The sequence below is a fragment of the Spiroplasma endosymbiont of Halictus nicosiae genome (assembly GCF_978018445.1).
The window spans coordinates 57,672-288,357 of sequence record NZ_OZ389573.1 but is presented as its reverse complement, the minus strand read 5'-3'; the positions used below and the strand labels follow the sequence as shown (position 1 = coordinate 288,357).

The window sequence follows — 230,686 nt, the reverse complement described above, 5'->3', positions numbered from 1 at the left end:
TTAAAATTCATCATACTAGTATTTAATTTATTTTTAAGAGTTTTTTCATGATAAGTTGCTTTTTTAACCAAAACACCTTTACAGTAATGTGATATATCACCCTCAATATGACAACCAATATTATTTCATAATGTTTGATTTCTGACACCTTCTTCATTATTTTTAATTAATTTAATTGTTTCTTTTAAGAATTTCATTTTTGATTCTTTTATAAAAGAAGCACTGTTTTCTAAACATTCTAATAATTCTTCATATTTAGCATTAAAAAAATAATCGACTGCTTTATGGTATGTTTCTCTGTTTTCTTTGTTTTTACTTTGATAAGGATATAATTTTTTAAATCTATTTGTAAGGTGGAATTTATCTATCGTGTAATGTACTTTATTTTTAGGAAAATATTCTTGAATAAATTTTACAATATTTTTAATTCAAAGTGCGCCATCTCCTAATACCATAAATTCAATATTGTCATTAACATCATAATAACTTGTAATTAATGTAAGTAATTTATTAACAAAATTAGTTAATTTACTATTTTTTTTAATATATTCTGGAATATTATCTAGCTCTATAACACCTAATTTATCTTGAATTACAGGTCTTTTTTTCGTTGATTTTACCTTATCAAAACCAGTATGAACAGTTGAAAATATACTATGTTTTTTTATTTTTTCTTTTCCTTTTTTCTTTTCATTTCACATTTTTAAATAAGTCCCATCAATTTGAATATATAAAGTATGAGGTATCTTTATTTTTTTATCAGTTTTATTAAGGTAATATTCTTTATCAGTTTTTGCATTTTTCATAATATTTGAAATTGTTTTTATACAAATTTTTACATGTTCCATAGTATCTAAAATATCTTGATATGTTTTTTTCTTGCCAATAAATGATAATATTTTTTCTTTAACAGAATTATCTGTTCTTTGTCATTTTTCAATTCCTAAAAGTTTATCCAAAGGAAAAATATATTCTTCTTTGCCTGTTTCTGGATTAATTTTATAATATTTTCTTCTTTTAAAAGTTATTTTACCATTTAAAATATTTAATGTTCTTGGTTTTATTTCTTTTACTTTATAATCTTTAAATTCTTTTAAAGTTTCATCAATATTTTTATTTTTAAAAATTCATTCATCAGAATTTTCTAAATTTTGTTGAATAATTTCAATACTTTGTATATATAACAAATTATTAAAATTATTAAAAAAGTTTTTATCAACATTTATCATTTTTTTACCCTCTTTACTATAGTTAAGGACTCTATCACAAAAATAATGAAAATGAAAAAATTCAAAAAAAAGATAATATTTTTTATTTATTGTGTTATAATTTATTTGTTAATTATTAGCAAATTAATTTAACTGAAAAAAGTAAATTACTTTACTTTTTTTTATTTTAATGTAAAATATAGATAATAAAAAAAGAACTTGTGAAAGTTCTTTTATACATTTTAATACAGTTTATTACTCTTTTATTTAATCATATTGTTTAAATAATAGCAATTTTAATATGCAAAAAGGAGTAAAAAATGAAAGAATTTAATCCAAAAACAGCAAGTTTGGCAACTTTTTATCGTAAAATAGAACAATTTTGAGAAAATAAATCACCTAATAAACCATATACTTTGAATGATTTAACCAATGAATTCAATCTTTCTCGCAAGTGAAGATATGATACTTATGCGAGCGAAAAGATAGTTCCTTTGCTTGAAAAACAAGTTGATAGAATTGAAAGTGAAATAATTAATTTTATGATGAAATCACCTGATGGTGCTAAATTATATTGACAACGAGCATTTAATTATAAATATTCACTGCAAGAAAAACAGTTGGAACAAGAATTAAACTTAAATAATCAAGAACCAATAATAGTTAATTTACAAACGGATATTAGAGATATTAAAAAAGAAAGTGATAATAATGCTTAATCATTTTACTTATTTGTTAGAAACGCCTTATTGGTTGTTACAAAATAGTAGTATTGGTAATAAATATCCATTTGCTAAGAAATATGAATTAGTTAATGAAATTAATCAAATTGGGACGCGATATAGTGGTAAAACTATATCAAATATTAAAATGTTTGGTGAATTATTAAAAATTAGTTTATTAATTAAAGAACCAATTTGTATCATTGCTAGTATGTATTGGAGTAAAGATTTAAAAGATAGTGTATTTCAAAATATCTGAAATATGTTAGATGAAAATAATATACCTTATACTATTAATTTATCAAATTTTACTTTTACTTTATCAAATGGGAGCAAAATATATTGTAAAGGATTGCATTCACCAAGTCGGAAAGAAAAATTAAAAGCCTTTGCTGATTTGAATAAATATAAATTAGTTATTGATTGACGAGAAGAATGTGACCAATTTCAACAAAAAGATTTAAGTGATTTAGAATTTGCTATTCGTGGTTATCAAAATAAAATAACAATTAATACATGTAATCCTGAAAGTTTAAAAAGATATATTGTTGGTTATTGTAATGAATTATTACCTTTTAATGAAGAAATAATGCGTAGTAAATATGAGCAAATTAAGTATATTGAAAAATGAAATATGAAAATTATTATTCATTATTCTAGTTGAAGATTAAATTATGAATTACCACAAGATAAAGTTAATGAACAATTAAGATTAGAACAATTAGATATTGAAAGAGCAAGAGTATGGAGTTGAGGACTTCCTGGCAATACTAGTGGATCAATCTTTGCAAGATATATTGATATTATGAAAGCAACAGATATTATTCAACCAACTAAATTATTAGGTGGTGTTGATATTGCTAATGCTACTAGTCCTAAAGGACATACAACAGCGGCTAGTTTTTGAATATATAACTCATTTGATAAAAAAGCCTATAAAGTTGCTGAATATACTCATTCAAATGCTACACAACAATTTAAAACTGAATTAGAACAAGTTAAAGATATTTTAGATTTTTATAACAATCAATTAAATCAATACTTTAATTTAATACAACAAGGAATATCAATTAATGTTGATGATAGTGCTTATTCAACATTGCAAAGTTTAAACCGAGAAAAATATAATTATTCTTTTGGTCAATATATGACATTTAAACCAGCACAAAAACAAAAATTTAAAGTAAGACATCGTGTAGAGGCATTCACAATGTTAATAAATACTAATCAATTAAAATGATTATGAGAAAAATGTCCTGTAAGTAAAACCCAATATGAATTAATACAATGAGAAGATAAGCCTGAAGCAAGAGAAGAAAAAGTATTAGACTTATATGATGATACATTTGATAGTGATTTTTATGCTTTACATTTTAAATTAATACCAATGGTTAAGCATAATAGTTCAGCAGATTATAAATTATGACAACAAAGGGAGTGAATAAATTAATGAAAAAAGATATTTATGTAATACATGATGAGCGTGTAATAAATGCAAAAAGACCTTATATGTCTGTTTGTGGACAAGTTAAAAAAAGACTTTGTCAAGAATTAAAAAAAGATAATATCGCAATATGTAAATTAAATTTATATAATGAATATATTAAAAAATATCGAAAAGTTAAAGTATGTGTTCAAGTTTTGGCAAATGAACCAAATTTATTAACAGTAAATATTATTAATTATGCACTTATCTTAAAATTAAAGGAGCAAAATAACAATGCATAATACTTTCCCTAGTTTACCAAACTTAAATGATATTAATAGTGTTTTAAAATTTTATAATTATGATTGAACAATTAATTTGGCCAATATTATTGCTCGCCATCAAATGCGATTAGTAAATGGTAAAGATATTTTATTTAAATCTCATCGTAAAGATATTTTAAAAAAATTAAATTGATGATATGAAACTTATAAAATAAAAGAAAAATTAGATAAAAATGAATTAACAGCAAGTTTAATGGGTAAAACTATCTTTGGTTTATTAGAAACTAGTGATAGCAATATTGATTTATGAATTAATCCTTTTAACTTTACATCACGCGTAAGTAAAATAAATGAATTAGAACAAGGTGCCGATATTTGATTAAATTATCATCAATCAGATAGTGGTTTTATTTTAAATTTAATTTGTACCAAAGATAAAATAGTTATTAAAGGTTGACCTAAAAATAATGAAGTAATTGTTGGGCAAAGTAAAACACAAATTAAAGATGATGTTAAACCTGTTTTAGTACAAGAATTTAAAAATAAATTAGGTATAGTACCTTTTTGAGAAATGATAAATGAACCTAATCCTTTATTTTTATCAACATCAACTACATTAAACCCATGACCTACAATGGCAAATTGTTATAAATTACAATTTGATTTAGAAGATAACTTTAATATTAAATCAAAAGAAAGATATGCAAATCGTACACATTGATATGGAATACTAAGTGATGATTTAATGACTGCTTATAACAAAGGTAATAAAAAAGTACTGCAAGATGTATTCGATGATATTTTTGTTCAATCAAGTTCATCAACAGTAGATGGTCAATTATCTCAATCTTTACAAGTAGTACAAGGGACACCAACCTTAGAAACATATACACAAGACCAAAAAGAAATTATTGAACAAGTATATATAGCATGTAATTTTTCTAGTCCTTTTGGTGATGCCTCAGATAGTGAAGAAAATAAAACCCAATCATTAATAAAAAAAACAAAAGACTTAGAAAAACAAGCATATTTACAAGTATATCGTAAACAATATTATACTAAGATGTTTGATGCTGTTTTAAAATATTATGGTTTATGAGATGGTGTTGGTGAACGCCCGTATGGTTTTGATTTTGTTAGTGCTAGTTTAGTAGACCAAATGCGACAAAATGAATTAATTACTACTAGATTAGATAATTGAACAATGGAGCCAATAAGAGCGATAACTGAATATGATAATGTTGATGAATTAGAAGCAATCAAATATTATGAAAAAATTGAAAAATACTGAGATAAAAGGCATACCAAAGAGATAAAACATAATAATAAATTAATGGAATATGATGAAACTGGTAATAATCAAAATGCCGTACAAGGTAAAACAGAAATAAAGGAGAATTAACAAATGCAAAAAATTAGTCCAGCAGCTATGCAATGATTAAGAACAGGAGCAGGTGATACTGCAATAGATATAAGAGAAAGTATAAAAGAACATAGACATTGAATGGTATTTCCTTTTAATGTTTATAGTTCATATATTCCTGATACTGAAACAGGTTGAAAACCTAATAATGCTAAACCAAGTGATTATGGTAGTTATTCACGAATATTTGATAATATGGAAAGTACGATTGCTCAATGACAAGGTAGTTTAAAAATAGTCCAAAAATATAAAGGTGAAGAAATTAATATTTTAACGATTGATGATTTTAAAAATCAACCAATTAACTCAACTATATGAGCCAATAATGAAACACCTTTTGCTATAAAATTAAAAGATGAAAATAATAATGTTTATTGAAAATTAATTGATGGTGAAAATATTTATGATATTAATAGAATGTTAGAATACTTAAATCAATATAAATTAAGTTATTTTATGAATAATGATAATAAAGCCGATAACTTTTATACAAAAGAGGTAAAAGTTGGTAAATATTGAGATGCTTATATGGTTGATGATGTAAGTTCTATTAAATTTGGTGATGCTAAATTTGAACAAGTATTTACTCAACAATCAACAGAACGACAATATACTTTATTAATTTTAGATGAAGATATTACTAAATTAAATATTAATGATTATTATAATTTTTATACTGTATTTAATGACCGTGGTTTAAATATTGGTGGTGGTGATATTAATTCTGCACCCCAAGATAGACAATGATTATATCCATCAAATGTTATTAATTATTATTCCGTAGAAGATGGTGATTTCTTATGACAAGAAATTACTTTTTCAAGTATTAATGACAAAATTAATAATAGTGGTTTATCAGTACGACAATTTATTCAAACAAGTGCCCCAGGTGAAGGTTATTGTTTTCCTAAAATAACTTATGATGAAAAACTAAATAAAGGTATTGTTGAATTAGATGAGATTTTATTAAAAGACCCAGGTGTTAGAGCAATGGCAGTTAAATTTTATGGTAATCCTATCTTTTTTGATATGCCTGTTATTGGGCGACCAATTATTAAAGGTGAATTTAATAAAAAAGTAATGAATTCTCGTGATTTATTAATGTATAACATGTTTCCTGCACCACCTGATAAAATAAATACTTATGCTTCACCCGAAGTAAGTTGATATAACATTCAAGGAATACAACCAACTATTATTACTGGATATAAAGATTGAAAAGAACATATTCAATCAATGTCTGATTTTTGAATTGAAAAAAATAATGAGGGTATGATAATAACAGATAAAGCAAGTTCAACAGCAACCAATCCGACTGTTGGAACAACTATTAAGGAAGAAGACAAAAATTCTAAGCCTTATTGGTCTAAAAATTGAATGATTACTCCACCAGATAAAGTAAAAGTAAATAGTGGAACTATTAATAATATTATTAGTACCCAAGCCTCATCATATTTTAGAAGAAAAGATGAATTCGGTAATACAGTTGGTAATGTTCAAATTGAATATAATAAAATGGGTAAATGTAATGTTTGAGATATTTTAAATATGAATAATTTTATTAATCGCCAAATTACAGTATTACCTTTAAACTATACGCAAAAATTAGTATTTAATCCTTTTACGATACCTGCTATTGGAAAGTTTTTAAACTTTGTTTCGTTTGGTATTCCTTGGGACTGAATTGGTAATTTAACAATTACCCAAGATGATAAATGACCTAATTTCCCATGACTTAATGGCTTTATGAGTGCTAATGTTTATAGTTTTTATAATGATGCCTTTTGAGGTGATAAGTCTGCTGGTAAAGGTTATTTACCATTTGAAATATTTAGAGAACAAGGAAATGATAAAATTGGTGCTATGATTGGTGCTAATGCTACTAGTTTTAGTTTTACTACTTTATTAACTGATAAAATACAAGGCAATGTTTTTGAAAAAGATGGTAAACCAACAGAACGAATAACTTATTCAACTTATAATTTAAAACAATTAAACCCTAAAACTAATCGTATTTATTTAATTAATGAATTAGTAAGAGCAGTAGATGCTCAAACATCAGTTAGTGATAGTGAAAAAGATAATGATTGCAAATTCTTACAAACACCTGATGGTACAAATTGTAGTTATATAATTGATATGTTTTCAATACAAGCATTATATAAAGGTAATTTTGAAATTATCTTTTATGCAGATAACCCATATACTAATAATGAAGAAGATTATTTACGCTTATCAGTGTGGAGTTTTAGAGGTAAAACAAAAAGTGTAATAAATAATTATTTAAGAGATATGACAACTAATTATAAAACTAGTTTTTTATTACCACATGACTATGAAATACCAACATTTAATTACCCGCAATATGTCTTACCACCAGTCCCATATAATTATCCAGAGTATACAAAAGATATTTGAGATGCTAATACAGTACAAGCATTAAAAACCAAAATTACAGCACCAGCACAATGTAGAAAAGTTAACACTACATTATACTCTGATGTTAATTTGTTCTATAATGAATTTAATTCTGCTTATTATGAAACTGAAATAGATTTAAAACAAATCGATCCAATAATTCAAAGTATCAGTAAATTCCAAGATTCTTATAAAACGATTGAAATAAGTAATCTAGATAATTTACAAGTTGAATGTGGGCCACCAAATATAGGAAATTTTATTCCTAATAGAAATATTAATATTACTTTTGGTGGAGTTTCTGGATGTACTAATAAAAATCCATTGTCTAGTATAAAATTACTAGAAAGTGGTCATTCACAAACCGATAAAGTTAATTTTGATAATACAATAACTTTATATACTGATAATATCAGAGTAAATAATATTCAAACATTTTCTACTGCATATACTAATGGATTACCAAGTTATGATGATTATTTTAACAAATATATATCAAAAAATGAATTAACTATTAGAATTTCTTTTACACTTAAATCAACAAAATTATTTAATAGTGATAAAGATGAAATTAAAAAAACAGAATTACAAGCATATTATACTAATGATATGAAATTAAAAATTAGATTTACAAAATTAATTTATGCAGAATTAATTTTAGGGGCAGATAGTTATTTAAGTTTTGGTAATGATAAAGATATTGTATTAGATGTTAATAATCCTAATGTTTTAGGTATTAGAAATAAAAGTGATAATCCAGTTAAAATTACAATAAAACCAATATAAAAATAAAAAGAGATGTAAAATCTCTTTTTCTATTCTCCATTAACTTTTACATTACCTTTATCATCAATAATTAAGGCAGGTACATTATCGGTTAAATTTCAACGATAAACTGATTTAAAATATGAACCATCATCAGCATATAAAGTATTATTTGTATTAATAATTCCGTATTTAATTAATAAAGTATAATAACGAAATCGTGACGGTTTAAAAATAAGACTATATTTAGCATAATTATCTATTTTTTTTTCATTATCTGAATAATTTAAAAATTTAATAATTCTTCAATTATTATTTTTATTACCACGCCACACTACATAATATCATTTATTATCAATATTATTAAATGGTTTTTCTTGTGATGCTATTCATTCTAAATTGTTTTTAATAGTTTCATTAGTTGTATTTATTTGGTTTTCTTTTTTTAATTTTGCTAATTCTTCGGGTGTATATTCTTGTGGTGTATTACAAGCAACTAAACTTGTTGTACTTGTTCCAATTAAAGTAATTGTTCCCAAAAGACTTAATATTTTTTTCATATTTTAATTATATTATACTATAGCCTATAGCTGCCATTAATTCTGGTTCTGTTATTTCTCAAATTGATGAAAAAATACTAATAGCTTTTTCACAAAATAATTGAAAAACATCTTCATGTATTAATACGCTACCATTTTCTATTTGATTAAATAAAATATTAAAAATTTGTTCCCCCGTCATTGAAATTTCTGTAGTTTGATCTAGAATAAATTCACCTTCACTGTCTCTTCATGGATCTCTAACATAATAAGTATCTTCAAGTATATTTTCTTTATTTGGCTTGATTCCAACAATTAATGCAGAATGAGAAGCGTTATTAAATATTTGGCCATAATATTCTAATTCAAAAAAACCACCAATAATAACAGGGACTTGTCTAGAAAGAGATTCCCATATTAAATGTCTTATCCACATTCTTTTTTCTATATCATTTAATCTATTTCAAAATAATCGAGTTAAATCAATTTCCTTTAAATTATATCCCAAACTTTCCTTAATTATCGGGTTTGTGTTAAATAATTCAATTACATTTGATAACGAAACACCATTATCATTTATGCTGTCTGAAAAAAAACTTGTAATTTCTTCTTGTTCCATTTCTTTAAGATCTTTATTATTAAGAATATTATTATCAAATATATTTTTTAAAATTGCAATAACACATCATGAATTAGCTATTTGAAATTGCATTGGTTTTTTCATGGTAGTTTTTCTTAAATCAATTAACACATCTTCTAATATTGGATATGTTATTTCATGTCTTTTAACTCTATTTAAATTTTTTAAATTATTTGTTTGTAAATAACTAATTTCATTATTTTCTAATTTAGTTTCTTCTTTTTGATAAGGACTAGCGGCAATTGTTATTGGTACAGTAGTTCCATTAATTGTTAATACGCTTAATAAACTAAGTAATTTTTTCATACTTGTTTTTCTCCTTTTTTAATCTTGAAACTTTTTATCAAGATTTAGTCTCATTATATATATATATATATATATATACAAGCAAAATTGGAAATTATTTTAATAATTTTATCTTGTTAAATACACATTATTACGCATTTTAAAGGCTAAATTAGCAATGAAATATATTAAGTTTAGTTTATTTATTTATATAATATATAAAAAGTATTGTATTAGTTTAATCGGACAAGAATAAAAAAAGAGAGGTTTATAAAATGGCACTTACAAAAGAACAATTAATAGAACAAGGTTTAAGTGAAGAGATTGCTGAAAATATCTTAAATCAGTTTAATAATGAAGCAAAGCAAATTAGAGAAAGTGTGCAAAAACGCGAAGATGTTATATCAAAAGAAGATTTTATTAAATTATCTAATGAATTAGATGAATTAAAAACATTTAAAGATGTTCCATCAACTAAAATTGAAGATATTAAAAGTAATTTAGATAAAGTTAGTGGTAATTCTTTAACTGAAAAAATGCAAACTTTAAAAGAATTAAAACCTGATTTATTTGTTGAAGATCAACCATCAGTTTCACCAACTAATTTTATTAAAGATATGATTGAAAAATCAGTTGAAAATAAAAATGATGAAATTGAAACTATTAAAGAAAAAGGAACATATACTCCTGATGAAATTAAAAAATTAACTAATTATACACTTAAAAACCTTAGATAATAAGGGAGTGAAATATTATGGCAACAATTAACTTGCCACAAGTACCTTTTACATTACAAGGTAATACAACAGATCAAAAAGCGTATGTTGATATGGTTAATGCTTTATTGCGTGGACCTTTATATAATGAATATGCAAGTATTATGCAGTATGCTACTGCAACCGCAGAACAAGTTGCTTGATTACCTAATGCTGGTCAAGCACTATATAATTTAACTCATCGTGTGGTATGACAAGATGATTATTCATTGCCAAATGGTGGGACAACTCAAACAATGGGATTAACAAAAATTCTAGTACCTATTGATAAAAGATTTAATTTAAAATTAATGAATGAAGCTTTTGACTTAGCATTAATAGAACAAAATATTAAAAATGGCGTTATTGCTGATTCTATTTCTAGTGTTGTGCAAAATAAATTTGTTAATTTAGAATGTGAATTAATTCAGGCTATTTATGATTATTGTTTAGCAGATGGTCAATATGAAGTAATTCCATTTCGTAGTTATACAGCCGAAAATGCAGATGATGCAAATAAAGCATTCTTTACATTAAATGAAACTTTGATTGAATTAACAAATCAAATTAGTAATTTATATTTTGGTTTACCAACAGATAAAATGTTTATGGTTTTTGGACGAAGAGCATATTTAGGATTAACACCTGCTTATTTAAAAGTAATTGGTTCACAAGCTCAATTAAAAGCAATGGTTAATGGTGAATTATATGAAAATACTGCAATGGGTATTCCTGTGTCTAAAAGTTTTCATTTAGAAAAAATATATACAAAAGGACAAGTTAATCGTGATAAAGGTTATAATTTTACTAATGTAAATGGTTTAATTATTAATAAACAAGTATGAGCATATTCAATTAATATGGATACTATTCAACAAGTTTTAGATAATGATACTGCTAATCCTAAATGAATTGGTAAAGTACAATATGCAACACCAACTATTTTATATCCAAAAACATGTAAAATCATTTTGGAAAAACAACCAAGCCAAGATGAAATTACTGCCGCTAAAAGTAATCTAAATAAAACTTTTAGAGTTCCAATTGATTATCTAATTTCAGCATCAAAACCAGAATCAAAACCAAATAATCAAGGTTAATATAAAATGAATTTACTAATATTACGCGTTTTAACTTTATTAGTATCTAATTTAGAAAATAAACCTTTAATAAGTAAATTTGTAAATTTAATTAATAGAGTTAATCAAGTTAAAAATAAAATATTAAAGCCAATTAATTATATTAGTGATAAATATAATAAAATTACAAATAAAGTTGAAGATATTTATCAGTGATTAAATCCATTTACTTATTTAGATTTAATTAAAAAAGGTCATAAAAAAGAAATACAACAAATATTAAGTCAATTAGAAAAAGATAATAATATTAAAAATAGAGAACAATTTAAAAATGAAAATTATTTAAATACTAATTGACAACCTTTAAATAGTAGTTGACTTGATAGTGGTATGTTTAATATTACAAATAAGTTAACTTTAACAGGTAATTTAACTATTTTAATATATACAAAAACAGCAAAACATCCGAAATTTTATGGTCCATATGTTTATCCTGGTGTTCCAGTTGAAATTTGAAAATTATTAAGTAATGCTGTATCTAATGCAGAATCTTTATTTTGGCGTTATTGATTAAGAAAATGATTACCTAGTAATTTAAGAGATTATATTAAAAAACGATTACCACAAGCATTAAAAGAAAAATATCCCAAAGGAACTACTAAATTAACATTACCAACAGTTCAAAAATTACAACAAATTAAAAAGTTTATTAATAATTTAAAAATTGGACATTTTAATTTTAATTTTGCTGGTGAAATTAATAATAAAAAATGGTATCGTGAACGCCGAAGTGATGTTAAAAATATTAAGAATTTATATAAAACACCAGTTAAAAATATGTTTTACAAAACTAATCAAACTATTCAAAAAATTAAAAAAGTACAAAGAAAAATCAATAGTTATAAGCCAAGTAATTTAAAAAATAAATATCGTAATCAATTAAGAGGTGTTTTATATGGAAAATAATTTAAATAATTTGTTATTTATAACAGTTGAAGATGTTAAAGAAAGTAAACTTTGACAACCTATTAATTATAGAAAACAATCTGCTTATAATGATAATTTAATTTATAATGCTATTTTAAAAACTAGTTTATGAATGGATAGATTATCAGGTGGGACAATTTCCGATAAAATTAATAAAAAAGATTTATTTCCATGAGTAAAAAAAGATAATACTGGTTTAATTGAATATGATAAATGATTAAGTTATATTCAATCTGCTTGTTTATTAGCAGTTATAAATTGATATTTACCCAAAGGAGTTAATGATTTAACTGGTAGTGCTTCATTTTTACAAGGTGGTGTTGCTTATTCACAAACTAATGACCCTGAAGCAAATGAAAATATTACTCGTGATGTTAAAAATGCTTTAAAATTAGCGGGTGAAATAATTGATATTATATCTAGTAAAACAGTATCTAGACCTTATAATTATAATTTAGATAATTATGCTCATTCATGAGAAGAAGAATATAAACATATTTAGTAAAAAAACTTTTTATCCAACATTATTATTTTGATTAAAAGAACGATTACAAACAGATAACTCTATAAATGTAAGTTATCCCACTATTAATGACTTTTCTAAAATTGATTATAACGAATATATTAAAATTATTGTTCCATTTGATAATGATACTATTTATGAAGAAAATGGTGTTTGAAAATCAAAACAAGGTGGTGAAATTCCATCAGATGTTATTAAAGATAGTGATTTAAATAAAGATTATATTGAAAAAGTTGATGGTAAATATATTGTAAAAACATCAAAAGATTTAAAAAATAATTATTATGATGCAAATTCCATTGTTAATTTTTTAACAAATAAACAAGATAAATTAATAAGTGGTACAAATATTAAAACTATTAATGGTAATTCATTAATGGTAATTCATTATTAGGTAGTGGTGATATACATATTAGTGGTGGCAATGATTGAGAAGTTGTTAATACTAGTGATTTTGTATCTTTTTCTGACAAAAAATATCAAATTAGAAATTATGATTCTACAAAATATATATATAAACTATGAATTGGTGTTAATCAAAATGACGGAGATATTATTAATATTATGTTTGAAACATATAAAAATCATTATGAATTTAATTTATTTGCTGCCTTTAATAGTATAAAACTTAAAAAAATGGCGAAATAAGTTCTGAAAATAAATTAATGGCATTACATGTTGAAAGAAAAAAAGTAAGTTAGAAAGGAGTTTAATTAATGAAACAAGATAAAACAACTTGATTAAAAGGTGCGTTGCCTTGAAATTGATTTAAAAAAGACCCTATTCCGACTTATAATTGAACTCATAAAGATATTAGAGAATGAGAAAGAAAATATAAAATTCGTAGTTGAATAGTTAGTTTTTATACAATATTATTTTTATTAATTAATGGTTGGTTAGAATATGGGATGATTAATGGCATTAAATATGAAATTAATTGATATAATTATGGTCAATATTGAGGTAATGGAATTGCTATTTTACTAACACCTTTATTTACACACGGAATTCAAGGTATATTTGTTGCTAGTAGTAAACCAAAAGTTGATATGGTAATGAATTAGTAATTGCTTTACTTGTTTTAGCGGGTGCTGGTGGAATGGGTAGTCTTGGTATTCTAGGATTATCTGCTAAAAAAATTAAAAAATATAAAGCAGAAATTAGAGAATTAAGAACTGCTGTTATTTCTCATGAAAAACATTTACGAGGACCTGAATATGCAACAGAATTAGCATTAAAAACAGGTCAAATTAAAAATGTTAAAAAACAAGTTAAAGTAAACAACAAAAAACAAGAACAAAAAGATGCTATTAGACAACTAACAAATAGTATTTAAAAAATAACCAATTAAGGTTATTTTTTAATATAATTAAATTCTTTTCACCATATTTATTAATTAAATATTCTCAGTCTCAGATTGAATTAATATTTACATCTTCAATATCTTTACCAGTTATATATTCACCAAGTAGAGTTTTACAAGGGCGATTACCTTGTTCTGAACGATAACATAAAATATACTTATTCATGTTTATCATCGCCTTTATTGTGTTTTATATAAAAATTAATCAGATATTCTATTCGTTGCAAATAAGTAAAGTCATTAAATTCATTTCAAATTTTTTCTTCATTTTTATTTAAGTAAATATTAACATTACGAATTAATTTAGAATAATATTTTCCTGTTTTTTGATTATATGAATGTTTCATAATATTAACCCTCATAATTAGCAATAATAATGGCATCTCGTAAATGATTACTTATTTTTTCATTATTATAAAACCAACCTTTACCATATTTATAAGTTAAATTAACATCTTTATCAAACGATCATAAACAATTATCATTATATTTACTTAAATTTTCTATATTTTTAACAATTGATTTAGTATATTTTGGCAATGTTCAATTAATATTACTTACTTTTTTTGTATTGTATTTAACTGCTCCAATTACTTTTAATAAATTATCTCTATCTTTACTCGCATTAGCAGATGTATATAAACAATCTTCAATATTAATAATTGCATCGGGTCTTAAAACATCTAAAATAATATTGGTTTGTGTAATTCAGTTATTATTTTTATATTCAGATTTATTAATTAATTTATTATCTTCAAAAATAGTAATAGCTGTAGTACCAGTTCCTGATGGGTCAATATCTATTTTTATCATTATCTTAAAAATCTTTCTTTAAATTGATAATAAAAATCTTCGCTTTGTTTTCTAATCAGAACTGGTGATAATTTTTCAACATTTAATTCTTCTTTTAATCAATTTTTACCTTTTGAAATAATATCTTGTTCTATTTTTGTATTTGTAATAAAATTTTTAATATTATTGAAATGCTGTTCACTCATTCAATTTGGATTTGAATTGTTAATAATTTCTGTTTGTTTTTTTCTTGTTTAGAATTAATTTTACTTACTTCACTATTATCGGGGTCTAATTCTTCGGTTGGTAAACCTAATAGTTTGCTTAAAACATATTTAACTCCATAAGTTAATGCTGACCCAATACTTTTAGCGGGGTCAGTATTTTTCCCTGTAAAAGGTCAATAAGTTTTAATTTCTTCTGTTTCTTTACATAAAGTTAATTCCATTTCAAAATATGGTATATCATTAATTATTTTTAAAGTATCTTTTACATAACTTCAAATATATGTAATATGATGCTTTTTAAATTCTTTTTTAACTAATTCTAATACTTGTGCTTCACCAAAATAGTTATAAATTGTTCTACCATTCATTTGCATTGTTTGGTTTTTTTCTAAATATAATGATAAATCGTGTTGTATTTCACCAATACTTGCTATTAATGTTTTTTTAGTTTTTTGTGGCATTTTCTCATTCCTCTCTTTCTTGTCATATTAAAATTGCTTCTTTAATTTGTTCTAAATTTTGTTTAGTAATATCAACTTTTTCTTTAATTACTATTTTTAATTTTGGATTTATAATTATCATTAATATTTTTTTATTATCTATACAAAAGTCTTTTTCTAATAAATAATAAAGTTTTAATTGTCAAATATAGCGTTCAATATCTGTTTTCTCATTAGAACTAGTAATTTTTCAATCACATATTATATATTCATTATCAGTTGTTATTCCAATAAAATCAGTTGTCCCACACATTAAAGGACTATAAAGTGTTTTTTCAGTTTCATAATATTTAAATTTAATATCTTTAAAAGTTTCTTGATATAGTTTTGTAAAATTTTTAAATAATTCACGATGTGATTTTATTTCACAATCAATAAATTCAATTAATTCATCATCAAAATTATTTTTTATTCAAACATCAATCATATTATGTAAACATATTCCACGATTTTGTGCTAATTTTAAAATATTCTCATCAATTTGTGAAAAATCTTTTGGCACTAAAATATTAACAATTTTACTTACACTAGGTATTAAAATACTATACTTATGTAATTCATCATTAAAAATATATAAAGGTTTTAAATCTAATCTCATAAAATTGTTTCATCATTACCAATATTTTTATTATCATTATTAAATAATTCTTTTGTCTCAGATGAATTAAATTCTATTTTTTCTTGTGGTTTATCAGATTTTTTTAAATCATTATTTGTATGTAAAAATTCATAATTAGATACTTGAACTATTCAATGTATTTTATTATCCTTATCTTTAAAAGATTGTAAAACACCAGTAATTGCTATTTGACTACCTTTTTGACAATATTTTTGTAAAGTAATTGCTTGTTTATTTCAAACTTGACAAGGTATAAAATCAGTTTCTTTTTGAGTAGAATATGGCCGAGTTATTGCTAATTGAAATATGACATATTCTTTTCCATTACTTGTTTTTTTAATTTCAATATCTTTTGTTATTCTACCAATTCCAATAAATTTATTCATTATTAAATTTCCTCCAATTCCATTTCATTAATTAAATTATCGATATAATCATAAGCACTTTCTTCTGAATGACATTCTTCTAATGCCATATTAAGTAAATCATCTTCGGTATAAACATTGTTATCTTCATCTTTTCACATATTATTCACATCCTTGTCATTTTTTTATCTTCTAAATCAATAATTGTTGTTAATCATCCTTTTTTATTGTCAATATTAGCAGTAATTTTTGCTTCTTCTAATGTATAAAATAACTGTGAAGTTACATTATTAAAATTACCTAATACAAATTCCATTTTTGATATTAATAAATATCTTTTATTCATAATTTATCACCTCATAATCTGCTTCTTCATCTGCTAAATAATCACTAATTAAACTTTTAACTTCATCAATTTCATATCATTTGCAATTTAAGTCAAAATTTGTTGGCAATGAAATATTACCCACATGTCGTTCCTCATCACCAAATTTAAGATATAAATTTAACTCTAAATTATCTGAATAATCACTATCAATTTGTGCATAAATAATATCTTTATTGGTAATTTTTAATGCTTTATTACATATCATTTTTTATTTCCTCCTAATTTTGTTTTCCTAATGCTCAATGTTCATCAGTCATATCTTCAAATGATACTGAATAACTTTTAAGCATTAATTCATTTAATTTATTTTCTTGATTACATTTAAAGCAATAACCTCAATATCTTTTTTTAAGACAAATTTTATTTAACTTTTTCATATAAACCTCCTAAATTATTCCTTTGATTTTTTGGTCAATTTGTAATATTTTTCAACCATCAGAAGCTAAATCTAAAATATCGTTAATTTTGTAATATTGCATATAAGAAGCAATAACATCTCATTTATCTTTAAATAAATTTAAGTACATTTTTGCTCATTATAAACATTGCAAATCATAATGCTTTTTATGATGTGAAATACGACAATTAATAGGTTGACAATTAACTCAATCAAAAGATGTTGTTATTTCATTTCAAGTTTTATTAATATACAAACTTTTATATTTTGTCATTTTATCTATACTCCTTAATTCTTTTTATTTGTTGCTCAAATTTCATCATTAATATCATTTATTGTTACCAGATAAGCTCTTATCATTAATTCTTGTAATTTATTTTTAATTTTTTTATTTCATTTTTTCATCAAATATTTTCCTTTCTGTAAAAAAACATAATATTCTTTTATTGGTTAATATTTTGATATTTAGTAAATAATTTATTTTAGTATTTAATTACTTCGCCGCCCGCTTCACTTTGAAGGTGAGCGGGGGCGGATAGGATATTTTGATAGAGTTTATCCCCCCATACGGAAATAAACAAAAAACAGTTTATCCAGTTGTTAATTACACTTCATCCATCCCTACACAACTTTATATAAAGAAAATAACCTTTTGGAGTTCCAACCCTCTTGTTTTTTTAGTGTTCGATATTGTTTTTTTCGGTTTAGCAACACTCTTTTTATGAAAACAAGCCAAAAAACACATGCTCTGACATTTCGCAAGTGATTAATCTTGCCGAGAATTAAAGAAATAAATAGGAGTAGTAAATCCAATCGCTTTCACACTTTCTTTAAGGCTTCGTGCCATAGATGAGTTATCCATCTTTAAGCATCAAAAAATATTAAGTTTTAAAGATTGAATTTTGGATTAATCGTTAGATAGTATCTTTATTTTTTTATCTCATTATCTTTTTTAATTTTTTGTTTATTAAATATATTTTTTAGTAATTATATTTAACAATTAATTAACAACTAAATAAAACAATTATTCAAAATTTTTTAAGAAAAGAAAGGATGGATTTTTCTGAAAAAACATATTTTATTAAGTGTAAAAGATACTATCTAACGATTAATCCAATAAATATAAGTATTTTTTACAAAATAAAAAGCACTTTATTCTTTTTCAATAAAGTGCTACATTTGCATTTACAATTTACATTTTTTAAATAATTTATAATAAATTTAGAATGTTTTTTTCAATTTTTATTTATAAACTCTTGTTTATCTAATAAGATATTATTTTCAAAAACAACAATAGCCGTAGTACCAGATCCAGAAGGGTCAATACCTATTTTTATCATGCGTATACATCCTCATCATTGTTAACTGCTGGTACTACATTAGAGATATCTTCTTCTTTAACTACATTATCGTTTGTGTACGCTATTTCATCATTACATGGGGTAAATATTTATATTATTTGATAATGGTTCATGGCTCATATCCCCCTGATTTTTAGCGATATTACTATCATTATCAATATAAATCTTTTCATCATTAGTTATAATAACTGCTTGATCTGATTTATATGCTTGTTGTAATTCAACTGACATAATACCTCATTTTCTTAATAATGATTTTAATACTGTTTTTAATGCCATTTCATCAAAAGTAGTAGCAATCATAAACTTTTTATTTTTAGCATAAGTTTTAGAATATTTTATAAAATGATTTTCGATAACAAGCAGTCATAATTGTTTTTGGATCTGCTTTTTGTAACAATTCATTACTATTTGTTATTGCTATCAAATTACTTTTAAATCTTACAATTTCATTTTCATTTGAAAATTTACTTTTAATTTAATCATTTGCTACATCTGTTATTAAAAATTCTACTATATTTGCCATTTTATTTCACTCCTTTAATTTGAATATTTATTCCTTTAATACCAATTACTTTATTTTCTGTATTTATATCTCATTGTGCTTTAATTATGTTTTTAACTAACTTTTCATCAACAATTAAATATTTAATTAGTTGTTTTAATTCATATTGATTAGCATTTTCTACAAAATCATCATCAATTCCAATTATTTCAATATCTTTAACTAATAATTTTTCTTTACGAAAATTACTAGTAATAATTTTTAATTCTTGCTCTTGTTTTGCTACACTTTTAATTTCTAAAAATTGTTCTTTTTTATGATTTTCAATAATTTCATTTTGTTTTTGAAATTGAATATTAATAACACTATTTTTAAAAGAATCATGATTACTTTTAATATTTTTTTTCTAAATTCAAAATATTTTTTCTAATAAAATTTAATTCATCTTTAAAATTTTTTATTAATTTTAATGGTTCTCTAAAAATATAATCAATTTTTGAAACTACTAATTTTAAATCTTTTAATGATTGTGATTTATATTCTCCATTTATTAATCAAGCTTGTTGTCGTTATATAAATTCTGCTAATTCTTGTCTATTTTCATCAATTCATTTTTTAATTGTTAATGCTTTTAAACTTAATTCTTTAAAATCAGAACCTTTTATATAAAACGGAAATGTAATATTATTTACTGTATTTTTTACAATATGACTCATTATTTATCCTCCTTACTAGGTAATTTGTCATATTTTGAACTGTCAACTAATATTCAATCGATAGAACCTGTTGAATATGGATTTTTGTAAAAATCTTCTTTATATAATTGTTGTTGATCAATTTTTTTATCTTTTTCAGCAAGTTCTTTTTTAAGAGTTTCATTTTCTTCTTTTAGTTTGTCAAATTTAATTGATTCTGTTATAGTCATTTTAAAGTTCCTCCAAATTCTTTTCTTCAATTAAAGTATAAATATATTCATAAGCACTTTCTTCTGAATGACATTCTTCTAATGCTTCATTAAATAAATCTTCTTCGGTATAAACCTTACCATCTTCATCTTTTTACATATTATTCACATCCTTTTCATTTAATATTTTCATTTTCTAAATCAATAATTACTGTTGGATAATACTTTTCATTTTTAGCAGTAATAAATATTTTTGCTTCTTCAAAAGAATAAAATGAATATGTAGTTAAATATTCATTTTTAATAATTAATAAGTATCTTTTAGTCATAATTTATTTCTCCGAATTCTTTTTATTTACAATTAAATTTTCTAATTGATAAATTTTTAATCAATGTTCTTCACATAATATAATTTCTTTTTTATAACCTAAATTTCACTCTAATTTATCACCAATTTTTTCAATATAATTATTTCCAAAATAAGCATTTTTATTATTACAATTAATTTTTTGACATTTCATAGGTTAGTTTCTCCTAATTTTGTTTTCCTAATGCTCAATGTTCATCAGTCATATCTTCAAATGATACTGAATAACTTTTAAGCATTAATTCATTTAATTTATTTTCTTGATTACATTTAAAGCAATAACCTCAATATCTTTTTTAAGACAAATTTTATTTAACTTTTTCATATAAACCTCCTAAATTATTCCTTTGATTTTTTGGTCAATTTGCAATATTTTTCAACCATCAGAAGCTAAATCTAAAATAACATTAATTTTGTAATATTGTATATAAGAAGCAATAACATCTCACTTATCTTTAAATAAATTTAAGTACATTTTGGCTCATTCTAAACATTGCAAATCATAATGTTTTTTATGATGTGAAATACGACAATTAATAGGTTGACAATTAACTCAATTAAATGATGTTGTTATTTCATTTCAAGTTTTATTAATATATTTACTTTTATATTCTGTCATTTATTTTTTCCTCCTAGTTTTAACTCGCTGGCACTCACTCCCAAGTGAAAGTGCCAAGCGAGAATTAGTTATATAAGTATTTATCTATTTACTTACTACGCCATCCGCCTCACTGGGGGGTGAGCGGTGGCGATATGTTAATTGTTTGAATGTTTAATAATCCACAGTTGTTTTTTTAATATTGACGCCAGACATATATATGTCTTCCTTTATCCGTGCCCATTTGTGCTTTTGCTCTGGGATTTGACGTTCAGTTTTTAAATTAAAAATTCACTCGCATTTTAAAGGACCAAATGCTATAAAACTCCAACCAACCACACTTTTCGCAAATTTAATTGTAAAGTTACTATCTCTATTTTTATTGTCGTTTGATATTAACCTTGGACTTATCACGACTATCGCTTAGTTCTAATAAACCAGCGCCGATTTATATTTTTCCTCATACACTATTTCAGTACTTGCCTCAGCCGGCTGTGAGAATGAGTATAAACTCATGTTCTTATGAAAGCACTTAGTTATTTAAAATAACCGTCCCACTCTGCATTAAGTTGTTTTGTAAAATTTAAGTTTCAAAAACCCAGTTTCTCAATCAAAGATAATTTTTGAATTTTTTAAACGTTTATAAAACTGCTTTTGTGTTTTATCTTTTACTTTATTCAATAAATCTTTATGTTTTTCACAAGTTCATAAAACTTTATTTGATAAAAATTCTTCGGTAATGAATGATATTGCTTTATAGCAATTATCAAGATCACATATTGTTTGTTGCTTATTAATTTTCATTACCTACTCCTTCCTTTATTAAGTTTTTTTATTAGCAAATTAATTAACTGAAACAGAGAAAGGACAACACCTTAAAATTGGAGAAAAAACACAGGTACACTTTATAAAGATTTCTAAGATATTTAATAAATGTGTAAACAACTTAAAGAGGGTATCAAAAAGTTGTAATAAAAAGTTTCTATTTTAAGAATTTAAGATGCTGTCCTTTCTCTGAATCAATTAATAATTTTGGTTTTACAAATAAAAAAACCATTTTAGTAAATGGTTTATTATTTTTATTCAATTTCTATGTATTTGTTAAAACCCTTCTTTTTTCCATGCGACCTTTTTATAAAGGTTTTAAAGTTTCTAATTTAGAAACAATTAATAATTTATTAAAAATTGAGAAAAATATTCAAAAAATAAGTCCTAAATTAATTCAAAAAATACCACGCGTAAATGAAAAAAATGCTAATAAATGATTGTCTGAATATGGATTAAATATTGATAAAATAAGTAAAATTAATACTAATGAGTGATATAATATTATGACTAATCTTCATAAAAAAGGTGTTGGTAAAAATCTACTATTAAATGCTAATTTAATGCGGGGCAGTAAAATATATAATAATAAATTATTAAATATTTTTTATCAAACACCAATTAAATTAAATAAAATTTTAAATCATTTAAACCCAAATTTTTATATTCAAAAAGTAACTAAAAAATTATTAGCCCCAATTGAAAAACAAATAATTACTATTAAACAAAAAGTAATTAGTAAAATTACTGATAAAACTAAAAAAATATTATGTAAATTTGAAACTAAGGCTATTAAAAAGGTCAATTATTACCTTTTGCTTATGGTTCTGATGTTTTTTTAGCAGTTAAAATTGTTCCTTTATCAGTTGCGGGTGAAGTTGCTTTAACAATATATTATAAAAATCCTAAATATGTCCCTATTGTCGTTATGACAACTTTAATCAAAGCAGAACAGTTTGTTTTGGCTCCTGAACCGTTTAAATTCTATATGAACAGTGAGTGATTTATTGGTTGGGGATTTAAAAAAACAAGTTTGTTTAATTTAGTTTCTATTGCCCCACTTGCTTATCAGCAAGTAGTAAAAGATAGTTTTAAAATATATAGGACAATTACTAAGATATTAAAAATGCAAGAACAATTTAAAAATAACTTTAATAAAGATAAATTGTTAAATACGCTAGAAGATAGTGCAATTACTAGTTTATTTGATAATGGACTAGTATTTCAAGCATATAAACAACTCAGAACAAAACAAGATTTAAACAAAAAAATTAAAACAAAAACACTATCAAGTAGTAAAAAGTTTATCTTAAATAAAATCAAATCAAAAAGAAATAAATGATAAGGAGATGATTAAATGTTAAATGAATTATGACAAAATGTTACTTTGGAAAATTATAATAATTTTATTCCAATGACAGGTAAAATTACACAAGTTCCAGTTCGTTATAATAAGTTCTTTAAAGGTGATGTAGAATTATGATTTAAAACATTTGCTTTAAGAGCCCAAAATATCATTAATTCTTACTTAAACTATCCATTTTCAAAACTAAAGTTTGAAACATTTAAAGACCCATTATTAAAGAAAATTTGTATTAATATGGTGTTTATTACGATTGAACATTGAACATTTAATCGCATTCCAATTGAATTTTTTACTTGGGCAAATATGAGTGTTGGTGATATTAATTATTCTTCACAAAATGACCCTATGGCAACATGACAAGGTCTATTGCCTAGCTATGCAAAATCATTGGCTAATCTAACAACTTTAAAAAAATGTTTCGTACTTTTCAAAAAGAAGGTATTGATTTAACAATGATAGATTTAGAAGCATATTATACCCAATTTGAAGTTGATGTTTTAATAGAAAAAGAAAAAACTAAGATTGATAATAAAAATATTATTAAAAATAATAATTGAGAAATTGCGGTTTCATATTTAAAACAAAATAAAATTACTTTAATGCCAAATGTTAGTAAGCGTAATGATGCTGATTTTAGTGCTGAAACTGGTGAATTAAGAATATGAGACCCAAGCTTCCAAAATAATGATCAAGTTGCAGATTTTAGTGTTGTTAAAACAAACAAAACGCCCGGACTAGAAGCAACAGATGACACATTACCAACTACTAAATACATTAATGAACATTATGCTTTAAAAAAAGTATTGAGCAGTGAAAAGAAGTTGGAGAAAGAGTAAACAAAAAAGTAATTAAATATAAATTTATTTTAGGGAAAAAATATAAAGTTCATTTTATTTGAGAACGACCAACCGCAGATTTTGTTATAACAACTTGTTTTGAATGTAAAAATAATGGTGGTGGTTTGCAAACTATTTCAACTAGTTTGGCCTTGTGAAAAGGCGGGGCAACAAGAATTGGTTTTTTAAATGTAGATAATTCTTCTAATAATCATAAAGTAGTAATTTCAATGACGGGTGATGAATATTCGCCAACAATTCTAAAATCAGAAGAGTTACAATAAATTAACGAAGATAATTATGTTTAATAAAAATATTACAATTAAAAATAATAATGAATTAATTACAAATTAATGCTAATTTATTAAAATAAAAAAATAATTTAGAAAGAAAGTAGAATGTTATAAATGAATTTAAAAGATTATAAATCAGAAATTTTATTATTAATTCGTAAAATATTTATTTGGGGATTAGGGGCAATTTTAATAATAAGTGCAATTGTGTTATTTTTTTGCAAAGCATTTAAAGTAATTGAAATTTCATGACCAGAATATTTTTATATTGGTTTATCATTACTTATTAGTGGTGTTTTAGTCTATTTAATTGATAAAATTTTTGAATTTTTTAAAAAAGATAAAAAACAAGATAGTATTGAAGATATTATTAAAAAAGAAGAAACAAAATAAAGAGGTGTTATAAATGGGATTGTTACCAGCCAAAAAGAAATTAAAAAAAGAATATAATATTGATAGTTATTATCTTAATTTAGCATCAACAATTACTAATCGTAAAAATGTTACTGTTCAAAAACATAATGAGATTTTAGAAAAAAGAATTTGTGAAGATAATGCTAATTTTTTAAATCCACGAGATTTAGAAAATAGCATTTATAATCCTATTACTAATCAACAAATAAACTCTAAATTAATTAATATCTTTTTAAAAATGCAAGACTTTACTAATAAGAATTGATATAACGAATATAAAATTAATAAAAATGGTAAGGGTGCATATTTTATTTTTGCTAATAATTCAAAACTTAATTTTATTACTATTGATTTTTACAATGACCAGTATGATGAATTAGGTAATTTAGTATCTTGCACTTTTGATTATGACCCTTATATTAAAAATGACCAGAGTATTTTTATTACTGAAAAATTAGAGATTGATTCTGTAACTAAACAAGTAAAAGTTATTAGAAAGTTAAAAACACGATTATATAGTACTATTACCGACTTATATATTGATGATGTTAAATGAAATAACTATACAACTTTACAAAGAGAAGAAATATTGCCACTTAATTTTATTCCAATTGAAATAATTCCTAATAACCCTAATTTTGAACCTTCTGCTCGCTATGGTAAGCAATTTGCTAGTATTTTAGATATTATTGCTGAAAAGATAATGTTAGACCGATTGTTAAATAGTGGTAAATTTACCATCAATACTAATGGAGTTACTGGTGTCGTTGACCAAGAAATTAGTAAAATGCTGGCATCATTTATTGAAAATGACTTGTTATTAGTTGAAGGAGACCCTGATAGTAATTTTCAACCAGTAGACTATATTGCTGGTAATTTTAAAGGTGAACAATTAACCAAAATATATGATTGATTATTAACTAATTACTATAAAATAAATGGCCATCATGTTCCCGCAATCGCCAAGGGAGCCCAACAAACGCAAGCAGAAGTTGCTGGTGTAAATATTCAAACAAATGCATCATACGAACAAATGATATACATTAGAGAGATTAAATTAACTGAATTTATTATTAAGTTAATTAAATATGATAATGCTGTTTTAAATAGTAGAACATTCAATATTAAAAATATTGATGAGTTAATTGTTGATGTTTGCTTACCAGTAAATGCTACTTTAAACAGACAATTAAAAAACAACGAAACTATTATCAATATTCCTAATGAAGAAGGAGAACAAGAATAATGTTAAAACCATCTGAAAAAATGTTAGCAAAATTAGCAGAAAATGATGAACCAATTGATTATTTAATTGATAGTATTCCGTTAGATTTTGCTATTCAATCACAGTATAGCAACCTCAATTTAGAACAATTATTTAGTGAAGGCCGTGCTAGAACCCTTTATATTTATAAAATTAATAAAATATCTTGTTAAGACAAAGCAAAAACCAATCTTAAACTACCCTCAAAATAGCGTTAAAATAGGTTTTATTGACAAAGATGAATATATTAAAATAACTGGTTATGAAATTAGTGATTTTAATTTTAAATTACAAATTCAACAAAATACAACAGTCCAAGATAATAGCACAAGTTATGTAATGATTGATGAAAAAGATATTTTAATTAATGATATTTCAAAAAAGACAAAAAATTTTTAGAATCCTATGACTTAAAAATAGTATCTATTAATGAACCAATTACCGAAGACAACAAAAATGAATGTTATATCATTGAAGAATACAAACGCCCTTATTCACCTGATGGTGTTGATATTATTAAATCTACTCATTTAGTTAAAATAACTGACTTTAAATGAAAAAATCAAAATAGTATTCATTTAGTATTACATAAATCATTAACCGAAGATACTGTCTTTACTGGAATTGAAATTAAATATCCTAAATCAATGTTATTTGAAAATATTAAATGCTGAGGCAATGTGAATGGTGTTTATTCTTATCCACAATCAATTATTCAAAATGCTAACTTAGTACCCTTACTATCAATGCCAATTGAAACAAAACCTAATGTACGAATATTTCAATATTGATTAGGATATAGTTTTTTATCATGAGTAATTACATTAAATTATATTGAGGAAAAGGATTTTTTAATTTTAACTAGTATAGATGATTTACCATCTAATAAACAAAAAAAGTATTTAATAATGTTAGAATTGCTAGTGGAAAAATAAATTTTGCTGAAACTAGTGCAACATTTCCTTCAGAAGCTCCAAAACCAAACTGACCAGAAGGTAATCAAATAACTATAAAAGATAATGATTATGTTCAAGTAGCAAATTATTCATTAGGTATTGGTATTGGTACTCGTGATGTTGCAAAATGAGTATCAACAATTGGAAATAATAATGATAATAATTATGGTAATGTTGTTTTAGAATTTAAACAAGAACCTGTAAAAGGTAATTTAGCAGATATATTAAAAAAATGCTAACTTATAGATATAATTATGATAGAAAATTTGAAGGTTCTAAATATGATGAAAAAGGAAATCCTATAAATAAAATTGCTGAATTACGCCAAAAATTTGAAGGACAAAAACCAGAAAATGCTATTGATGGTTTATTTGAAAAATGAAAATTTAGAAACCCATATTATCTTAATGATAGGGCAGTAAAAAGATTTAAACAAATTGTATACATGTTGTCAAATTATGTATATAGTAATATGGCAGTAAATAAAGGTTATAATGATGATATTAAATTAATTGCTCCGTATTATTTTGAACTAGTTTCAATACCAAATGAATCAGAAAAAGATTACTGAATATTTGAAGATTGCAGAGTTAAATTAAAATCATCATATTTTAATTTTTCTGATTTAAAAAATATTAATATAGAAAATATAAAATTAAATAATTTAAAAAATATAAATAATAATATTTCAGAAAATAAAGTTTATGAATTAGAAACAAATTTTTTTAATTGATTATCAATAACAAACGAATTAGAAACAAATAATATTCTTTCACTTATTCCGGCAGAAATTAAACTATCAGATGGAGAATATGGTAAATACTTAACTAATTTAATTATTTCTAATAATAAATTAGAAATATGTTTAGAAAAACTATTTGATTTTCATAAAGAAAGCATTATATATTCAAAATCAGAATGATTAAATTTAATTAATAATTTTGTTGAAAATAATATTAAAATACTTTTTTCACAAAATATTAATTTTTTAAGCAAAATTGAAATATCAGGAATATGAGGTTATGGAGATTATGATATTACAATTTTTACTGAAAAAGAACAAATTAATATTAATAATTTAGAATTATTTAATAAAAACAATGAAAAATTATCATTAGTTACAATAGAAATGTAAAAAAAGTCATTTTAATAAATGACTTTTTTAATTTATGAAATAATCATCAGGATATTTTCTATCTCATTCTTTTGAATAAACATCTGAATTTCATGTATCTATATTAAAACTATATAAATTCATTTTTTTCAAATTTATTGAAAAATCCTCCTAAGGCAATAGAATATAATTTATCAGGGTAACTTCCTTCAACAATTGGATTGTTTGTACAATAAAGTTTTATTGTATATTTTTGTAAATTTTTATTATCTTTTGTTTTGTATCTTATTTTCATTTTTCCAATTTTTTGACCTTTATTACAAACTATTGTAGTATTATCTCTTTCAAAAAAGTTCTATATTTTTTCTCTTTTTCATGAGTAATTGCAGTAAGTGTAACTAATACAATCATGCATAAAATGAAAATGGTAGATAATATTATATATATTAATATTATTTTATGTTTTTTAACTAATTTCAACAACTTCATAATAATTATCCTTTCAATATTATTTTAAGAAAATCAACCGCTCGCCCAATTCCTGCAAATGATTTTTATAGTCTTAATGATATAATTAAAGCATTTAAAGAAAGGAAGTATATTTAATTTTATGTATAAAAAAGGAAATAAAGTTAATGTTAAAATAACAAACATTACACCTTATGGTGCTTTTTGTAGAGCAGAAAAGGCTGATGGTTTAATTCATATTAGTGAGATTTCAGATTACTTTGTTAGAGATATTAGAGATTTTTTTGATGTTGGTGATGAAATTGAAGTTGAGATACTAGATTTTAATTCAGTTAGAAAACATCTTAAATTAAGTTATAAAAATTGTCATCCTGAACTATTGAAAAATGATGATGGTAATAAAATACAAGAAAAATCACCTAGTTTAGAAAAATCATTAAATGCTAATTATTTAATAAATAAAAAGTAAATAAAATTTATAAATTTTAGAAGGTTTTTAAAACCTTTTTTATATTCCCATTTTAAAACGATATGGATAAGAACCATAAAACAAAGCATCATATGGGTCATGGTACATTTTACTATCGGGTGTATTTGTTTTGGTATCACTAAATCTTAGTTCACTAATGCACTTATCTAAAAATGGAAAATTATTTAAAATGCCATATATTTTGCCTTGGACAAACATTTTTCTTATTCATGTTACACGATTGATTATACCCGCTTCTTTATTCAACGAAGTTTGATGTTTTTTAGCTTTAAACATTTTAATTTTATAACCCAAATAAGGGTAAATATCTTCTTGCAATTTTTGCATAAAATCGTGGGCATTAATATCATAATGAAATGTAGCATATTCAAAACCATAAAATTTATCAAAAGTATTGATTATTCATTGTCCGTAATGTTCAACTATTTCATTTAAATTCATTGTGTTTTTTGGGGTAACAACATTTTCTTCAATTAAATATTTATCATATTCATTATTTTCAATAATTTTATAACCACTAAATAAAAACACCGTGTGGTCTTCACTACCATTAGCATAATCCACACCAATTGAATAACTATCAAATTGATACTGTTTTGTATTGGAATTATAAAAATCTTGTAAATTATACTCTTTAATATATTTACGATAATTTCGTAAAACATAAATACTGGGTCATTATCGTTATATTCAAAACCGTAGTATTCAAGTTCAAATAAATCAGGTCGTTCTTGTTTGTTTGTTAAAACAAGTTTTTTAGTAATATTATGTATTTTATTTCAAACAGCACCCATTGTTAATCGTAAATTAAAAATACCCAAACCATTAAATGCTTTTTTGTTTTCTGAATATACTTGATTGTGTTCTTTTAAAATATTTTTAATTCTTTCATTTAAGGGTAAATATGGGGTTACAAATTTTTCATAAAAGACATGGTATTTATCAAAAGGATTAAAAGTAAATTGATTAGAATATGTTTTATGAAAATATGTTGTTACTGTTATGTATTGTTTTGCTATGTTGTCTCATTCTTGAAATGTCCAAGATAATTCTGTTACTGGAATAGGATTATCTAAATTATATTGTTCATTATCATTTTCGTCTATATATTTTTCATAAGATACTTTTAAACTTTTTGAACGAAACATTGAAACTCTTAAATTATTATATCTTTTATCTAGTTCTTTGTTCGTTAAAATTTCTTTTTCTTCAGCATGTATCATTTCATCTGTTCACGCCGATATAATACCACTACCTTTACCAACTTTTCCCATAATTTTATTACCATTAGCATAACCCGCAAAAGCAATGCGAGCACCACTAGGAAAAACAATTTCTCCACATTCTTTAACATTTTTAGGTCAAACAATGCCATTTTCATTGTCGGGTCCTATATCAATTCCATATTTATCATATAAATAGTTACAGACATTAATTGTATCGCCAAATGTAGTATCTTCGTGAGTGTTGGCATATCTTGGTAGAATATTAGATGAAGCATCGGTAAAATTACAAGCAAAAAATAATTTTTCTGCTAAATGATTTCATGTTTTATTAGTACCACGCCCCGCTGAAACAAACTTAAAAAAAGTTGGCGAAGTAAAATATCGGGCATAACTATCACCAACAAAATCTTTAAATACTTTTCAATCAAAGCCAAAATTATAGTCACTGAAATTTAAATCATATTTTTTATTTAAATGTTCATAACTAGTAATTCGTTTTTTGTTATTAATTTTAGTAAAATCTTGCATTTTTAATTAGCTTCCTTTTTTTGATAAAATTATTTGAAGTATTAAATATAATAATTTAAAAAATTGTTTAATTACGAAAGGAAATTATAAAATGGAATTAAAACAAAATTTATTAGGAAATTATAAAGAAAATAAAAGAATAGAAACAAAAAATGAAACTAAAAATTTCTTGATTGAAAGAGATAATGAGATATTTAAATTATTTCAACAAGGACAAATATTACAAGGATATAAGGCTGTATCAAAAATACCAAAAACAATTAGAACAGAAGATGGAGATATACCTTTAAAAAGAAGAAGATATGTTAAATATGATAAAGAAAAAAATGAATATATAAATCGCTATCCTTTGGATCAAGAATTAGGTTTAAAAAAATACCAAAGAAATGAACAAAATTTAATAAATAAAATTACTTCATTTATGGGTGATGGAAAAAGATATAAAGATATTTTAGATACTGTTGAAAACGCTAATCTTAGTGAAAGAACAATATCTAATATTTTTAAAAATGCAGATTTAGAAGAAACCGATTACATTAGTAATAAAAATAACAATAAAATTAAAATTCCAAATAATGTTTTATATATTCAAGTTGACGGGACTTTTGAACCTATGTTAGAAAATAAAAAAAGAGTTGAAAATAAAATATTTCTTTCAACTATGCATGTTGGTGTTGATGAAGAAAAGTCAACAAAAACCAGAAAAAAAATGAAAAAGAAAAAAGGCGTTTTTCAAATGATGAATAAAAATCATAAGAATAAAAATGATAAATCTAATATTGATAATTTTATTGATAAAATTTTTAAATCAATGGATACTTATGATATTAATGAAAATACTAAAATATTAATATTAAGTGATGGTGAAAAACAAATTAAAAAAATTTATAGAGCAGTAAAAGCAAAATATAAAAATAACACTGTATCATATAGTTTAGATAAATTTCATTTATCAAATAGATTTAAACAATTATTCCCAAATCGAAATAGAATCAAAATTCATAGAATAAAATATAAATTAGCAAAAATATATTTCTTTACTGGAAATTATAAATTATTATTAGATTTTTTAATATGTCATTTACCATATGTTATTGATAATAAAAAGAAATTTTTATTAGAGACTATTGAATTAATTAAAAATAATAAAGAAGGAATTGAAAATCAAGCGTTACAATATAATATTGGTTGTCATGTTGAAGGTGATGTATCACATTATATTAAGGCTGTTAAAGAGCGTGGCGCAAAAATATATTGTAAAGAAAACATTTATCAATATTTTAATTGCTTCTATGTTAAAACTTAATAATCAAATTAATGATGAGAAAGTTGATAAAACTAATAAAAATAATAAAGAAAAAATTGAATTTAATATATTTAATTTAAATCAATCTCAAAATCAATTTTTATCTTTATAAAAAATAAAAAACCTGTTAAAACTACAATTAAACCAAGATAAAAAAGAAAAAAGTGGAGTAGGCTGTAAACCACTGAGCCTATTACTTTTAAAATAGGTACCAACTCTACTTTGATTAATTATAATTATAACATTTTTATTTAATTGGTCAATAAATCATATTAATTGTTTTTTCTGTACTATTTTCAAAAGTATTTTTTAGTGTGTCAAAATTTATAATTTTATAAATTATTTCTTCAAATAAAAATTATGTTTTTAAAAAAAGTTGAATTTTTTATAAATTTTGTTATCATTTAGTCATAAGCGAAACTTAATTTGTTTCTACTTACTTAATTTTATTAAAAACCTCAAAATAATGTATACTACCATTTTGTCAGTTTCTGAACTAAAAAATGGATAAGGTCTAACATATTGTTGTGAAATATTGATATTATATACAACACCAAAATTAATAATCTTCTTGTCTTTTTTTACTTGTCCAAGAACTGATAAACGAATAAAATCAGTAATATATTTTTATTCAATTGTATCAATTATAAATTGACCATTTCGTTCTTGTAATTTAAAATCAGCAGTGTTAAAAGTAATATTTGACAAATCTCTTTTTTTGTTCTCCTTTTAAATTAGTTTTCATACTTAATGTAGTAAATTTAAATTTTGGATATTTTTAAACAAATTCTGCTCAAGTCTTAGCATAGTTTCCATATTCAAAAACTAAAGCTTTTTGTTTATTGACAAAACCAGAGGCAAGTTTTTGCGCAGGAAAAGTATCTGTTCCTGTCATACTTGCAATTCTATATTCTACTGCCTCTTGTGCAAATTTATGCGCTTGAACTGTTGAAGTTCCTTTATTAATATTTGGCATACCTGCAACTGAAGTCGTTCTCGCTGCAATCATTCCTAAAGTAAATCTTTTCATATTTAAAAACTCCTTTTTGTATATATTAAATTGATATTGTTGATAATTGATACATAGTTAATACATGGTTGATATAAAAATATGCAATCCTATGAGAAAATTATACCACATTTTTCTTTTAAAAAAGAAAAAAATATTATAAATTTAACATAAAAAAAGACTTAAAAAGTCCTCCTAAATATTACTTTAATGCTGCAAGAGCAACATTTAAAGCTTCATGTAATTGTGTCGCTGATTTTTCAAATTTAACTTGCTCTTCTTTTGTTAATTTTCACTCAATAATTTCTTCAATCCCATTAACACCAATAACTGCTGGTACACCAATGTAAGTTCCCGTAACATTATATTCACCTTCACATTTTGTACCAATTAAAAAGGTTGATCTTTCATCATTTAAAATTGCTTTTGCAATTGATGATAGAGATACACCAATTCCATAAAAAGTTGCTTTTTTCAAATCAATGATTGTATAAGCCATTTTCATCATTTGTTGGTGCATATCTTCTAAATCTTTTTCTGTTAATTTTCCTTCTGCCACAAAATCAGCAATTGATTTTTGCATAATTGAAGCTTTTGATCAAACAGAAACTGACGAATCACCATGTTCACCCAAAACATAAGCATTAACACTAGCTGGAGCAATGTTTAATTTATTACCAACTAATCTTCTTAAACGTGCTGAATCTAAAGTTGTTCCTGAAGAAATAACTTTATTTTTTGCATAACCAGTTACTTTTTGATAAACTGATGCCAGAACATCCACCGGATTTGAAGCAATTAGCGTAACACCCTTAAAACCTGAGGCTTTAATTTTTAAAGCAATATCTTGCATAATTCTTGCATTATCAGCAACCATATCTAATCGTGTTTCACCATCTCGTTGTGGTCTTCCTGCTGTAATAACAATTAAATCAGCATCTTTACAATCACTATAATCACCAGCTTTAATTGTACTAAAACGATTTTCTAAAACAGCAGTTGCATCTGATAAATCAATAGCATTCCCTTCTGCTGCTTGTCGAAACGCATCAATTAGTACATAATGTTGTGCAATCCCTCTGTTCATCGCTGAATATAAAAAGCTGTTTCCAACCATTCCACATCCAACTAAAACTACTTTTCTCGTTGAATTTTTCATATTTCTTCTCCTTTTAATAATCTCCTATTTTATTATAGCAAAAAAATAAAAAATTTTTTTAAAAAGACTCAAAATAGATGGGTTTTTATAATTAAAATTGTAGCAAGCGATAATTTTATATATTAAAACTATATTTTTCAATAAAAAGTAGCAAACTAGAAATTATTTACTACTACATAATTTTACAGGGTACCATAACTCAAATCAAGTATTTTCTTTATTTTTTCTTAATTTCTATTAAAAATAATTAGTCCGGCCAAAACATTTAATTCAGTTAAGCTTATATTACTTTGAATTTTATTTATTTTTTTGATATTTTTACTTATAGTTAAATCATTGAAATTAAATTTATGACAATTATTTTCAAAATAATATTTGTATAGTGTAAACCAATTAGAACAAAACAACTCTTATTAAAGGGTTGTTTTTTTATTTGAAATAAAACAACTCCTAAAAAGAGGTAATGATAATTAAGCAACAAAAAATATGTGATGTTAATGATTGTTATAAAGTAATATCATTCATTACCGAAGAATTTTTATCAAATAAAGTTTTATGAACTTGTGAAAAACATAAAGATTTATTGAATAAAGTAAAAGATAAAACACAAAAGCGGTTTTATAAACGTTTAGAAAATTCAAAAATTATCTTTGATAATGGGCACGGATAAAGGAAGATATATATGTCTGGCGTCAATATTAAAAAAACAACTGTGTAATTATTAAACATTCAAATAATTAACATACCGCCACCGCTCACCCCCCAGTGAAGCGGATGGCGTAGTAAATAAATAGATAAATACTTATATAACTAATTCTCGCTTGGCACTTTCACTTGGGAGTGAGTGCCAGCGAGTTAAAACTAGGAGGAATTATAATGACAGAATATAAAAGTAAATATATTAATAAAACTTGGAATGAAATAACAACATCATTTGATTGAGTTAATTGTCAGCCTATTAATTGGCGTATTTCACATCATAAAAATCATTATGATTTACAATGTTTAGAATGAGAAAAAATGTACTTAAATTTATTTAAAAATAGATGAGATGTTATTGTTTCTTATATGCAATATTACAAAATTAACGATATTTTAGATTTAGCATCAGATGGTTGAAGAATATTACAAATTGACCAAAAAATTAAAGGAGTAATTTAGGAGGTTTATATGAAAAAGTTAAATAAAAAACCTTGAAAGTTTTTAAGTAAAAAGCAATTACATAAGAAAAAAATGAGCGTGCTAATGAAAGAGCAAGAATAGAAAATAGTAAGGAATTAAATAAATATGAAAAAGTTAAATAAAACTTGTCTTAAACAAAGATATTGAGGTTATTTTTCAAAATGCGATAAAAAAATAAATTACAAGAATTAATGCTTAAAAGTTATCCAGTATCATTTGAAGATATGATTGATGAGCATTGAGCATTAGGAAAACAAAATTAGGAGAAACTAACCTATGAAATGTCAAAAAATTAATTGTAATAATAAAAATGCTTATTTTGGAAATAATTATATTGAAAAAATTGGTGATAAATTAGAGTGAAATTTAGGTTATAAAAAAGAAATTATATTATGTGAAGAACATTGATTAAAAATTTATCAATTAGAAAATTTAATTGTAAATAAAAAGAATTCGGAGAAATAAATTATGACTAAAAGATACTTATTAATTATTAAAAATGAATATTTAACTACATATTCATTTTATACTTTTGAAGAAGCAAAAATATTTATTACTGCTAAAAATGAAAAGTATTATCCAACAGTAATTATTGATTTAGAAAATGAAAATATTAAATGAAAAGGATGTGAATAATATGTAAAAAGATGAAGATGGTAAGGTTTATACCGAAGAAGATTTATTTAATGAAGCATTAGAAGAATGTCATTCAGAAGAAAGTGCTTATGAATATATTTATACTTTAATTGAAGAAAAGAATTTGGAGGAACTTTAAAATGACTATAACAGAATCAATTAAATTTGACAAACTAAAAGAAGAAAATGAAACACTTAAAAAAGAACTTGCTGAAAAAGATAAAAAAATTGATCAACAACAATTATATAAAGAAGATTTTTACAAAAATCCATATTCAACAGGTTCTATCGATTGAATATTAGTTGACAGTTCAAAATATGACAAATTACCTAGTAAGGAGGATAAATAATGAGTCATATTGTAAAAAATACAGTAAATAATATTACATTTCCGTTTTATATAAAAGGTTCTGATTTTAAAGAATTAAGTTTAAAAGCATTAACAATTAAAAAATGAATTGATGAAAATAGACAAGAATTAGCAGAATTTATATAACGACAACAAGCTTGATTAATAAATGGAGAATATAAATCACAATCATTAAAAGATTTAAAATTAGTAGTTTCAAAAATTGATTATATTTTTAGAGAACCATTAGAATTAATAAAAAATTTTAAAGATGAATTAAATTTTATTAGAAAAAATATTTTGAATTTAGAAAAAAAATATTAAAAGTAATCATGATTCTTTTAAAAATAGTGTTATTAATATTCAATTTCAAAAACAAAATGAAATTATTGAAAATCATAAAAAAGAACAATTTTTAGAAATTAAAAGTGTAGCAAAACAAGAGCAAGAATTAAAAATTATTACTAGTAATTTTCGTAAAGAAAAATTATTAGTTAAAGATATTGAAATAATTGGAATTGATGATGATTTTGTAGAAAATGCTAATCAATATGAATTAAAACAACTAATTAAATATTTAATTGTTGATGAAAAGTTAGTTAAAAACATAATTAAAGCACAATGAGATATAAATACAGAAAATAAAGTAATTGGTATTAAAGGAATAAATATTCAAATTAAAGGAGTGAAATAAAATGGCAAATATAGTAGAATTTTTAATAACAGATGTAGCAAATGATTAAATTAAAAGTAAATTTTCAAATGAAAATGAAATTGTAAGATTTAAAAGTAATTTGATAGCAATAACAAATAGTAATGAATTGTTACAAAAAGCAGATCCAAAAACAATTATGACTGCTTGTTATCGAAAATCATTTTATAAAATATTCTAAAACTTATGCTAAAAATAAAAAGTTTATGATTGCTACTACTTTTGATGAAATGGCATTAAAAACAGTATTAAAATCATTATTAAGAAAATGAGGTATTATGTCAGTTGAATTACAACAAGCATATAAATCAGATCAAGCAGTTATTATAACTAATGATGAAAAGATTTATATTGATAATGATAGTAATATCGCTAAAAATCAGGGGGATATGAGCCATGAACCATTATCAAATAATATAAATATTTACCCCATGTAATGATGAAATAGCGTACACAAACGATAATGTAGTTAAAGAAGAAGATATCTCTAATGTAGTACCAGCAGTTAACAATGATGAGGATGTATACGCATGATAAAAATAGGTATTGACCCTTCTGGATCTGGTACTACGGCTATTGTTGTTTTTGAAAATAATATCTTATTAGATAAACAAGAGTTTATAAATAAAAATTGAAAAAAACATTCTAAATTTATTATAAATTATTTAAAAAATGTAAATTGTAAATGCAAATGTAGCACTTTATTGAAAAAGAATAAAGTGCTTTTTATTTTGTAAAAAATACTTATATTTATTGGATTAATCGTTAGATAGTATCTTTTACACTTAATAAAATATGTTTTTTCAGAAAAATCCATCCTTTCTTTTCTTAAAAAATTTTGAATAATTGTTTTATTTAGTTGTTAATTAATTGTTAAATATAATTACTAAAAAATATATTTAATAAACAAAAAATTAAAAAAGATAATGAGATAAAAAAATAAAGATACTATCTAACGATTAATCCAAAATTCAATCTTTAAAACTTAATATTTTTTGATGCTTAAAGATGGATAACTCATCTATGGCACGAAGCCTTAAAGAAAGTGTGAAAGCGATTGGATTTACTACTCCTATTTATTTCTTTAATTCTCGGCAAGATTAATCACTTGCGAAATGTCAGAGCATGTGTTTTTTGGCTTGTTTTCATAAAAAGAGTGTTGCTAAACCGAAAAAAACAATATCGAACACTAAAAAAACAAGAGGGTTGGAACTCCAAAAGGTTATTTTCTTTATATAAAGTTGTGTAGGGATGGATGAAGTGTAATTAACAACTGGATAAACTGTTTTTTGTTTATTTCCGTATGGGGGGATAAACTCTATCAAAATATCCTATCCGCCCCCGCTCACCTTCAAAGTGAAGCGGGCGGCGAAGTAATTAAATACTAAAATAAATTATTTACTAAATATCAAAATATTAACCAATAAAAGAATATTATGTTTTTTTACAGAAAGGAAAATATTTGATGAAAAAATGAAATAAAAAAATTAAAAATAAATTACAAGAATTAATGATAAGAGCTTATCTGGTAACAATAAATGATATTAATGATGAAATTTGAGCAACAAATAAAAAGAATTAAGGAGTATAGATAAAATGACAAAATATAAAAGTTTGTATATTAATAAAACTTGAAATGAAATAACAACATCTTTTGATTGAGTTAATTGTCAACCTATTAATTGTCGTATTTCACATCATAAAAAGCATTATGATTTGCAATGTTTATAATGAGCAAAAATGTACTTAAATTTATTTAAAGATAAATGAGATGTTATTGCTTCTTATATGCAATATTACAAAATTAACGATATTTTAGATTTAGCTTCTGATGGTTGAAAAATATTACAAATTGACCAAAAAATCAAAGGAATAATTTAGGAGGTTTATATGAAAAAGTTAAATAAAATTTGTCTTAAAAAAAGATATTGAGGTTATTGCTTTAAATGTAATCAAGAAAATAAATTAAATGAATTAATGCTTAAAAGTTATTCAGTATCATTTGAAGATATGACTGATGAACATTGAGCATTAGGAAAACAAAATTAGGAGGAAATAAAAAATGATATGTAATAAAGCATTAAAAATTACCAATAAAGATATTATTTATGCACAAATTGATAGTGATTATTCAGATAATTTAGAGTTAAATTTATATCTTAAATTTGGTGATGAGGAACGACATGTGGGTAATATTTCATTGCCAACAAATTTTGACTTAAATTGCAAATGATATGAAATTGATGAAGTTAAAAGTTTAATTAGTGATTATTTAGCAGATGAAGAAGCAGATTATGAGGTGATAAATTATGAATAAAAGATATTTATTAATATCAAAAATGGAATTTGTATTAGGTAATTTTAATAATGTAACTTCACAGTTATTTTATACATTAGAAGAAGCAAAAATTACTGCTAATATTGACAATAAAAAAGGATGATTAACAACAATTATTGATTTAGAAGATAAAAAAATGACAAGGATGTGAATAATATGTGAAAAGATGAAGATAACAATGTTTATACCGAAGATGATTTATTTAATATGGCATTAGAAAAATGTCATTCAGAAGAAAGTGCTTATGACTATATCGATAATTTAATTAATGAAATGGAATTGGAGGAAATTTAATAATGAATAAATTTATTGGAATTGGTAGAATAACAAAAGATATTGAAATTAAAAAAACAAGTAATGGAAAAGAATATGTCATATTTCAATTAGCAATAACTCGGCCATATTCTACTCAAAAAGAAACTGATTTTATACCTTGTCAAGGTTGAAATAAACAAGCAATTACTTTACAAAAATATTGTCAAAAAGGTAGTCAAATAGCAATTACTGGTGTTTTACAATCTTTTAAAGATAAGGATAATAAAATACATTGAATAGTTCAAGTATCTAATTATGAATTTTTACATACAAATAATGATTTAAAAAAATCTGATAAACCACAAGAAAAAATAGAATTTAATTCATCTGAGACAAAAGAATTATTTAATAATGATAATCAAAATATTGGTAATGATGAAACAATTTTATGAGATTAGATTTAAAACCTTTATATATTTTTAATGATGAATTACATAAGTATAGTATTTTAATACCTAGTGTAAGTAAAATTGTTAATATTTTAGTGCCAAAAGATTTTTCACAAATTGATGAGAATATTTTAAAATTAGCACAAAATCGTGGAATATGTTTACATAATATGATTGATGTTTGAATAAAAAATAATTTTGATGATGAATTAATTGAATTTATTGATTGTGAAATAAAATCACATCGTGAATTATTAAAAAATTTTAGAAAACTATATCAAGAAACTTTTAAAGATATTAAATTTAAATATTATGAAACTGAAAAAACACTTTATAGTCCTTTAATGTGTGGGACAACTGATTTTATTGGAATAACAACTGATAATGAATATATAATATGTGATTGAAAAATTACTAGTTCTAATGAGAAAACAGATATTGAACGCTATATTTGGCAGTTAAAACTTTATTATTTATTAGAAAAAGACTTTTGTATAGATAATAAAAAAATATTAATGATAATTATAAATCCAAAATTAAAAATAGTAATTAAAGAAAAAGTTGATATTACTAAACAAAATTTAGAACAAATTAAAGAAGCAATTTTAATATGACAAGAAAGAGAGGAATGAGAAAATGCCACAAGAAACTAAAAAAACATTAATAGCAAGTATTGGTGAAATACAACACGATTTATCATTATATTTAGAAAAAAACCAAACAATGCAAATGAATGGTAGAGCAATTTATAACTATTTTGGTGAAGCACAAGTATTAGAATTAGTTAAAAAAGAATTTAAAAAGCATCATATTACATATATTTGGAGTTATGTGAAAGATACTTTAAAAGTAATTAATGATATACCATATTTTGAAATGGAATTAACTTTATGTAAAGAAACAGAAGAAATTAAAACTTATTGACCTTTTACAGGGAAAAATACTGACCCCGCTAAAAGTATTGGGTCAGCATTAACTTATGGAGTTAAATATGTTTTAAGTAAATTATTAGGTTTACCAACCGAAGAATTAGACCCAGATAATAGTGAAATAAGTAAAATTAATTCTAAGCAAGAAAAAGAACAAACAGAAATTATTAACAATTCAAATCCAAATTGAATGAGTGAACAGCATTTTAATAATATTAAAAATTTTATTACAAATACAAAAATAGAACAAGATATTATTTCAAAAGGTAAAAATTGATTAAAAGAAGAATTAAATGTTGAAAAATTATCACCAGTTCTGATTAGAAAACAAAGCGAAGATTTTTATAATCAATTTAAAGAAAGATTTTTAAGATAATGATAAAAATTGGTATTGACCCATCAGGAACTGGTACTACGGCTATTGCTTTTTTAAAAGATAATAAATTAATTGAAAAATTAGAATTTACAAATAAAGATTGAATTAATCATACAAATGAAATTCGGAGATATAAATTTATTAGTTTATTTAATCCAGACGAATATATGTTTAATATTGAAGATTGTTTATATACATCTGCTAATGCTAGTAAGGATAGAGATGATTTATTACGATTATTAGGTGCAATAGAAAATAAATTAAATGAATTACAAATTAAATTTAATTGAGTATCACCAAAACATACTAAATCAGTTGTTAAAAATATGGAAAATTTAAGTAAGTATAATGATAGTTGTATTCAAGAATTTAGTAAAGATCAAAATTTAACTTATGAATATGGCAAAGGTTGATTTTATAATAATGAAAAAATAAGTAATCATTTACGCGATGCAATTATTATTGCTCATTATTAAGGGTTAATATTATGAAACATTCATATAATCAAAAAACAGGAAAATATTATTCTTGCAAAATTCGGAATGTTAATATTTACTTAAATGAAAACCAAGAAAAAGTTTGAAATGAATTTAATGACTTTACTTATTCACAACGAATTGAACATCTTAATAGCATCTTTTTGCTCTTGTTTTTTGTTGTTTACTTTAACTTGCTTTTTAACATTTTTAATTTGACCTGTTTTTAATGCTAATTCTGTTGCATATTCAGATCCTCGTAAATGTTTTTCATAAGAAATAACAGCAGTTCTTAATTCTCTAATTTCTGCTTTATATTTTTTAATTTTTTTAGCAGATAATCCTAGAATACCAAGACTACCCATTCCGCCCGCACTCGCTAACACAAGTAAAGTAATCATTAATGTATCATTTAACATTTTTTAATTCCTTTCTTATCCCTACTCAAACAGTGGCCATCTATCCTTTCAGAACAAAATAATTTATAAATTAAACTATATAACCACCCAAAAATATCAACCACCCCTATATATAGTCTATTTTAAATTTAATTCTTTGTTATTTTCTTCTTGTTTTTGTTTTTTAATATTTTCATTTTGTATATTTTTTAATTTTTCTTCTGTTATGCCATCTAAATCATTTCATTGTTTTGCTATTCGCGGTTGAATGACACGCGGATTAATACGGCAGTTCAAACAATGTCGTAAATGGTCTTTTTTTCATTTTGATTTATCAATTCAAATTATAATTAAAGAAATTATTAAAGTAATTAAAGGTAATATTGTAAATACTAATCCTACTTTAGATATTTTTAATCGTGGGATATCAATTTTCATATCAACTTTTGGTTTACTACTAGCAACAAATATACCTTGAATTCCGTGTGTAAATAAAGGTGTTATCAAAATAGCAATTCCATTACCTCAATATTGTCCATAATTATATCAATTAATTTCATCTTTAATGCCATTAATCATCCCATATTCTAATCAACAATTAATTAATAAAAATAATATTGTATAAAAACCAACAACTCAACTACGAATTTTATATTTTCTTTCTCATTCTCTAATATCTTTATGAGTTCAATTATAAGTTGGAATAGGGTCTTTTTTAAATCAATTTCAAGGTAAGGCACCCTTTAATCAAGTCGTTTTATCTTGTTTCATTAATTAAACTCCTTTCTAACTTACTTTTTTTCTTTCAACATGTAATGCCATTAATTTATTTTCAGAACTTATTTCGCCATTTTTTTAAGTTTTATACTATTAAAGGCAGCAAATAAATTAAATTCATAATGATTTTTATATGTTTCAAACATAATATTAATAATATCTCCGTCATTTTGATTAACACCAATTCATAGTTTATATATATATTTTGTAGAATCATAATTTCTAATTTGATATTTTTTGTCAGAAAAAGATACAAAATCACTAGTATTAACAACTTCTCAATCATTGCCACCACTAATATGTATATCACCACTACCTAATAATGAATTACCATTAATGAATTACCATTAATAGTTTTAATATTTGTACCACTTATTAATTTATCTTGTTTATTTGTTAAAAAATTAACAATGGAATTTGCATCATAATAATTATTTTTTAAATCTTTTGATGTTTTTACAATATATTTACCATCAACTTTTTCAATATAATCTTTATTTAAATCACTATCTTTAATAACATCTGATGGAATTTCACCACCTTGTTTTGATTTTCAAACACCATTTTCTTCATAAATAGTATCATTATCAAATGGAACAATAATTTTAATATATTCGTTATAATCAATTTTAGAAAAGTCATTAATAGTGGGATAACTTACATTTATAGAGTTATCTGTTTGTAATCGTTCTTTTAATCAAAATAATAATGTTGGATAAAAAGTTTTTTTACTAATATGTTTATATTCTTCTTCTCATGAATGAGCATAATTATCTAAATTATAATTATAAGGTCTAGATACTGTTTTACTAGATATAATATCAATTATTTCACCCGCTAATTTTAAAGCATTTTTAACATCACGAGTAATATTTTCATTTGCTTCAGGGTCATTAGTTTGTGAATAAGCAACACCACCTTGTAAAAATGAAGCACTACCAGTTAAATCATTAACTCCTTTGGGTAAATATCAATTTATAACTGCTAATAAACAAGCAGATTGAATATAACTTAATCATTTATCATATTCAATTAAACCAGTATTATCTTTTTTTACTCATGGAAATAAATTGTTTTTATTGATTTTATCTGAAATTGTTCCACCTGATAATCTATCCATTCATAAACTAGTTTTTAAAATAGCATTATAAATTAAATTATCATTATAAGCAGATTGTTTTCTATCATTAATAGGTTGTCAAAGTTTACTTTCTTTAACATCTTCAACTGTTATAAATAACAAATTATTTAAATTATTTTTCATATAAAACACCTCTTAATTGATTACGATATTTATTTTTTAAATTACTTGGCTTATAACTATTAACTCTTGCTTTTGCTTTCTTAATTTTTTTAATAGTTTGATTAGTTTTGTAAAACATATTTTTAACTGGTGTTTTATATAAATTCTTAATATTTTTAACATAACTTCGGCGTTCACGATATCATTTTTTATTATTAATTTCACCAGCAAAATTAAAATTAAAATGTCCAATTTTTAAATTATTAATAAACTTTTTAATTTGTTGTAATTTTTGAACTGTTGGTAATGTTAATTTAGTAGTTCTTTTGGGATATTTTTCTTTTAATGCTTGTGGTAATCGTTTTTTAATATAATCTCTTAAATGACTAGGTAATCATTTTCTTAATCAATAACACCAAAATAAAGTACCTGCATTAGATACAGCATTACTTAATAATTTTCATATTTCAACTGGAACACTAGGATAAACATATGGACCATAAAATTTCGGATGTTTTGCTGTTTTTGTATATATTAAAATAGTTAAATTACCTGTTAAAGTTAATTTATTTGTAATATTAAACATACCACTATCAAGTCAACTACTATTTAAAGGTTGTCAATTAGTATTTAAATAATTTTCATTTTTAAATTGTTCTCTATTTTTAATATTATTATCTTTTTCTAATTGACTTAATATTTGTTGTATTTCCTTTTTATGACCTTTTTTAATTAAATCTACATAAGTAAATGGATTTAATCACCGATAAATATCTTCAACTTTATTTGTAATTTTATTATATTTATCAGTAATATAATTAATTGGCTTTAATACTTTATTTTGAATTTGATTAACTCTATTAATTAAATTTACAAATTTACTTATTAAAGGTTTATTTTCTAAATTAGATACTAATAAAGTTAAAACTCGTAATATTAGTAAATTCATTTTCTATTAACCTTGTGGGTTTGGTTTAGATTCTGATGATAATGGTTGTGGAATTTCATAATCAATTGGTCCTCTAAATGTTTTATTTAAGTTTTTATAAGATGCTATTCTTTCTTCAAGTGTTGGTTTTTTTTCTAAAATAATTTTACATGTTTTTGGATATAAAATTGTTGGTGTTGCATATTGCACTTTACCAATTCATTTAGGATTAGCAGTATCATTATCTAAAACTTGTTGAATAGTATCCATATTAATTGGATATGCTCATACTTGTTTATTTAATAATAAACCATTTACATTAGTAAAATTATAACCTTTATCACGGTTAACTTGTCCTTTTGTATATGTTTTTTCTAAATGAAAACTTTTAGATACTGGAATTCCCATTGCTGTATTTTCATATAATTCACCATTAACCATTGCTTTTAATTGGGCTTGTGAACCAATTACTTTTAAATAAGCAGGTGTTAATCCTAAATAGGCTCTACGACCTAAAACCATAAACATTTTATTTGTTGGTAAACCAAAATATAAATTACTAATTTGATTTGTTAATTCAATCAAAGTTTCATTTAATGTAAAGAATGCTCTATTTGCATCATCAGCATTATCTGCTGTATAACTACGAAATGGAATTACTTCATATTGACCATCTGCTAAACAATAATCATAAATGGCCTGAATTAATTCACATTCTAAATTAACAAATTTATTCTGTACAACACTAGAAATAGCATCAGCAATAACACCATTTTTAATATTTTGTTCTATTAATGCCAAATCAAATGCTTCATTCATTAATTTTAAATTAAATCTTTTATCAATAGGAACTGGAATTCTTGTTAATCCCATTGTTTGAGTTGTCCCACCATTTGGTAATGAATAATCATCTTGTCATACCACACGATGAGTTAAATTATATAGTGCTTGTCCTGCATTTGGTAATCAAGCAACTTGTTCTGCGGTTGCTGTTGCATACTGCATAATACTTGCATATTCATTATATAAAGGTCCACGCAATAAAGCATTAACCATATCAACATAGACTTTTTGTCCTGTTGTATTACCCTGTAATATAAAAGGTACTTGTGGCAAATTAATTGTTGCCATAATATTTCACTCCCTTATTATCTAAGGTTTTTAAGTGTATAATCAGTTATTTTTTTAATTTCATCAGGAGTATATGCTCCTTTTTCTTTAAAAGTTTCAATTTCATCATTCTTATTTTCAGTTGATTTTTCAATTATATCTTTAATAAAATTAGTTGGTGAAACTGCTGGTTGTTCTTGTACAAACAAATCAGGTTTTAATTCTTTTAAAGTTTGCATTTTTTCAGATAAAGAACTACCACTAACTTTTTCTAAATTAGTTTTAATATCTTCAATTTTAGTAGATGGAACATCTTTAAATGCTTTTAATTCATCTAATTCATTAGCAACTTTTAAATAATCTTCTTTTGAAATAGTATCTTTTCGTTTTTATATACCTTCAATAATTTGTTTTGTTTCATTATGAAATTCATTTAAAATATTATCTGCAATTTCTTCACTTAAACCTTGTTCAATTAATTGTTCTTTTGTAAGTGCCATTTTATAAACCTCTCTTTTTTTATTCTTGTTCGAATAACAAGTCAGCATAAGTCTTTTTAAGGCGGAAAGCATAAACCGTAAATTACTTTTTTGTTAAAAGGATAAACCATTAATATTATTTTACACTATTATTTTATTTATTAAAATAAGCGCTAATTTTGCTTGTATATATATATATATATATATATAATGCAGGTAGATCTTGAGTAATGTTTCAAGACTAAAAAAAGGAGAAAAACAAGTATGAAAAAATTACTTAGTTTATTAAGTGTATTAACAATTAGTGGAACTGCTGTACCAAGAACAATTGCCACTAGTCCTTATCAAAAAGAAGAAACTAAATTAGAAAATAATGAAATTAGTTATTTACAAACAAATAATTTAAAAAATTTAAATAGAGTTAAAAGACAAGAAATAACATATCCAATATTAGAAGATGTGTTAATTGATTTAAGAAAAACTAGCATGAAAAAACCAATGCAATTTCAAATAGCTAATTTATGATGTGTTATTGCAATTTTAAAAAATATATTTGATAATAATATTCTTAATAATAAAGATCTTAAAGAAATGGAACAAGAAGAAATTACAAGTTTTTTTTCAGAAATAAATGTAAATAATGGTGTTTCGTTTTCAAATGTAATTGAAATGTTAAAAATAAACCCGATAATTAAGGAAAGTTTGGGATATAATTTAAAGGAAATTGATTTAACTCGATTATTTTGAAATAGATTAAATGATATAGAAAAAAGAATGTGGATAAGACATTTAATATGGGAATCTCTTTCTAGACAAGTCCCTGTTATTTTTGGTGGTTTTTTTGATTTAGAATATTATGGCCAAATATTTAATAACGCTTCTCATGCTGCATTAATTGTTGGAATCAAACCAAATAAAGAAAATATACTTGAAGATACTTATTATGTTAGAGATCCATGAAGAGACAGTAAAGGTGAATTTATTCTAGATCAAACTACAGAAATTTCAATGACGGGGGAACAAATTTTTAATATTTTATTTAATCAAATAAAAAACGGTAGCGTATTAATACATGAAGATGTTTTTCAATTATTTTGTGAAAAAGCTATTAGTATTTTTTCATCAATTTGAGAAATAACAAAACCAGAATTAATGGCAGCTATAGGCTATAGTATAATATAATTAAAATATGAAAAAAATATTAAGTCTTTTGGGAACAATCACTTTAATTGGAACAAGTACAACAAGTTTAGTTGCTTGTAATAACATAGCAGAATACACACCAGAAGAATTAAAATATTTAAAAAAAGAAAACCAAATAAATACAACGAATAAAAATATTAAAAACAATTTAGAGTGAATAGCGCCACAAGAAAAATCATTTAATAATGTAGATAATAAATATTATTATGTAGTATGACACAGTAATTCAAGTGAAAATTGAAGAATTACAAAATTTAAAAATGATACAAAAACATCAAAAGAAAATGGAAAAAGAATAATTGTTAATGAAAATGGTGTAGAAAAATTATTTATATTGAAAGAAGAAAAAGGATTTATTGGAAATAAAGAAATAGAATTTCCAAAAGATATAACAGTTCAATGAAACTCATCATTTACTTGAAAATTTAGTCAACCTGCTAGTAAAAAAGTTTTTAAATCAGTTTATCGTTGAAATTTAGATACTAATGAACCTGATTTAATTTTAGACGAAAATGACAATGTAATAGTTAACGGTGAATAAAAAAGAGATTATTATAAATCTCTTTTATTTTTATCTTGGTTTTATTGTAATTTTAACTGGATTATCACTTTTATTTTTAATACCTAGTACATTGGGATTATTAACATTTATTGTAATATTTTGATTATTACCAAAATATTTATAAAAATTCATAGTACTATAATTAAGATAAAATGGCGATAATTCTAAATATAATACTTTTGAAAATCTAATTTTTAATTTCATATCATTTGTATAATATGCTTGTAAATAAGTTTCTTTGATTTTATCATTAACTTTATTAGACAGTGATGTTATTTGTAATAAAAATAATAAAGTTGCACCATAAAGTTCATAGGTACTTTCATACAAATTCTTTATTAAACCATTAGTATAACCGATAGCGAATGTTTGAATATCATTTACTTTTATATTATCAGTATATAAAGTTATTGTATTCTCAAAATTAACATTATCACTTTGTGAGAGACCTGTGGAACGTAAACTTACATCGGTTAATGTTTTAAAATTATTTTTACAACTATCAACACCACCTAAAATATTAACATTTCTATTAGGAATAAAATTTTCTATAGCAGATTGTCCACATTTAACTTGTAAATTAGTAAGATTATTTATTTCTATTATTTTATAAGAATTAATAAATTTATCAATACTTTCAATTGTTGGGTCAATTTGTTTTAAATCAATTTCTATTTCATAATATCCATTAAAATAATTATTATTAAATAAATTATAAAAATTATTTCCTCTAATTATTGAAAGAGTATTAGAACACTGTGTTGGTATAGTAAATTTAGTTAATAATGGTTTTGCTGTATTAGCATCTCATATATTTTTTGTATATTCTTTGTAATTATATAAAACTGGTGGTAATACATATTGTGGGTAATTAAATGTTGGTATTTCATAGTCATGTGGTAGTAAGAAACTAGTTTTATAGTTAGTTGTCATATCGCGTAAATAATTATTTAATACGCTTTTTGTTTTTCCACGAAAACTTCATACTGATAAGCGTAAATAATCTTCTTCATTATTTGTATATGGGTTATCTGCATAAAAGATAATTTCAAAATTACCTTTATATAATGCTTGAATAGAAAACATATCAATTATATAACTACAATTTGTCCCATCAGGTGTTTGTAAGAATTCGCAATCATTATCTTTTTCACTATCACTAACTGGTGTTTGAGCATCTACTGATCTTACTAATTCATTAATTAAATATATGCGATTAGTTTTAGGGTTTAATTGTTTTAAATTGTAAGTTGAATAAGTTATTCGTTCTGTTGGTTTACCATCTTTTTCAAAAACATTGCCTTGTATTTTATCAGTTAATAAAGTAGTAAAACTAAAACTAGTAGCATTAGCACCAATCATAGCACCAATTTTATCATTTCCTTGTTCTCTAAATATTTCAAATGGTAAATAACCTTTACCAGCAGCCTTATCACCTCAAAAGGCATCATTATAAAAACTATAAACATTAGCACTCATAAAACCATTAAGTCATGGGAAATTAGGTCATTTATCATCTTGGGTAATTGTTAAATTACCAATTCAGTCCCAAGGAATACCAAACGAAACAAAGTTTAAAAACTTTCCAATAGCAGGTATCGTAAAAGGATTAAATACTAATTTTTGAGTGTAGTTTAAAGGTAATACTGTAATTTGGCGATTAATAAAATTATTTATATTTAAAATATCTCAAACATTACATGCACCCATTTTATTATATTCAATTTGAACTTGACCAACAGTATTACCAAATTCATCTTTTCTTCTAAAATATGATGATGCTTGGGTACTAATAATGTTATTAATAGTTCCACTATTTACTTTTACTTTATCTGGTGGAGTAATCATTCAATTTTTAGACCAATAAGGCTTAGAATTTGAATTTTCTTCCTTAATAGTTGTTCCAACAGTTGGATTAGTTGCTGTTGAACTTGCTTTATCTGTTATTATCATACCCTCATTATTTTTTTCAATTCAAAAATCAGACATTGATTGAATATATTCTTTTCAATCTTTATATCCAGTAATAATAGTTGGTTGAATACCTTGAATGTTATATCAACTTACTTCGGGTGAAGCATAAGTATTTATTTTATCAGGTGGTGCAGGAAACATATTATACATTAATAAGTCTCTTGAATTCATTACTTTTTTATTAAATTCACCTTTAATAATTGGTCGGCCAATAACTGGCATATCAAAAAATATCGGATTACCATAAAATTTAACTGCCATTGCTATAACCCCTGGGTCTTTTAATAAAATCTCATCTAATTCAACAATACCTTTATTTAGTTTTTCATCATAAGTTATTTTAGGAAAACAATAACCTTCACCTGGGGCACTTGTTTGAATAAATTGTCGTACTGATAAACCACTATTACTAATTTTGTCATTAATACTTGAAAATGTAATTTCTTGTCATAAGAAATCACCATCTTCTACGGAATAATAATTAATAACATTTGATGGATATAATCATTGTCTATCTTGGGGTGCAGAATTAATATCACCACCACCAATATTTAAACCACGGTCATTAAATACAGTATAAAAATTATAATAATCATTAATATTTAATTTAGTAATATCTTCATCTAAAATTAATAAAGTATATTGTCGTTCTGTTGATTGTTGAGTAAATACTTGTTCAAATTTAGCATCACCAAATTTAATAGAACTTACATCATCAACCATATAAGCATCTCAATATTTACCAACTTTTACCTCTTTTGTATAAAAGTTATAGGCTTTATTATCATTATTCATAAAATAACTTAATTTATATTGATTTAAGTATTCTAACATTCTATTAATATCATAAATATTTTCACCATCAATTAATTTTCAATAAACATTATTATTTTCATCTTTTAATTTTATAGCAAAAGGTGTTTCATTATTGGCTCATATAGTTGAGTTAATTGGTTGATTTTTAAAATCATCAATTGTTAAAATATTAATTTCTTCACCTTTATATTTTGGGACTATTTTCAAACTACCTTGTCATTGAGCAATCGTACTTTCCATATTATCAAATATTCGTGAATAACTACCATAATCACTTGGTTTAGCATTATTAGGTTTTCAACCTGTTTCAGTATCAGGAATATATGAACTATAAACATTAAAAGGAAATACCATTCAATGTTTATGTTCTTTTATACTTTCTCTTATATCTATTGCAGTAGCACCTGCTCCTGTTCTTAATCATTGCATAGCTGCTGGACTAATTTTTTGCATTTGTTAATTCTCCTTAATTTCTGTTCTACCTTGTACGGCATTTTGATTATTACCAGTTTCATCATATTCTAGTAATTTATTATTATGTTCAATTTCTTTGGCTTGCATTTTATCTTGTCATTTTTCTACTTTTTCAAAATATTTGGTTGCTTCTAATTCATCAATATTATCATATTCAGTTATTGCTCTTATTGGCTCCATTGTGCCATTTTCTAATCTAGCAGTAATTAATTCATTTTGTCGCATTTGGTCTATTAAACTAGCACTAACAAAATCAAATCCATAAGGGCGTTCACCATTTCCATCTCATAAACCATAATATTTTAAAACAGTATCAAACATTTTAGTATAATATTGTTTACGATATGATTGTAAATATGCTTGTTTTTCTAAATCTTTGGTTTTAGTTAATAATGATTGTGTTTTATTTTGGTTATTATCTGATTTATCACCAAAAGGACTAGAAAAATGACATGCTAAGTATACTTGTTCAATAATAGATTTTTGGTCTTCGGTATATGTTTCTAAGGTTGGTGTACCTTGTACTACTTGTAAAGATTGGGATAATTGACCATCTACTGTTGATGAACTTGATTGAACAAAAATATCATCAAATACATCTTGTAGCACTTTTTTATTGCCTTTGTTATAAGCAGTCATTAAATCATCACTTAGTATCCCATATCAATGCGTACGATTTGCATATCTTTCTTTTGATTTAATATTAAAACTATCTTCTAAATCAAATTGTAATTTATAACAATTTGCCATAGTTGGTCATGGATTTAAAGTGGTTGATGTTGATAAAAATAAAGGATTAGGTTCATTTATCATTTCTCAAAAGGGGACTATACCTAATTTATTTTTAAATTCTTGTACTAAAACAGGTCTAACATCATCTTTAATTTGTGTTTTACTTTGACCAACAACTACTTCATTATTTTTGGGTCAACCCTTAATGACTATTTTATCTTTGGTACAAATTAAATTTAAAATAAAACCACTATCTGATTGATGATAATTTAATCAAATATCAGCACCCTGTTCAATTTCATTTATTTTACTTACACGAGATGTAAAGTTAAAAGGGTTAATTCATAAATCAATATTGCTATCACTAGTTTCTAATAAACCAAAGATAGTTTTACCCATTAAACTTGCTGTTAATTCATTTTTATCTAATTTTTCTTTTATTTTATAAGTTTCATATCATCAATTTAATTTTTCTAAAATGTCTTTACGATGAGACTTAAATAAAATATCTTTACCATTTACTAATCGCATTTGATGGCGAGCAATAATATTGGCTAAATTAATTGTTCAATCATAATTATAAAATTTTAAAACACTATTAATATCATTTAAGTTTGGTAAACTAGGGAAAGTATTATTCATTGTTATTTTGCTCCTTTAAATTTAAGATAAGTGCATAATTAATTATATTTACTGTTAATAAATTTGGTTCATTTGATAAAACTTGTACACATACTTTAACTTTTTGATATTTCTTAATATATTCGTTATATAAATTTAAATTACATATTGCGATATTATCTTTTTTTAATTCTTGACAAAGTCTTTTTTTAACTTGTTCACAAACAGACATATAAGGTCTTTTTGCATTTATTACACGCTCATCATATATTACATAAATATCTTTTTTCATTAAGTTAATCACTCCCTTTGTTGTCATAATTTATAATCTGCTGAACTATTATGTTTAACCATTGGTACTAATTCAAAGTGTAAAGCATAAAAATCACTATCAAATGTATCATCGTATAAGTCCAACATTCGTTCTTCTCTGGCATCTGATTTATCTTCTCATTGAATTAATTCATATTGAGTTTTACTTACAGGACATTTTTCTCATAATCATTTTAATTGATTAGTATTTATTAACATTGTGAATGCTTCAATACGATGCTTTATTTTAAATTTCTGCTTTTGTGCTGGTTTAAAATGCATATATTGACCAAAAGAATAATTATATTTTTCTCGGTTTAAACTTTCTAATGTTGCATAAGCACTATCATCAACATTGATTGATATACCTTGCTGTATTAAATTAAAATATTGATTTAATTGATTGTTGTAAAACTCTAAAATATCTTTTACTTGTTCTAATGGTCCTTTAAATTGTTGTGTAGCATTTGAGTGTGTATATTCTGCTACTTTATATGCTTTTTTATCAAATGAATTATATATTCAAAAGCTCGCCGCTGTTGTATGTCCTTTGGGACTAGTAGAGTTTGCTAAATCAACACCACCTAATAATTTAGTTGGTTGAATAATATCTGTTGCATGCATAATATCAATATATCGCGCAAAGATTGAACCACTAGTATTACCAGGCAAACCTCAACTCCATACTCTTGACCTTTCAACATCTAATTGCTCTAACCTTAATTGCTCATTAATTTTATCTTGTGGTAATTCATAATTAAGTCTTCAACTAGAATAATAAATAATAATCTTCATATTTCATTTTTCAATATATTTAATTTGTTCATATTTACTACGCATTATTTCTTCATTAAAAGGTAATAATTCATTACAATAACCAACAATATATCTTTTTAAGCTTTCAGGATTACAGGTATTAATTGTTATTTTATTTTGATAACCACGAATAGCAAATTCTAAATCACTTAAATCTTTTTGTTGAAATTGATCACATTCTTCTCTTCAATCAATAACTAATTTATATTTATTCAAATCAGCAAAAGCTTTTAATTTTTCTTTCCGACTTGGTGAATGTAAACCTTTACAATATATTTTGCTACCATTTGATAAAGTAAAAGTAAAATTTGATAAATTAATAGTATAAGGTATATTATTTTCATCTAACATATTTCATATATTTTGAAATACACTATCTTTTAAATCTTTACTCCAATACATACTATCAATAATACAAATAAGTAAAATGATTAAGAATTATTATCACTTTCTTTTTTAATATCTCTAATATCCGTTTGTAAATTAACAATTATTGGTTGTTGATTATTTAAGTTTAATTCTTGTTCAAGTTCTTTTTCTTGGATTGAATACTTATAATTAAACGCTCGTTGTCAATATAATTTAGCACCATCAGGTGATTTTATCATAAACTCTATTATTTCCATTTCTATTTTTTGAATATTTTTTTCAATTAATGGAATTATGTTTTCGCTCCGGTAATTTTCTTGTCTTCAATGCTTAGAAAGATTCAGTTTATTGGTTAAATGACTAACAGAATATAATTGATTGGGTTTCTTATCGGTTCAAATCATACTGGTTTTGACAAAACAAAATCAACTAAAAAAAGACCTGTAATTGCAAATAAATTAGGAGTTGTAGATTTAAAAAATTATATCCTTATCAAAGTAAAAACAAAGAAAACAGAGAAACATACCATAAAGCAGTCGATTATTTTTTTAATGGTAAATATGAAGAATTATTAGAACGCTTAGAAAACAGTGCTTCTTTTATAAAAGAATCAAAAATGAAATTCTTAAAAAAGACAATTAAATTAATTAAAAATAATGAAGAAGGTGTCAGAAATCAATCATTATGAAATAATATTGGTTGTCATATTGAGGGTGATATATCACATTACTGTAAAGGTGTTTTGGTTAAAAAAGCAACTTATCATGAAAAAACTCTTAAAAATAAATTAAATACTAGTATGATGAATTTTAAAAATAAAATTAATTTATTTAATACTAATAAACCATCAGAAGAAAATAGAATTAATTATTCAGTTAATAATTTTGTAAATAATAATTTACAACCAAACTTATATTTTTATTAATTTTATCTAATAAATTAAATAACTTTAATAAACATGTATTTTTGTCGTGGAAAAATTTAAAAAATGTTAAAATATTGTTGACAATAAAATTAAAAGTAATATAATTTAGAAAAGTAAGTGGTATTTTTATTCCACAATTTCTAAGATATTAATTAAAACCCTTAAATAATACATACAGCCAAAAATTATTAATTATTTTTTCAGATGATAAATCAACAGGAAAGTTCATATTTTTTATTTTTACCATTTCGTATTTTAAAAGATATTTACTGTTATTATTAAAATTAGGATTTAATCTATCATATTCTTCATAAATTTTTGGTAATAATGCTGTAATTAATTCTTCTTCTGTAACATTTTTAACATCTTTAGCAATTATTTTTTCTGGTGTATTAATTTTTTCTACTTTAAAATTTAATGAAACACCATCAGAACTAGCATTAGGACTAGGACTACTTACAAAAGGTTCATTATTGCTAGTATTTGTTTCAACTTTAAAATGAATTGTTTTTTGGCCACTAAAATTGGCTATAGTAATTACTGCACTATTTTCAGTAATATTTGTAACATTGATGTTTTTTGTATCTAACTGTGGATTTAACTCTATTATTGCTTCTTTAATTTGTTGTTCTGTTGACTTGTTTAATCCATTATTAGTTTTAAATATATGTTGAAATTTATTATTTATTGTATTTCTTTTTACTCTATTTATTTTTTCTATGCCTAAATTTCCTCAATTTAATTTATTAATATCATTTTCATAATTATTTTTTTTTTTTTTTATTAGAACAAGAACAAGAACTTTCAATCAATGGAGCAGTTCCATTAATTGTTAATGCACTTAATAAACTAAGTAATTTTTTCATACTTGTTTTTCTCCTTTTCTTTATCTTGAAACTTTATTGAAACATTTTATCAAGATCTATTGACATTATATATAAGGACTATTTAAGAGTTTGAAAGAAAATTATTTAATTTATTATATGCAAAGGGTCAATCTGGGCTCGCGGAATTTCCATAAGTTTGTGAAAAATTCTTTAAAGTTTAAAAAAACTTTTGCCGCGCTTTTCAAAATACTTGGGAAAAATTCTAAGCGTTAAGCGAAGAATTTTAAATTTAAGAAAATCAACCGCTCGCCCAAAACCTCAAAAAACTATATAATTAACTTTATATATAAAAGAAAGGATTTTTTAAAATGGATAAAACAAAGCATCATTTTACTTTTAAAGAAAGAGTAATGTTAAAAGATTTATTAGAACTTGATTCTTTAAAAAGAAAAAATGGTAAACCCAATATATCTAAAATAGTAAAAATATTGCATAAAAATCGCAATACAATTAGACGAGAAATAAAAAGGTTAAAAGATAATGAATATGACGCTAAATTAGCACACGAAGATTATTTACAAAAACGACAAAAATGTTTTAAAAAATCATCATTATTGCTAAATATTTTAGAATGACTAGATCAAAAATATAACAAATTTGATGATTCACCAGAACAAATCTGTAAAAAATATGAAAAAGAGTTTGGTATTAAATTTCCAGTATGTTTTAAAACTTTATATAAATATATTCATTTGGGATTTTTAAATTTTAAAAAATATAATTTGTATTTTCATGGTAGAAAATATAAAACAAAAAATAGGATTGATAATCGCGGTAAAATAAGAAATTTTAGAACTATTGAAGAAGCAAAACATGATAAATATGAATTTGGTTGATTTCAAATGAACACTATGGTTGGTAAAAATAATAGTATTTGTTTAGTTTTAATCGAAGAATTAACGCAATTTAAAATCATTGAACCATTAAAAGAAAAAACAACAAAAGAAGTTACAAACGCATTAAAACGAATTTTTTCTAACAGATTTTTTAAAGATAGATGCAAAGGAATAATAACAAATCAAGGCAAAGAATTTGCTGATTGAGAAAAAATTGAAAAAATAACAAATGCTAAAGTATATTTTTGTGATGCTGGAACTCCAACTCAAAAACCCAAAGTTGAAAGAGTAATTCCTGATTTTAGACATTGATTTTTCAAAGGAATTGATTTAAGTATTTATTGAAGAAATTTTAGATTGACTATCTTCAAAAGAATTTTTTATACAAATGTTTAATTTTTAATATGATTACCTATAAAAATTTTAATCATTTTATTTTTCAGTTTGCCAAAATTCATAAATTTAAAACAAAACTACTAAATTTTTTTAAAATAAATTATATTGAACATTTATTTTATTGGTGTTATAATAAAATTAAGTAGATTGCTACACTTCATAGTACAATTTACAAAATGAAAAACCATTTGGGAAAATATTATCAAATAATCATAAACTAGAATATTTAGTTTTTATAGAAAATTGTTTATATACAAATGCCAGTGGCTCAAAAGATAGAGATGATTTATTGAAATTATTAGGTTCGTTAGAAACACAAGGATATATTGCTAATGTTTCACCACGCCATACTAAATCAGTTGTTAAAAATATAGAAAATGAAAGTAAGTATTATGGAAATAAAATTTATTGGGGAATTGATAGTAATTTAACTTATCAATATGGTAAAGGTTGATTCTATAATAATGAGAAAATAAGTAATCATTTACGAGATGCCATTATTATTGCTAATTATAAGGGTTAATATTATGAAACATTCATTTAATCAAAAAACAGGAAAATATTATTCTAAATTAATTCGTAATGTTAATATTTACTTAAATGAAAACCAAGAAAAAGTTTGAAATGAATTTAATGACTTTACTTATTCACAACGAATCGAATATCTTATTAATTTTTATATAAGTCACAACAAAAGTGATAAAGATAATAATTCTAACTAACTTAACCTTCTATATATATAATGTAAGAAATTAATAGAAAGAGGGTTAATTGGAATGAAAAAATTATTAAGTATAATAGGAACAATTTCATTAGTAGCAACAAGTACAACAAGTTTAATTGCTTGCAATAATACATCACAATACACCGAAGAACAATTAAAAGAACTAAAAGAAAAAAATAATATAAAAACAAAAGATGATATTTTAGAATGAATAGCACCACAAGAAAAACCATTTAATCAAGTTGATAATAAATATTATTATGTAGTATGGCGTGGTAACATAAATGATAATTGAAAAAGTATTAATTTTAAAAACGATATAGATTTAAATTCTATATCATTAAAAAGAAAACTTGACCATTGAAAACAATATGATTTATTTGTTTCTCCAAAAAGTTTAGTTATACATAAATATGATATTAATTCAAATGGTAACTGATGAAAAATGAATAATGATTATTTTAAATCAGTTTATCGTTGAAATGGTGAAGAACAAAAATTACCTAATTTAGATATTGATAAAGATGGTAATGTAATTGTCAATAATTAATAAAAAAATAGGGTTTTAGCCCTTTTTTTAATTTAATTCCAGATACTTTATGTGCTTTATGAGTGATGTCTCGTTTTGCTGCTTTATGTTGCAAAGTTGCTTCAATTAATTCTTCATTATCGTATTTTTCTAAATCAGAAATTGCGATTTTTAAATCATTAATATCTGTTTCAACACGAGCAATATTTTGAGTACCAACACCACCAAAATGATTTTTAATATCATTCATAACTAATGCAATATCTTCAAAAGCATCTTTAATTTCTGTAAAGATTTTTTCTTCGGTTTTTTCTCTGAAATCGTCAGTAATATGCTCTGCTTTTAATGAGATTGTTTTATTTTTAATTAATTTACTAATATAACCAACTAGTAAACTAGCAACAACCCCACCTACAACAGAAGCAACAATTACAATAATTCCAATTGTTGATGTAAACATAAATTGCCACCTTTCTATTTTTAATCTATATATTTTGCCGTACGTACATAATAATTATAACAAATATTATTTACTATTTTCAGTGTTTTTTAATACAATATTGATTTCAACTTTCTACTTGTTCTATTGTTTTTTTACAATTATGACAAATATTAACATTATGTTTTTTAAGATAATTACGAAATATTAATCATCCAAATAATAATAAATATAATATATAACTTGGTATTTTATAAACTTGTTCTAAACATTTACCAATAGGTAATTTAATTGCTGGTATTTTAGGTATTTTTGTTGTTAATCAAGCAGTACCATGTAAAATTGGATAAGATATAATAATCCCAGCATATCCAAAAAAGCCACCATCAGTTATATTATGCTGTCCAAACATAAACTCTTTAACTGGTTCTAATGATGGAATTCAATTAAAATGTAAACTAGTAAAAAATAAATCATATAAACTTAAAAATGGAGTATGATATAAAATTGACATTGCATTGTATCGCATAATATATGCTTTCTTAATATGAAATGGATATTTATCATATTTTAAAAACTTACGATTCTTTCAAGCCTTAAAACTTTTGCTTGGATTTCTTTGTTCAAAACCCAAGCGTTGTCAATATGTCCCATTATCATTCTTAATTGTAATATTTTTATTATCAATCATAATTAAACTCCTTTCTAATATTCATTTTTATTTAATTTTAATCATTTTTTATTAAATAATTCTTTAATATCATTTCTATTATTTGAAATAATTCTTCATATTGCATGTTTTTCAAGTAAATTTAATTCATTAATAGTTATTGCACTATTTATTTTTCTTATCAATATATCATAAGAATCCGATGTTTCTTTTGGCAAATCAATATCCATATCACGATTATAAATAGAATGTGGTTCATCTGACATTAATTCGCTATTATTTATTAATTTTCTTTTAATTGTTAAATCTTTAATAAGAATATTATTTGTTTCATTTTTAATTGATCCATCTTGCTTAATTGTTATGCTTTCATAAGAATTAGCTGCTAAAAATGAAAAAATTGATTTTTGTGATATTGTTTCAAAAAATGTGTTACAAATTCATTAGCAGATGAATAATCTGTTATTGAAATTGATATTTTATAGTAATGTTTTGTTAAATCATAATCTGGAATTTTAAATGTTAATTTTTCGTTTGCTTCTGGATAATTAATTAATTCTCAATCATTGCCACTACTAATAGATATATCACCACTCCCTAATAATGAATTACCATTAATAGTTTTAATATTTTCCCCACTTACTAATTTATCTTGTTTTAAATCAGAAACTGCAATCTCATTATTATCATTTTTAATGATAGTTTTATTATCAATTCTATTAAATGGTATTTTATTAGAATTAATTTTTAAATCTAATTTTTGAGGCATAGTATCAATTCTATTAATAAAATTAATTAAAATAGAATTATCACTTAAAGTAATATTAAAGTTAGCAATATAATTATTTCTTACTCAATCATAACTAGCATAGCCACTACCTTCATCAAATTCATATCTTTATCCATTACTAAATCAAGATTTATCTTTTTCTTTTAAATTAGCAAAGCGAATATTTTCATATAAACCAGCATTAATTAATATTTTTTGCACTTCATCAGGGACAAATTGCATATCTTGGGGAACATCAATATTATAGATGGTATGTTTATATTTGATAGATTTCATGCAATAAGAGAATTAAAGAATAATATATATTGTGGTAATCGTAGTAAAGAATCCTTTAAAAATTATTTACACGCAAAGGAATTATTTTTACAAGGAAAATACGACGAATTTATAACTTTTTTAAAATCATTACAGAATGAAAGAATTAAATTAAGGTATTTTATTAATTTAAAAAATGGTATTTTAAATCAAAGTAAAGAGTGAAATATTGGCGTATCTGCTGAAAGTGATGTTTCAAGAGTTGAAAAATCTTGTTTGGGATATGGGAATAAAACATTTTTATTTTCAACATTTAAAAATATTTTGGATTTAAAAATTATGAGATTTAATTTTAGTTAATTTAAAATAATTTAATTTTATTTTTTAAACTATTTTTTAGTATTTTAAAATATGAAATTATTTTTTGTATTTTTATTTTTTTGTGTTATTATTTTTTTATAAAAAAAGTTTCTTGTTTTTAAATAAATTAAGTAATACCCGTTTATATGCAACACTCCCAAAAAGAATAATAATTAGAAATTCTTTCACCATAGCCTAAGTGTGCAAATTTTGGTTGTGGATAATAAATTGCCATGATTAAATCAAGCAATAAAAATAAACTTAAAATAATTAAAGCTCCCAAACGTAAATAAAAATGGACGCGAGGATTTCATTTAAACATTGTATAACTCCTTTAACATCAAATCATATAATATATATTTAAGTCATTTTTTAGGTAAAGTACAAGTAGGCATTATTATTTTATTTTTTATAATTTCCTTATTATTTTACTAAATTTAAATCTATTTTTTAAATTTTTTTTCTTCTAACACCAAAAAGTGATAAAATTATAACTAATAAAAGGAGGATTCAAAATGTTTAATTTTAATAGTGAAAAAATAAACCAGTTGGTTGTAAATTATATTAATTATACTGTTGATCCAAAGCATGATAATGAACAACAACAAAATAAACTTGATAGTAACAATTTCTTTTATCAAATTGATACTCGTCAATTAAAAAATAGTATTAATGGTGTTATTAGTTCGCATCTAGCAACATCAGAACAATTTGCAAAAGCTGGTGAAATTATTGATGAATATTATTCAGAAAAAACACCATTTATTTGGTGTACAATTACAGTTGATAATAACCAAGCAGAACGTTCATTTTTTGAAAAAAATGGTTTAACATATTTGCAAACTGGAATTGGAATGATGATTGATTTAAAAACTTTTACCACAAAAAGTGAATTATTGAAAAACGAAAAATTTAATCCGATAACTGATCTAACAATATTTTGCGAAGAAAAAAAACCCAAATTAATAACTACAACAAACCTTAAAATTATTAGTGACGCTGATTTACCATTAAAAGATTTACCAACTTCACAACCTAATCCTACATTAGATCAAGTTAACAATCTTTGCTATGCTGTAACCTTAACTAAAGATGAAACACCAATGACAACTGGGATTCTCTTTTTTGAAGCAACAATCGCTGTAATTAGAATTACTGACAATGATGATAATTCTGAAAATAAAAAGAAAATGTTAATGCATTTATTACACCAAGCAAAAAAAGCAAATTATCAAACTGTTGGTATTGTGGTACCAGATAACCAAGTTGCTTGGTATCAAAAACTGGGTTTTGAACCACAAGATTTATATTTTAACACTTATGTAATGCATTACTCACAACAATAATGTTTTCTTAAATAAAGGGAAAAAGAAAAAGAAGAATGATTCTACTTTTTCTTTTTCCCTTTAGAAATTTATTCATTTTCTTCTATTTTAATTACTTTTTCAGCAAGAGCATGGGCCCCATTCGAAATAGTTTATTATGCCCAGGTAACACATGTCATTTTGCATCTAAATTAGTAATGCGACGTAATTCAGTAATAAAGTAATTATCATTACACATAGCTCCGGTATAACCAGGACTTGTTTTATCAGGCATTAAACTAGCACCAGTTGTCACTAAATTTAGCGCTTTAATTCTTAATATTTGAGTTCCTGCGGTATGACCAGGAATATGAAAAACTTCAATGTGATAACCAATTTCTTCAACAACAGTATCACCACTTAAAGCAACAATGTTTGTTAATGGATAATTAATTCCTGGACCTAAAATTGCACCTGCCTCATCGTCAACCTTATGTTGCGACAATAATCGTAAATCAATTTTTTGAATATAAATTTTTAAATCTGGATATTCTTTTAAAACATTATTAAGGCCATCATAATGGTCAATATGCCCATGTGTAATAAATAATGCTTTTAAGGTTAATTTTTTTTGTTTAATATATTTAATTGCTCTTCTTGTTGCATTTGATGCATCAATCATAATTGCCTCATTTTGATTATTAATAATTAAATAAACATTTTGGTTATCATATGTTGCATCTACAAAGTTTTTTATTTTTGCCATAAGTTTTTCTCCTTTATGAAACAATTCTATTGATCTGCTGCGGTAAACTCTTCAATAAAATAAGAGTTTTTTTCAATATAATTTAATAAATCTTCAATTAAAAATAAAATGTCATTAATATTATCATGGTCAAATCCCTTAATTTTATTAATATTCATCATATATAATTTTTGAATTAATTTATGTCCGTCATCTTGATGAAGAATTCGATAACCAAACCAACGGGCAATTCCTAATGCTGCCCCCCTAAAATATGACTTAAAAAAGGATTAATATTAGGATTCTCAAGATGTTAATCATGAAAAGATGTTCAAATAAAATTGGTTTTAGTTATTTCCGAAATAATGGTTAATAATAAATTATCATAATCAGTAATAGCAATTATATTTTCCCCATAAGCTTGGATTTAATCATCAATTTTAACAAAAACATTCATAATTCCTTTATATAAAGCTTTGAAAGAAACAACATCTTTTAAAGCAATATTAGGAATTAAATCTTGATAACGTTCAAAAGCAATCTTTGTTCCTCATACAGCAGTTGAATAAATACTTTCAAAAACTTCTTGCGATGGGCGATATCATTTAAAACGTAAAATAATTTTAGGATCAACAGTCCCAGTTTCTTCTGCTAAAACCTTTTGGGTCAAAGCCATTGCTGTTTTATAATTTAAAGTTGCATCCTTTTGTGCTAATATTTTAATTAAATATTTTTTCTCCATAAATTTTATATCATCCTTTTGCTTTCAATTAATATTATTATAACATTTTTCCCTAAAAAAGTCTTATTAACAAAATAAAACACAATTTAAATTCCTTTAATACTAGACTTTTATTAATAACTCCAAAGAAAAAACCCTTTGAAAAGGGTTTTTATTGTTTTACTTTAAAATCAAAGAATGAATTAATTAGTAAAAGCAAAATCACGAACACTATAACGAGTTTTACCAGTAAAATCATTAAAATTCTTTTTATAAGTAATAGTAATTGCTGTAAAGCTTTCAAGATTAAATTCAGCATTTAATTTTTGTGCTAAATCATTTCATACTACACATTGCACTTCTTCACCATTATCTAAAACTCAAAATTCACATAAATCTCTTATTTGTCCATCTTTACTAGTAACTGTTTTTAATTGTGGTTGTTTTGATGCTAATAAAAACTTTTCATCGTTAATAAATTGTTCATTTTTTTTATTAAATCTGTGTTGTGGTTTATTATTATACATTCTTGCTGCCCTCCTTTCTTATTCAAATGAATATCTAAAATCATACTTTAAATTTTAAAAAGAAAAAAAAGGAAGATTTATTATATTGTCATATGAACAACAATATTATATCATTAATTTTTTTTTAAAGAGATTGTTTTGTAAAAGATTCTCCATTTTCTTTGCTATTAATATTGTCTTTTTGCTTTTTAGGCTTTAATTTCTGAGCACATCATTTTTTAACATAATAAAGTGGATAACCACTTAACATGCCACCTAATATAAGTAAACAATTTCATAACTCTCACATATTATGGGTATTTTGTGCATATATAATACATTGCTAAGATTGAACCAATAAAAGTAATCAAACAAGAACTTAATGCTAAAATAACTAAGATAATAAAAAGTGATTTTTGATATAATGGTTCATATTTTGAATCATTAATCCGTAAATAAATTAAACTAAGCATTGTAATAAATTTTAAAACACTAACTACTAAAATAAAATAATTTGTAACATTAAATAATGATGTTCATAAAATATAAATAACTGCTAATATAACTAAAAATAGCATTGCTAAGTATGGCATATTAGTTCGTTTTGTTGTTTTTTGAAAAAGCAAAAAAATATTTTTCTTCACTCATTTTAAAAATCAACCGCGAATGATAAACTAAAAATGAATTTAATGAACCAACAAAAAATAAAAATTGCTAAAATAGAAAATAAATAATTCAAAACTAATAGAATTGCTGGATTATTCATAATAGCATAATATCAAACATTTTTAAATCCATTCGGTACGATTCATGCCTGCGGTTTATTAATTGTTAGTAAACCAATTGCTAAAATCATATAAAGAATTACAATCATAATTGTCGCAATAATCATTGCCCGGAGAATATTTTTACGAGGATTAATAACTTCTCCACTAACATAGGTAATTGCTTTCATACCAGAATAAGCAAACATCGTCATAGCTGTTGCTGGTAGTAATAAAAAGAAAGATAAATAAATTTGACTTAAATTTTGGTTAATTGTATCATCCGTAAAATTACTTGTATTACCATATACCATTGCAATAATTAATACTAATACAATCGGTAAACCCTTTAGTAAAGCAAAAATAATTTGTGAATACCCACTACTCTTTTTAATCAATAGTTGCATTAAAACTAAACCAAATAAAATCAAAATCCCAAACATTTTACCATATCATTGATTTTCTAATTTTAATAATGTCACAACAATATTCCCAAAAGCTAAACAAGCAGTTGCTACTGCTGTCGCACTAACAAATAACACCATAATTCATCCAAATCAAAATGAACAAGCATTCCATTTTGCTCATTTAATTCAATAATAACTTGTCCCATTTTCAGGATACGATGTTGCACCCTCGGATAATAATAACATTTCTGGTAAAACTAATAAGCCCCTTAAAATTCATGCAATAATAATTAAAATTGGATTAAATTGTGCTTGAAAAGCAACTTGCCCAAACGAAACTAAAATTGAAGAACCCAATGTGGCTGAAATAGCTAAGGCTAAAATTTGTCAAAAGCCGTATTTTTTTGTAATTTCATTATTTTTTCCTTTCTTGTTGTATTAAAAATGTTTTAATTGCTGCTAAATAACTTTTATGACCTTTTGAAATTGCTTCAACATGTCCTAAATTTAATAATGATACCAACTGACTTTGTCCTAATGGTTCTGATTTAATTTTCTGAGTATAAAATTCTTTACTCATAAAATAAGGGACAAAATCATCATTAGTACCATGAAAAATTAACATTGGTAAATTTTTTAATCGTTCTGTATGCTTTAATAAATCATAATGGCAAAGATTAAAACCAAGTTCTTGTTTAAATTTCTTTCTTAAACCAAAATTAATTAATCATCAACAACGCTGATAACGATATTGCATCACATACCGAAATTGTACTAATAAGTTACTAAACCCACAATCACTAATTGCTCATTTAATTAAAGCATTTTGGTATCCATGATCTAGTAAATATTTTGTTAAACAAGCCGCTCCCATACTATTTCCAATTAAGCCAATTTCATTGACGGTAAAATTATTTGTTATCCATGCAATAACATCATTTAAGTTTTCTACATTTAAATAACCAATCCCACTATATTTTCCAGCGCTTAAACCGTGTGCTACACTATCAAATGTCAAAACATTATAACCTTGTTGATAAAAATAATAAACTTGTCGTAACGCTAAGTATTTGTTTTCTGTTCACCCATATAAACCAATTACTCACTTTTGAGAATGTGGATGTTGTAAATAAAGAGCACTAATGGATTCTTGTTGTTGGTTTAAAATTGTTACGGTTTTCATTTGTGTTTCTTCTATTGTGTTAAAACAAAAATTTAATTGCTTTAATTCTTTTGCAATAAGATCTTGATGATATGCTTCAAAACTGTTAAAATCAAAATTTTTTGAATTCATTGTTAACATCCCAGTTCGTTGATAATTTTGGGTAAAATTAAAAAAATCTCGCACATATTTTTTTGATCAAAAAATAATAATTGGAAATAAAAAAACAGTTAATAATATTCGTCATCAATTAAAACAAAATTGTCAATACCCATTAAGAATAATTTTTTTACTTGGTTTTTTTGTAACTACTTTCATTTTTTCCCTTTCATCAATACAACAAGAATAATTCATTTAAGATATTATTTTTTACAAAAAACTTAATTAAAGTTTATTGGTAATGGTATTAATAACCTTGATTCTAACCCACTACGATAAAAACATTTGTTCAATTACATTAGCAATACCGTCATGGTCATTATCATCAGTCACTAAATCAGCAATTGTTTTAACATCATCAGGAGCATTCCCCATTGCAACACCAATTCCAGCTCATTGCAACATTGCAACATCATTATGTTCATTCCCAAAAGCTAACACATTTTTTGGTGTTAATTGGTACTTCGCACAAATTTTAGCAATTCCAGTTGCTTTATTAACATTACAACTAGTAATTTCTAACGATGAACGATCTCCACGAATTTCTTGGGAAATTTCAATCTTTCCTTGTCATTTTGTGACAAACCGATTAATATCAGAGGTATAACTACTAATATAAATTTTATTAACATTAATATTAAAATCAACGGAATATAAACATGCTGTTACTTCATCTTTAACGGCAGCAAAACTTGCTAAATAACTTTTAGTTATTTTATCTTCAAATCCTTTACAATGTAAAAGCATTTTATTAAATGAAGACTGATCAGCATCAAACATAATTAATGTTTCTAAATCAAGTTTAATAACATCTAAATAAATATCTCGCAATAATTGCTGATTCAAAAAATCACAAAACAAAATTTCTTTTGTGGCATTATTTGTTACAACAGACCCATTTAAACTAACAGTAAAATCATTGCTATCAGTTAAACCTAACTTTGCGGCAGTATCCTTGCATTGATATAAAGGGCGACCTGTTGCAATGACTAATTTAATATCTTTGCTAACTAATCCTTTTAAAACTTGCAAAGTACGTGGGGACATTTCCCTGTTAGAATTTAAAGCTGTTCCATCTAAGTCAACAGCAATTAATTTAATATCTGGCATAATCATTTTTCTCCTATATAACATAATTCTAATATATTTTATAAAAGTTCAAACATTTATTTTTAAAATTGATAAAAACTAAAAAATAATTAAGCCAAAAAAACAAATTTTTATAATATTTTAGTTTATAATTAGTAAATAAAGCATTCTACTTTCATTTGAATTAACGGTAAACATTAAAAATGTTTTGAAAAGGGAATTGAGTTAATATTCTCAAGCTGTCCCAGCAACTGTAATGATGATGAACATTGTATTTATTTACTCACTGAAAAAAATATTTTTTTGGGAAGAGACAATTAGTAAAATGATTCTAAGCCAGTAGACCTGCCGTTAGCTCCTGACGAAATAAATATCCCTGGGATTGTGATATTTGTGAGTAAATAATTTATTATTCTTAAATAATAGTTTACCCTCATAAATAAAATAATTTTTCCGCTAGAATGGGTTTTTATTGCAGTTATTTTTGAAAGAAATTATCGCAATGAAAAATTTCTCATGAAAAAAATATTTATATTATCTTTTCCAGCTTTAATTTTATTAACAGCAATTGTTTTAAATATCTATTATATTCCTAAGTATTACGAGGCAAAACGCCAAAATCATTATGAAGGAATTCATAATGTAACAATTCTTGGTCAAAATGAAGACTATAGCATTTTTTTACTAAAGGATTAAATGTTAAACATGTAAATAACCTTGGTGATGTTTTAAGTAAATATCCTAATCATTTTGGTTTAATTAATACCACTTAAGGAAATTTCCTTACCCGTGTTGGAAACATTACCTTATCTAATTCAAAAGAAGCATATTTTAATATTCAAAGTGGGGACAATAATCAAAAAAAATTCTGCTCATATTCATCCTGAGTGTCGTGAATATGAAAATAATGCATGTTCACAAGGTGTTGATTATCTTAAATTAATGCCTAATGTTGATAATGTTTTTTGTTTTGTCATTACGAAGATTAATACATAAAAATTAATTAAAAATAAATTTTTCTAATGAAAAAAAAGCAAAAGAAGATATTTGACCCTCAACTTTAAAAATAACTCTAAAAATGACTGTTATTGCTCTTTTTAGTAGTTTAGCATTAGCCCTTAAAATTGCTTTTGCATTTTTACCAAACGTTGAATTTGTCACCTTTATTTTAATGTTTAGTATTGTTTTTTTACAATTACAATAGGTTTTGGCATTATTAATGTTTATTGTACTTTAAACATGGTGTACTTTGGTATTGCCGATTGAAGCATTATGTATTTTATTATTTTTAAATTATATGGAGTTATTATGTTACTTTGTAAACAAGTAATATACTGATGATGATGGATGATGATTATTATCTGTGTGCCCTAATGGGTTATATCTTTGGTTCCTTATATGCTATTCAAACTGCTGTGTTATATGGTCCTAATGTTGGTTTAACTTATTGAATTAAAGATTTAGTTTTTGATGCTATTCATGGCACAGGAAATGCTGTTATTTGTGCAATTTTATATCCAATTATTTATAAATTAATGCAAGTTTTATCTCCAAACTGACCATACTTATTCAATAATAAATTTGTTAAATATTTACAAAAAATTATTTCCAAGAAAATGAGTTACAAATATTAACGGATGAGAAAAATAAAAATGAAAAAATACCAGTTATTCAATTGGTATTTTTTCATATAAAGTATAATTTGATATGTAAAATTTATAATTTTCTTTGTTCTGCTATGCCACATAAAGATGCAACACTTCCATCAAGTCCTGCCCCAATTGCACTAATCGTTGCAATAATAGTAGTCAAAGGAGTAAAAACTAAACTAAAACCAGCAGCTATGCCAAACACACCTGCTGTTAAAAATCCAACATTATTACATGTTATAAACCCAGTATGTCTATCATAATTATTTAATGAATTTAATTTAGTTTGTAGGTTTTTTATTTTTGCTTTTAAATTTATAATATTATTTTCTAAATTTAAAACTCAATTATAAATTTTCTTTAGTTATAGTTGTACTTTAATTAAATGGCGTCCTGTACGATGAACCGGCAAAAAACAATTCTTGTGAGATTGTTTTTTTATTTTTATATTAAAAACATAAATTTATTTGCATTATTCATCGGATAGTATCTTTAAATTTAGAATTTTTATCATAAAAACAGATGTTATTCTGTTTTCCCTACACAAAATAAACGATATTTTTTTATAAATTTTCTTTCAAATAAAGGTATTATCCGATCAAAAATGCAGCTCCTAAAACTTAATATTTTTTGATACTTAAAGATGGATAACTCATCTATGGCACGAAGCCTTAAAGAAAGTGTGAAAGCGAATGGATTTATTCTCCTATTTATTTCTTTAATTCTCGGCAAGATTAATCACTTGCGAAATGTCAGAGCGCATGTTTTTTGCTTGTTTTCATAAAAAGAGTGATTTTAAACCGAAAAAAACAATATCGGACACTAAAAAAACAAGAGGGTTGGAACTCCAAAAGGTTATTTTCTTTATATAAAGTTGTCTAGGGATGGATGAAGCATAATTAATAACTGGGTAAATTTTGTTTTACTTCCGTTGGGGGATAAACTCTGTTTAAATATAGAATTTTAGTATCGCCACCACTCACCCCAAAGTGAGGTGGATGGCGAATTAAGCTAATTAAATCAAAATACAAATATTCTTACTAAATATCAAAATATTAACAAACAAAGGGATTTTCTGTTTATTTTAAAAAATAAAAAGAAATGAATAAAATATTATGCAAAAATATAAAAGTAAATATATCAATAAAACTTGAAATGAAATAACAACATCATTTGATTGAGTTAATTGTAAGCACGTTGATTGTCGTATTTCGCACCATAAAAATCATTATGATTTACAATGTTTAGAATGAGCAAAAATGTATTTAAATTTATTTGAAGATAAATGAGATGTTATTAATTCATATATGCAACATTACAAAATTAACGATATTTTAGATTTGGCTACAGATGGTTGAAAAATATTACAAATTGAGAAAAAAATAAAACAAATAAATTAAAATATATTATTGCAATTGACCCCGCCGGAAGTGGACAAATCGGTATTATTATTTATAATGTTTTACAAAAGAAAATAATTAATAATATTACCTTTCATTCTAAAAATGAAGATGAAGCAATAAATAATATCTATTTAATATTAAATGAATTTAAAAATAAAACTTGTTCTTATTTAAATAAAGTTATTGTAATAATTGAAGATTATCAACTTCATAAGGGATTAAAAATAACAAACCCACTATCTACTCCTAAATTTATTGGTGGTTTAAAGGTTTTATATAAATATCTATTTAATTTAAATTATGTTTTACAATCGCCAGTTGCTAAGAAAAATTATATTTATAAAGGAAATATTAAAATGACAGAGCACGAACACGATGCATCAAAACATTTACAATATTTTTTAACAAAAGGAGTTGATAAAAATGGCACAAACAAAAAGTAATTTACCTAAAAAATCAATAAATAATAAACCTAAAATAAAAAATAAAAGAGTTAACAAATTAGAACTAAATGTTAGATTACATGAAAATCCGATTAAAACTAAAATTAAGGCACTGGTTGCTGGTGGGGTTTAGGTTGATGCTTGTTCGTCTAAATGTCAATGAGACGGATTAAATTACTCAACATTATCAATATATAACCCATCTATTTTAACTGAGTTTTTGAAATTAAGAAAAGGTGATGAGATAAAAATTAAAGGCTTAGTATTTAATCAGTTAAATATAAAATCTAAACGCTATTTTTTATCTTTTCGAGTCGATAGTTTTGAAATTATACAAAAAGTGATTAGAAAAAGAACAAATACAAATATTAAAAAAAGGAGAAAAAACAATGGCATTAAAAAATGTAAAATATGTTCTTATTGATGAAAATAATGAGCCTATTAAAAATGAAGATCATAGTTTTGATATTAAAACTGCTGAAATTATTTTAGAAAATACTGCTGAAATTGAAGAATTTAATGCAAGTAATTTAGAAAATAGCAATCAACAAATCAACGAACTACAAACAAAAAATACTGAATTAACTTCACAAATTGAACAACAAATAATTCAATTAAAACAAATTGAAGTAATTGACTTTATTAATTCTTTAACTGATAATGAAGAATTTAAAAATGTTTTATTAAAATCTTATGATATTAGCGATGATATTGAAATCATTAAAACACAATTGCAAAGTGTTTATGATGAATTAATTAAGGTACAAACAGTTAATACTGGTGGCGTACCAAAAGTAGAAAACAAAGAAAATAATATTTTAGATACAGACAATGTATTTAATAAATAGAAAGAAGGAAGTAAATTATGGCACAAAACCCACAAAGAATTTTCGGAGATATTGCTAATCAAGCAACACAAAGAAACCGAGAAACATTTGAACAATGATATTTACAAACTTATCAACAAAAATTTAGCTGAGAGGCATTATTTGCGTAAAAAGAAGCAAATAAGTTTGGTTTGACATACAAAAGAAAGAAAAATATTAAATACAATGAAGGTTTAGGAACAAACGGACAAGTATTTAATACTGATGATAACCTACTAAAATATTCAACAGTGGAATTTGAAGATGGAATTGTTGAATTAGATACAATTTTAACTTTTGCTCGTAAATTAGACCCCGTAGAAAGTGATTTTAATCCTAATCTTTGGGCTGCCGATATTAATCAAGCAATGGATACTGAAGTTGCTTATAAACGTAATAAAATTTTAGAAATTATTAATAAAGGAATAGTTACAACTATTCAAAAACAAAAAGCAGATGACACAAATGTTGTACAAATCCATGATGAAATTATGGATAAAATATATGAAAACGGCTTTACTCCATCAGAAACAGTTGTTTTAGGTTCGGCTAATTTTATTCGTGGAATTCGTAATAAATTACAGTTACAACTTGGAGCAAACGACCAAATAAATAGCGTAATTGAAACAAGTGGAGCAATGAAAACTGTTGAAGGAACAACATACTATATGGTTCCTAAAAAATTACCAATTATCAATAAAGATGGTTAGGAAGGAACAATTAGTTTATTACCAGAAGGTGTTAATGCAATTGCATTTAAGTTTAGTAAAAAATATAACCCCCTTATTTTACGCAAAAAAGACCATACTCCGTTAAGAGTTAGTGCTGCTGCGTTAGGTACTGGTATGGGTAATACTTTGATTATAGAAAGAGTTTTATATTTAGGTGGGGCAGTAGTTGAACCTAAGGGAATTATTAAACATATTGTTACAAAAATTGATATTAGTAAAATTAATAAAATGGTCGCATGGAAAAAAGAAGGGTTTTAACAAATACATAGAAATTGAATAAAAATAATAAACCATTTACTAAAATGGTTTTTTTATTTGTAAAACCAAAATTATTAATTGTTTCAGAGAAAGGACAGCATCTTAAATTCTTAAAATAGAAACTTTTTATTACAACTTTTTGATACCCTCTTTAAGTTGTTTACACATTTATTAAATATCTTAGAAATCTTTATAAAGTGTACCTGTGTTTTTTCTCCAATTTTAAGGTGTTGTCCTTTCTCTGTTTCAGTTAATTAATTTGCTAATAAAAAAACTTAATAAAGGAAGGAGTAGGTAATGAAAATTAATAAGCAACAAACAATATGTGATGTTGATAATTGCTATAAAGCAATATCATTCATTACCGAAGAATTTTTATCAAATAAAGTTTTATGAACTTGTGAAAAACATAAAGATTTATTGAATAAAGTAAAAGATAAAACACAAAAGCGGTTTTATAAACGCTTAGAAAATTCAAAAATTATCTTTGATTATGAAACTGATTTATTAAAACTTAAATTTTATAAAACAACTTAATGCAGAGCGGAACGGTTATTTTAAATAACTAAGTGTTTTTATTCCACAGCCGGCCGAGGCAAGTACTGAAATAGTGTATGAGGAAAAATGTAAATCGGCGCTGGTTCATTAGAACTAAGCGATAGTCGTGATAAGTCCAAGGTTAATATCAAACGACAATAAAAATAAAGATAGTGACTTTACAATTAAATTTGCGAAAAGTGTGGTTGGTTGGAGTTTTATAGCATTTGGTCCTTTAAAATGCGAGTGAATTTTTAATTTAAAAACTGAACGTCAAATCCCAGAGCAAAAGCACAAATGGGCACGGATAAAGGAAGATATATATGTCTGGCGTCAATATTAAAAAAACAACTGTGGATTATTAAACATTCAAACAATTAACATATCGCCACCGCTTACCCCAGTGAGGCGGATGGCGTAGTAAGTAAATAGATAAATACTTATATAACTAATTCTCGCTTGGCACTTTCACTTGGGAGTGAGTGCCAGCGAGTTAAAACTAGGAGGAAAAAATAAATGACAGAATATAAAAGTAAATATATTAATAAAACTTGAAATGAAATAACAACATCATTTTATTGAGTTAATTGTCAACCTATTAATTGTCGTATTTCACATCATAAAAAACATTATGATTTGCAATGTTTAGAATGAGCCAAAATGTACTTAAATTTATTTAAAGATAAATGAAATGTTATTGCTTCTTATATGCAATATTACAAAATTAACGATATTTTAGATTTAGCTTCTGATGGTTGAAAAATATTGCAATTTGAGAAAAAAATAAAAGGAATAATTTAGGAGGTTTATATGAAAAAGTTAAATAAAATTTGTCTTAAAAAAAGATATTGAGGTTATTGCTTAAAATGTAATCAAGAAAATAAATTAAATGAATTAATGCTTAAAAGTTATTCAGTATCATTTGAAGATATGACTGATGAACATTGAGCATTAGGAAAACAAAATTAGGAGGAAATAAAAAATGATATGTAATAAAGCATTAAAAATTACCAATAAAGATATTATTTATGCACAAATTGATAGTGATTATTTAGATAATTTAGAGTTAAATTTATATCTTAAATTTGGTGATGAGGAACGACATGTGGGTAATATTTCATTGCCAACAAATTTTGACTTAAATTGCAAATGATATGAAATTGATGAAGTTAAAAGTTTAATTAGTGATTATTTAGCAGATGAAGAAGCAGATTATGAGGTGATAAATTATGAATAAAAGATACTTATTAGTAACAAAAGATAAATATATCTTAAATACTACATATTTTTATACATTTGATGAGGCAAGAATTTATTCTGAAAATTTAAATTATTGTAAAACTACAATTATTGATTTAGAAAACGAAAATATTAAATGACAAGGATGTGAGTAAATATGTGAAAAGATGAAGATGGTAAGGTTTATACCGAAGAAGACTTATTTAATATAGCATTAGAAGAATGTCACTCAGAAGACGGTGCTTATGAGTATATTGATAATTTAATTATGAATATGAATTTGGAGGAAATTTAATTATGGAAGACTTAAAATTAAATAATGAAGTTAAAAATATTACTTATCCATTTTATTTAAAAGGAAATGATTTTAAAGAATTAAGTTTAAAAGCATTAACAATTAAAAAATGAATTGATGAAAATGGGCAAGAATTAGCAGAATTTATATATCGACAACAAGCTTGATTAATAAATGGAGAATATAAATCACAATCACTAAAAGATTTAAAACTAGTAGTTTCAAAAATTGATTATATTTTTAGAGAACCATTAGAATTAATAAAAAATTTTAAAGATGAATTAAATTTTATTAGAAAAGATATTTTGAATTTAGAAAATAATATTAAAAGTAATCATGATTCTTTTAAAAATAGTGTTATTAATATTCAATTTCAAAAACAAAATGAAATTATTGAAAATCACAAAAAAGAACAATTTTTAGAAATTAAAAGTGTAGCAAAACAAGAGCAAGAATTAAAAATTATTACTAGTAATTTTCGTAAAGAAAAATTATTAGTTAAAGATATTGAAGTTATAGGTATTAATGATGATTTTTTACAAAAAGCTGATAAATTAGAACTTATTAATCTTATTAAAAACTATTTAATTGTTGATGAACAAATTGTTAAAAATGAAATTAAAGAACAATGAGATAGTAATAAAGATATTAATTTAATTGGTATTAAAGGTATTAATTTTAAAATAAATAAAGGAGAAAAATAATATGGCAAATATTGTTGAATTTTTAAGAACAGATAAAGCAACAGAATGAATAAAAAGTAAATTTTCAAATGAAAATGAAATTGCAAGATTTAAGAGTAATATAGTTTCAATATCAAACAGTAATGAATTATTACAAAAAGCAGACCCAAAAACAATTATGACCGCTTGTTATCAAGGTGTTTTATTAAATTTACCTATGGAAAAGCAATTCGGATATGCTTATGTCGTTCCATATAATACTAAAATAACAAGAATTATTAATGGTCGTGAAATCCAAGAATGAATTAATCAAGCACAATTTCAAATGGGTTATAAAGGTTATATTCAATTAGCTCAAAGAAGCGGTCAATATTTAGATATGTCAGTATCAGACGTCAGAGAAAATGAATTAGTAAATTATGATAGATTAAAAGGAACTAGTTTTAATTGAATACAAAATGAAGATGAAAGAGAAAAATTACCAATTATAGGTTATGTAGCATATTTTAAAATGGTTAATTGTTTTGAAAAAACATTATATATGACAAAAGAACAAATGGAAAATCATTTTATGAAATATTCTAAAACTTATGCTAAAAATAAATCATTTTATATTGCTAGTTTTGATGAAATGGCACTTAAAACAGTATTAACTAGTTTATTGCGAAAATGAGGTATTATGTCAGTCGAATTACAACAAGCTTATAAATCAGACCAAGCAGTTATTACAACTAATGATGAAAAGATTTATATTTATAATGATAATAATATAAACATAAATAAGAGTCAAATTAGCAACGAAAATATATCAAATAATAATTTATTACATGAATCAAATGAAAGATTGACAGATAATAATGTAGTAAAAGAAGAAGATATATCAAATGTATTACCAACAGTTAACAACGATGAGGAATGAGCGACTTGATAAAAATAGGTATTGACCCATCAGGAACTGGCACTACGGCCGTTGCTATTTTTGAAGATAATAAATTAATTGATAAATCTGAATATACAAATCATTATTGAATTACACAAACCGATATTATTTTAGATAAGTTAAAACAAGATGCAATTATTAATATTGAAGATTGTTTATATACAAATGCTAATGGTTCAAAAGACCGTGATGATTTATTAAAAATAATTGGAGTAATTAAATATGATACACACGAATTAAATAATGTTAATTGAGTATCACCAAAACATACTAAATCAGTTGTTAAAAATATGGAAAATTTAAGTAAATATAATGATAGTTGTATATGAAAATATGATAAAGATAATAATTTAACTTATCAATATGGTAAAGGTTGATTCTATAATAATGAGAAAATAAGTAATCATTTACGAGATGCCATTATTATTGCTAATTATGAAGGTTAATATTATGAAAAATTCATATAATCAAAAAACAGAAAAATATTATTCTAAATTAATTCGTAATGTTAATATTTACTTAAATGAAAATGAAGAAAAAGTTTGAAATGAATTTAATGGCCTTACTTATTCACAACGAATAGAACATCTTATTAATTTTTATATAAAACACAATAAAGAAAAATAAAAAATAACCTTAATTGGTTATTTTTTAAATGCTATTTGTTAGTTGTCTAATAGCATCTTTTTGTTGTTGTTTTTTGTCATTTACTTTAACTTGTTTTTTAACATTTTTAATTTGACCTGTTTTTAATGCTAATTCTGTTGCATAATCAGGCCCTCGTAAATGTTTTTCGTGGGCAATAACAGCAGTTCTTAATTCTCTAATTTCTGCTTTATATTTTTTAATTTTTTTAGCAGATAATCCAAGAATACCAAGACTACCCATTCCGCCTGCACCTGCTAATACAAGTAAAGCAATTACTATTTCATTACTAATTTCCATTTTAATATTTCCTTTCTTATCCTTACTCAAACAGTGGCCATCTATTTTTTCAAAACAAAATAATTTATAAATTAAACTATATAACCACCCAAAAATATCAACCACCCCTAATATATAGTCTATTTTAAATTTAATTCTTTGTTATTTTCTTATGTTATACCATCTAAATTATTTCATTGTTTTGCTATTCTTGGTTGAATAACACGCGGATTAATTCGACATTCTAAACAATGTCTTAAATGGTCTTTTTTTCATTTTGATTTATCAATTCAAATAATAATTAAAGAAATTATTAAAGTAATTAAAGGTAATATTGTAAATACTAATCCCATTTTAGATATTTTTAATCGTGGTATATCAATTTTCATATCTACTTTTGGTTTACTACTAGCAACAAATATACCCTGAATTCCGTGTGTAAATAAAGGGGTTAATAATATGGCAATTCCATTACCTCAATATTGACCATAATTATATCAATTAATATTATCTTTTATTGCATTAATCATGCCATATTCTAATCAACAATTTAATGCTAAAAATATCAATGTATAAAAACTAACTACTCAACTACGAATTTTATATTTCCTTTCTCATTCTCTAATATCTTTATGAGTTCAATTATAAGTCGGAATAGGGTCTTTTTTAAATCAATTTCAAGGTAAGACACCCTTTAATCAAGTCATTTTATCTTGTTTCATAATTATTTACCTCATTTAATTTTTTATTCATTTTTATTTAATTCTAATCATTTTTTGTTAAATAATTCTTTAATATCATTTCTATTATTTGAAATAATTCTTCATACTGGGTGTTTTTCAAGTAAGTTTAATTCATTAATAGTTGTTGCACTATTTATTTTTCTTATCAATATATCATAAGAATCCGATGTTTCTTTTGAAAAATCAGTATCCATATCACGCTTATAAATAAAATGCGGTTCATCTGCCCTTAATTCGCTATTATTTATTAATTTTCTTTTAATTGTTAAATCTTTAATAACAATATTATTTGTGTAATTTGAAATTGAGCCGTCTTGCTTAATTGTTATTCTTTCATATGAATTATCTGCTAAAAATGTAAAAATTGATTTTTGTGATATTGTTTCAAAATAATATGTTACAAATTTATTAGCAGATGCATAATCTGTTATTGAAATTGATATTTTATAGTAATATTTTGTTAAATCATAATTTGGAATTTTAAATGTTAATTTTTCGTTTGCTTCTGGATAATTAATTAATTCTCAATCATTGCCACCACTAATAGATATATCACCACTGCCTAATAATGAAGAACCATTAATAGTTTTAATATTTGTACCGCTTACTAATTTATCTTGTTTAGTATTAATATCTTGTGATGTTTTTACAATATATTTATCATCAACTTTTTCAATATAATTTTTATTTAAATCACTATCTTTAATAACATCCGATGGATTTTCACCACTTTGTTTTGCTTTTCAAACACCATTTTCTTCATAAATAGTATCATTATCAAACGGAACTACTAATTTAATATATTCATTATAATCAATTTTACTAAAATCATTTTTTGCAGGATAACTAATATTAATACTATTATCTTTAACAATTCTATCTTTTAATCAAAATAATAATGTTGGATAAAAAGTTTTTTTACTAATATGTTTATATTCTTCTTCTCATGAATGAGCATAATTATCTAAACTATAATTATATGGTCTAGATACTGTTTTACTAGATATAATATCAATTATTTCACCTGCTAATTTTAAAGCATTTTTAACATCTCTGGTAATATTTTCATTTGCTTCAGGGTCATTAGTTTGTGAATAAGCAACTCCACCTTGTGAAAATGATGCACTACCAGTTAAATCATTTACTCCTTTTGGTAAATATCAATTAATAACTGCTAATAAACAAGCAGATTGAATATAACTTAATCATTTATCATATTCAATTAAACCAGTATTATCTTTTTTTACTCATGGAAATAATTCTTTTTTATTAATCTTATCGGAAATTGTTCCACCTGATAATCTATCCATTCATAAACTAGTTTTTAAAATAGCATTATAAATTAAATTATCATTATAAGCAGATTGTTTTCTTTCATTAATAGGTTGTCAAAGTTTACTTTCTTTAACATCTTCAACTGTTATAAATAATAAATTATTTAAATTATTTTTCATATAATACACCTCTTAATTTATTACGATATTTATTTTTTAAATTACTTGGCTTATAACTATTAACTCTTGCTTTTGCTTTCTTAATTTTTTTAATAGTTTGATTAGTTTTGTAAAAAATATTTTTAACTGGTGTTTTATATAAATTCTTAATATTTTTAACATCACTTCGGCGTTCACGATATCATTTTTTATTATTAATTTCACCAGCAAAATTAAAATTAAAATGTCCAATTTTTAAATTATTAATAAACTTTTTAATTTGTTGTAATTTTTGAACTGTTGGTAATGTTAATTTAGTAGTTCCTTTGGGATATTTTTCTTTTAATGCTTGTGGTAATCGTTTTTTAATATAATATCTTAAATGATTAGGTAATCATTTTCTTAATCAATAACGCCAAAATAAAGTTCCTGCATTAGATACAGCATTACTTAATAATTTTCAAATTTCAACTGGAACACTAGGATAAACATATGGACCATAAAATTTCGGATGTTTTGCTGTTTTTGTATATATTAAAATAGTTAAATTACCTGTTAAAGTTAACTTATTTATAATATTAAATATACCACTATCAAGTCAACTACTATTTAAAGGTTGTCAATTAGTATTTAAATAATTTTCATTTTTAAATTGTTCTCTATTTTTAATATTATTATCTTTTTCTAATTGACTTAATATTTGTTGTATTTCTTTTTTATGACCTTTTTTAATTAAATCTAAATAAGTAAATAGATTTAATCACTGATAAATATCTTCAACTTTATTTGTAATTTTATTATATTTATCACTAATATAATTAATTGGCTTTAATATTTTATTTTTAACTTGATTAACTCTATTAATTAAATTTACAAATTTACTTATTAAAGGTTTATTTTCTAAATTAGATACTAATAAAGTTAAAACGCGTAATATTAGTAAATTCATTTTATATTAACCTTGATTATTTGGTTTTGATTCTGGTTTTGATGCTGAAATTAGATAATCAACTGGAACTCTAAAAGTTTTATTTAGATTACTTTTAGCGGCAGTAATTTCATCTTGGCTTGGTTGTTTTTCCAAAATAATTTTACATGTTTTAGGATATAAAATAGTTGGTGTTGCATATTGAACTTTACCAATTCATTTAGGATTAGCAGTATCATTATCTAAAACTTGTTGAATAGTATCCATATTAATTGGATAAGCTCATACTTGTTTATTTAATAATAAACCATTTACATTATTAAAATTATAACCTTTATCACGGTTAACTTGTCCTTTTGTATATGTTTTTTCTAAATGAAAACTTTTAGATACTGGAATACCCATTGCTGTATTTTCATATAATTCACCATTAACCATTGCTTTTAATTGAGCTTGTGAACCAATTACTTTTAAATAAGCAGGTGTTAATCCTAAATATGCTCTTCGTCCTAAAACCATAAACATTTTATCGGTTGGCAAACCAAAATATAAATTACTAATTTGATTTGTTAATTCAATCAAAGTTTCATTTAATGTAAAGAATGCTTTATTTGCATCATCAGCATTTTCAGCTGTATAACTACGAAATGGAATTACTTCATATTGACCATCTGCTAAACAATAATCATAAATAGCCTGAATTAATTCACATTCTAAATTAACAAATTTATTCTGTACAACACTAGAAATAGCATCAGCAATAACACCATTTTTAATATTTTGTTCTATTAATGCTAAATCAAAAGCTTCATTCATTAATTTTAAATTAAATCTTTTATCAATAGGAACTGGAATTCTTGTTAATCCCATTGTTTGAGTTGTCCCACCATTTGGTAATGAATAATCATTTTGTCATACCACACGATGAGTTAAATTATATAATGCTTGTCCAGCATTAGGTAATCAAGCAACTTGTTCTGCGGTTGCTGTTGCATACTGCATAATACTTGCATATTCATTATATAAAGGTCCACGCAATAATGCATTAACCATATCAACATAGGCTTTTGCCCTGTTGTATTACCTTGTAATGTAAAAGGTACTTGTGGCAAATTAATTGTTGCCATAATTTCACTCCCTTATTATCTAAGGTTTTTAAGTGTATAATCAGTTAATTTTTTAATTTCTTCCGGAGTATATGCTCCTTTTTCTTTAATAGCTTCAATTTCATCATTCTTATTTTCAGTAGACTTTTCAATCATTTCTTTAATAATATTAGTTGGTGAAACTGATAGTTGTTCTTCAACAAATAAATCAGGTTTTAATTCTTTTAAAGTTTGCATTTTTTCAGATAAAGAACTACCACTAACTTTATTTAAATTAGTTTTAATATCTTCAATTTTAGTAGATGGAACATCTTTAAATGCTTTTAATTCATCTAATTCATTAGATAATTTAATAAAGTCTTCTTTTGAGATAACATCTTCTCGTTTTTGCACACTTTCTCTAATTTGCTTTGCTTCATTATTAAACTGATTTAAGATATTTTCAGCAATCTCTTCACTTAAACCTTGTTCTATTAATTGTTCTTTTGTAAGTGCCATTTTATAAACCTCTCTTTTTTTATTCTTGTCCGATTAACAAGTCGGCATAACTCTTTTTGATACAAAAAGATTAAAATATAATTTAATTATATACTATTGTTTTACCAATATAATACTTTTTATATATAAATTTTTTTTATACTAAACTTAATATCTTTGATTGCTAATTTAGCCCTTAAAACGCGTAATAAAGGTATTTTAAAATAACTAATTCACCCTTGATTTTTTTTTTATATATATATATAATGCAGCTAAATCTTGGTAAAAAGTTTCAAGATAAAGAAAAGGAGAAAAACAAGTATGAAAAAATTACTTAATTTATTAAGTGTATTAATTGGCGGAACTACTGCACCAGCAGTAATTGCTAATAGTAACTTTCAAAAATATGAAGAAATTAAAACTAATGACTTTAAAACAAATAAATTAAACAGAATAAAAAGACAGACAAAATTTTTTAATGAAAATGGACAAATAACTTTTGATATAGGTAGTATTTATCCAAATAGAAATATTTTGGTTAATAAGCCCTCGAGTTGGGGAATTACAGGAAATAATCCACCAAGCAATTGAGAAATAATTAGTGGATTAAGGGTGGCAAATTCTTTTTCAAATTTAAGTTTAAATAATAACGATGTGGGATTTCATTCTATTAGAAATCAAAATATACTTTATACTGGTGATTTTTTAAATGTTAGTTATGCATCTAGAAACAGCGCTTATATTAGTGCAAAACAAAATACTCCATTTAGAGGTGGATTTTGAATATATTATTAAATAATTTTAAATAAGTAAAAAGGAGACATATACATATGAAAAAATTATTAATTATCATTAGTACAATATCATTAGTAGGAACAAGTGCAACAAGTTTAGTTGCTTGTAATACAACACAAGAATATACAAAAGAACAATTAGCAAAATTAAAAGAAGAAAATCAAATAAATACAAATAAGCAAGAAATAAAAGACAATTTAGAATGAATAACACCACAAGAAAAACCATTTAATAATATTGATAATAAATGATATTTTGTAGTATGAAAAGGAAATAATCAATGAAATATAAATAAATTTAAAAATGATGAATTTCCAAAACAAATAATACCTAATAATAATGGTAAAGATAAAATATTGATTAATTATGGTGATTCTATTGTCGGAAAACAAAGACAAAAAGAATTATATTTTGTTTATAGAGATTCACTTAAAATTAAATATTGGTCTGAAGACAACAGGAAATATTTTAAATTAGTTTATCGTTGAAATGGTGAAGAACAAAAATTACCCGACTTAATAATTGATAATGATGGTAATGTAAAAGTTAACGGAGAATAGAAAAAGAGATTTTACATCTCTTTTTATTTTTATCTTGGTTTAATTGTAATTTTAACTGGACTATCGCCTTTATTTCTAATTCCCAAAACATTTGGATTAGAAACATCTATTGTTATATCTTTATTATTACCAAAATATCCTATTTCAATAAATACTAATTTAGCAATTAATGCTTTTGTAAATCTAATTTTTAATTTCATATTATTTGTATAGTATGCTAGTAAATATGTTTCTTTAATTTTATCTTTGTCGTGATTAAATAATTTTGTTATTTGTAATAAAAATCTTAAATCATAGTTATAATTTGGTGTGTTATATATATTAAAATAATTCTTTTTTGGTAAACCATTAGTAAAAGCGGTAGCAAATGTTTTAATTTCATTATTTATATTATCTGTATATAAAGTTATTGTATTTTCAAAATTAACTTTATCAGTTTGTGAATAACCCGATTCATATAAAGTTATATTCTCTAATGAACCATAAGAATTATTGCAACTATTTAAACCACCTAAAATATCAACATTTCTATTAGGAATAAAATTCTCTATATTTGCTTGTGCACACTCAACTTGTAAATTACCTAAATTACTTATTTCAATAGTTTTATAAGCATCTTGGAATTTACTAATACTTTGAATTGTTGGGTCAATTTGTTTTAAATCAATTTCAGTTTCATAATAGCCTTCATTAAATTCATCAGAAAATAAATTATTAAATGAATCTTGCTTACATTGTGCTGGTGCTGTAATTCTAGTTAATAATGGTAATACTACATCAGAACGCATAATATTTATTGTATATGGTTTATAGTTATATGGTACTGGTGGTAATACATATTTTGGATAATTAAATGTTGGTATTTCATAGTCATGGGGTAATAAGAAACTAGTTTTATAATTAGTTGTCATATCTCGTAAATAGTTGTTTAATACACTTTTTGTTTTACCACGAAAACTTCATACTGATAATTTTAAATAATCTTCTTCATTGTTAGTATATGGGTTATCAGCATAAAAGATAATTTCAAAATTACCTTTATATAATGCTTGAATTGAAAACATATCAATTATATAACTACAATTTGTACCATCTGGTGTTTGTAAGAATTCACAATCATTATCTTTTTCACTATCACTAACTGGTGTTTGTGCATCAACTGCTCTTACTAATTCGTTAATTAAATAGATACGATTAGTTTTAGGATTTAATTGTTTTAAATTATAAGTTGAATAAGTTATTCGTTCTGTTGATTTACCATCCTTAGTTAAAACAGTACCTTTTAATTTGTCTGTTAATAAAGTAGTAAAACCCAAACTAGTAGCATTTGCTCCAAAAATAGCACCAACTTTATCATTCCCTTGTTCTCTAAATATTTCAAATGGTAAATAACCTTTACCTTTTGAGTTTTCAGATCAAAATGCATCATTATAAAAACTATAAATATTTGCACTCATAAAACCATTAAATCATTGGAAATTAGGTCATGATTTTTCATTTTGATTAATTACTCAACCTCAGGGAATACCAAATGAAATAAAGTTTAAGAATTTACCAACACCACCCGGTATAGTAAAAGGATTAAATACTAATTTTTGCGTATAGTTTAAAGGTAATACGGTAATTTGACGATTAATAAAATTATTCATATTTAAAATATCTCAAACATTACAAAAACCCATTTTATTATATTCAATTTGAACTTGACCAACAGTATTACCAAATTCATCTTTTCTTCTAAAATATGATGATGCTTGCGTACTAATGATATTATTAACTGTACCACTGTTTGTTTTTATTTTGCTTGGTGGTGTTATTTTTCAATCTTTAGATCAGTAAAATTTAGAATCTTTATCTTCTTTATGAATATTTCTACCAACAGTAGAATTGGTTGCTGATGTAGTAGCGGGGTCAGTTATAACAATACCCTCACTATTTTTCTGTTTTCAAAAGTCGTATCTGCTTTCCATATCTGTTTTTCAGTCTTTATAACCAGTTATTATTGTTGGTTGTATTCCTTGAATGTTATATCAACTTACTTCGGGTGATGCATAAGTATTTACTTTATCAGGTGGTGCAGGAAACATGTTATACATTAATAAATCTCTTGAATTCATTACTTTTTTATTAAATTGACCTTTAATAATTGGTCGGCCAATAACTGGCATATCAAAAAAGATAGGATTACCATAAAATTTAACTGCCACTGCTATAACCCCTGGGTCTTTTAATAAAATCTCATCTAATTCAACAATACCTTTATTTAGTTTTTCATCATAAGTTATTTTAGGAAAACAATAACCTTCACCTGGGGCACTTGTTTGTATAAATTGTCGTACTGATAAACCACTATTACTAATTTTGTCATTAATACTTGAAAAGGTAATTTCTTGTCATAAAAAACTACCATCATAAGGTGAATAATAATTAATAACATTTGATGGATATAATCATTGTCTATCTTGGGGTGCAGAATTAATATCACCACCACCAATATTTAAACCACGGTCATTAAATACAGTATAAAAATTATAATAATCATTAATATTTAATTTATCAGCATCTTCATCTAAAATTAATAAAGTATATTGTCTTTCAGTTGATTGTTGAGTAAATACTTGTTCAAATTTTGCTTCACCAAATTGAATTGAACTTCTATCATCAATCATATAAGCATCTCAATATTTACCAACTTTAACCTCTTTTGTATAAAAGTTATCTGCTTTATTATCATTATTAATAAAATAATTTAATTTATATTGGTTTAAGTATTCCAACATTCTATTAATATCATAAATATTTTCACCATCAATCAATTTTCAATAAACATTATTATTTTCATCTTTTAATTTAATAGCAAAAGGTGTTTCATTATTTGCTCATATTGTTGAATTAATAGGTTGTTTATTAAAATCATCAATCGTTAAGATAGTAATTTCTTCACCTTTATATTTTTGGACTATTTTTAAACTACCTTGTCATTGTGCAATAGTACTTTCCATATTATCAAATATTCGTGAATAACTACCATAGTCACTTGGTTTTGCATTATTAGGTTTTCAACCTGTTTCAGTATCAGGGATATATGAACTATAAACATTAAAAGGAAATACCATTCAATGTCTGTTATCTCTTATATTTTCTCTGATATCTATTAAAGTATCATGGGCTTGTCTTCTTAATTCTTCCATAACACCTGGGTTAATTCTACTCATTTATTAATTCTCCTTAATTTCTGTTCTACCTTGTAAGGCATTTTGATTATTACCAGTTTCATCATATTCTAGTAATTTATTATTATGTTCTATTTCTTTGGCTTGCATTTTATCTTGTCATGCTTCTACTTTTTCAAAATATTTGGTTGCTTCTAATTCATCAATATTATCATATTCAGTAATTGCTCTTATTGGTTCCATTGTACCATTATCTAATCTAGCAGTAATTAATTCATTTTGTCGCATTTGGTCAACTAAACTAGCACTAATAAAATCAAAACCATAAGGTCGTTCGCCAATACTATCTCATAAACCATAGTATTTTAAAACTGTATCAAACATTTTAGTATAATATTGAATCCGATATGCTTGTAAATAAGCTTGTTTTTCTAAATCTTTCGTTTTAGTTAATAATGATTGTGTTTTATTTTGGTCGTTATCTGATTTATCACCAAAAGGACTAGAAAAATGACATGCTAAGTATACTTGCTCAATAATTGCTTTTTGATCTTCAGTATATGTTTCTAAAGTTGGTGTTCCTTGTACTACTTGTAAAGATTGTGATAATTGACCATCAACTGCTGATTGACCTGATTGAATAAAAATATCATCAAAAGCATCTTGTAATACTTTTTTATTACCTTTGTTGTAAGCAGTCATTAAATCATCATCTAATATTCCATATCAATGAGTACGATTTGCTCATCTTTCTTTTGATTTAATATTAAAACTATCTTCTAAATCAAATTGTAATTTATAACAATTTGCCATTGTTGGTCAAGGATTTAAAGTAGTTGATGTTGATAAAAATAAAGGATTAGGTTCATTTATCATTTCTCAAAAAGGTACTATACCTAATTTATTTTTAAATTCTTGGACTAAAACAGGTTTAACATCATCTTTAATTTGTGTTTTACTTTGCCCAACAATTACTTCATTATTTTTAGGTCAACCTTTAATAACTATTTTATCTTTGGTACAAATTAAATTTAAAATAAAACCACTATCTGATTGATGATAATTTAATCAAATATCGGCACCTTGTTCTAATTCATTTATTTTACTTACGCGTGATGTAAAGTTAAAAGGATTAATTCATAAATCAATATTGCCATCACTAGTTTCTAATAAACCAAAGATAGTTTTACCCATTAAGCTTGCTGTTAATTCATTTTTATCTAATTTTTCTTTTATTTTATAAGTTTCATATCATCAATTTAATTTTTCTAAAATATCTTTACGATGAGACTTAAATAAAATATCTTTACCATTTACTAATCGCATTTGATGGCGAGCAATAATATTGGCTAAATTAATAGTTCAATCATAGTTATAATATTTTAAAACACTATTAATATCATTTAAGTTTGGTAAACTAGGGAAAGTGTTATTCATTGTTATTTTGCTCCTTTAATTTTAAAATAAGTGCATAATTAATTATATTTACTGTTAATAAATTTGGTTCATTTGCTAAAACTTGTACACATACTTTAACTTTTTGGTATTTCTTAATATATTCGTTATATAAATTTAAATTACATATTGCGATATTATCTTTTTTTAATTCTTGACAAAGTCTTTTTTTAACTTGTCCACAAACAGACATATAAGGTCTTTTTGCATTTATTACACGCTCATCATGTATTACATAAATATCTTTTTTCATTAAGTTAATCACTCCCTTTGTTGTCATAATTTATAATCTGCTGAACTATTATGCTAAACCATTGGTAATAATTCAAAGTGTAAAGCATAAAAATCACTATCAAATGTATCATCATATAAGTCTAACATTCGTTCTTCTCTTGCATCAGGCTTATCTTCTCATTGAATTAATTCATATTGGGTTTTACTTACAGGACATTTTTCTCATAATCATTTTAATTGATTAGTATTTATTAACATTGTAAATGCTTCTACACGATGTTTTATTTTAAACTTCTGCTTTTGTGCTGGTTTAAAATGCATGTATTGACCAAAAGTATAATTATATTTTTCTCTATTTAAACTTTCTAGTGTTGCATAAGCACTATCATCAACATTAAATGATATACCTTGTTGAATTAAATTAAAGTATTGGTTTAATTGATTGTTGTAAAACTCTAAAATATCTTTTACTTGTTCTAATGGTCCTTTAAATTGTTGAGTAGCATTTGAGTGTGTATATTCAGCAACTTTATATGCTTTTTTATCAAATGAATTATATATTCAAAAACTCGCTGCTGTTGTATGTCCTTTGGGGCTAGTGGAGTTTGCTAAGTCAACACCACCTAATAATTTCGTTGGTTGAATAATATCTGTTGCTTGCATAATATCAATATATCTTGCAAAGATTGAACCACTAGTATTACCTGGTAAACCTCAACTTCATACTCTTGCTCTTTCAATATCTAATTGTTCTAATCTTAATTGTTCATTAACTTTATCTTGTGGTAATTCATAATTTAATCTTCAACTAGAATAATGAATAATAATTTTCATATTTCATTTTTCAATATATTTTATTTGTTCATATTTACTACGCATTATTTCTTCATTAAAAGGTAATAATTCATTACAATAACCAACAATATATCTTTTAAAACTTTCAGGATTACATGTATTAATTGTTATTTTATTTTGATAACCACGAATAGCAAATTCTAAATCACTTAAATCTTTTTGTTGAAATTGGTCACATTCTTCTCGTCAATCAATAACTAATTTATATTTATTTAAATCAGCAAATGCTTTTAATTTTTCTTTCCGACTTGGTGAATGTAAACCTTTACAATATATTTTGCTACCATTTGATAAAGCAAAAGTAAAATTTGATAAATTAATAGTATAAGGAATATGATTTTCATCTAACATATTTCATATATTTTGAAATACACTATCTTTTAAATCTTTACTCCAATACATACTAGCAATGATACAAATTGGTTGTTTAATTAATAAACTAATTTTTAATAATTCACCAAACATTTTAATATTTGATATAGTCTTACCACTATATCGTGTTCCAATTTGATTAATTTCATTAACTAACTCATATTTTTTAGTAAAGGGGTATTTATTACCAATACTACTATTTTGTAATAACCAATAAGGAGTTTCTAACAAATAAGTAAAATGATTAAGCATTATTATCACTTTCTTTTTTAATATCTCTAATATCAGTTTGTAAATTAACTATTATTGGTTGCTGATTATTTAAGTTTAATTCTTGTTCTAATTGTTTTTCTTGCAGTGAATATTTATAATTAAATGCTCGTTGTCAATATAATTTAACACCATCAGGTGATTTCATCATAAAATTAATTATTTCACTTTCAATTCTATCAACTTGTCGTTGTATTAAAGGTATTATTTTTTCGCTCTTGTAAGTTTCATGTCTTCATCTGCTAGAAAGGTTGAGTTTATCGGTTAAATCGTTCAAAGTATATGGTTTATTAGGTGATTTATTTTCTCAAAATTGCTCTATTTTACGATAAAAAGTTGCCAAACTTGCTGTTTTTGGATTAAATTCTTTCATTTTTTACTCCTTTTTGCATATTAAAATTGCTATTATTTAAACAATATGATTAAATAAAAGAGTAATTAATCCTGAAAATATAACAAAAGAACCAACTTGGTTCTTTTTTTATTACCTATATTTTACATCAAAATAAAAAAAAGTAAAATAATTTACTTTTTTCAGTTAAATTAATTTGCTAATAATTAACAATTAAATTATAACACAATAAATAAAAAATAATATCTTTTTTTGCATTTTTATTATTTTTGTGTTAATGTGTAGAACTAAGGAAAGAGGGTAAAAAAATGATAAATATTGATAACAATTTTTTTAAGAATTTTAATAATTTGTTATATATACAAAGTATTGAAATTATTCAACAAAATTTAGAAGATTGTGATGAATGAATTTTTAAAAATTATAAAATTGATGAAACTTTAAAAAAATTTAAAGATTATAAAGTAAAAGAAATAAAACCAAGAACATTAACTATTTTAAATGGGAAAATAACTTTTAAAAGAAGAAAATATTATAAAATTAATCCAGAAACAGGTAAAGAAGAATATATTTTTCCTTTGGATAAACTTTTAGGAATTGAAAAATGACAAAGAATAAATAATTCTGTTAAAAAAAATATTATCATTTATTGGCAAGAAAAAAACATATCAAGATATTTTAGATACTATGGAACATGTAAAAATTTGTATAAAAACAATTTCAAATATTATGAAAAATGCAAAAACTGATAAAGAATATTACCTTAATAAAACTGATAAAAAAATAAAGATACCTCATACTTTATATATTCAAATTGATGGGACTTATTTAAAAATGTGAAATGAAAAGAAAAAAGGAAAAGAAAAAATAAAAAAACATAGTATATTTTCAACTGTTCATACTGGTTTTGATAAGGCAAAATCAACGAAAAAAAGACCTGTAATTCAAGATAAATTAGGTGTTATAGAGCTAGATAATATTCCAGAATATATTAAAAAAAATAGTAAATTAACTAATTTTGTTAATAAATTATTTACATTAATTACAAGTTATTATGATGTTAATGACAATATTGAATTTATGGTATTAGGAGATGGCGCACTTTGAATTAAAAATATTGTAAAATTTATTCAAGAATATTTTCCTAAAAATAAAGTACATTACACGATAGATAAATTCAACCTTACAAATAGATTTAAAAAATTAAATCCTTATCAAAGTAAAAACAAAGAAAACAGAGAAACATACCATAAAGCAGTCGATTATTTTTTTAATGCTAAATATGAAGAATTATTAGAATGTTTAGAAAACAGTGCTTCTTTTATAAAAGAATCAAAAATGAAATTCTTAAAAGAAACAATTAAATTAATTAAAAATAATGAAGAAGGTGTCAGAAATCAAACATTATGAAATAATATTGGTTGTCATATTGAGGGTGATATATCACATTACTGTAAAGGTGTTTTGGTTAAAAAAGCAACTTATCATGAAAAAACTCTTAAAAATAAATTAAATACTAGTATGATGAATTTTAAAAATAAAATTAATTTATTTAATACTAATGAACCATTAGAAGAAAATAGAATTAATTATTCAGTTAATAATTTTGTAAATAATAATTTACAACCAAACTTATATTTTTATTAATTTTATCTAATAAATTAAATAACTTTAATAAACATATATTTTTGTCATGGAAAAATTTAAAAAATGTTAAAATATTGTTGACAATAAAATTAAAAGTAATATAACTTAAATAAGTAAGTGGTATTTTTATTCCACAATTTCTAAGATATTAATTAAAATCCTTAAATAATACATACAACCAATAAAATAGATAAACCAACTATACATGTTACAGACCCAACAAAAGCAACACCAGAACAGTTAAAACCACAATTTAAAACTGTTGTTTTAAAAGCAGTAAAAGCAGTAAATAGTTCTTTAACTGAAAGTGATTTTGATTACTTTATTGAAAGTAAAGGTGAAGATTTACCAATTAATATTACAAATAATAAAACTGTTTCTGTTCAAATTCAAGGTAAAAACAACGCTACTGGTCAAACAAACCCTATTGATGTTAAAATTAAAAATTCTTAATAGTACTAAAAAATAGTACTTTTTCGTTTGAAAGATATGCCAATTGGAACATCTAAAACAGCCTTTATTTATGCTGTTAAAAAAATCCAACTAGATTGACAATCCAACAACAAGAAAAAAGTTTTGGTTTACAGTTATTAGAATTTTTAGGAATTTAAGTTTTAGCTGTTGGTTTATCAGTTTTAACTGGTGGTATTGCTTCGGCTGTTGGTCTTGGTGCGGGATTATCTAATTTTGCCGCAGCATTTATCTCATTTGGAGTAGAAACAGCAACCGATTTTGCCGTAAATCAAATATACGATAAATTAACAACAAAAGTGACAGTAAAAAGTACTGCCTTAAATTTGCTACCAGCAATTGGTGGTATTGAAAAATTAACGCGTGCTGCTCGAACAACTAAAATTTTAAAATTAGCGAAAGAAACTAAACTACTTGAAAAATTAGGTATAATAACTGCTAATAATTTAGAAGATATTGTAAGACAAGTTAGAGGTAAAAAGATTTTATCTGATAAATTAATATTTGATTTTACAAAACAAGCTAATAATGAAACTTTATTATATACAATTGGAAAATTAGCCCCAAATGATTTTTATAAGGGTTTTAAAGTTTCTAAATTAGAAACAATTAATAATTTATTAAAAATTGAAAAAAATATTGAAAAAATAAGTCCTACATTAGTTCAAAAAATACCACGCATAAATGAAATAAATGCTAAAAAATGATTGTCTGAATATGGATTAAATATTGATAAAATAAGCAAAATTAATACTAATGAGTGATATAACATAATGACTAATCTTCATAAAAAGGTGTTGGTAAAAACCTAATATTAAATGCTAATTTAATGCGGGGCAGTAAAATATATAATAATAAATTATTAAATATTTTGCATCAAACACGAATTAAATTAAATAAAATTTTAAATCATTTAAACCCAAATTTTTATATTCAAAAAGTAACTAAAAAATTATTAGCCCCAATACAAAAAGTAATTAATAAAATTACTGATAAAACTAAAAAAATATTGTCTAAATTTGAAACTAAGGCTATTAAAAAAGGCCAATTATTATCTTTTGCTTATGGTTCTGATGTTTTTTAGCAGTTAAAATTGTTCCATTATTAGTTGCGGGTGAAGTTGCTTTAACAATATATTATAAAAATCCTAAATATGTCCCTATTGTCGTTATGACAACTTTAATCAAAGCAGAACAGTTTGCTTTGGCTCCTGAACCGTTTAAATTCTATATGAACAGTGAGTGGTTTATTGGTTGGGGATTTAAAAAAACAAGTTTGTTTAATTTAGTTTCTTTTGCCCCACTTGCTTATCAGCAAGTAGTAAAAGATAGTTTTAAAATATATCGGACAATTGCTAAAATATTAAAAATGCAAGAACAATTTAAAAATAACTTTAATAAAGATAAATTGTTAAATACGCTAGAAGATAGTGCGGTTACTAGTTTGTTAGGTAATGGACTAGTATTTCAAGCATATAAACAACTCAGAACAAAACAAGATTTAAACAAAAAAATTAAAACAAAAACATTACTAAATAGTAAAAAATTTATATTAAAGAAAATATATTCTAAAAAAGTAAATGATAAGGAGATGATTAAATGTTAAATGAATTATGACAAAATGTTACTTTGGAAAATTATAATAATTTTATTCCAATGACAGGTAAAATTACAAAAGTTCCAGTTCGTTATAATAAGTTCTTTAAAGGTGATGTAGAATTATGATTTAAAACATTTGCTTTAAGAGCCCAAAATATGATTAATTCTTACTTAAACTATCCATTTTCAAAACTAAAGTTTGAAACATTTAAAGATCTGTTATTAAAGAAAATTTGTATTAATATAGTGTTTATTACGATTGAGCATTGAACATTTAATCGTATTCCAATTGAGTTTTTTACTTCGGCAAATATGAGTGTTGGTGATATTAATTATTCATTATTTACTGAAGACCGTGCTAGAACCTTATATATTTATAAAATTAATAATCTTGTTAAGACAAAACAAAAACCAACCTTAAACTATTCTCAAAATAGCGTTAAAATAGGTTTTATTGACAAAGATGAATATATTAAAATAACTAGTTATGAAATTAGTGATTTTAACTTTAAATTACAAATTCAACAAAATACCACAGTCCAAGATAATAGCACAAGTTACGTCATGATTGATGAAAAAGATATTTTAATTAATGATATTTCAAAACAAGACAAAGAATTTTTAGAAACATTAGACTTAAAAATAGTATCTATTAATGAACAAATTACAGAAGATAACAAAAATGAATGTTACATCATTGAAGAATACAAACGCCCTTATTCACCTGATGGTGTTGACATTATTAAATCTACGCATTTAGTTAAAATAACTGACTTTAAATGAAAAAACCAAAATAGTATTCATTTAGTATTACAAAAATCATTGCCAGAAGATACAGTATTTACTGGGATTGAGATTAAATACCCTAAATCTATGCTATTTGGTAATATTAAATGCTGAGGAAATGTTAATGGTGTTTATTCTTATCCATCATCAAATATTGAAAATGCTAGTTTAGTACCTTTGTTATCAATGCCAATTGAGACAGAACCTAATGTACGAATATTTCAGTATTGATTTACGGAAAGTTTTTTACCCTGATTTATTGCAAAAATATATGTTCAACCAAATAATATTTTAAGTTTAATAAAAAATAATGGTTTAGAAAAAGTTTTATTAAATTATTTAACTTATCGCTATAACTATGATAGAAAATTTCAAGGTGCAAAATATGATAAAAAAGGTAATCCTACTAATAAAGCAGCAGAATTACACAAAAAATTCGAAGGACAAAAACCAGAAGATGTAATTGATGGTTTATTTGAAAACTGAAAATTAGACAATCCAAGTGAATTACATAAAACATATGTAAAAAGAATTAAACAAGTTATCTATATGTTATCAAATTATACATATAGTAAATATGCCATTAATAAAGGATATAATGATGATGTTAAATTATTTTCCCCGTATTATTTTGAATTAATATCTAATCCAAGAGAGGCAGAAACTGGATATTGAGAATTTGAAAATTGCAAAGTTAAATTAAATTCATCATATTTTAATTTTAGTAGTGGCTCTACTCCACCAACATCAATAAATTATTGAAAAAAGGTCTATCCTGATGATCAACCATTTAATACAGTTGATAATAAATATTATTTTGTAGTGTGGCGTGGTGAAAAAACTGATGATTGAAGAATTATTAAATTTAAAAACTCTGATTTGCAAGAAAAGATTTTAGATAGTTATAATAGATTTAAACTTAAACTAAAAATAGGTCTACATCCTTACCCAGATTTAGTTATTGATGTAAATATTTTTAATCATGAGTGATGAGAATTTAATATCAATATTTATTTTAAATCTGTTTATCGATGAAATAATAATAGTGAACCAAACACACCATTTATTTCACCTAAAACTGGACAAATTACAGATTGAAATTTAAAGCAACAAGTTAATATTAATAACAACAAAAATAATGAAATTAAAGTAAATGTTAAAAATAATGATATTTCAGAAAACTTCATTTATCAATTAGAAGCAAATTATTTTAATTCACTATCAATAACAAATGAATTAGAAAAAAATAGCATTCCTTCTCTTATTCCTGCTGAAATTAAATTATCAGATAGAGAATATGGCAAATATTTAACTAATTTAATTGTTTCTAACTACAAAATAGAAGAATATTTAAACTATTTTTCACAACGATATAGATTAATTTATTCTAAGGCGGTTTGGACAAGTATGACTAAAAATTTAGTTGAAAATAGTATTAAAATAACTTATGATATTAAACTATTTATTTTAAATCAAATTGAAATATCTGGGATATGGGATTATGGAAATTATGATATTACAATTTTTACTGAAAAAGAACAAATTAATATTAATAAGTTAAAATTATTTAATAAGAACAATGAAAAATTATCATTTATTACATTAGAAATATAAAAAGTCATTTTAATAAATGACTTTTTAACTAACTTGGATTACACCGCCTTTATTAACTATTAAATTAGGTTCTTGTGAATATGAATTTCATCGATAAACAGATTTAAAATAAATATTGATATTAAATTCTCATCACTCATGATTAAAAATATTTACATCAATAACTAAATCTGGGTAAGGATGTAGACCTATTTTTAGTTTAAGTTTAAATCTATTATAACTATCTAAAATCTTTTCTTGCAAATCATAGTTTTTAAATTTAATAATTCTTCAATCATCAGTTTTTTCACCACGCCACACTACAAAATAATATTTATTATCAACTGTATTAAATGGTTGATCATCAGGATAGACCTTTTTTCAATAATTTATTGATGTTGGTGGAGTAGAGCCACTACTAAAATTAAAATATGATGAATTTAATTTAACTTTGCAATTTTCAAATTCTCAATATTCAGTTTCTGCCTCTCTTGGATTAGATATTAATTCAAAATAATACGGGGAAAATAATTTAACATCATCATTATATCCTTTATTAATGGCATATTTACTATATGTATAATTTGATAACATATAGATAACTTGTTTAATTCTTTTTACATATGTTTTATGTAATTCACTTGGATTGTCTAATTTTCAGTTTTCAAATAAACCATCAATTACATCTTCTGGTTTTTGTCCTTCGAATTTTTTGTGTAATTCTGCTGCTTTATTAGTAGGATTACCTTTTTTATCATATTTTGCACCTTGAAATTTTCTATCATAGTTATAGCGATAAGTTAAATAATTTAATAAAACTTTTTCTAAACCATTATTTTTTATTAAACTTAAAATATTATTTGGTTGAACATATATTTTTGCAATAAATCAGGGTAAAAAACTTTCCGTAAATCAATACTGAAATATTCGTACATTAGGTTCTGTCTCAATTGGCATTGATAACAAAGGTACTAAACTAGCATTTTCAATATTTGATGATGGATAAGAATAAACACCATTAACATTTCCTCAGCATTTAATATTACCAAATAGCATAGATTTAGGGTATTTAATCTCAATCCCAGTAAATACTGTATCTTCTGGCAATGATTTTTGTAATACTAAATGAATACTATTTTGGTTTTTTCATTTAAAGTCAGTTATTTTAACTAAATGCGTAGATTTAATAATGTCAACACCATCAGGTGAATAAGGGCGTTTGTATTCTTCAATGATGTAACATTCATTTTTGTTGTCTTCTGTAATTTATTCATTAATAGATACTATTTTTAAGTCTAATGTTTCTAAAAATTCTTTGTCTTGTTTTGAAATATCATTAATTAAAATATCTTTTTCATCAATCATGACGTAACTTGTGCTATTATCTTGGACTGTGGTATTTTGTTTAATTTGTAATTTAAAATTAAAATCACTAATTTCATAACCAGTTATTTTAATATATTCATCTTTGTCAATAAAACCTATTTTAACGCTATTTTGAGAATAGTTTAAGGTTGGTTTTTGTTTTGTCTTAACAAGATTATTAATTTTATAAATATATAAGGTTCTAGCACGGTCTTCAGTAAATAATGAATAATTAATATCACCAACACTCATATTTGCCGAAGTAAAAAACTCAATTGGAATACGATTAAATGTTCAATGCTCAATCGTAATAAACACTATATTAATACAAATTTTCTTTAATAACAGATCTTTAAATGTTTCAAACTTTAGTTTTGAAAATGGATAGTTTAAGTAAGAATTAATCATATTTTGGGCTCTTAAAGCAAATGTTTTAAATCATAATTCTACATCACCTTTAAAGAACTTATTATAACGAACTGGAACTTTTGTAATTTTACCTGTCATTGGAATAAAATTATTATAATTTTCCAAAGTAACATTTTGTCATAATTCATTTAACATTTAATCATCTCCTTATCATTTACTTTTTTAGAATATATTTTCTTTAATATAAATTTTTTACTATTTAGTAATGTTTTTGTTTTAATTTTTTTGTTTAAATCTTGTTTTGTTCTGAGTTGTTTATATGCTTGAAATACTAGTCCATTACCTAACAAACTAGTAACCGCACTATCTTCTAGCGTATTTAACAATTTATCTTTATTAAAGTTATTTTTAAATTGTTCTTGCATTTTTAATATTTTAGCAATTGTCCGATATATTTTAAAACTATCTTTTACTACTTGCTGATAAGCAAGTGGGGCAAAAGAAACTAAATTAAACAAACTTGTTTTTTTAAATCCCCAACCAATAAACCACTCACTGTTCATATAGAATTTAAACGGTTCAGGAGCCAAAGCAAACTGTTCTGCTTTGATTAAAGTTGTCATAACGACAATAGGGACATATTTAGGATTTTTATAATATATTGTTAAAGCAACTTCACCCGCAACTAATAATGGAACAATTTTAACTGCTAAAAAACATCAGAACCATAAGCAAAAGATAATAATTGGCCTTTTTTAATAGCCTTAGTTTCAAATTTAGACAATATTTTTTTAGTTTTATCAGTAATTTTATTAATTACTTTTTGTATTGGGGCTAATAATTTTTTAGTTACTTTTTGAATATAAAAATTTGGGTTTAAATGATTTAAAATTTTATTTAATTTAATTCGTGTTTGATGCAAAATATTTAATAATTTATTATTATATATTTTACTGCCCCGCATTAAATTAGCATTTAATATTAGGTTTTTACCAACACCTTTTTTATGAAGATTAGTCATTATGTTATATCACTCATTAGTATTAATTTTGCTTATTTTATCAATATTTAATCCATATTCAGACAATCATTTTTTAGCATTTATTTCATTTATGCGTGGTATTTTTTGAACTAATGTAGGACTTATTTTTTCAATATTTTTTTCAATTTTTAATAAATTATTAATTGTTTCTAATTTAGAAACTTTAAAACCCTTATAAAAATCATTTGGGGCTAATTTTCCAATTGTATATAATAAAGTTTCATTATTAGCTTGTTTTGTAAAATCAAATATTAATTTATCAGATAAAATCTTTTTACCTCTAACTTGTCTTACAATATCTTCTAAATTATTAGCAGTTATTACAACTAATGATGAAAAGATTTATATTGATAATCATAGTAATATCGTTAAAAATCAGGGGCATATGAGCCATGAACCATTATCAAATAATATAAATATTTACCCCATGTAATGATAAAATAGCGTACACAAACAATAATGTAGTTAAAGAAGAAGATATCTCTAATGTAGTACCAGCAATTAACAATGATGAGGATGTATACGCATGATAAAAATAGGTATTGTCCCTTCTGGATCTGGTACTACGGCTATTGTTGTTTTTGAAAATAATATCTTATTAGATAAACAAGAGTTTATAAATAAAGATTGAAAAAAACATTCTAAATTTATTATAAATTATTTAAAAAATGAAAAACCATTTGGGAAAATATTATCAAATAATAATAAACTAGAATATTTAGTTTTTATAGAAAATTGTTTATATACAAATGCCAATGGCTCAAAAGATAGAGATGATTTATTGAAATTATTAGGTTCGTTAGAAACACAAGGATATATTGCTAATGTTTCACCACGCCATACTAAATCAGTTGTTAAAAATATAGAAAATGAAAGTAAGTATTATGGAAATAAAATTTATTGGGGAATTGATAGTAATTTAACTTATCAATATAGTAAAGGTTGAAAATATAATAATGACAAAATTAGTAATCATTTACGAGATGCCATTATTATTGCTAATTATAAGGGTTAATATTATGAAACATTTATTTAATCAAAAAACAGGAAAATATTAGGGACCGTTGCAAAGATACGGGTTGTTAGTTAAAAACAAGATATAATCTTGTTTTTTCTTTTATGTATAGAAAATTTAATTTAAGGAGTTGAAATTATGCAAACAAAACATTATTTTATTTTGCGGTCGTTAGTGAAAAAGTATGGAAAAGATAATGTTATTAATACTGTCAATAAGATTGCAAATGATATTGAAATTAAAAAGTAAAAGAATAAATTATTTTGCGTAATTTATTAGCGGATAATTTATTCAATAATGTTTTTTAAGTGGAGCAAAGCGACAACGAGTGGAGCGAGTTTGCAAATTTCAATTTTTTAATTTATTGAAAGGAGTTATATCATGCCAGTATGATTAACATGAATATTTAGTATTTTGATTTTGTTAGGTATTTTTGCGTGAATTGGTTTATCAATTTATCAAAAAGTTAGACAAATTCAAGGTAAGAAAAAAGAAAAAAAGAACTTGAAAAAAAGGAGGATAGAAAATAATGAATTTTTTAGCAGATGCAGTTACTTTTGGGACTGGAATGAATTCTATTTTAACTGGGTTAGGTAATGCAATGGGTAAAGTAAAAGATGCTGTATATGGTATTTTACCGCAGTTAATGACCTTTTTAGGTGATGCGTGAATTATTTTAATTCCATTTGGATTATTTATTATTATTAAGATATTAAACTTTTTCCGTCATATGGTTAAAGGATTTTAATAGAATATAACACTATATTTTAAGTTATTTTAAACAAAATTAAGGCACACTAGTTTATTTATTTTTTATTAATTTATTTTATATAACTATTACTTTAAAACTTAATAGTATTTTTCAGTGTGCCATTTTTTACTATTTTATATATTTAACATTGTTAATAACATTGTTTATTAAACATTAAATAAGCAATATATTTGCATTATGTATAACATTGTTAATAATCAATGTTTTTATCAATAAATAAACAATATATAAACATTAAATATAACATTGTTTATTAAACAAACATTTAGTTAGGAGATGATAAGTAATGATTAATTATTTTGAATATAAATGTAAAACTTGTTTTAATGATATGAAAAGATTACGATTTGATGAATTTTATTGTTTAAATTGTTATAAAGGAGTTGAAAAAATTGAGTAGTTTTGTTAAGAAAAATCAAAATATAGAAAATTATTTTATTAGCAAGGAACTTATTCCTTTTGAAACAGATAAAGAAAGTTTTATAAATTTACCTAATCATAATCGCCATATTGGTTTTTGATTGAGTAATAAATTTATTTATTCGACTCAAAAACATTCTGAGCAAGTAGCAATCAGTTTAATTTATGATAATTCTTATCGTATTGTAAAATATGATGAAAATTTAAAACAACACGATTGAAAATTTTTAACTGGAACAGAAATAATTGATTTGTATAGTCAATATAAACATAACTATTTTACGCTTATGCATAAAGCATTATTTCAAAATGAACCTAAAAAAGTAAAAACAAATAACAGCAATAATTTAATAAATTGAAATGACTAAAAAGTAGAACAATTAATTCGCGATTTGGAAAAATTAGATAATGAGTTTATATAATTATTGAGTTCAATTTGTTAGTTATATAATTGGTTCAAATGCACCTGAGTTTTTATATGTTATATCGTTTGTGTTATTTATCATTTTATTTTTTGGAATGTTTTTTAAACTTATTCAGAAAATGTGGAGTTTTTAAAGATGCAAAATGATTGAGAAAAATTAAAAGAGTTTTTTATTCATGTCTTTTTATTTATAAATAAAACAAATGTTGAAAGTATTACAATGTGGAATTTAACACAAAATGAATATTTAACTTTGATGATTGGTGTTTGAATTGTAATTTTGTTTTTAACTTGGTTTTTATTCTGAATGATTTTTAAAATAGTTGGGTATTTTAAATAATGAAAAAGTTTGTATTTTTTTAAAAAAATTATTGTTATATTAGCGGTTCAATGATTTTGTTTAGTTTAATTGATTTATTACTTTGAATAATTTCTTTAAATTTTACTGGTTTAGTATTTTGATTATTATTTCTTTTACAATGTGTATATTTTATTTGGTGAGTTTGAAAAAATGTTTTTTATCAGTTAAATGTCTTTCGTTTAGTTTACTTTATTTGAGATAATCCATTATCCGTAATTATTGGAAAATTAGGAACTGGTAAAACATTGCTTTTAACTTTTCTATCACAAGTTATGAAACTTTTAACGAATAATATTATTCCTATTTTATTGAAAAAACCCGTTAAGTTAAAATTAGATAATATTTTTAATCGTAGTTTTGTTATGCGAATTGGTATTTTTCAAGATATTACAGATTATGAAATTTGAAAAACAAAATCAGTAGAACGAATAGCAGAAGGTAAAAAAGCAAAACATAAGTCGGATTTTGGATTAGGAATTCGGTTTTTTAAGATAATTATTTCGCTTGAATTTGCCAATAAATATGATAGTCATTGATTATCATTTGTCCGTTATTTAAAAAATGATGAAGTTATTAATAAAAAAGAATACTTTTGAAAAGATATATCAAAATTAAATAATAAACAACGCTTAGAATTGTTTGATATTGATATTTTGAAAGAAAATTTAAAAGCAAAAAAAGGAAAAGGAAAAATAAAAAATGAGTAATTTATTAAGTGAAAGCGTTAATAACGATAATTGAAATAAGATTTTTAGTTTTATTTTTGATACTTTTTTTTTGATGTGATTTGAAATACTAAATTACCAATGACAAATATAACAATTTCTTATTTTTTAATCTTTTTTATGGTTATTAAATTATCTATTTATGCAATTCACGGAACATCAACTAATTATAACAATTTAGGTTTAATGGTTAAAAGTGGTGTTATCAATAATTCTAAACTATACGGCGCTACTGTTCGGGGTGTTTCTAATACTAAACAAGGTTTACAAAAACATATTAAAGAACGAAAACAATTTAAAGTTAGTCGCAATAAACAACAATTATCAAGTTTAGCAAAACAAGCAAAAACAAGAGAACAAGGATTTAAAAGAATTCATAGCACTAAAAGAATAAAAAAATAAGTAAGGAGTTGATTTTATATGATTAAGTTAGTTTTATTAGTAGCGGCAATTACTATATTTGGTACTGGTTTTATTACAATTATTATTAATCAGTTGACATCAGCAAAAAATATTATTATGGATTTATATAATTCTGATACTTGGTTGTTATCTATTTTTGGTAAAATGGCGATTTTATTTAGTCATCCGTTAATGTTAACAATATCAAGTTTATATATTATTGGTTTTATTATTTCAAAAACATTGTATAGTTAGGAGTTGAATTTATGAAAAGTAATGTAGAAAATAAAAAAGAAAAGAAACAAAATGGTTTGTTTATTTCTTGGGTTGATTTAATTTTATATCTTATTATAAGTTTTTCGTTAACGCTTGTATGTATATTAGATACAGTTTCAACGATTGAAGAATTAAAAGAAAAATATAGTGGTATAAATGGTTATATATTTTATGGTTTATGATTTGATATATTGTGATATATCTTAATAATTCATTATTTTTATGGTTATTTATTTAATGAAATTATTAAATTAATAAAAGAAAATCGTAAAAATAAGTTGGTAGATAATAATGCGTAAGTTTTTAGTATTATTTTCTTTTGTACCAATTTTATTGATTTCTTTTTTCTCGTTAGGGGCAATGACATTACAACAAAACCATCAATCACAACAAACAGAAGAAAAAGCAAGAATAAAGCGGATTTTAGAAACGGGCATTAATGAAACTGATTTTATTAATACGATGTTTTTACGCAGTACTTTTTTGAAAATTGAAGTGATACCAATTATTTTATTAATCCTACTTTAAAAACATCAAAATCATTAACTTATAACCATAAATGATATTTAGATTTTTTAAAGGATAGTTATTCAACTGGTGTTTCTTACGATAAACCTAGTGATAAATTTATGGATTTATATAAAAATTGAAATACTTATTCTAAACAGTATAATATTGATAAGTTCTATGATGTTGATAAAAAACAATTTTTAAAAGAATTAACAAATTTTGTTTATTCTTTTACAATTAAATATAATTTAAGACAAATGTTAAATAAATTAAAAATAAATATCAATGATTTACAATCAGTTAATTTAATTGTAGATAATTGAAAATTAATTACTGATAAATATATTCCACGAGATACTGGATGATACATTATTTCTTATAAATGATTTGGAGAATTTAATATTATTAAAGTAAATAGTTTAGAAAAATACGGAAATAATATTAATAAGATTATAGGTAGTTCATTTAATAATTATGAAAATATTAATATTTATAAGTGAAATTTAGATAATGAACCTATGGGCTTTCAATTACCTAAAATTAACATAAACACTGGTGAAATTAAAGATTGAAGTGTTGAAAATCAGAATAAAGTTAAAGATTTTTTAAATAATTATTTAGATGTTATTATCCAAGAAAATATTAGGGTTCAGCAAGGGGGCAGTCCTAACTATGAAATTTCTAGTGTTGGAACACAACGAATAATTTTTGATTTTGAAATTGTTGATAATATGGAAAAATCTGTTAAAGGTAATATTTTAACTAAAAAATCAATTTATCGGATCATTTTAACAATTGATAAAGATAATATTATTGCTGGTAGTTTAGAATTAACCCATCAAAAGCAATATTGAAATGGTACTAATTATAATGATTATCGGTATACTGATGATTTAGGTTTTCTGTTTACATTTATGAAAGATAAAGAAAATATCTTTAATTTTAGTGCTGAAACATATAGTTATTATCAGGGTAATACTCCTAATACTGGTAAAGAGATTTTTGAACAGATGAAAGGTCAAATTGATATTAATAAATTTTTAAAAGAATTTTTTTCTCATGCTTTAGTTCCAGTATTTCAAAATCGTAGTAATTTTATTGAAAGTGGATATATTGATAATTTACAATATGATACGGTTTTAATTAATTTTTTTGGTTTAAAATTAGAAAATTTTAAAGATGTTATTTTAGATCAAAATGGAAAATCAATAAAATATTTTGATGACTACAATAACTATATTTATAAATTTGAAAATAATAAAAAAGTTTTAAAAACCGAAAAAGAGAAAAAAGAATTTGAAGAACAAAAGAAAAAGTTTTTAGTTTCTTATGATAAATTTAAAGAATTATTAAATAGTATGTTTGTTATATCTAAAAATTTTTATAAGGATTATTTACGAACAATTTTTGATTTAAATAATAATACTTATACACAAGGATATAACAAAAAATATGGTTTGTTAGCCAATAATGGTTTTAAAATTTATCCACGATATTTTTATTTTTCTGATAAATATAAATTATTAGATTTTAAGATGTATTCTGCTTATAAAAATCGGTTTTATAATACAAATTATGTAGATGTATTTAATTATGATTTTTCAGTCTCAAATGATTATAATATTAATCAAAATGAGGGTTATGTTTTTGAAAGCATTTTAAAAAACAAGTATGGTTTAAAATATAAGAAAATGGAAGAACAAAAAATCGGATATAATGTCTTTGAATTACAAGCACAAAAAGAAAATGATATTTATTGATATTATGACTTTAATTTTGGTATTTATAACTGACAAGAAATAAATAATGGTGGATTATTTCCCGATAGTCAATGATGACAAGCACAATATGAAAGTTGTAGTTGATATAATTTAGCATGTCATATCAGAAATGCGGCAATTTGAATTGTGAATAATATTCCTGGTATAAAACAAGTAAACGAACTAGCGAGTGGTGTTGGTAAAATTTTTCAAACAATATATAGTTTTTTCAGTCAAACATTCGAAGTATGAAAATTTAGTCCTGCATTATATAATACAATAACTAATTTATTCTTATTAATTATTTTTATTAAATTTGTGTGATTAATATAAAAAGGAACTATTTTTAAGTTCTTTTTTAATCTTTTCAATCAGTAATTTCACCAGTGTTTATGTTAATTTTAGGTAATTGAAAGCCCATAGGTTCATTATCTAAATTTCACTTATAAATATTAATATTTTCATAATTATTAAATGAACTACCTATAATCTTATTAATGTCATTTCCGTATTTTTCTAAACTATTTACTTTAATAATATTAAATTCTCCAAATCATTTATAAGAAATAATGTATCATCCAGTATCTCGTGGAATATATTTATCAGTAATTAATTTTCAATTACTTTTAACTGGCGGTTGTTGTGGTTCTGTTGTAGGTTCAGATTTATTATCCTCACCGTTTTCACTATTATTTGGTTTTTGACAACTAATTAATGATATTGTACTTGTTGCTGTTAATCCTATTGTTCCTAAAATGCTAAGTCATTTTTTCATTTTTTATTCCTCCTCAATTATAAAATAACTGCCAATTGTATTTGTAACAATTTTTCAACCATGGTTAGGATTAGATAAAAAATGATTATTTATTTCTTTAAAATGATTGTAAAGAATAAAGTGGAGTCATTTCCAGAGCTTCTCCTGTTCCGGTTGGAACAGAAACGCGAGTAGAAGATAAACTATTATTAATATAATTAGCAGTTGTTGATAAACTTTTCATTGGTGATATTCCGGTCATTTTTGAAATTCCTAAAATTCCCATACCAGAAATTCCGATAGAAGTAAGCCCCAAACCAACATCTCTTAATTTATCTTTAAATGCTTTTTGTTCATTTTTGGGTAATGATTGATAATTTTGATTGATTTCATTTAATTTTTGTTGTTTTTCTTCTTTTGAAAGAGCGTTATATTTATTTATTGCATTATATTAACTATAATTATTTTTATTTAATATAAAATTAATCATAACAGCACCTTCATATTTTGAATTTGAAGTTGGAATTATTGAAGCTCAATTATCAATAACAGTTCCTATTTCTATACTATTTTTTTCAACATTACTATTTAATTTTAATATTTTATTTAAAATAGTTTCTGTTTGATTATTCTGCAATTCTCCTAAATATGTATTTATTAAAACATTATATAAATTTGTTTTTTTATTTATTGATTCATAACCCCCTGAACTTGGTTTTTGTGGTTCTAATTTATTATCCTCACCGTTTTCACTATTATTTGGTTTTTGACAACTAATTAATGATATTGTACTTGTTGCTGTTAATTCAATTGCTCCTAAAATACTTAATAACTTTTTCATATATTTATTCCTTTCTGTAAAATGTTATAACCACTTTAATTATACATACATTAACGAAAGGAAATAATAAAATGTTTAATTTTAATAAATTTAGTGCAAATATTTATGAAAATGCTTTAAATCAGTTAAAAGAAAAGATAGAAAGAATTGATAATATAATTTTTAAAAAACGAGATAAAATAAAATATTTTGTAAAAGAAATAAAAACTAGAAAAATTAAAACAGAATTTGGAATATTAATTTATAAGAGAAGAATTTACAAATATCTTTATAAGGGTAAGTTAAAATATGTTCCTATTGTTGATAAACAATTTGGAGTTGAAAAATGACAAAGAATAATTAATGATTTAAAATTAAAAATAATTGCTGAAATAGTAAAAAATAAAAGATATAGTGATATATTAGATATCTTTAATTGTAAATTGCATTTTTCATCTGTTTCGCGTATTTTACGAAAAGCATTAATAAAAAGAAAAGATAAAAAAATAGATTTAAAAAATTGAAAAAATTTATATATCAATTTGGATGATGCACGTGTAATTTTAAAAAATAAAAATAATAAATCTTATTTGCAAACTGTTAGAATAATTTCATTTAATACTGGAAAAGAAAATAATAAATCTTTAAATAAAAAATATTGTTATTTTTTTCTTAATAAGAAAACTCGAGGAGCAGAATTTAATGCTTTATTTATTAAAAAACAAATTCAAAAATTTTTTAAAAATTATGAAAATAATAAATTAATTATTTGTGGGGATAATGCTAAATGAATTAAAAAAACTGCTAAAATTTTAGATGGTATGTTTATATTTGATAGATTTCATGCAATAAGAGAATTAAAGAATAATATATATTGTGGTAATCGTAGTAAAGAATCCTTTAAAAATTATTTACACGCAAAGGAATTATTTTTACAAGGAAAATACAACGAATTTATAACTTTTTTAAAATCATTACAGAATGAAAGAATTAAATTAAGATATTTTATTAATTTAAAAAATTGTATTTTAAATCAAAATAAAAAGTGAAATATTGGCGTATCTGCTGAAAGTGATGTTTCAAGAGTTGCAAAATCTTGTTTGGGATATGGGAATAAAACATTTTTATTTTCAACATTTAAAAATATTTTGGATTTAAAAATTATGAGATTTAATTTTAGTTAATTTAAAATAATTTAATTTTAGTTTTTAAACTATTTTTTAGTATTTTAAAATATGAAATTATTTTTTTGTATTTTTATTTTTTTATGTTATTATTTTTTTATAAAAGAAAAAAGTTTCTTGTTTTTAAATAAATTAAGTAATACTCGTTTATATGCAACACTCCCAAATATTATTCTAAATTAATTCGTAATGTTAATATTTACTTAAATGAAAACCAAGAAAAAGTTTGAAATGAATTTAATGACTTTACTTATTCACAACGAATCGAATATCTTATTAATTTTTATATAAGTCACAACAAAAGTGATAAAGATAATAATTCTAACTAACTTAACCTTGTATATATAATGTAAGAAATTAATAGAAAGAGGGTTAATTGGAATGAAAAAATTATTAAGTATAATAGGAACAATTTCATTAGTAGCAACAAGTACAACAAGTTTAATTGCTTACAATCATTTTTTTCCACAATTGACCAGTTGCTAATGTATCTGCTCCTATTTGGTCTAAAATTTTAGTATATGCTTTTGTAAATTGAGCAAATGCTGGCATTGCAACATGTACCATTAAATCGTCTTTTTTAGTACCAAACATTAAAGCATTTACTTTTTATACTAAATTAATTGAAATATCATTAATTTTATAAAATGCTTCTTGTGCTGTATCAGTATCTTTTGGAATAGGTAATTTAATAAATTAACCTGTTGCAATACATGAATCTACAACACCTTGTAAATAAATTGCATTTATATTTGAATATCAATTACGAGTAATTGTTCTCATTCACTCTCCAATTGTAGTAGTTCGTACTTTAACTAGTGATTCCATAAAACGAACAACATCAAATGTAGGAACATCATATTTAAATGATAACATTATTGTCATGTTAAACTTTTAGCATAATCAATAATATCTTGGTCAGTTTTAGCACCATTTTTCTTAATTTCTTCTAAACGATTAGATTTAATTTCTTCTGAATTAATATTATATTCTTCTGCTATTTTGTTTATTCTTTCTTGTTTAGATAAATCTTTATATTCATCATTATTAATTAACGAAGAAATAATTTTTTTATCTTTATCTGTAAAATTTTTTAAATATAATTCATTTTCTAATAAATCACTTTTATTTTTTAATTCTTGTAATTGAGTATTAACAATTTCAAAATCTGTTTTATTAACTACATCTTCACGATTTTTAATTGATTCACGAATTTGTTTAGCCTGAGCAGATAATAATTCATCAACTGCTTTCGCTTTTTCATCATCAATTTCTAAAATTTCTTTAATTTTTTCTAAATTTGCCATTATTTTTCGCTCCTTATTTGAGTGTAGGATTAACACTTTTAACAAATTATAGGTAAGACTCTTTTTTAAAAGGAAGATTAACCTTATAAAAATATCATACCATAATTTAATTCTTTTTTACAATCATTGTGTTAATCATATCTTTATACTCTTTTTTTGTTTCATATATAAAATAGTTTCATTTATTTTAATTTGAAACTCTTTAAAATGACTAATACATAATTGCACTGGTCAATTACCTTGCATTTTTCTTACTAAATCACCATTTTTATCTTTTTTAAATCTTGCTAATACCTTTTTACAATTTGGCATTTTTTGGCCATTTTTTACTCCTTTTTGCATATTAAAATTGCTATTATTTAAACAATATGATTAAATAAAAGAGTAAAAAACTGTATTAATGTATAAAAGAACTCTCATAAGTTCTTTTTTTATTATCTATATTTTACATAAAAAAGACTTTTGCAAGTCTATATTTTTGTAATTTTCTAAAACAGGTTAAGAGTAGGAAAATTCTGCCTTTTTAGATTTACAATATTATCTTATCATCAGTAAATTTAATGTCAATAATTTACTTTTATTTTTTTTATTGTATTATGTAAATATTTTAAAAAAGGATAGGAAAAAATGAGAAAGTTTAAACATTTAAGTTTTATTGAAAGATGTAATTTAAAAGAAGCGTTAGAATCTGATATTTTTAAGAAAAAAAAGGCACTCTTAATATATCAAAAATAGCAAGATATATGGGTCGTAGTAAAAGTACTATTAAATATCACTTAAAACATTATAAACATATTAAACGATATCATCCTATGCAAGAACATAAATGATATTTAGAAAATCGTAAAAATTGTAAAAAGAAAACTACTTTAACTTTTAAACAATTATTATTATTATTAGATAAAAAATTTAATAAATTTCATTATACACCTAAACAAATATGTAAATCATATGAAATTGAATTTAATGATAAATTCCCTATGTGTTTTAAAACACTTTATAAATATATTTATTTAGGTTTATTTGGTTTAAATAAACGTAATTTGTATTTTCATAGTAAAAAAAAGATACATAAAGGGAAAAAATATAAACGTGGTAATTTAAGCAATGATTTTAAAATTATTAAACAAGCAAAACATGAAAAAGGTACTTTTGGTTGATTTCAAATGGATACTATTGTTGGTAAAGAAAAGAAATCAGCATGTTTAACATTAACAGAAGAATTAACTAAATTTACCTTTTTAAAAAAATTAAAAGAAAAAAATTCAACAAAAGTATTAGAAACTTTAAAACAAATTTTTAAAAATAAACTTTTAAAAAAACATTTAAAGGGAATTATAACTGATCAAGGAAAAGAATTTTGAAATTGAAAAGATATTGAAAAACATCTTAAAACAAATGTATATTTTTGTGATAAAGGTAGTCCTACACAAAAACCAATTGTAGAAAGAATGAATAGAGATATAAGGCGAGAATTACCAAAAAAGTACTGATTTTAGAATTATTAAACAAGATAAAATAGATTGAATAATTAATACAATTAATGATAAGATAAGACCTTGTTTAAATTGAGAAACACCAACACAGTTATTTAATAAATATATTAAATAAATTTATTAAATAAAAAAACTTAATAAATTATTTTTTAGTGTGCCCAAATATACTAATTTTAAATAAATTAAAAAAATAATTTAAAAATACTTGCAAACTTATTTTTAAGTGCTATTATTTTAATTAATAAGAGTAGGAAATAACTAATTGCATTTACACTATACAAGTTTGATAATCTTTAATTATTATAATAACTTTATTTAAATAAGAACAAATTTTATTTTTAAACTCATTTAATATTAAATACATATTATTTATTGCTTCTTCTTCATTTTTGGAATTAAAAGTAATATTATTAATTATTTTCTTCTGCAAAACATTATAAATAATAATACCAGTTTTTCCAATTCCAGCAGGGTCAATTGCAATAATATATTTTAATTTATCTGGTTTATTTTTTTTGTCAATTTGTAATATTTTTCATCCATCTGATGCTAAATCTAAAATATCGTTAATTTTATAATATTGCATATATGAAACAATAACACCTCACTTGTCTTTAAATAAATTTAAGTACATTTTGGCTCATTCTAAACATTACAAATCATAATGCTTTTTATGATGTGAAATACGACAATTAATAGGTTGACAATTAACTCAATCAAATGATGTTGTTATTTCATTTCAAGTTTTATTAATATATTTACTTTTATATTCTGTCATTTATTTGGTAGTCGGAAAAAAGCTTAGTTTTTATAAAAATTATAAATAAAGTAATTAAATACAAATTAAAGTAATCGCTTATTAGAATGATTTTTTTATTTGCATTATTAATCAGATAGTATCTTTAAAATTAAAAATTAACCTATTTTGCCCTACAAACTAGTTAATTTTTATAATTTCCTTTCTGTGATTTATTATATTTTTTCGGTTTAACAACTAATAATATCATTTTTAATAAAGGTACTATCTGATGAATAATGCAATACTAAAACTTAATATTTTGATGCTTAAAGATGGATAACTCATCTATAGCACGAAGCATTAAAGAAAGTGTGAAAGCGATTGGATTTACTCTCCTATTTATTTCTTTAATTCTCGGCAAGATTAATCACTTTTGAAATGTCAGAGCATGTGTTTTTTGGCTTGTTTTCATAAAAAAAGTGCTGTTAAATCGAAAAAAAACAATATCGGACACTAAAAAAACAAGAGGGTTGGAACTCCAAAAGGTTATTTTCTTTATATAAAGTTGTGTAGGGATGGATGAAGCGTAATTAATAACTGGGTAAACTGTTTTTTTATTTCCGTATGGGGGTAAACTCTATCAAAATATCCTATCCGCCCCCGCTCACTCCCCAAAGTGAAGCAGGCGGCGAAGTAATTAAATACTAAAATAAATTACAAGAATTAATGATATGTGCTTATCCAGTAACTGCAAATAATATTAATGATAAAATTTGATCAACAAATAAAAAAATTAAGGAGTATATATAATGACAGAATATAAAAGTAAATATATTAATAAAACTTGAAATGAAATAACAACATCATTTGATTGAGTTAATTGTCAACCTATTAATTGTCGTATTTCATATCATAAAAAGCATTATGATTTGCAATGTTTAGAATGAGCCAAAATGTACTTAAATTTATTTAAAGACAAGTGAGATATTATTGCTTCTTATATGCAACATTACAAAATTAACGATATTTTAGATTTAGCATCAGATGGATGAAAAATATTACAAATTGACAAAAAAATAAACCAGATAAATTAAAATATATTATTGCAATTGACCCTGCTGAAATTGGAAAAACTGGTATTATTATTTATAATGTTTTGCAAAAGAAAATAATTAATAATATTACTTTTAATTCCAAAAATGAAGAAGAAGCAATAAATAATATGTATTTAATATTAAATGAGTTTAAAAATAAAATTTGTTCTTATTTAAAAAAAGTTATTGTAATAATTGAAGATTATCAACTTCATAAGGGTTTAAAAATAAAAAATCCATTATCTACTCCTAAATTTATTGGTGGTTTAAAAGTTTTATGCAAATATCTATTACCAGATGGTGTTAATGCAATTGCCTTTAAGTTTAGCAAAAAATATGACCCTCTTATTTTACACAAAAAAAGATCATACTCCGTTAAGAGTTGGTGCTGCTGCGTTAGGTACTGAAATGGATAATACTTTGATTATGGAAAGAGTTTTATATTTAGGTGGAGCAGTGGTTGAACCAAAAGGAATTATTAAACATATTGTTTCAAAAATTGATATTAGTAAAATTAATAAAATAGATAAACCAACTATTCATGTTGCAGACCTAACAAAAGCAACAGCAGAACAGTTAAAACCACAATTTAAAGATGTTGTTTTAAAAGCAATAAAAGCAGTAAATAGTTCTTTAACTGAAAGTGATTTTGATTACTTTATTGAAAGTGCTGGTGTTGATTGACCAATAAATATTACAAATGATACCAAGGTTTTTGTCCAAATTGAAGATAAAAACAACACTACTGGTCAAACAAATCCGATTGATGTTAAAATTAAAAATTCTTAATAGTACTAAAAAATAGTACTTTTTCGTTTGATAGATATGCCAATTGGAACATCTAAAACAGCCCTTATTTATGCTGTTAAAAAAATCCAACTAGATTGTCAATCCAACAACAAAAAAAATTTTGGTTTACAGTTATTAGAATTTTTAGGAATTCAAGTTTTAGCTCTTGGTTTATCAGTTTTAACTGGTGGTATTGCTTCGGCTGTTGGTCTTGGTGCGGGATTATCTAATTTTTCCGCAGCATTTATCTCGTTTGGAGTAGAAACAGCAACCGATTTTGCCGTAAATCAAATATATGATAAATTAACATCAGAAGTAACAGCAAAAAGTACCGCCTTAAATTTGTTACCAGCAATTGGTGGAATTGGTAAATTAACGCGTGCTGTTCGAACAACTAGAATTTTAAAATTAGCAAAAGAAACTAAACTACTTGAAAAATTAGGTGTAATAACTGCTAATAATTTAGAAGATGTTGCAAAACAAGTTACAGGTAAAAAGATTTTATCTTCTAAATTAATATTTGATTTTACAAAGCAGGCTAATAATGAAACTTTATTATATACAATTGGAAAATTAGTCCGAAATGATTTTTATAAAGGTTTTAAAGTTTCTAATTTAGAAACAATTAATAATTTATTAAAAATTGAGAAAAATATTCAAAAAATAAGTCCTAAATTAGTTCAAAAAATACCACGCGTGAATGAAAAAAATGCTAATAAATGATTGTCTGAATATGGATTAAATATTGATAAAATAAGTAAAATTAATACTAATGAATTATATAACATTATGACTAATCTTCATAAAAAAGGTGTTGGTAAAAATCTACTATTAAATGCTAATTTAATGAGGAACAGTAAAATATATAATAATAAATTATTAAATATTTTTCATCAAACACCAATTAAATTAAATAAAATTTTAAATCATTTAAACCCAAATTTTTATATTCAAAAAGTAACTAAAAAATTATTAGCCCCAATTGAAAAAAATAATTACTATTAAACAAAAAGTAATTAGTAAAATTACTGATAAAACTAAAAAAATATTATCTGAATTTGAAACTAAGGCTATTAAAAAAGGTCAATTATTACCTTTTGCTTATGGTTCTGATGTTTTTTTAGCAGTTAAAATTGTTCCTTTATCAATTGCGGGTGAAGTTGCTTTAACAATATATTATAAAAATCCTAAATATGTCCCTATTGTGATTATGACAACTTTAATCAAAGCAGAACAGTTTGTTTTGGCTCCTGAACCGTTTAAATTCTATATGAACAGTGAGTGGTTTATTGGTTGGGGATTTAAAAAAACAAGTTTGTTTAATTTAGTTTCTTTTGCCCCACTTGCTTATCAGCAAGTAGTAAAAGATAGTTTTAAAATATATCGGACAATTGCTAAGATATTAAAAATGCAAGAACAATTTAAAAATAACTTTAATAAAGATAAATTGTTAAATACGCTAGAAGATAGTGCAATTACTAGTTTATTGGGTAATGGACTAGTATTTCAAGCATATAAACAACTCAGAACAAAACAAGATTTAAACAAAAAAATTAAAACAAAAACATTACTAAATAGTAAAAAAATTATATTAAAGAAAATATATTCTAAAAAAAGTAAATGATAAGGAGATGATTAAATGTTAAATGAATTATGACAAAATGTTACTTTGGAAAATTATGTAGAAACCACATACATTTTGTATTTTTGTGGTATTTACATTTTTACAAAATAAATTTTATTAATATTTTAAATAAGGAGTTGAAATTATGCAAACAAAACATTATTTTATTTTGCGGTCGTTAGTGAAAAAGTATGGAAAAGATAATGTTATTAATACTGTCAATAAGATTGCAAATGATATTGAAATTAAAAAGTAAAAGAATAAATTATTTTGCGTAATTTATTAGCGGATAATTTATTCAATAATGTTTTTTAAGTGGAGCAAAGCGACAACGAGTGGAGCGAGTTTGCAAATTTCAATTTTTTAATTTATTGAAAGGAGTTATATCATGCCAGTATGATTAACATGAATATTTAGTATTTTGATTTTGTTAGGTATTTTTGCGTGAATTGGTTTATCAATTTATCAAAAAGTTAGACAAATTCAAGGTAAGAAAAAAGAAAAAAAGAACTTGAAAAAAAGGAGGATAGAAAATAATGAATTTTTTAGCAGATGCAGTTACTTTTGGGACTGGAATGAATTCTATTTTAACTGGGTTAGGTAATGCAATGGGTAAAGTAAAAGATGCTGTATATGGTATTTTACCGCAGTTAATGACCTTTTTAGGTGATGCGTGAATTATTTTAATTCCATTTGGATTATTTATTATTATTAAGATATTAAACTTTTTCCGTCATATGGTTAAAGGATTTTAATAGAATATAACACTATATTTTAAATTATTTTAAACAAAATTAAGGCACACTAGTTTATTTATTTTTTATTAATTTATTTTATATAACTATTACTTTAAAACTTAATAGTATTTTTCAGTGTGCCATTTTTTACTATTTTATATATTTAACATTGTTAATAACATTGTTTATTAAACATTAAATAAGCAATATATTTGCATTATGTATAACATTGTTAATAATCAATGTTTTTATCAATAAATAAACAATATATAAACATTAAATATAACATTGTTTATTAAACAAACATTTAGTTAGGAGATGATAAGTAATGATTAATTATTTTGAATATAAATGTAAAACTTGTTTTAATGATATGAAAAGATTACGATTTGATGAATTTTATTGTTTAAATTGTTATAAAGGAGTTGAAAAAATTGAGTAGTTTTGTTAAGAAAAATCAAAATATAGAAAATTATTTTATTAGCAAGGAACTTATTCCTTTTGAAACAGATAAAGAAAGTTTTATAAATTTACCTAATCATAATCGCCATATTGGTTTTTGATTGAGTAATAAATTTATTTATTCGACTCAAAAACATTCTGAGCAAGTAGCAATCAGTTTAATTTATGATAATTCTTATCGTATTGTAAAATATGATGAAAATTTAAAACAACACGATTGAAAATTTTTAACTGGAACAGAAATAATTGATTTGTATAGTCAATATAAACATAACTATTTTACGCTTATGCATAAAGCATTATTTCAAAATGAACCTAAAAAAGTAAAAACAAATAACAGCAATAATTTAATAAATTGAAATGACTAAAAAGTAGAACAATTAATTCGCGATTTGGAAAAATTAGATAATGAGTTTATATAATTATTGAGTTCAATTTGTTAGTTATATAATTGGTTCAAATGCACCTGAGTTTTTATATGTTATATCGTTTGTGTTATTTATCATTTTATTTTTTGGAATGTTTTTTAAACTTATTCAGAAAATGTGGAGTTTTTAAAGATGCAAAATGATTGAGAAAAATTAAAAGAGTTTTTTATTCATGTCTTTTTATTTATAAATAAAACAAATGTTGAAAGTATTACAATGTGGAATTTAACACAAAATGAATATTTAACTTTGATGATTGGTGTTTGAATTGTAATTTTGTTTTTAACTTGGTTTTTATTCTGAATGATTTTTAAAATAGTTGGGTATTTTAAATAATGAAAAAGTTTGTATTTTTTTAAAAAAATTATTGTTATATTAGCGGTTCAATGATTTTGTTTAGTTTAATTGATTTATTACTTTGAATAATTTCTTTAAATTTTACTGGTTTAGTATTTCGATTATTATTTCTTTTACAATGTGTATATTTTATTTGGTGAGTTTGAAAAAATGTTTTTTATCAGTTAAATGTCTTTCGTTTAGTTTACTTTATTTGAGATAATCCATTATCCGTAATTATTGGAAAATTAGGAACTGGTAAAACATTGCTTTTAACTTTTCTATCACAAGTTATGAAACTTTTAACGAATAATATTATTCCTATTTTATTGAAAAAACCCGTTAAGTTAAAATTAGATAATATTTTTAATCGTAGTTTTGTTATGCGAATTGGTATTTTTCAAGATATTACAGATTATGAAATTTGAAAAACAAAATCAGTAGAACGAATAGCAGAAGGTAAAAAAGCAAAACATAAGTCGGATTTTGGATTAGGAATTCGGTTTTTTAAGATAATTATTTCGCTTGAATTTGCCAATAAATATGATAGTCATTGATTATCATTTGTCCGTTATTTAAAAAATGATGAAGTTATTAATAAAAAAGAATACTTTTGAAAAGATATATCAAAATTAAATAATAAACAACGCTTAGAATTGTTTGATATTGATATTTTGAAAGAAAATTTAAAAGCAAAAAAAGGAAAAGGAAAAATAAAAAATGAGTAATTTATTAAGTGAAAGCGTTAATAACGATAATTGAAATAAGATTTTTAGTTTTATTTTTGATACTTTTTTTTTTTTTTTGATGTGATTTGAAATACTAAATTACCAATGACAAATATAACAATTTCTTATTTTTTAATCTTTTTTATGGTTATTAAATTATCTATTTATGCAATTCACGGAACATCAACTAATTATAACAATTTAGGTTTAATGGTTAAAAGTGGTGTTATCAATAATTCTAAACTATACGGCGCTACTGTTCGGGGTGTTTCTAATACTAAACAAGGTTTACAAAAACATATTAAAGAACGAAAACAATTTAAAGTTAGTCGCAATAAACAACAATTATCAAGTTTAGCAAAACAAGCAAAAACAAGAGAACAAGGATTTAAAAGAATTCATAGCACTAAAAGAATAAAAAAATAAGTAAGGAGTTGATTTTATATGATTAAGTTAGTTTTATTAGTAGCGGCAATTACTATATTTGGTACTGGTTTTATTACAATTATTATTAATCAGTTGACATCAGCAAAAAATATTATTATGGATTTATATAATTCTGATACTTGGTTGTTATCTATTTTTGGTAAAATGGCGATTTTATTTAGTCATCCGTTAATGTTAACAATATCAAGTTTATATATTATTGGTTTTATTATTTCAAAAACATTGTATAGTTAGGAGTTGAATTTATGAAAAGTAATGTAGAAAATAAAAAAGAAAAGAAACAAAATGGTTTGTTTATTTCTTGGGTTGATTTAATTTTATATCTTATTATAAGTTTTTCGTTAACGCTTGTATGTATATTAGATACAGTTTCAACGATTGAAGAATTAAAAGAAAAATATAGTGGTATAAATGGTTATATATTTTATGGTTTATGATTTGATATATTGTGATATATCTTAATAATTCATTATTTTTATGGTTATTTATTTAATGAAATTATTAAATTAATAAAAGAAAATCGTAAAAATAAGTTGGTAGATAATAATGCGTAAGTTTTTAGTATTATTTTCTTTTGTACCAATTTTATTGATTTCTTTTTTCTCGTTAGGGGCAATGACATTACAACAAAACCATCAATCACAACAAACAGAAGAAAAAGCAAGAATAAAGCGGATTTTAGAAACGGGCATTAATGAAACTGATTTTATTAATACGATGTTTTTACGCAGTACTTTTTTGAAAATTGAAGTGATACCAATTATTTTATTAATCCTACTTTAAAAACATCAAAATCATTAACTTATAACCATAAATGATATTTAGATTTTTTAAAGGATAGTTATTCAACTGGTGTTTCTTACGATAAACCTAGTGATAAATTTATGGATTTATATAAAAATTGAAATACTTATTCTAAACAGTATAATATTGATAAGTTCTATGATGTTGATAAAAAACAATTTTTAAAAGAATTAACAAATTTTGTTTATTCTTTTACAATTAAATATAATTTAAGACAAATGTTAAATAAATTAAAAATAAATATCAATGATTTACAATCAGTTAATTTAATTGTAGATAATTGAAAATTAATTACTGATAAATATATTCCACGAGATACTGGATGATACATTATTTCTTATAAATGATTTGGAGAATTTAATATTATTAAAGTAAATAGTTTAGAAAAATACGGAAATAATATTAATAAGATTATAGGTAGTTCATTTAATAATTATGAAAATATTAATATTTATAAGTGAAATTTAGATAATGAACCTATGGGCTTTCAATTACCTAAAATTAACATAAACACTGGTGAAATTAAAGATTGAAGTGTTGAAAATCAGAATAAAGTTAAAGATTTTTTAAATAATTATTTAGATGTTATTATCCAAGAAAATATTAGGGTTCAGCAAGGGGGCAGTCCTAACTATGAAATTTCTAGTGTTGGAACACAACGAATAATTTTTGATTTTGAAATTGTTGATAATATGGAAAAATCTGTTAAAGGTAATATTTTAACTAAAAAATCAATTTATCGGATCATTTTAACAATTGATAAAGATAATATTATTGCTGGTAGTTTAGAATTAACCCATCAAAAGCAATATTGAAATGGTACTAATTATAATGATTATCGGTATACTGATGATTTAGGTTTTCTGTTTACATTTATGAAAGATAAAGAAAATATCTTTAATTTTAGTGCTGAAACATATAGTTATTATCAGGGTAATACTCCTAATACTGGTAAAGAGATTTTTGAACAGATGAAAGGTCAAATTGATATTAATAAATTTTTAAAAGAATTTTTTTCTCATGCTTTAGTTCCAGTATTTCAAAATCGTAGTAATTTTATTGAAAGTGGATATATTGATAATTTACAATATGATACGGTTTTAATTAATTTTTTTGGTTTAAAATTAGAAAATTTTAAAGATGTTATTTTAGATCAAAATGGAAAATCAATAAAATATTTTGATGACTACAATAACTATATTTATAAATTTGAAAATAATAAAAAAGTTTTAAAAACCGAAAAAGAGAAAAAAGAATTTGAAGAACAAAAGAAAAAGTTTTTAGTTTCTTATGATAAATTTAAAGAATTATTAAATAGTATGTTTGTTATATCTAAAAATTTTTATAAGGATTATTTACGAACAATTTTTGATTTAAATAATAATACTTATACACAAGGATATAACAAAAAATATGGTTTGTTAGCCAATAATGGTTTTAAAATTTATCCACGATATTTTTATTTTTCTGATAAATATAAATTATTAGATTTTAAGATGTATTCTGCTTATAAAAATCGGTTTTATAATACAAATTATGTAGATGTATTTAATTATGATTTTTCAGTCTCAAATGATTATAATATTAATCAAAATGAGGGTTATGTTTTTGAAAGCATTTTAAAAAACAAGTATGGTTTAAAATATAAGAAAATGGAAGAACAAAAAATCGGATATAATGTCTTTGAATTACAAGCACAAAAAGAAAATGATATTTATTGATATTATGACTTTAATTTTGGTATTTATAACTGACAAGAAATAAATAATGGTGGATTATTTCCCGATAGTCAATGATGACAAGCACAATATGAAAGTTGTAGTTGATATAATTTAGCATGTCATATCAGAAATGCGGCAATTTGAATTGTGAATAATATTCCTGGTATAAAACAAGTAAACGAACTAGCGAGTGGTGTTGGTAAAATTTTTCAAACAATATATAGTTTTTTCAGTCAAACATTCGAAGTATGAAAATTTAGTCCTGCATTATATAATACAATAACTAATTTATTCTTATTAATTATTTTTATTAAATTTGTGTGATTAATATAAAAAGGAACTATTTTTAAGTTCTTTTTTAATCTTTTCAATCAGTAATTTCACCAGTGTTTATGTTAATTTTAGGTAATTGAAAGCCCATAGGTTCATTATCTAAATTTCACTTATAAATATTAATATTTTCATAATTATTAAATGAACTACCTATAATCTTATTAATGTCATTTCCGTATTTTTCTAAACTATTTACTTTAATAATATTAAATTCTCCAAATCATTTATAAGAAATAATGTATCATCCAGTATCTCATGGAATATATTTATCAGTAAATAATTTTCAATTACTTTTAACTGGCGGTTGTTGTGGTTCTGTTGTAGGTTCAGATTTATTATCCTCACCGTTTTCACTATTATTTGGTTTTTGACAACTAATTAATGATATTGTACTTGTTGCTGTTAATCCTATTGTTCCTAAAATGCTAAGTCATTTTTTCATTTTTTATTCCTCCTCAATTATAAAATAACTGCCAATTGTATTTGTAACAATTTTTCAACCATGGTTAGGATTAGATAAAAAATGATTATTTATTTCTTTAAAATGATTGTAAAGAATAAAGTGGAGTCATTTCCAGAGCTTCTCCTGTTCCGGTTGGAACAGAAACGCGAGTAGAAGATAAACTATTATTAATATAATTAGCAGTTGTTGATAAACTTTTCATTGGTGATATTCCGGTCATTTTTGAAATTCCTAAAATTCCCATACCAGAAATTCCGATAGAAGTAAGCCCCAAACCAACATCTCTTAATTTATCTTTAAATGCTTTTTGTTCATTTTTGGGTAATGATTGATAATTTTGATTGATTTCATTTAATTTTTGTTGTTTTTCTTCTTTTGAAAGAGCGTTATATTTATTTATTGCATTATATTAACTATAATTATTTTTATTTAATATAAAATTAATCATAACAGCACCTTCATATTTTGAATTTGAAGTTGGAATTATTGAAGCTCAATTATCAATAACAGTTCCTATTTCTATACTATTTTTTTCAACATTACTATTTAATTTTAATATTTTATTTAAAATAGTTTCTGTTTGATTATTCTGCAATTCTCCTAAATATGTATTTATTAAAACATTATATAAATTTGTTTTTTTATTTATTGATTTATAACCCCCTGAACTTGGTTTTTGTGGTTCTAATTTATTATCCTCACCGTTTTCACTATTATTTGGTTTTTGACAACTAATTAATGATATTGTACTTGTTGCTGTTAATTCAATTGCTCCTAAAATACTTAATAACTTTTTCATATATTTATTCCTTTCTGTAAAATGTTATAACCACTTTAATTATACATACATTAACGAAAGGAAATAATAAAATGTTTAATTTTAATAAATTTAGTGCAAATATTTATGAAAATGCTTTAAATCAGTTAAAAGAAAAGATAGAAAGAATTGATAATATAATTTTTAAAAAACGAGATAAAATAAAATATTTTGTAAAAGAAATAAAAACTAGAAAAATTAAAACAGAATTTGGAATATTAATTTATAAGAGAAGAATTTACAAATATCTTTATAAGGGTAAGTTAAAATATGTTCCTATTGTTGATAAACAATTTGGAGTTGAAAAATGACAAAGAATAATTAATGATTTAAAATTAAAAATAATTGCTGAAATAGTAAAAAATAAAAGATATAGTGATATATTAGATATCTTTAATTGTAAATTGCATTTTTCATCTGTTTCGCGTATTTTACGAAAAGCATTAATAAAAAGAAAAGATAAAAAAATAGATTTAAAAAATTGAAAAAATTTATATATCAATTTGGATGATGCACGTGTAATTTTAAAAAATAAAAATAATAAATCTTATTTGCAAACTGTTAGAATAATTTCATTTAATACTGGAAAAGAAAATAATAAATCTTTAAATAAAAAATATTGTTATTTTTTTCTTAATAAGAAAACTCGAGGAGCAGAATTTAATGCTTTATTTATTAAAAAACAAATTCAAAAATTTTTTAAAAATTATGAAAATAATAAATTAATTATTTGTGGGGATAATGCTAAATGAATTAAAAAAACTGCTAAAATTTTAGATGGTATGTTTATATTTGATAGATTTCATGCAATAAGAGAATTAAAGAATAATATATATTGTGGTAATCGTAGTAAAGAATCCTTTAAAAATTATTTACACGCAAAGGAATTATTTTTACAAGGAAAATACAACGAATTTATAACTTTTTTAAAATCATTACAGAATGAAAGAATTAAATTAAGATATTTTATTAATTTAAAAAATTGTATTTTAAATCAAAATAAAAAGTGAAATATTGGCGTATCTGCTGAAAGTGATGTTTCAAGAGTTGCAAAATCTTGTTTGGGATATGGGAATAAAACATTTTTATTTTCAACATTTAAAAATATTTTGGATTTAAAAATTATGAGATTTAATTTTAGTTAATTTAAAATAATTTAATTTTAGTTTTTAAACTATTTTTTAGTATTTTAAAATATGAAATTATTTTTTTGTATTTTTTTTTTTTTTTTTTTTATGTTATTATTTTTTTATAAAAGAAAAAAGTTTCTTGTTTTTAAATAAATTAAGTAATACTCGTTTATATGCAACACTCCCAAATATTATTCTAAATTAATTCGTAATGTTAATATTTACTTAAATGAAAACCAAGAAAAAGTTTGAAATGAATTTAATGACTTTACTTATTCACAACGAATCGAATATCTTATTAATTTTTATATAAGTCACAACAAAAGTGATAAAGATAATAATTCTAACTAACTTAACCTTGTATATATAATGTAAGAAATTAATAGAAAGAGGGTTAATTGGAATGAAAAAATTATTAAGTATAATAGGAACAATTTCATTAGTAGCAACAAGTACAACAAGTTTAATTGCTTACAATCATTTTTTTCCACAATTGACCAGTTGCTAATGTATCTGCTCCTATTTGGTCTAAAATTTTAGTATATGCTTTTGTAAATTGAGCAAATGCTGGCATTGCAACATGTACCATTAAATCGTCTTTTTTAGTACCAAACATTAAAGCATTTACTTTTTATACTAAATTAATTGAAATATCATTAATTTTATAAAATGCTTCTTGTGCTGTATCAGTATCTTTTGGAATAGGTAATTTAATAAATTAACCTGTTGCAATACATGAATCTACAACACCTTGTAAATAAATTGCATTTATATTTGAATATCAATTACGAGTAATTGTTCTCATTCACTCTCCAATTGTAGTAGTTCGTACTTTAACTAGTGATTCCATAAAACGAACAACATCAAATGTAGGAACATCATATTTAAATGTTAACATTATTGTCATGTTAAACTTTTAGCATAATCAATAATATCTTGGTCAGTTTTAGCACCATTTTTCTTAATTTCTTCTAAACGATTAGATTTAATTTCTTCTGAATTAATATTATATTCTTCTGCTATTTTGTTTATTCTTTCTTGTTTAGATAAATCTTTATATTCATCATTATTAATTAACGAAGAAATAATTTTTTTATCTTTATCTGTAAAATTTTTTAAATATAATTCATTTTCTAATAAATCACTTTTATTTTTTAATTCTTGTAATTGAGTATTAACAATTTCAAAATCTGTTTTATCAACTACATCTTCACGATTTTTAATTGATTCACGAATTTGTTTAGCCTGAGCAGATAATAATTCATCAACTGCTTTCGCTTTTTCATCATCAATTTCTAAAATTTCTTTAATTTTTTCTAAATTTGCCATTATTTTTCGCTCCTTATTTGAGTGTAGGATTAACACTTTTAACAAATTATAGGTAAGACTCTTTTTTAAAAGGAAGATTAACCTTATAAAAATATCATACCATAATTTAATTCTTTTTTACAATCATTGTGTTAATCATATCTTTATACTCTTTTTTTGTTTCATATATAAAATAGTTTCATTTATTTTAATTTGAAACTCTTTAAAATGACTAATACATAATTGCACTGGTCAATTACCTTGCATTTTTCTTACTAAATCACCATTTTTATCTTTTTTAAATCTTGCTAATACCTTTTTACAATTTGGCATTTTTTGGCCATTTTTTACTCCTTTTTGCATATTAAAATTGCTATTATTTAAACAATATGATTAAATAAAAGAGTAAAAAACTGTATTAATGTATAAAAGAACTCTCATAAGTTCTTTTTTTATTATCTATATTTTACATAAAAAAGACTTTTGCAAGTCTATATTTTTGTAATTTTCTAAAACAGGTTAAGAGTAGGAAAATTCTGCCTTTTTAGATTTACAATATTATCTTATCATCAGTAAATTTAATGTCAATAATTTACTTTTATTTTTTTTATTGTATTATGTAAATATTTTAAAAAAGGATAGGAAAAAATGAGAAAGTTTAAACATTTAAGTTTTATTGAAAGATGTAATTTAAAAGAAGCGTTAGAATCTGATATTTTTAAGAAAAAAAAGGCACTCTTAATATATCAAAAATAGCAAGATATATGGGTCGTAGTAAAAGTACTATTAAATATCACTTAAAACATTATAAACATATTAAACGATATCATCCTATGCAAGAACATAAATGATATTTAGAAAATCGTAAAAATTGTAAAAAGAAAACTACTTTAACTTTTAAACAATTATTATTATTATTAGATAAAAAATTTAATAAATTTCATTATACACCTAAACAAATATGTAAATCATATGAAATTGAATTTAATGATAAATTCCCTATGTGTTTTAAAACACTTTATAAATATATTTATTTAGGTTTATTTGGTTTAAATAAACGTAATTTGTATTTTCATAGTAAAAAAAAGATACATAAAGGGAAAAAATATAAACGTGGTAATTTAAGCAATGATTTTAAAATTATTAAACAAGCAAAACATGAAAAAGGTACTTTTGGTTGATTTCAAATGGATACTATTGTTGGTAAAGATAAGAAATCAGCATGTTTAACATTAACAGAAGAATTAACTAAATTTACCTTTTTAAAAAAATTAAAAGAAAAAAATTCAACAAAAGTATTAGAAACTTTAAAACAAATTTTTAAAAATAAACTTTTAAAAAAACATTTAAAGGGAATTATAACTGATCAAGGAAAAGAATTTTGAAATTGAAAAGATATTGAAAAACATCTTAAAACAAATGTATATTTTTGTGATAAAGGTAGTCCTACACAAAAACCAATTGTAGAAAGAATGAATAGAGATATAAGGCGAGAATTACCAAAAAAGTACTGATTTTAGAATTATTAAACAAGATAAAATAGATTGAATAATTAATACAATTAATGATAAGATAAGACCTTGTTTAAATTGAGAAACACCAACACAGTTATTTAATAAATATATTAAATAAATTTATTAAATAAAAAAACTTAATAAATTATTTTTTAGTGTGCCCAAATATACTAATTTTAAATAAATTAAAAAAATAATTTAAAAATACTTGCAAACTTATTTTTAAGTGCTATTATTTTAATTAATAAGAGTAGGAAATAACTAATTGCATTTACACTATACAAGTTTGATAATCTTTAATTATTATAATAACTTTATTTAAATAAGAACAAATTTTATTTTTAAACTCATTTAATATTAAATACATATTATTTATTGCTTCTTCTTCATTTTTGGAATTAAAAGTAATATTATTAATTATTTTCTTCTGCAAAACATTATAAATAATAATACCAGTTTTTCCAATTCCAGCAGGGTCAATTGCAATAATATATTTTAATTTATCTGGTTTATTTTTTTGTCAATTTGTAATATTTTTCATCCATCTGATGCTAAATCTAAAATATCGTTAATTTTATAATATTGCATATATGAAACAATAACACCTCACTTGTCTTTAAATAAATTTAAGTACATTTTGGCTCATTCTAAACATTACAAATCATAATGCTTTTTATGATGTGAAATACGACAATTAATAGGTTGACAATTAACTCAATCAAATGATGTTGTTATTTCATTTCAAGTTTTATTAATATATTTACTTTTATATTCTGTCATTTATTTGGTAGTCGGAAAAAAGCTTAGTTTTTATAAAAATTATAAATAAAGTAATTAAATACAAATTAAAGTAATCGCTTATTAGAATGATTTTTTTATTTGCATTATTAATCAGATAGTATCTTTAAAATTAAAAATTAACCTATTTTGCCCTACAAACTAGTTAATTTTTATAATTTCCTTTCTGTGATTTATTATATTTTTTCGGTTTAACAACTAATAATATCATTTTTAATAAAGGTACTATCTGATGAATAATGCAATACTAAAACTTAATATTTTGATGCTTAAAGATGGATAACTCATCTATAGCACGAAGCATTAAAGAAAGTGTGAAAGCGATTGGATTTACTCTCCTATTTATTTCTTTAATTCTCGGCAAGATTAATCACTTTTGAAATGTCAGAGCATGTGTTTTTTGGCTTGTTTTCATAAAAAAAGTGCTGTTAAATCGAAAAAAAACAATATCGGACACTAAAAAAACAAGAGGGTTGGAACTCCAAAAGGTTATTTTCTTTATATAAAGTTGTGTAGGGATGGATGAAGCGTAATTAATAACTGGGTAAACTGTTTTTTTTATTTCCGTATGGGGGTAAACTCTATCAAAATATCCTATCCGCCCCCGCTCACTCCCCAAAGTGAAGCAGGCGGCGAAGTAATTAAATACTAAAATAAATTACAAGAATTAATGATATGTGCTTATCCAGTAACTGCAAATAATATTAATGATAAAATTTGATCAACAAATAAAAAAATTAAGGAGTATATATAATGACAGAATATAAAAGTAAATATATTAATAAAACTTGAAATGAAATAACAACATCATTTGATTGAGTTAATTGTCAACCTATTAATTGTCGTATTTCATATCATAAAAAGCATTATGATTTGCAATGTTTAGAATGAGCCAAAATGTACTTAAATTTATTTAAAGACAAGTGAGATATTATTGCTTCTTATATGCAACATTACAAAATTAACGATATTTTAGATTTAGCATCAGATGGATGAAAAATATTACAAATTGACAAAAAAATAAACCAGATAAATTAAAATATATTATTGCAATTGACCCTGCTGGAATTGGAAAAACTGGTATTATTATTTATAATGTTTTGCAAAAGAAAATAATTAATAATATTACTTTTAATTCCAAAAATGAAGAAGAAGCAATAAATAATATGTATTTAATATTAAATGAGTTTAAAAATAAAATTTGTTCTTATTTAAAAAAAGTTATTGTAATAATTGAAGATTATCAACTTCATAAGGGTTTAAAAATAAAAAATCCATTATCTACTCCTAAATTTATTGGTGGTTTAAAAGTTTTATGCAAATATCTATTACCAGATGGTGTTAATGCAATTGCCTTTAAGTTTAGCAAAAAATATGACCCTCTTATTTTACACAAAAAAAGATCATACTCCGTTAAGAGTTGGTGCTGCTGCGTTAGGTACTGAAATGGATAATACTTTGATTATGGAAAGAGTTTTATATTTAGGTGGAGCAGTGGTTGAACCAAAAGGAATTATTAAACATATTGTTTCAAAAATTGATATTAGTAAAATTAATAAAATAGATAAACCAACTATTCATGTTGCAGACCTAACAAAAGCAACAGCAGAACAGTTAAAACCACAATTTAAAGATGTTGTTTTAAAAGCAATAAAAGCAGTAAATAGTTCTTTAACTGAAAGTGATTTTGATTACTTTATTGAAAGTGCTGGTGTTGATTGACCAATAAATATTACAAATGATACCAAGGTTTTTGTCCAAATTGAAGATAAAAACAACACTACTGGTCAAACAAATCCGATTGATGTTAAAATTAAAAATTCTTAATAGTACTAAAAAATAGTACTTTTTCGTTTGATATATATGCCAATTGGAACATCTAAAACAGCCCTTATTTATGCTGTTAAAAAAATCCAACTAGATTGTCAATCCAACAACAAAAAAAATTTTGGTTTACAGTTATTAGAATTTTTAGGAATTCAAGTTTTAGCTCTTGGTTTATCAGTTTTAACTGGTGGTATTGCTTCGGCTGTTGGTCTTGGTGCGGGATTATCTAATTTTTCCGCAGCATTTATCTCGTTTGGAGTAGAAACAGCAACCGATTTTGCCGTAAATCAAATATATGATAAATTAACATCAGAAGTAACAGCAAAAAGTACCGCCTTAAATTTGTTACCAGCAATTGGTGGAATTGGTAAATTAACGCGTGCTGTTCGAACAACTAGAATTTTAAAATTAGCAAAAGAAACTAAACTACTTGAAAAATTAGGTGTAATAACTGCTAATAATTTAGAAGATGTTGCAAAACAAGTTACAGGTAAAAAGATTTTATCTTCTAAATTAATATTTGATTTTACAAAGCAGGCTAATAATGAAACTTTATTATATACAATTGGAAAATTAGTCCGAAATGATTTTTATAAAGGTTTTAAAGTTTCTAATTTAGAAACAATTAATAATTTATTAAAAATTGAGAAAAATATTCAAAAAATAAGTCCTAAATTAGTTCAAAAAATACCACGCGTGAATGAAAAAAATGCTAATAAATGATTGTCTGAATATGGATTAAATATTGATAAAATAAGTAAAATTAATACTAATGAATTATATAACATTATGACTAATCTTCATAAAAAAGGTGTTGGTAAAAATCTACTATTAAATGCTAATTTAATGAGGAACAGTAAAATATATAATAATAAATTATTAAATATTTTTCATCAAACACCAATTAAATTAAATAAAATTTTAAATCATTTAAACCCAAATTTTTATATTCAAAAAGTAACTAAAAAATTATTAGCCCCAATTGAAAAAAATAATTACTATTAAACAAAAAGTAATTAGTAAAATTACTGATAAAACTAAAAAAATATTATCTGAATTTGAAACTAAGGCTATTAAAAAAGGTCAATTATTACCTTTTGCTTATGGTTCTGATGTTTTTTTAGCAGTTAAAATTGTTCCTTTATCAATTGCGGGTGAAGTTGCTTTAACAATATATTATAAAAATCCTAAATATGTCCCTATTGTGATTATGACAACTTTAATCAAAGCAGAACAGTTTGTTTTGGCTCCTGAACCGTTTAAATTCTATATGAACAGTGAGTGGTTTATTGGTTGGGGATTTAAAAAAACAAGTTTGTTTAATTTAGTTTCTTTTGCCCCACTTGCTTATCAGCAAGTAGTAAAAGATAGTTTTAAAATATATCGGACAATTGCTAAGATATTAAAAATGCAAGAACAATTTAAAAATAACTTTAATAAAGATAAATTGTTAAATACGCTAGAAGATAGTGTAATTACTAGTTTATTGGGTAATGGACTAGTATTTCAAGCATATAAACAACTCAGAACAAAACAAGATTTAAACAAAAAAATTAAAACAAAAACATTACTAAATAGTAAAAAATTTATATTAAAGAAAATATATTCTAAAAAAAGTAAATGATAAGGAGATGATTAAATGTTAAATGAATTATGACAAAATGTTACTTTGTAAAATTATAATAATTTTATTCCAATGACAGGTAAAATTACAAAAGTTCCAGTTCGTTATAATAAGTTTTTTAAAGGTGATGTAGAATTATGATTTAAAACATTTGCTTTAAGAGCCCAAAATATGATTAATTCTTACTTAAACTATCCATTTTCAAAGCTAAAATTTGAAACATTTAAAAGACCCATTATTAAAGAAAATTTGTATTAATATGGTGTTTATTACGATTGAACATTGAACATTTAACCGTATTCCAATTGAGTTTTTTGCTTCGGCAAATATGAGTGTTGGTGATATTAATTATTCTTCACAAAATGACCCTATGGCAACATGACAAGGTCTATTGCCTAGCTATGCAAAATCATTGGCTAATCTAACAACTTTAAAAAAATGTTTCGTACTTTTTCAAGAAGAAGGTATTGATTTAACAATGATTGATTTAGAAGCATATTATACTCAATTAGAAGTTGATGCTTTATTAAATAAACTTGTTATAGAAAAAATTAAAGATGAAAAACTTGCAAAAATAAAAGAAGAAATTTTAGATGAATTAAAAAAATCAATTGTTATACCAAAAGTTCCAGATTGAGAAATTGTTGATACTAGTGATTTTAAAGTTGGTCAAAAAGGATATAATATTCCTAATTTTGATAAAGAAAATTATATTTATAGAATTTGAGTCTCAGAAAAAAACAAAGGAGATTTAAAAAGTCAAGGGATGTTGCAAACAAGGCATAGTTTTAGACAAACAATAGGTGTTATATATGATCAAATAGGTGTTAATAGTGCATGTTTAGCATTATCTATTAATCCTGATGGATTGATTAATATTGGAATTAATGGTCCAGCAACATTTAGACCTTTGGGATTTGTGTTTATTGAAAGAAAAAAGGTAAATTAGAAAGGAGATGTTATTATGCCAAAAGTAGAAGTTAAAGATGTAATTATGTTTTTGAAAATATTTGGAGTTTCATCATTGTTTTTTATTTTGGAGTTTCATCATTGTTTTTTATTGCAGGAATTATTATTTGTTTTATAGGAGAAAAAACATTAGGTATTTCTTGACGAGCATATGTTATTGTTTCAGCAATGCTTATCGGAGCTGGAATTATAGTTTTGATTATTGAAACAATTAGATTTATCAAAACACATAACAAACAACAAAAACAAGATAGTATTGAAGATGTTATTAAAAAAGAAGATACAAAATAAAGAGGTGTTATAAATGGGATTATTACCAGCAAAAAAGAAATTAAAAAAAGAATATGATATTGATAGTTATTATCTTAATTTAGCATCAACGATTACTAATCGTAAAAATGTTACTGTTCAAAAACATAATGAGATTTTAGAAAAAAGAATTTGTGAAGATAATGCTAATTTTTTAAATCCGCGAGATTTAGAAATTAGCATTTATAATCCACTTACTAATCAAAAAATAGATACTAAATTAATTAATAGCTTTTAAAAAATGCAGGACTTTACCAATAAGAATTGATATAACGAATATAAAATTAATAAGAAGGGTAACGGTGCATATTTTATTTTTGCTAATAATTCAAAACTTAATTTTATTACTATTGATTTTTACAATGACCAGTATGATGAATTAGGTAATTTAGTATCTTGCACTTTTGATTATGACCCTTATATTAAAAATGACCAGAGTATTTTTATTACTGAAAAATTAGAGATTGATGCTGTAACTAAACAAGTTAAAGTTATTAGAAAGTTAAAAACACGATTATATAGTACTATTACCGATTTATATATTGATGATGTTAAATGAAATAACTATACAACTTTACAAAGAGAAGAAATATTACCACTTAATTTTATTCCAATTCAAATTATTCCTAATAACCCTAATTTTGAGCCTTCTGCTCGTTATGGTAAACAATTTGCTAGTATTTTAGATATTATTGCTCAAAAGATAATGTTAGATCCATTATTAAATAGTGGTAAATTTACTATTAATACTAATGGAGTTACTGGTGTGGTTGACCAAGAAATTAGTAAAATGCTGGCATCATTTATTGAAAATGACTTGTTATTAGTTGAAGGAGACCCTGATAGTAATTTTCAACCAGTAGACTATATTGCTGGTAATTTTAAAGGTGAGCAATTAACTAAAATATATGATTGATTATTAACAAATTACTATAAAATAAATCGACATCATGTTCCCGCCATTGCTAAGGGAGCACAACAAACTCAGGCAGAAGTTGCTGGTGTAAATATTCAAACAAACGCATCATACGAACAAATGATATATATTGTTGATGTTCGCTTACCAGTAAATGCTGCTTTAAACAGACAATTAAAAAACAACGAAACTATTATCAATATTCATAATGAAGAAGGAGAACAAGAATAATGTTAAAACCATCTGAAAAAATGTTAGCACAATTAGCAGAAAAAGATGAACCAATTGACTATTCAATTGATAGTATTCCGTTAGATTTTGCTAGTCAATCGCAGTACAGCGACCCCGATTTAGAACAATTATTTACAGAAGCCCGTGCAAGAACCTTATATATTTATAAAATTAATAATCTTGTTAAGACAAAACAAAAAGCAACCTTAAACTATTCTCAAAATAGCGTTAAAATAGGTTTTATTGACAAAGATGAATATATTAAAATAACTGGTTATGAAATTAGTGATTTTAATTTTAAATTACAAATTCAACAAAACACCACAGTCCAAGATAATAGCACAAGTTATGTAATGATTGATGAAAAAGATATTTTAATCAATGATATTTCAAAACAAGATAAAGAATTTTTAGAATCCTATGACTTAAAAATAGTTTCTATTAATGAACCAATTACCGAAAACAATAAAAATGAATGTTATATTATTGAAGAATATAAGCGTCCTTATTCACCTGAAGGCATTGATATTATTAAATCTACCCACTTAGTTAAAATAACTGATTTTAAGTGAAAAAATCAGAATAGTATTCATTTAGTTTTACAAAAATCATTGCCAGAAGATACAGTATTTACTGGCATTGAAATTAAATACCCTAAATCAATGTTATTTGGAAATATTAAGTGTTGAGGCAATATCAATGGTGTTTATTCTTATCCATCATCAAATATTGAAAATGCTAGTTTAGTACCATTATTATCAATGCCAATTGAAACAAATCCTAATTTAAGAGTATTTCAATATTGATTTACCGAAAGTTTTTTATCATGAAGTATTGCAAAAAACTATATTCAAGGTAAAGATATTTTAGATTTAATAAATAAAAATGGTTTAGATAAAGTTTTATTGAATTATTTAACATATCGTTATAATTATAACCGTAAATTTCAAGGGGTAAAATACGATGAAAAAGGTAATCCTACTAATAAAGCGGCTGAACTACGCCAAAAATTTGAAGGTCAAAAACCCGAAGATGTAATTGATGGTTTGTTTGAAAATTGAAAATTAGATAATCCAACCCTTATTAAGGATAAAATTATTAAAATATTTAAACAAATTATCTATATGCTTTCAAATTACACATATAGCAAATATGCTATTAACAAAGGTTATAATGATGATATTAAATTATTTTCTCCTTATTATTTCAAACTAATTTCAAAACCAAATAGATTAGAAGAAGGATATTTTTATTTTTCAGATTGTCAAGTACAAATATATTCATTATATTTTGATTTTATTGGTTCTAATCCACCAATTCCAGTAAATTATTGAAAAGAAATTAAAGCATAAGAAAAACCATTTAATCAAGTGGATAATAAATGATATTTTGCTATATGAAAACCTAATAATTCTATTTATTGAAAAATATCAAAATTTAAACACAATACAAATAAAGGAGAAAAAAATGAGGCTTGAGATCCATTAAAACCATATTATATTGATCTCTTTTTATGGGTTTTTGAAACAAAAGAACAAGATTTATTAATAGATGATCAATCAGAAGGTAAAATAGAACGAATTTTTTGAAATGAAGATAAGGGACAAAATTTTAAAGCAGTTTATCGTTGAAATGGTGGTGGTGAATCTCTTAAACCTTTAATTGATTCAAGTACTGGAAAAATTATTGATTGAAATTTAAAACAACAACCAAATGTTAATAATAACAAAGATAATGAAATTAAAGTAAATGTTAAAAACAAAGATATTTCAGAAAATCCTATTTATCAATTAGAAGCAAATTTTTTAAATTGATTATCATTAACAAATGAATTAGAAACAAATAACATTCCTTCTCTTATTCCATCAGAAATTAAATTATCTGATGGTGAATATGGTAAATATTTAACTAATTTAATTGTTTCTAATGACAAAATAGAAGACTATTTAAATTATTTTTCTGAATGATATAAATTACTTTATTCTAAAATAGATTGAATTAGTACAATCGAAGATTTAATTGATTATAGTATTAAAATAACTTTTGATAAAAAACTATTTAATTTAAATCAAATTGAAATATCAGGTATATGAGGTTATGGTAATTATGAAATTACAATTTTTACCGAAAAAGTACAAATTAATATTAATAATTTACAACTATTTAATAAAAATAATGAAAAATTATCATTAATTATATTAGAAATATAAAAAGTCATTTTAATAAATGACTTTTTATTATTCATTAACTTTTACATTACCGGTTTTATCAATAATTAAATTAGGTACATTAGTATCTTCTAAATTTCAACGATAAACTGCTTTAAAATTTTGTCCCTTATCTTCATTTCAAAAAATTCGTTCTATTTTACCTTCTGATTGATCATCTATTAATAAATCTTGTTCTTTTGTTTCAAAAACCCATAAAAAGAGATCAATATAATATGGTTTTAATGGATCTCAAGCCTCATTTTTTCCTTTATTTGTATCGTGTTTAAATTTTGATATTTTTCAATAAATAGAATTATTAGGTTTCCATATAGCAAAATATCATTTATTATCCACTTGATTAAATGGTTTTTCTTGTGGTGCTATTCATTCTAAAATACCATCGTTTGTTTTTATATTATTCTTTTCTTTTAAATCTACTAATTCTTTTTCGCTATATTGTGGTTTATTACAAGCAACTAAATTTGTTGTACTTGTTCCAATTAAAGTGATTGTATTTAAAAGACTTAATATCTTTTTCATTATTATAATTCCTTTCGCTAAATCTTTTTACAATCACAATTATATATACAAGGACTATTTAAGAGTTTGAAAGGAAATTATTTAATTTATTATATGGAAAGGGTCAATCTGGGCTCGCGGTGATTTCCATAAGTTTTGCGAAAAATTACTTAAAGTTTAAAAAATTTTTTGCCGCGCTTTTCAAAATACTTGAGAAAAATTCTAAGCGTTAAGCGAAGAATTTTATAAAGGTTCCCAAATTTGTTTGAAAGAACCTCAAAACTTTTTTTAACTTGTAAGTTATTTTATCACAAAAATTTAAGAAAATCAACCGCTCGCCCAATTCCTGCAAATGATTTTTATAGTCTTAATGATATAATTAAAGCATTTAAAAAAAGGAAGTATATTTAATTTTATGTATAAAAAAGGAAATAAAGTTAATGTTAAAATAACAAACATTACACCTTATGGTGCTTTTTGTAGAGCATAAAAGGCTGATGGTTTAATTCATATTAGTGAGATTTCAGATTACTTTGTTAGAGATATTAGAGATTTTTTTGATGTTGGTGATGAAATTGAAGTTGAGATACTAGATTTTAATTCAGTTAGAAAACATCTTAAATTAAGTTATAAAAATTGTCATCCTGAACTATTGAAAAATGATGATGGTAATAAAATACAAGAAAAATCACCTAGTTTAGAAAAAACATTAAATACTAATTATTTAATAAATAAAAAGTAAATAAAATTTATAAATTTTAAAAGGTTTTTAAAACCTTTTTATATTCCCATTTTAAAACGATATGGATAAGAACCATAAAACAAAGCATCATATGGGTCATGGTACATTTTACTATCGGGTGTGTTTGTTTTGGTATCACTAAATCTTAGTTCACTAATGCACTTATCTAAAAATGGGAAGTTATCTAATATGCCATATATTTTACCTTGAACAAACATTTTTCTTATTCAGGTTACGCGATTGATTATACCTGCTTCTTTATTAAGAGATGTCTCATGTTTTTTTGCTTTAAACATCTTAATTTTATAGCCTAAATAAGGGTAAATATCTTCTTGTAATTTTTGCATAAAGTCGTGTGCATTAATATCATAATGAAATGTAGCATATTCAAAACCATCAAATTTATCAAATGTATTAATTATTCATTGCCCGTAATGTTCAACTATTTCATTTAAATTCATTGCGTTTTTTGATGTAACAACATTTTCTTCAATTAAATATTTATCATATTCATTATTTTCATTAATTTTATAACCACTAAATAAAAACACGGTGTTGTCTTCACTACCATTAGCATAATCCACACCAATTGAATAACTATCAAATTGATACTGTTTTGTATTGGAATTATAAAAATCTTGTAAATTATACTCTTTAATATATTTACGATAATTTTGTAAAACATAAATACTGGGGTCATTATCCTTATATTCAAATCCGTAGTATTCAAGTTCAAATAAATCAGGTCGCTCTTGTTTGTTTGTTAAAACAAGTTTTTTAGTAATATCAGGTATTTTATTTCAAATAGCACCCATTGTTAATCGTAAATTAAAAATACCCAAACCATTAAATGCTTGTTTGTTTTCTGAATATACTTGATTGTGTTTTTTTAAAATATTTTTAATTCTTTCATTTAAGGAAAAATATGGGGTTACAAATTTTTCATAAAAGACATGGTATTTATCAAAAGGATTAAAAGTAAATTGATTAGAATATGTTTTATGAAAATATGTTATTACTGTTATGTATTGTTTTGCTATGTTGTTTCATTCTTGAAATGTCCAAGATAATTCTTTTACTGGAATAGAATTATCTAAATTATATTGTTCATTATCATTTTCATCAGTATATTTTTCATAAGATACTTTTAAGCTTTTTGATCTAAACATGGAAATTCGCAAATTATTATAACGTTTATCTAATTCTTTATCAGTTAAAATTTCTTTTTCTTCAGCATGTATCATTTCATCTGTTCACGCTGATATAATACCACTACCTTTACCAACTTTTCCCATAATTTTATTACCATTAGCATAACCCGCAAAAGCAATTCTCACACCACTAGGAAAACAATTTCGCCACCTTCTTTAACATTTTTAGGTCAAACAATGCCATTTTTATTGTCGGGCCCTATATCAATCCCATATTTATCATATAAATAATTACATACATTAATTGTATCGCCAAATGTAGTATCTTCATGGGTATTGGCATATCTTCGTAAAATGTTAGATGAAGCATCAGTAAAATTACAAGCAAAAAATAATTTTTCTGCTATGTGATTTCATATCTTATTAGTACCACGCCCCGCTGAAACAAACTTAAAAAAAGTTGGTGAAGTAAAATATCGGGCATAACTATCACCAACAAAGTCTTTAAATACTTCTCAATCAAAACCAAAATTATAGTCACTAAAATTCAAATCATATTTTTTATTTAAATATTTATAACTAGTAATCCGTTTTTTGTTATTAATTTTGGTAAAATCCTGAATTTCTAAATAGCCTCCTTTTTGAAAAGATTATGTGAAGTATTGAGTATCATATTTTAAAATAATTTGTTTATATGAAAGGAAATTATAAAATGGAATTAAAACAAAATTTATTAGAAGATTATAAAAAAGATAAAATAATAGAAACAAACAATGAAACTAAAAATTTCTTGATTGAAAGAGATAATGAGATAGTTAAATTATATCAACAATGACAAATATTACAAGGATATAAGGTGATATCAAAATTGCCAAAAACAATTAAAACAGAATATGGAGATATTCCTATTAAAAGAAGATTATATGTTAAATATGATGAAGAAAAAAAAGAAAATATAAATCGTTATCCTTTAGATGAAGAATTAGGTTTAAAAAAATACAAAAGAATTGAAATAAATTTAAAAAATAAATATATGTCTTTTATAGGTGATGGAAAAAGATATAAAGATATTTTACATACAACAGAGAATGCAAATATTAGTGAAAGAACAATATCTAATATTTTTAAAAATGCCGATTTAGAAAAAACTGATTACATTAGTAATAAAAATAACAATAAAATTAAAATTCCAAATAATGTTTTATATATTCAAATTGACGGAACTTTTAAACCAATGCGAGAAAATAAAAAAATTGAAAATAAAATATTTCTTGCGACTATGCATGTTAATGTTGATCAAGAAAAGTCAACAAAAACCAGAATAAAAATGAAAAAGAAAAAAGGCGTTTTTCAAATGATGAATAAAAATCATAAAAATAAAAATAATAAATCTAATATTAATAATTTTATTGATAAAATTTTTAAATCAATGGATACTTATGATATTAATCAAAATACTAAAATATTAATATTAAGTGATCGTGAAAAACAAATTAAAAAAATTTATAGAGCAGTAAAAGCAAAGTATAAAAATAACACTGTATCATATAGTTTAGATAAATTTCATTTATCAAATAGATTTAAACAATTATTCCCAAATCGAAATAGAATCAAAATTCATATAATAAAATATAAATTAGCAAAAATATATTTCTTTACTGGAAATTATAAATTATTATTAGATTTTTTAATATGTCATTTACCATATGTTAAAGGTAATAAAAAAATATTTTTATTAGAAACCATTGAATTAATTAAAAGTAATGAAGAAGGTATTGTAAATCAATCATTAGAATATAATATTGGTTGTCATGTTGAGGGTGATGTATCGCATTATATTAAGGCTGTTAAAGGGCGTGGCACAAAAATATATTGTAAAGAAACATTTATCAATATGTTAATTGCTTCTATGTTAAGACTTAATAATCAAATTAATGATGAGAAAGTTGATAAAACTAATAAAAATAAAGAAAAGATTGAATTTAATATATTTAATTTAAATCAATTTCAAAATCAATTTTTATCTTTATAAAAAATAAAAAACCTTTTAAAATTAGCAATAACTTTAAAAAGTATTTTTTAGTATGTCAAAATTCATAATTTTATAAATTATTTTTTCAACTAAAAATTATATTTTTAAAAAAGTTGAATTTTTTATAAATTTTGTTATCATTTAGTCATAAACGAAACTTAATTTGTTTCTAATTACTTAATTTTATTAAAAACTAAATAATTAACATGATTAGCATCACCAACGACTAGCATTGGAATTACACTACTTACAAAAACTGGCGAATAAATTGCAGCAGTCATTGCTCCTAAGACACCACTGCCTCCTCAAACTTCACAAGTTCGTCATCCAACAATAATTATAAAAGCATTTTTTCAAATGTCTAGAATTAAGTTTAATGCCTTAAATCAAGATACGGCAGCTGCTGGGGCATGACTAGTATCCATTGTGCCACCATATGCAGATTGCATAATTCCAGCAATTCCCGATAAAATCCCTGTCCCAATAAAACCCATAATCATTGGTGAAAATATTTTTGAAAATTTAGTAAAAAAAAGTTTGTACTTTATTTTGTTTTTCTTTCATTTCGCCTTTTACAGCCTTCGCTGCTTGTGCAGCACTAACAAATTCATCCGTACCATTATTTTCGTTATAAGCAGTTTTATTAGCATTAACTAATTTCCCAAAAGCTTGTGTAACATTTGCAACAAAACCTGGCCCCAAGACAATCTGTAACTCTGTTGGTGATGGTTTCAAAACACCCATTACATTTGGTGTTGCTTTTAATTTATCTAGATCAATCTCTTTTGATTTAATGTTAATCGGAATGTATCATGTAAACTACGAATAATATTATTATACGTATTAAACATTAAACTATTATTAGTTTCACCAATCATAATGCTTTCTTCACCAGCCAGGTTATGGTTAAAATATTTAATAATATGAATTAATTCTTTATATCCATCTAAATTTAAATATTTGGTAAAGCGATTAATAGTAGCAATTGATGTATAAGTACATTCAGCCATTTCCTTAATCGTAATTTCAGGAACAATCATTAAATTTTGTAAAATATATTTTGCGATAAAAGAAAAACCGTGATAAGTATCTATACTAATATCTTTAATTTTACGAATAATTTCATTTTCAGTCATATTACATCAACTCCTTGCTTTTTCTTATTATGCCGTTCCATAACGAGTCACATAATCATTATCGCAAAAAAACAAGACCAGCAATTGATAATAAAACAATCGCTGGAATTAACAATTTTAAAAAATAACATAATAACCCAATTAAAGCTAATAAAGTCATTCCTAATAAACTACCATTAATTACTAACTTTTGTTTTGTTGTAAAGTTAAACATTTCAAACCCTCATTAAAAATAAATTATCTTATTTAAAATAAATCCTTAATATTAACTATACGCTATTTTTACTGTTTTTAAAACCTATTAATGAATTAAAATAAAACTATGGTTTAGAACCATAGTTTTATTAAATCCTGTTAACTTTCCATCATAACAATTTCTTGAATATTTAATTGATTAATTTTTTTCATTGAAATAAAGTACGAGATAACATATAAAATAATAATTCCTCCTAAGATAATTGGTAATGTAATTAGTCCTGTTCCAATTGAAACATAGAAATTAAAGAACATTAAAATCCGCTGGGTAATTGTCCATGCTAAACCTCAAGTGATAAAATATCCCAGTAATCAACCAACAACAGCAAAGGGAATAAAAATTCCTAATGTTAAATTATTAATTTCTCAACGACTATAACCTTGTACTTTCATTGTTGCAATAATTTTAATAAACTTTTTAATAAAGAGATCAATTGCAAAATATATTGTAATAACAGAAACCATAATGATAATGACAATAAAAATTAAAGCAACTGATAAGGTAACAATAATAATCCGACTCATAATTTTGGCTTTAATACCAACATAATCAGCTGTCAAAACAGATGAGTTATAAGAAGTCGTGAAATTATTTAATGATAAATCACCATTTGTTGATGATAACGCATAACGATTAATTTGATCAGATGGTTGTAATTCAGTTGTATATTTTCCATTGTATCATTGCATTATATTTAAATTATTATCAATTTTATTTATTGGAAATGAATTAATTTGATTAGCATCATTGATACTAATAAACAAGCGTGGTGTATCATAAGTTGCAATGCTTTTAACAATTTTAACTTTAACTGGCTTTTGTGTTAAAGATGGTGCTGCTTTAATAAAATTATTATCAACAGCAGCTTGGTATCATGTTGTTGGAATTCCATCAATAAAATCGCCACTATATGTTCCACCAAAACTAAAATTATATGGTTTAATAACTCAGTACTCTTTATTATCAACTCGTTCTTTTCGAATAATTTTATTTCCGTCAACTGTTAATTCTTTTAATAAAATCCGTTGAAGACCATTACTCAATGTAATTATTTTTTTACTTCAAATTGCTCCCATCGCCGAATTCGTTGGAATTCATAATTCAACATTATTTAAATTATGATATTCACTCTTCCGATCAGCAGTAACATAATATTTCGTTTGTGAACTTGTATTATAAGTAAAATAACTTTTATCTAATGAATACAAACTTTGATAATTATTTACATTTCATCCAACAGCATTACCACTTAAATTATATTTTCAGTTTTGATATTTTAAATCTGTATTATTGTTAGTAAATTCTGTTCATTCATGGTAACCAGTATTATATTGCAATGTTTTTACTTCGGGAGTTAATTCAATTTCCTCTCCAACATTAAGATTTAAACGATGTAATGCAGTAACATTAGCAATTGCATTAATTACGGTACCATTATTATTTGCTAAAATAGCACGCTCAGCGGATGATAATTTTAACATTTTTGTATTTGGATTAATTCCAAAAATAGGAAATTGCTTATCATTATATGTTCCATCAAAACTAGTAAAAACATCATCAGTTGCTGGATTATAACTTATTGTTCCAATTCCTAATGCAAAATAATTTGCTCGATACGGATTTTTATTTCAATCTTCTTTAACTGCAGCTGGGATAATCCCATTTGTTGCTTTACTAAAACATGTTCTTCATAACGCAGGATAATCTTCCTTGTCAGTAAATGGTGGGTATGGAATTGCCCCAATGCCTAATGCTTTTGGTAATACGGTACATAAAATTTCTGATACTAAAGTTCGAACACTATCACCAGCTGAAGAATTTTTTACTAAGTTATTTAAATAATTAAAAATTCCTAATGATAAATTAGTTCCTGATAAAGTAACAAAATTATAAGATAACATATCTTTTAAAATCCCAGCTACAGTTGGCTCTTGTTTCACCGCTTTTAATGGTTTAATTATCGCTCCTCTATCAATACTATAGTAATTTGCTAGTGGTGTTATCCCACCAATGGGATATAAATCTTGTTTAATTGGATCAGTTGACTTAGGAACATTATCAATTCCATTTCATGCATAAGTTTTATAATAAGAAAACGGATTATTACTTATGACATTACTGTATTTAACTTCACTACCATATTTAATGTTTTTATAATAATTTGTATTAAAATTTTTTGCATAGACTGGTGCTAATAATGAGACAGTCAAAGTAAATGTTACTAAGGCAAAAATTCCTAAATAAGTAAATGCTTGTTTTAGTGAAGTTGATAAAATAACCATCCGGAAACTACCCACAAAAGTTTTAAAATGGAAACTACGTACAGTACGAGCTAAACTATTATTAACTTTTAACTCACGCATTGGATGAATTAAACTTAAAACTTCTGTTTTATTAATTGAAAAATAACAAGTAATAAAAGTAATTAATGATAAGAAAATAACAAAGAACCCAATTAGGAAAAGAAAAATCATTCAGTTTCAAGTAAAACTTCAATTGATTATAAAAAACATATTAAATAATTTTATAACGAATAATTGGGCGGTAATTTCAACTAATCAACCGGTTGGTACTGCAATTAAAATACTAACCATTAAAATGCTTCAATAGGAAAATGCAATTTCACGTAAATAATAGCCAGCAGCTTTTAACATTCCAATTTGTGGTGACTCACGTTTAATCATTTCTTTAATAATAATATATGAAACAGCAAATAATGTTATGGCAAAAATAATAATGAAGAATAAGCCAATATAAATGTAAACATTAATTGTTTTTGCTAATAAATCATAGCGTCGTGTTAATGAACTTGTTACTTCTTTTGGTTCAAAAGCACCAATTGAAGGATCATTGCCCAGTGGTGTTGAATTTTTGGTTAGCATTTGAGCATAAAAATCTAATTGATTAGGATTATTTGCATAATATTTTTTAAAAATTGCTAAATTCTCGGTTGGTCTATTTGTTAAACTTTTTAAGAATACTCGCGAATTATCCTTTAAACTAATTAAACCTTTATTATTATCTTCTGCTAATAAAGACATTCCATAAGACGATAGATAAATGACAACATCCGTTTTAAAATCAGGAATAAAATCAGTTTCATAAATAGTTGGATAAATATTTAAAGTATCACCACCACTTGCCCCAATTGAAAATGTTCGTTCGCCAATTTGGATATTATCACGCAAATTTTTATGATGTACTTTTAGATAATTAGGACTAACAACAGCATAATAATTGCTAATTGTCGATTCATTTAATGATAGTCCTGACCACTCATTAACTTTATCAAAAAGCTTTAATTGTTCTTCTTTTAATAAATCATGTCAACCAATTACTTTATATTTTAAATTATTAGCAATATCCCAAGTTGTAACTTCTTGTCGAATTGCAATATCAAAATTGCTAACAACGCCCAACATTGTGTAATAAGTCTGTACAAAATTAAGAAAAGAACTTCGTTCACTATAATTACCAAAAAAAGTAACTTTATTAAATAAATCACCAATAACCATTCGGGCTTCATTAATTCCTGTTTGATTTAATTTATCAATATATTGCCACGGTGATTGTGCTAAATACTGAATTCGTGTTTCCTTGTTTCCACTTGTATCAATTACATTAAAACGAATAGCAACGCCAAAACTACCACGAAGTCCTTTTTCAAATAAAGTATTTTCTGAAATATTAGTTACCGCTGTTTTATTATCTTGTTTCCCCAATGTTAAAGTAATATCAGGAATATCAAATTTAGTAAAATCATTATCAACTGTTTTTAAATTATAATCTCATCGTTCAATTGCTCGCTGTTCGGAAGTTGCTTTTCCATTAATAAAATTAGCAATACTTACTTTAATTTCTTCATTCGTTGCATTACTTTGCTTTTTTAAAAAACTAGTATTAATATAGTCCGTAATAATTCCTAAAAAGTTCTTATATATTTGTGTTGTATAAAATAGTTTAAAATATTGGTCAGCTAAAGCATTATAACCCATTGCTCGTAATTTTGCTATTAATGAGTTTTGATAATTTGGCGCAGTTGTTCGTAATGTTAAATTTAATGTTAAATTATTAATTTTATCATTTGTTAATTTAAAATTAATATCAGATGGTTTTAATGCAGTAAAAACATCTGTCGCTGCTGCACCAATTGTAATTTTTGGATATGTTAATTTATTATCATTGTTTTCTACTAAAACATATTCTGTATCAAAAGCAAAACTTGGAGTAATTGTTTGCATATTTGAATTTTCAAAATCCATTGCTAAATAATGAAATGAATAATTATAATCAAAACTACCATAACCCATTTGTCGATTTGCTGATTGTAAACTAGTGACCGTTGTAAATAGACAAGAAGTAATAATTGAACAAATAAAAATCAAAAGAAGCAAAGAAATGAATTGCCCTTTTGCTTTAATTATTCCTAAAATCCCTTGTTTCATTAACAATATTTTTTTCATGTTTAGCTCTTATATTCCACTTTTAATCATTTTCAATTGCATCATAATAACGTTTTCATTGCCCGCTACTATCTTTTGCAAATCATTGAATATTAGAAATTACTCAATATTGATGACTATCATCACCAGGATTAATATTCATTCAAGTTACTTTATATTTATAATGCACTTTTTGGTAATTATTTCCTAGACCATCATATTTCATAAATCAATTCAAATCATGATTACCTAATGCATTTAAATAAGCTGCATTTAAATCTTGATAAGTCTTAATGTCTGCTTTTGAAGCATATCATTTTTGATGTAAATCTAAATTAGCAGCAACATCAGCATCACCTGTTCCTTGATATTCAATATCATACGATAATTTATTTTCTTCTAATTTAGCATTGCTAATATTTCAATTTGCTCCTAATAATAAAGTATTTGAATAGTCATATAAAGCATTATTAATTGCTAATAAATCTTTTCGTGTTTCTGAATTTGGATCAAAATATAATTTGTTTAATAATGCCCTTACTGGTTGCACACTATCATTAAACCATGTAAATGCTAAATCCATAAATGAACTCTTTGCTGGTGTCGATGGGTCATCACTGCCTGTTAATAATTGTGCAATTTTTGTTTGATTTTGTTCTTGGTCACTTGCTTCTGATCATGGCAACTTGCTAACTTCTGTTAACGCATTAGCACTTTGTAAGATTCCTTTTGATAAAGCAACAACAAAACGATTAATATCATTAACACTTAAGGTTCCTAAACCATCTTCTGATTTTGATAACATCATTTTTGACATTGACTGTAATACTACTTTAAATCCAGGAGTAACTTTATTAGCAGCAAGTGTTAAAAAACTACTAATTGAATTATTTGCTTCTCTTTGGCGTTCTAAATCTGCTTTAGTATATAAATCATCAAGATATTCTCCAAAATCAGTAAATAATTCAGCCAAAGATTTTGTTGAATCATCTTTTTTAAACAATAAATCAGCTAGTTTTAAGTTTGGTGTTTTACCATTTCACATTGCATCACGATTTTTATATTGATCTTCTGGATTAGCTAAGTCTAGTTCCGGTTTCATTGGTTTTACTGCTAATAAATCACTAAAAACTTGTGATTGTTTAGTGAAAAAATAATCAATTTTTTGTTGAATTGCTTGTCTTTCAGTATTATCTTTACCTAAAAGTTGCAACGCTTTTGTTACTCCAAATTTTGCAAAAATATAATTTGCATTTTCTTTTGTTGGGTCATTAGGTAATTTAGGAGAAGCAAAAATCTGATAATAAATAGCTCCTAAAATACTTCCCATAAATGTTCCATCACTTTCTTTTGATAAAGCTAAAAATTTGTTCAATTGATTAATATATGCTTTTGATTGTGAACGGTCTGTAAACATATTCGCCATTAAAATTAACTGTAAAATTATTGCTAATTTATCTTGTTCTTCTGATTTTTGGGCTGTTTTAAATGGACCTCCTGTCTCAAATTTTTGATTATTAATAAGGAAGTTCTGATTTGTACTCGTATCAAATTTAATATCTTTTGTTGCCACTGAATTATAATCCATATTTAAATTATAAAAATAAATTGCGCGTGGCATCTCAAACATTGCTTTATTACATGCATCAATAATCTTTTGATTAATTCTGTTATCATCACATTTAGTTGGTAAAATTTCCTTTGCAGTTGAATAACTTGACATTGGTCCGCCATCAAATCAATAATTTAACATATTACTATTTTCTGCTAAATTAGGAATTGTTGGCAACGGGTCTTTATCAGAATAATCAGGAATTTTTTTCTTAGTTTGTTTTTCTGTATTATATAATTCATTATCTAATAAATTCATATAATCATAATTTGATGATAAAGTTGTTAACGGCATCCCATCATTTTTATTTAAATATTTACCCCGATAGTAATCAATATCAACAATATTACTATTCTTATCTTTATATGAATCAGGTAGTCGCATTAACATTTGTAACATTGAAGGTGTATATGTATTTAAAATTTCATGTCGATTCGCAATTGTTAGTTTTGTAAATAATGTTGTTTGTAAAATTTTTGATTTTAATGGTCCATTAGGTAAATTTTCAACTGATGAATCTTTATATTTGTCTTCTACTGCTTTTGTCTTAGTTTTACAACTAGCAGTAAGAGCTGGCGTTGCTACTAACGTTGCTGCTGCTAAAATATTAAGTAACTTTCGCATTATTATTCCCTCTTTTCTTTTTATAATTAATAAATAACTAAATCATTGAATTAGTAAAATAAATTAATTCTTATTTTATTCTTGAAGGATCCCTCTTCAACCATTAATTTCATTTCTTAAGAATTTATTTGGTAAATTTTCTAAACCATTTTTTTCACTAATATTAAAAAAACGAATATTATTTAACAATAATAAAAGTGCAACAAGTTGAATTGAATTATCATCATTAATTTGTCATAAATTTTTCATTGTTTTCTTGGCAGTTTTTATTAAAAAAAATAAATCTAATAAACATAAAACTTTAATTATTTTTAAAATAATTTTAAAAAACAATGAACGATCTAAAATTTTTAAGTCTGCTGAGCCATTTTCAAAATTACTAATTAAAATTAAGAAAGTTAAAATTCGGAAAGCAAAATCATGTAAAAATGTTGTTTTTAAAACAAATAAATAAAAAAATGTAATAATAAAAACAATTGAAATATTTTTTATTAATCATAATGATAAAATATGATTATTATTAATATGATAAAAACAATTTCACAATTGCTTTGTTATTAAAAATGAAAACAACAATGAGAACAAAACAAACATAACTAATTTTAAAGTATAGTTTAAAAATTGTTTATTTATTAAGATAATAATTGCAATAAAAAATTGTATAACTAAAATAGTGCTAAGATAAATACTAGTATCTGTTTTACTTGCATAAATTTGCAAAAGAATGATTTGTAAAATTGAAAGCACAATAAATTCACTAATAGCAAAAGTTGCATTAAAGAAATATTTTGCTACTAAAGATTTTGCTTCATTTTTTCTAGCGCGAATAGTAAAAAAATATTTTACAATCTTTAAAACAAAATAGAATAAAAGAAAATTAGTAAGAAAAATTATTGCAATACGTTCCAATAACGGATTAAAGAAAAATGAAATTGAATTTAGGATATTAAAACTTGATCATTCATGTAATAAATTCATTTTTCTCTCCTCACAAATTTCAATATAATCCGATATTGCTTACTAACTATATTAAAGCAAAAAAATAGAAAAAACAAGATACTAACTCTTGTTTTTAAAAAATAAGGTGCTTTTTTAAAAACAAAAAGACTCTTATTATAAAAATTTAAAATATCTTGATAAATCTCCTTTTTAATTGGCTCATTCAAAATCTCATGACGAGCATTTGGATATAATTTGACTTTAACTTTTTTCCTGCCTTTTTATATAAAACAACAGTCTTCATAACCATCTTTCCATATTTTCCAACTGGATCATCAGCACCTGCAATAAATAGTAATGGCAAGTTATCTGGTGTATTTTTAATATTTTTCTTATTTGTAATAAACAACAATCCTGTAAACATATCTTTTAAAGCACTTGTTGAAAAAACTTGTCCTGTTAATGGGTCGTTTGCAAAAGCTTCTTGAACTGTTTTATCTGTTGATAATCATTCAGTTCCTAAATTGCCTTCTTTTTTATAACGAGCATTTAATGGCGCATAATAAAATTTATAAATAAAATTATCCTTTGATTTTGGTCCTTTCATTTTTTCCTCAATTTTAGCCATTTTAACTGAAAATTTTAACAATCGTTTTGAGTAATGTGCTGTCCCGCAAATAACTAATGCCGCAATATTTGTGCCATATTTTATTGCATAATGACGTATCATAAAAGAACCCATTGAATTACCAAACATTACAATTGGTTGGTTTGGATAACTTTTTTTAATATAAGTTGTTACTTCATATAAGTCATCAATAATTTTTTCTCACCCTTCTTCTTCGGCAAAGAAACCAAGATCTTCGGAAGACAGAGCTGTTTTTCCATGCCAACGATGATCTTCAGCAATGACAACATAATCATTTGCTACTAAAAATTTAGCAAAATCATCATAACGAAAAGCATGCTCTGCACTACCATGAACTAGTTGAACAATCCCCTTAATGTTTTTATCATTATCAGGTTTCCATTCATACATATGTAATTCAACATCATCCCGTAAGGTATGTTTCCATTCTCTAAATTTCATTTTCATCATCCTTTCAATTTAACATAAAAATAGTTTTTTACTCTTACAATATTATCCTTCCTAATTAATGTATAAGTAAATTATACAATAAATTTCTATAAACATTTGAATAACTCAATCCTCACTCTAAAAATATTAGCTAATCTATTATAAATAAATTTATGATTTGCAAATAAAAAAGTGTTTAAAATAAACACTTTTTTATTTGCCTTGATTACCAGCACGATGAAGGTCACGGAATGGACCATCAACTGCAATTAACTCATCATACTTACCATTTTGAATAATTCCTTGCCCTTTTCCTAAGACAAAAATTTGATCAACATTTTTAATTGTACTTAATCGGTGCGCAATTGAAATTGTTGTTTTACCAACCATAATTTTTTCTAATTCAGCTTGAATTTCTTTTTCCACAATATTATCTAAAGCACTTGTTGCTTCATCTAAGATTAAAATTTGTGGGTTCTTTAAAATCATTCGGGCAATAACTAGGCGTTGCTTTTGTCCACCTGATAACATAAACCCTCGTTCTCCTAAAATAGTATTATAGCCATCTTTTCAACCCATTACTAAATCATGCAGGTTGGCTTTTTTACAAGCTTCAACTACTTCTTTATCTGTTGCATTAAACATTCCATATTTAACATTATAAATTACATCCCCAAATAAAATTTTTGGTTCTTGTTCAACATAACCAACATGTGTTAAATAACTTGCTAAATTTAATTTTTTTAGATTAGTGTTATTAACAATAACTTCCCCACTCGTTGGATCATAGAAACGTAATAATAATTTTGAAATTGTTGATTTACCACTTCCAGTTTCTCCAACGAAAGCATAACTTTTTCCTTTTTCAAATGTAACTGTTGTTTTAGACAAAATAATAACACCTGGTTTTTCAGGGTATTCAAAAACAATATCTTTTAAAATAATATCACCTTTAACTTCTTGTATCTCAGGCGCATTACGGTTTGGATCAATGGTTGTATCAACACGAATTAATTGAATAATTCGTTTTGTTGAAGCTGTTGCACGTGCTAATCCTGGAACTAATCCAGCTAAAGTTCAAATTGGAAATGCCAAAGTATTAACCCCTGTAATAAAGGATGACAAAATTTTCATAATACGATTAGTATGTTCTGCTCCTTTATTACCATATAAAATAATACTTGCTAAAACAACAATCACTGTTAAACTTAATGCACATAAAATAATAATTGTTGTCATTCGTGCTTGAATACGATTTAAACGACGATTAACACGGTAATATTCTTTATGAATTTGTTCAAAACGAACACGTTCATATTCTTCTGTCCCTGTTGCTTTAATTAGCGCAATTGATGCAATTCGATCGGTCACATCTCCATTAACATCTGTAATTTTAGCACGAACATTTTCTGTTTCTGATGCTTGTGAACGGAAAGTTACTGCGACAGCAACCATAAATAATGCTGTTGATCCTAAACAAATCAATGCTAATTTTCAATCAATATTTAATAATGAAATTGCACTACCAATAAATATAATTGGAATACTAATTAAGTTAGCTGGGGTTAATTGTGATTCATCCCCAATAACTTGTGTATCATTAATTAATTTAGTCATTGTTTCTCCAATTTTTTTTTCAGAATAATAACCAATGTTTAAATTAACTAAATTATTTAATACCGCATTACGAACATCAATTTCAATATTCCGCCCTAGCATTCCACCTACTCGTTCACGAATATTTGTTGTAATTACGGCAATTAATAAATCAACACCAATGATAATTAATCATATATATCATCGTAAGCCTGTTGTGACTGAACTTCGATCATCTCCAAATTCAAATAAAATTTCACTTATTAATTGGTTAATTAAAAAAGTCATTATAACAATTGAAGTTGAACTTAGTACTAATGCAAATAAAATTGTAAATGAACGTAATAAATAACGACGGTAATAAATTGCAACTAACTTAAAAAAACCAATTCGAGGTGCCTTGATTCGTTTCATCATTTCTAATGGCGTTTCTTGTTTACGAGCTTGATTTTTTTCATGTAATTCATTGTAATATAAATTCTTTTCAATTTTATTAATATCAATTAATTCTTTAATTTTCCCCATAACCTCACCTCATTTTTAAAAAAATGCGAGCTTAATATTTGCTCTCTTATCAATGTATTATATCAAAAAAATAAAACTTTTTTAAAATTTTAAAAAAGTTTTTATACATATATTCCATATCGATCAACTAATTGTCTTGTTCGTTGTTCTAATAATAAAAATAAAGTAGCGTTTATAATATATTTAGCGGTAAAAATTCCAAAGAAAATTCCGATAAAAATTAAAGTATGTTGTCATGACTCAAAAATAGATGCCATCCCACTATTATCGTGGTCATGATCATGACCAGCATGCGCAACAGTAACTTGATTAGACCAATCAATCGGATTACTTATTATATTCCCTGTCGGATCTAATATCTTCAAGCTATCGTGTAGAACATGAGCATGGTCAGCTTCTGGATGCGTATGACCCATATTTACTAAAATCTTTGCAACAATTAAAAATGAAATTGCTTCAATTAAAGCACATATTGGCACTATAATAGTAAATGCCAAGATTTTTTTCCCTCATTTAATATTAACAATTTTATGATGATGGTCATGCGCTTTTTTAACATGATGATATTCATGAATAGTATGGTCAGCAACATTTTCTGGAACAGTAATTTTATGACAAGCATTAAATAAAATATAGTAAACAAATCAAGTTACGAACACAACTAAGATATTAGAAATCATAAAGAATGCCATTTCAAGTCAAGTATGATACCCATCAATTAAATTATGAATTCAAGGTAATGCAATTCCTTCTAATAAAGCAAATCCTAATCCAACAATTGCAATTGAATAAATAATTACTAAAGTATCAAAAAATCGTAAACCAAACGTTGCCCCCCAAGGAGTTGGAACACTAAAAATCTCTAGTAAACTTAATCCAACGGCCATCGCTAAAAAAATCGCAGAAGCAGCAATTTTAAACGTAATTGACCTCTGATTATATAATTCCTTATGAAAAACTGACTTTTTAATCCGCGTTCAAATCTTATCATTTTGCATTGTTAAAACATGGTTAGTATTTTTTTTCATTTCTTTTTTCCTTTCTTATTTATAAAAATTAAAATTTATTTTTATAAAAAGTCAAGTTAAATTATTAGTTTTATAAAAATAAATTATAACTACCTAAACAAAAATAAAAATAGATTAATATCTATTTTTATTAGTAAAGTTACAACATCATAACCCACGTTCTGTTTTTTATTTTTTGAAATAAAATACTAGTTATTTATCTATCAATTATTAAATTGATCCCCTTGTTTTTTCTGCTTCAAAACAAGAAGTTCCCTTACCAAAATTTAGGTTTCTCGCTTGTGGGGTTTACCCGTTCCATTTTTTAAATTTCTTTAAAAACTCGTTTCTGTGGCACTTTTATAGAAAAAACTCCATATTATTTAATAATAACGTAGGATTTTTTTCAGCCGTCATAAGTAACCTTATGCCTAATTTTATGAATTAAATTAGCACAAACACTACAATCATCACAGATTGTGCGAGCGTGGAGTTTCCTCTATTAACAGGATGTTAATAGCAACTAGTTCTGTTATAACTCATGTATATTATACTATATCTTAAAAATTAATTAAATAAATCTAATCGTTATTTATTTTTCCTTCTAAGTTATGAATACGCTTTATTAAATCCGCTTTTGAAAAACCTTCTTCTTCTAAGCGGGCTTTTTGAGCTTTTGTTTCATCAAGCTGAGCTCTTAAAACATCATTTTTATCTTGCAAATCATTTAATTGTTGACGCAAGTACTTGATTTCCTTATTAAAGTCATTTGTAATTTCTTCAAAAACTCGATAATCTGTCGCAACCATATCTAAGAATGTATCAACTTCATTTGGATCATAGCCTTGATAATCAACTTGGAATTCCTTATTAATAATATCCGTTGCTCGTAATTTAATTGTTTTCATTTTTTACACCTCATTTGCAAGGAACAAACTTCCTTTTTTGATAATTAATTATTGAAGGAGGAAACAAAAATGTATCTACCCAATAATCGTGGCATGTTTTTAGAATCTTTAATTAATTATACTATTCAAAAATATTTTGATAATAATACTGGTCTTTTTTTAAAACGACCAGTAAATATTACCCCGCTTGAAAAACAACAGCATTTAATCACAAAAAGTTATTTTAAAACAAAAACTGGATGTGATTATTATGGACTTTATCAAGGTTATTATATTGAATTTGAAGCAAAAGAAAGTACTCAACAAAAATTTAATTTAAACAATCTTAAGACTCATCAATTACAACAATTAGCATCAGTTCATAATCATTATGGCATTAATTTTATTATTATTTACTTTCATTATTATGATCGTTATTTTATTTTATCATATCAAAAATTAATAGAGTGAATAAAATTAATACCAACAAAACAAATACCACTTTCATATTTTATTGAAAATGGCCATGAACTTTTTTTAGTTTTTTCTAATTTTCTTGATTTCGAACCAATTCTTAATCAATTAATCAATTATATTTAGTTAATGATTTTGATTTATTTTTAAGATAATTATCAATAAACTTTAGTAATTCTTTAAAAGTTAGTTTTGCATTTTGATGATTGTTAATAATTAGGGTTAATTGAAAATCAGAAATTTTATTTTCTAAATAAGTATTTAAAGTTGCTTTTTCGTGTTCATTTAAAGGATGCTGTAAAATTTGATTTACTTGTTCAAATAAAATCTTTTTTTCAACATTTAATTCTAGGTTTTCAATTGCAATAATTATCTTATTAAAAATTGGAGATAAATCCATTTCTAAAACACCTTTTTTCATTTTAATATCAATAAAACCAGCTTGTTTCAAATGATCTAACATCTTTTTTGCTTGAGCTTCACTAAAATTAGAATGATTTGCAATTTCTAATGGCGTAATAAACCTTTTATCAGAAGAAGAACAGTTCATAATCAACATGATTAATACTAATTGTTCTTCTGACAAATTTATTAATTTATAATGACTTAACAAAAAACGTCACTTATTAATACTTCCTTTGTTAAATAAACTATTTAACATAACAATTAAATCTTTCCTAATTGTTAATTATTGTTTAAATCAGTTTTTAATTGTTTACCTGCTTTAAATTTAGCTGATTTAGAAGCTGGGATTTTAATTGTTTCACCTGTTGATGGATTTCTTCCATCTCTTGCTGCTCTTTCAGTTACAGCAAATTTCCCAAATCCTGCAATTGAAACTTCTTTTCCAGCAACTAAAGCATTTTTAATATGATCAAAAACAAAATTTGTAATTTCTTCTGCGTGTGTTTTTGATAACACATCAGTAAATTTTTCGGCAATTTGCGCTGCTAGTTCTTTTTTTGACATAATTACACCTCTTCTAATAAACCTTGTATAAATTTAGGTTTATATTATCTTACCCAATTTTTATAAAAATGTATACCTTTTTAAATAAAAACATTATTTTAATAAAGTTTTCTGATTTGATAAAGCATTTTAAAAAATAATCAATGCTACAATATTATAGTAGTAATGCAGGATATTAAATTACTACAAAAAACTAAAAAACAAGGAAAAATAGTTATCAATGATTTTAAAAATAAAATTAGCTTGAAAGCAAATTTATAAACTATTTTTTGCAATAGTTGGCCTTGCTATTTTAGCATGAGCGTTCATTAATGGAATTATAGTACTTTTACTACGACCTATATATCTTGCTATTTTTGATATATTAAGAGTGCCATTTTTTTTCTTAAAAATATCAGATTCTAACGCTTCTTTTAAATTACATCTTTCAATAAAACTTAAATGTTTAAACTTTTTCATTTTTTCCTACCCTTTCTTAAAATATTTACATAATACAATAAAAAAATAAAAGTAAATTATTGAGATTAAATTTAATGATGATAAGATAATATTGTAAATCTAAAAAGGCAGAATTTTCCTACTCTTAACCTGTTTTATAAAATTACAAAAATATAGACTTGCAAAAGTCTTTTTTATGTAAAATATAGATAATAAAAAAGAACTTATGAGAGTTCTTTTATACATTAATACAGTTTTTTACTTTTTTATTTAATCATATTGTTTAAAAAATAGCAATTTTAATATGCAAAAAGGAGTAAAAAATGGCCAAAAATAGAACAATTATTGACAAAACTACAGCATTTTTGGAACAAAAAGGCACCAAATTAAGCAATAAAAGAGCATATTTATACTATTTAAAACTCCCACTTGATAATTGACAAGATAAAGTTAATCCAGAAACTGCTGATTTTATTAAGGATACGATAAATAAATTAGAAATAGAATTGGAATTGGCTTTATTAAATGAGCAATATGGCGGGGGGAAGAAGATATATGTTGAGAAATATGTTAAGGATACAAATATAAATAATGCAAATATTGTTATTAATTTTGATAATGTTGATTTGCCAAAAATAAAAGAGGTGATAAAAGATGCTTAAACATTTTTTACATCTTGATGAAATACCAAGATGATTTTATCAACAAAATGTTCCTAATGCACCTTGAAAAGAAAAATATAATCCTGCTGATGAATATAATGAAATAGGAAGTCGTTATAGTGCTAAAACATTTATGATTAAAGATAATCCGATTGGTAAATCATGTGCTATATCGTTATTAGTAAATAAACCAATATTTATTATTGCTGTTATAAAAATGAATAAAGATATTAGAAAAGGAGTATTTGAAAATATACAAAATACTCTTAATGCTATGAATATTAATTATAAAGTTAATTTATCAGAACATTCTTTTACATTAGATAATGGTACTTATATTATTTGCAAAGGACTACATTCTGCTACTAAAAGAGAAAAGTTAAAAGTCTTTGCTGATTTAGGTAAATATGAATTTGCTATTGAATGAAGAGAAGAAGCAGACCAGTTAACAAAAGAAGATATTAGTGAATTAACCTTTGCTGTTCGTGGTGCTAAAAGAAAGTTTGTTATTAATTTATCTAACCCTAAATCATTAGGAAGATATATTATTAAATATCGTAATGAAATAATGCCATTTAATGAACAATTAATGCGATTAAAATATAATCAAGTTGGAAAGTTTAAAATTAATTATTATGAAAAGAATAAGAAATTTACTAAAACAGTTATTATTCATTATTCTAGTTGAATACTTAATACTTATTTAGATGATGATGTAATTCGTAATCAATTAGAGTTAGAAAAATTAGACCCAATTAGATCAAGAGTATGAAGTTGAGGATTGCCTGGACAATTAAAAGGTGCTGTATTTGCTAGATATCTTAAATTTATTAAATTAACATGAAGTTTTGACAAATTACTGGCTGGTCTTGATTATGCACAAGCAGATAGTCCTAATGGTCATAAAACAAGTGCTAGTTTATGGGTATATAATACAACTTTAAAAAAAGTACATAAAATAGGTAAATATACTCATTCAAATGCAACAATGGAATATAAAGATGTTTTTGAACAGGCAAATGATATTATTCAATTTTATTTATCTAGTTTAAAAAATAGTACTATCTTTATTAAATGTGGTTTAACTATTAATGTTGATTATGGTGCTGGTGGTAGAGCATTTATTGATGTTCTTAATAGTGAAAAAATAAAATATCGGTATGGTAAATTATTAAGATTTGAAGAAGTTGATAAAAGTGTGTAATTAGTTGCTGACCGTGTTAATGCATTTATTGGTGCTATGATTAGTGGAAAAATGACACATGATTTAATTTTAGAAGAAACTAATACTGACATTAGCAATTACTGGTAATGTGCAACTATTATTGCTCAATGAAGAAATGCATTTAAATTAAAACAAGTTAATAAAGGAACAAAAGAAAATAATTTTAAAGATGCTGATAATTTTTATACTAAAATTATTAATCCAATGAATTATCCTACTAATCGTGGTGATATGTATGAAACATATTTACAAAATTCAACTAGCGGAGCATATTTTTCATCGCAAGGTACACCTGATCCAGTATTTCAAGGCATATCAACTCAAAGACAATATACTTTATTATCTACTGAAAAACAATTTAATCAAAATGATGAGTTAAATTTATATATTGTTTTAAATAGTAATAATCAAAATATTGGTGAAGAAACTATTAATACTTACGAATATAATCAATCTATTCAATGATTATATATTTCTAATATTGCAGACTACTATGACCCATTTGATAAAAAAAGTTTTTATTTCAAAAAATTACATTTAGTAATGTTAATGACCAATTATCTAAATCTGGGATGGCAATATGACAAAAAATACAACATCGAGCAATTGGAGAAGGATATTTTTTTCCAAGAATTATTAATGGTGTTGTTGATTATGATCCTGAATTAGCAAAAGATATTGGTGTTAAATGAATTGATTTAAAAGTATTAGGTTTAACAGCATTTACATCTTTAACAATTATTGGTCGCCCTGTAAAAGCAGGACAAATTAATACAAGAGTATATCAGCCACGAGATTTATTATTTTCTGATGAATTAAGTGGAATACCTGATACATTATTAACAAATTCCAACCCTGCTAATGTTTTATATAATCTACAAGGATTAATACCAGTTAATCAAACAACATATGGTGAATGAACTAATGTTTTTAATAATTTAGCAGACCCATTAGCAAAGAAAAATGCTGAGGGAGTATTAGGAAGTAATTTAGAAGCTACTAGAAAAACAAATCCAAATAAAATACCTTTTTGAGATAGTGAATTACAATTTAAGCCATCAGGTGTATATGATACTAGACAAATTCATAAATTTATTTATCAAGACCCAGAATATAAAAAGGTTCCATTTGGTGTTGCTTCATTTGATTATTCATCTTTAAAATCATCATAATTTCATGATATTTTAAATGCTAATCGTTATACACATTCATCAATTTCATTATTACCATGAGATATTAATGAATTTACTAAATTTAGTATTAATAACTTGCCTATTGTAGGTAAAATAATTTCATTTTTTGATTTAGGTTTACCAGTTAATTAATGAGTCAAAAAAATACTAAATTAATTCCAAAAATAGCACAACTAAGTACTTTTATTGATTATTTAAGTTATGAAATTATTCAAAATAGTTTATGAAGTAATACAACAAAAGGAAAAGGTAATATTTTATATGATATGTTTCGTAATGAAACAGAAGACCAAGTTGGTGGTTTATTAGGAAGTAATTCATTAAGATTTTGTTGTATGTTAAAACTAACAGATAAAATTAGAACCCATTATTATTCTTCAATAGAGTTGATAATAAAATTAAAGAAATATATTTACAAGCATATTATACTAATGATTTTAAATTAAAAATTAGATTTACAAAAACAGTATTTTCAGAACTATCACTATCTTTTCTTAATCATAGTAGTATGAAGTTTTATAAATATTTTGGTAATGATAAAAATATAACAATAGATATTTCTAATCCAAATGTATTAGGTATTAGAAATAAAAGTAATAACCCTATTAGTATTACATTTATTCCACGAAATTAAATTTTATATTTATATATATAATTGTGATTGTAAAAGGATTTAAAAAAAGGAATTATTTATTATGAAAAAGATATTAAGTTTTTTAGGAACAATCACTCTAATAGCAACAAGTACAACAAGTTTAATTGCTTGTAATACACCAATAGTATATACACCCGAACAATTAAAAGAACTAAAAGAAAAAAATAATATAAAAACAAAAGATGGTATTTTAGAATGAATAGCACCACAAGAAAAACCATTTAATCAAGTTGATAATAAATATTATTATGTATTATGACATAGTAATTCAACTGAAAATTGAAGAATTACAAAATTTAAAAATGATACAAAAACATCAAAAAAAATGGAAAAAGAATAATTGTTAATGAAAATGATGTAGAAAAATTATTTATATTGAAAGAAACAAAAGGATTTATTGGAAATAAAGAAATAGAATTTCCAAAAGATATAACAGTTCAATGAAACTCATCATTTACTTGAAAATTTAGTCAACCTGCTAGTGAAAAAGTTTTTAAATCAGTTTATCGTTAAAATGGTGATGAACAAAAATTACCTAATTTAGATATTGATGATAATGGTAATGTAAAAGTTAAAGGAGAATAAAATGGCAGTTATTCAAAAATGGTTAGATTGTGAAATGCCAAATTGTAAAAGAAAGGTATTAGCAAGATTTAAAAAAGATAAAAATGGTGATTTAGTAAGAAAAATGCAAGGTGATTGACCAGTGCAATTATGTATTAGTCATTTTAAAGAGTTTCAAATTAAAATGAATGAAACTATTTTATATATGGAACAAAAAAATAAAGAGTATAAAGATATGATTAACACAATGATTGTAAAAAAAATTAAATTATGGTATAATATTTTTATAAGGTTAATCTTCCTTTTATAAAAGAGTCTTACCTATAATTTGTTAAAAGTGTTAATCCTACACTCAAATAAGGAGCAAAAAATAATGGCAAATTTAGAAAAAATTAAAGAAATTTTAGAAATTGATGATGAAAAAGCGAAAGCAGTTGATGAATTATTATCTGCTCAGGCTAAACAAATTCGTGAATCAATTAAAAATCGTGAAGATGTAGTTGATAAAACAGATTTTGAAATTGTTAATACTCAATTACAAGAATTAAAAAATAAAAGTGATTTATTAGAAAATGAATTATATTTAAAAAATTTTACAGATAAAGATAAAAAGATTATTTCTTCGTTAATTAATAATGATGAATATAAAGATTTATCTAAACAAGAAAGAATAAACAAAATAGCAGAAGAATATAATATTAATTTAGTAGATGGTACTGTTGATGGTGGGTCAGTTATTGACCAAATGCTAAAAAGAAGTGAAGAAATTAAATCTAATCGTTTAGAAGAAATTAAGAAAAATGGTGCTAAAACTGACCAAGATATTATTGATTATGCTAAAAGTTTAACATGACAATAATAAGGAGGATAATAACCTATGGCAAAAGTAGGCGGAAAATCAAGTATTGCATTACCAACAGTTTTTCAAGTTGGTGGTAATACTGCAACAGAAAAAGCAATTGGAGATGTTGCTGTTTTACAAATTAAAAAGATTTTAGAAGCAGATAGTGAATATATTGATGCTACTGATATTAGTTGAAGGAGACCCCGATAGTAATTTTCAACCAGTAGACTATATTGCTGGTAACTTTAAAGGTGAACAATTAACCAAAATATATGATTGATTATTAACTAATTATTATAAAATAAATCGCCACCATGTTCCCGCAATCCCTAAGGGGGGCTCAACAAACACAAGCGGAAGTTGCTGGTGTTAATATTCAAACAAACGCTTCGTATGAACAAATGATATATATCAGAGAAATTAAATTAACTGAATTCATTATTAAGTTAATTAAATATGATAATGCTATTTTAAATAGTAGAACATTTAATATTAAAAATATTGATAATTTAATTGTTGATGTTCGTTTACCAGTAAATGCAACTTTAAACAGACAATTAAAAAATAATGAAACTATTATCAATATGCCCAATGAAAAAGGAGAACAAAAATAATGCTAAAACCATCTGAAAAAATGTTAGCACAATTAGCAGAAAAAGATGAACCAATTGACTATTCAATTGATAGTATTCCGTTAGATTTTGCTAATCAATCGCAGTACAGCGATCCTGATTTAGCACAATTATTTAGTGAAGACCGCGCCAGAACCTTATATATTTATAAAATTAATAATCTTGTTAAGACAAAGAAAAAACCTACCTTAAACTACTCACAAAATAGTGTTAAAATCGGTTTTATTGACAAAGATGAATATATTAAAATAACTGGTTATGAAATTAGTGACTTTAATTTTAAATTACAAGTTCAACAAAACACCACAGTTTAAGATAATAGTACTAGTTATGTCATGATTGATGAAAAAGATATTTTAATTAATGATATTTCAAAACAAGACAAAGAATTTTTAGAAGCATTAGATTTAAAAATAGTATCTATTAATGAACCAATTAGTAAAGACAATAAAAATGAATGTAATATCATTGAAGAATATAAACGCCCCTATTCACCCGATGGTGTTGACATTATTAAATCTACGCATTTAGTTAAAATAACTGACTTTAAATGAAAAAACCAAAATAGTATTCATTTAGTTTTACAAAAACCATTGCCTGAAGATACAGTATTTACTGGTATTGAAATTAAATATCCTAAATCTATGCTATTTGGAAATATTAAATGTTGAGGGAATATTAATGGTGTTTATTCTTATCCATCATCAAATATTGAAAATGCTAGTTTAGTACCTTTGTTATCAATGCCTATTGAAACAAATCCTAATTTAAGAATATTTCAATATTGATTTAGTGAAAGTTTTTTACCATGAAATATATCAAAAAAATATCTTCAAGTAGAAGATATTTTAAGTTTAATAAAAAATAATGATTTAGAAAAAGTTTTATTAAATTATTTAACATATCGATATAATTATGATAGAAAATTTGAAGGTGCAAAATACGATGAAAAAGGAAATCCTACCAATAAAGCGGCTGAACTACGCCAAAAATTTGAAGGTCAAAAACCCGAAAATGTAATTGATGGTTTATTTGAAAACTGAAAATTAGATAATTCTACATCTTTAGATGATAATTCTGTAAAAAAATTTAAACAAATTATATATATGTTATCAAATTATACATATAGTAAATATGCAATTAATAAAGGTTATAATGATGATGTTAAATTAATTACCCCTTATTATTTAAAACTAGTATCAAAACCAAATAAAATAGACAATGGATATTGAGAATTTCAAAATTGTAAAGTATAATTAATATCATCATATTTTGAATTTATTGGTATACCTCCACAAAATTATTGAAATGAAATTTATGCAAGCGAAAAACCTTTTAATCCAACGGGAGATTATAAATATTATATAATTATATGGCGTGGTGATGAAAATGATAATTGAACAATTAAAAAGTATAAAAATACATATGAAGAAGTTGGGAGAATTGATACATCATATAGTGGTGCAGCATTGCATTATATAGAAATAGCGATGATTTAGTTGCAAATAAAACAAGAGAGCACGCTACTTGAATTACAGATAATGGTACTTATTTTAAAGCAGTTTATTGTTGAGACAATAATAATGATCCAAATACTCCAATTATTAATTCAAATACTGGACAAATTATAGATTGAAATTTAAAAAATAAAAATAATATAAATAACAATGATGAAATTAAAGTAACTGTTAAAAATAAAGATATTTCAGAAAACCCTATTTATCAATTAGAAGCAAATTTTTTTAATTGATTATCAATAACAAATGAATTAGAAACAAATAATATACCTTCCCTTATTCCCGCTGAAATTAAGCTATCAGATGGTGAATATGGCAAGTATTTAACTAATTTAATTGTTTCTAATGACAAAATAGAAGAATATTTAAACTATTTTTCTCAATTATATAGATTACTTTATTCAAAAGCAGTTTGGACAAGTATAACTAAAAATTTAGTTGAAGATAATATTAAAATATCTTTTTATAACCATCAAAAACTATTTATTTTAAATCAAATTGAATTATCTGGAATATGAGGTTATGGAAATTATGATATTAAAATTTTTACTGAAAAAGAAGAAATTAATATTAATAATTTACAACTATTTAATAAAAATAATGAAAAACTATCATTAATTACACTAGAAATATAAAAACTCATTTTAATAAATGAGTTTTTATATTTATTAGTATCCGTCTAATCTTCTTTAACTTTTATATTACCGTAATCATCAATAATTAAATCGGGGGGTATTATATCTAAACTTCAACGATAAACTGCTTTAAAATAAGTACCATTATCTGTAATTCAAGTAGCGTGCTCTCTTGTTTTATTTGCAACTAAATCATCGCTATTTCTATATAATGCTGCACCACTATATGATGTATCAATTCTCCTAACTTCTTCATATGTATTTTTATACTTTTTAATTGTTCAATTATCATTTTCATCACCACACCATATAATTATATAATATTTATAATCTCCCGTTGGATTAAAAGGTTTTTCTTGCGAGGTTATTCATTCTAAATTGTTTTTAATAGTTTCATTTGTTGTATCTATTTGGTTTTCTTTTTTTAAAATGTTTCAATTCTTCAGGCGTATATTCTTTTTCTTGTGGTGTATTACAAGAAACTAAAGTTGTTGTACTTGTTCCTACTAATGATATTGCTCCAATAATATTTAAAATTTTTCTCATTATTTTTGCTGATTTAAATAATTAATACGTTCAAAATAAAAAGTTTTTGTATTTTCCATATTATTTAAATGTTTTCTAAAAAATCTCATTTGTTCTCTATAAACATCACTATATCTTAGATATCCTGTATCATAAGTTTCTGCGTATAATTTTGAATATTTTTCATAATATTCTTTTGCATCTGAAAATTCTATTTCTTTCTTCCTAATATCATAATTTAAAAGAAATAATTTATGTTCAATTGTATTTATTTCATTCTGAATATATATTTTATTATGATAAGGAGTAGAAGCAATTGTTGTTGGCACAGAAATTCCACTAATTGTTAATACACTTAATAAACTTAAAAGTTTTTTCATTTTATATAATTTCTTTTCTTTCATCTTGAAACTTTTTTTCAAGATCTATTGACATTATATATATACAAGTCAAGCATTTTTAAATATGTTTTAGAAAGGAGATTGTTTAGAATGATTGTTATTGTAATTATATTTTATTACTAATCTGGGCTCGCGGTTATTTTCATAAGTTTGTGAAAAATGCCTTAAAGTTTAAAAAAACTTTTGCCGCGCTTTTCAAAATACTTGGGAAAAATTCTAAGCGTTAAGCGAAGAATTTTATAAAGGTTCCCAAATTTATTTGAAAGAACCTCAAAATCTTTTTTAACTTGTAAGTCATTTTATCACAAAAATTTAAGAAAATCAACCGCTCGCCCAAAACCTAAAAAAATCTGCTATTTCAGATTTAATAAACATATAGATAAAAGTTAAGTAAAATATTCTTTAATTTTATTTCAATAGTATTAACATAAATATTTTAAATTCCCATTTTAAAACTATACGGATAAGAACCATAAAACAAAGCATCATATGGGGTCATGGTACATTTTACTATCGGGTGTGTTTGTTTTGGTATCATTAAATCTTAGTTTACTAATACACTTATCTAAAAATGGGAAGTTATCCAACATGCCATATATTTTGCCTTGAACAAACATTTTTCTTATTCATGTTACACGATTGATTATACCTGCTTCTTTGTTAAGGGATGTCTGATGTTTTTTAGCTTTAAACATTTTAATTTTATAACCCAAATAAGGGTAAATATCTTCTTGTAATTTTTGCATAAAGTCGTGTGCATTAATATCATAATGAAATGTAGCATATTCAAAAGCATCAAATTTATCAAATGTATTAATTATTCATTGCCCGTAATGTTCAACTATTTCATTTAAATTCATTGCGTTTTTTGGTGTAACAATATTTTCTTCAATTAAATATTTATCATATTCATTATTTTCATTAATTTTATAACCACTAAATAAAAACACCGTGTGGTCTTCACTACCATTAGCATAATCAACACCAATTGAATAACTATCAAATTGATACTGTTTTGTATTTGTATTATAAAAATCTTGTAAATTATATTCTTTAATATATTTACGATAATTTCGTAAAACATAAATACTGGGGTCATTATCGTTATATTCAAAACCGCAGTATTCAAGTTCAAATAAATCAGGTCGTTCTTCTTTATTTGCTAAAACAATTTTTTAGTAATATCAGGTATTTTATTTCAAACAGCACCCATAGTTAAACGCAAATTAAAAATACCCAAACCATTAAATGCTTGTTTGTTTTCTGAATATACCTGATTGTGTTCTTTTAAAATATTTTTAATTCTTTCATTTAAAGGTAAAAATGGTGTTACAAATTTTTCATAAAAAACATGGTATTTATCAAAAGGATTAAAAGTAAATTGATTAGAATATGTTTTATGAAAATATGTTGTTACTGTTATATATTTTTTTGTTATATTATCTCATTCTTGAAATGTCCAAGATAATTCTTTTATAGGAATAGGATTATCTAAATTATATTGTTTATTACCATCATCATCAATATATTTTTCATAAGATACTTTTAAACTTTTTGAACGAAACATTGAAACTCTTAAATTATTATATCTTTTATCTAGTTCTTTATCAGTTAAAATTTCTTTTTCTTCAGCATGTATCATTTCATCTGTTCATGTCGATATAATACCGCTACCTTTACCAACCTTACACATAATTTTATTACCATTAGCATAACCAGCAAAAGCAATACGAACACCACTAGGAAAAACAATCTCGCCGCCTTCTTTAACATTTTTAGGTCAAACAATTCCATTTTTATTGTCGGGCCCTATATCAATCCCATATTTATCATATAAATAGTTACACACATTAATTGTATCGCCAAATGTAGTATCTTCGTGGGTGTTGGCGTATCTTCGCAAAATATTAGATGAAGCATCAGTAAAATTACAAGCAAAAAATAATTTTTCTGCTAAATGATTTCATGTTTTATTAGTACCACGACCCGCTGAAACAAACTTAAAAAAACTTGGCAAAGTAAAATATCGAGCATAACTATCACCAACAAAATCTTTAAATACTTCTCAATCAAAACCAAAATTATAGTCACTAAAATTTAAATCATATTTTTTATTTAAATGTTCATAACTAATAATTCGTTTTTTATTGTTAACTTTACTAAATTTTTGCATATTTATTAACCTCTTTATTTTATATATAATACATTATAAGAAAAAATGAAGGGAATTTGTATAAAAATGAGAAAATTTAAACATTTAATATTTGATGAACGAGATTTATTTAAGGATTTATTATTATCTGATACTTGTAAAAAGAAAAATGGCACAATTAATTTATCTGAAATATCACGACAAACGGGTGGTGGAGTTAATACTGTTAAAAGAGAAATAAATCGATTTAAAAATATACAAGATTATAATCCATATCAAGCACAAAAAGATTATAAACAAAAACGTAAAAAATGCATTAAAAAACTACCTAGATTTACAAAAGAGCAGTTAGATTTTATTAAAATAAGATTTAATAAATAGCACGATACACCCGAACAATTAATTTATCATTATTTCTTGGAGTTTGGTGTTAAATTTCCTGCTTGTGTTAAAACATTGTATAAATGAATTCGCTTAGGTGAATTTGGATTAAAAAAAGAAAATTTACCCCATCGTGGTAAAAAATATAAAACAAAAGGAAAAACTGATAATCGTGGTAAATTAATTAACTTTAAATCAATTTGAGATATTGAAAATAAAGTTTCTAATGTTGGATGATTTGAAATGGATACTGTTGTAGGAAAAGGCCATCAATCTAGTAATTTAGTTTTAGTAGAACAATCAAGTAAAAATTATTTTGTAATGAAATTAAAAAATAATACTGCTAATGAAGTTTTAGAAAAATTTAAAGATATTGCTAAAAATAATAATTTAATTGGAAAAATTAAAGGAATAATAACAGATCGTGGAAAAGAATTTAGTAAATGAAAAGAAATGGAAATATTTGCTGAGACACAAGTTTATTTTTGTGACTCCGGTAAACCACAACAAAAACCATTAATTGAACATATGAACGGTGAATTTAGATATTGACTTTCTAAGGTAATTGATTTTACTAATATTAGTAAAAAAATGATAGATTGAGTAGTTAATGTTATAAATGATAAACTCCGACCATGTTTAAATTGACTAAGTGCAAAGACAATGTTTTTACAAAATTTTAAATAAATTTATTAGTTAAAATTTAATAAATTATTTTTTAGTGTGCTTAAATATGAATAAAATAAAATAAAATTACAAAAATTTAATTTTTTCTGAAAAAATAGTATGTTTATGGTTTCTCAAAATTTTTATAAAGATTATTTACGAACAATTTTTGATTTAGAAAATAATACTTATGTGAAAGGATATAATAAAAAATATGGTTTATTAGTGAATAATGGTTTTAAAATTTATCCACGTTACTTTTATTTTTCTGATAAATACAAATAATTAGATATTAAATTGTATTCAGTGTTTAAAAATCGGTTTTATAATACAAATTATGGTAATCTCTTTAACTATGATTTTTCAGTTGCAAATAATTATAATATTAATCAAAATGAAGGTTATGTTTTTGAAGGTGCTTTAAAAGATAAATATCGTTTAAAATATAAAAAATTGAAGAACAAAAAATTGGTTATAATGTTTTTGAATTACAAGCACAAAAAGAAAATGATATGTATTGTTATTATGATTTTAATTTTGGTATTTATAACTGACAAGAAATAAATAATGCTGGATTATTTCCGGATGGTCAATGATGACAAGCACAATATGAAAGTTGTAATTGATATAACTTAGCATGTCATATTCGTAATGCGGCAATTTGAATTGTTAATAATATTCCGGGTGTAAAACAAGTTAATGAATTAGCGAATGGAGTTGGAAAAATTTTTGAAACAATATATAGTTTTTTTAATCAAACATTTGAGGTATGAAAATTTAGTCCAGCATTATATAATACAATAACAAATATATTTTTATTAATTATTTTTATGAAATTTGTACGATTAATATAAAAAGGACTAATAAAGTCCTTTTATTCTTTTCAATCTATAATTTTACCAGTACTGGAATTAATTGATGGTATTTGTAAATTATTAGGTTCATTATTACCATTTCAATAATAAACTTTATCATAATAATATGAATAAAATTCTTTGTTTCCATTTCATTTTATAATATTTCATTTATTATCTTTTTTTAAAATACCTATGTATCATTTTTTAGTATTTCCTTCTCCTAAAATACTTAATAACTTTTTCATATATTTATTCCTTTCTGTAAAATGTTATAATTACTTTAATTATACTATACATTAACGAAAGGAAATAATAAAATGTTTAATTTTAATAAATTTAGTGCAAATATTTATGAAAATGCTTTAAATCAGTTAAAAGAAAAGATAGAAAGAATTGATAATATAATTTTTAAAAAACAAGATAAAATAAAATATTTTGTAAAAGAAATAAAAACTAGAAAAATTAAAACAGAATTTGGAATATTAATTTATAAGAAAAGAATTTACAAATATCTTTATAAGGGTAAGAGAAAATATGTTCCTCTTGTTGAAAAACAATTTGGAGTTGAAAAATGACAAAGAATAATTAATGATTTAAAATTAAAAATAATTGCTGAAATAGTAAAAAATAAAAGATATAGTGATATATTAGATATGTTTAATTGTAAATTGCATTTTTCATCTGTTTCGCCTATTTTGCGAAAAGCATTAATAAAAAGAAAAGATAAAAAAATAGATTTAAAAAATTGAAAAAATTTATATATCAATTTGGATGATGCACATGTAACTTTTTTTTTAAATCTTATTTGCAAACTGTTAGAATAATTTCATTTAATACTGGAAAAGAAAATAATAAATCTTTAAATAAAAAATATTGTTATTTTTTTCTTAATAAGAAAACTCGAGGAGCAGAATTTAATGCTTTATTTATTAAAAAACAAATTCAAAAATTTTTTAAAAATCATGAAAATATTAAATTAATTATTGGTGGGGATAGTGCTAAATGAATTAAAAAAACTGCTAAAATTTTTGTTGGTATGTTTATATTTGATAGATTTCATGCAATAAGAGAATTAAAGAATAATATATATTGTGGTAATCGTAGTAAAGAATCCTTTTAAAATTATTTACACGCAAAGGAATTATTTTTACAAGGAAAATACGACGAATTTATAACTTTTTTAAAATTATTGCAGAATGAAAGAATTAAATTAAGGTATTTTATTAATTTAAAAAATGGTATTTTAAATCAAAATAAAGAGTGAAATATTGGCGTATTTGCTGAAAGTGATGTTTCAAGAGTTGTAAAATCTTGTTTGGGATATGGGAATAAAACATTTTCATTTTCAACATTTAAAAATATTTTGGATTTAAAAATTATGAGATTTAATTTTAGTTAATTTAAAATAATTTAATTTTAGTTTTTAAACTATTTTTTAGTATGTTAAAATATGAAATTCTTTTTTGTATTTTTATTTTTTTGTGTTATTATGTTTTTATAAAAGAAAAAAGTTTCTTGTTTTTAAATAAATTAAGTAATACCCCCGTTTATATGCAACACTCCCTAATATTTTCATGAAAATTTATTCTTTGATTAACATTAATGCTTGTTTTAACAATTTTGTCAATTTCTTTTTTATTTTAAAAAAACTTAAGTTAAAAAAACTATATATTAAAATTAAAAAATAATATTTATTATATTTATTATCTTCTAATACTGTTATTCAAGTAATAATTAAAATACTATAAAAAATATTCATAATTACACCATACAGAACAATAATTAAATATGGATAATAACCCTTTAAAATAAAATTAAGAAAAAATATTTGAAAAATGGGATCATATATCGTAATGCTAATCTTAATTTAATTATAGCAAAAAACTACTTTAAAATTGATTATCTAATCATAAATAAATTACTCTCTTTCTTAATAAAAAAAATAAATGTTATAAAAAAAGTTTGCATTTCTTAACTAAAACAATGCAAACTTTACCAACTATTTTATTTTTTTATTTTCTCAATTATTTTTTTTATTTGCTCATTACATTTTGAATAAACATCTGATAAACTACGTTTTTCAATCATTGCTCTAATCATCTGTGAAATTAAATCAGCAATTGAAATGACTTCTAACCCGTCAAATAATCGATCTTGATTAATATCAATTGTATTTGTAACAATAACCTTTTTAACTGTCCCATCATTAATAAGTTCTGTTAAACGCTCTTTTGCTGGGGATGAAAATACTCCATGGCATGCTAATAAATAAACTGCTTTTGACCCATGCTGTTTTAATGCTTTTGCTGCATTACAAATTGTGCCAGCTGTATCAATCATATCATCAACAATAAAACAAATACGGTCTTTGACATCTCCTAAAATAAATTGAACTTCACTAACATTTGGTTTTGGACGGCGCTTATCAATTACTGCAATATTCCCAGCTAAATTTCCTAAACGATTAGCCGCATCTCGTGCCCGTACTAATCCACCATGGTCTGGTGAAACAATTGTTATTTCTTCTTTAAGATGGTCTTCTTCAATTTTTCGAACAATTGTTCTTACTAATTCTTGTGTTGAGCGTAAATCATCAACTGGAACATCAAAAAATCCCATTGATTGTGGTGAATGTAAATCAACAGTCATTACTCTTGTTGCCCCTGCTGTTGTTAACATATTTGCCACTAATTTACATGTAATTGGTTGGCGACCACGTGCTTTTCGATCTTGACGAGCATATCCAAAGTAAGGAATGATCACATTAATGCTTTGTGCACTACCTCGTTTTAGAGCATCAATCGCAATTAATAATTCCATTAGATTCTCATTGACTGGTCAAGATGTTGATTGAATAATATAAACATCTTTCCCCCGCACTGAATTCATTGCCCGTACCAAAATTTCACCATCAGCAAAACGAACAGTTTCCATTTCTTGTCTTGTTACACCTAAAATTTTGCAAATTTCGTCTGCTAATTTTATTCCAGAAGATAGGCCATATATACTAAAACTTTTTTCTTCCATTAGTCCTCCTCTAAACATTTAAACTCCAATAAAAATTCTAAATTGAATCTCTACCTATTATTATATACATATCCATAATTAATTAAACTAACTTTGTTATAAAAATGCTATAATTAAATAGTGAAGGTGATTAGAATGACACAAACAAATCAAGCAAAAGATATTATTGATAATCTTCGCCCTTATATTAACCAAGATGGCGGAGATATTGAATTTGTTGAATTTAAAAATAATATTGTTTATGTTCCTTTGGCAGGAGCATGTGTTGGTTGCGGATTAATTGATTCAACAATTAAAGATGGTGTTGAACAAATTGTTAAACAAGAAATGCCTGATATTATTGCAGTAGAAGTTATTATGTAACTTCTTTTTTTGTAAATATTTTTTTAAAGCAATTTTTTCATCAATCTGATGGGTAACAACCATTCCAACTAATTCGCTAATCTTACTTTCAACTTGGTCACGATTATAATATTCACCACTAATAAATTTAGCGCTAAAGAAAACAACAACAATTAAAATAAAGCAACTAATGCAACAGCTTAAATATAAATATAAAATAACTTGCTTTAATGAATCTAAAAATAAATCATTTTTAATAAGAAATGTTACTAAAGCATTTAATGCTGAAAAACAACCCGTGACAGGTTGATTTTGAATCCGATAATTCCACATCATTGTCATTGAAAATAAAATTCCAAACAAAAATATCATTGCAAAACCATTTAAAAATTGACAAATTAATAAAACTTCCGGAATTAAAATGAAAGCAACAAAAATAAAATATAGACTTCAAATTATTAATGCTAAAATTAATGAATTTTTAATTCCAATTTTTCTAATAAAAAAATAAATAAACATTGCACCAATAATTTGCGCAAACCATCAAATTTTTTGAACTAAATCTAAATAATCTTCCACCATCATTTTACTGTGATAACGTACTCAAGTTTCTTGTGCTAAAATAAGATTTAAAAAATCACCTTGACTTAATTCTCTTAAAATAGCAATAAAAAATAATAAACTAAGAATAACAATAATTTTTCATCATGAAAATGTACTAAAATGTTTTAAAACTTTCGGAGAAAAAACACCAATATTGTTTTTAATTTTCGGCATATAAAAGCAAAAAGCAAATGAAAACATTAGGATAATAGTAATTATTCCAAAAATAATATAATGGAATGTTAATTCACTATTATTAAAATTTTTAACAAACATCAATACATTAGCACCAGTCATATTCGCTATTACAACAATTGGTAAATTTAAAGTTACTGTTGCAAAAGGATTAGTTCGATAAAAATAAATCTCATTAAAACTTAAATATCATAATGAATTTGTTGAAACACCAAAGCCAAAAGTAATTGTACAAATAATCATAGTAATTCAATTTTGCGGTAAAATAGAAACTAATAAAATTCCTAAAAACATTAAGCAATATGAAATTCAAAACCATAATTTCCGACTTTGAAATAATCCTGTAATTCATGAAGCTGGAATAAAAAAGATTGCCGTATATAAAGATGTACTAACTACTAATAAAAGAGTAATTGAATTAATATTTTTAGCAAAATCAAAAAACTCATTGATAAAAAGATTTTATTCCTTTTTTAACAATTTTACTTATGTTAGGATATATATCCTAACATAAGTAAAATTGTTAAAAAAGGATACAAAAATAAATTATCTCAATTATTCATAATTTTATCCTAAAGATTATTAAGTTTTTCAACACGAAGCGCATGACGACCAGCATCAAAAGTACTATTTAAAAACATATCAACAATTCAAATTGCATTTTGATTTGCAATAACTCTAGCACCCAATGCCAAAACATTAGCATTATTATGTTCGCGCGCTAATTTTGCTAGCATTGTTTCATTACACAATGCTGTTCTAATTCCTTTTACTTTATTTGCCGCAATTGAAATTCCAATTCCTGTTCCACAAATTATAATTCCAATACTATTTTTTTCTTTAATTACGCGTTCACCAACAGCTTGACCAATATCAGGATAATTAACTGCCTCAATACTATCTGTACCTAAATTAATAATTTCATATTTTTGTGCAATTAAATGTTTAACAATTGCATTTTTCATTTCAATACCTGTATGATCATTCCCAATCACAATTTTCATTCTTGTTCTTCTCCTTTTCCTACAATTTAACTATAACATATTGATTTTTTAAATAAAAAACAAAAATTAATTCCTTGTAATAATATTTAATAATTTTCCAGGACTCATTGGCGTTACTGTTACAATTAATCTTGTCTGTTTTGCAACTACAACATATAAGTTCCCTTTTAAATCATCTAATTTAATATATAAATTTTTTGTTGTCTCAATTCGATCAGAAGAATTATCAATCATTTTAATAATTTTTTCTTTAATAATTCAGTCATTTTCATTTTTAAAAGCAGGAATTCGTTCTCGAATTCGTTGCAAACAATGAAAAGAAAACCCTAAACGGTGTTGATAATAATATCCCATTTCTATATCCACCTACTTTACAATTATTATACAGATATATTTTAAAAAAATAATGATAAAATATTAAAAAAGTAGTACTTTCCTTTACACTTTTTTATCTATTTGCTATAATTTCTTTGTGTTTTAAAAGTCGAAAGGAGAGCAAAAATGGCTAATATTAAATCACAAATTAAAAGAGTTAAAACAAATTCAAAAGCTAATTTAGCAAATAAATCTTTTAAATCATCAGTAAAAACAGCAATCAAAAAAGCAGAAATCGCTATTAACGCACAAGAAGCAAACGCATCAGAATTAGTTAATACTGCAATTAGTTTAGTTGACAAAGCAGTGACTAAAGGAATTTATCATGCTAATAAAGCAGCTCGTGTTAAAAGCAGATTAATGCTTAAAGCACATTAATTTCAAAATCCTTTTCAACAAAGACAGTAAATATTAAAAAAATAAAAAAAATCATAATTAATATGATTTTTTTTATTTATCTTTTGATTTATCAAAAACATTATCATTCTTAAACTCATCATCAAATAGTGTTGGATCCATTTCATATTTTTGTCCATTCATCATTGCAGTAACTGCTTTTTGGTATTCTGTATTGGCACGAATTAATTTATTACGGTCTGTTTTAGGAGCTAAAACTGCTAAAATAATAACCATAATTCCTGCAAGAAGACCAGCAATCATTGAAATAATTGTAAAAATATGTAATACTTGGTAAGTTGTGCTATTATAAACTTCGCTTACTAAACTATTAATTGTCATAGTTAAATCTGAATCTGGTAATAATAATCATTCTGTTATTTCTAATTGTGGGTCGTTTTTAATAATATAGCCACCATTAGGTACCGATATACTATTAAAATATTTATCAACAACATTTGGTAATAATACTTGAATTAATGACAAAGAAGAATAAAGAAGAATAATGATTGATAATACAACTGGTCAGAATCTAACAACATAATTATCCCGTTTAAAACGCTTTTTCCCTAATAATTCATAACCCAAGAAAATTCCTGGCAAAATCGATAAAATTCCTGAGAAGGTTTGCAACCCGGCGGACTGCATTAATAAAAATTTATATTTTGAACCAAAACTAAATACTTCACTAAAATTATTGTTAGCATTATGTAAAGCACTATCAGCCACACCACCAATAATAACAATTGCACTAGTTCCTGGGATTGTATAAACAATTACTTTTGTGTCTAAATAAATATTTAAATAGGAATTTAAAAATCACAATAAAATTAACAAAGCAGAAGCTAAAATAACAAAACCAGCAACATTTTTCTTTAAAATTGGCATATACTTTGGTTTTGAAGTATAAAAGTAAAACCGTGGGTCTAAGCGTGGATGAATTGGCATATTTGCCATTTGCTGCATCATTTGTGACATATCAAATTTACTTGGATCACTAAAGTCCGGGCCAATGCCACCCATTGACGCTCCTCCTATGCCTCCAATTCCCCTTTCTAGTCCTACTTCCAGTTGTGATTCGTCTGCCGCTTCTTCATTAGCTTTAACTTTTAGCTTCTCACGAGCATTATCAATTGCTTTTTCATCAGTAAAATCAGCTGTGGCATCAATTAACTGATTAGTGACGATGTTTTCTCTGGTAATATAATTTTTTTCAACACCAAAATTTGAAGCAATATATTGCACAAAAGCAACATATTCTTCATCTAACATATTAAAAGTAGCCCCGTCAACCTTTTCAATTGTTTTTGATTCATTAGTAATATCAGCCAAAACCTGAGCAAATGAAAGAGTAAATTTATTATCATTTAAATTTACATTAAATTCTTTTTCTAATGTTAATAAATTACAAATTTGTTGAATTACTAATTTTTTAAAGTCCTGGTTAACTATTACTTGTGCCTTAATATTATCATCGTTAAAGATATTATATAATGTATAAACTATATGGGCATATAATTTATTTTCTTTCATTTATTTATGTCCCTCATCTCTCTTTTTGTAATAATTTAATTTATATCAAATAATTTAATTAAATACAAATCACTACTAATTTCTTTTCTTATTATACCTTTTTTTATATTATAATCAATTCAAAATAATTCTTGAATAATATTATTTGCTTTATTAATACTGAAATTATGCATATGCTCTGAAATTTTTTTTACTCGAAAGGGATGAATTTGTAAAATTTCTGCAATTTGTGAAGGTGTTTTTTTAAAAGCAGATAAAACAATAATATCTCTTGTAAAAATAATACTATTGGTAATTAATGCTAATAAAGCAATACTATTTAAACCCCGTTCTTGTAAATAATGATAATTTATTAAAAAACTATTCAAATCATTTTTTAATAAATCATCAACTAATTTAAAAATATCGGTATCTAAATACTTTGTCATATTATTTTCAATTAATTCCATCGTAATATTTGAGTTTATTAATAACAATTTTTCTAATTCATTTTTAATAATATATAAATTATTTGGCAAATATTCAACAATCTTAGGAATTAAATTTTGTTTAATCGTCCCATTATGCTTTGTAATATAATCATCAATAAACTTAATTAATTCATTATATGATAAATTTGTTGCTTTTAAAACACTAGTTAGTGCTAACATTTGTTTAGTTATTTTTAAACGATTACTAAGTTTATTGACTGGACAAATAAAAATAATAAAAGTACTCGGATTTGGAGCTGCTAAATATTCCATTAAACTTGTTAAATAACTTTTATTGTCTATTTTTGTCTTAATTTTTTCTTCTGTAAGAAAATAACTATCATTAACTATTATTATTCTTTTTTCTGAAAACATTGGAGTTGTGTTGGCATCATTCAGAATAAATAATAGGGGGTCTTCTAAATAATTATATTCTTGTAAATCATACTCATTATCAGGATTAATTTTTTTTAAAATCTTATTTTTTTGCATTTTAATTAAAAAAGCATCTTCTCCATATATTAAAAACATCTTTTAAAACTCCTTTAGAATGTTCTAAAACTTATGACAAAATAATATTATCATATAAAGTAAAAAATAAATTAAGGATTTAAAATAATTTAATTGCTGTTAATGCTGACATAATATTAAATTGAAGATTTCTTCTACCATTTGTAAAATAAATTTGACACCTAATTGTTTTTAAATTTTCAACAACAATTGGCGCCGGATAATTTTGGCGTTTTGTTTTTTCACCAGAGATGAAGCAAACCTTTGGTGTTATTTTTTATAAAAATGCTAAGCTTGAACTAGTTTCTGAACCATGATGCGGAACTTGTAACAGAATGATTGGAAATAATTTTTCTCGTAATAAATTTATTTCAATTTTTTTACTAATATCACCTGTTAATAAGATTTGATATTGACTTATTTTAACCAAAAGCACTAAACTATTATTATTTTCATCTTTATCATTAATTGTTTTATGTAAGACAGTAAATCCTAATCCACCAAATTGAAATGTTTTCAATTTTGTATCATTTTGAATTACTTGTTTAACATTAAAATATTTTTTTACAGTTGGTAAATTATTCTTATGATCATCATGTTGATGTGAAACAAAAATAGCATCAATTCAATTAATACCTGCTCATTTTAAATAATTACTAACTAATTGTTTTGAACGACCATAGCCAACACCAACATCATATAAAACTGTTTTTAAAGCACGCTTGTCTTGAAAAACAATTGTTTGACCGTTACCAACATTTAACATTGTCATTGAATAATGAATACTAGTAAAATATGATTGCAAACTATAACAAATTATTGATAGAATGCAAAATATTCTAAATATTTTGTTTCGAAACACACTTTTATTCATTCCTCATAAAAGAATATAATATAATAAAAGAAATCACAAAGGGACATAACCAATATTTCATATTAAATTAATTTTATTTAAAATCACCATATAATTAAGCAAAAATATTGATAAATAAAATAAAATGGTGGTATAAAAACAATTATTAAAGAGAATAAATAAATTAATGATAAGATTGGCAACAATAATAAATTAAATAAAATACTAGAAAAATTTAATTGATAATTAAAATATAACATTTATCCAAGTAGAAAAATAAATACCATTATGTTAAAATCCATATTCAACAGGTTCTATCGATTGAATATTAGTTGACAGTTCAAAATATGACAAATTATCTAATAAGGATGTTAAATAATGTCTCAAACAAAAAGTAATTTACCTAAAAAATCAATAACTAATAAACCTAAAATAAAAAATAAAAAAGTTAATAAGTTAGAATTAACTGTTAGATTACATGAAAATCCTATTAAAACAAAAATTAAGGCTCTTGTTGCTGGTGGTGTTGAAGTTGATGCTTGTTCGGCTAAATGTCAGTAAGAAGGATTAAATTACTCAACATTATGAATATATAACCCATCTGTTTTAACTGAGTTTTTGAAATTAAAAAAGATGATGAGATAAAAATTAAAGGCTCAGTATTTAATCAGTTAAATATAAAAACTAAACACTATTTTTTGTCTTTTAGAGTAGATAGTTTTGAAATTATACAAAAAGCGATTAGAAAAAGAACAAATACAAATATTAAAAAATAGGAGGAAAAACAATGGCATTAAAAAATGTAAAATATGTTCTTATAAATGAAAATAATGAACCTATTAAAAATAAAGATGGTAGTTTAGATATTAAAACTGCTGAAATTATTTTAGAAAATACTGCTGAAGTTGAAGAATTTAATTCAAGTAATTTAGAAAATAATAATCAGCAAATCAACGAACTACAAGCAAAAAATACTGAGTTAACTTCACAAATTGAACAATAAACAATTCAACTAAAACAAATTAAAGTAATTGATTTTATTAATTCTTCAACTGATAATGAAGATTTTAAAAATGTTTTATTAAAATATTATGATATTACTGATGATATTGAAATCATTAAAACAGAATTGCAAAGTGTTTATGATGAATTAATTAAGGTACAAACAGTTAATACTGGGGGCCTACCAAAAATAGAAAACAAAAAAACAATATTTTAGATACAGACAATGTATTTAATAAATAGAAAGAAGGAATAAAAATATGGATCCAAAAACAATTTTTGGCGATATTGCTAATCAAGCAACACAAAGAGACCGAGAAACAGATGGAGTTGTTGAATTAGATACAATTTTAACTTTTGCTCGTAAATTAGATCCTGTAGAAAATGATTTTAATCCTAATCTTTGGGCTGCCGATATTGAGCAAGCAATGGATACTGAGGTTGCTTATAAACGCAATAAAATTTTAGAAATTATTAATAAAGGAACAGTTACAACTATTCAAGGCAAAAAAGCAGATGATACAAATGCTTTACAAATTCATGATGAAATTATGCATAAAATATATGAAAACGGCTTTACTCCATCAGAAACAATTGTTTTAGGTTCGGCTGATTTTATTCGTGGAATTCGTAATAAATTACAGTTACAACTTGGAGCAAACGACCAAATAAATAGTGTAATCACAACAAGTGGAGCAATTAAAACTGTTGAAGGAACAACATACTATATGGTTCCTAAAAAATTACCAATTATTAATAAAGATCGTTCAGAAGGAACAATTGAATTATTACCAGATGGTGTTAATGCAATTGCATTTAAGTTTAGCAAAAAATATGACCCTCTTATTTTACGCAAAAAAGATCATACTCCGTTAAGAGTTGGTGCTGCTGCGTTAGGTACTGGAATGGGTAATACTTTGATTATGGAAAGAGTTTTATATTTAGGTGGAGCAGTGGTAGAACCCAAAGGAATTATTAAACATATTGTTTCAAAAATTGATATTAGTAAAATTAATAAATTAGATAAACCAACTATTCATGTAGCAGACCCAACAAAAGCAAAAGCCGAACAGTTAAAACCACAATTTAAAGATGTTGTTTTAAAAGCAGTTAAAGCAGTAGATGTTTCTTTAACTGAAAATGATTTTGATTACTTTATTGAAAGTAAAAGTGAAGATTGACCAATTGATATTACAAATGATAAAACAGTTGCAGTGCAAATTGAAGATAAAAACAACGCTACTGGTCAAACAAATCCGATTGATGTTAAAATTAAAAATTCTTAATAGTACTAAAAAATAGTACTTTTTCGTTTGATAAATGATATGCCAATTGGAACATCTAAAACAGCCCTTATTTATGCTGTTAAAAAAATTCCAACTAGATTGTTAATCCAACAACAAGAAAAAAGTTTTGGTTTACAGTTATTAGAATTTTTAGGAATTCAAGTTTTAGCTCTTGGTTTATCAGTTTTAACTGGTGGTATTGCTTCGGCTGTTGGTCTTGGTGCGGGATTATCTAATTTTGCCGCAGCATTTATCTCGTTTGGAGTAGAAACAGCAACCGATTTTGCCGTAAATCAAATATATGATAAATTAACATCAGAAGTAACAGCAAAAAGTACCGCCTTAAATTTGTTACCAGCAATTGGGGGAATTGGCAAATTAACGCGTGCTGTTCGAACAACTAGAATTTTAAAATTAGCAAAAGAAACTAAACTACTTGAAAAATTAGGTTTAATAACTGCTAATAACTTAGAAGATGTTGTAAGGCAAGTTACAGGTAAAAAGATTTTATCTGATAAATTAATATTTGATTTTACAAAGCAGGCTAATAATGAAACTTTATTATATACAATTGGAAAATTAGCCCGAAATGATTTTTATAAAGGTTTTAAAGTTTCTAATTTAGAGACAATTAATAATTTATTAAAAATTGAGAAAAATATTCAAAAAATAAGTCCTAAATTAGTTCAAAAAATACCACCCGTGAATGAAAAAATGCTAATAAATGATTGTCTGAATATGGATTAAATATTGATAAAATAAGTAAAATTAATATTAATGAGTGATATAATATTATGACTAATCTTTATAAAAAAGGTGTTGGTAAAAATCTACTATTAAATGCTAATTTAATGAGGGGCAGTAAAATATATAATAATAAATTATTAAATATTTTTCATCAAACACCAATTAAATTAAATAAAATTTTAAATCATTTAAACCCAAATTTTTATATTCAAAAAGTAACTAAAAAATTATTAGCCCCAATTGAAAAACAAATAATTACTATTAAACAAAAAGTAATTAGTAAAATTACTGATAAAACTAAAAAAATATTATCTAAATTTGAAACTAAGTCTATTAAAAGGGTCAATTATTACCTTTTGCTTATGGTTCTGATGTTTTTTTAGCAGTTAAAATTGTTCCTTTATCAGTTGCGGGTGAAGTTGTTTTAACAATATATTATAAAAATCCTAAATATGTCCCTATTGTCGTTATGACAACTTTAATCAAAGCAGAACAGTTTGTTTTGGCTCCTGAACCGTTTAAATTCTATATGAACAGTGAGTGGTTTATTGGTTGGGGATTTAAAAAAACAAGTTTGTTTAATTTAGTTTCTTTTGCCCCACTTGTTTATCAGCAAGTAGTAAAAGATAGTTTTAAAATATATCGGACAATTGCTAAGATATTAAAAATGCAAGAACAATTTAAAAATAACTTTAATAAATATAAATTGTTAAATACGCTAGAAGATAGTGCGGTTACTAGTTTGTTAGGTAATGAACTAGTATTTCAAGCATATAAACAACTCAGAACAAAACAAGATTTAAACAAAACAATTAAAACAAAAACATTACTAAATAGTAAAAAAATTATATTAAAGAAAATATATTCTAAAAAAAGTAAATGATAAGGAGATGATTAAATGTTAAATGAATTATGACAAAATGTTACTTTGGAAAATTATAATAATTTTATTCCAATGACAGGTAAAATTACACAAGTTCCAGTTCGTTATAATAAGTTTTTTAAAGGTGATGTAGAATTATGATTTAAAACATTTGCTTTAAGAGCCCAAAATATGATTAATTCTTACTTAAACTATCCATTTTCAAAACTAAAGTTTGAAACATTTAAAGATCCATTATTAAAGAAAATTTGTATTAATATGGTGTTTTTTACGATTGAGCATTGAACATTTAACCGCATTCCAATTGAATTTTTTACTTCGGCAAATATGAGTGTTGGTGATATTAATTATTCATCGCAAAATGACCCTATGATTACTTGACAAGGTTTATTGCCTACCTATGCAAAATAATTGGCTAATTTAACAACTTTAAAGAAAATGTTTCGTACTTTTCAAGAAGAAGGTATTGATTTAACAATGATTGATTTAGAAGCATATTATACTCAATTAGAAGTTGATGCTTTATTAGATAAACTTGTTATAGAAAAAATTAAAGATGAAAAACTTGCAAAAATAAAAGAAGAAATTTTAGATGAATTAAAAAAATCAATTGTTATACCAAAAGTTCCAGATTGAGAAATTGTTGATACTAGTGATTTTAAAGTTGGTCAAAAAGGATATACTATTCCTAATTTTGAAAAAGAAAATTATATTTATAGAATTTGAGTCTCAGAAAAAGATAGCAAAGGAGATTTAAAAAGTCAAAGGATGTTGCAAACAAGGCATAGTTTTAGACAAACAATAGGTGTTATATATGATCAAATAGGTGTTAATAGTGCATGTTTAGCATTATCTATTAATCCTGATGGATTGATTAATATTGGAGTTAATGGTCCAGCAACATTTAGACCTTTGGGATTTGTGTTTATTGAAAGAAAAAAGGTAAATTAAAAAGGAGATGTTATTATGCCAAAAGTAAATATTAAAGATGTAATTATGTTTTTGAAAATCTTTGGAGTTTCATCATTGTTTTTTATTGCAGGAATTATTATTTGTTTTATAGGAGAAAAAACATTAGGTATTTTTTGACGGGCATATGTTATTGTTTCAGCAATGCTTATCGGAGCTGGAATTATAGTTTTGATTATTGAAACAATTAGATTTATCAAAACACATAACAAACAACAAAAAGAAGATAGTATTGAAGATGTTATTAAAAAAGAAGAAACAAAATAAAAAGGTGTTATAAATGGGATTGTTGCCAGAAAAAAAGTAATTAAAAAAAAGTTATGATATTGATAGTTATTATCTTAATTTAGCATCAACGATTACTAATCGTAAAAATGTTACTGTTCAAAAACATAATGAAATTTTAGAAAAAAGAATTTGTGAAGATAAAGCTAATTTTTTAAATCCACGTGATTTAGAAATTAGCATTTATAATTCAATTAATAAACAGTATTTAGACACTAAATTAATTAATAAATTTTTAAAAATGCAAGACTTTACTAATAAGAATTGATATAACAAATATAAAATTAATAAAAATGATAAGGGTGCATATTTTATTTTTGCTAATAATTCAAAACTTAATTTTATTACTATTGATTTTTACAATGACCAGTATGATGAATTAGGTAATTTAGTATCTTGCACTTTTGATTATGACCCTTATCTTAAAAATGACCAGAGTATTTTTATTACTGAAAAATTAGAGATTGATCCTGTAACTAAACAAGTTAAAGTTATTAGAAAGTTAAAAACACGATTATATAGTACTATTACCGACTTATATATTGATGATGCTAAATGAAATAACTATACAACTTTACAAAGAGAAGAAATATTACCAATTGATTTTATTCCCATTGAAATTATTCCTAATAACCCTAATTTTGAGCCTTCTGCTCGTTATGGTAAACAATTTGCTAGTATTTTAGATATTATTGCTGAAAAGATAATGTTAGATCCATTATTAAATAGTGGTAAATTTACTATTAATACTAATGGAGTTACTGGTGTGGTTGACCAAGAAATTAGTAAAATGCTGGCATCATTTATTGAAAATGACTTGTTATTAGTTAAAGGAGACCCTGATAGTAATTTTCAACCAGTAAACTATATTCCTGGTAATTTTAAAGGTGAGCAATTAACTAAAATATATGATTGATTATTAACAAATTACTATAAAATAAATGGACATCATGTTCCCGCCATTGCTAAGGGCGCACAACAAACTCAGGCAGAAGTTGCTGGTGTAAATATTCAAACAAACGCATCATACGAACAAATGATATATATTAGAGAAATTAAATTAACTGAATTTATTATTAAGTTAATTAAATATGATAATGCTATTTTAAACAGTAGAACATTCAATATTAAAAATATTGACGAGTTAATTGTTGATGTTCGCTTACCAGTAAATGCTACTTTAAACAGACAATTAAAAAACAACGAAACTATTATCAATATGCCTAATGAAGAAGGAGAACAAGAATAATGTTAAAATCATCTGAAAAAATGTTAGCACAATTAGCAGAAAATGATGAACCAATTGACTATTCAATTGATAGTATTCCGTTAGATTTTGCTAGTCAATCGCAGTACATCGACCCTGATTTAGAACAATTATTTACAGAAACCCATGCAAGAACCTTATATATTTATAAAATTAATAATCTTGTTAAGACAAAACAAAAACCAACCTTAAACTATTCTCAAAATAGCGTTAAAATAGGTTTTATTGACAAAGAAGAATATATTAAAATAACTGGTTATGAAATTAGTGATTTTAATTTTAAATTACAAATTCAACAAAATACCACAGTTCAAGATAATAGTACAAGTTATCTAATGATTGATGAAAAAGATATTTTAATTAATGATATTTCAAAACAAGATAAAGAATTTTTAGAATCCTATGACTTAAAAATAGTTTCTATTAATAAACCAATTACCGAAAACAATAAAAATGAACGTTATATTATTGAAGAATATAAGCGTCCTTATTCACCTGATGACATTGATATTATTAAATCTACCCACTTAGTTAAAATAACTGATTTTAAGTGAAAAAATCAGAATAGTATTCATTTAGTTTTACAAAAATCATTGCCAGAAGATACAGTATTTACTGGCATTGAAATTAAATACCCTAAATCAATGTTATTTGGAAATATTAAGTGTTGAGGCAATATTAATGGTGTTTATTCTTATCCATCATCAATAGTTGAAAACGCTAGTTTAGTACCATTATTATCAATGTCAATTGAAACAAACCCTAATTTAAGAGTATTTCAATATTGATTTACCAAAAGTTTTTTACCATGAAGTATTGCAAAAAACTATATTCAAGGTAAAGATATTTTAGATTTAATAAATAAAAATGCTTTAGATAAAGTTTTATTTAATTATTTAACATATCGTTATAATTATGACCGTAAATTTCAAGGAGCAAAATACGACGAAATCAAATGTATTAATTATTCATTGCCCGTAATGTTCAACTATTTAATTTAAATTCATTATTATCTTATCATCATTAAATTTAATGTCAATAATTTACTTTTATTTTTTTTATTGTATTATGTAAATATTTTAAAAAAGGGTAGCAAAAAATGAAAAAGTTTAAACATTTAAGTTTTATTGAAAGATGTAATTTAAAAGAATCGTTAGAATCTGATATTTTTAAGAAAAAATGGCACTCTTAATATATCAAAAATAGCAAGATATATGGGTCGTAATAAAAGTACTATTAAATATCACTTAAAACATTATAAACATATTAAACGATATTATCCTATGCAAGAACATAAACGATATTTAGAAAATCGTAAAAATTGTATAAAGAAAACTACTTTAACTTTTAAACAATTATTATGATTAGATGAAAAATTTAATAAATTTCATTATACACCTAAACAAATATGTAAATTATATGAAATTGAATTTAATGATAAATTCCCTATGTGTTTTAAAACACTTTATAAATATATTTATTTAGGTTTATTTGGTTTAAATAAACGTAATTTGTATTTTCATAGTAAAAAAAAGATACATAAAGGGAAAAAATATAAACGTGGTAATTTAAGCAATGATTTTAAAACTATTAAACAAGCAAAACATGAAAAAGGTACTTTTGGTTGATTTCAAATGGATACTATTGTTGGTAAAGATAAGAAATCAACATGTTTAACATTAACAGAAGAATTTACTAAATTTACCTTTTTTAAAAATTAAAAGAAAAAAATTCAACAGAAGTATTAAAAACTTTAAAACAAATTTTTAAAAATAAACTTTTAAAAAAACATTTAAAGGGAATTATAACTGATCAAGGAAAAGAATTTTGAAATTGAAAAGATATTGAAAAACATCTTAAAACAAATGTATATTTTTGTGATAAAGGTAGTCCTACACAAAAACCAATTGTAGAAAGAATGAATAGAGATATAAGGCGAGAATTACCAAAAAGTACTGATTTTAGAATTATTAAACAAGATAAAATAGATTGAATAATTAATACAATTAATGATAAGATAAGACCTTGTTTAAATTGAGAAACACCAACACAGTTATTTAATAAATATATTAAATAAATTTATTAAATAGAAAAACTTAATAAATTATTTTTTAGTGTGCCCAAATATAGTAATTTTAAATAAATTAAAAAAATAGTTTAAAAATACTTGCAAACTTATTTTTAAGTGCTATTATTTTAATTAATAAGAGTAGGAAATAACTAATTGCATTTACACTATACAATATAATTGCTTCTATGTTAAGACTTAATAATCAAATTAATGATGAGAAAGTTGAAAAAAATAATAAAGAAAAAATTGAATTTAATATATTTAATTTAAATCAATTTTAAAATCAATTTTTATCTTTATAAAAAAATAAAAACCTTTTAAAATTAGCAATAACTTTAAAAAGTATTTTTTAGTGTGTCAAAATTCATAAATTTATAAATTATTTTTTCAACTAAAAATTATATTTTTAAAAAAAGTTGAATTTTTTATAAATTTTGTTATCATTTAATTATAAGCGAAACTTAATTTGTTTCTAATTACTTAATTTTATTAAAAACCTAAGAATAATGAATACAACCAAAAATTTTTCAACAAACACTAAAATAATAATAACCATTTCCTTGTTTTTAAATTTTGCCACAAACAATGTTCTTCTCCTGCAAACTTGGTTGTTGTAAATAATAATGACATAATGCTGAAACAATGATTGCAAAAATTAATACTCCTCAATAAATTTTTTGTTGTTGCCAAATTAAAATAAACCCTAAACATAAAACGACTAAAATTGACCAATAACTATTAATTAATAATAAATAATTAAATCCAATAATACCACCCACTAATAAAAATTGCTCTTGTTTTTAAAATTTTAATTTAGATTTTAAATTAAAAAACACAAAATAACCTTAAAATATTAAAATATTTTACATAAGTTCCTGCTAAATATTGTTGTAATTTATTTATTATCTTTTTTGTATCAGTAGTTTCTAATTGTAAAATATTTATTATTTGAGAATGTAAAAATTGTGGAATTAAAACCTGATTCAAAAGTTGTTTGGTAATTAAATAGCGATGGTATCATTTAATATATTTTGAGTTTCGAATTAAACCAATATTTGTCAATTGCCGATATTTTTTGCAATGTATTTTGATTAATTGGCATATAATTTTGAAACTTAAAATTAAATTTTAATAAAATTTCTTCAATTGAAATCCCAAGCATTTGTTCAGTTATCTGAAGCGGATTTGGAATAATATTTTTGTTAAGTAATGGCAAATTATATTTATTAGTAAAAACAATTTGATAAATATTGTTATTAAAATCTGTTGTAGGTTTATTTTTTTGATAATTATTATCACGAAAAGAAAATAAAAAATAAATTAACGTAACTAATACTCCGAATAAAATTGTAAACATAAAATACCCCTGCTTTTTAATTGTTCTCCCCTACTTTCAAATTACTATATAATCATCTTATTTTTTATTTTTAAAATAATTATTAGTTTTTCCCAGCAATTAAAATATTATATTTATTTAATACATAACCATCTAAATCAGTTATTTCAAATGGTCTATCGGCCATTTCTGGTTGAGCAACATACATTCCCTTCTCATTAAGTTTCGCTACAGGAACATAATCACATTGATAATTAATCATTGCGCCAGATTCTGGATCATGACCATTACGATAATAATTATAATTATTTTCATAATCCATTACTTGTTGATATGGTGAAGTATAATTAGCTTCTTCTGTTAATGCTGATGAATTTTGAATAATAAAATTCATAAATTTATAAGCTAACTCCTGATTTCTAGCATTTTTTGATAAAACCATATTATCACTTCAAATGTTAGTTCCTTCAACTGTTTCTGGTGTTCACGCCGTTGTTGCTCGTGGGCGGGTAATAATTAATTTTGTTCCCTTCGCTTCTTCATGACTCTTTGCAAATAATGTATCCGCATAAATTGCATCCCCATTATACATAAAAGCAAAATCAAAACGTACATCACCAACTGCATTGATTAACTCATCATTCATTAAGGCAACATTATTATGTTTTAACAATGTTGCTAATTCGTTATAACCATGTTCAACTTCCATTTGCGTTGTTGGTACTGGTTTGAAATAATTTTTTTCAGTAGTTAACATAAATAAATTTCGTGGATCATTATTAATTAAAACTCGTTTATTTGCTGCGGCTGCTTGTCATAAAATATCTCATGAAATGCCATTTGAGATAATCTTATTATTTTCAACATCATTAAGTTTAATTTGATCGCGATTTATACTAGGTTCTCACTCTGCACGTTGATAACCAAATTTTCCTTGAGCTGTTGTTGGTAAATTTTGATTTGCTTTAGCAAATATCTCATCTAAAAATTTTAAGTTACTTTCTGTTGGATTAATCACAAGTGATACTTCTCCTCAAAAATAAGGTAAACTATAATTGACAATTGTTTTTTGAGTAGCATCTTTCAGTTTATTTTTATTTAAAACATTTAATAATCCATCAGCTAATGATGCCGCATAATTTTTATCAAAACATTTTGCTGTTGTTAGATCCAAAGTAAAAGGAACAATACAATTTTGATAAAATTCTGGATTTGTTTTTTGTACTGTTGCTACATCAACATTTAAATCATTAAAATATTCATTCCCAATTGTTCATTCTTTGACATCTTGTCCATGATAATTTGGATTAGGTTTAATAATGTTGAAATTTTTATCAACATTATTTAATTTTTGATAATCAATTTCTTCTAAACGTCCTTCTTGCGCTAACTTATTAACCATATAGTCACTTGGAACCATCACGTCATAATGTGTCGTATATAATTTGTTATACAATATTTCATTACTATCATAAACACTATATTTAACTTTTACATTATATTTTTTTTCAAACTTACTAATTAAATTTGAAGTAATATATTCACCTCAATTTGCTACTGCTAAATCATAAATATTATTTTTAATATAAACTGCTGTTAGCAAAGCAATTGAGCCAACTGAAATTGTTACTAATGATAATGGCTTTCAACTTTTTGCCAATCAACGGAATTTTTTTCTTGATATTTTATTAATATTTTCTTTGGTTTCTTGCCGTTCAATAAAAGTTTGTTTTTTATTCTTAATTCATAAAACACTTTTATCATATTTTTTTTCTAGTTTAACAATTTTTCAGCGTAATTGTTCTTTTTGTTTTTCATTATTAATTTTTTTATTATTTAATTGATGATAAAGAAAGGCTAATTTCTTTTCATAGCGCATAATATCTTTATCTTTATAAGTTCCTTTTAACATTTCTCGGCGAAATTTATTATAATTAATTTTATAAACATTTCATCCATTTCATCCAATAATAATAACTCCAATAATTGCAATACAAATAGTACCAAAAGCATTAATAAAAGGTTTAATTCTTTTCATTGTATAAATAAAAGTTGCGACATTAACATCGTCACCACCAGTAAAATAAGAGATAATAAAGTCATCAAAACTCATTGCAAAGGCAATTGCTGCAGCTGCAATAATTGCTGGTTTTAAAATTGGTAAAATAATTTTTCGCAAAGTTTGTGAGGGCTTTGCACCTAAATCTAATGAAGCTTCAATTAATTTTGTATCAACTTTCCGTAAGCGTGGTAATACTGTAATAATTACATATGGAACATCAAATGAAATATGCGCTAAAACTAATGTTAACATTCCAAAATTTGCTCCTAAAGCAATAAATAACATCATCAACGAAACAGCTGTAATAATATCAGCATTAATTAATGGAATATTAGTAATTGATAATGTCATTTTTTGTGTAATTCGCCGTGCTCGACTTAATCCAATCGCAGCTAAAGTGCCAATAATAACTGAGATAACAGTTGCAATTACTGCTGTAAAAACTGACACAATAATACTTTGTAAAAAAGGTTGCTCACTAGCAAGTTGTTTATACCAACGATCAGAAAAACCATTAAAAATACTCATACTTTCACCACTATTAAATGAAAATAAAATTAAAATCATAATTGGAATATAAATGAATAACATAATTAATGCCATATAAGATGATTTAAAAAACTTTTTCATTGCGACGCCCCTTTCTTGTTTCAAAATATTTTGATAATGAATTTGATAGCACAATAATTAAAAAAACAATAAGGGCTAAGACAACTGAGATTGCTGCGCCAATTCCAAAGTTTTCTCCTTTAAAGAAATATGCTTCAATTACATCAACAATTAAATTAATACGACCATTCCCCATAAATTTAACAATAATTAACGAAGTTGCTGCTTGCACTAATAATAATGTTCCACCTGCAATAATACCTGGGATTGATTGACGAAAAATAACTTTTCAAAATGTTTTAAAACCATTTGCTCCCAAATCTTTTGAAGCTTCAATTAATGAAGTATCAATTTTATCTAAACTATTATAAATTGGTAAAATTACAAATGGTAAAAATGCATACACCATTCCAATAACAACCGAAATTGGGGTTCCAAGTAAACTTGGAGCAATAATATTAAACATTGTTTGTAATCCAATAATTTTTAGTAACATATTAATTCAAATTGGTAAGGTTACTAAAATTCAAATATTTTTTGACAATAGTTTTGATTTACAAAATGCCATCACATAAGCAACTGGATAAGCAATCACAATTGCAATTAAGGCCGCAATTAATGAATAACCTAAGGCTAAGAATAGTGCAATAACAAATTTTTGCTCTGAAAAAAAAGTTACAAAATTTTTAAAATTAATTTCAAAAACTAAACTATTTCCGGTTGGTTGAATAAACGAATATAATAAAATAATTAATAATGGTACAACAATTAATAAAATCATAATAATAAGGTGTGACCATAAAATTGGATTGAACCCTCTTTTAAACCATTTGTTTTGTTTTGCATGATAAGAAATGTTTAAATATTTTGTTCGACATCACGCAGCAAAATGTTGACTAATTGATTTAATTTTACTACCTTGTTTTTTAAATCATCCTTTACCTTTTTTTGGTGGTTTATTTTTGTTTTCCATCATTCTTGCTCCTTAATCATCAATCTCTTTCCACATAACATGAATATCTTCAACATTTCATGAAATATCAACTTGATCACCTTCTTCAACTCTATCTGTTGAATGAATTAAATATTTTCGTTCTTTACATTTAACAATAATTTCTCAATGAACTCCTTTAAAATTAACTCTTTTAACTGTTCCTGTAAAGAATCCTTTCCCAACTGGAGCAATGTCAATATCTTCAGGACGAATAATAATATCAATTTGGTCTTCATTTTCACCAAATCCACGGTCAACACAAACAATTTTTTTGCCATCAATTGCTACTAAATTATCTTTAATAAAAATTGCATTTGAAATAATATTTGAGTCACCAATAAATTGTGCTGTTCATAAATTCTCTGGTTCATTATAAATTTCCGCTGGTGTTCCAACCTGTTGAATTGCTCCATCATTCATTACAATAATACGATCAGACAATGTTAATGCTTCTTCTTGATCATGCGTTACTAAAATAAAAGTAATTCCAATTTCTCCTTGCAAAGTTTTTAATTCTGCTTGCATTTTTTTTCGTAACTTAACATCTAATGCAGCCATTGGTTCATCTAATAACAAAACCTTTGGCTTATTAATTAATGCTCGTGCTAATGCAACGCGCTGGCGTTGACCACCCGATAATTGTTCAACTGATTTATCTTCAAAACCTTTTAATCCTACTAATTGTAAAAATTTCTTTACTTCAGTTTCAATAACATCATACTTATCTCGTTTAACTTTTAAACCATAAGCAATATTATCAAAAACAGTTAAATGCGGAAATAAAGCATAATTTTGAAAAACAGTATTAACTTCTCGTTTATGAACTGGCGTTTTTAAATAGTCCTTTCCTAAAAATAATAATTCCCCACTATTAGGTTGTTCAAATCCAGCAATAATTCTTAATGTTGTTGTTTTTCCACATCCTGATGGTCCTAGTAATGTGACAAATTCTCCTTCTTTAATGTTTAAGTTAATTCCTTTCAAAACCACTTTTCCTTCATATTGTTTTGAAATGTTTCGTAACTCTAAAATATTTGTTTCCAATGCTCCTGCTCCTTTTCTAATCTTTTAAAATATTGGTGGTGTTGAAATTCATAATACCTCAACAACTTCATTTGTTTCATTTTTTAAATAGTGTTGATTATTACCATATAAATAAAAACTATCACGAGTATCTGCTGTTTGTACTTTTTGCCCAGAATAAACTAACACTGTTCCTTTCAAAACAAAACCAAAAATCTGGCCCTCAAATGGTAATATCCGTTCTGATTCTCCTTGCGGCTTAATTTGAATTAAAATTGGTTCTAATTCATTTACTTGCGCATTAGGAACTAATCATTCAATTCGATAATTATTTTGTTCAACTTCATAATGTTCTTTTGCTGCATAAACGAATTTTCTATTTTTTTCTTGTTTAAAAAAATCTGCTAAGTTGGTGCCTAAAACTTCTAAAATACTTTCTAGTGTTTCAATACTCGGAGAAGAAATATCGCGTTCAAGTTGACTAATAAAGCCTTTTGTTAATTCACAACGATTTGCTAATTCTTCAATTGTTAAATTATTTTTTTGACGTAATAGTTTAATTTTCTCTCCTAGTAACATAGACAACCCTCCTTTGGTAATTTTGTTTAGTTATACTAAACTTTTTGTTTTTAAATTACGACCACATTAATTATAAAAAAAACAAAAAAAATATCAATAGTTTTGATGATATTTTTTATTTTTTAAAATATTTATTAATTGCTTTTGCTACTCCTGAGCGACGATAATGGGCAGTTGTATCATCAGAAATAGTTTTAATATCCGCTTTAGCATTTCCCATCGCAATTCCAACGCCAGCTCATTTTAACATTTCATAATCATTTGAACCATCACCCATCGCAATAATTTCTGCTGGTTGAATATTATATATTTTAGCAAGATATTCTAAAGCATCTTTTTTGTCACTACCCTTTGGACTAATTTCTAAATTTAAACTTTGATTTGACAAATATGACCAATCAAAAATATTAAATTCATATTTTACTAAAAGTTTTGCTTTAAATTTTTGAACATTCTCTTTTTTTCCACTAACAACAAACTTGTAAGCTTGGTCATGTAAAGTAGTAGGATCATACACTAATATTCTTTTTCGTTTTGTGTGAAAACTCATTCATTTAGTCATCAAACTATGCTTAATATTAACATAAGCAAAATGTTTATTCTTAACTGAATATGATCATAATTGAATTTTACACTCATTAGCAAGATAAAAAACATTGATTAATTCATCATTAGAAAAAACATTTTGTTGAAGAATTTTTTCTTTCGCAAAATCATAAATTATGCTACCATTAAAACCAATTACTGGCATTTTATTTTCAATAATGCCTAATTTTTTTGCAACTTTTCTAATCGCACCAATACTACGCCCAGTTGCAATAATCACTTTAATCCCATTTGCCAATGCTCACTTAATTGCTGCAACATTTTGCTTTGAAATTCGATTTCTACTTGCTGTTGTACCATCCAAATCAAGAGCAATTAACTTATACTTCATTAGTTTTTCTCCTCTTATTCTTTATGTTAATTATATCTAAAAATTAAACACCTGGTAAATATTTTATTAAACTTTGAACTTTATCTAATCTTTCTCATGGTAGTTCAGTATGGTAACGACCAAAATGCCCATAAGTTGCCGTTTGTTGATAAATTGGTTTTTGTAAATCTAACATTTTAATCATTGCTTGGGGACGAAAATCAAAATTTTCTTTAATCGCCTTCAATATAATATCATTTGCAACAAAATTAGTTCCAAATGTTTCAACAAAAATTGAAATCGGTTCAGCAACTCCAATCGCATAAGATAATTGAATCTCACATCGTTCAGTTAATCCTGCCGCAACAATATTCTTTGCAACATAACGAGCCATATATGCTGCTGAACGATCAACTTTTGTTCCATCTTTTCCCGAAAAAGCACCACCACCATGCCGTGCATAGCCACCATATGTATCAACAATAATTTTTCGCCCTGTTAACCCAGCGTCACCTTTTGGTCCACCAATTACAAATCGACCAGTTGGATTAATTAAAACTTTAAAATCTAAATTCATTTTAAATTCTTGCACAACTGATTCCATAATTTCCGTAATAACAAAGTGTTTAAATTTAGCTTCATCAATATCTTCATCATGCTGAATTGACATTAAGATTGTATCAATATAAATATGTTTAGCATTTGTTATGTCTAACGTTACTTGTGATTTCATATCTGGTCGTGCCCCAATAAACATTCCTTTTTTACGTAGCATACTTGCTCGCTTTACTAAAGCATGAGCAATAGAAATTGCTAACGGCATATAATTATCTGATTCATTTGTTGCATAACCAAACATAATTCCTTGGTCCCCAGCTCCAGCTTTATCAACACCAAGTGAAATATCTGGTGATTGTGTTTTAACTAATATTTCAACTTCAGAAGTTTGTCAATCAATTCCTCATTCTGCATCATTATAACCAATTTCTTTTAATACTTTACGTGCTACATTGGCATAATCAACTTTTGCTTTTGTTGTAATCTCACCACCAATAATAACCCGGTTTGTTGTAATAAAGCATTCACATGCTACCCGTGATAAAGGGTCTTCTTTTAAGCATGTATCTAAAACAGCATCTGAAATTTGATCACAAATCTTATCAGGATGCCCTTCTGATACTGATTCTGATGTAAATAAAATTCGCTCTTTTCCCATCTTTTTCTTCTCCTTAATCATAAATAAAACCACATCAGAATAATGTGGCATTAATAACAATATGTTTACATATAAATTAATAGTTAAGTTCTATTCAATAACTAATAAATCTTATTGGTAGCATATCATTTTGCCCTGCTAAAAGCACCTTCTAGTTAAATATAGGGTTGCTAGTGGATCATTGCTTAGCGTACTAACCACTTCTGAATAAGTTTTATGTTGTTACTTCACAACAAGTATATTATAACTTAAAAATTAGTTAATTTTAATTTAAATTAATTATTTCGGTAAGAATTTCAACACTAATATTTTGATTAGTGAATAAGTAATGTTTTGCTGTTTCAATTTTTTTTATTTTAACTAGTCCATTATTAATTAAAGTTACTTGTTTTGTATCATAAAATTTATCAACCTCTGCTTGTAATATTAAAGTTTTTACTTTAAGATTATTAATTTGTTTTTCTATCTTTTTATTAAGATAATTAAATTGTAAAATTTGATTTAAAAAATAAGTTTGTTCTTTTTCCAACATTAAAGTACTATAATCTTCATTTTGACTTAAAATTTGATAATCAATATGAATTTTAAGAGTTTTGTTTAAATTAAATAAAAAACCAAATCCAATCCCAATTTTGCTAATCATTGAAAATCTTATTCCATTTAAATTTGTAATTGGATTAACAAAAACAACTTTTTCAATTAATGGTTTTTGTTTCAATAATAAATTAATTAAACCACATGAAAATCCTTCTAATAATAAAATAATTCTTTGTTGTTCATATTTATTTTTTAATGCTGTAATTACGTCAATAATATCATTCACTAAAACTCCAACATTTTTAATACTAGTTGGCACATTATTTCCGATATTGCGTTGATTAAAAGCAATTACTGAAACTTTATGCTTAGCTCATATTTCATTATTAATTAAACCAGTAAAATTTTCCTTACTACCGTATAAATCATGAACTGCTAAAATAATATCCTGACCAGTTTTATCAATTGTTCCTAATGTTGATAATTCATATTGATCAGAAGTAAGAAAGTGTTTATGTTCGATATATTCAGGTAATTGAATTTCTCCTCGTTTTGTTTTCTTGTTTAAAAGACGATAACAACGTAGAAAAAAATAACAACACAAAAAAATTCCTAGAATAATACAAACAACAATAATGATTACACTCGTTTTAATTAAACTAGTCATTTAAGTTACTCCTTTATTATCCTAAAAAATTAGCTTCATTTTCTGGATGAATTAAAATTCGTTCAATTTTCACTGCTTGGTTAGTTTTATCATCTACTTGTAATCATACCGCTGAAAAAATTAATTTATCATTTTCAGCTGCTGGTTCAAAACGCACTGGTAAACCAGTTTTTTCCTTAAGAATAATTTCTTTTGGATTTGCCCCAATAATTGAATTATAACTACCACACATCCCAACATCGGTAATATATGCTGTTCCTTTTGGCAATATTCGATTATCTGCTGTTTGAACATGAGTGTGCGTTCCAAAAAAACCAGTAATAATACCATCATAATTCCAAGCAAAAGCTAATTTTTCTGCACTAGCTTCGGCATGAAAATCAACAAAATGAAGCTCACTATCATCATTATTAATAATTTCTTCAAAAATTGTGTATGGATTATCTACTGGGTCCATAAAACTACGACCCATTAAATTAGTCACACGAATTTTTTTATTATTAATCTTAATAACAATTGTGCCTTTCCCAGGTGTAAACGAATTCATATTTGCTGGTTTTAATAAATCATTTACTTCTTCAATATAATTTAAAACTTCTGGATTACGAAAAATATGATTTCCGGAAGTAATAATATTAATCCCCATTTCTTTTAATTCATTATAATGATGCTTTGATAATGATTTCCCATGGGTAGTATTTTCACCATTTGCAATAATTAAATCAAGCTTATATTTTTTTATTATTTGTGGCAAATATTTATTAACAGCTGTACGTCCAGCTTGTGCATAAATATCACCAATCATTAAAATATTCATTTTAGTTTCTCCTTAATCACTATCAATTTTTTTTAATTTTTTTATTAATCCAGCACATTCCTTAATATTTTCAAATTCTTGATAAATGATATCTCGCTGATGTTGCTTATAACCTAATTGTAAGTTATTTTCAAATTTATGCAAAGCATTTGTAATTTTTACCAATGAATCATAAACAGCATTACGCGAAACATTTTTTAACCCTGCAATTTCACTTAATGAATAATCATCAAAAAAATATAATTCAAAATATTCTCTTTGCTTTGTTGTTAATAATTCCCGATATAATTCATATAAAAGAATTAACTCATTTGATTTTTCCAAATCTTTCATTATTCTATTTCCACTTCATCCTTGTTAAATAAATCTTTGGTTAAATTATAAATATATTGCTCAATATCAAATTCTTGTAAATCAGTTGGTTGCTCACCCAAACCAATTAACTTAACGGGAATATTTAATTGGTCCTTAATTGCTAAAACAACGCCTCCTTTAGCCGTACCATCCATTTTTGTCAAAACAATCCCACTAACATCGGTTATCTCCGAAAAATTCTTTGCTTGTGAAATACCATTTTGACCAGTAACCCCGTCAATTACTAATAAGGTTTCATGTGGAGCATCGGGAATTTCGCGTTGAATAATACGATTAATTTTATTTAATTCATTCATTAAATTAACTTTTTTTTGTAAACGTCCCGCTGTATCAATAATAATAATATCAACTTGTTCTTTTTTTCCTTTAACTAATCCATCATAAATAACACTAGCTGGATCTTGCCCTTCTTTTAACGGTTTAACAATATTAACATTTAAACGTTCTGCTCATTGATTTAATTGTTCAACCGCCCCTGCCCGAAAAGTATCACCAGCAACTAATAGGACCTTTTTCTTTTGATCAAGAAATTGTTTTGTTAATTTAGCAATAGTTGTTGTCTTACCGGCACCATTAACACCAACCATCAAAATAACATTTAAGCGCTGGTCTTTAATATTTAATTTATTTTGTTTACTTTTTGGATCATTATATAAATCCATAATTACTTCAACCAAATAATCATTTGTGTCCTCAATGCTTCAACCTTTTCGTACTTTTTTACGAATTTGATTAGTAATTTGTAAAACCATATTCATTCCCATATCACTTGCAATTAAAATTTCTTCTAATTCTTCTAAGTATTGATGATCATATTCTTTATACTTATGTGCTAATTTTTTAATATCATTAGAAAAGGTTAAACGTGTTTTACGTAACGTCTTTTCTAATTTAATCTGTTTTTTTTCTTCACGTTTTGCTTTTAATTTTTGAAAAAAACCCATTTTTTCCTTCACCCTATTCTATTGCTTGTTATAATTTCACAACAACTTTAAAAATATCTGTCTCCATAAAAGTTTCATATGCTTTTAACACTTCATTTCTATTAAAAGTTTTTGATACTAAATACTTCGGAATAATTTCCTTATTTTCAATTTTTAATACAAGTTCTTTTAAAGTATAACAATTTAAAATTCCGGTATGAATAGTAATATTTTGATTTCATAATTGTTGTAAGTTAAAGACAACTGGTTTTTTAAAAACACCAATTGTAATAATTGTACCATTAAAATTAATCATTTGTTGTGCCTGCTCAAAAGTACCCCGGTCATTACCTACACATTCAATTACTAAATCATATTTAATATCAAAAGTAGTTAAAGTACTATCATAAATTTTATATGCCCCCATTTTTAAAAAATAATTTAATTTTTGATTATGATGACCATAAATATCAATTTTTTTATTATATTTATTTAATAACAATAAAATGCCTAAACCAATTGGTCCATCACCAATAATAGCAATATTATTAATTTGTTTTAAATCAATTTTTTTAATAACATTTTCATATCCTGTTGGTAACACATCGCTTAACATTAATGCATCAGTTAAATTCATTGTTTTTGGAATTTTAATAACACTATTTTCCCCATAAGGAACACGAACATATTCAGCATGCGTTCCATTAATTTTAGTTCCCAAAATAAAACCACCATTAGTACAATTAGCAAATGCTTTTTGTTCACATCATTGACAAATATTACAATGAGTAACACATCCAATTGCAACGCAATCACCAATTTTAAGTTTTGTAATATCAGCTCCAATTGCTGTCACGACGCCAATTCCTTCATGTCCCATAATTGTGTTAGGAACAACACTATTATCATGCCCCGAATATGGACGATAATCCGCATGTGAAAAAGTAAATCCATCAATTTTAACAATAATATCTGTTGCTTTTTTAATAATTGACTCGTTAGTTTCAGTTCATTCAATTTTCTTTTTTCCTTGAAAAATTAATGCTTGCATTTTCTTCCACTTCACTTTCTACTTATGATTATACCGAAATAATAATGATGTTAAACAAAAAAGAATAAGACTAAATAACTTTAACCTAATTATTTTGATCTTATTCTTCAACTTGCAAGGTACCTCGTTCAAGTTCTCCTGCAACATTAGGATCAATTAAATCCGTAAATAAACGTTGACGAGGTGTTCTTAAATTAAAATATTGACGTGAATTTTTTCGAATTAGTTCTTGATTCTCATCAGTTAAATTCATAAAAACCCAGGCATCAGTACAAACTGGTAAATTATTAAACATAATAACTTCTGCCGCATATGTTTCTGCTAATTGCACACTATCCTTAATATCTTCATTAAATGGAACAATAAAACTCTCTTCTAAATCGTTAATTCTTTCAATTGATGGATCATTCGCAATCCCAATGCCAATTCTAACCTCACGGACAGCTTGATATTTTTCATATAATGTATAATTAATAATTTTAACAGTTGTATTAATATAATTAGCAATTTCAATTAAATAATTTAAATCCCCTTCATCTTCGTATAATGCCAAATAAATATTTTCATGGCGATGAATTCCAATAATATTTTCACCCATTTTAAAAGAATTTAAAATAGTTTCTTCTAAACTATTTATAATTCATTGATAAGTATTTTTATCATATGCTTTTTTAATTTCTTTTTCATTAATAAAACGAACAACAACTGATGAAACAGATTCACTTTTATCTTCTTTTGAATAAAAAGGTAGTAATTGTAAATTTGATAATGCCACACGATTACGATATTCATCAAGTCTGTTTTTACTATAAACATATTCTTTTAATATTTCAATCGTTTGTTGCGGTTCTCACTTCATATTGGTTACCTCTTATTATAAATTAATTAAGTTAATTATATCATAAAAAGCCCTAAATTAAAGGCAATTATTAGGTTATAGTTTAAAAACTATAACCTTTTAAGTCTTTAAAATAAATTTAGAAGGAAGAACATAATACCAACCATTATTTTAAAGTTAACTTTAGTAAGAACATAATTTAATTATTAAAAAATTCTTCTTATAAAACTTTTTATTTTGTAAAAAGAATTTTTAATTAGATATATGATAATTATATTTATTTTTCAATGTATGATAAAAATTAGAAATAGATGTTATCACATCATTGCTTAATTTTTTATTTTTAATTTTTCCTTCTCATTCTTTAATCATATTGTTATTAACTTCTTTTAAAAAGTGCTTTGCAAAAAGAATAAATTGGTCTGAATTATTATTTTTTTCAACAAGGTCTAAGGCAAGACTTCAATCAATTCTATTTAATATTCATTGTCATATTTCTTCACTACGGTCAACAGAAAACCGGATTATCAACACCATTTTAATAAATAATACTTGATATTCTTTTGAAGCTTTTTTCAATAATTTAAACATTTTTTTAAATTGTCTTTGATATTTAAAAGTTTGAAAAAAATAAAAGTATTCTTTAAAATTTTCTGGTTTTTTGCTTTCTACTTTTTCTTGTTCAAGTTCAGTAAAAGTTTTTTTACTATTATTAAATATTTCATGTTTTAAACTAAAAATATTATTTAATAGTTTTTTAACAAAATTATCTGCCAATTGTTTAGACGATGTTCTTTTTTCTATCTTCTTTTGATTATTAATCTGCTTATTCTTTAATAATGTCCAGTAATTAAAAATTACATCATAAAATTCATTTTTAATAAATCCATTAATAAATTTTGCTTGTAATTTTTCTTTATCTTTATAAGTCATAATTTTCCTCCTAAACATTATTATTTTCATATTACTTTTTTATTTAAAAAGTATCTTTTAACTAATATCAGGTTCATTGGAGTTTGTTATTTCCCCTTCCATTCTTTCATATGATTGATCTTTATTACTTTGTTTAAATAATTTTATAAAACCATTAATCGCATTGTCAATTGTGGAAGATGTTTTGTTTATTAGAATTTCCATTATTCTTGAATTATTTTCTATTAACTTTTTATGTATTTCATCAATTTTTACTTTATTTAGTTGATTATTTTTATTAGCAATAAAAGTAAATATTGAAAAAATAATTATACTTATGAATGATAACTAAGCAACAATAACGGTAACTATTTCTCCCGTACTCATTTCTACTTCCTCTCTTATTTATACTTTTATTATAACTTCTAACAGTTTTACACTCATATATTAACTAAAAAATAATATATTTCCTTATTATTAATCATATTTATTATAATTATTTCTTCTTTTGTTTTAATTTTATATATAAAATTTCTTCCTTTTCTTTAAAATCATAACTGTCTTCAAAATTGTTTTTAAAAAATAATGAAGATTTATTATTTTGTGCCCCATAATTTTTGGGATTAAAATCTGGAATTTTTCGAAGTAAATTTTCAATAATTATAGAAAACTGAGTAAACCCATCATTATTTTTATCATTTTCTTTAATTATTGAATTTACTACCTCAATTAATTCTTTTTTTACCTTCTACTATTGTTTTATTTACATTATTTTTAGCACTACTTTCTTTTTTATTTTCTTGAGGTTTTTTTTCATTAATTTTTTAGCATTTAAAATTTTATCAACACTTATAAATCTATAATAAAGTTTTTTATATTCTTGAGATTTTTCTAAATTTCCTGCACCAATAACTGTTTTATTTTTCTGTTTAATTCTTCTTACAATTGGAGCAAAATCTAAATCATTAGTTGCCAAACAAAAACAATCAACATAATCTTTTCTTAATCATTCCATTACATCCAAAGCAATTATAATATCAACCGTATTTTTACGACTTGAATATGTAGTCTCAACAATAAAATCATTAAAACTATTGTTTTATTAGTTATTTCCATACAAGATATTCACCTTTATTATGGAATTTTCAATCATCCTAGTTAATTTTTAATACTTATAAAGTATAAAATAATATTATAAATTAAAAAGTTTATTTATTTGCTTTTTCTAACTTCAAGGTTTTCCTATTTTCTTTTGTGTATGATTATCCTTAGAACTGCAATTAGAACAGTTGGTACAAAATTCACCATCAGTTCCTAAGCAAGAACAATTACAAGCATAGCAACCTTGTGGGTGTTGTTTAGGATTCATAATTTTAAAACTCCTTCTTATATAAAATATTATTTAATAAATTATTATTACTAATTAACAAATAGCAATGTCATACTTTTTGGTAGTCGGAAAAAATCTTAGGTTTTATAAAAATTATAAATAAAATAATTAAATACAAATTAAAGTAATCGCTTATTAGAAGGATTTTTTTATTTGCATTATTCATCAGATAGTATCTTTAAAATTAAAAATTAACCTATTTTGCCCTACAAACTAGTTAATTTTTATAATTTCCTTTCTGTGATTTATTATATTTTTTCGGTTTAACAACTAATAATATCATTTTTAATAAAGGTACTATCTGATGAATAATGCAATACTAAAACTTAATATTTTGATGCTTAAAGATGGATAACTCATCTATGGCACGAAATCTTAAAGAAAGTGTGAAAGCGATTGGATTTACTCTCCTATTTATTTCTTTAATTCTCGACAAGATTAATCACTTTTGAAATGTCAGAGCATGTGTTTTTTGGCTTGTTTTCATAAAAAAGTGCTGTTAAATCGAAAAAAAACAATATCGGACACTAAAAAAACAAGAGGGTTGGAACTCCAAAAGGTTATTTTCTTTATATAAAGTTGTGAAGGGATGGATGAAGCGTAATTAATAACTGGGTAAACTGTTTTTTTATTTCCGTATGGGGGTAAACTCTATCAAAATATCCTATCCGCCCCCGCTCACTCCCCAAAGTGAAGCGGGCGGTGAAGTAATTAAATACTAAAATAAATTACAAGAATTAATGATATGTGCTTATCCAGTAACTGCAAATAATATTAATGATGAAATTTGATCAACAAATAAAAAAATTAAGGATTATATATAATGACAGAATATAAAAGTTTGTATATTAATAAAACTTGAAATGAAATAACAACATCTTTTGATTGAGTTAATTGTCAACCTATTAATTGTCGTATTTCACATCATAAAAAGCATTATGATTTGCAATGTTTAGAATGAGCAAAAATGTACTTAATTTTATTTGAAAACAAGTAAGATATTATTGCTTCTTATATGCAACATTACAAAATTAACGATATTTTAGATTTAGCATCCGATGGATGAAAAATATTACAAATTGACAAAAAAATAAACCAGATAAATTAAAATATATTATTGCAATTGACCCTGCTGGAATTGGTCAAACTGGTATTATTATTTATAATGTTTTACAAAATAAAATAATTAATAATATTACTTTTAATTCCAAAAAAGAAGAAGAAGCAATAAATAATATGTATTTAATATTAAATGAGTTTAAAAATAAAATTTGTTCTTATTTAAATAAAGTTATTGTAATAATTGAAGATTTTCAACTTCACAAAGGTTTAAAAATAAAAAATCCATTATCTACTCCTAAATTCATTGGTGGTTTAAAAGTTTTATGCAAATATCTATTTAATTTAAATTATGTTTTACAATCAGCAGTTGTTAAGAAAAATTATATTTATAAAGGAAATATTAAAATGACAGAGCACGAATTAGATGCTTGAAAACATTTACAATATTTTTTAAAAAAGGAAGTGATAAATAATGACAATAACAGAATCAATTAAATTTAACAAACTTAAAGAAGAAAATGAAACACTTAAAAAAGAACTTGCTGAAAAAGAACAAGAAATAAATAGTTTTAAACAACAAATAGATATGGCACATAATTTTAATCAAAATTTAGGTAGTAAAATTAAAGAATTAAAACAACAACAATTATATAAAGAAGATTTTTACAAAAATCCATATTTAACAGGTTCTATCGATTGAATATTAGTTGACAGTTCAAAATATGACAAATTATCTAATAAGGATGTTAAATAATGTCTCAAACAAAAAGTAATTTACCTAAAAAATCAATAATTAATAAACCTAAAATAAAAAATAAAAAAGTTAATAAGTTAGAATTAACTGTTAGATTACATGAAAATCCTATTAAAACAAAAATTAAGACTCTTGTTGCTGGTGGTCTTGAAGTTGATGCTTGTTCGGCTAAATGTCAGTGAGAAGGATTAAATTACTCAACATTTTCAATATATAATCCATCTGTTTTAAATGAGTTTTTGAAATTAAAAAAAGATGATTAGATAAAAATTAAAGGCTCAGTATTTAATCAGTTAAATATAAAAACTAAACGCTATTTTTTGTCTTTTAGAGTAGATAGTTTTAAAATTATACAAAAAGCGATTAGAAAAAGAACAAATACAAATATTAAAAAATAGGAGGAAAAACAATGGCATTAAAAAATGTAAAATATGTTCTTATAAATGAAAATAATGAACCTATTAAAAATGAAGATGGTAGTTTAGATATTAAAACTGCTGAAATTATTTTAAAAAATACTGCTGAAGTTGAAGAATTTAATTCAAGTAATTTAGAAAATAATAATCAGCAAATCAACGAACTACAAGCAAAAAATACTGAGTTAACTTCACAAATTGAACAACAAACAATTCAACTAAAACAAATTGAAGTAATTGATTTTATTAATTCTTCAACTGATAATGAAGATTTTAAAAATGTTTTATTAAAATCTTATGATATTACTGATGATATTGAAATCATTAAAACACAATTGCAAAGTGTTTATGATGAATTAATTAAGGTACAAACAGTTAATACTGGGGCGTACCAAAGTAGTAAACAAAGAAAACAATATTTTAGATACAGAGAATGTATTTAATAAATAGAAAGAAGGAATAAAAATATGGATCCAAAAATAATTTTTTGCGATATTGCTAATTAAACAACACAAAGAGACCGAGAAACATTTGAACAATGATATTTACAAACTTATCAACAAAAATTTAGTTGAGAAACTTTATTTGCGTGAAAAGAAGCAAATAAATTTGGTTTAACATATAAAAGAAAGAAAAATATTAAATATAATGAAGGTTTGAGAAAAGATGGACAAGTATTTAATACCGATGATAATCTTCTAAAATATTCAACAGTAGAATTTGAAGATTGAGTTGTTGAATTAGATACAATTTTAACTTTTGCTCGTAAATTAGACCCTGTAGAAAATGATTTTAATTCTAATCTTTGGGCTGCCGATATTGAGCAAGCAATGGATACTGAGGTTGATTATAAACGCAATAAAATTTTAGAAATTATTAATAAAGGAACAGTTACAACTATTCAAGGCAAAAAAGCAGATAATACAAATGCTTTACAAATTCATGATAAAATTATGGATAAAATATATGAAAACGGCTTTACTCCATCAGAAACAATTGTTTTAGGTTCGGCTGATTTTATTCGTGGAATTCGTAATAAATTACAGTTACAACTTGGAGCAAACGACCAAATAAATAGTGTAATCACAACAAGTGGAGCAATGAAAACTGTTGAAGGAACAACATACTATATGGTTCCTAAAAAATTACCAATTATTAATAAAGATGGTTCAGAAGGAACAATTGAATTATTACCAGATGGTGTTAATGCAATTGCCTTTAAGTTTAGCAAAAAATATGACCCTCTATTTTACACAAAAAAAGATCATACTCCGTTAAGAGTTGGTGCTGCTGCGTTAGGTACTGGAATGGGTAATACTTTGATTATGGAAAGAGTTTTATATTTAGGTGGAGCAGTGGTTGAACCAAAAGGAATTATTAAACATATTGTTTCAAAAATTGATATTAATAAAATTAATAAATTAGATAAACCAACTATTTATGTTGCAGACCCAACAAAAGCAACAGCCAAACAGTTAAAACCACAATTTAAAGATGTTGTTTTAAAAGCAGTAAAAGCAGTTAATAGTTCTTTAACTGAAAGTGATTTTGATTACTTTATTGAAAGTGCTGGTGTTGATTGACCAATAAATATTACAAATGATACCAAGGTTTTTGTCCAAATTGAAGATAAAAACAACACTACTGGTCAAATAAATCCGATTGATGTTAAAATTAAAAATTCTTAATAGTACTAAAAAATAGTACTTTTTCGTTTAATATATATGCCAATTGGAACATCTAAAACAGCCCTTATTTATGCTGTTAAAAAAATCCAACTAGATTGTCAATCCAACAACAAGAAAAAAATTTTGGTTTAGAGTTATTAGAATTTTTAGGAATTTAAGTTTTAGCTCTTGGTTTATCAGTTTTAACTGGTGGTATTGCTTCGGCTGTTGGTCTTGGTGCGGGATTATCTAATTTTGCCGCAGCATTTATCTCGTTTGGAGTAAAAGCAGCAACCGATTTTGCCGTAAATCAAATATATGATAAATTAACATCAGAAGTAACAGCAAAAAGTACCGCCTTAAATTTGTTACCAGCAATTGGTGGAATTGGTAAATTAACGCGTGCTGTTCGAACAACTAGAATTTTAAAATTAGCAAAAGAAACTAAACTACTTGAAAAATTAGGTGTAATAACTGCTAATAATTTAGAAGATGTTGTAAGGCAAGTTACAGGTAAAAAGATTTTATCTTCTAAATTAATATTTGATTTTACAAAGCAGGCTAATAATGAAACTTTATTATATACAATTGGAAAATTAGCCCGAAATGATTTTTATAAAGGTTTTAAAGTTTCTAATTTAGAAACAATTAATAATTTATTAAAAATTGAAAAAAATATTCAAAAAATAAGTCCTACATTAGTTCAAAAAATACCACGCGTGAATGAAAAAATGCTAATAAATGATTGTCTGAATATGGATTAAATATTGATAAAATAAGTAAAATTAATACTAATGAGTGATATAACATTATGACTAATCTTCATAAAAAAGGTGTTGGTAAAAATCTACTATTAAATGCTAATTTAATGAGGAGCAGTAAAATATATAATAATAAATTATTAAATATTTTTCATCAAACACCAATTAAATTAAATAAAATTTTAAATCATTTAAACCCAAATTTTTATATTCAAAAAGTAACTAAAAAATTATTAGCCCCAATTGAAAAACAAATAATTACTATTAAACAAAAAGTAATTAGTAAAATTACTGATAAAACTAAAAAAATATTATCTAAATTTGAAACTAAGGCTATTAAAAAGGTCAATTATTACCTTTTGCTTATGGTTCTGATGTTTTTTTAGCAGTTAAAATTGTTCCTTTATCAATTGCGGGTGAAGTTGCTTTAACAATATATTATAAAAATCCTAAATATGTCCCTATTGTCATTATGACAACTTTAATCAAAGCAGAACAGTTTGTTTTGGCTCCTGAACCGTTTAAATTCTATATGAACAGTGAGTGGTTTATTGGTTGGGGATTTTAAAAAAACAAGTTTGTTTAATTTAGTTTCTTTTGCCCCACTTGCTTATCAGCAAGTAGTAAAAGATAGTTTTAAAATATATCGGACATTTGCTAAGATATTAAAAATGCAAGAACAATTTAAAAATAACTTTAATAAAGATAAATTGTTAAATACGCTAGAAGATAGTGCAATTACTAGTTTATTGGGTAATGGACTAGTATTTCAAGCATATAAACAACTCAGAACAAAACAAGATTTAAACAAAAAAATTAAAACAAAAACATTACTAAATAGTAAAAAATTTATATTAAAGAAAATATATTCTAAAAAAAGTAAATGATAAGGAGATGATTAAATGTTAAATGAATTATGACAAAATGTTACTTTGAAAAATTATAATAATTTTATTCCAATAACAGGTAAAATTACAAAAGTTCCAGTTCGTTATAATAAGTTCTTTAAAGGTGATGTAGAATTATGATTTAAAACATTTGCTTTAAGAGCCCAAAATATGATTAATTCTTACTTAAACTATCCATTTTCAAAGCTAAAATTTGAAACATTTAAAGACCCATTATTAAAGAAAATTTGTATTAATATGGTGTTTATTACGATTGAACATTTAACCGTATTCCAATTGAGTTTTTTACTTCGGCAAATATGAGTGTTGGTGATATTAATTATTCTTCATAAAATTACCCTATGGCAACATGACAAGGTCTATTGCCTACCTATGCAAAATCATTGGCTAATTTAACAACTTTAAAGAAAATGTTTCGTACTTTTCAAGAAGAAGGTATTGATTTAACAATGATTGATTTAGAAGCATATTATACTCAATTAGAAGTTGATGCTTTATTAGATAAACTTGTTATAGAAAAAATTAAAGATGAAAAACTTGCAAAAATAAAAGAAGAAATTTTAGATGAATTAAAAAAATCAATTATTATACCAAAAGTTCCAGATTGAGAAATTGTTGATACTAATGATTTTAAAGTTGGTCAAAAAGGATATAATATTCCTAATTTTGATAAAGAAAATTATATTTATAGAATTTGAGCCTCAGGAAAAAATATCAAAGGAGATTCAAAAAGTCAAGGGATGTTGCAAACAAGACATAGTTTTAGACAAACAATAGGTGTTATATATGATCAAATAGGTGTTAATAGTGCATGTTTAGCATTATCTATTAATCCTGATGGATTGATTAATATTGGAGTTAATGGTCCAGCAACATTTAGACCTTTGGGATTTGTGTTTATTGAAAGAAAAAAGGTAAATTAGAAAGGAGATGTTATTATGCCAAAAGTAGAAGTTAAAGATGTAATTATGTTTTTGAAAATATTTGGAGTTTCATCATTTTTTTATTGCAGGAATTATTATTTGTTTTATAGGAGAAAAAATATTAAGTATTTCTTGACCAGCATATATTATTGTTTCAGCAATGCTTATCGGAGCTGGAATTATAGTTTTGATTATTGAAACAATTAGATTTATCAAAACACATAACAAACAACAAAAACAAGATAGTATTGAAGATGTTATTAAAAAAGAAGATACAAAATAAAGAGGTGTTATAAATGGGATTATTACAAGCAAAAAAGAAATTAAAAAAAGAATATGATATTGATAGTTATTATCTTAATTTAGCATCAACGATTACTAATCGTAAAAATGTTACTGTTCAAAAACATAATGAGATTTTAGAAAAAAGAATTTGTGAAGATAATGCTAATTTTTTAAATCCACGCGATTTAGAAATTAGCATTTATAATCCAATTAATAATAAACAGATAGATACTAAATTAATTAATAACTTTTTAAAAATGCAAGACTTTACTAATAAGAATTGATATAACGAATATAAAATTAATAAGAATGGTAAAGGTGCATATTTTATTTTTGCTAATAATTCAAAACTTAATTTTATTACTATTGATTTTTATAATGACCAATATGACGAATTAGGTAATTTAGTATCTTGTACTTTTGATTATGACCCCTATCTTAAAAATGATCAAAGTATTTTTATTTCTGAAAAATTAAAACTTGATTCTGTAACTAAACAAGTTAAAGTTATTAGAAAGTTAAAAACACGATTATATAGTACTATTACCGACTTATATATTGATGATGCTAAATGAAATAACTATACAACATTACAAAGAGAAGAAATATTGCCACTTAATTTTATTCCGATTGAAATTATTCCTAATAACCCTAATTTTGAACCTTCTGCTCGTTATGGTAAACAATTTGCTAGTATTTTAGATATTATTGCTGAAAAAATAATGTTAGACCCATTATTAAATAGTGGTAAATTTACCATTAATACTAATGGAGTTACTGGTGTTGTTGACCAAGAAATTAGTAAAATGTTGGCTTCATTTATTGAAAATGACTTGTTATTAGTTGAAGGAGACCCTGATAGTAATTTTCAACCAGTAGACTATATTGCGGGTAATTTTAAAGGTGAACAATTAACAAAAATATATGATTGATTACTAACTAATTACTATAAAATAAATCGCCATCATGTTCCCGCAATTGCTAAGGGAGCACAACAAACCCAAGCAGAAGTTGCGGGTGTAAATATTCAAACAAACGCATCATACAAACAAATGATATATATTAGAGAGATTAAATTAACTGAATTTATTATTAAGTTAATTAAATATGATAATGCTATTTTAAATAGTAGAACATTTAATATTAAAAATATTGATAATTTAATTGTTGATGTTCGCTTACCAGTAAATGCAACTTTAAACAGACAATTAAAAAATAATGAAACTATTATCAATATGCCCAATGAAAAAGGAGAACAAAAATAATGCTAAAACCATCTGAAAAAATGTTAGCACAATTAGCAGAAAAAGATGAACCAATTGACTATTCAATCGATAGTATTCCGTTATATTTTGCTGCTCAATCGCAGTACAGCAACCCTGACTTAGAACAATTATTTACTGAAGATCGCGCCAGAACCTTATATATTTATAAAATTAATAATCTTGTTAAGACAAAGCAAAAACCTACCTTAAACTACTCACAAAATAGTGTTAAAATCGGTTTTATTGACAAAGATGAATATATTAAAATAACTGGTTATGAAATTAGTGACTTTAATTTTAAATTACAAATTCAACAAAATACCACAGTCCAAGATAATAGTACTAGTTATGTCATGATTGATGAAAAAGATATTTTAATTAATGATATTTCAAAACAAGACAAAGAATTTTTAGAAACATTAGACTTAAAAATAGTATCTATTAATGAACCAATTATCGAAGACAATAAAAATGAATGTTATATCATAGAAGAATACAAACGCCCTTATTCACCCGATGGTGTTAATATTATTAAATCTATGCATTTAGTTAAAATAACTGATTTTAAATGAAAAAACCAAAATAGTATTCATTTAGTATTACAAAAATCATTATCCGAAGACACAGTATTTACTGGGATTGAAATTAAATACCCTAAATCAATGTTATTTGGAAATATTAAGTGTTGAGGCAATGTTAATGGTGTTTATTCTTATCCATCATCAAATATTGAAAATGCTAGTTTAGTACCTTTATTATCAATGCCCATTGAAACAAACCCTAATGTAAGAATATTTCAGTATTGATTTACTGAAAGTTTTTTACTATGAAGTATAGCCAAAAACTATATTCGAGGAAAAGATATTTTAGATTTGATAAATAAAAATGGTTTAGAAAAAGTTTTATTAAATTATTTAACATATCGTTATAATTATGACCATAAATTTTAAGGAGCAAAATACGATGAAAAAGGAAATCCCATTAATCCAGCGGCTGAATTACGACAAAAATTCGAAGGACAAAAACCAGAAGATGTTATTGATGGTTTATTTGAAAAATGAAAAAGAAGTAATCCATCATTTATTAATAAAGATGATATCAAAATATTTAAACAAATTATCTATATGCTTTCAAATTACACATATAGCAGATATGCAATTAATAAGGGTTATAATGATGATATTAAATTAATTGCTCCTTATTATTTTGAATTAATTTCAATCCCTTATAAAACCAAAAATAACTTTTGAATATTTCAAGATTGTATAGTTAAATTAAATTCACTATATTTTAATATTTTAGCTGAAAAATCTTTAAAAGATTGCTGAGAAAATGTGAAATTAACACCATTTAATAGTGTTGATGATAAATGATATTTTGTGATTTGAAGAGGAAATATTAATAATAAGTGAAATATTAATAATTTTTATAATAGTTATGGTGGAAACTATTATGTAGTAGATGAAAAATCTCAAATACAACTTTTATTAAAAAATAATGAATATTTTTTGGGAATAAAAGAATTTTATAATGATAAAAGTAAAAATAAAATTACTATTTCTAAAAATAATGTTTTAAATGTAATAAAAGAATTTGACATTTTTGATATCAATAATAATTATATTAAAAATGTATATCGTTGAAAAATAACAGGTAAACCAGTCTTACCTGAAATTGATTTTACTAGTGGAGAAATAAAATGAAAAGACTCTAAGCCATATGAATTAAATGTTAATAACAATGATCTTTCCGTAAATTCTGTTTACTTATTAGAAGCAAATTATTTTAATTGACTATCAATAACAAATGAATTAGAAACAAACAACATCCCTTCTCTTATTCCAGCAGAAATTAAATTATCCGATGGAGAATATGGTAAATATTTGACTAATTTAATTGTTTCTAATGACAAATTAGAAGAAGTTTTAGAATATATTTATTCTTCGGATTGAGAAATATTTTTATTTTCCAAAGCAAATTGAGCACAATATGCATCAACTAATAAATTTTTTAAAGATAATATTAAAATAAATTATGATAAAAAACTATTTAATTTAAATAAAATTGAATTATCTGGAATATGAGGTTATGGTAATTATGATATTTCAATTTTTACAGAAAAAGAACAAATTAATATTAATAATTTAGAATTATTTAATAAAAACAATGAAAAATTATCATTGATTACATTAGAAATATAAAAGAGTCATTTATTAAAATGACTCTTTTACTACTCATTAACTTTTGTATTACCATTTTCATCAATAACTAAATTAGGTAATGATGATTTTTCTAACTTTCAACGATATACATTTTTAATATAATTATTATTGATATCAAAAATGTCAAATTCTTTTATTACATTTAAAACATTATTTTTAGAAATAGTAATTTTATTTTTACTTTTATCATTATAAAATTCTTTTATTCCAAAAAAATATTCATTATTTTTAAATAAAAGTTGTATTTGAGATTTTTCATCTACTACATAATAGTTTCCACCATAACTATTATAAAAATTATTAATATTTCACTTATTATTAATATTTCCTCTTCAAATCACAAAATATCATTTATCATCAACACTATTAAATGGTTTTTCTTGTGGTGCTATTAATTCTAAAATACCATCTTTTGTTTTTATATTGTTTTTTTCTTTTAGTTCTTTCAATTTTTCTGGTGTATATTCTTGTGGTTTATTACAAGCAACTAAACTTGTTGTACTTGTTCCTACTAATGATATTGCACCAATAATACTTAAAATATTTTTCATAGTTTTATTGTTGATTTAAATATTGGATACGTTGAATATAAAGACTTTTTGTATTTTTCATAATATTTAAATGCTTTCTAAATAATATAATTTGTTTTCTATAATTATCATTAAAAGTTTTATCATTTGAATTTAATGTTGCGCTTGATTCTGTAATATTTGTAATATTAATTTTACTTACATCAATATTGTATATTTCACGCAATTTATCTTTAATTTGTTGTTCTGTTGGTAAATTTAAACCATTAGTTTTAATTACTGCTTGATATTTTTGTTTATAAGGACTAGCTGCAATTGTTGTTGGTACAGCAGTTCCACTAATTGTTAACACACTTAATAAACTTAATAATTTTTTCATACTTGTTTTTCTCCTTTTTTTAGTCTTGAAACCTTACTCAAGATCTACCTGCATTATATATATATATATATATATATATATACAAGCAAAATTAGCGCTTATTTTGTGAAAACCATATACATTTTAGACCACTAATTTAGTCTTTAAATTAGAATGGAGATTAAAAGTATATGGTAACAAGTATTCCTAATGAAAATGAATTATATTCATTACAAAGAAAAATAAAAAATGATATTCACAAGAAGAACCTTCAAAACAAACAAACTATATTTATCAAAATGTCATTAATTATTTTAATTTATGTCAAAAATACTATTTATACGAAAACTCATTAAATAATTTAATTAAATTATTTTATAAATCAAAACAAACTTTTTATAATTGAGCTAAAAAGATTCAACTTTGTCTTAAAGAAAAATTAAATTTTATTGTTTTAGCTAAAAAAACAACTAGACCAATTAATATTAATAACCATTATTCAAAAACTTACAAGATTGCTGTTGCAAAAATGATGAAAAAATATCGACAAAAATATGGAACTGGTATTTATGAGTTTTATAATTTAACACTAGCTGGGTTTTTCAAATATAAAAAGAAAGTAATTAAACATAACATTAAAACTTTAATTAAATGGAATAAAGAATTTAATAATTTTTATCCTAAAAACAAGAAAATTAAGACTTATAAACGTTATGAAATGTCTGAATTAGGACATTTACAACATGATATTAAAATTCTGACACCAAATATGACTGGTTTTAAACGTAATTTATATTTGTATGATTTTATTGATGAAAAATCACGTTTTGGTCTTGCTTATTTATCTGAAAATAAGTCACAGTCATCAGCAATTGGTATTTTTAATCAAGCTTATGATGATTTTTTAAATAATAAAATTAGAATAAAAAGAATTAGAACCGATAATGGTCCTGAATATGTTTATAGTTATAATCCAGAGTATAAATATCATAAAAGTGAGTTTACAAAAGTATTGCATCAAAAAGGTGTTATTCATCAAACAACACCGATTCGTTCCCCTCAATCAAATGGGAAAATTGAAAGATTTCATCAAAACTGAAATAAATTTTTTGAATATCTTCCTCGTTATCCTAAAAATATTAATGAATTACGAAAATTAATTACTATCTTTTTAGATTATTACAACAATGTTAGACGACATAAAAGCATAAATTTTTTAACGCCATCCGAAGCTGTGTTAAAATTTTTAAAAGACTAACTGGTCTAAAATGTATATGGTACCTTACAAATTAGCGCTTATTTTAATAAATTTATCTTTTAAAATACTCTTAATTACGCGTTTTAAGGGCTAAATTAGTAGTAAAATATATTAAGTTATATTTTCCTTCTTCTCTATATTAATAGTTGTATTATTAAAATAATAGTGTAAAATAATGTTAACGGTTTATCCTTTTAACAAAAAAGTAATTTATGGTTTATGCTTTCCGCCTTAAAAGGTATACAAAAACGAAAAGATACTATTTCAAAAGAAGATTATTTAAAAGTTGCTAATGAATTAGATGAATTAAAAGCATTTAAAGATGTTCCATCTACTAAAATTGAAGATATTAAAACTAATTTAGAAAAAGTTAGTGGTAGTTCTTTATCTGAAAAAATGCAAACTTTAAAAGAATTAAAACCTGATTTGTTTGTACAAGAACAACCAGCAGTTTCACCAACTAATTTTATTAAAGATATAATTGAAAAATCAACTGAAAATAAGAATGATGAAATTGAAACTATTAAAGAAAAAGGAGCATATACTCCTGATGAAATTAAAAAAATAACTGATTATACACTTAAAAACCTTAGATAATAAGGGAGTGAAATATTATGGCAACAATTAATTTGCCACAAGTACCTTTTATATTACAGGGTAATACAACAGGACAAAAAGTCTATGTTGATATGGTTAATGCTTTATTGCGTGGACCTTTATATAATGAATATGCAAGTATTATGCAGTATGCAACAGCAACCGCAGAACAAGTTGCTTGATTACCAAATGCAGGACAAGCACTATATAATTTAACTCATCGTGTGGTATGACAAAATGATTATTCATTACCAAATGGTGGGACAACTCAAACAATGAGATTAACAAGAATTCCAGTTCCTATTGATAAAAGATTTAATTTAAAATTAATGAATGAAGCATTTGATTTGGCATTAATAAAACAAAATATTAAAAATGGTGTTATTGCTGATGCTATTTCTAGTGTTGTACAGAATAAATTTGTTAATTTAGAATGTGAATTAATTCAGGCCATTTATGATTATTGTTTAGCAGATGGTCAATATGAAGTAATTCCATTTCGTAGTTATACAGCAGATAATGCTGATGATGCAAATAGAGCATTCTTTACATTAAATGAAACTTTGATTGAATTAACAAATCAAATTAGTAATTTATATTTTGGTTTACCAACAAATAAAATGTTTATGGTTTTAGGTCATAGAGCCTATTTAGGATTAACACCTGCTTATTTAAAAGTAATTGGTTCACAAGCCCAATTAAAAGCAATGGTTAATGGTGAATTATATGAAAATACAGTAATGGGAATTCCAGTATCTAAAAGTTTTCATTTAGAAAAAACATATACAAAAGGACAAGTTAACCGTGATAAAGATTATAATTTTACTAATGTAAATGGTTTATTATTAAATAAACAAGTATGAGCATATCCAATTAATATGGATACTATTCAACAAGTTTTAGATAATGATACTGCTAATCCTAAATGAATTGGTAAAGTGCAATATGCAACACCAACAATTTTATATCCAAAAACATGTAAAATTATTTTAGAAAAAAAACCAACACTTGAAGAAAGAATAGCATCTTATAAAAACTTAAATAAAACATTTAGAGTACCAATTGATTATGAAATTCCACAACCATTATCATCAGAATCTAAACCAAACCCACAAGGTTAATAGAAAATGAATTTACTAATATTACGAGTTTTAACTTTATTAGTATCTAATTTAGAAAATAAACCTTTAATAAGTAAATTTGTAAATTTAATTAATAGAGTTAATCAAATTCAAAATAAAGTATTAAAGCCAATTAATTATATTACTGATAAATATAATAAAATTACAAATAAAGTTGAAGATATTTATCGGTGATTAAATCCATTTACTTATGTAGATTTAATTAAAAAAGGTCATAAAAAAGAAATACAACAAATATTAAGTCAATTAGAAAAAGATAATAATATTCAAAATAGAGAACAATTTAAAAATGAAAATTATTTAAATACTAATTGACAACCTTTAAATAGTAGTTGACTTGATAGTGGTATGTTTAATATTACAAATAAGTTAACTTTAACAGGTAATTTAACTATTTTAATATATACAAAAACAGCAAAACATCCGAAATTTTATGGTCCATATGTTTATCCTAGTGTTCCAGTTGAAATATGAAAATTATTAAGTAATGCTGTATCTAATGCAGGTACTTTATTTTGGTGTTATTGATTAAGAAAATGATTACCTAGTCATTTAAGAGATTATATTAAAAAACGATTACCACAAGCATTAAAAGAAAAATATCCCAAAGGAACTACTAAATTAACATTACCAACAGTTCAAAAATTACAACAAATTAAAAAGTTTATTAATAATTTAAAAATTGGACATTTTAATTTTAATTTTGCTGGTGAAATTAATAATAAAAAATGATATCGTGAACGCCGAAGTGATGTTAAAAATATTAAGAATTTATATAAAACACCAGTTAAAAATATGTTTTACAAAACTAATCAAACTATTAAAAAAATTAAGAAAGCAAAAGCAAGAGTTAATAGTTATAAGCCAAGTAATTTAAAAAATAAATATCGTAATCAATTAAGAGGTGTTTTATATGAAAAATAATTTAAATAATTTGTTATTTATAACAGTTGAAGATGTTAAAGAAAGTAAACTTTGACAACCTATTAATGATAGAAAACAATCTGCTTATAATGATAATTTAATTTATAATGCTATTTTAAAAACTAGTTTATGAATGGATAGATTATCAGGTGGAACAATTTCAGATAAAATCAATAAAAACAATTTATTTCCATGAGTAAAAAAAGATAATACTGGTTTAATTGAATATGATAAATGATTAAGTTATATTCAATCTGCTTGTTTATTAGCAGTTATAAATTGATATTTACCCAAAGGAGTTAATGATTTAACTGGTAGTGCTTCATTTTCACAAGGTGGTGTTGCTTATTCACAAACTAATGACCCTGAAGCAAATGAAAATATTACTCGTGATGTTAAAAATGCTTTAAAATTAGTGGGTGAAATAATTGATATTATATCTAGTAAAACAGTATCTAGACCTTATAATTATAATTTAGATAATTATGCTCATTCATGAGAAGAATATAAACATATTAGTAAAAAAACTTTTTATCCAACATTATTATTTTGATTAAAAGAACGATTACAAACAGATAACTCTATAAATGTAAGTTATCCCACTATTAATGACTTTTCTAAAATTGATTATAACGAATATATTAAAATTATTGTTCCATTTGATAATGATACTATTTATGAAGAAAATGGTGTTTGAAAATCAAAACAAGGTGGTGAAATTCCATCAGATGTTATTAAAGATAGTGATTTAAATAAAGATTATATTGAAAAAGTTGATGGTAAATATATTGTAAAAACATCAAAAGATTTAAAAAATAATTATTATGATGCAAATTCCATTGTTAATTTTTAAACAAATAAACAAGATAAATTAATAAGTGGTACAAATATTAAAACTATTAATGGTAATTCATTATTAGGTAGTGGTGATATACATATTAGTGGTGGCAATGATTGAGAAGTTGTTAATACTAGTGATTTTGTATCTTTTTCTGACAAAAAATATCAAATTAGAAATTATGATTCTACAAAATATATATATAAACTATGAATTGGTGTTAATCAAAATGACGGAGATATTATTAATATTATGTTTGAAACATATAAAAATCATTATGAATTTAATTTATTTGCTGCCTTTAATAGTATAAAACTTAAAAAAATGGCGAAATAAGTTCTGAAAATAAATTAATGGCATTACATGTTGAAAGAAAAAAAGTAAGTTAGAAAGGAGTTTAATTAATGAAACAAGATAAAACGACTTGATTAAAGGGTGCCTTACCTTGAAATTGATTTAAAAAAGACCCTATTCCAACTTATAATTGAATTCATAAAGATATTAGAGAATGAGAAAGAAAATATAAAATTCGTAGTTGAGTTGTTGGTTTTTATACAATATTATTTTTATTAATTAATTGTTGATTAGAATATGGGATGATTAATGGCATTAAAGATGAAATTAATTGATATAATTATGGACAATATTGAGGTAATGGAATTGCTATTTTGATAACACCTTTATTTACACACGGAATTCAAGGTATATTTGTTGCTAGTAGTAAACCAAAAGTTGATATGAAAATTGATATCCCACGATTAAAAATATCTAAAGTAGGATTAGTATTTACAATATTACCTTTAATTACTTTAATAATTTCTTTAATTATAATTTGAATTGATAAATCAAAATGAAAAAAAGACCATTTACGACATTGTTTGAACTGCCGTATTAATCCGCGTGTCATTCAACCGCGAATAGCAAAACAATGAAATGATTTAGATGGCATAACAGAAGAAAAATTAAAAAATATACAAAATGAAAATATTAAAAAACAAAAACAAGAAGAAAATAACAAAGAATTAAATTTAAAATAGACTATATATAGGGGTGGTTGATATTTTTGGGTGGTTATATAGTTTAATTTATAAATTATTTTGTTCTGAAAGGATAGATGGCCACTGTTTGAGTAGGGATAAGAAAGGAATTAAAAAATGTTAAATGATACATTAATGATTACTTTACTTGTGTTAGCGGGTGCGGGCGGAATGGGTAGTCTTGGTATTCTAGGATTATCTGCTAAAAAAATTAAAAAATATAAAGCAGAAATTAGAGAATTAAGAACTGCTGTTATTTCTCATGAAAAACATTTACGAGGATCTGAATATGCAACAGAATTAGCATTAAAAACAGGTCAAATTAAAAATGTTAAAAAGCAAGTTAAAGTAAACAACAAAAAACAAGAGCAAAAAGATGCTATTAGACAACTAACAAATAGTATTTAAAAAAATAACCTTAATTGGTTATTTTTTATTTTTCTTTATTGTGTTTTATATAAAAATTAATAAGATGTTCAATTCGTTGTGAATAAGTAAAGTCATTAAATTCATTTCAAACTTTTTATTGGTTTTCATTTAAGTAAATATTAATATTACGAATTAATTTAGAATAATATTTTCCTGTTTTTTGATTAAATGAATGTTTCATAATATTAACCCTTATAATTAGCAATAATAATGGCATCTCGTAAATGATTACTAATTTTGTCATTATTATATTTTCAACCTTTACCATATTGATAAGTTAAATTACTATCAATTCCCCAATAAATTTTATTTTCATAATACTTACTTTCATTTTCTTTATTTTTAACAACTGATTTAGTATGGCGTGGTGAAACATTAGCAATATATCCTTGTGTTTCTAACGAACCTAATAATTTCAATAAATCATCTTTATCTTTTGAGCCATTGGCATTTGTATATAAACAATTTTCTATAAAAACTAAATATTCTAGTTTATGATTATTTTATAATATTTTCCCAAATGGTTTTTCATTTTTTAAATAATTTATAATAAATTTAGAATGTTTTTTTCAATCTTTATTTATAAACTCTTGTTTATCTAATAAGATATTATTTTTAAAAACAACAATAGCCATAGTACCATATTTAGAAGGCTCAATACCTATTTTTATCATGCGTATACATCCTCATCATTGTTAATTGCTGGTACTACATTAGAGATATCTTCTTCTTTAACTACATTATCGTTTGTGTACGCTATTTCATCATTACATGGGGTAAATATTTATATTATTTGATAATGGTTCATGGCTCATATGCCCCTGATTTTTAACGATATTACTATCATTATCAATATAAATCTTTTAATCATTAGTTGTAATAACTGCTTAATCTGATTTATATGCTTGTTGTAATTCAACTGACATAATATCACATTTTCTTAATAATGATTTTAATACTGTTTTTAATGCCATTTCATCAAAAGTAGCAATCATAAACTTTTTATTTTTAGCATAAGTTTTAGAATATTTCATAAAATGATTTTCCATTTGTTCTCTTGTCATATATAAAGTTTTTTTCAAAACCATTAACCATTTTAAAATATGCTGTATAATCTATAATTGATAATTTTTCTCGTTCATCTTCATTTTGTATTCAATTAAAACTAGTTCCTTTTAAACGATCATAATTTATTAATTCACCATCTTTGACATCAGATACTGACATATCTAAATATTGACCGCTTCTTTGGGCTAATTGAATATAACCTTTATAACCTATTTGAAATTGTGATTGAATAACTCATTCTTGTATTTCGCGACCATTAATTAATTCTTGTTATTTTAGTATTATATGGAACTACATAAGCATATCCAAATTGTTTTTCCATCGGTAAGTTTAATAATACTCCTTGATAACAAGCAGTCATAATTGTTTTTGGATCTGCTTTTTGTAACAATTCATTACTATTTGTTATTGCTATCAAATTACTTTTAAATCTTACAATTTCATTTTCATTTGAAAATTTACTTTTAATTCAATCATTTGCTACATCTGTTCTTAAAAATTCTACTATATTTGCCATTTTATTTCACTCCTTTAATTTGAATATTTATTCCTTTAATACCAATTACTTTATTTTCTGTATTTATATCTCATTGTGCTTTAATTATGTTTTTAACTAACTTTTCATCAACAATTAAATATTTAATTAGTTGTTTTAATTCATATTAATTAGCATTTTCTACAAAATCATCATCAATTCCAATTATTTCAATATCTTTAACTAATAATTTTTCTTTACGAAAATTACTAGTAATAATTTTTAATTCTTGCACTTGTTTTGCTACACTTTTAATTTCTAAAAATTGTTCTTTTTTATGATTTTCAATAATTTCATTTTGTTTTTGAAATTGAATATTAATAACACTATTTTTAAAAGAATCATGATTACTTTTAATATTATTTTCTAAATTCAAAATATCTTTTCTAATAAAATTTAATTCATCTTTAAAATTTTTTATTAATTCTAATGGTTCTCTAAAAATATAATCAATTTTTGAAACTACTAATTTTAAATCTTTTAATGATTGTGATTTATATTCTCCATTTATTAATCAAGCTTGTTGTCGATATATAAATTCTGCTAATTCTTGTCCATTTTAATCAATTCATTTTTTAATTGTTTGTTAATGCTTTTAAACTTAATTCTTTAAAATCAGAACCTTTTATATAAAATGGAAATGTAATATTATTTACTGCATTTTTTACAATATCACTCATTATTTATCCTCCTTACTAAGTAATTTGTCATATTTTGAACTGTCAACTAATATTCAATCGATAGAACCTGTTGAATATGGATTTTTATAAAAATCTTCTTTATATAATTGTTGTTGATCAATTTTTTTTTCTTTTTCAGCAAGTTTTTTTAAGTGTTTTATTTTCTTCTTTTAGTTTGTCAAATTTAATTGATTCTGTTATAGTCATTTTAAAGTTCCTTCAAATTCTTTTCTTCAATTAAAGTATCAATATATTCATAAGCACTTTCTTCTGAATGACATTCTTCTAATGCTTCATTAAATAAATCTTCTTCGGTATAAACCTTACCATCTTCATCTTTTCACATATTATTCACATCCTTTTTATTTAATATTTTCATTTTCTAAATCAATAATTACTGTTGGATAATACTTTTCATTTTTAGCAGTTATTTTTGCTTCTTCAAAAGTAGAAAATGAATATGTAGTTAAATATTCATTTTTAATAATTAATAAGTATCTTTTAGTCATAATTTATTCCTCTGAATTCTTTTTATTTACAATTAAATTTTCTAATTGATAAATTTTTAATCAATGTTATTCACATAATATAATTTCTTTTTTATAACCTAAATTTCACTCTAATTTATCACCAATTTTTTCAATATAATTATTTCCAAAATAAGCATTTTTATTATTACAATTAATTTTTTAACATTTCATAGGTTAGTTTCTCCTAATTTTGTTTTCCTAATGCTCAATGCTCATCAGTCATATCTTCAAATGATACTGGATAACTTTTAAGCATTAATTCTTGTAATTTATTTTTTTGATCGCATTTTGAACAATAACCTCAATATCTTTGTTTAAGACAAGTTTTATTTAACTTTTTCATATTTATTTAATTCCTTACTATTTTCTATTCTTGTTCTTTCATTAGCACGCTCAATTTTTTTCTTATGTAATTTCTTTTTACTTAAAAACTTTCAAGGTTTTTTATTTAACTTTTTCATATAAACCTCCTAAATTACTCCTTTAATTTTTGGGTCAATTTGTAATATTCTTCAACCATCTGATACTAAATCTAAAATATCGTTAATTTTGTAATGTTGCATATAAGAAACAATAACATCTCATCTATTTTTAAATAAATTTAAGTACATTTTGGCTCATTCTAAACATTGCAAATCATAATGATTTTTATGATGTGAAATATGACAATTAATAGGCTGACAATTAACTCAATCAAATGATGTTGTTATTTCATTCCAAGTTTTATTAATATATTTACTTTTATATTCTGTCATTATAATTCCTTCTAGTTTTAACTCGCTGGCACTCACTCTCAAGTGAAAGTGCCAAGCGAGAATTAGTTATATAAGTATTTATCTATTTATTTACTACGCCATCCGCTTCACTGGGGGGTGAGCGGGGGCGGTATGTTAATTATTTGAATATTTAATAATACACAGTTGTTTTTTAAATATTGACGCCAGACATATATATGTCTTCCTTTATCCGTGCCCATTTGTGCTTTCGCTCTGGGATTTGACGCTCAGTTTTTGAAATTAAATTTACTCGCACCCATGCAAAGGACCGAATGCTAAACGCAAATTTAATTGTTTGTGTCACCATCTCAATATTTATTGTCGTTTAATGTTAGCCTTGGACACATCACGACTATCGCTTAGTTCTAATGAACCAGCGTCGATTTACATATTTCCTCATACACTGTTTCAGTACTCGCCTCGGCTGGCTGTGAGAATGAGTATAAACTCATGTTCTTATGGAAGCACTTAGTTATTTAAAATAACCGTCCCACTCTGCATTAAGTTGTTTTCTAAAATTTAAGTTTTAAAAACCCAGTTTCTCAATCAAAGATAATTTTTGAATTTTCTAAACGTTTATAAAACCGCTTTTGTGTTTTATCTTTTACTTTATTCAATAAATCTTTATATTTTTCACAAGTTCATAAAACTTTATTTGATAAAAATTCTTCGGTAATGAATGATATTACTTTATAACAATCATTAACATCACATATTTTTTGTTGCTTAATTATCATTACCTACTTTTAGGAGTTGTTTTATTTCAAATAAAAAAACAACCCTTTAATAAGAGTTGTTTTGTTCTAATTGGTTTACACTATACAATATGTTAATTGCTTCTATGTTAAAACTTAATAATCAAATTAATGATGAGAAAGTTGATAAAACTAATAAAAATAAAGAAAAGATTGAATTTAATATATTTAATTTAAATCAATTTCAAAATCAATTTTTATCTTTATAAAAAATAAAAAACCTTTTAAAATTAGCAATAACTTTAAAAAGTATTTTTTAGTATGTCAAAATTTATAATTTTATAAATTATTTTTTCAACTAAAAATTATATTTTTTAAAAAAAGTTGAATTTTTTATAAATTTTGTTATCATTTAGTCATAAGTGAAACTTAATTTGTTTCTAATTACTTAATTTTATTAAAAACCTAAGAATAATGAATACTACCTACTTTTTATTAATTTTAACATATTTAATATCAGAAAAATAAAATTTCTAAAATTAACTTTTTAAAAATTAATATTTCCGACGTAAACGCTCATTATCGCGTTGCTTAATTGTTTCTCGTTTATCATAATTCTTCTTCCCACGAACTAAAGCAATTTCTAATTTAGCATAATTATTTTTAAGATATAACTTTAATGGTACTAATGTTAAACGTTCTAATTTAATTCGTTGCAAAATTTTTTTAATTTCTTTTTTATGCAAAAGTAATTTTCTAGTCCGATCAGCATCTGATATATATGATGTTGAAAATTTATATTGAGCAATTATCATATTGATAACAAAGGCCTCATTTTTTTGAATAATAACAAAGGCCTCATTAATTGATACATCATTATTACGAATTGACTTAATCTCACTGCCTGTCAAAACAATACCAGCTTCATAGGTTTCAATAATTTCATAATTATACCGTGCTTTTTTATTAACTGTAATTGTCAACATTAATATCAACTCCTTAATCAACTAGTTCAAAATCAATTTGCCGTAATTTTTTACTTGCTTTCTTTACTCTAATTCGTACTTTTTTCCCTAAAAAATATTCTTTTCGTTTCCGTTCTCCAATTAATTTTAAACTTTTTTCATCAAAAACGTAATAGTCATTTTTTAAATCAGTAATATGAACCAATCCTTCAATTGTATTTGGTAATTCAACGAAAATTCCAAACGAAGTAACTCCTGCAATAATGCCATCATATTCATAGCCAATTTTATCTTCCATATATTCAGCTTCTTTCATTTTGTCAACTTCTCGTTCACATTCCATTGCCCGTAATTCTGCAAGGGATGACTGTTGACTAGCATGACTAACAAAAGTTCGCGTTTGTTTTAAATCAGTAATTTTAACTTTTCCTTGAAATAAATATTCTTTTAATAAACGATGAACAACTAAATCGGGATAACGCCGAATTGGTGAAGTAAAGTGCGTATAACATCAAGATGCCAGTCCAAAATGGCCATCATTAATAGCACTATATTTAGCTTTTTCCATACTTCGTAATATTAAAGCTGAAATAACTTTAAAATTTTCCTTATCCTTTAACTTATTTAAAATTTTCTGTAAATCTTTAGAATGAATATTTTCTAACTTACCTTTAATATTTAAACCTAAATAAGATAATTGCGTATACAAATCAAACAATTTTTTTGGTTTTGGCTTATCATTCACACGATAAACAAATGGCAAATCCATTCAATAAATTGTTTCGGCTACCGTTTCATTAGCGCGAATCATAAAACTCTCAATCAATTTTTCTGCATCAGCACGCTCTCGCACAACAATATCTTTAATCTTACCATTTTTATCAACAATAAACTTTGGTTCATCTAAATCAAAATCAACAACACCATCATGTTCTTTTTTTAAAACTAAAATTTGATATAACTGTTGCGCTAAAAGCAACATTTGAGCAATTTCACCTGAGATTTGATTTTTTTCTTGGCAGAATAACTTATTAACTTCATCATAAGTTAATTGCGCTTTTGAAATAATGACAGCTTCATAAATACTAGAATTAACAACATGTCCCTGCTTATTAATTTCCATTTCACAAATTAATGTTAATCGTGATTCAAAAGGATTTAACGAACAAATCCCATTACTTAATTTTCCCGGTAACATTGGAACAACCCGGTCAATTAAATAAACTGAACACCTTCGGTCAAAAGCTTCTTTATCAAGATAACTATTCTGTGGAACATAATGTGCAACATCAGCAATCGCAACCAATAATAAATAATTACCATTTTGATTTTTTTTAACTAAAATAGCATCATCAAAATCTTTTGAATCATTCCCATCAATTGTAGCAAACATTTCTGCTTGTAAATCACGGCGTGATTTATCTGCTAACATTCTTGCAACATCAACATCTTGTTTAATTTGATTGGCTTCATTTAATGTTTCTTCATTAAATTTAGTACGAATATTAAATTCATGTAAAATAGCCAAAACATCAACACCGACTTGATTAGTATTACCAATAATCTCAATGATTTTAACTTGTATTAAATTGTTTTTACTATTAATATTTGTAATGATTCCCTTTACAATTGTATTTTCAATTGCATCAGCTAAATTAATAATTTCAGCATGATATTGCGTTAATTTATTATTTAAAATTTCTAAATATTTTTGTTGATGACGATTCTTTTTAATAACTCCAACTACATATTCATTATTTCGCTTCAAAACTTTAATTACTTGTGCTTCTGCTTTTTTAGAATTATTATCATTTTTTTGTTTTTTTAAAATAAACAAAACTTGATCTTGGTCTAAGGCATTATTTAAATCATCTTGTTTAACATAGTATTCTTCTTGGTTTTCACTAATTTTAATAAAACCAAAACCTTTTTTATTAATGCTAATAACTCCTCGTAAATAAATTTTTGGATCAAAATAATAGAACCGATGTTGTTGTGTGACCCCAATAATATTATCATTTTCTAATTCAAGCAAAACTTTTAACATCATTTTATTATCATTAATTTTATTAATATCTAATAACTGTGCTAATTCAATCGTATCAATTGGTTTTGTTTGTTTTTTTAAAATAGCTACAATTCGATCATGCATATACCTTTCCCCCTAAATGAAAAAAGAGACATTTTTAAATCTCTTTTCAATTAATGATATTTTTAAAGATTTAATTATTACAATAGAACTTTTGTTAATAAATTTATCAATAATGTAATAATTAATAATGTTGAACCAAATGCTAACATAAAAATAGATAATGTTCGATCTAACCCACGTTCTTTACTATTAGCAAATAATTCATCATTACCACCATTTAAAGCACTTAACCCTGTTTGTGCTTTTTTGTTTTGTAATAAGCCAATAATAATCATAATAATTGATACAATTAAAGCAATTATTTCAAAAACATAAATAATTGTATTGACTACTTGTGGTTCAATTGCTAAAAACATCATACTTGATAGGTTCATTAAAACATCCCTCTCTAAATTAAATTATATTCTTATTAATAATACTATAAAATTACTAAAATTATTGTATCTTAAATTAATTTTAATTATTTTTTTCAAGGTTGCTTAAATAATAATAAATTCCTCCGGTATTATTGCTGCTAGCTACATCGTATGCTAAATTTAAAATCGGAGTTGGACTATGTTCCATTGCAATTGAATAAGGTAAAATTTCAAACACAGAACGGTCATTATAATTATCACCAAAATATAAAACATTCTTTAATTTAATTTCACCTCCTTGCCTTTGATTTAAAATATCAATTAAATGTAAAATTGCTTGCCCTTTATTTGAATTACCATGTACAATATCACATCCATATTCAGACAGTGGTTCAACATTAATATTTAAAACTTGTTTTAAAGCTGTATACATTTCTTGAAACATTATTTTGAATTAATGCTTTGCAATAATTTTATTGGCTATTCTAATATCATCAAAGCAGAATGGTTTTACTTGCTTCATTCCATCTAAAAATGCATCTGGTTTTGATTTAATTTTTAATAATTTTTCACCCGCACAATATAAATTATGATCATTTTGATATGAAATTGTAAAATCACATTGATATTTTAATAAAATATCAATTACAATAACTAAATCCGAAACTGGCATTAAATTGCTATAAATTGACTTATTGTTTTTAGTATCATACACTAAAGCACCATTAGCACGAATAACATATTGACAATAATCCTTAATTTTTAATTCTCTTGTGTAATTATCAAAACCAAGAGGCATTCGTCCTGATGCAATTGATACAGAAATCCCTTTTGCTTGCAATGCAAGTAATTTATTTTGAACAAGAGTTGATAATTCTTGCTTATCAGTAATCAATGTGCCATCAACATCAGTAACAATTAATTTAATTTGATTACCATTAATTTTTAACATGACAATCTCATCTTCTATTTTAATATTGTCTTATAAAGATAATCAGCAATTCCTGCCGCATTATTATCTTTTGCAATTACTGCAAAAGCAACTTCTTTTAATTGCGGTGTAGCATTGGCTAATGCAATTCCATATTTTGAATTTTTAA

The 230,686-nt window shown here is 24.1% G+C and carries 325 protein-coding genes, 1 other RNA gene, 12 pseudogenes and 2 riboswitches (2 of these 340 only partly in view); of the genes and pseudogenes, 182 read left to right on the top strand and 156 right to left on the bottom strand.

Annotated elements, in window-relative coordinates; genetic code table 4:
• Positions 1–1,229: the 5' portion of an Mbov_0401 family ICE element transposase-like protein gene (locus tag ACZ91P_RS02085; RefSeq protein WP_465155766.1), read on the bottom strand. The gene continues 112 nt to the left of window position 1, outside the view; 1,229 of the gene's 1,341 nt are visible here — the first part of the coding sequence; its start codon is at positions 1,227–1,229; its stop codon lies beyond the left edge, outside the window.
• 299 nt (positions 1,230–1,528) lie between these two features.
• Here ACZ91P_RS02085 and ACZ91P_RS02080 point away from each other — a divergent pair, with 299 nt between their 5' ends.
• From ACZ91P_RS02080 to ACZ91P_RS02060, 5 genes are read left to right on the top strand one after another with little or no spacing between them, the layout of a single operon-like run.
• Positions 1,529–1,927, top strand: coding sequence for a hypothetical protein (locus tag ACZ91P_RS02080; protein WP_465155764.1), 399 nt, complete (start codon positions 1,529–1,531; stop codon positions 1,925–1,927).
• Complete coding sequence (locus ACZ91P_RS02075; RefSeq protein ID WP_465155762.1) at positions 1,920–3,380, top strand: PBSX family phage terminase large subunit; 1,461 nt, start codon at positions 1,920–1,922, stop codon at positions 3,378–3,380. The genes ACZ91P_RS02080 and ACZ91P_RS02075 overlap by 8 nt, the downstream gene beginning before the upstream one ends.
• Entirely contained in the window at positions 3,353–3,658 is a 306-nt protein-coding gene (locus tag ACZ91P_RS02070; protein ID WP_465155665.1) for a hypothetical protein, read from the top strand. The genes ACZ91P_RS02075 and ACZ91P_RS02070 overlap by 28 nt, the downstream gene beginning before the upstream one ends.
• Positions 3,651–5,042: a hypothetical protein gene (locus ACZ91P_RS02065; protein WP_465157790.1), complete on the top strand. Its 1,392-nt coding sequence runs from the start codon at positions 3,651–3,653 to the stop codon at positions 5,040–5,042. Before ACZ91P_RS02070 ends, ACZ91P_RS02065 begins: the two co-directional genes overlap by 8 nt.
• Before the next feature lie 3 nt (positions 5,043–5,045).
• The gene (locus ACZ91P_RS02060) at positions 5,046–8,267 is read left to right on the top strand and encodes a hypothetical protein (protein ID WP_465157789.1); all 3,222 of its coding nucleotides are present in this window, start codon (positions 5,046–5,048) and stop codon (positions 8,265–8,267) included.
• A gap of 29 nt (positions 8,268–8,296) precedes the next feature.
• On the opposite strand, the gene ACZ91P_RS02055 is transcribed toward ACZ91P_RS02060, so the two are convergent.
• Positions 8,297–8,806: a lipoprotein gene (locus ACZ91P_RS02055; RefSeq protein WP_465157788.1), complete on the bottom strand. Its 510-nt coding sequence runs from the start codon at positions 8,804–8,806 to the stop codon at positions 8,297–8,299.
• Positions 8,807–8,813: 7 nt separating this feature from the next.
• Entirely contained in the window at positions 8,814–9,731 is a 918-nt protein-coding gene (locus ACZ91P_RS02050; RefSeq protein WP_465157787.1) for a hypothetical protein, read from the bottom strand.
• A 254-nt stretch (positions 9,732–9,985) separates the two neighbouring features.
• On the opposite strand from ACZ91P_RS02050, the gene ACZ91P_RS02045 reads away from it, so the two are divergent.
• From ACZ91P_RS02045 to ACZ91P_RS02015, 7 genes are all read left to right on the top strand, one after another.
• Positions 9,986–10,447 (top strand): hypothetical protein, encoded by a 462-nt coding sequence (locus tag ACZ91P_RS02045; protein ID WP_465157786.1) that lies wholly within the window; start codon positions 9,986–9,988, stop codon positions 10,445–10,447.
• A 17-nt stretch (positions 10,448–10,464) separates the two neighbouring features.
• Positions 10,465–11,565, top strand: coding sequence for a hypothetical protein (locus ACZ91P_RS02040; RefSeq protein ID WP_465157785.1), 1,101 nt, complete (start codon positions 10,465–10,467; stop codon positions 11,563–11,565).
• A 6-nt stretch (positions 11,566–11,571) separates the two neighbouring features.
• Complete coding sequence (locus ACZ91P_RS02035; RefSeq protein ID WP_465157783.1) at positions 11,572–12,510, top strand: hypothetical protein; 939 nt, start codon at positions 11,572–11,574, stop codon at positions 12,508–12,510.
• Positions 12,500–13,033, top strand: coding sequence for a glutathione S-transferase family protein (locus tag ACZ91P_RS02030; protein ID WP_465157781.1), 534 nt, complete (start codon positions 12,500–12,502; stop codon positions 13,031–13,033). The genes ACZ91P_RS02035 and ACZ91P_RS02030 overlap by 11 nt, the downstream gene beginning before the upstream one ends.
• Positions 12,996–13,448: a hypothetical protein gene (locus ACZ91P_RS02025; RefSeq protein WP_465157780.1), complete on the top strand. Its 453-nt coding sequence runs from the start codon at positions 12,996–12,998 to the stop codon at positions 13,446–13,448. The genes ACZ91P_RS02030 and ACZ91P_RS02025 overlap by 38 nt, the downstream gene beginning before the upstream one ends.
• Positions 13,449–13,770: 322 nt before the next feature.
• A complete protein-coding gene (locus ACZ91P_RS02020) occupies positions 13,771–14,118 on the top strand; it encodes a hypothetical protein (RefSeq protein WP_465157779.1) in 348 nt (115 codons plus the stop codon).
• Positions 14,119–14,153: 35 nt separating this feature from the next.
• A complete protein-coding gene (locus ACZ91P_RS02015) occupies positions 14,154–14,390 on the top strand; it encodes a hypothetical protein (RefSeq protein ID WP_465157778.1) in 237 nt (78 codons plus the stop codon).
• Here ACZ91P_RS02015 and ACZ91P_RS02010 read toward each other — a convergent pair.
• The 20 genes from ACZ91P_RS02010 to ACZ91P_RS01915 form a co-directional block, all read right to left on the bottom strand.
• Positions 14,365–14,583, bottom strand: coding sequence for a hypothetical protein (locus tag ACZ91P_RS02010; RefSeq protein ID WP_465157777.1), 219 nt, complete (start codon positions 14,581–14,583; stop codon positions 14,365–14,367). The genes ACZ91P_RS02015 and ACZ91P_RS02010 overlap by 26 nt on opposite strands.
• Complete coding sequence (locus ACZ91P_RS02005; RefSeq protein WP_465157776.1) at positions 14,576–14,764, bottom strand: hypothetical protein; 189 nt, start codon at positions 14,762–14,764, stop codon at positions 14,576–14,578. The genes ACZ91P_RS02010 and ACZ91P_RS02005 overlap by 8 nt, the downstream gene beginning before the upstream one ends.
• Before the next feature lie 4 nt (positions 14,765–14,768).
• On the bottom strand, positions 14,769–15,230 hold the full coding sequence (locus ACZ91P_RS02000) for a hypothetical protein (RefSeq protein WP_465157775.1): 462 nt from the start codon (positions 15,228–15,230) through the stop codon (positions 14,769–14,771).
• Positions 15,230–15,415, bottom strand: coding sequence for a hypothetical protein (locus tag ACZ91P_RS01995; protein WP_348736449.1), 186 nt, complete (start codon positions 15,413–15,415; stop codon positions 15,230–15,232). The genes ACZ91P_RS02000 and ACZ91P_RS01995 overlap by 1 nt, the downstream gene beginning before the upstream one ends.
• Positions 15,361–15,897, bottom strand: a complete 537-nt coding sequence (locus tag ACZ91P_RS01990) for an ERF family protein (RefSeq protein ID WP_465157774.1) — start codon at positions 15,895–15,897, stop codon at positions 15,361–15,363. The genes ACZ91P_RS01995 and ACZ91P_RS01990 overlap by 55 nt, the downstream gene beginning before the upstream one ends.
• Positions 15,881–16,534, bottom strand: a complete 654-nt coding sequence (locus tag ACZ91P_RS01985; protein WP_465157773.1) for a hypothetical protein — start codon at positions 16,532–16,534, stop codon at positions 15,881–15,883. Before ACZ91P_RS01985 ends, ACZ91P_RS01990 begins: the two co-directional genes overlap by 17 nt.
• Positions 16,525–16,941 carry a single-stranded DNA-binding protein gene (locus ACZ91P_RS01980; protein ID WP_465157772.1) on the bottom strand — a complete coding sequence of 139 codons (417 nt, stop codon included), beginning with the start codon at positions 16,939–16,941 and terminating at the stop codon, positions 16,525–16,527. The genes ACZ91P_RS01985 and ACZ91P_RS01980 overlap by 10 nt, the downstream gene beginning before the upstream one ends.
• A gap of 2 nt (positions 16,942–16,943) precedes the next feature.
• A complete protein-coding gene (locus tag ACZ91P_RS01975; RefSeq protein ID WP_465157771.1) occupies positions 16,944–17,081 on the bottom strand; it encodes a hypothetical protein in 138 nt (45 codons plus the stop codon).
• Positions 17,082–17,258: 177 nt separating this feature from the next.
• Positions 17,259–17,513 (bottom strand): hypothetical protein, encoded by a 255-nt coding sequence (locus ACZ91P_RS01970; protein ID WP_465155631.1) that lies wholly within the window; start codon positions 17,511–17,513, stop codon positions 17,259–17,261.
• Between the two features lie 13 nt (positions 17,514–17,526).
• A complete protein-coding gene (locus ACZ91P_RS01965) occupies positions 17,527–17,685 on the bottom strand; it encodes a hypothetical protein (RefSeq protein WP_465155746.1) in 159 nt (52 codons plus the stop codon).
• Between the two features lie 9 nt (positions 17,686–17,694).
• On the bottom strand, positions 17,695–17,835 hold the full coding sequence (locus tag ACZ91P_RS01960; RefSeq protein ID WP_338988871.1) for a hypothetical protein: 141 nt from the start codon (positions 17,833–17,835) through the stop codon (positions 17,695–17,697).
• Between the two features lie 9 nt (positions 17,836–17,844).
• Positions 17,845–17,979 (bottom strand): hypothetical protein, encoded by a 135-nt coding sequence (locus tag ACZ91P_RS01955; protein ID WP_465157739.1) that lies wholly within the window; start codon positions 17,977–17,979, stop codon positions 17,845–17,847.
• An 859-nt stretch (positions 17,980–18,838) separates the two neighbouring features.
• A complete protein-coding gene (locus ACZ91P_RS01950; RefSeq protein ID WP_465157740.1) occupies positions 18,839–19,045 on the bottom strand; it encodes a hypothetical protein in 207 nt (68 codons plus the stop codon).
• Positions 19,046–19,138: 93 nt separating this feature from the next.
• The gene (locus ACZ91P_RS01945) at positions 19,139–19,369 is read right to left on the bottom strand and encodes a recombinase RecT (RefSeq protein ID WP_465157741.1); all 231 of its coding nucleotides are present in this window, start codon (positions 19,367–19,369) and stop codon (positions 19,139–19,141) included.
• A gap of 771 nt (positions 19,370–20,140) precedes the next feature.
• Complete coding sequence (locus ACZ91P_RS01940; RefSeq protein WP_465157742.1) at positions 20,141–20,287, bottom strand: hypothetical protein; 147 nt, start codon at positions 20,285–20,287, stop codon at positions 20,141–20,143.
• A complete protein-coding gene (locus ACZ91P_RS01935) occupies positions 20,287–20,496 on the bottom strand; it encodes a hypothetical protein (protein WP_465157744.1) in 210 nt (69 codons plus the stop codon). The genes ACZ91P_RS01940 and ACZ91P_RS01935 overlap by 1 nt, the downstream gene beginning before the upstream one ends.
• A 140-nt stretch (positions 20,497–20,636) precedes the next feature.
• On the bottom strand, positions 20,637–20,804 hold the full coding sequence (locus tag ACZ91P_RS01930; protein WP_465157770.1) for a hypothetical protein: 168 nt from the start codon (positions 20,802–20,804) through the stop codon (positions 20,637–20,639).
• Between the two features lie 3 nt (positions 20,805–20,807).
• The gene (locus ACZ91P_RS01925) at positions 20,808–20,996 is read right to left on the bottom strand and encodes a hypothetical protein (RefSeq protein ID WP_465157746.1); all 189 of its coding nucleotides are present in this window, start codon (positions 20,994–20,996) and stop codon (positions 20,808–20,810) included.
• 180 nt (positions 20,997–21,176) lie between these two features.
• Positions 21,177–21,461 carry a hypothetical protein gene (locus ACZ91P_RS01920; protein WP_465157769.1) on the bottom strand — a complete coding sequence of 95 codons (285 nt, stop codon included), beginning with the start codon at positions 21,459–21,461 and terminating at the stop codon, positions 21,177–21,179.
• Between the two features lie 543 nt (positions 21,462–22,004).
• Positions 22,005–22,244 carry a hypothetical protein gene (locus tag ACZ91P_RS01915; RefSeq protein ID WP_465157768.1) on the bottom strand — a complete coding sequence of 80 codons (240 nt, stop codon included), beginning with the start codon at positions 22,242–22,244 and terminating at the stop codon, positions 22,005–22,007.
• A 317-nt stretch (positions 22,245–22,561) separates the two neighbouring features.
• On the opposite strand from ACZ91P_RS01915, the gene ACZ91P_RS01910 reads away from it, so the two are divergent.
• From ACZ91P_RS01910 to ACZ91P_RS01860, 11 genes are all read left to right on the top strand, one after another.
• On the top strand, positions 22,562–23,107 hold the full coding sequence (locus ACZ91P_RS01910; RefSeq protein WP_465157767.1) for a hypothetical protein: 546 nt from the start codon (positions 22,562–22,564) through the stop codon (positions 23,105–23,107).
• A gap of 86 nt (positions 23,108–23,193) precedes the next feature.
• Positions 23,194–23,610, top strand: coding sequence for a hypothetical protein (locus ACZ91P_RS01905; protein ID WP_465157766.1), 417 nt, complete (start codon positions 23,194–23,196; stop codon positions 23,608–23,610).
• Between the two features lie 12 nt (positions 23,611–23,622).
• A complete protein-coding gene (locus ACZ91P_RS01900; RefSeq protein WP_465157765.1) occupies positions 23,623–24,081 on the top strand; it encodes a hypothetical protein in 459 nt (152 codons plus the stop codon).
• Positions 24,045–24,467: a hypothetical protein gene (locus ACZ91P_RS01895; RefSeq protein WP_465157764.1), complete on the top strand. Its 423-nt coding sequence runs from the start codon at positions 24,045–24,047 to the stop codon at positions 24,465–24,467. The genes ACZ91P_RS01900 and ACZ91P_RS01895 overlap by 37 nt, the downstream gene beginning before the upstream one ends.
• Before the next feature lie 125 nt (positions 24,468–24,592).
• Positions 24,593–24,751 (top strand): hypothetical protein, encoded by a 159-nt coding sequence (locus tag ACZ91P_RS01890; protein WP_465157763.1) that lies wholly within the window; start codon positions 24,593–24,595, stop codon positions 24,749–24,751.
• Between the two features lie 123 nt (positions 24,752–24,874).
• Positions 24,875–25,153: a hypothetical protein gene (locus ACZ91P_RS01885; RefSeq protein WP_465157762.1), complete on the top strand. Its 279-nt coding sequence runs from the start codon at positions 24,875–24,877 to the stop codon at positions 25,151–25,153.
• Positions 25,154–25,166: 13 nt separating this feature from the next.
• Positions 25,167–26,420, top strand: coding sequence for a hypothetical protein (locus tag ACZ91P_RS01880; protein ID WP_465157761.1), 1,254 nt, complete (start codon positions 25,167–25,169; stop codon positions 26,418–26,420).
• Positions 26,420–26,611, top strand: coding sequence for a hypothetical protein (locus ACZ91P_RS01875; protein WP_465157760.1), 192 nt, complete (start codon positions 26,420–26,422; stop codon positions 26,609–26,611). Before ACZ91P_RS01880 ends, ACZ91P_RS01875 begins: the two co-directional genes overlap by 1 nt.
• On the top strand, positions 26,565–26,837 hold the full coding sequence (locus ACZ91P_RS01870; RefSeq protein ID WP_465157759.1) for a hypothetical protein: 273 nt from the start codon (positions 26,565–26,567) through the stop codon (positions 26,835–26,837). Before ACZ91P_RS01875 ends, ACZ91P_RS01870 begins: the two co-directional genes overlap by 47 nt.
• A gap of 248 nt (positions 26,838–27,085) precedes the next feature.
• Complete coding sequence (locus ACZ91P_RS01865; protein ID WP_465157758.1) at positions 27,086–27,373, top strand: hypothetical protein; 288 nt, start codon at positions 27,086–27,088, stop codon at positions 27,371–27,373.
• Positions 27,374–27,626: 253 nt separating this feature from the next.
• Positions 27,627–28,529: a hypothetical protein gene (locus ACZ91P_RS01860; RefSeq protein WP_465157757.1), complete on the top strand. Its 903-nt coding sequence runs from the start codon at positions 27,627–27,629 to the stop codon at positions 28,527–28,529.
• Between the two features lie 109 nt (positions 28,530–28,638).
• Here ACZ91P_RS01860 and ACZ91P_RS01855 read toward each other — a convergent pair whose 3' ends face one another.
• Complete coding sequence (locus ACZ91P_RS01855; RefSeq protein ID WP_465157755.1) at positions 28,639–28,803, bottom strand: hypothetical protein; 165 nt, start codon at positions 28,801–28,803, stop codon at positions 28,639–28,641.
• A gap of 315 nt (positions 28,804–29,118) precedes the next feature.
• Here ACZ91P_RS01855 and ACZ91P_RS01850 point away from each other — a divergent pair, with 315 nt between their 5' ends.
• Positions 29,119–29,445 (top strand): S1 RNA-binding domain-containing protein, encoded by a 327-nt coding sequence (locus ACZ91P_RS01850; RefSeq protein WP_465157754.1) that lies wholly within the window; start codon positions 29,119–29,121, stop codon positions 29,443–29,445.
• Between the two features lie 39 nt (positions 29,446–29,484).
• Here ACZ91P_RS01850 and ACZ91P_RS01845 read toward each other — a convergent pair whose 3' ends face one another.
• Together ACZ91P_RS01845 and ACZ91P_RS01840 are read right to left on the bottom strand one after the other, a co-directional pair.
• Positions 29,485–30,030 carry a hypothetical protein gene (locus ACZ91P_RS01845; RefSeq protein ID WP_465157753.1) on the bottom strand — a complete coding sequence of 182 codons (546 nt, stop codon included), beginning with the start codon at positions 30,028–30,030 and terminating at the stop codon, positions 29,485–29,487.
• A complete protein-coding gene (locus tag ACZ91P_RS01840; protein ID WP_465157752.1) occupies positions 29,940–31,220 on the bottom strand; it encodes a hypothetical protein in 1,281 nt (426 codons plus the stop codon). Before ACZ91P_RS01840 ends, ACZ91P_RS01845 begins: the two co-directional genes overlap by 91 nt.
• A gap of 91 nt (positions 31,221–31,311) precedes the next feature.
• On the opposite strand from ACZ91P_RS01840, the gene ACZ91P_RS01835 reads away from it, so the two are divergent.
• Both ACZ91P_RS01835 and ACZ91P_RS01830 read left to right on the top strand, forming a co-directional pair.
• Positions 31,312–32,526: an Mbov_0401 family ICE element transposase-like protein gene (locus tag ACZ91P_RS01835; RefSeq protein WP_465157751.1), complete on the top strand. Its 1,215-nt coding sequence runs from the start codon at positions 31,312–31,314 to the stop codon at positions 32,524–32,526.
• Complete coding sequence (locus ACZ91P_RS01830; protein ID WP_465157352.1) at positions 32,513–32,638, top strand: hypothetical protein; 126 nt, start codon at positions 32,513–32,515, stop codon at positions 32,636–32,638. The genes ACZ91P_RS01835 and ACZ91P_RS01830 overlap by 14 nt, the downstream gene beginning before the upstream one ends.
• Positions 32,639–33,304: 666 nt before the next feature.
• Here ACZ91P_RS01830 and ACZ91P_RS01825 read toward each other — a convergent pair.
• A complete protein-coding gene (locus tag ACZ91P_RS01825) occupies positions 33,305–33,556 on the bottom strand; it encodes a hypothetical protein (protein WP_465157750.1) in 252 nt (83 codons plus the stop codon).
• Positions 33,557–33,737: 181 nt separating this feature from the next.
• Positions 33,738–34,694, bottom strand: coding sequence for an L-lactate dehydrogenase (locus tag ACZ91P_RS01820; RefSeq protein ID WP_465157749.1), 957 nt, complete (start codon positions 34,692–34,694; stop codon positions 33,738–33,740).
• A 463-nt stretch (positions 34,695–35,157) separates the two neighbouring features.
• On the opposite strand from ACZ91P_RS01820, the gene ACZ91P_RS01815 reads away from it, so the two are divergent.
• The 17 genes from ACZ91P_RS01815 (at position 35,158) to ACZ91P_RS01735 (ending at position 42,396) form a co-directional block, all read left to right on the top strand.
• Positions 35,158–35,364: a hypothetical protein gene (locus ACZ91P_RS01815; RefSeq protein ID WP_465157748.1), complete on the top strand. Its 207-nt coding sequence runs from the start codon at positions 35,158–35,160 to the stop codon at positions 35,362–35,364.
• Between the two features lie 206 nt (positions 35,365–35,570).
• Positions 35,571–35,855, top strand: a complete 285-nt coding sequence (locus ACZ91P_RS01810; RefSeq protein ID WP_465157747.1) for a hypothetical protein — start codon at positions 35,571–35,573, stop codon at positions 35,853–35,855.
• A 297-nt stretch (positions 35,856–36,152) separates the two neighbouring features.
• A complete protein-coding gene (locus tag ACZ91P_RS01805) occupies positions 36,153–36,341 on the top strand; it encodes a hypothetical protein (protein ID WP_465157746.1) in 189 nt (62 codons plus the stop codon).
• A 3-nt stretch (positions 36,342–36,344) separates the two neighbouring features.
• Entirely contained in the window at positions 36,345–36,512 is a 168-nt protein-coding gene (locus tag ACZ91P_RS01800; RefSeq protein ID WP_465157745.1) for a hypothetical protein, read from the top strand.
• Positions 36,513–36,652: 140 nt separating this feature from the next.
• Complete coding sequence (locus ACZ91P_RS01795; RefSeq protein ID WP_465157744.1) at positions 36,653–36,862, top strand: hypothetical protein; 210 nt, start codon at positions 36,653–36,655, stop codon at positions 36,860–36,862.
• The gene (locus ACZ91P_RS01790) at positions 36,862–37,008 is read left to right on the top strand and encodes a hypothetical protein (protein WP_465157742.1); all 147 of its coding nucleotides are present in this window, start codon (positions 36,862–36,864) and stop codon (positions 37,006–37,008) included. Before ACZ91P_RS01795 ends, ACZ91P_RS01790 begins: the two co-directional genes overlap by 1 nt.
• A gap of 771 nt (positions 37,009–37,779) precedes the next feature.
• Positions 37,780–38,010 (top strand): recombinase RecT, encoded by a 231-nt coding sequence (locus ACZ91P_RS01785; protein WP_465157741.1) that lies wholly within the window; start codon positions 37,780–37,782, stop codon positions 38,008–38,010.
• Positions 38,011–38,103: 93 nt separating this feature from the next.
• On the top strand, positions 38,104–38,310 hold the full coding sequence (locus ACZ91P_RS01780) for a hypothetical protein (protein ID WP_465157740.1): 207 nt from the start codon (positions 38,104–38,106) through the stop codon (positions 38,308–38,310).
• Between the two features lie 859 nt (positions 38,311–39,169).
• On the top strand, positions 39,170–39,304 hold the full coding sequence (locus ACZ91P_RS01775; protein ID WP_465157739.1) for a hypothetical protein: 135 nt from the start codon (positions 39,170–39,172) through the stop codon (positions 39,302–39,304).
• Positions 39,305–39,313: 9 nt separating this feature from the next.
• A complete protein-coding gene (locus ACZ91P_RS01770) occupies positions 39,314–39,454 on the top strand; it encodes a hypothetical protein (RefSeq protein WP_338988871.1) in 141 nt (46 codons plus the stop codon).
• 9 nt (positions 39,455–39,463) lie between these two features.
• Positions 39,464–39,622, top strand: coding sequence for a hypothetical protein (locus ACZ91P_RS01765; RefSeq protein WP_465155746.1), 159 nt, complete (start codon positions 39,464–39,466; stop codon positions 39,620–39,622).
• Between the two features lie 13 nt (positions 39,623–39,635).
• Entirely contained in the window at positions 39,636–39,890 is a 255-nt protein-coding gene (locus ACZ91P_RS01760) for a hypothetical protein (protein WP_465155631.1), read from the top strand.
• 177 nt (positions 39,891–40,067) lie between these two features.
• Positions 40,068–40,205: a hypothetical protein gene (locus ACZ91P_RS01755; protein ID WP_465157738.1), complete on the top strand. Its 138-nt coding sequence runs from the start codon at positions 40,068–40,070 to the stop codon at positions 40,203–40,205.
• A 2-nt stretch (positions 40,206–40,207) separates the two neighbouring features.
• Positions 40,208–40,624, top strand: coding sequence for a single-stranded DNA-binding protein (locus ACZ91P_RS01750; protein ID WP_465157737.1), 417 nt, complete (start codon positions 40,208–40,210; stop codon positions 40,622–40,624).
• Positions 40,615–41,268: a hypothetical protein gene (locus ACZ91P_RS01745; RefSeq protein ID WP_465157736.1), complete on the top strand. Its 654-nt coding sequence runs from the start codon at positions 40,615–40,617 to the stop codon at positions 41,266–41,268. Before ACZ91P_RS01750 ends, ACZ91P_RS01745 begins: the two co-directional genes overlap by 10 nt.
• The gene (locus tag ACZ91P_RS01740) at positions 41,252–41,920 is read left to right on the top strand and encodes an ERF family protein (protein WP_465157735.1); all 669 of its coding nucleotides are present in this window, start codon (positions 41,252–41,254) and stop codon (positions 41,918–41,920) included. Before ACZ91P_RS01745 ends, ACZ91P_RS01740 begins: the two co-directional genes overlap by 17 nt.
• On the top strand, positions 41,920–42,396 hold the full coding sequence (locus ACZ91P_RS01735) for a hypothetical protein (protein WP_465157734.1): 477 nt from the start codon (positions 41,920–41,922) through the stop codon (positions 42,394–42,396). The genes ACZ91P_RS01740 and ACZ91P_RS01735 overlap by 1 nt, the downstream gene beginning before the upstream one ends.
• A gap of 80 nt (positions 42,397–42,476) precedes the next feature.
• Here the strand turns inward: ACZ91P_RS01735 and ACZ91P_RS01730 are convergent, their stop codons facing one another.
• From ACZ91P_RS01730 to ACZ91P_RS01700, 7 genes are all read right to left on the bottom strand, one after another.
• Entirely contained in the window at positions 42,477–42,815 is a 339-nt protein-coding gene (locus ACZ91P_RS01730) for a hypothetical protein (RefSeq protein ID WP_465157733.1), read from the bottom strand.
• A gap of 117 nt (positions 42,816–42,932) precedes the next feature.
• A complete protein-coding gene (locus ACZ91P_RS01725) occupies positions 42,933–43,565 on the bottom strand; it encodes a hypothetical protein (protein ID WP_465157732.1) in 633 nt (210 codons plus the stop codon).
• A gap of 322 nt (positions 43,566–43,887) precedes the next feature.
• Entirely contained in the window at positions 43,888–44,835 is a 948-nt protein-coding gene (locus ACZ91P_RS01720; protein ID WP_465157731.1) for a glutathione S-transferase family protein, read from the bottom strand.
• The gene (locus tag ACZ91P_RS01715; RefSeq protein WP_465157730.1) at positions 44,825–45,763 is read right to left on the bottom strand and encodes a hypothetical protein; all 939 of its coding nucleotides are present in this window, start codon (positions 45,761–45,763) and stop codon (positions 44,825–44,827) included. Before ACZ91P_RS01715 ends, ACZ91P_RS01720 begins: the two co-directional genes overlap by 11 nt.
• A 6-nt stretch (positions 45,764–45,769) precedes the next feature.
• On the bottom strand, positions 45,770–46,873 hold the full coding sequence (locus tag ACZ91P_RS01710) for a hypothetical protein (RefSeq protein ID WP_465157729.1): 1,104 nt from the start codon (positions 46,871–46,873) through the stop codon (positions 45,770–45,772).
• 17 nt (positions 46,874–46,890) lie between these two features.
• Positions 46,891–47,091, bottom strand: coding sequence for a hypothetical protein (locus ACZ91P_RS01705; RefSeq protein WP_465157728.1), 201 nt, complete (start codon positions 47,089–47,091; stop codon positions 46,891–46,893).
• Between the two features lie 150 nt (positions 47,092–47,241).
• Complete coding sequence (locus ACZ91P_RS01700) at positions 47,242–47,424, bottom strand: hypothetical protein (RefSeq protein ID WP_465157727.1); 183 nt, start codon at positions 47,422–47,424, stop codon at positions 47,242–47,244.
• 171 nt (positions 47,425–47,595) lie between these two features.
• Here ACZ91P_RS01700 and ACZ91P_RS01695 point away from each other — a divergent pair, with 171 nt between their 5' ends.
• Both ACZ91P_RS01695 and ACZ91P_RS01690 read left to right on the top strand, forming a co-directional pair.
• A complete protein-coding gene (locus ACZ91P_RS01695; RefSeq protein ID WP_465157725.1) occupies positions 47,596–48,513 on the top strand; it encodes a hypothetical protein in 918 nt (305 codons plus the stop codon).
• 7 nt (positions 48,514–48,520) lie between these two features.
• Complete coding sequence (locus ACZ91P_RS01690; protein WP_465157724.1) at positions 48,521–49,075, top strand: lipoprotein; 555 nt, start codon at positions 48,521–48,523, stop codon at positions 49,073–49,075.
• A 30-nt stretch (positions 49,076–49,105) separates the two neighbouring features.
• On the opposite strand, the gene ACZ91P_RS01685 is transcribed toward ACZ91P_RS01690, so the two are convergent.
• From ACZ91P_RS01685 to ACZ91P_RS01665, 5 genes are read right to left on the bottom strand one after another with little or no spacing between them, the layout of a single operon-like run.
• Entirely contained in the window at positions 49,106–52,339 is a 3,234-nt protein-coding gene (locus tag ACZ91P_RS01685; protein ID WP_465157722.1) for a hypothetical protein, read from the bottom strand.
• Between the two features lie 3 nt (positions 52,340–52,342).
• A complete protein-coding gene (locus ACZ91P_RS01680; RefSeq protein WP_465157721.1) occupies positions 52,343–53,734 on the bottom strand; it encodes a hypothetical protein in 1,392 nt (463 codons plus the stop codon).
• Positions 53,727–54,032 carry a hypothetical protein gene (locus ACZ91P_RS01675; protein ID WP_465157720.1) on the bottom strand — a complete coding sequence of 102 codons (306 nt, stop codon included), beginning with the start codon at positions 54,030–54,032 and terminating at the stop codon, positions 53,727–53,729. Before ACZ91P_RS01675 ends, ACZ91P_RS01680 begins: the two co-directional genes overlap by 8 nt.
• Positions 54,005–55,243, bottom strand: a complete 1,239-nt coding sequence (locus tag ACZ91P_RS01670) for a PBSX family phage terminase large subunit (protein WP_465157719.1) — start codon at positions 55,241–55,243, stop codon at positions 54,005–54,007. The genes ACZ91P_RS01675 and ACZ91P_RS01670 overlap by 28 nt, the downstream gene beginning before the upstream one ends.
• 29 nt (positions 55,244–55,272) lie before the next feature.
• Positions 55,273–55,614, bottom strand: coding sequence for a hypothetical protein (locus ACZ91P_RS01665; RefSeq protein ID WP_465157718.1), 342 nt, complete (start codon positions 55,612–55,614; stop codon positions 55,273–55,275).
• Between the two features lie 212 nt (positions 55,615–55,826).
• Here ACZ91P_RS01665 and ACZ91P_RS01660 point away from each other — a divergent pair, with 212 nt between their 5' ends.
• Complete coding sequence (locus tag ACZ91P_RS01660; protein ID WP_465157717.1) at positions 55,827–56,135, top strand: hypothetical protein; 309 nt, start codon at positions 55,827–55,829, stop codon at positions 56,133–56,135.
• 148 nt (positions 56,136–56,283) lie between these two features.
• Here the strand turns inward: ACZ91P_RS01660 and ACZ91P_RS01655 are convergent, their stop codons facing one another.
• Positions 56,284–56,943: a hypothetical protein gene (locus ACZ91P_RS01655; protein ID WP_465157716.1), complete on the bottom strand. Its 660-nt coding sequence runs from the start codon at positions 56,941–56,943 to the stop codon at positions 56,284–56,286.
• 387 nt (positions 56,944–57,330) lie between these two features.
• Between ACZ91P_RS01655 and ACZ91P_RS01650 the strand changes: the two are divergent.
• From ACZ91P_RS01650 to ACZ91P_RS01635, 4 genes and pseudogenes are all read left to right on the top strand, one after another.
• Positions 57,331–58,261 (top strand): annotated as a pseudogene (locus tag ACZ91P_RS01650) (IS30 family transposase).
• 282 nt (positions 58,262–58,543) lie between these two features.
• A complete protein-coding gene (locus ACZ91P_RS01645) occupies positions 58,544–58,777 on the top strand; it encodes a hypothetical protein (protein ID WP_465157715.1) in 234 nt (77 codons plus the stop codon).
• Positions 58,778–58,781: 4 nt separating this feature from the next.
• A complete protein-coding gene (locus tag ACZ91P_RS01640; RefSeq protein WP_465157713.1) occupies positions 58,782–58,976 on the top strand; it encodes a hypothetical protein in 195 nt (64 codons plus the stop codon).
• 54 nt (positions 58,977–59,030) lie between these two features.
• Positions 59,031–59,528 (top strand): lipoprotein, encoded by a 498-nt coding sequence (locus ACZ91P_RS01635; protein ID WP_465157712.1) that lies wholly within the window; start codon positions 59,031–59,033, stop codon positions 59,526–59,528.
• On the opposite strand, the gene ACZ91P_RS01630 is transcribed toward ACZ91P_RS01635, so the two are convergent.
• The 4 genes from ACZ91P_RS01630 to ACZ91P_RS01615 form a co-directional block, all read right to left on the bottom strand.
• Positions 59,482–59,967: a hypothetical protein gene (locus ACZ91P_RS01630; protein ID WP_465157711.1), complete on the bottom strand. Its 486-nt coding sequence runs from the start codon at positions 59,965–59,967 to the stop codon at positions 59,482–59,484. The two genes, ACZ91P_RS01635 and ACZ91P_RS01630, sit on opposite strands and share 47 nt — an antisense overlap.
• A 73-nt stretch (positions 59,968–60,040) precedes the next feature.
• Positions 60,041–60,637: a hypothetical protein gene (locus ACZ91P_RS01625; protein WP_465157710.1), complete on the bottom strand. Its 597-nt coding sequence runs from the start codon at positions 60,635–60,637 to the stop codon at positions 60,041–60,043.
• A gap of 14 nt (positions 60,638–60,651) precedes the next feature.
• Positions 60,652–60,882 carry a hypothetical protein gene (locus ACZ91P_RS01620; RefSeq protein WP_465157709.1) on the bottom strand — a complete coding sequence of 77 codons (231 nt, stop codon included), beginning with the start codon at positions 60,880–60,882 and terminating at the stop codon, positions 60,652–60,654.
• 119 nt (positions 60,883–61,001) lie between these two features.
• Positions 61,002–61,385, bottom strand: a complete 384-nt coding sequence (locus ACZ91P_RS01615) for a hypothetical protein (protein ID WP_465157708.1) — start codon at positions 61,383–61,385, stop codon at positions 61,002–61,004.
• 273 nt (positions 61,386–61,658) lie between these two features.
• Here ACZ91P_RS01615 and ACZ91P_RS01610 point away from each other — a divergent pair, with 273 nt between their 5' ends.
• Together ACZ91P_RS01610 and ACZ91P_RS01605 are read left to right on the top strand one after the other, a co-directional pair.
• Positions 61,659–62,021, top strand: a complete 363-nt coding sequence (locus ACZ91P_RS01610) for a hypothetical protein (protein ID WP_465157707.1) — start codon at positions 61,659–61,661, stop codon at positions 62,019–62,021.
• Between the two features lie 515 nt (positions 62,022–62,536).
• The gene (locus ACZ91P_RS01605; RefSeq protein WP_465157706.1) at positions 62,537–63,367 is read left to right on the top strand and encodes a hypothetical protein; all 831 of its coding nucleotides are present in this window, start codon (positions 62,537–62,539) and stop codon (positions 63,365–63,367) included.
• Between the two features lie 91 nt (positions 63,368–63,458).
• On the opposite strand, the gene ACZ91P_RS01600 is transcribed toward ACZ91P_RS01605, so the two are convergent.
• The 9 genes from ACZ91P_RS01600 to ACZ91P_RS01560 form a co-directional block, all read right to left on the bottom strand.
• A complete protein-coding gene (locus tag ACZ91P_RS01600; protein ID WP_465157705.1) occupies positions 63,459–64,091 on the bottom strand; it encodes an MBL fold metallo-hydrolase in 633 nt (210 codons plus the stop codon).
• Between the two features lie 26 nt (positions 64,092–64,117).
• Positions 64,118–64,252 carry a hypothetical protein gene (locus tag ACZ91P_RS01595; protein WP_465157704.1) on the bottom strand — a complete coding sequence of 45 codons (135 nt, stop codon included), beginning with the start codon at positions 64,250–64,252 and terminating at the stop codon, positions 64,118–64,120.
• A gap of 245 nt (positions 64,253–64,497) precedes the next feature.
• Complete coding sequence (locus tag ACZ91P_RS01590; protein WP_465157703.1) at positions 64,498–64,812, bottom strand: hypothetical protein; 315 nt, start codon at positions 64,810–64,812, stop codon at positions 64,498–64,500.
• 182 nt (positions 64,813–64,994) lie between these two features.
• A complete protein-coding gene (locus ACZ91P_RS01585; protein WP_114565262.1) occupies positions 64,995–65,318 on the bottom strand; it encodes a hypothetical protein in 324 nt (107 codons plus the stop codon).
• Between the two features lie 124 nt (positions 65,319–65,442).
• Positions 65,443–65,568: a hypothetical protein gene (locus tag ACZ91P_RS01580; RefSeq protein WP_465157702.1), complete on the bottom strand. Its 126-nt coding sequence runs from the start codon at positions 65,566–65,568 to the stop codon at positions 65,443–65,445.
• Between the two features lie 40 nt (positions 65,569–65,608).
• Positions 65,609–65,923: a hypothetical protein gene (locus ACZ91P_RS01575; protein ID WP_465157701.1), complete on the bottom strand. Its 315-nt coding sequence runs from the start codon at positions 65,921–65,923 to the stop codon at positions 65,609–65,611.
• A 23-nt stretch (positions 65,924–65,946) separates the two neighbouring features.
• Positions 65,947–66,825: an amino acid permease gene (locus ACZ91P_RS01570; protein WP_465157700.1), complete on the bottom strand. Its 879-nt coding sequence runs from the start codon at positions 66,823–66,825 to the stop codon at positions 65,947–65,949.
• 58 nt (positions 66,826–66,883) lie between these two features.
• The gene (locus ACZ91P_RS01565; protein ID WP_465157699.1) at positions 66,884–67,948 is read right to left on the bottom strand and encodes an alpha/beta hydrolase; all 1,065 of its coding nucleotides are present in this window, start codon (positions 67,946–67,948) and stop codon (positions 66,884–66,886) included.
• A 111-nt stretch (positions 67,949–68,059) separates the two neighbouring features.
• Complete coding sequence (locus ACZ91P_RS01560; protein ID WP_465157697.1) at positions 68,060–68,899, bottom strand: Cof-type HAD-IIB family hydrolase; 840 nt, start codon at positions 68,897–68,899, stop codon at positions 68,060–68,062.
• A gap of 150 nt (positions 68,900–69,049) precedes the next feature.
• Positions 69,050–69,245, top strand: a riboswitch (cobalamin riboswitch).
• A gap of 970 nt (positions 69,246–70,215) precedes the next feature.
• On the opposite strand from ACZ91P_RS01560, the gene ACZ91P_RS01555 reads away from it, so the two are divergent.
• Positions 70,216–70,512: a hypothetical protein gene (locus ACZ91P_RS01555; protein WP_465157696.1), complete on the top strand. Its 297-nt coding sequence runs from the start codon at positions 70,216–70,218 to the stop codon at positions 70,510–70,512.
• A gap of 82 nt (positions 70,513–70,594) precedes the next feature.
• Here the strand turns inward: ACZ91P_RS01555 and ACZ91P_RS01550 are convergent, their stop codons facing one another.
• Positions 70,595–70,732, bottom strand: coding sequence for a hypothetical protein (locus ACZ91P_RS01550; protein ID WP_465157695.1), 138 nt, complete (start codon positions 70,730–70,732; stop codon positions 70,595–70,597).
• A 910-nt stretch (positions 70,733–71,642) separates the two neighbouring features.
• Between ACZ91P_RS01550 and ACZ91P_RS01545 the strand changes: the two genes are divergently transcribed.
• From ACZ91P_RS01545 to ACZ91P_RS01460, 18 genes are all read left to right on the top strand, one after another.
• A complete protein-coding gene (locus tag ACZ91P_RS01545; protein WP_465157694.1) occupies positions 71,643–71,927 on the top strand; it encodes a hypothetical protein in 285 nt (94 codons plus the stop codon).
• The gene (locus ACZ91P_RS01540) at positions 71,882–72,373 is read left to right on the top strand and encodes a hypothetical protein (protein WP_465157693.1); all 492 of its coding nucleotides are present in this window, start codon (positions 71,882–71,884) and stop codon (positions 72,371–72,373) included. The genes ACZ91P_RS01545 and ACZ91P_RS01540 overlap by 46 nt, the downstream gene beginning before the upstream one ends.
• On the top strand, positions 72,354–72,506 hold the full coding sequence (locus ACZ91P_RS01535; RefSeq protein WP_465157692.1) for a hypothetical protein: 153 nt from the start codon (positions 72,354–72,356) through the stop codon (positions 72,504–72,506). The genes ACZ91P_RS01540 and ACZ91P_RS01535 overlap by 20 nt, the downstream gene beginning before the upstream one ends.
• Before the next feature lie 87 nt (positions 72,507–72,593).
• Positions 72,594–72,806: a hypothetical protein gene (locus ACZ91P_RS01530; RefSeq protein WP_465157691.1), complete on the top strand. Its 213-nt coding sequence runs from the start codon at positions 72,594–72,596 to the stop codon at positions 72,804–72,806.
• Positions 72,763–73,221, top strand: coding sequence for a hypothetical protein (locus ACZ91P_RS01525; protein ID WP_465157690.1), 459 nt, complete (start codon positions 72,763–72,765; stop codon positions 73,219–73,221). The genes ACZ91P_RS01530 and ACZ91P_RS01525 overlap by 44 nt, the downstream gene beginning before the upstream one ends.
• A gap of 17 nt (positions 73,222–73,238) precedes the next feature.
• On the top strand, positions 73,239–73,370 hold the full coding sequence (locus ACZ91P_RS01520) for a hypothetical protein (protein WP_465157689.1): 132 nt from the start codon (positions 73,239–73,241) through the stop codon (positions 73,368–73,370).
• Between the two features lie 21 nt (positions 73,371–73,391).
• Complete coding sequence (locus tag ACZ91P_RS01515; protein ID WP_465157687.1) at positions 73,392–73,949, top strand: hypothetical protein; 558 nt, start codon at positions 73,392–73,394, stop codon at positions 73,947–73,949.
• Positions 73,950–74,084: 135 nt separating this feature from the next.
• Entirely contained in the window at positions 74,085–74,228 is a 144-nt protein-coding gene (locus tag ACZ91P_RS01510; RefSeq protein ID WP_465157686.1) for a hypothetical protein, read from the top strand.
• A 297-nt stretch (positions 74,229–74,525) separates the two neighbouring features.
• On the top strand, positions 74,526–74,765 hold the full coding sequence (locus tag ACZ91P_RS01505; protein WP_465157685.1) for a hypothetical protein: 240 nt from the start codon (positions 74,526–74,528) through the stop codon (positions 74,763–74,765).
• Between the two features lie 516 nt (positions 74,766–75,281).
• The gene (locus ACZ91P_RS01500; RefSeq protein WP_465157684.1) at positions 75,282–75,566 is read left to right on the top strand and encodes a hypothetical protein; all 285 of its coding nucleotides are present in this window, start codon (positions 75,282–75,284) and stop codon (positions 75,564–75,566) included.
• 9 nt (positions 75,567–75,575) lie between these two features.
• Complete coding sequence (locus tag ACZ91P_RS01495) at positions 75,576–75,734, top strand: hypothetical protein (RefSeq protein WP_465157683.1); 159 nt, start codon at positions 75,576–75,578, stop codon at positions 75,732–75,734.
• Between the two features lie 13 nt (positions 75,735–75,747).
• On the top strand, positions 75,748–76,002 hold the full coding sequence (locus tag ACZ91P_RS01490; protein ID WP_465157682.1) for a hypothetical protein: 255 nt from the start codon (positions 75,748–75,750) through the stop codon (positions 76,000–76,002).
• Positions 75,995–76,159 (top strand): hypothetical protein, encoded by a 165-nt coding sequence (locus ACZ91P_RS01485; protein ID WP_465157681.1) that lies wholly within the window; start codon positions 75,995–75,997, stop codon positions 76,157–76,159. Before ACZ91P_RS01490 ends, ACZ91P_RS01485 begins: the two co-directional genes overlap by 8 nt.
• Before the next feature lie 2 nt (positions 76,160–76,161).
• The gene (locus ACZ91P_RS01480) at positions 76,162–76,299 is read left to right on the top strand and encodes a hypothetical protein (RefSeq protein ID WP_465155635.1); all 138 of its coding nucleotides are present in this window, start codon (positions 76,162–76,164) and stop codon (positions 76,297–76,299) included.
• 2 nt (positions 76,300–76,301) lie between these two features.
• A complete protein-coding gene (locus tag ACZ91P_RS01475) occupies positions 76,302–77,003 on the top strand; it encodes a hypothetical protein (RefSeq protein WP_465157680.1) in 702 nt (233 codons plus the stop codon).
• Position 77,004: 1 nt separating this feature from the next.
• Positions 77,005–77,913, top strand: a complete 909-nt coding sequence (locus ACZ91P_RS01470; RefSeq protein WP_465157679.1) for a recombinase RecT — start codon at positions 77,005–77,007, stop codon at positions 77,911–77,913.
• On the top strand, positions 77,898–78,368 hold the full coding sequence (locus ACZ91P_RS01465) for a hypothetical protein (protein ID WP_465155641.1): 471 nt from the start codon (positions 77,898–77,900) through the stop codon (positions 78,366–78,368). The genes ACZ91P_RS01470 and ACZ91P_RS01465 overlap by 16 nt, the downstream gene beginning before the upstream one ends.
• A gap of 4 nt (positions 78,369–78,372) precedes the next feature.
• A complete protein-coding gene (locus ACZ91P_RS01460; protein WP_465155643.1) occupies positions 78,373–78,549 on the top strand; it encodes a hypothetical protein in 177 nt (58 codons plus the stop codon).
• A 24-nt stretch (positions 78,550–78,573) separates the two neighbouring features.
• Here the strand turns inward: ACZ91P_RS01460 and ACZ91P_RS01455 are convergent, their stop codons facing one another.
• The 6 genes from ACZ91P_RS01455 to ACZ91P_RS01430 form a co-directional block, all read right to left on the bottom strand.
• The gene (locus ACZ91P_RS01455; protein WP_465155645.1) at positions 78,574–78,972 is read right to left on the bottom strand and encodes a hypothetical protein; all 399 of its coding nucleotides are present in this window, start codon (positions 78,970–78,972) and stop codon (positions 78,574–78,576) included.
• Positions 78,973–79,016: 44 nt separating this feature from the next.
• Positions 79,017–79,568: a hypothetical protein gene (locus ACZ91P_RS01450; RefSeq protein ID WP_465155647.1), complete on the bottom strand. Its 552-nt coding sequence runs from the start codon at positions 79,566–79,568 to the stop codon at positions 79,017–79,019.
• Between the two features lie 23 nt (positions 79,569–79,591).
• Positions 79,592–81,043, bottom strand: coding sequence for a hypothetical protein (locus ACZ91P_RS01445; RefSeq protein WP_465157678.1), 1,452 nt, complete (start codon positions 81,041–81,043; stop codon positions 79,592–79,594).
• Entirely contained in the window at positions 81,033–81,971 is a 939-nt protein-coding gene (locus ACZ91P_RS01440; protein WP_465157677.1) for a hypothetical protein, read from the bottom strand. Before ACZ91P_RS01440 ends, ACZ91P_RS01445 begins: the two co-directional genes overlap by 11 nt.
• 6 nt (positions 81,972–81,977) lie before the next feature.
• Positions 81,978–83,003, bottom strand: coding sequence for a hypothetical protein (locus ACZ91P_RS01435; RefSeq protein WP_465157676.1), 1,026 nt, complete (start codon positions 83,001–83,003; stop codon positions 81,978–81,980).
• An 89-nt stretch (positions 83,004–83,092) separates the two neighbouring features.
• Positions 83,093–83,554 (bottom strand): hypothetical protein, encoded by a 462-nt coding sequence (locus tag ACZ91P_RS01430; protein ID WP_465157675.1) that lies wholly within the window; start codon positions 83,552–83,554, stop codon positions 83,093–83,095.
• Positions 83,555–83,854: 300 nt separating this feature from the next.
• Here ACZ91P_RS01430 and ACZ91P_RS01425 point away from each other — a divergent pair, with 300 nt between their 5' ends.
• Both ACZ91P_RS01425 and ACZ91P_RS01420 read left to right on the top strand, forming a co-directional pair.
• Entirely contained in the window at positions 83,855–84,328 is a 474-nt protein-coding gene (locus ACZ91P_RS01425; RefSeq protein ID WP_465157079.1) for a hypothetical protein, read from the top strand.
• Between the two features lie 35 nt (positions 84,329–84,363).
• Positions 84,364–84,888 carry a lipoprotein gene (locus ACZ91P_RS01420; RefSeq protein WP_465157078.1) on the top strand — a complete coding sequence of 175 codons (525 nt, stop codon included), beginning with the start codon at positions 84,364–84,366 and terminating at the stop codon, positions 84,886–84,888.
• A gap of 29 nt (positions 84,889–84,917) precedes the next feature.
• Here the strand turns inward: ACZ91P_RS01420 and ACZ91P_RS01415 are convergent, their stop codons facing one another.
• The 5 genes from ACZ91P_RS01415 to ACZ91P_RS01395 are packed head-to-tail and all read right to left on the bottom strand — an operon-like array spanning position 84,918 to position 91,620.
• Complete coding sequence (locus ACZ91P_RS01415) at positions 84,918–88,103, bottom strand: hypothetical protein (protein ID WP_465157674.1); 3,186 nt, start codon at positions 88,101–88,103, stop codon at positions 84,918–84,920.
• Between the two features lie 3 nt (positions 88,104–88,106).
• Complete coding sequence (locus ACZ91P_RS01410; RefSeq protein WP_465157673.1) at positions 88,107–89,498, bottom strand: hypothetical protein; 1,392 nt, start codon at positions 89,496–89,498, stop codon at positions 88,107–88,109.
• Positions 89,491–89,796, bottom strand: a complete 306-nt coding sequence (locus tag ACZ91P_RS01405; protein ID WP_465157672.1) for a hypothetical protein — start codon at positions 89,794–89,796, stop codon at positions 89,491–89,493. The genes ACZ91P_RS01410 and ACZ91P_RS01405 overlap by 8 nt, the downstream gene beginning before the upstream one ends.
• Before the next feature lie 26 nt (positions 89,797–89,822).
• A complete protein-coding gene (locus ACZ91P_RS01400) occupies positions 89,823–91,229 on the bottom strand; it encodes a PBSX family phage terminase large subunit (RefSeq protein ID WP_465157671.1) in 1,407 nt (468 codons plus the stop codon).
• Positions 91,222–91,620, bottom strand: a complete 399-nt coding sequence (locus tag ACZ91P_RS01395) for a hypothetical protein (RefSeq protein ID WP_465157670.1) — start codon at positions 91,618–91,620, stop codon at positions 91,222–91,224. Before ACZ91P_RS01395 ends, ACZ91P_RS01400 begins: the two co-directional genes overlap by 8 nt.
• A gap of 287 nt (positions 91,621–91,907) precedes the next feature.
• On the opposite strand from ACZ91P_RS01395, the gene ACZ91P_RS01390 reads away from it, so the two are divergent.
• The 6 genes from ACZ91P_RS01390 (at position 91,908) to ACZ91P_RS01365 (ending at position 97,715) form a co-directional block, all read left to right on the top strand.
• Entirely contained in the window at positions 91,908–92,351 is a 444-nt protein-coding gene (locus ACZ91P_RS01390; RefSeq protein WP_465157668.1) for a UPF0236 family transposase-like protein, read from the top strand.
• Entirely contained in the window at positions 92,236–93,246 is a 1,011-nt protein-coding gene (locus tag ACZ91P_RS01385; protein WP_465158940.1) for an Mbov_0401 family ICE element transposase-like protein, read from the top strand. The genes ACZ91P_RS01390 and ACZ91P_RS01385 overlap by 116 nt, the downstream gene beginning before the upstream one ends.
• A 770-nt stretch (positions 93,247–94,016) precedes the next feature.
• The gene (locus ACZ91P_RS01380) at positions 94,017–94,529 is read left to right on the top strand and encodes a hypothetical protein (protein ID WP_465157667.1); all 513 of its coding nucleotides are present in this window, start codon (positions 94,017–94,019) and stop codon (positions 94,527–94,529) included.
• A gap of 17 nt (positions 94,530–94,546) precedes the next feature.
• On the top strand, positions 94,547–94,801 hold the full coding sequence (locus tag ACZ91P_RS01375; RefSeq protein ID WP_465157665.1) for a hypothetical protein: 255 nt from the start codon (positions 94,547–94,549) through the stop codon (positions 94,799–94,801).
• Between the two features lie 86 nt (positions 94,802–94,887).
• Positions 94,888–95,322 (top strand): hypothetical protein, encoded by a 435-nt coding sequence (locus ACZ91P_RS01370; RefSeq protein ID WP_465157660.1) that lies wholly within the window; start codon positions 94,888–94,890, stop codon positions 95,320–95,322.
• Positions 95,316–97,715: a hypothetical protein gene (locus ACZ91P_RS01365; protein WP_465157663.1), complete on the top strand. Its 2,400-nt coding sequence runs from the start codon at positions 95,316–95,318 to the stop codon at positions 97,713–97,715. The genes ACZ91P_RS01370 and ACZ91P_RS01365 overlap by 7 nt, the downstream gene beginning before the upstream one ends.
• Before the next feature lie 24 nt (positions 97,716–97,739).
• Here the strand turns inward: ACZ91P_RS01365 and ACZ91P_RS01360 are convergent, their stop codons facing one another.
• From ACZ91P_RS01360 to ACZ91P_RS01345, 4 genes are all read right to left on the bottom strand, one after another.
• Complete coding sequence (locus ACZ91P_RS01360; RefSeq protein ID WP_465157662.1) at positions 97,740–98,801, bottom strand: hypothetical protein; 1,062 nt, start codon at positions 98,799–98,801, stop codon at positions 97,740–97,742.
• Between the two features lie 159 nt (positions 98,802–98,960).
• Positions 98,961–99,623, bottom strand: coding sequence for a hypothetical protein (locus ACZ91P_RS01355; RefSeq protein WP_465157661.1), 663 nt, complete (start codon positions 99,621–99,623; stop codon positions 98,961–98,963).
• Entirely contained in the window at positions 99,617–100,051 is a 435-nt protein-coding gene (locus ACZ91P_RS01350) for a hypothetical protein (protein ID WP_465157660.1), read from the bottom strand. Before ACZ91P_RS01350 ends, ACZ91P_RS01355 begins: the two co-directional genes overlap by 7 nt.
• A gap of 86 nt (positions 100,052–100,137) precedes the next feature.
• Entirely contained in the window at positions 100,138–100,515 is a 378-nt protein-coding gene (locus tag ACZ91P_RS01345) for a hypothetical protein (RefSeq protein WP_465157659.1), read from the bottom strand.
• Positions 100,516–100,996: 481 nt separating this feature from the next.
• On the opposite strand from ACZ91P_RS01345, the gene ACZ91P_RS01340 reads away from it, so the two are divergent.
• The 10 genes and pseudogenes from ACZ91P_RS01340 (at position 100,997) to ACZ91P_RS01295 (ending at position 107,468) form a co-directional block, all read left to right on the top strand.
• A complete protein-coding gene (locus tag ACZ91P_RS01340) occupies positions 100,997–101,485 on the top strand; it encodes a hypothetical protein (protein WP_465157658.1) in 489 nt (162 codons plus the stop codon).
• A 381-nt stretch (positions 101,486–101,866) separates the two neighbouring features.
• A complete protein-coding gene (locus tag ACZ91P_RS01335) occupies positions 101,867–102,082 on the top strand; it encodes a hypothetical protein (protein ID WP_465157648.1) in 216 nt (71 codons plus the stop codon).
• Entirely contained in the window at positions 102,015–102,233 is a 219-nt protein-coding gene (locus tag ACZ91P_RS01330) for a hypothetical protein (protein WP_465157647.1), read from the top strand. The genes ACZ91P_RS01335 and ACZ91P_RS01330 overlap by 68 nt, the downstream gene beginning before the upstream one ends.
• A 416-nt stretch (positions 102,234–102,649) precedes the next feature.
• Positions 102,650–103,045 (top strand): DUF3627 domain-containing protein, encoded by a 396-nt coding sequence (locus tag ACZ91P_RS01325; RefSeq protein ID WP_465157646.1) that lies wholly within the window; start codon positions 102,650–102,652, stop codon positions 103,043–103,045.
• 192 nt (positions 103,046–103,237) lie between these two features.
• Positions 103,238–103,441, top strand: coding sequence for a DUF2649 family protein (locus tag ACZ91P_RS01320; protein WP_465157645.1), 204 nt, complete (start codon positions 103,238–103,240; stop codon positions 103,439–103,441).
• A gap of 50 nt (positions 103,442–103,491) precedes the next feature.
• Positions 103,492–104,169 carry a hypothetical protein gene (locus ACZ91P_RS01315; RefSeq protein WP_465157657.1) on the top strand — a complete coding sequence of 226 codons (678 nt, stop codon included), beginning with the start codon at positions 103,492–103,494 and terminating at the stop codon, positions 104,167–104,169.
• A pseudogene (locus tag ACZ91P_RS01310) lies at positions 104,162–104,589 on the top strand (hypothetical protein). The gene ACZ91P_RS01315 and the pseudogene ACZ91P_RS01310 overlap by 8 nt, the downstream one beginning before the upstream one ends.
• An 18-nt stretch (positions 104,590–104,607) precedes the next feature.
• Positions 104,608–104,844, top strand: a complete 237-nt coding sequence (locus ACZ91P_RS01305; protein WP_465157643.1) for a hypothetical protein — start codon at positions 104,608–104,610, stop codon at positions 104,842–104,844.
• Between the two features lie 11 nt (positions 104,845–104,855).
• Positions 104,856–105,164 (top strand): hypothetical protein, encoded by a 309-nt coding sequence (locus ACZ91P_RS01300; RefSeq protein ID WP_465157642.1) that lies wholly within the window; start codon positions 104,856–104,858, stop codon positions 105,162–105,164.
• Positions 105,157–107,468: pseudogene (locus ACZ91P_RS01295) on the top strand (spiroplasma phage ORF1-like family protein). The gene ACZ91P_RS01300 and the pseudogene ACZ91P_RS01295 overlap by 8 nt, the downstream one beginning before the upstream one ends.
• A 25-nt stretch (positions 107,469–107,493) precedes the next feature.
• On the opposite strand, the gene ACZ91P_RS01290 reads toward ACZ91P_RS01295, so the two are convergent.
• The 3 genes from ACZ91P_RS01290 to ACZ91P_RS01280 form a co-directional block, all read right to left on the bottom strand.
• Positions 107,494–107,910: a lipoprotein gene (locus tag ACZ91P_RS01290; RefSeq protein WP_465157656.1), complete on the bottom strand. Its 417-nt coding sequence runs from the start codon at positions 107,908–107,910 to the stop codon at positions 107,494–107,496.
• Between the two features lie 97 nt (positions 107,911–108,007).
• The gene (locus tag ACZ91P_RS01285) at positions 108,008–108,205 is read right to left on the bottom strand and encodes a hypothetical protein (RefSeq protein WP_465157640.1); all 198 of its coding nucleotides are present in this window, start codon (positions 108,203–108,205) and stop codon (positions 108,008–108,010) included.
• 135 nt (positions 108,206–108,340) lie between these two features.
• Positions 108,341–108,730: a lipoprotein gene (locus tag ACZ91P_RS01280; protein WP_465157655.1), complete on the bottom strand. Its 390-nt coding sequence runs from the start codon at positions 108,728–108,730 to the stop codon at positions 108,341–108,343.
• Positions 108,731–108,801: 71 nt separating this feature from the next.
• Between ACZ91P_RS01280 and ACZ91P_RS01275 the strand changes: the two genes are divergently transcribed.
• Positions 108,802–109,893: an Mbov_0401 family ICE element transposase-like protein gene (locus ACZ91P_RS01275; protein WP_465157638.1), complete on the top strand. Its 1,092-nt coding sequence runs from the start codon at positions 108,802–108,804 to the stop codon at positions 109,891–109,893.
• Between the two features lie 381 nt (positions 109,894–110,274).
• Positions 110,275–110,379 carry a lipoprotein gene (locus ACZ91P_RS01270; protein ID WP_465157637.1) on the top strand — a complete coding sequence of 35 codons (105 nt, stop codon included), beginning with the start codon at positions 110,275–110,277 and terminating at the stop codon, positions 110,377–110,379.
• Here the strand turns inward: ACZ91P_RS01270 and ACZ91P_RS01265 are convergent.
• The 4 genes from ACZ91P_RS01265 to ACZ91P_RS01250 all read right to left on the bottom strand — a co-directional run bounded on the left by ACZ91P_RS01265 (position 110,335) and on the right by ACZ91P_RS01250 (position 111,542).
• The gene (locus tag ACZ91P_RS01265) at positions 110,335–110,487 is read right to left on the bottom strand and encodes a hypothetical protein (RefSeq protein WP_465157636.1); all 153 of its coding nucleotides are present in this window, start codon (positions 110,485–110,487) and stop codon (positions 110,335–110,337) included. The two genes, ACZ91P_RS01270 and ACZ91P_RS01265, sit on opposite strands and share 45 nt — an antisense overlap.
• 102 nt (positions 110,488–110,589) lie before the next feature.
• Complete coding sequence (locus ACZ91P_RS01260; RefSeq protein ID WP_465157654.1) at positions 110,590–110,778, bottom strand: hypothetical protein; 189 nt, start codon at positions 110,776–110,778, stop codon at positions 110,590–110,592.
• Complete coding sequence (locus ACZ91P_RS01255; protein ID WP_465157653.1) at positions 110,769–111,200, bottom strand: hypothetical protein; 432 nt, start codon at positions 111,198–111,200, stop codon at positions 110,769–110,771. The genes ACZ91P_RS01260 and ACZ91P_RS01255 overlap by 10 nt, the downstream gene beginning before the upstream one ends.
• 117 nt (positions 111,201–111,317) lie before the next feature.
• Positions 111,318–111,542: a hypothetical protein gene (locus ACZ91P_RS01250; RefSeq protein ID WP_465157633.1), complete on the bottom strand. Its 225-nt coding sequence runs from the start codon at positions 111,540–111,542 to the stop codon at positions 111,318–111,320.
• A gap of 285 nt (positions 111,543–111,827) precedes the next feature.
• Between ACZ91P_RS01250 and ACZ91P_RS01245 the strand changes: the two are divergent.
• Positions 111,828–112,811 (top strand): annotated as a pseudogene (locus ACZ91P_RS01245) (IS30 family transposase).
• A gap of 153 nt (positions 112,812–112,964) precedes the next feature.
• Here ACZ91P_RS01245 and ACZ91P_RS01240 read toward each other — a convergent pair.
• Positions 112,965–113,330, bottom strand: coding sequence for a hypothetical protein (locus ACZ91P_RS01240; RefSeq protein WP_465157652.1), 366 nt, complete (start codon positions 113,328–113,330; stop codon positions 112,965–112,967).
• A gap of 18 nt (positions 113,331–113,348) precedes the next feature.
• The gene (locus tag ACZ91P_RS01235) at positions 113,349–113,474 is read right to left on the bottom strand and encodes a hypothetical protein (protein ID WP_465157630.1); all 126 of its coding nucleotides are present in this window, start codon (positions 113,472–113,474) and stop codon (positions 113,349–113,351) included.
• Positions 113,475–114,244: 770 nt separating this feature from the next.
• Here ACZ91P_RS01235 and ACZ91P_RS01230 point away from each other — a divergent pair.
• From ACZ91P_RS01230 to ACZ91P_RS01165, 14 genes and pseudogenes are all read left to right on the top strand, one after another.
• Positions 114,245–114,529 (top strand): hypothetical protein, encoded by a 285-nt coding sequence (locus ACZ91P_RS01230; RefSeq protein ID WP_465157629.1) that lies wholly within the window; start codon positions 114,245–114,247, stop codon positions 114,527–114,529.
• A complete protein-coding gene (locus tag ACZ91P_RS01225) occupies positions 114,484–114,945 on the top strand; it encodes a hypothetical protein (RefSeq protein WP_465157651.1) in 462 nt (153 codons plus the stop codon). Before ACZ91P_RS01230 ends, ACZ91P_RS01225 begins: the two co-directional genes overlap by 46 nt.
• The gene (locus tag ACZ91P_RS01220) at positions 114,836–115,318 is read left to right on the top strand and encodes a hypothetical protein (protein WP_465157627.1); all 483 of its coding nucleotides are present in this window, start codon (positions 114,836–114,838) and stop codon (positions 115,316–115,318) included. Before ACZ91P_RS01225 ends, ACZ91P_RS01220 begins: the two co-directional genes overlap by 110 nt.
• A 36-nt stretch (positions 115,319–115,354) precedes the next feature.
• Complete coding sequence (locus tag ACZ91P_RS01215) at positions 115,355–116,323, top strand: hypothetical protein (RefSeq protein WP_465157626.1); 969 nt, start codon at positions 115,355–115,357, stop codon at positions 116,321–116,323.
• On the top strand, positions 116,301–116,945 hold the full coding sequence (locus tag ACZ91P_RS01210) for a hypothetical protein (protein WP_465157649.1): 645 nt from the start codon (positions 116,301–116,303) through the stop codon (positions 116,943–116,945). The genes ACZ91P_RS01215 and ACZ91P_RS01210 overlap by 23 nt, the downstream gene beginning before the upstream one ends.
• Before the next feature lie 385 nt (positions 116,946–117,330).
• Complete coding sequence (locus tag ACZ91P_RS01205; protein WP_465157648.1) at positions 117,331–117,546, top strand: hypothetical protein; 216 nt, start codon at positions 117,331–117,333, stop codon at positions 117,544–117,546.
• The gene (locus ACZ91P_RS01200) at positions 117,479–117,697 is read left to right on the top strand and encodes a hypothetical protein (RefSeq protein ID WP_465157647.1); all 219 of its coding nucleotides are present in this window, start codon (positions 117,479–117,481) and stop codon (positions 117,695–117,697) included. The genes ACZ91P_RS01205 and ACZ91P_RS01200 overlap by 68 nt, the downstream gene beginning before the upstream one ends.
• A 416-nt stretch (positions 117,698–118,113) precedes the next feature.
• Entirely contained in the window at positions 118,114–118,509 is a 396-nt protein-coding gene (locus ACZ91P_RS01195) for a DUF3627 domain-containing protein (RefSeq protein ID WP_465157646.1), read from the top strand.
• 192 nt (positions 118,510–118,701) lie between these two features.
• Positions 118,702–118,905 carry a DUF2649 family protein gene (locus ACZ91P_RS01190; RefSeq protein WP_465157645.1) on the top strand — a complete coding sequence of 68 codons (204 nt, stop codon included), beginning with the start codon at positions 118,702–118,704 and terminating at the stop codon, positions 118,903–118,905.
• Between the two features lie 50 nt (positions 118,906–118,955).
• A complete protein-coding gene (locus tag ACZ91P_RS01185) occupies positions 118,956–119,633 on the top strand; it encodes a hypothetical protein (RefSeq protein ID WP_465157644.1) in 678 nt (225 codons plus the stop codon).
• A pseudogene (locus ACZ91P_RS01180) lies at positions 119,626–120,059 on the top strand (hypothetical protein). The gene ACZ91P_RS01185 and the pseudogene ACZ91P_RS01180 overlap by 8 nt, the downstream one beginning before the upstream one ends.
• An 18-nt stretch (positions 120,060–120,077) precedes the next feature.
• Positions 120,078–120,314: a hypothetical protein gene (locus ACZ91P_RS01175; protein WP_465157643.1), complete on the top strand. Its 237-nt coding sequence runs from the start codon at positions 120,078–120,080 to the stop codon at positions 120,312–120,314.
• Positions 120,315–120,325: 11 nt separating this feature from the next.
• Positions 120,326–120,634 carry a hypothetical protein gene (locus ACZ91P_RS01170; RefSeq protein ID WP_465157642.1) on the top strand — a complete coding sequence of 103 codons (309 nt, stop codon included), beginning with the start codon at positions 120,326–120,328 and terminating at the stop codon, positions 120,632–120,634.
• Positions 120,627–122,938 (top strand): annotated as a pseudogene (locus ACZ91P_RS01165) (spiroplasma phage ORF1-like family protein). Before ACZ91P_RS01170 ends, ACZ91P_RS01165 begins: the two are co-directional and overlap by 8 nt.
• A gap of 25 nt (positions 122,939–122,963) precedes the next feature.
• Here the strand turns inward: ACZ91P_RS01165 and ACZ91P_RS01160 are convergent.
• The 3 genes from ACZ91P_RS01160 to ACZ91P_RS01150 form a co-directional block, all read right to left on the bottom strand.
• Entirely contained in the window at positions 122,964–123,380 is a 417-nt protein-coding gene (locus tag ACZ91P_RS01160; protein ID WP_465157641.1) for a lipoprotein, read from the bottom strand.
• Positions 123,381–123,477: 97 nt separating this feature from the next.
• Entirely contained in the window at positions 123,478–123,675 is a 198-nt protein-coding gene (locus ACZ91P_RS01155; protein ID WP_465157640.1) for a hypothetical protein, read from the bottom strand.
• 135 nt (positions 123,676–123,810) lie between these two features.
• The gene (locus tag ACZ91P_RS01150) at positions 123,811–124,200 is read right to left on the bottom strand and encodes a lipoprotein (protein WP_465157639.1); all 390 of its coding nucleotides are present in this window, start codon (positions 124,198–124,200) and stop codon (positions 123,811–123,813) included.
• 71 nt (positions 124,201–124,271) lie between these two features.
• Here ACZ91P_RS01150 and ACZ91P_RS01145 point away from each other — a divergent pair, with 71 nt between their 5' ends.
• Positions 124,272–125,363: an Mbov_0401 family ICE element transposase-like protein gene (locus tag ACZ91P_RS01145; RefSeq protein WP_465157638.1), complete on the top strand. Its 1,092-nt coding sequence runs from the start codon at positions 124,272–124,274 to the stop codon at positions 125,361–125,363.
• 388 nt (positions 125,364–125,751) lie between these two features.
• On the top strand, positions 125,752–125,856 hold the full coding sequence (locus ACZ91P_RS01140) for a lipoprotein (RefSeq protein WP_465157637.1): 105 nt from the start codon (positions 125,752–125,754) through the stop codon (positions 125,854–125,856).
• On the opposite strand, the gene ACZ91P_RS01135 is transcribed toward ACZ91P_RS01140, so the two are convergent.
• The 4 genes from ACZ91P_RS01135 to ACZ91P_RS01120 form a co-directional block, all read right to left on the bottom strand.
• Positions 125,812–125,964, bottom strand: a complete 153-nt coding sequence (locus ACZ91P_RS01135) for a hypothetical protein (protein WP_465157636.1) — start codon at positions 125,962–125,964, stop codon at positions 125,812–125,814. The two genes, ACZ91P_RS01140 and ACZ91P_RS01135, sit on opposite strands and share 45 nt — an antisense overlap.
• A gap of 102 nt (positions 125,965–126,066) precedes the next feature.
• Complete coding sequence (locus ACZ91P_RS01130; RefSeq protein ID WP_465157635.1) at positions 126,067–126,255, bottom strand: hypothetical protein; 189 nt, start codon at positions 126,253–126,255, stop codon at positions 126,067–126,069.
• Positions 126,246–126,677 carry a hypothetical protein gene (locus tag ACZ91P_RS01125; RefSeq protein ID WP_465157634.1) on the bottom strand — a complete coding sequence of 144 codons (432 nt, stop codon included), beginning with the start codon at positions 126,675–126,677 and terminating at the stop codon, positions 126,246–126,248. The genes ACZ91P_RS01130 and ACZ91P_RS01125 overlap by 10 nt, the downstream gene beginning before the upstream one ends.
• Before the next feature lie 117 nt (positions 126,678–126,794).
• Complete coding sequence (locus ACZ91P_RS01120; protein WP_465157633.1) at positions 126,795–127,019, bottom strand: hypothetical protein; 225 nt, start codon at positions 127,017–127,019, stop codon at positions 126,795–126,797.
• 285 nt (positions 127,020–127,304) lie between these two features.
• Here ACZ91P_RS01120 and ACZ91P_RS01115 point away from each other — a divergent pair.
• Positions 127,305–128,288, top strand: a pseudogene (locus ACZ91P_RS01115) (IS30 family transposase).
• Positions 128,289–128,441: 153 nt separating this feature from the next.
• Here ACZ91P_RS01115 and ACZ91P_RS01110 read toward each other — a convergent pair.
• The 3 genes from ACZ91P_RS01110 to ACZ91P_RS01100 are packed head-to-tail and all read right to left on the bottom strand — an operon-like array spanning position 128,442 to position 128,950.
• Entirely contained in the window at positions 128,442–128,711 is a 270-nt protein-coding gene (locus ACZ91P_RS01110; RefSeq protein WP_465157632.1) for a hypothetical protein, read from the bottom strand.
• Positions 128,666–128,806, bottom strand: a complete 141-nt coding sequence (locus ACZ91P_RS01105) for a hypothetical protein (RefSeq protein WP_465157631.1) — start codon at positions 128,804–128,806, stop codon at positions 128,666–128,668. Before ACZ91P_RS01105 ends, ACZ91P_RS01110 begins: the two co-directional genes overlap by 46 nt.
• 18 nt (positions 128,807–128,824) lie before the next feature.
• A complete protein-coding gene (locus tag ACZ91P_RS01100) occupies positions 128,825–128,950 on the bottom strand; it encodes a hypothetical protein (protein WP_465157630.1) in 126 nt (41 codons plus the stop codon).
• Positions 128,951–129,721: 771 nt separating this feature from the next.
• Between ACZ91P_RS01100 and ACZ91P_RS01095 the strand changes: the two genes are divergently transcribed.
• The 13 genes from ACZ91P_RS01095 to ACZ91P_RS01035 all read left to right on the top strand — a co-directional run bounded on the left by ACZ91P_RS01095 (position 129,722) and on the right by ACZ91P_RS01035 (position 137,054).
• Entirely contained in the window at positions 129,722–130,006 is a 285-nt protein-coding gene (locus ACZ91P_RS01095; protein ID WP_465157629.1) for a hypothetical protein, read from the top strand.
• Entirely contained in the window at positions 129,961–130,422 is a 462-nt protein-coding gene (locus ACZ91P_RS01090) for a hypothetical protein (protein WP_465157628.1), read from the top strand. The genes ACZ91P_RS01095 and ACZ91P_RS01090 overlap by 46 nt, the downstream gene beginning before the upstream one ends.
• A complete protein-coding gene (locus ACZ91P_RS01085; protein WP_465157627.1) occupies positions 130,313–130,795 on the top strand; it encodes a hypothetical protein in 483 nt (160 codons plus the stop codon). Before ACZ91P_RS01090 ends, ACZ91P_RS01085 begins: the two co-directional genes overlap by 110 nt.
• A gap of 36 nt (positions 130,796–130,831) precedes the next feature.
• Complete coding sequence (locus tag ACZ91P_RS01080) at positions 130,832–131,800, top strand: hypothetical protein (protein ID WP_465157626.1); 969 nt, start codon at positions 130,832–130,834, stop codon at positions 131,798–131,800.
• Entirely contained in the window at positions 131,778–132,422 is a 645-nt protein-coding gene (locus ACZ91P_RS01075; protein ID WP_465157625.1) for a hypothetical protein, read from the top strand. The genes ACZ91P_RS01080 and ACZ91P_RS01075 overlap by 23 nt, the downstream gene beginning before the upstream one ends.
• Positions 132,423–132,491: 69 nt before the next feature.
• Positions 132,492–132,677 carry a hypothetical protein gene (locus ACZ91P_RS01070; protein ID WP_465157624.1) on the top strand — a complete coding sequence of 62 codons (186 nt, stop codon included), beginning with the start codon at positions 132,492–132,494 and terminating at the stop codon, positions 132,675–132,677.
• Entirely contained in the window at positions 132,634–133,368 is a 735-nt protein-coding gene (locus ACZ91P_RS01065; RefSeq protein WP_465157623.1) for a hypothetical protein, read from the top strand. The genes ACZ91P_RS01070 and ACZ91P_RS01065 overlap by 44 nt, the downstream gene beginning before the upstream one ends.
• 15 nt (positions 133,369–133,383) lie before the next feature.
• Positions 133,384–133,506 (top strand): hypothetical protein, encoded by a 123-nt coding sequence (locus ACZ91P_RS01060; protein ID WP_465157622.1) that lies wholly within the window; start codon positions 133,384–133,386, stop codon positions 133,504–133,506.
• Positions 133,470–133,679 carry a hypothetical protein gene (locus ACZ91P_RS01055; RefSeq protein WP_465157621.1) on the top strand — a complete coding sequence of 70 codons (210 nt, stop codon included), beginning with the start codon at positions 133,470–133,472 and terminating at the stop codon, positions 133,677–133,679. Before ACZ91P_RS01060 ends, ACZ91P_RS01055 begins: the two co-directional genes overlap by 37 nt.
• A gap of 13 nt (positions 133,680–133,692) precedes the next feature.
• Positions 133,693–133,935: a hypothetical protein gene (locus ACZ91P_RS01050; protein ID WP_338992864.1), complete on the top strand. Its 243-nt coding sequence runs from the start codon at positions 133,693–133,695 to the stop codon at positions 133,933–133,935.
• Positions 133,936–133,938: 3 nt separating this feature from the next.
• Positions 133,939–134,844: a hypothetical protein gene (locus ACZ91P_RS01045; protein ID WP_465156567.1), complete on the top strand. Its 906-nt coding sequence runs from the start codon at positions 133,939–133,941 to the stop codon at positions 134,842–134,844.
• Positions 134,844–136,196 carry a hypothetical protein gene (locus ACZ91P_RS01040; RefSeq protein WP_465157619.1) on the top strand — a complete coding sequence of 451 codons (1,353 nt, stop codon included), beginning with the start codon at positions 134,844–134,846 and terminating at the stop codon, positions 136,194–136,196. The genes ACZ91P_RS01045 and ACZ91P_RS01040 overlap by 1 nt, the downstream gene beginning before the upstream one ends.
• Before the next feature lie 18 nt (positions 136,197–136,214).
• Complete coding sequence (locus ACZ91P_RS01035) at positions 136,215–137,054, top strand: hypothetical protein (RefSeq protein WP_465157618.1); 840 nt, start codon at positions 136,215–136,217, stop codon at positions 137,052–137,054.
• A 27-nt stretch (positions 137,055–137,081) separates the two neighbouring features.
• On the opposite strand, the gene ACZ91P_RS01030 is transcribed toward ACZ91P_RS01035, so the two are convergent.
• Entirely contained in the window at positions 137,082–137,594 is a 513-nt protein-coding gene (locus ACZ91P_RS01030) for a lipoprotein (RefSeq protein ID WP_465157617.1), read from the bottom strand.
• Between the two features lie 481 nt (positions 137,595–138,075).
• On the opposite strand from ACZ91P_RS01030, the pseudogene ACZ91P_RS01025 reads away from it, so the two are divergent.
• Positions 138,076–138,195, top strand: a pseudogene (locus tag ACZ91P_RS01025) (S1 RNA-binding domain-containing protein); the annotation flags it as partial.
• A 158-nt stretch (positions 138,196–138,353) separates the two neighbouring features.
• Here the strand turns inward: ACZ91P_RS01025 and ACZ91P_RS01020 are convergent.
• Complete coding sequence (locus tag ACZ91P_RS01020) at positions 138,354–139,652, bottom strand: hypothetical protein (RefSeq protein WP_465157616.1); 1,299 nt, start codon at positions 139,650–139,652, stop codon at positions 138,354–138,356.
• A gap of 526 nt (positions 139,653–140,178) precedes the next feature.
• On the opposite strand from ACZ91P_RS01020, the gene ACZ91P_RS01015 reads away from it, so the two are divergent.
• Positions 140,179–141,498, top strand: a complete 1,320-nt coding sequence (locus ACZ91P_RS01015; protein WP_465157615.1) for an Mbov_0401 family ICE element transposase-like protein — start codon at positions 140,179–140,181, stop codon at positions 141,496–141,498.
• A gap of 173 nt (positions 141,499–141,671) precedes the next feature.
• Here the strand turns inward: ACZ91P_RS01015 and ACZ91P_RS01010 are convergent, their stop codons facing one another.
• The 12 genes from ACZ91P_RS01010 to ACZ91P_RS00955 all read right to left on the bottom strand — a co-directional run bounded on the left by ACZ91P_RS01010 (position 141,672) and on the right by ACZ91P_RS00955 (position 155,621).
• The gene (locus tag ACZ91P_RS01010) at positions 141,672–141,998 is read right to left on the bottom strand and encodes a hypothetical protein (RefSeq protein ID WP_465157614.1); all 327 of its coding nucleotides are present in this window, start codon (positions 141,996–141,998) and stop codon (positions 141,672–141,674) included.
• 22 nt (positions 141,999–142,020) lie between these two features.
• Entirely contained in the window at positions 142,021–142,242 is a 222-nt protein-coding gene (locus tag ACZ91P_RS01005) for a hypothetical protein (RefSeq protein ID WP_465157613.1), read from the bottom strand.
• A gap of 26 nt (positions 142,243–142,268) precedes the next feature.
• The gene (locus tag ACZ91P_RS01000) at positions 142,269–142,634 is read right to left on the bottom strand and encodes a MurR/RpiR family transcriptional regulator (protein ID WP_465157612.1); all 366 of its coding nucleotides are present in this window, start codon (positions 142,632–142,634) and stop codon (positions 142,269–142,271) included.
• A 58-nt stretch (positions 142,635–142,692) separates the two neighbouring features.
• A complete protein-coding gene (locus ACZ91P_RS00995) occupies positions 142,693–142,848 on the bottom strand; it encodes a hypothetical protein (RefSeq protein ID WP_465157611.1) in 156 nt (51 codons plus the stop codon).
• Positions 142,849–142,988: 140 nt separating this feature from the next.
• On the bottom strand, positions 142,989–147,353 hold the full coding sequence (locus ACZ91P_RS00990; RefSeq protein ID WP_465157610.1) for an ABC transporter permease: 4,365 nt from the start codon (positions 147,351–147,353) through the stop codon (positions 142,989–142,991).
• 22 nt (positions 147,354–147,375) lie between these two features.
• On the bottom strand, positions 147,376–149,568 hold the full coding sequence (locus ACZ91P_RS00985; RefSeq protein WP_465157609.1) for a hypothetical protein: 2,193 nt from the start codon (positions 149,566–149,568) through the stop codon (positions 147,376–147,378).
• Between the two features lie 75 nt (positions 149,569–149,643).
• The gene (locus ACZ91P_RS00980; RefSeq protein WP_465157608.1) at positions 149,644–150,546 is read right to left on the bottom strand and encodes a hypothetical protein; all 903 of its coding nucleotides are present in this window, start codon (positions 150,544–150,546) and stop codon (positions 149,644–149,646) included.
• 145 nt (positions 150,547–150,691) lie between these two features.
• Positions 150,692–151,546 carry an alpha/beta fold hydrolase gene (locus ACZ91P_RS00975; protein WP_465157607.1) on the bottom strand — a complete coding sequence of 285 codons (855 nt, stop codon included), beginning with the start codon at positions 151,544–151,546 and terminating at the stop codon, positions 150,692–150,694.
• Positions 151,547–151,798: 252 nt separating this feature from the next.
• Positions 151,799–153,706 carry an ABC transporter ATP-binding protein gene (locus tag ACZ91P_RS00970; protein ID WP_465157605.1) on the bottom strand — a complete coding sequence of 636 codons (1,908 nt, stop codon included), beginning with the start codon at positions 153,704–153,706 and terminating at the stop codon, positions 151,799–151,801.
• Positions 153,707–153,807: 101 nt separating this feature from the next.
• The gene (locus ACZ91P_RS00965) at positions 153,808–154,734 is read right to left on the bottom strand and encodes a hypothetical protein (RefSeq protein WP_465157604.1); all 927 of its coding nucleotides are present in this window, start codon (positions 154,732–154,734) and stop codon (positions 153,808–153,810) included.
• A gap of 145 nt (positions 154,735–154,879) precedes the next feature.
• Positions 154,880–155,248, bottom strand: an RNA gene (rnpB, locus tag ACZ91P_RS00960) — RNase P RNA component class B.
• A 46-nt stretch (positions 155,249–155,294) separates the two neighbouring features.
• Entirely contained in the window at positions 155,295–155,621 is a 327-nt protein-coding gene (locus ACZ91P_RS00955; protein WP_465157603.1) for a DivIVA domain-containing protein, read from the bottom strand.
• A 69-nt stretch (positions 155,622–155,690) separates the two neighbouring features.
• On the opposite strand from ACZ91P_RS00955, the gene ACZ91P_RS00950 reads away from it, so the two are divergent.
• Positions 155,691–156,200 (top strand): Holliday junction resolvase RecU, encoded by a 510-nt coding sequence (locus ACZ91P_RS00950; RefSeq protein ID WP_465157602.1) that lies wholly within the window; start codon positions 155,691–155,693, stop codon positions 156,198–156,200.
• On the opposite strand, the gene ACZ91P_RS00945 is transcribed toward ACZ91P_RS00950, so the two are convergent.
• The 3 genes from ACZ91P_RS00945 to ACZ91P_RS00935 all read right to left on the bottom strand — a co-directional run bounded on the left by ACZ91P_RS00945 (position 156,175) and on the right by ACZ91P_RS00935 (position 157,502).
• The gene (locus tag ACZ91P_RS00945) at positions 156,175–156,735 is read right to left on the bottom strand and encodes a DnaD family protein (RefSeq protein WP_465157601.1); all 561 of its coding nucleotides are present in this window, start codon (positions 156,733–156,735) and stop codon (positions 156,175–156,177) included. The two genes, ACZ91P_RS00950 and ACZ91P_RS00945, sit on opposite strands and share 26 nt — an antisense overlap.
• A 23-nt stretch (positions 156,736–156,758) precedes the next feature.
• Positions 156,759–157,043: an HU family DNA-binding protein gene (locus ACZ91P_RS00940; RefSeq protein ID WP_114565281.1), complete on the bottom strand. Its 285-nt coding sequence runs from the start codon at positions 157,041–157,043 to the stop codon at positions 156,759–156,761.
• 255 nt (positions 157,044–157,298) lie between these two features.
• Complete coding sequence (locus tag ACZ91P_RS00935; RefSeq protein WP_465157600.1) at positions 157,299–157,502, bottom strand: hypothetical protein; 204 nt, start codon at positions 157,500–157,502, stop codon at positions 157,299–157,301.
• Between the two features lie 302 nt (positions 157,503–157,804).
• On the opposite strand from ACZ91P_RS00935, the gene ACZ91P_RS00930 reads away from it, so the two are divergent.
• The 15 genes from ACZ91P_RS00930 (at position 157,805) to ACZ91P_RS00860 (ending at position 164,512) form a co-directional block, all read left to right on the top strand.
• Complete coding sequence (locus tag ACZ91P_RS00930; protein WP_465157599.1) at positions 157,805–158,143, top strand: hypothetical protein; 339 nt, start codon at positions 157,805–157,807, stop codon at positions 158,141–158,143.
• Positions 158,136–159,347, top strand: coding sequence for a PBSX family phage terminase large subunit (locus ACZ91P_RS00925; protein WP_465157598.1), 1,212 nt, complete (start codon positions 158,136–158,138; stop codon positions 159,345–159,347). Before ACZ91P_RS00930 ends, ACZ91P_RS00925 begins: the two co-directional genes overlap by 8 nt.
• Before the next feature lie 225 nt (positions 159,348–159,572).
• Positions 159,573–160,037, top strand: a complete 465-nt coding sequence (locus ACZ91P_RS00920; protein ID WP_465157597.1) for a hypothetical protein — start codon at positions 159,573–159,575, stop codon at positions 160,035–160,037.
• Positions 159,941–160,540, top strand: a complete 600-nt coding sequence (locus tag ACZ91P_RS00915) for a hypothetical protein (protein WP_465157596.1) — start codon at positions 159,941–159,943, stop codon at positions 160,538–160,540. The genes ACZ91P_RS00920 and ACZ91P_RS00915 overlap by 97 nt, the downstream gene beginning before the upstream one ends.
• 152 nt (positions 160,541–160,692) lie before the next feature.
• Positions 160,693–161,007, top strand: coding sequence for a hypothetical protein (locus tag ACZ91P_RS00910; protein WP_465157595.1), 315 nt, complete (start codon positions 160,693–160,695; stop codon positions 161,005–161,007).
• Positions 161,008–161,069: 62 nt separating this feature from the next.
• Positions 161,070–161,195 carry a hypothetical protein gene (locus ACZ91P_RS00905; RefSeq protein ID WP_465157594.1) on the top strand — a complete coding sequence of 42 codons (126 nt, stop codon included), beginning with the start codon at positions 161,070–161,072 and terminating at the stop codon, positions 161,193–161,195.
• Positions 161,196–161,256: 61 nt separating this feature from the next.
• Positions 161,257–161,556 carry a lipoprotein gene (locus ACZ91P_RS00900; RefSeq protein WP_465157593.1) on the top strand — a complete coding sequence of 100 codons (300 nt, stop codon included), beginning with the start codon at positions 161,257–161,259 and terminating at the stop codon, positions 161,554–161,556.
• 35 nt (positions 161,557–161,591) lie between these two features.
• Complete coding sequence (locus ACZ91P_RS00895) at positions 161,592–161,729, top strand: hypothetical protein (RefSeq protein WP_465157592.1); 138 nt, start codon at positions 161,592–161,594, stop codon at positions 161,727–161,729.
• 73 nt (positions 161,730–161,802) lie between these two features.
• Entirely contained in the window at positions 161,803–162,090 is a 288-nt protein-coding gene (locus ACZ91P_RS00890; protein ID WP_465157591.1) for a hypothetical protein, read from the top strand.
• Between the two features lie 63 nt (positions 162,091–162,153).
• Positions 162,154–162,639 (top strand): hypothetical protein, encoded by a 486-nt coding sequence (locus tag ACZ91P_RS00885; RefSeq protein WP_465157590.1) that lies wholly within the window; start codon positions 162,154–162,156, stop codon positions 162,637–162,639.
• A gap of 18 nt (positions 162,640–162,657) precedes the next feature.
• Positions 162,658–162,834 carry a hypothetical protein gene (locus tag ACZ91P_RS00880; RefSeq protein WP_465157589.1) on the top strand — a complete coding sequence of 59 codons (177 nt, stop codon included), beginning with the start codon at positions 162,658–162,660 and terminating at the stop codon, positions 162,832–162,834.
• Positions 162,800–162,997: a hypothetical protein gene (locus ACZ91P_RS00875; RefSeq protein ID WP_465157588.1), complete on the top strand. Its 198-nt coding sequence runs from the start codon at positions 162,800–162,802 to the stop codon at positions 162,995–162,997. Before ACZ91P_RS00880 ends, ACZ91P_RS00875 begins: the two co-directional genes overlap by 35 nt.
• Positions 162,939–163,238, top strand: coding sequence for a hypothetical protein (locus tag ACZ91P_RS00870; RefSeq protein WP_465157587.1), 300 nt, complete (start codon positions 162,939–162,941; stop codon positions 163,236–163,238). Before ACZ91P_RS00875 ends, ACZ91P_RS00870 begins: the two co-directional genes overlap by 59 nt.
• Positions 163,238–163,570, top strand: a complete 333-nt coding sequence (locus tag ACZ91P_RS00865) for a hypothetical protein (RefSeq protein ID WP_465157586.1) — start codon at positions 163,238–163,240, stop codon at positions 163,568–163,570. Before ACZ91P_RS00870 ends, ACZ91P_RS00865 begins: the two co-directional genes overlap by 1 nt.
• Positions 163,571–163,591: 21 nt before the next feature.
• Positions 163,592–164,512, top strand: coding sequence for a hypothetical protein (locus ACZ91P_RS00860; RefSeq protein ID WP_465157585.1), 921 nt, complete (start codon positions 163,592–163,594; stop codon positions 164,510–164,512).
• A 463-nt stretch (positions 164,513–164,975) separates the two neighbouring features.
• Here the strand turns inward: ACZ91P_RS00860 and ACZ91P_RS00855 are convergent, their stop codons facing one another.
• The 5 genes from ACZ91P_RS00855 to ACZ91P_RS00835 all read right to left on the bottom strand — a co-directional run bounded on the left by ACZ91P_RS00855 (position 164,976) and on the right by ACZ91P_RS00835 (position 168,507).
• A complete protein-coding gene (locus tag ACZ91P_RS00855) occupies positions 164,976–165,125 on the bottom strand; it encodes a hypothetical protein (protein ID WP_465157584.1) in 150 nt (49 codons plus the stop codon).
• Positions 165,126–165,792: 667 nt separating this feature from the next.
• Positions 165,793–165,954, bottom strand: coding sequence for a lipoprotein (locus ACZ91P_RS00850; protein ID WP_465157583.1), 162 nt, complete (start codon positions 165,952–165,954; stop codon positions 165,793–165,795).
• Positions 165,954–166,313, bottom strand: a complete 360-nt coding sequence (locus tag ACZ91P_RS00845; RefSeq protein WP_338990033.1) for a hypothetical protein — start codon at positions 166,311–166,313, stop codon at positions 165,954–165,956. Before ACZ91P_RS00845 ends, ACZ91P_RS00850 begins: the two co-directional genes overlap by 1 nt.
• 476 nt (positions 166,314–166,789) lie before the next feature.
• Positions 166,790–167,284: a hypothetical protein gene (locus ACZ91P_RS00840; protein ID WP_465157582.1), complete on the bottom strand. Its 495-nt coding sequence runs from the start codon at positions 167,282–167,284 to the stop codon at positions 166,790–166,792.
• Positions 167,285–167,496: 212 nt separating this feature from the next.
• On the bottom strand, positions 167,497–168,507 hold the full coding sequence (locus ACZ91P_RS00835; RefSeq protein ID WP_465157581.1) for a hypothetical protein: 1,011 nt from the start codon (positions 168,505–168,507) through the stop codon (positions 167,497–167,499).
• Between the two features lie 66 nt (positions 168,508–168,573).
• Between ACZ91P_RS00835 and ACZ91P_RS00830 the strand changes: the two are divergent.
• Positions 168,574–169,554 (top strand): annotated as a pseudogene (locus ACZ91P_RS00830) (IS30 family transposase).
• A 99-nt stretch (positions 169,555–169,653) separates the two neighbouring features.
• A pseudogene (locus ACZ91P_RS00825) lies at positions 169,654–170,387 on the top strand (spiroplasma phage ORF1-like family protein).
• 20 nt (positions 170,388–170,407) lie between these two features.
• Here the strand turns inward: ACZ91P_RS00825 and ACZ91P_RS00820 are convergent.
• Positions 170,408–170,635, bottom strand: a complete 228-nt coding sequence (locus ACZ91P_RS00820) for a hypothetical protein (protein ID WP_465157579.1) — start codon at positions 170,633–170,635, stop codon at positions 170,408–170,410.
• Between the two features lie 72 nt (positions 170,636–170,707).
• Here ACZ91P_RS00820 and ACZ91P_RS00815 point away from each other — a divergent pair, with 72 nt between their 5' ends.
• The 3 genes from ACZ91P_RS00815 (at position 170,708) to ACZ91P_RS00805 (ending at position 171,789) form a co-directional block, all read left to right on the top strand.
• Positions 170,708–171,214: a UPF0236 family transposase-like protein gene (locus ACZ91P_RS00815; RefSeq protein WP_465157577.1), complete on the top strand. Its 507-nt coding sequence runs from the start codon at positions 170,708–170,710 to the stop codon at positions 171,212–171,214.
• A complete protein-coding gene (locus ACZ91P_RS00810; RefSeq protein WP_465157576.1) occupies positions 171,196–171,510 on the top strand; it encodes a UPF0236 family transposase-like protein in 315 nt (104 codons plus the stop codon). Before ACZ91P_RS00815 ends, ACZ91P_RS00810 begins: the two co-directional genes overlap by 19 nt.
• Before the next feature lie 69 nt (positions 171,511–171,579).
• Entirely contained in the window at positions 171,580–171,789 is a 210-nt protein-coding gene (locus ACZ91P_RS00805) for a hypothetical protein (RefSeq protein WP_465157575.1), read from the top strand.
• A gap of 605 nt (positions 171,790–172,394) precedes the next feature.
• On the opposite strand, the gene ACZ91P_RS00800 is transcribed toward ACZ91P_RS00805, so the two are convergent.
• Entirely contained in the window at positions 172,395–173,417 is a 1,023-nt protein-coding gene (locus ACZ91P_RS00800) for a ribose-phosphate diphosphokinase (protein ID WP_465157574.1), read from the bottom strand.
• 135 nt (positions 173,418–173,552) lie between these two features.
• Here ACZ91P_RS00800 and ACZ91P_RS00795 point away from each other — a divergent pair, with 135 nt between their 5' ends.
• Positions 173,553–173,780, top strand: coding sequence for a NifU family protein (locus ACZ91P_RS00795; protein WP_465157573.1), 228 nt, complete (start codon positions 173,553–173,555; stop codon positions 173,778–173,780).
• Here the strand turns inward: ACZ91P_RS00795 and ACZ91P_RS00790 are convergent.
• The 3 genes from ACZ91P_RS00790 to ACZ91P_RS00780 all read right to left on the bottom strand — a co-directional run bounded on the left by ACZ91P_RS00790 (position 173,694) and on the right by ACZ91P_RS00780 (position 175,915).
• Positions 173,694–174,851, bottom strand: a complete 1,158-nt coding sequence (locus ACZ91P_RS00790) for a hypothetical protein (protein ID WP_465157572.1) — start codon at positions 174,849–174,851, stop codon at positions 173,694–173,696. The two genes, ACZ91P_RS00795 and ACZ91P_RS00790, sit on opposite strands and share 87 nt — an antisense overlap.
• A gap of 278 nt (positions 174,852–175,129) precedes the next feature.
• Positions 175,130–175,561 carry a ribose 5-phosphate isomerase B gene (gene rpiB, locus ACZ91P_RS00785; protein ID WP_465157571.1) on the bottom strand — a complete coding sequence of 144 codons (432 nt, stop codon included), beginning with the start codon at positions 175,559–175,561 and terminating at the stop codon, positions 175,130–175,132.
• Between the two features lie 66 nt (positions 175,562–175,627).
• Positions 175,628–175,915, bottom strand: a complete 288-nt coding sequence (locus ACZ91P_RS00780) for a hypothetical protein (protein ID WP_465157570.1) — start codon at positions 175,913–175,915, stop codon at positions 175,628–175,630.
• A gap of 147 nt (positions 175,916–176,062) precedes the next feature.
• Between ACZ91P_RS00780 and rpsT the strand changes: the two genes are divergently transcribed.
• The gene (gene rpsT, locus ACZ91P_RS00775) at positions 176,063–176,314 is read left to right on the top strand and encodes a 30S ribosomal protein S20 (RefSeq protein ID WP_004028323.1); all 252 of its coding nucleotides are present in this window, start codon (positions 176,063–176,065) and stop codon (positions 176,312–176,314) included.
• Between the two features lie 72 nt (positions 176,315–176,386).
• On the opposite strand, the gene ACZ91P_RS00770 is transcribed toward rpsT, so the two are convergent.
• The 3 genes from ACZ91P_RS00770 to ACZ91P_RS00760 form a co-directional block, all read right to left on the bottom strand.
• Positions 176,387–177,865, bottom strand: coding sequence for a hypothetical protein (locus ACZ91P_RS00770; protein WP_465157569.1), 1,479 nt, complete (start codon positions 177,863–177,865; stop codon positions 176,387–176,389).
• Between the two features lie 35 nt (positions 177,866–177,900).
• Positions 177,901–178,866 (bottom strand): DNA polymerase III subunit delta, encoded by a 966-nt coding sequence (holA, locus tag ACZ91P_RS00765; RefSeq protein WP_465157568.1) that lies wholly within the window; start codon positions 178,864–178,866, stop codon positions 177,901–177,903.
• Between the two features lie 256 nt (positions 178,867–179,122).
• Positions 179,123–179,617, bottom strand: a complete 495-nt coding sequence (locus ACZ91P_RS00760) for a ComEC/Rec2 family competence protein (protein ID WP_465157567.1) — start codon at positions 179,615–179,617, stop codon at positions 179,123–179,125.
• 459 nt (positions 179,618–180,076) lie between these two features.
• Between ACZ91P_RS00760 and ACZ91P_RS00755 the strand changes: the two genes are divergently transcribed.
• The 9 genes from ACZ91P_RS00755 (at position 180,077) to ACZ91P_RS00715 (ending at position 184,852) form a co-directional block, all read left to right on the top strand.
• Positions 180,077–180,259, top strand: coding sequence for a hypothetical protein (locus tag ACZ91P_RS00755; protein ID WP_465157566.1), 183 nt, complete (start codon positions 180,077–180,079; stop codon positions 180,257–180,259).
• Positions 180,260–180,485: 226 nt separating this feature from the next.
• On the top strand, positions 180,486–180,701 hold the full coding sequence (locus tag ACZ91P_RS00750) for a hypothetical protein (protein ID WP_465157565.1): 216 nt from the start codon (positions 180,486–180,488) through the stop codon (positions 180,699–180,701).
• A gap of 259 nt (positions 180,702–180,960) precedes the next feature.
• The gene (locus tag ACZ91P_RS00745; protein WP_465157564.1) at positions 180,961–181,986 is read left to right on the top strand and encodes a hypothetical protein; all 1,026 of its coding nucleotides are present in this window, start codon (positions 180,961–180,963) and stop codon (positions 181,984–181,986) included.
• Between the two features lie 39 nt (positions 181,987–182,025).
• Complete coding sequence (locus tag ACZ91P_RS00740; RefSeq protein WP_465157563.1) at positions 182,026–182,733, top strand: hypothetical protein; 708 nt, start codon at positions 182,026–182,028, stop codon at positions 182,731–182,733.
• The gene (locus ACZ91P_RS00735) at positions 182,715–183,116 is read left to right on the top strand and encodes a hypothetical protein (RefSeq protein WP_465157562.1); all 402 of its coding nucleotides are present in this window, start codon (positions 182,715–182,717) and stop codon (positions 183,114–183,116) included. The genes ACZ91P_RS00740 and ACZ91P_RS00735 overlap by 19 nt, the downstream gene beginning before the upstream one ends.
• 86 nt (positions 183,117–183,202) lie before the next feature.
• Positions 183,203–183,619, top strand: a complete 417-nt coding sequence (locus tag ACZ91P_RS00730; RefSeq protein ID WP_465157561.1) for a hypothetical protein — start codon at positions 183,203–183,205, stop codon at positions 183,617–183,619.
• A gap of 12 nt (positions 183,620–183,631) precedes the next feature.
• A complete protein-coding gene (locus ACZ91P_RS00725) occupies positions 183,632–184,027 on the top strand; it encodes a hypothetical protein (protein ID WP_465157560.1) in 396 nt (131 codons plus the stop codon).
• Entirely contained in the window at positions 184,028–184,567 is a 540-nt protein-coding gene (locus ACZ91P_RS00720; protein ID WP_465157559.1) for a hypothetical protein, read from the top strand. It abuts the gene before it with no gap.
• A gap of 15 nt (positions 184,568–184,582) precedes the next feature.
• Positions 184,583–184,852, top strand: a complete 270-nt coding sequence (locus ACZ91P_RS00715) for a hypothetical protein (protein WP_465157558.1) — start codon at positions 184,583–184,585, stop codon at positions 184,850–184,852.
• Positions 184,853–184,921: 69 nt separating this feature from the next.
• Here the strand turns inward: ACZ91P_RS00715 and ACZ91P_RS00710 are convergent, their stop codons facing one another.
• A complete protein-coding gene (locus ACZ91P_RS00710; protein WP_258272988.1) occupies positions 184,922–185,053 on the bottom strand; it encodes a hypothetical protein in 132 nt (43 codons plus the stop codon).
• Positions 185,054–185,111: 58 nt separating this feature from the next.
• Here ACZ91P_RS00710 and ACZ91P_RS00705 point away from each other — a divergent pair, with 58 nt between their 5' ends.
• The 3 genes and pseudogenes from ACZ91P_RS00705 to ACZ91P_RS00695 all read left to right on the top strand — a co-directional run bounded on the left by ACZ91P_RS00705 (position 185,112) and on the right by ACZ91P_RS00695 (position 188,214).
• On the top strand, positions 185,112–186,119 hold the full coding sequence (locus ACZ91P_RS00705; RefSeq protein ID WP_465157557.1) for a hypothetical protein: 1,008 nt from the start codon (positions 185,112–185,114) through the stop codon (positions 186,117–186,119).
• The gene (locus tag ACZ91P_RS00700; RefSeq protein ID WP_465157556.1) at positions 186,119–187,138 is read left to right on the top strand and encodes a hypothetical protein; all 1,020 of its coding nucleotides are present in this window, start codon (positions 186,119–186,121) and stop codon (positions 187,136–187,138) included. The genes ACZ91P_RS00705 and ACZ91P_RS00700 overlap by 1 nt, the downstream gene beginning before the upstream one ends.
• A gap of 98 nt (positions 187,139–187,236) precedes the next feature.
• Positions 187,237–188,214, top strand: a pseudogene (locus ACZ91P_RS00695) (IS30 family transposase).
• Positions 188,215–188,774: 560 nt separating this feature from the next.
• On the opposite strand, the gene ACZ91P_RS00690 reads toward ACZ91P_RS00695, so the two are convergent.
• The 17 genes from ACZ91P_RS00690 to ACZ91P_RS00610 form a co-directional block, all read right to left on the bottom strand.
• Positions 188,775–188,987 carry a hypothetical protein gene (locus ACZ91P_RS00690; RefSeq protein WP_465157555.1) on the bottom strand — a complete coding sequence of 71 codons (213 nt, stop codon included), beginning with the start codon at positions 188,985–188,987 and terminating at the stop codon, positions 188,775–188,777.
• Positions 188,988–189,229: 242 nt separating this feature from the next.
• Entirely contained in the window at positions 189,230–189,565 is a 336-nt protein-coding gene (locus tag ACZ91P_RS00685; protein WP_465157554.1) for a hypothetical protein, read from the bottom strand.
• 82 nt (positions 189,566–189,647) lie between these two features.
• Positions 189,648–192,236 (bottom strand): ABC transporter permease subunit, encoded by a 2,589-nt coding sequence (locus tag ACZ91P_RS00680; protein WP_465157553.1) that lies wholly within the window; start codon positions 192,234–192,236, stop codon positions 189,648–189,650.
• On the bottom strand, positions 192,220–193,191 hold the full coding sequence (gene potB, locus ACZ91P_RS00675; protein ID WP_465157552.1) for a spermidine/putrescine ABC transporter permease: 972 nt from the start codon (positions 193,189–193,191) through the stop codon (positions 192,220–192,222). The genes ACZ91P_RS00680 and potB overlap by 17 nt, the downstream gene beginning before the upstream one ends.
• A gap of 9 nt (positions 193,192–193,200) precedes the next feature.
• Positions 193,201–194,253, bottom strand: coding sequence for a spermidine/putrescine ABC transporter ATP-binding protein (potA, locus tag ACZ91P_RS00670; RefSeq protein WP_465157550.1), 1,053 nt, complete (start codon positions 194,251–194,253; stop codon positions 193,201–193,203).
• Between the two features lie 24 nt (positions 194,254–194,277).
• Positions 194,278–194,811, bottom strand: a complete 534-nt coding sequence (locus ACZ91P_RS00665) for a helix-turn-helix domain-containing protein (protein ID WP_465157549.1) — start codon at positions 194,809–194,811, stop codon at positions 194,278–194,280.
• Between the two features lie 115 nt (positions 194,812–194,926).
• Positions 194,927–195,748 (bottom strand): HAD family hydrolase, encoded by an 822-nt coding sequence (locus ACZ91P_RS00660; protein WP_465157548.1) that lies wholly within the window; start codon positions 195,746–195,748, stop codon positions 194,927–194,929.
• A 43-nt stretch (positions 195,749–195,791) separates the two neighbouring features.
• A complete protein-coding gene (gene metK, locus ACZ91P_RS00655) occupies positions 195,792–196,943 on the bottom strand; it encodes a methionine adenosyltransferase (protein WP_465157546.1) in 1,152 nt (383 codons plus the stop codon).
• A gap of 108 nt (positions 196,944–197,051) precedes the next feature.
• Positions 197,052–197,157: riboswitch (SAM riboswitch) on the bottom strand.
• A gap of 51 nt (positions 197,158–197,208) precedes the next feature.
• Positions 197,209–198,147 (bottom strand): hypothetical protein, encoded by a 939-nt coding sequence (locus ACZ91P_RS00650; RefSeq protein ID WP_465157545.1) that lies wholly within the window; start codon positions 198,145–198,147, stop codon positions 197,209–197,211.
• Between the two features lie 16 nt (positions 198,148–198,163).
• Positions 198,164–198,964, bottom strand: coding sequence for a TIGR00282 family metallophosphoesterase (locus ACZ91P_RS00645; RefSeq protein WP_465157544.1), 801 nt, complete (start codon positions 198,962–198,964; stop codon positions 198,164–198,166).
• A 12-nt stretch (positions 198,965–198,976) separates the two neighbouring features.
• Complete coding sequence (ylxM, locus tag ACZ91P_RS00640) at positions 198,977–199,297, bottom strand: YlxM family DNA-binding protein (protein WP_338990088.1); 321 nt, start codon at positions 199,295–199,297, stop codon at positions 198,977–198,979.
• On the bottom strand, positions 199,297–200,283 hold the full coding sequence (gene ftsY / locus ACZ91P_RS00635; protein WP_465157543.1) for a signal recognition particle-docking protein FtsY: 987 nt from the start codon (positions 200,281–200,283) through the stop codon (positions 199,297–199,299). The genes ylxM and ftsY overlap by 1 nt, the downstream gene beginning before the upstream one ends.
• 28 nt (positions 200,284–200,311) lie before the next feature.
• Positions 200,312–201,313 (bottom strand): alcohol dehydrogenase catalytic domain-containing protein, encoded by a 1,002-nt coding sequence (locus ACZ91P_RS00630; RefSeq protein WP_465157542.1) that lies wholly within the window; start codon positions 201,311–201,313, stop codon positions 200,312–200,314.
• Between the two features lie 100 nt (positions 201,314–201,413).
• Positions 201,414–202,172 (bottom strand): hypothetical protein, encoded by a 759-nt coding sequence (locus ACZ91P_RS00625; protein WP_465157541.1) that lies wholly within the window; start codon positions 202,170–202,172, stop codon positions 201,414–201,416.
• 231 nt (positions 202,173–202,403) lie between these two features.
• Positions 202,404–203,084, bottom strand: coding sequence for a hypothetical protein (locus tag ACZ91P_RS00620; RefSeq protein ID WP_465157540.1), 681 nt, complete (start codon positions 203,082–203,084; stop codon positions 202,404–202,406).
• A gap of 742 nt (positions 203,085–203,826) precedes the next feature.
• Positions 203,827–204,078, bottom strand: coding sequence for an NYN domain-containing protein (locus ACZ91P_RS00615; protein ID WP_465157539.1), 252 nt, complete (start codon positions 204,076–204,078; stop codon positions 203,827–203,829).
• 210 nt (positions 204,079–204,288) lie between these two features.
• On the bottom strand, positions 204,289–204,432 hold the full coding sequence (locus ACZ91P_RS00610) for a hypothetical protein (protein WP_338990102.1): 144 nt from the start codon (positions 204,430–204,432) through the stop codon (positions 204,289–204,291).
• A gap of 844 nt (positions 204,433–205,276) precedes the next feature.
• On the opposite strand from ACZ91P_RS00610, the gene ACZ91P_RS00605 reads away from it, so the two are divergent.
• The 15 genes from ACZ91P_RS00605 (at position 205,277) to ACZ91P_RS00535 (ending at position 214,695) form a co-directional block, all read left to right on the top strand.
• Positions 205,277–205,450 carry a hypothetical protein gene (locus ACZ91P_RS00605; RefSeq protein ID WP_465157538.1) on the top strand — a complete coding sequence of 58 codons (174 nt, stop codon included), beginning with the start codon at positions 205,277–205,279 and terminating at the stop codon, positions 205,448–205,450.
• 65 nt (positions 205,451–205,515) lie between these two features.
• Entirely contained in the window at positions 205,516–206,010 is a 495-nt protein-coding gene (locus ACZ91P_RS00600; protein WP_465157537.1) for a hypothetical protein, read from the top strand.
• Positions 205,988–206,269, top strand: a complete 282-nt coding sequence (locus tag ACZ91P_RS00595) for a hypothetical protein (RefSeq protein WP_465157536.1) — start codon at positions 205,988–205,990, stop codon at positions 206,267–206,269. Before ACZ91P_RS00600 ends, ACZ91P_RS00595 begins: the two co-directional genes overlap by 23 nt.
• On the top strand, positions 206,269–206,532 hold the full coding sequence (locus ACZ91P_RS00590; RefSeq protein WP_465157535.1) for a hypothetical protein: 264 nt from the start codon (positions 206,269–206,271) through the stop codon (positions 206,530–206,532). Before ACZ91P_RS00595 ends, ACZ91P_RS00590 begins: the two co-directional genes overlap by 1 nt.
• 146 nt (positions 206,533–206,678) lie before the next feature.
• Positions 206,679–207,128, top strand: a complete 450-nt coding sequence (locus ACZ91P_RS00585) for a hypothetical protein (protein WP_465157534.1) — start codon at positions 206,679–206,681, stop codon at positions 207,126–207,128.
• A gap of 213 nt (positions 207,129–207,341) precedes the next feature.
• A complete protein-coding gene (locus tag ACZ91P_RS00580) occupies positions 207,342–208,373 on the top strand; it encodes a hypothetical protein (protein WP_465157533.1) in 1,032 nt (343 codons plus the stop codon).
• A 344-nt stretch (positions 208,374–208,717) separates the two neighbouring features.
• Complete coding sequence (locus ACZ91P_RS00575) at positions 208,718–209,116, top strand: hypothetical protein (RefSeq protein WP_465157532.1); 399 nt, start codon at positions 208,718–208,720, stop codon at positions 209,114–209,116.
• Positions 209,098–209,499 carry a hypothetical protein gene (locus tag ACZ91P_RS00570; RefSeq protein WP_465157531.1) on the top strand — a complete coding sequence of 134 codons (402 nt, stop codon included), beginning with the start codon at positions 209,098–209,100 and terminating at the stop codon, positions 209,497–209,499. The genes ACZ91P_RS00575 and ACZ91P_RS00570 overlap by 19 nt, the downstream gene beginning before the upstream one ends.
• 192 nt (positions 209,500–209,691) lie before the next feature.
• Positions 209,692–210,003: a hypothetical protein gene (locus tag ACZ91P_RS00565; RefSeq protein ID WP_465157530.1), complete on the top strand. Its 312-nt coding sequence runs from the start codon at positions 209,692–209,694 to the stop codon at positions 210,001–210,003.
• A gap of 12 nt (positions 210,004–210,015) precedes the next feature.
• The gene (locus ACZ91P_RS00560) at positions 210,016–210,417 is read left to right on the top strand and encodes a hypothetical protein (protein ID WP_465157528.1); all 402 of its coding nucleotides are present in this window, start codon (positions 210,016–210,018) and stop codon (positions 210,415–210,417) included.
• A complete protein-coding gene (locus ACZ91P_RS00555; RefSeq protein WP_465157527.1) occupies positions 210,363–210,944 on the top strand; it encodes a hypothetical protein in 582 nt (193 codons plus the stop codon). Before ACZ91P_RS00560 ends, ACZ91P_RS00555 begins: the two co-directional genes overlap by 55 nt.
• Before the next feature lie 61 nt (positions 210,945–211,005).
• Entirely contained in the window at positions 211,006–211,227 is a 222-nt protein-coding gene (locus ACZ91P_RS00550; RefSeq protein WP_465157526.1) for a hypothetical protein, read from the top strand.
• 13 nt (positions 211,228–211,240) lie between these two features.
• Positions 211,241–212,494, top strand: coding sequence for a hypothetical protein (locus ACZ91P_RS00545; protein WP_465157524.1), 1,254 nt, complete (start codon positions 211,241–211,243; stop codon positions 212,492–212,494).
• Positions 212,494–213,444, top strand: a complete 951-nt coding sequence (locus tag ACZ91P_RS00540) for a hypothetical protein (RefSeq protein WP_465157522.1) — start codon at positions 212,494–212,496, stop codon at positions 213,442–213,444. The genes ACZ91P_RS00545 and ACZ91P_RS00540 overlap by 1 nt, the downstream gene beginning before the upstream one ends.
• Positions 213,445–213,618: 174 nt before the next feature.
• Positions 213,619–214,695 carry a hypothetical protein gene (locus ACZ91P_RS00535; RefSeq protein WP_465157520.1) on the top strand — a complete coding sequence of 359 codons (1,077 nt, stop codon included), beginning with the start codon at positions 213,619–213,621 and terminating at the stop codon, positions 214,693–214,695.
• A gap of 29 nt (positions 214,696–214,724) precedes the next feature.
• On the opposite strand, the gene ACZ91P_RS00530 is transcribed toward ACZ91P_RS00535, so the two are convergent.
• On the bottom strand, positions 214,725–215,267 hold the full coding sequence (locus ACZ91P_RS00530; RefSeq protein WP_465157519.1) for a lipoprotein: 543 nt from the start codon (positions 215,265–215,267) through the stop codon (positions 214,725–214,727).
• Between the two features lie 4 nt (positions 215,268–215,271).
• Complete coding sequence (locus tag ACZ91P_RS00525) at positions 215,272–215,625, bottom strand: hypothetical protein (protein WP_465157518.1); 354 nt, start codon at positions 215,623–215,625, stop codon at positions 215,272–215,274.
• Between the two features lie 508 nt (positions 215,626–216,133).
• Here ACZ91P_RS00525 and ACZ91P_RS00520 point away from each other — a divergent pair.
• The 7 genes from ACZ91P_RS00520 to ACZ91P_RS00490 all read left to right on the top strand — a co-directional run bounded on the left by ACZ91P_RS00520 (position 216,134) and on the right by ACZ91P_RS00490 (position 221,808).
• The gene (locus ACZ91P_RS00520; RefSeq protein WP_465157517.1) at positions 216,134–216,862 is read left to right on the top strand and encodes an integrase core domain-containing protein; all 729 of its coding nucleotides are present in this window, start codon (positions 216,134–216,136) and stop codon (positions 216,860–216,862) included.
• Between the two features lie 219 nt (positions 216,863–217,081).
• Positions 217,082–217,459, top strand: coding sequence for a hypothetical protein (locus ACZ91P_RS00515; RefSeq protein WP_465157516.1), 378 nt, complete (start codon positions 217,082–217,084; stop codon positions 217,457–217,459).
• A 17-nt stretch (positions 217,460–217,476) separates the two neighbouring features.
• Positions 217,477–218,580 carry a hypothetical protein gene (locus ACZ91P_RS00510; protein WP_465157515.1) on the top strand — a complete coding sequence of 368 codons (1,104 nt, stop codon included), beginning with the start codon at positions 217,477–217,479 and terminating at the stop codon, positions 218,578–218,580.
• A gap of 6 nt (positions 218,581–218,586) precedes the next feature.
• Complete coding sequence (locus ACZ91P_RS00505; protein WP_465157514.1) at positions 218,587–219,525, top strand: hypothetical protein; 939 nt, start codon at positions 218,587–218,589, stop codon at positions 219,523–219,525.
• Complete coding sequence (locus tag ACZ91P_RS00500) at positions 219,515–220,378, top strand: hypothetical protein (protein ID WP_465157513.1); 864 nt, start codon at positions 219,515–219,517, stop codon at positions 220,376–220,378. Before ACZ91P_RS00505 ends, ACZ91P_RS00500 begins: the two co-directional genes overlap by 11 nt.
• A 389-nt stretch (positions 220,379–220,767) precedes the next feature.
• Positions 220,768–221,400, top strand: a complete 633-nt coding sequence (locus tag ACZ91P_RS00495; RefSeq protein WP_465157512.1) for a hypothetical protein — start codon at positions 220,768–220,770, stop codon at positions 221,398–221,400.
• 117 nt (positions 221,401–221,517) lie between these two features.
• A complete protein-coding gene (locus tag ACZ91P_RS00490) occupies positions 221,518–221,808 on the top strand; it encodes a hypothetical protein (protein ID WP_465157511.1) in 291 nt (96 codons plus the stop codon).
• 206 nt (positions 221,809–222,014) lie between these two features.
• Here ACZ91P_RS00490 and ACZ91P_RS00485 read toward each other — a convergent pair whose 3' ends face one another.
• From ACZ91P_RS00485 to ACZ91P_RS00430, 12 genes are all read right to left on the bottom strand, one after another.
• Entirely contained in the window at positions 222,015–222,248 is a 234-nt protein-coding gene (locus ACZ91P_RS00485; RefSeq protein WP_465157510.1) for a hypothetical protein, read from the bottom strand.
• A gap of 84 nt (positions 222,249–222,332) precedes the next feature.
• Positions 222,333–222,503, bottom strand: a complete 171-nt coding sequence (locus tag ACZ91P_RS00480; protein WP_465157509.1) for a hypothetical protein — start codon at positions 222,501–222,503, stop codon at positions 222,333–222,335.
• A 213-nt stretch (positions 222,504–222,716) separates the two neighbouring features.
• A complete protein-coding gene (locus ACZ91P_RS00475; RefSeq protein WP_465157508.1) occupies positions 222,717–222,863 on the bottom strand; it encodes a recombinase RecT in 147 nt (48 codons plus the stop codon).
• Complete coding sequence (locus ACZ91P_RS00470; RefSeq protein ID WP_465158939.1) at positions 222,850–223,128, bottom strand: recombinase RecT; 279 nt, start codon at positions 223,126–223,128, stop codon at positions 222,850–222,852. Before ACZ91P_RS00470 ends, ACZ91P_RS00475 begins: the two co-directional genes overlap by 14 nt.
• A gap of 25 nt (positions 223,129–223,153) precedes the next feature.
• Positions 223,154–223,414 (bottom strand): recombinase RecT, encoded by a 261-nt coding sequence (locus tag ACZ91P_RS00465; protein ID WP_465157507.1) that lies wholly within the window; start codon positions 223,412–223,414, stop codon positions 223,154–223,156.
• A gap of 145 nt (positions 223,415–223,559) precedes the next feature.
• On the bottom strand, positions 223,560–223,808 hold the full coding sequence (locus tag ACZ91P_RS00460) for a hypothetical protein (RefSeq protein ID WP_465157506.1): 249 nt from the start codon (positions 223,806–223,808) through the stop codon (positions 223,560–223,562).
• A 512-nt stretch (positions 223,809–224,320) separates the two neighbouring features.
• Positions 224,321–224,458, bottom strand: a complete 138-nt coding sequence (locus tag ACZ91P_RS00455; protein ID WP_465157505.1) for a hypothetical protein — start codon at positions 224,456–224,458, stop codon at positions 224,321–224,323.
• Positions 224,459–224,474: 16 nt separating this feature from the next.
• On the bottom strand, positions 224,475–224,621 hold the full coding sequence (locus ACZ91P_RS00450) for a hypothetical protein (protein ID WP_465157504.1): 147 nt from the start codon (positions 224,619–224,621) through the stop codon (positions 224,475–224,477).
• Between the two features lie 205 nt (positions 224,622–224,826).
• Complete coding sequence (locus tag ACZ91P_RS00445) at positions 224,827–224,985, bottom strand: hypothetical protein (protein WP_158613866.1); 159 nt, start codon at positions 224,983–224,985, stop codon at positions 224,827–224,829.
• Entirely contained in the window at positions 224,969–225,103 is a 135-nt protein-coding gene (locus ACZ91P_RS00440; protein WP_465157503.1) for a hypothetical protein, read from the bottom strand. The genes ACZ91P_RS00445 and ACZ91P_RS00440 overlap by 17 nt, the downstream gene beginning before the upstream one ends.
• Before the next feature lie 9 nt (positions 225,104–225,112).
• Positions 225,113–225,397 carry a hypothetical protein gene (locus ACZ91P_RS00435; protein ID WP_465157502.1) on the bottom strand — a complete coding sequence of 95 codons (285 nt, stop codon included), beginning with the start codon at positions 225,395–225,397 and terminating at the stop codon, positions 225,113–225,115.
• Between the two features lie 533 nt (positions 225,398–225,930).
• Positions 225,931–226,155, bottom strand: a complete 225-nt coding sequence (locus ACZ91P_RS00430) for a hypothetical protein (RefSeq protein ID WP_465157501.1) — start codon at positions 226,153–226,155, stop codon at positions 225,931–225,933.
• Positions 226,156–226,259: 104 nt separating this feature from the next.
• Between ACZ91P_RS00430 and ACZ91P_RS00425 the strand changes: the two genes are divergently transcribed.
• Positions 226,260–226,382 carry a hypothetical protein gene (locus ACZ91P_RS00425; protein WP_465157500.1) on the top strand — a complete coding sequence of 41 codons (123 nt, stop codon included), beginning with the start codon at positions 226,260–226,262 and terminating at the stop codon, positions 226,380–226,382.
• A 285-nt stretch (positions 226,383–226,667) separates the two neighbouring features.
• On the opposite strand, the gene smpB is transcribed toward ACZ91P_RS00425, so the two are convergent.
• The 5 genes and pseudogenes from smpB to ACZ91P_RS00400 form a co-directional block, all read right to left on the bottom strand.
• Positions 226,668–227,099, bottom strand: a complete 432-nt coding sequence (smpB, locus tag ACZ91P_RS00420) for an SsrA-binding protein SmpB (protein WP_465157499.1) — start codon at positions 227,097–227,099, stop codon at positions 226,668–226,670.
• 13 nt (positions 227,100–227,112) lie between these two features.
• Positions 227,113–229,230, bottom strand: coding sequence for a ribonuclease R (rnr, locus tag ACZ91P_RS00415; RefSeq protein ID WP_465157498.1), 2,118 nt, complete (start codon positions 229,228–229,230; stop codon positions 227,113–227,115).
• A 77-nt stretch (positions 229,231–229,307) separates the two neighbouring features.
• The gene (gene secG / locus ACZ91P_RS00410) at positions 229,308–229,604 is read right to left on the bottom strand and encodes a preprotein translocase subunit SecG (RefSeq protein WP_465157497.1); all 297 of its coding nucleotides are present in this window, start codon (positions 229,602–229,604) and stop codon (positions 229,308–229,310) included.
• Between the two features lie 82 nt (positions 229,605–229,686).
• Positions 229,687–230,538: pseudogene (locus tag ACZ91P_RS00405) on the bottom strand (HAD-IIB family hydrolase).
• 14 nt (positions 230,539–230,552) lie between these two features.
• Positions 230,553–230,686, bottom strand: partial view of a Cof-type HAD-IIB family hydrolase gene (locus tag ACZ91P_RS00400; protein ID WP_465157496.1) — the 3' end only. It continues 697 nt past the right edge of the window; 134 of the gene's 831 nt are visible here — the last part of the coding sequence; the start codon falls outside the window, past its right edge; its stop codon occupies positions 230,553–230,555.